Raw genomic sequence first — 169,203 nt, 5'->3', positions numbered from 1 at the left:
TCAAGATGATAAAGAGGCGGTGTTGTGGTTTAGAAAGGCCGCTGAGCAAGGGCATGCGCTAGCTCAAAACAATCTAGGTGCTATGTACGCAGAAGGCCGAGGTGTTTCTCAAAATTATGAAGAAGCGGTGTCTTGGTATAGAAAAGCCATTGAGCAGGGTGCTATGGATGCTCAATATAATCTTGGATTGTCTTACGAACGAGGTGTGGGTGTAATTCAAGATGATAAAGAGGCGGTGTTGTGGTTTAGAAAGGCCGCTGAGCAAGGGCATGCGCTAGCTCAAAACAATCTAGGCAGCATGTACGTAGAAGGTCGAGGTATCTCTAAAAATTATGAAGAAGCAGTATCTTGGTATAGAAAAGCCACTGAGCAAGGACTTGCGCTAGCTCAAAACAATCTAGGCGTTATGCACGAAAAAGGCCTAGGTGTTTCTCAGGACTATAAAGAAGCGGTGTCTTGGTATAAAAAGGCCATGGAGCAGGGTGATGTAGATGCTCAAAACAATCTAGGTGTTATGTACGCAAAGGGCACCGGTGTTTCTCAAGATGAAAAAAAAGCGGTGTCTTTGTACACAAAGGCAGCTCAGCAAGGACTTGCGACAGCTCAATACAATCTTGGATCAATGTACGCAGAAGGTAAAGGTGTGGCTAAAAACGATAAAACATCTTACATGTGGTTAAAATTAGCTCAATATAATGGCAAGGAAGGGATGCAAAACGACTTCGATATAATGACTAAAAGAATGACATTAATCGATGTCAATGAGGCGAAAAAAAGAGCTAAAATATGTTTGGAATCTGATTACATTCGATGTAATTAAATACAACCTTCATGCAACATCGATAGTTGATTGAACTTAACTGCACTTAATCCGCACCGAGATTTAGACATATGACAGGCTCCCGATAGGGAGCCGTTTTTACACTACAAAGTCAATTCGAAGGGTGAATTTCTTCTAGCTCCACCGCTAAAGGCTTTTTACTCAATAATAGTGGTTTGAGCGGAACCGCATTTAGCCGGCATCTAAACCAACCTTTTATTAGTGCGATTTTACGCATCGCGCTCGCTCACCAATACTCACTTTTTCATACCTTTAGTTATCCACGAATTGCTAATTTAGAGTAAGTCCTAAAACACTTTTGTCCAAAAACGAGTTTGCCTACCCTTCCTCACCCCCCAACACAGCCACAAACGCATCTAAATACTGCTCTATAGTCAGATCTGCAGAAACCGGCGGCAGTTCTACGGTAATACACGGTAGGTTTTTTTCTTGGCACCAAGTACCGAATGAGCCTGGGGTTTCGTAGTCGACGTCTTCGACGAGTGGTAGGTTGAACTGTTTGCCTAGCCAAATGGCGAGTTCAGATTGGGTTGGGTCGTCGACCATGGCGAGTGGTTCGTGGAAAGAGATGACGAACTTGGGTTGGCGCTGCTCAATGAGGTTGATCAGCGACTGCACTTCCGGCTCTAGTTGGTTGGCTTGTCCCGTTTTTACTTTTACATCTCTGACTGGGGTGTGAGAACTCCAGCGATAGACGGTGCCGTTTTCTGTCCAGTTCTGAGTTGGAAAGGCGCGGTTCAAATCGACTTGGTTTGCGTTGGCACGAGTACCCAATTGATTGCCATCTGGGTTCATCGACAAGATCACATCGTGTCGCAAGTTAGCTGCTGGCAAGCTTCTTAGCGCGCAAGATAAACCTGCGATAGAGGCGGTTTCATCGCCGTGTGTGCCTGCTAAAATCAGCCCGCGAGACTCGCTTTCTACTTGTGCGGGGAAATAGAGCAAGGGTGCGCCCAATACCGAATTTCCATATGACAGCGGCTTTATTGAAAATGCAGCTCTTTCCGTTCTTGGAATTAAACTCACCTTAATCTCCTGATTGATCAAGTACTATCAAATAGTAAAACCAATCGTAGTAAATAACTGTTCACCCTAGCTTGTTAAAAATCTCGATAACGTCGTTAGATTTTTTGATTGTAGAATAACTACTTATCGAAACTATTTATTGAAAAGAGCAGCCTTGTTCTCTAGCTTTTTTCCTGCGCTATTTTTGAACACTTACTTACTGTGATTGGTATAACTACTATTTAGATGACCTCTATTAAATAAACCATAGCGTCAAAACTCGTCAACTGTCGCATTGTTAATTTTATTACTTTGCTTCAAAGATAGGCTAGGAGAGCAAAAAAACATGGATTTTAAGAAACATTCAACGGCTTTAATCATTTCATCTTTATTGACCCCTTTTATCTCAGTGACTGCCGTTGCTGACACATTGCCTGCCGGAACTTCTCTGGCGAAAGAGCAACATTTGGTACGTGCCAATGATGCAGAAGCTGCGACACTCGATCCGGCAAAGGCAGAAGGCTTGCCTGAAATGCACATTCTACGCGACCTATTTGAAGGGTTAGTGATTCAAGATCGTGATGGCAACATTACTCCAGGTGTTGCGGAATCTTGGGAAACCGAAGACAACCAGACGTTTGTCTTCCACCTGCGTAAAGATGCTAAATGGTCGAATGGCGATCCGGTAACGGCCGATGATTTCGTGTATGCGGTAAGACGCGCGGTCGACCCGAAACTCGCTTCGCCGAATGTTTGGTATCTTAAGCTTACTCAAATCAGCAACATTGCAGACGTAGCCGAAGGCAAGAAGCCCGTTGAAGAGCTTGGTATCTCCGCTGTCGATAAACACACGGTGAAGTTCGAACTCGATAGCAAGGTGCCTTACTTTGTGGCGATGACAGGCCACACCTCAATGATGCCAGTTCACAAGGCAACGCTAGAAAACAGCGACAAGCCGTGGAGCGATCCTAAGCAGTTTGTGGGGAATGGCGCGTTTGTATTGGACGAGTGGGTGGTTAACGAGCGCATTGAACTGAAGAAGAACCCGAAATATTGGGACAACGCAGATACGCACTTAACCGAAGTGACTTACATTCCGTTCGAGAACCAGAATGCGTCGATCAACCGTTATGCGGCGGGCGAGGTCGATATCACTTCTGATGTACCGACACACATGGCGCAGCAGCTTAAAACCAAATACCAAGATGCGTTTACCGCGGTGCCTTTGCTGTGTACTTACTATTACGCGTTCAATACCACACGACCTCCGTTTGATGACGCGAGAGTGCGTAAAGCGGTGTCGTATTCAATGATGCGTGACGTGATCACTAATGGTGTCACTCAGGTAGGTAACCTACCGGCTTATACCTTTGCTCATGAGTACACGGCAGGTTTTGATGCGACTCAGCCTGAATACAGCACATGGACTCAAAAGGAGCGCGACCAAAAGGCCAAAGAACTGCTGAAAGAAGCGGGCTACGATGAGTCTAACCCGTTGGATTTCAAATTGCTCTACAACACCAGTGAATCGAACAAGTCGATTGCAGTGGCGATTGCTTCCATGCTGAAAGGTAATCTAGGCGCGCAAGTTGAGCTAGAAAACCAAGAGTGGAAGTCTTATTTGGTATCGCGTCGCCAAGGTGATTTTGATGTGATGCGCGCTTCTTGGTGTGGTGACTACAATGAAGCATCTACCTTCTTGAGCTTATTGCGATCTGAGTCTTCGGGTAATTTTGCTCGTTACAACAACGACAAGTACGACTCTGCGATGGACAGTGCATTAGCCGCAACCAGCGAACAAGATCGCCAAGGTTTCTATGATCAAGCCGAGCAGTTACTGGCTGAGGATATGCCTATCGCGCCAATCTATTACTACATGCAAGCTCGCCTAGTGCGACCAAGTGTTGGTGGCTTTGCGAAGAACAACGTGGAAGGGCGCATCTATTCTAAGGATCTTTATATCAAGCAGTAAAAAGCTTTGAACATTATATAAATAAAAAATCCCCATTCGCTGACAAAACGAATGGGGATTTTAGTTACTAGGGGGTAGTAATTTTATCTTCTAACTTGTTTCAGGTTTTAGATAGCCACCATAGTCGCGGCTTTCTTCATCGCTTCCTTGGTTGAGCATTCAATCACGTTCGCGTTAGCAAAGCGGTGTGCGTCTTTTACTTGAATATCGTGAGCCAAGATAACCAGTCTTGCGTTAGCCACATCTAGGTCACTGATGCGGTTCTGAATACCGTTTTGACCTTGTGTTTCTACCTTAATCTTAAGGCCTGCTGCTAAGCCTGCTTTTTCTAGTGCTTTCGCTGCCATGAAGGTGTGTGCAACACCAGAAGGGCAACATGTTACGGCTACGATATCGTACTCGCCTTCGCCTGCTACAGGAGCTGTTTGAGCTTGTACTGGTGCTTCAACCATGTCTTCTTCGGTTTCAACCGCGACTGGTTTCCAGAAACCAACGATAACTGCTGTGGTTAGTGAGCCAAGCGCAATACCGACCACGTACATTGGAATGTTGCTTGATACTGGCGCAGTGATTAGGCCGCCCCACGGTGCGTGTAGTAGAACGTCTGTCATGAAGCCGAACACACAGCCCACGATACCACCGGCAACGATTGAAGGAAGTACACGCATAGGGTCGTTTGCTGCGAACGGGATAGCACCTTCAGAGATACCGATAGAGCCCATGATTGCTGCTGCTTTACCTGCTTCTTGCTCTTGTTTAGAGAACTTGTTTTTGAATAGGAACGTCGCCAGTGCCATGCCTAGAGGTGGTGTACAAATCGCGATGCCTACGCCGCCCATTAGCCATGGTTGTGTGTCTACTTGAGTTTGAGCAAATAGGGTCGCCACTTTGTTGATAGGGCCGCCCATATCAAACGCCGTCATACCGCCAAGGATTGTGCCCAGAACCATCTTAGATGCGCCAGCCATTGACGCTAGGAACTCGTTCATTGAAGACATGAACAGTTTGATTGGCTCACCGATGCCCCACAGTACGATACCTGCAGAGATTAACGTACCTAGAAGCGGGTAGATGAAGTAAGCACCCAGCGCCGTCATGTTTGCAGAAAGCGGGATCTTTTTAAGTTGGAACACTACGCCACCGGCGATGAAGCCTGCCACGATACAGCCAAGGAAGCCGCCGCCCATGTCAGCCATGATGCCAGAAGAGATCATCGCTGGCGCTAGTGCTGGTTTATCTGCAATTGAGTAACCAATAAAGCCGCCAAGAATGATTGGGAAAAGAACAAGGCCTTTGATACCGATATTAGAGATGTCTGCCAGCAAACCATCTGCTGGTACTGCACCTTTGCCTGATGCCATGACCGCTAAGGCCAATAGAACACCGCCGGCTACGATGAAAGGCAGCATGTGTGAGGTTCCGAAAAGCAGGTGGCCTTTCATGGTACTAAGGATTTTTTTAAAGTCGCTACTACTGTTTTTATTATTGGTATTCGTAGCTTGAGTTGTTAGGGTGCTCATAATTTTCTACGCCTTATGAATTAATTAAAATATTAAGGATTTGTTGTTCGTCTTTTGCGTTATGGATATCTTGAATAAATTCATCGCTGAATTTTCCAAACAATTCTTGTAGTACATAAATATGATGGTCAGCACCGTTATCTGGTGAGGCAATCATAAAAAATACGGTTGGGTTAATGCCGTCTTCATCGCCATACTCAATGCCTTCACGCTTAACACCGACAGCGATTGCCGGCTCAGTTACCGCCTTGCTTTTTGAGTGTGGGTAAGCGATGCCGTCCATTGAGGTAATGCTTTGAGATTCACGAATTTCGATGTCTGCCAAGAAGGCTTCTTTATTACTGATTCGGTTGTTTTCAAATAACATGCTTGCCAATTCTTCAAACAGTTCTCTTTTATTATTCGCTTGAAGGTTTTTATTAATTAAGTTGACGTTAGTTAGCTGTGTGATCATTTATTAACTCATTCACTATTGAAGTTCTTGAATTAAAATTAATGGATTAACCCGTTTCGCGAAATAGCAAATAAAAGCCCTTCACTGTACATTTGTACCAAGCAAAATTAAGTGTGATTTGCATCATTAATGCAGTGTGAGATGGGTCATATTTGATGGTGTATTTCGGTGTTGAAATAACTTTCTGCAGGAACAAAAATGCCCCGCAAAAGCAGGGCATGGATAGTGTGTGATTAGTGGTGATGGAGCTAGCTGTAAGCACGCGCTACGCGTCCAACGCAGTCCAGTTTGTAGCTCTCAGCATAAGCAGGAATGAATACCGACTGGCCTTTCTCTATCACGCAGGTTTCGCCACATTGATGGGTTAGCACCATAGATTCATCGAGTGGCAGTAGGATTTCTGCACCTTCGGTAGTGATCTTTCTTTGATGTGAGTTTTGCACGATAGAGAATTTAAAATCCTCGACTGGAATTTGGTATTCCATCACATCACCTTGCTCAATCGGGCTTAACAATAATCTATCCGCAGGCTTTTCATTAAATCGAGTACAAGAAACCAGTTCGTTCACGTCCATGTACTTAGGCGTTAACCCGGCACGCAGCACATTGTCTGAGTTCGCCATGATTTCTAAGCCTGTACCCTTGATGTAAGCGTGGGGAGTCTCGGCATCTAGATACATGGCTTGTCCTGGCTTTAGGGTGATCACGTTCAATAGCAGCGGAGCAAATAGGCCGACATCACCTGGGTACTGTTCTTCCAGTTCTGAAATCAACTGGAACACAGGTGTATCTGAAAGTTTCGCCTTCACTAGCAACATGGTCAGCGCCATGCCTTTTTGTTCACCTTGCAAAGACAATAAACTCGCGAAGAAGCTCGCTAATCCATTGGGAGTTTGGTCGCCTTGTAGGTCGTTGACCATCGAATGCAGCTCTGGAATATCAAGGTAATGGAAGTGCTCAAGGATCTCACTGATCGACCTAAAACCATTCATCGCTGTGTAGTCGGTTAGGGCATACACCAGTTCTGGCTTGTGGTTGGCATCCTTGTAGTTACGGTTGCCCGCTGTCATCGGAATGCCTTGCTGCTCTTCTAGTGCATAGCCAGATTCCGCTTGTTGTTTATTTGGGTGTACTTGAACAGACAGTGCTTTTTCTGCTGCTAATACCTTGAATAGATATGGCAACTCACCAAAACGACTTGCTACTTTCTCGCTTAAAAACAGGTTGAGGTTCTTAGAAATCAAGCTCGATAATGTGGTCTGTTGCCCGTTATCAGTCACCATCGAACAACCATTCGGGTGAGCACCCATCCAGATCTCCGCTTGCGGCTCACCAGACTGGTTATCAATACCGAACAGTTGGCTAAACGAAGAAGGGCTACCCCATGCGTAGTTTTGAATCACGTTGGTCATAGGGTAGAAAAAGCGTTGTACGAACGAATCGTTCGCTAAAGAAAAATCAGACATCGAAATCACCATGAAGGGAAACATGGCTTGAGTTCCATTCGACCTATTTGTAACTAAAGTATTAGCGACTAAAGAAGCAGAGTAGAAGGGCTCAAGCCATTGGAGTTGAAATGGCTTAAGCCGCTGCTGTTGTTAGCTTGGCTTTGCGTAGATTTTTAAGCGCGATACAAGTAACCGCGGTCACACCGGCACCTGAAGCCATACACAGAAGTGCCAGCATTGGGTAGTTCATAGCACCTAACAGAGCCACAACTGGCCCACCGTGAGCAACGCTGTTGGTAATACCAAATGAGAACGCCATAACCGCTGCAGTCATTGAACCAAGCACGTTGGCAGGGATAACTGACATTGGGTCTTGAGCCGCGAAAGGAATCGCACCTTCAGAGATACCCACCAAGCCCATCGCACCAGCGGCCTTACCTGCTTCAATTTCAGAAGATTCGAACAGGTCGAACTTGCGGCCAAGTCTGGTTGCGATAGCCATACCAAGTGGAGCTACAGGGATTGCACATGCCATTGCACCCATGAACTGAGTTTGACCGCTGGCAATCATGCCGACCGAGAATAGGAATGCCACCTTGTTGAATGGGCCGCCCATATCGAAACCGGCCATGCCACCCAGTACTATGCCTAATAGAACCACGTTGCCTGTACTCATGCTCGTTAGTAGTGCAGTAAGAGCATCCATCAGCCCTGCGATAGGTGCACCGATAACAAAGATGAATAGACCCGCGATGAATAGAGAACCTGTGATCGGAGCGATCATGATAGGCACAAGTGGTTGAACGAATTTGTGGTAGTTAAACGAAGTAATCCATTTAACGAAGTAACCCACTAATAAACCCGCGATGATTGCGCCAATGAAGCCTGTACCTGCGTCAGCGCCGTAGAAAGAGCCGTTGTTAGCAATCCAACCACCGATAAGGCCAGGGGTTAGAGCAGGGCGGTCAGCAATCGCGTAAGCAATGTAGCCAGCCAAGATTGGGATCATCAGGGTGAAGGCAACCACACCGACTTCTAGGATTTGGTTCCACATGCTGCCTGCAGGAATCGCCATGCCAGATTCGCTTGGCTCACCGCCAATGGCTAGTGCTAGGGCAATCAAAAGGCCGCCAGTCACCACGAATGGGATCATGTGTGATACGCCATTCATCAGGTAACGATAAAGGTCTGAACGCGCTTGTGAGGCTTTTTCTACAACAGATTGGTTGGTAGGCGTTTGTTCAGCTTGGTAACTAGGTGCGTTGAGCGCTTGCTTAATCAAGCCTTGTGCGTCTTTGATTGGTGCTTTTACGTTGGTGCTGATGACGCGTTTTCCGGCAAAGCGAGCCATGTCGACCTGTTTATCACAAGCCACGACAATCGCGTCTGCACGTTCGATCTCTTCTTGAGTCGGGCTGTTTTTAACACCAATAGAACCGTTAGTTTCGACCTTGATGTCGTAGCCAAGAGCCGCCGCGCCTTTCTCTAGCGCTTCAGCGGCTAAATAAGTGTGTGCAACGCCAGCTGGGCAGCCTGTCACACCAATGATGAAGCCTTGTTTCTCAACGTTGTTTTCCGTTTCTGAAGGCTCAGGTTTGATAAGCAGTAGTTCTAATGCATCTTGTTCAGATTGAGCATTCATGAAGCTTTCGATAAAGCCTTCTTCAATCAGTTTTGAAGAAAGCTCTGCCAGTACTTCGATGTGGTGATTATCACCGCCATCAGGAGAGGCAATCATGAAGAACAGTTTTGATGGCTGACCGTCATCGGCGCCGTATTCGATGCCCTGCTTGTGGACGCCGATAACAACCGCGGGTTTGATCACCGCGCTGCTTTTCGCGTGTGGCAGAGCAATACCTTCTTCAAACCCGGTATTACCTTGTTCTTCTCTCGCCTTAATGTCGGCAAGAAACTGTGCTTTGTCTGAGATTCTGCCTTCTGCGTAAAGCACGTCTATCAGCTCTTTAAATACGTCTTCTTTTGAATTAGCGCTAAGCGAAAGCTTAATCAAATCTTGATTGATCAATGTCGTGATCATAATGAACCCCTACTCTGTTTTTATTTTGTTAGGGGTATTCTGGAATCTACGGCTTACCTTCTGTAGTGAAGAAAAAATGCATTTACTGGATGATTGTTGCGTTATAAGTGGAGTGTGATTTTGATCGGTTGAGTGGTCGTTTTTAGGGCGGTGTTGACAGAGTTTAAGATGTGTTGAGGCTTTTATTTATAAGGGCTGTAGCGTATTTGTTTATCAGGACAGGAACGAGCTTGGTCAGTTTCGGCACTGGAAATTTATTTCCGTGACTGGATTTTTGTAACCTATATCTCAAATTGTGATTTTGCTCAATAGCGCTATGTTTCACTAAGGGGTATATCTATTCCCGTAGCCTTATTGCTGCCCACTAGAGTTCGAATAATGATATTTCATGACTTAATCTCGTCTGTATTAAATGAGCGAGAACCGTTTCATAACATCTGGTTTGCTGGAGATTTTCATACACCTTCAGCGTGCAGTTATCAGGTGAACTTTCCCCGTTTAGAGTTGGTGCTAGACGGAGAGTATATTAATGAAATGGAGAGTCATGATCGCAAGATCACCAACGTTATAGCTAAAGCAGGGGATGCGATTTTCATCCCGCCTAACTGTTGGAATAAGCCTAATTGGGACACCGACTGTTCGGTGCTGAGCATGTTGTTTGGTCGTCGTCAGTTGGGTTTAAGTTTGGTGAGTAAGCGCAAAGGTGAAGAGAGCTTTTACGATATTCAAAAGCACAGTATTCAGACTCGCTCTGGGTTTGCGATTGATAACATTTTGGAGGCGCTCAGCTCGTTAGCGAGAGAGAGTAACAAGCAGCCGATGGATGAGTTATTGCTGCAAGCTCTACTGCAATACAGTAAAACCATGCTGGAAGCGCCCGTAGAAAAATCTCATAGCCGAGTACAGGATGTGTATCAGGGTATTTGCATCTACATTCAAGAGAACTTCCACCGCCAGATCACCCGTGACAGCATTGCCTCGCGCTTTAGCATTTCATCCAATCACTTGTCGCGAATGTTCCGTCAACAAGGCCACATGACGCTGGCAGAATACATCACCCGCGTGCGGGTCGACCGCGCCAAGTTCATGCTCAAGAAGTACAACTTCAAGCTCAATGAAGTGGCTGTACGTTGCGGCTTTAAGGATGTGAACTACTTCTGTCGAGTGTTTAAGAATCGCACCGGAAGAACGCCTACTGAATATCGAGGCTCTATTTAGTTAAGCCGTCTTTTTAAGTCGGAGTGTATTTTTTGTTGAGCCGTATTTTTGAGTGAGCAGCCTTAAAGCAGGCGAGATGATATGTACATCAGCAGAGCTTGTAGATCGACACTGCTTCTGGTTTTTTGCAGACGTTCATTGACCTGATCGTGGAGCAGGTTTCGCGTTAAATTGGTGGCTGCAATAATATGTTCACGTTGTGGCTTAGTTGGAAGAACGAGTGCGATGGCAACATGCACTTGGCCAATTTGAGATGCCCAATCAATCGCTTCGTCACTGACGATCACCGCAATCGAGAGATCTTGAGTCGATTCAAACATCACATGAGGCAGTGCGATACCCGGTGACACGCAGGTTGAAGAGCGCTCTTCTCGCTTAATAAACGCCAGAATCAGCTCATCTGGATCTTCTGGATAAACGAGGTGAGCGAGCCCTTTCAAGCACTCAAATTTGGTCAGCTGAGTTTGTGCTTTGGCATGGTGCCATTTGATGTCACACGGTGGACATATCTGCGGCATGCGTTGGACTAAATCTTTAGAGAACTCATGGTTTACTTGCGAGCCAACCATCGCATAATGCTCGGCAATTACGTCTTTGAGAACGAAACAGGCCAGCTCTGCATCAATACCGACCGCGGTGATCTGACATAAATCACCACGAAGTAAACCCACTTGTAGCATCGCGACAGATTTGGATAGATCGGCGGTTCGGTTTTGAGTGATGTTGATAATGCGGATGGTACTTTTGAACTTCTTCGCTAAGCGAGTAAGCGGCTGCGCGACGTGTGAGTTCGCGGCAGGGTCGTCAACGAAGAAGGTGATCTGGTATTCGTTCATGAAAGGATCAAGCCCGACAATGCTTGATAAAGACTTTATCCACACTCAACAACACTTCTTCCATAGGAATGAATACGGTTTTAGTAGGGTCGAATCGGCTTGGCTGTTCTATGTCGATATCTGAGACGATCAACACTTTGTCCGCGAGGGTAATATCTTGGGCGGTCAGTAAATTTTCAATACCCATAGCACCTTGCGTTTCAACCTTGATTGAAACGTTGAACTTAGGGGCTGTTTTATTTAGTGCATCAGCTGCCATGTATGTATGCGCAATGCCTGTAGGGCACGCAGTTACCGCTACAATTCTCATTATTATTCTCGGTGTACTTAGATCGACAGTTTACTTGGATCGATAGGGCTATCTGAATCTGTGAATTTTATGGATTCCCGTTTTTAATTCAAAGGTGGACGTCACACTCTAGATTCTTGGTTACAATAATCCAGTTAATGCACCTTTCGTCCTATATATTGAGCGGGCTTGCATCGTTAATCTTTTCATATCATTAACCTCTTTATCTCATTTACTCAAATTGGTACTCGGACGAGGCAGCACATGGACATCACTAACATCATAGAGCCTGAGATTATCTGCTTAGATTTGAAGGCAGACTCTAAGCAAGCGGTATTTGAAGAGCTTGCTGAGATGCTTGATTCAGCGGGAAAGCTCTCCAGTAAAAGTGATTTCCTTGTTGATTTGTGGAAGCGAGAAACCATAGGTAATACAGGCTTTGATGATGGTATTGCGATACCACATGCGAAAAGTTCTGCTGTCGCTAAACCAGCAGTGGCGGTGGGAGTTAGCCGGTCGGGTATTGATTATGGCGCAGACGGCGGTGAACTGTCGGATGTGTTTTTCATGCTCGCATCGCCAGACAATAGCGATGACCATCATATTGAGGTGTTGGCTCAGATCTCGACTCGATTGATTGAAGATGGCTTTGTTACAAAATTGAAGGCGGCTGAGTCAGTTGAAGAAGCGCAACAACTGTTCATTGAAGCGAATTCTGAATCTTTCGATAGCTACGCTTCTAGCCATCATGAAGTGTACAGCGAACCATTAAGCCCTTGGGCACAATCTCTTAATCGTCTCAAAGAACACTTGTTGTACGGCACTTCGCACATGATCCCATTTGTGGTCGCAGGCGGTGTGCTCTTGTCTTTGTCGGTAATGATGTCTGGTCATGGCGCAGTTCCAGAAAGTGGTGTGCTTGCTGATATCGCACAGATGGGCATCGCGGGCTTAACGCTTTTCACGGCGGTATTGGGAGGCTACATCGCCTACTCAATGGCGGATAAGCCGGGTTTAGCGCCCGGAATGATTGGTTCTTGGGTTGCGGTGAACCAATACAACACCGGTTTTCTTGGTGCAATTGTGGTTGGCTTCTTCGCAGGCTTTGTGGTTAATCTACTTAAGAAGATCAAACTGCCAGACAGCATGATCTCTCTGAGTTCTATCTTCATCTATCCCTTAGTTGGTACCTTCATTACCTGTGGCGCCGTGATGTGGGTGATTGGTTCTCCTATCGCGTATGTGATGCTTGAGATGAACCAAATGCTCACTGGCATGGCGGGCTCAGGGAAAGTGGTGTTGGGCAGTATTTTAGGGGCGATGACGGCCTTTGATATGGGCGGCCCAATCAACAAAGTGGCGACGCTGTTTGCTCAAACGCAGGTGAACACTCAACCTTGGCTGATGGGGGGCGTCGGTATTGCCATTTGTACGCCACCATTAGGCATGGCTCTTGCCACTTTCATATCACCTAAGAAATTCAAACGAGACGAACGCGAAGCCGGAAAGGCAGCGGGTATTATGGGAATGATCGGCATCAGTGAAGGTGCGATCCCATTTGCAGCGGCTGATCCTGCACGTGTTCTGCCTGCCGTTGTTGCTGGTGGCATTGTCGGTAATGTGGTTGGCTTTATGTTCCATGTTATCAACCATGCACCATGGGGCGGTTGGATCGTGTTGCCAGTGGTTGATGGCAAAATTGGCTACATTGTTGGAACACTAGCGGGAGCGCTGACTACAGCCTTTATTGTGATACTACTGAAAAAGAATGTCGTTGAAGACGAGTCGCGATTGAATCGAACAACAGGTGGCTCGGTCACGGAAGAGGGATTGGCTGATGTGCTGGCTGTTACTTCTTGTCCATCTGGTGTTGCCCATACGTTTCTAGCGGCGAAGTCTTTGGAAAAGGCAGCTCATCATCTCGGGGTTAGAATAAAAGTTGAAACGCAGGGCGCCAGCGGGATAGGCAATCGCATCACACAAAAAGATATTGAACGGGCGAGGTTGGTGATCTTCGCTCACGACGTGGCGATCAAAGAAGTCGAGCGCTTTGCGAACGTCAAAACCTTAGATGTCAGCACCAAAGAGGCGATGCTCAATGCGCAGGCGTTGATCATGAGGAAAGTATAAAAGTAATCGGCTTTAAGATTGGCTGAAAAGCGATAAATAAAAAGACGCCCAAGTATTGGTAGTAATACTTGGGCGTCTTTTTGTAGGTCTGAGCTTATATAAGCTCAGCTGCTAAAAAGGGTGGTACTTGAAGATGTCTTCAACCATTGAGTTGAGTAGCTCTGTGTCATCGCAGGTTTTTGCATAAGTGCGTAGCCCTGCAATTTGAACCTGAATATGACGAGCAAGTTGAGCCGGCTCGCGCTCTTTGCTTATCTCACCAAGTTCTTGAGATTCCACAATCAGCTTGGCGAACTCGCCTTCCATAATTTTGAGTGATTTCTTTGCTTCGCCCAATAATTCCGCGTGTTCATCCGTCAGTTCAGCAACGGTTTTAGCCAGCATACACATGCCGTTAGGCGCACTCTGTTTAGATTCAACCACCGCGCGTTTGATAAAGCTTTCAAGCGCTTTAATTGGAGAGCCTGTCTCACTGCGGAAGCGGTTCAAATTGAGAATGCCGAGTTCGGTATAGCGAGCCAATGTCTCTTTAAACAAGCCTTCTTTGCTACCAAAAGTCGCGTAGATGCTGCCCGGACGCATATCAATTACGTCCTGTAAGTTGCGCATAGAAGTCGCGTGAAAGCCTTTTTCCCAATACAGGTTGGTGGCTCTGTCTACAACATCTTGTCTATCGAACTTTGCGGTTTTGGCCATAACATCTACTTCATCGGTCTGAACATATATTTAATATTTTATGCTGAACGTTCGTTCTAGTAAAGAAGAGCCAGCAAGAAAATAAGCTGCTTAGTTTAGTTATTTGCTAAGTATTTGAAATAAAGCGACCAGTGTGTCGCTACAAGGCTGTAATTTACACGTCGACCACTTCTACGGTCTTGTGTTGCGCTCTATAATAGGTGCCTTCATCGATGGTATACATCAAGGTTTCTTCACACTCTGGGCAATCGAATTCTTCATTCGGTTCGATTGCTGCCTCTTCTACCCATTCCCAACCGATTTGCTCTTCGCAAGCGGGACAATTCATAAAATACCTCTCAGTTGTTGGCGCATATTTGCTGCGAGCCTCAATTTAACAAGCTCGGCATTATACATATTTAGTGAGTAAGTAGTAGATAGTTAGTCCGTATAGAGTAGACAAATCGTTAGCAAGGAATAGAAAGCCAGTTAACGCTGAAATAGATACCGTTTTAGCGCTGAACGAACAATTATTGACGAATATGTTGTTAGCCTTGAGCACATAATTGGTGCAGTCCTACCCCTTTGGGATTATAAAAAAAAGATGTCAATTTTCAGACGCTTACGTCAATAAAATGTTGTTGCACGTACTTTTCGCACAGTTAAGTCGGTTAGCTAACAGTTTTGTCGATAATCCAATGTATTTAATAAGGTTAAATGTTATTTTCACCGGCTACTGATCTGTGTGGCTCGGTAATTGAACTCCATTGATTAAGTTGAATAATTATCCAGTCACCACTAAGGCGCGCCCATTAGAAGTGTGCCGAGTTCGATGGCTGAGAAAGACTTGTTAGCTGCTAGGGAAATAATAATGAATTTAACCGATATGTCTTTTAAGCAAAAAATCATCGCTTTGCTTATTTTACCGATCTTAGGTTTTCTATGGCTTAGTGTTTCTGCGATTTCGAAAGGCGTAGAAACTACCAATGAAATGTCGTCATTAAACCAACTTACGCGTTTGTCGGTTGTGTACAGTGAACTTGTGCATGAGTTACAAAAAGAACGTGGTATGACGGCTGGCTTTATTGGCTCACAGGGTACAAAGTTTGTGAGTGAATTGAGATCACAACGAGTTAGCGCAGATAAAAGACGCACTCAGAGAACAGAATACTGGCAGTCTGCTGAGATCGATCTACCTCAGATCAATCGCTTGAATAATGAAATAAGCCAAAGCTTAAATCAAATCACTTCTATTCGTAACCGAGTGGATTCTCAATCGATTCCGCTTTCTGAAGCGCTAGGCTATTACACAAAACTTAACGCCAAGCTGCTCAGTGTCTCTGCACTTATTGCAGAGCTAAGTTCTGATGCCGCCATCACCACAGAAACCATCGCTTACTACAACTTCTTGCAAGGAAAGGAACGCGCAGGTATCGAACGTGCAGTGTTAAACAATACCTTTTCCAAAAACGAGTTTGGCCCAGGTATGTTGGTGAAATTCATCTCTTTGGTAACCGAGCAAAACACGTATTTCTCCAACTTTGAAGTGCTTAGTAATCAAGCCAACGTTGATTTCTTTAAACAGCAACTGAATGATCGCTCGGTGGCAGAAGTGGAAAAACTTCGTGATCTCGCTGAATCTAGAATGAGTGGTTTTGATGTCGACCCTGTTTACTGGTTCTCTCAATCAACGGCTCGAATTGTTCAGTTAAAGAAAACAGAGAATCAACTTGCGGACTCATTGATTGCTTTGACTGAGCAAAAAACTCAGGACGCTCAATCAGCGATGATGGGCAGCATTGCGATGTTTGTGGTGATCACCCTGTTCGCCACGTTTGTGAGCTTTAAAGCGATCACTGACCTAACGACACGGGTTAAAGATCTAACGCGAGTGCTATCTAAAGTTCGTAATGACAATGACTTAACCGTTCGTGCGACTTATGCAGGCAACAGCGAATTGGGTCAGATATCTTCATCGCTTAATGAAACACTAGAGAAGTTCTCTGGGGTTATTGATAGTTTATCTCAATCTAGCCTGACACTGGCTTCAGCAGCAGAAGAGACGGCGCAAACTTGCCAATACAACTCTAACACCTTGGTCGAGCAACAAGACCAAATCGGCTTGATTGCTACGGCAACAGAAGAGCTATCGGCAACGGTGAGCGAAGTCGCGGCTAAAACACAGCAAACAGCAAGTTCAGCTAAGTTGGCTGATGAGCAATCACAAGCCGGCTTGAATACCGTTCAGCACTCTTACCAATCGATTGAAACTTTGGCATCTGAGATTAACGGCCTTGCCGAGAAAATCACTCATTTACACGAAAGCAGCAATAACATTAACAGTGTGATTGATGTGATTAAGTCGGTTGCCGACCAAACCAACTTGTTGGCATTGAATGCGGCGATCGAAGCGGCTCGTGCAGGTGAACAAGGTCGTGGTTTTGCCGTCGTTGCCGATGAAGTTCGTACTCTGGCACAACGTACTCAAGAGTCTACTTTGGAAATTGAAGGCTTCATTAGCTCTTTACAATCAGACGTGCAAACCGCGTTCAATGTGATTGATAACAGCAAGAAGATGTCTTCAAGAGCGGTTGAAGATTCACGAGGAGTAGAGCAGACGCTGCAAGATATTTCAGGTGCGGTGAGCGAGATATTCAGCATGACAGAGCAGATCGCAACTGCAACGGAAGAGCAAGCCGTGGTCACTCAAGACATTGCTCAAAACGTTATGGCGGTCGAGCAGAAGTCGACAGAGTCTACGACCGGTGCAACGCAAATTGCGGCGACAGCGAAAGAACAAGCTGAATTGGCAACATCGCTGAAAGAGCTCTCGAATACGTTTAAGAGTTAGCAGCTCAGAGCTAGAAGCTTTCTATCTTATATAAAAATGTCCTGCCTAGTGCGGGACATTTTTTTGGAGTGAAACGATCAGTAGAGTCGCTTAGAGCTCGAATAGTACGTCTGTGCGAATAATGTATTTCGTCCCAGAAAGTATCGGCGCAGAACCGTGAATGCAATGGGCGGGGTGCGTACCGTGAGGAAAACAAAGCACGCTGCCGCTTGGTGTTCTAACCGATTCTATATTCGCGTTCTCCTGATGATGTCCTTGACGACGAGCAGGCTTACTCGGGTCATTACGATTAACCATAAATTGAGTTTCGCCACCGACAAAGTCATCACTCAATAGAATTAAGAAGGTATACATGCTCCAACGATCACCAAACGCGTCATCGACTAGCTGTTCATTCACCACCTGACTGCCGGGCCACGACCCATCGGTATGCATCTTAAAGAAATCCCCTTCATCGTAACGATAAAAGCGAAAACGACCGTTAATACCCAAAGGTTTCACACCAGCAAAGTGATTGTACTTATCGACGAAATGATCTTGGCAACGCTTCCAAATAACGTCAAGAGTTTCAGTATCTGCGATCAAGTTGAGATTCTGATTGTGGCGAACTTCTCTTGGTAGAGAAACGGCCGCATCTTCCGTAAAGCCAAGTTGATTGGCTCCATCGAGTATGCGCTGAACTTCTTCAGGGAGTAGCACATCGAGTAACTGAAAAGCACCCGGTACATTGTTTACTTCAGCGCGTGATACCGCGTTAACGTTTTTATCAAGTGCAAATGGGTTTGCCGACTTTGGTGCCCAAACGGGAAGGTCACTGCGCTGAGTACCTGACTCGCGTCGAACGACATAAAAATTTTCTTTGTTATTCATCATCAACCTCTATCTTGAAACCACTTTTACTTGTGCAAACTGACGGTGCCCGTCAACCGAGCCGTGGTAACCAAGGCCACTCTGTTTCGCACCAACCCATGGAGCATCACCACTACCGCCTTGTCCTTGATTAATGCCAACCATGCCAGCATCAAGTTCGTCAGCAACGTCATTGACACCTTGGTTTCCGAACACCACGGCACCCAATCCATACTCGCTGTCATTAGCGCGCTCAATGGCATCATCAATGTTTGAGTAACGACTGATAGCAACAACCGGACCAAAGGTTTCTTCTGTTTCCAGTTTCATTTCTGGAGTCATTCCGGTGATAACCGTAGGGCGGATATAACGCTCAGGTTGCTCAGAACCGCCTAAAAGGAAAGTCGCTCCTTTCTGTTGTGCGTCTTTTAACTGGTCGACAATCTTGCCATGTTGTGTCGCGTTGATGATTGGTCCGATATTGACGTTCGGCATATCCCACGGGCCAATCTGGTACATGTTGGCGATCTCGGTGACACGTTGTTCAAATTTTTCAGCGATACGATCATCAACATAAATACGTTCAATCGAAGTACACATTTGCCCTGAGTTCTCAAAACTGCCCGCGACGGCAAAGCGAGCGGCCTGTTCTATGTTGGCATCACGCATCACAATCATTGGGTCTTTGCCACCTAGCTCCATGACCAAGCGTTTTACCTTGCTCGCGGCACGTCTCATGATGTCTTGGCCTGTTGTTTTTGAGCCAGTGAACGCGATCATTTGGATGTCGCCTTCGACTAATGCCTTGCCTGTTTCACCATCGCCCTGCATCACGGTCAAGACATTCTCTGGTAAGTGTTTTTGCAGTTCACCAAAGAATGCTTCAGCGATGAGAGGTGTCTCTTCTGAAGGTTTTAGAATCACGCTATTGCCCGCGACCAGTGCTGGCACAATGAGGTTGTTTGCCATCATCACAGGGTAGTTCCAAGGAGATATAACTCCGACAACACCTAATGGGCGGTATTGAAGTTCTGTTGAGCCGGACAATTTTCGAGTGTTGAGTGCACGTTGAGCATCTTCTGCATAGTGCTGACCCATGTAGATCGCACCGGTTGCTTCTCCGGTCGCGCGACGAATGTCCTTACCCATTTCACGAGCAAGTAACTGTGAGAGGGACTCTTCGTACTTATCAAGTTGTTGATAGGCTTTGATAATGGTTCGCACTCGCTCGTTCATTGATAGTTGACGCCATGCTTTTTGTGCAGCTTTTGCTTTGTGAATGGTTTGAGTGACTTCTTCAGCTGAAGTTTGGTTTACTTCCCCAAGGAGTTCACCGTTACTTGGGTCAAAGGATTGAATGGACTTGTTCATGTTTGTCGGCTCCGCTGCATTTTTAGTATCTGCATCATTATTATTGAATAGTCCGATAACTAGATATCTAAAAATCTCGATATGTTAATTTTTAATAAATGATATTCGTCATAAAGGATGGCGTGAATCCATCCAGTTTTCATCGTGCTATCTAACTGTTGTTCTGTTGATTTTTGTTCTTTTCAACTATAGGGAATCAGACAGCGCTTTTAGGAATTTCTCGATGTATTCGTCATTACGCTTGTAGTAAGTCCACGAGCCAATGCGTTTTGATGTCACTAACTTTGCGCGCTGTAGGTTCGAGAGGTAAGAAGAAACGGTAGATTGAGATAAGCCACTCTTCTCCTGAATAATGCTAACGCATACCCCCTCAACATCAGTATCAACGAGTTGTTTCTCTAGGTTAAAGTGCTCTTGAGGCGACTTAAGCCAATGAAGAATATCTCGGCGTACAGGATTGTTGATGGATTTTAAAATTTCGTTCACGTCTGACATGGTGTTTGACTGCTATTTCTGATTTAAGTGAAATATACCCTTGAAACTAAGATATCGCAATATATCGATATCTATTTTCGGTGTCTGCCAATCTGGCGTTACGGTATTTGAGTATCGATTTTTTTGGTAAAGCTTATTCGCTATTAACTAATGAACAATTCCTAAGTTACTCGCTCAAAGCAAAGTAACTTAGGAATAAGGCTCAATTTTAGACGTCTACTGACATCTATATAAGCGTATCTTTCTGGTTTAACTTTGAGACTAAAGCGCTTGTCCGTTAACCGACAACTTCACATCAATGTTGCCACGAACGGCATTTGAGTAAGGGCAAACTTGATGGGCCGTTTTCACAAGCGTCACAGCTTGTTCTTGCTCTAGATCCAGTTCAATCGATAGAGCAACAGTTAAAGCAAAGCCACCGTTTTCATTTGGTCCGATACCCACTGTTGCAGTCGTTGGCGCTGATGCGATTTTGATTTTAATCTCTTTAGCTACATGAAGCAGAGCATTTGAGAAACACGCAGAGTAACCCGCAGCAAATAGTTGTTCTGGGTTGGTCGCTTCACCTGTTCCGCCCATCTCTTTAGGGTAGCTCAACGCTACTGAAAGCAGGTTGTCATCAGTAGAAACTTGGCCGTTACGACCTGCAGTAGCTGTAGCAGAAGTTGTGTAGAGTGTTGTCATTGTCTTAGTCCTTATTTGAATTGTACAAAATTAGATTGTGTGCAACTTAATTTTAAAGCTAGCTTAATTGATAAAATTCGAGCGCGCAAGTATATTGTGCACAATTTAATTTATTGGTGAGGTGATCATGAGCGACCAAGATGACTATCTAAAACTGGATAATCAGGTGTGTTTTGCGCTGTATAGTGCATCGAATGCAATGAGTAGAGCGTATCAGCCTTTACTGAAAGCGCTTGACCTTACTTACTTGCAGTACATTGTGATGATGGTGCTGTGGGAAGAAAAAGAGATAAATGTCAAAGCCCTAGGCGCAAAAACGCATTTGGATTCAGGTACGTTGACGCCTTTACTCAAGCGCTTGGAAACGAAAGGTTACGTGCTTAGAACTCGCAGTGCTGAAGATGAACGAGTTCGAGTTATTACACTGACGCCTGCAGGGGTAGAGCTCAAAGAGCAAGCGCAGACCGTGCCAGTTGAAATGCTGTGTCTTTCTAAGATGAATGAAGATGAGCTTAAATCGCTAAAAGCACAGTGTGAGCAATTGCTTGGCAATTTGACCAAGTAAGCACTTTCAGTTTTGGCCATGGTAATCAGAAAATAAAAAAGCCCGTTAGTCCGGCTGCTAATAATCGGACTAACGGGCTTTTTGTATCTGCTGCCTTCTAAATGGCAACAGATAGTCTATTCAATTGGGCTCTACCCCATAAACCAAGAGATAAAAATCAACGCGCCAAAACCGAATGTTGCCATCAGTGCCGTATCGCCACCAGCTGCTGTGTAGCTGCCTTCGGTTTGTAGGTGAGGGAAGTCAGGTCTACGAACCTTAACTACCATCGCCAGAGGACCCCAGATAGCTAAGAACACCAATACCATGCCCGCATAATCCAGCATGCTCACAAACTGGCTCGCGAACAGTTCAGCGAGCACCAAAGGCAAAACAAAGGTCAGACCGTAAGCTAATGCTTTGTTGTTGGTGACTGCGTCTTTGTTTTGGTCATACAGCGCCATCGACACACCAAGGAAAGAGGTTACCAGTGCCAATGCTGAGAACAGCGCAATAACTACCTTCAACCAAGAAGATTGGCCGCTAAACGCTGAGATCAGTTCTGAAATGTTATGGAACTGGCTGATAGCGTCTGTGCCAAGGTTACCGATAATCGCGAACAACCAAGTTAGGTAGCAGATTAGTGGAATCACCGAGCCCAGCAGAATCATATTGCGGATCTGTTTTTGAGTCGCTTCTCGGTTGTAGATAACCAGTGACGGGATAACTACCATAGAGGCAAAACTGGTGAAGATAACCGCGCTGTATTGTACTACATCATTAGCCGTGTATTTGCTGGCTTGGGTCAGGTAATCAAGGCGAATGTTGCTAAACAAAGAGGCGATAACGATAAACAGCATCACTACCATCATGATGAATAAACCGCGATTTAATTTGTCGATATACGACTTACCTGCCACCACAATCACACCCATCAATAGGCTGAAAACGGTATAAGCAACGGATGCAGAGATGTCTACTCCCACATCGAGCAATAGCTTATGAATGATGTCGCCAACACCCAAGATATAAGCGATTAGCATGCAGACCAGCAGCAGGTAAAAGAGTGCATTGATAAAGTGTTTACCTTTGCTGCCTAGAGTTAGGTAAGCAACACTGCTCATGCCACTGTTGTCTTTAGTCTTGGTACACGCTTCTGCCAGTAGAAGAGCAGAGTAAGTGGTGCCGATAAAGATAAGTAGCATCAGCACTGAGCTGATCATGAAGCCAAATTGGGCCAACACCATGGGAATGGCAAGCATACCAGCCCCTAATGCAGTTCCTGAAAGAATCAAAGAACTGCCGAATAATTTCATATTCAAGAAAACAACCTCGAGGTATCCAATTAATTTTTAGTTGGATTGTAAATATTTGTTGCCAAGACTAACAAATTACTCAGCAAAGTTAGGGGTTAAATTCTAATAATTTTTGAATTTTTCTAAAAAATTTAAGTGTGGATTTATGGTGGATATGAGTGGTCAACTTAAGTATTCATGCGGTGATTTTATTTATCGTTCTGATAACTTTTGGAAATTGTTCGCTGCTTAATAGTCTGCGGTTTATAGCTGATAAATCGGTGTCTTAATTTCAGCCGAATTGAGTCAAAACCTTGCTATTTCGCTAATTATTGGCTGTCGCTTTATCCAAATACTGATGGTTTGTCGTAAATGGAAATATCCGTTGTCGCAGAAGCCACTCGGTAGTTTGGCGTTTCGCTCTTATTATCCTCACACCAATTATGTGGGGGTGTTATGTATCGTTTTCTGTTTTGTAGCTTTGTGCTTGTTCTCTTGTATCCAACAGCCATTGATTTGTATCTGGTTGGCTTACCTCAAATTGCAGCGGACTTAAATGCCTCTGAGGCGCAGCTTCATGTCGCGTTCTCCATCTATCTCGCGGGCATGGCAACTACGATGTTGTTTGCGGGTAAATTTGCCGACAGTGTAGGCAGAAAGCCTGTCGCGATTTTCGGTGCGATTGTCTTTGCGATCTCTTCGATGTTAGGCGGAATCGTCACTAGTGCGGAACCGTTTCTTGCGGTACGTTTTTTCCAAGGTGTTGGCGCGGGCTCATGCTATGTCGTGGCATTCGCCATACTGCGAGATGTGTTAGATGATCAAAAACGCGCTAAGGTGCTGTCAATGATGAATGGCATTACCTGCATCGTACCAGTACTTGCGCCTGTGATTGGCTACTTAATCATGACGGTTTACCCGTGGCCGAGTTTGTTCACGACCATGGCGAGCATGGGTGTGGTGGTGTGTTTGTTGTCGGTGCTCGTGCTAAAAGAGACTAAACCTAAGGTTACAAAGTCGGTATTAGCGAAAGTTTCTTTATCTGAGACATCTCAATCAACTTCAACCGAAACGTTCAAAGACCCGTTGTTTATCAGCCGTGTGATTATGACTAGCTTAGGTGTGACGGCGATTTTGACTTACGTGAATGTGTCTCCAATGCTGATTATGACTGAGCTTGGCTTCGACCGAGGTCAGTACTCTTACACCATGGCACTCACCGCTTTGGTGAGCATGTTGGTTTCCTTCTCAGCCCCGTTTGCTTTGAATGTGTTTAAACAAAAGAACCTGATGCTGACTTCACAAGCGTGCTTCGTTATTGCCGCTATTTTTTTGCTTGCGTCGATTGATGGCGGCTTAGGCCATTACGTCACGTTGTTGGGTTTTGCTTTCGTGTGCGGCGGTTTCTCACTGGGTTTTGGTGTTGCGATGAGCCAAGCATTGAGCTGTTACTCACAGCGAGCAGGCGTGGCAAGTTCGATACTGGGCGTTTCTCAGGTGTGTACTTCGGCACTGTTTATCTGGTTGATGGGTGTTATCGGGCTAAGTGCATTGAATATGTTGGTATTTATACTGGCTGCTGGTGGAGTTATCAGTATTGCTCTAATACTATGGGTAGGTCCTTCCCAAGTGAAAAGTGATTATGAAGAAGCCACTAGCCCGTCTTGATCTCAACCTGCTGTTCACTCTGCAATTGCTGCTGCAAGAGCAGAGTGTTTCGAAAGCTGCCAAAAAGCTTAACGTGACGCCTTCAACGGTGAGTAAATCACTGACTAAGCTTCGAGATTGGTTTGATGATCCTCTGTTTGTAAAAACACCAAGAGGGTTAACACCGACTCCACTCGCGTTAAGTATGGTCAAAGATCTTCAAGATTGGCTGCAGATTGGCAGTCAAATTCTCACGACTCGTGGTGATGACGCGCCCAAAGATGTGCGATTGAATCTAGAGGCGGAATCACCGCTGTCACTGATCATGCTTAACGAGCTGACGCAAAGCGTGTATCAACGCTATCCCAACGCGAAGATAAAAATGCGCAACTGGGATTACGATTCAATAGATTCCATCGTGCGTGGTGAGTCTGATATCGGCTTTTCAGGGCGAGAAAGTCATCCGCGCTCAAAAGAGTCTCTAGACGCGCTGCCTTACTTTATCGATTTCGAGGTCCTGTTCCACGATATGCCAGTGGTGTATCTCAGAAAAGATCATCCGGCCTTACAGGAAGAATGGAATCTTGAGGCTTTCCTTAAATTTCCGCATATCAATATTGTGTGGGAAAAAAGTGAAACGTGGGCACTGGATGAAGTGCTTACCGATCTGCAACTAGATCGAAATATTGCCCTTACGCTTGCAGGTTTCGAGCAGTCTCTGTTTATGGCGGCTCAATCCAATCACACTATGACGACGGTTGCGCCAAATTACTGCCGGCGCTATGCAGAGCAACTTCATCCCAACCTAACCTGCTTACCCATTCCGTTAGACGAAGAACATGCGAATAAATTGCTAATTCCTTTCACTATGATTTGGCATAAACGCAATGCCTACAATCCGCTCGTTTTATGGCTAAAAGACACACTCAGATCGCTTTACCAGTTTGAAGGCAAACAGGTAAAAGGCGAGAAAAGTGTCTAAAATTCTGTTGACCTGACTACAGCTTCATAGTTTATCTTTGCTACCGAAATGAGAGGGGAAGTGCATGTATCGTATCTCTGAACTGGCCAAATTAGTTGGGCTGAGTCGTTCAATCGCGAGCTGGCGGTAATATCAAAGTGGTTAGTCAAAAGTCGAGTTGTGTTGAAGGTTTGGCTCACACTGAATATTGTTAGTTATCTGAAATAAAAGTTGGTCTTATCTTAAGACGCTAAGCAAAAAACAAAAAACAAAAAAGCCAGAACAGGTCTGGCTTTTTTATTCGTCTTAACAATGCGTTAAGCGTGCTCGTTGTATATTTACGACCATTTAGTGATCTAGGTATAGATAGTTTTGCCAGCTCTTCATACGAATAAGTACCTTACGCATGATAGACACGTGAGTGAAGCTGTCTGAGTAAACCGCTACTTCAACCGCGGTACCCATAGGTAAATGGTAGTCAGACAGGTCATCTGTGATGGTTAACTTAACGAACACACGGCCACTAGTACGCAGTGCATCTGTACCAAGTAACGCACCACGCGCTTGGAATTGACTCTCACCAATCGCTGGAATCACTTCATCAATTCGGCCTTTAAACACTTTCCCAGGTAACGCTCTAAATAAGAACTCTGCTTCAAACCCGGTTTGTAGGCGCTGCAATGAATTTTGTCTAAACGCAGCCGTATAATACTGAGCTTCAGTGTGAACAAAAGTCATTACCGGTGCGAGAGGAAGAGGAACCGCCATCACACCTGGACGCAGAGCTAGTTGAGTTACATAGCCGTCGGTTGGTGCTCTTACTACGGTTTGTTCTAAGTCGAACTGAGCTTTACGCAATTCAGCTAATAAACTTAAAACAGCGGTATTTTCGCCACCTATTTCTGAATCCAAAGAAATTTTTGCTTGATCTAGATTAGCGTCTGCAACTTTCACTGCGGCTTCTGATGCCTTGTAAGCTTGTCTGCGAGTGTCTAATTGTTGTTCGGTAAAGGCTCCGCTGTCATAACCGCGCTTGTAACGAGAAAACTCACGTTGGGCTTTATCTCTTTCTGCGATGGCTTTGATTTTTGCAGCTTCCGCTTCGGCTACTTCTGATTCCATTCCAAGCGCACCTTGGCTTGCTTCTTTTACCTTGGCTTCTAACCTTGCGACTTCAGCTTCGAATGGAACGGGGTCGATTTTGAAAAGAATATCCCCTTGCTTCAGAGGTTTGTTTGCTTCTACAGGCACTTCGATAACTTTACCCCTAACGCCTGAAACGACTGGCGTGGTTGAGTAAACTTGGTTACCAATTTGCGTGAAAGGGTGGTTATAGTTCATCAGCAGGATTAGTGTACCCACGATGATCACACCACCAAGAACGGCAGTGGGTACTGTCCATTTGTTTAGTGGGATATTGAATACTTTGAAAATCGTAATGCAAAGCGCCGCGTAGGTCATTATCAGCAGTAAATCCATTACTTAACCTCCTGATCTTGAACGTTATTCTGATCTTGTTGAGTGTTGGTCTGCGTAGGTGTCGTTTGTTTAAGTTGTGCGATTTCTTCCTGAAGCACAGTGACTTGGTCGATTAGGGTGTCTACACGGTGATGAATGTCGTGTTGCTCTTCTTCAAGCTTAGCGAAGCCCCAACCACGATCTTTGCGCCATAATGTTGCCCAAATCCATAGGAATGGCCAAATAGTGTGTAAGGTGAATAGGCTAACCCAGCCTGAGACGTGAATAGCATCTTGATGAGGGTGATTGCGTTCTTTCGCAATTTCATAGGGAATATCGTGAATAACGATGATGCCGTAAAAGATTACTAATGCTACGAAAATAAGTAAGCCGAGCGCAAAGTAGTCTAAAAACATAACAGATCCTTGTAATGTTAGATATTAGTTATAAATATACTACGCTATCATCCAAGTAATTGTTATAAAAATGATTTACCGAATTGAAAATAATGTGTTGTCGCTTCTAATGCGAATAAAAGCATGGATAGATCTTATAAAATTCTAATCACACATAAAGGAACGACTTCGGAAATCTTGTTGGAACTTCTGTTGAAGCGATAGCAATGATGATTCTAAATGACGTGCACAATCACAAAGGATAAATGCGGATGTATATAGGTGAACTTGCTGCAATTGGTGCCGCGATTGTGTGGGCTTGTGCAACATGGATTTACGGACAGTTTGGGCATCGCTTCTCAGCTATGCAGTTGAATATTGTTAAAGGCGTAGTTGCTTCTGGAATGATGCTGCTTGTGATGCCTCTTATTCCTATGCCGGAGTTTGAACTCAGTGCCAACCATTTTTGGATCTTGGCCATTTCAGGTGTCATTGGGATAGCGATTGGTGACAGCGCTTATTTCGCTGCATTGAAAAGAATTGGTGCCAATAAAACCTTATTACTCGAATCTTTAGCGCCGCCTCTTTCTGGTGTGTTGGCTTTAATGTTTCTGGGCGCAGCGCTAACGTTGCAAAGCTGGTTAGGAGTGGTGATAACGACGTTAGCGGTAACCTTCGTCGTGTTTCAACCGTCTAAATCGGCGAGTGGAGAATCTAGTGGCAAAGCACAATGGAGCGGCATTGGATATGGGCTTGTGGCGAGTGTGTGTCAGGCTTCGGGCGTGGTCATTTCCCATTACGCTTTAGTGGCAGGTGATATTCCGCCGTTGTTAGGTGCTTTGATTCGCCTGACGATTGGTGTGTTTGCTGTGATGCTTGTTATTCCGTTTGTTGAGAAAAAGCCCTATGCATCAATAAAAAGAGATTTGTGGGCGATGACCAAACTCGACAAGCTTTGGCTGTTAGGGGCGATATTTGTCGGAACGTTTCTCGCGTTGTGGCTTCAGCAGGTTGCGTTGAAAAATGCCAACCCTGCGATTGCTCAAACATTGATAGCGACCAGCCCAGTCTTTATCTTGGTGATCTATGCGCTCAAAGGTGAAAAGGTTTCCAAACAAAGCCTAATAGGGACGCTTGTCGCCTTGGGTGGGATTTCTCTGTTCTTCTATCAATAGTTCTGTTTTGTGAGTATCAGTTGCTCTATTCAGAGCGACTGATTATTGAGATGGGGGAGGCAGAATACGAATGACTCTGCACGCTCATTCCTGTCATTTCTACTATTCAGTACACACTTGGTTTCGGCCGTTGGCTTTAGCTCGGTATAGCGCTTTGTCTGCACGATAGAAGGTACGTTGAGTATTCTCTCCTTCACGATGCAACGTGATACCAATACTAACGGTTAAACCGCGTTCACCCAGTATCTCATGCCAACCAAATTGGAAGATTCGCTCGCGGTAATTTTCTGAGTGCATCTCTGCTTTGGCAAGGTTGGTGTTTTCAAGGATAACCAAGAACTCTTCTCCGCCAAATCGAACGCAAGATGCCCCTCTAAACTTGAAGTAAGCACGCAGCTCTTGAGAGACGCTGACAATCGCTTTATCACCCACCAAATGACTAAGCTCATCATTGATCGACTTAAAGTGGTCAATATCGACCACCATTAATGCAAAAGGTGTTTCGTGTAGCAGCATGTCCTTAAGTTTTACATCCAACCAGCGGCGGTTGTGTAAGCCAGTTAAAGGGTCGGTAAATACATCTTGTTGGAGTTGCGCCACCGCGTTTTTATGCTGCTCTGTTGTTTCTTTCAGCTCTCTATTTTCTTGCTCAGAGAGAATGAGTTTTAGCTGTAATTCGAAGCGAGATAGGCGGCGCAGTTGGTTAGACCCAAGTTCACTGATTGGGATCTGCTTCATGAGATCCGTTTCAATTCGATAGCCTTTTTTCTCATAGCTTAGCGCTTCATGGAAACGGCCTTGATTCATGCACACATCACTTAGTGAGTCGTAGAATCGTTTTGCTAAAACAGGTGAAGAGTAATCCTTCACACGCTTGTCTGTACTCAACAAGATCATGCTTGCGTACTCTTGTTTGCCCGTTGCATTCAAGCAATGTGCTAACTCAAGTCGAGTCATGGTTGAAAGCCAGCTAGCTTGGGTATTATTGGCAGAGTAGTGAACCTTGGATAAGCAGCGCAGTGCCTCATGGTATTTTTTCTTTGCTCGAAGCACCTTAGCTTGATAAAGCAGGATTTGGGCGGTCAGCAGTTTGTCACTGACCAGAATACTCAGTTCTTCGCATTCATTGAGCAGATCACTAGCCGCAGTAATTCGGTTGAGCAGAAGAAGGCTCGCGACCATATGCAGCTTGAACTTAAGGCGAAGTGAACGACTACTTATTGCATGATCAATGCTATTGATCTTTTGATAGTAGCGTAGTGCTCGGCTGTGATCGCCATAGGCATCGCACAGGTTACCCATGCCTAAAATAGCTAACACGTACTCATCGATGTGGCCGTGTTCAACAGCGATTGACGATGAACTGACAAATTCATTCAGTGCTGAAGTGTAATCCCCAATTTCGACGAGACGATCACTTAGGCTGGTTTTGACGGTAAGAATGTCTTCGATGTCGTTAGGTAAATCGAGTAGGTCGAGTGCTAACCTGAGCTCATCAATACTGGCTTGGTTTTGTTGCAGCTCAGCACGGTATTCTGAACTGATGATGTAACAGTGTGCCTGTTCTGTTTTGGTCGTAGATACGTGTTGGCGAATATGATCCCAGAATATGATCGCTTCTTCACCCGATACCGATGACGGATCTAAGCCAGCATCTGTGATTTTACTTAATAGCGTTTCCATCAATCTCTTACCTCGGCATCATCTTCTTCTAGCTGTTCAAGAGTGAACGGGAACGTCAAAATGTCATTGAGGCTGACGGTAGGGTTTGAACCTTTTAATCCTTTTCGGTGCCAAGGGTAGATATCGAGCATGGTAGTCAGCGTGTTGAAGGTTTGTTCTGCCGCATCGCCTTTTTCGGAAAGCATAAGAGCCACACGCTCTGAGCTTAGCCTTGAAATGAAATCGTTTTGATTACATAGGGTATGAGCGATTTCGGTACAGACATCTAAGTAGTCGGGGTCGACATGCTGAAACATGATGATGCTGTGATTCGAACGTTTGAGCTCTGTTTTGAAGAGAACCAGTTGTTCCCACCAAAACGTCTCAGAGACAACAAAAGAAAAGTGCTTTTCTGGATCGTATTCATGTTGACCACGAATGCGGTTTATAAGCTTTCGAGCTCTCTGTTCAAGTTGGCGTTTGGAGCTGCGCGCTTTATCGAGGCCAACTCGTGTTGTTTGTTCGCGAAGCATACTGATAGAATATTGACGGTATTTCTTGAATGCGATTAACGCGGCTTTAAAATCTTGGTTTTCTTCTGCAACCAAAGATTGTTGATAGCAGATTTGGCTCAGCAATTCACCGTTGTCGAACTCGTTTGCAGATTGTTCAGCTAATTTGAGCAATTCAGCGGCATGTTCAGGTCTTTTTCGCAAAAGTTCTAATCGAGCTCGACTGATATAAGAGTGCGCCTTCATCCAAATTAGGTTGTGTTCTACTGCAAGGCTGTGCGCTTTTGCGGTGGCTTTTTCTGCATCATCTAAACGCTCTAAGCCAAGTAGAGCGAGGCCTCGGAAGTCCCACACTTCTGCGTGCCACGTATTATCTTTGTGTTCTCTAAGTGCTTCTTCTGCCCCATCTAACACCGATAACATCTCAACATAATTGTTGAGCAAGTAGTAATCCCAAGCGAGTAGTATTCTCGCTTTGCCCTCTAGCCAGCCTATGCGGCTAATATTCGCCACTTTTACAGCGAGTTGGTGGGTAGAGCGTGCTAGCTTGTATTCGTGGGTCATTCGCCAAATGTTGCCGAGGCCAATTAAGCTCTCAATTTGTATCTCAACTTCATCAACCAGCGCAGATTGCTCTAAAGCATTGATCCAAAACTGTTGAGCTGAATAATATTTGGCTTGCCCCCAGAATTGGAGCGCGTGTAGGTGAAGGATTTCAGGAAGGAAAACGTCGGTGTCTAAGCGGTTCTGCCGCTTGTAGGCTTCTTTGATGTGCTTTAAACCAGTCTGATAATCCATCAGGTTCCAGCTGCACTTTGCCATTAACATCAGTGACTGGATCGCTCCCTCTTCAAACAGAACTTGCTCAGATCTGACGAGGCACTGTTGTGCAATCTCAAGGATCACCAACGGTTCAGAGTCGACACGAGTTTTGAGTTGTTCTAGTTCTGTTTCAAGAAGATACTGATTTTTGTCCAAGGCTTAGGTCCATAATTATCGAACATATTGATAACACAATCATTATAAGAGTGTGATTTAGGATAAGCACTAATTATCTTTCGTAGAGCATGTTAGGAACATGTATCTTTTCCATTTATGGGTGTTACCTCATGTTGTTGCTTTTAAATCAATGAGTTCCCAAGTAAATGTCTGGTTTATAGGTATCTATGAAAGTAGTTGCTTTAGGGTTAATGGCTGCTCAGTTACACCTAAACGCTGTGCTGCAGTTAGCCCTTGCTTATCTTGGTAGCACAGATTGTGCCAAGCCCTGAATATGTCGAGTAACGGAAGAATGCCGCCAGGACGAAGTTTACGTCTTGGTTCATTAATGAAGCTATCAAACAGAACTTGGAAGCGTTGTTGATAGAATTTAGTCTGTTGAATAGAGGCAGTGTTAAACCACTGTTTTGGTTCTGGATTGTTACCCGTTAGATAACAAATGCCTTTTTGTTGATCGCCTTGGTTTGCGATAGCCCAGCGATCGCGCCACCAACTCATGTGCACAATGTCGATCTTTTCAAAACTTTGATCGTCTTGCCAGCTAGGATCTTCTTCTACATACATAAGGTCAATATTTTGACTCTGTATGCGCGGCAAGCAAACGCTTAGGGCGGCAGATCTTAGTAATGGATCTTGTGGCATATAAATGGCGACATGCTTATTCTCGTCACACATATCCAAAACATGTAAGAAGTGTGCGTAAGAGGTATAAGGCGGTCGAATGAGTGCCCCTTTAGACGGGTAGCTAAACGTTGTGAGGTTACCCATAGGGTCCTCAACGTTACCTCTCGCCAGAATCACTTGGTATTGCTGTTCAATACGCTCTTTTAGTTTGTCTGACGGTTGAGGAAGCTCAAGGTTTGCCTCTGAAGAGTGCTCTTTGGATACAAAGCGCGCCACATCATCATAAGGGTTGTGATCTACATTCCCTGATGGCTCTTCATTTTGTGAGTAATTCACGTGTTGGCAAAGGATATATCCAGAATGCGCTTCACCCGTTGCTATCCAAACCACACCGTTGTTACTTTGTGGTTGTAAGCGCTGATAATGGGAAGCGAATTGATAGTCTTTGGCATGATTAACCCATCGTGCATCGATCATCGCTAATTTGCGACGGCACCGGCTGGCGATATGGTCAACATGGTCATAGAAAGTCTTTGGGTTGATCTCTAATTTTCTGCAGATTTCACGTACGGAATAACCCATGAACAATAAGCCCATAAGGTTCTCTTGAAACTGAAGTTTTTTATTGGATCCAGACCACTTATCAACGAAGGTTGATTGGCAGTCTTTGCATCGATAACGTTGCCTGTCACCGCTGTAACCGAAGGCATGGTAAAGATGTTTGTGGGTATGAACCGATAGGCCAAAGTTATCGCAATCATCATTGCGGCAAGCAGGAAGGCCATCGCTGTGAAGTTGTCGCAGGCGATGAAGTTCGCTTAACACTTCACGATTGTTAAGTAAGGGGGGGAAAGCTCCACATTCACGACAAACCATCGCTGGACGCTTAGGGTTCGCGTGTTGCAAAACATACCGTTTTGCATCGCTCAAGCCAAAGTTGTCACACGCCAATGTTTTACAAAAGTTGAGTTGCAAACCATCCGCATCTTTTGGCAGCTTGTCGTTAGACACGATCTCCCCCTCGGGATTATTTGAGCAGCCAAGTGAACTCGGCTGCGAGGTAACGCTTTTCAATGTATCTTTTATCAAACTGTTAGATGTTGATTGCAGTCTCTAGAGCAACTTTCATCATGTCGTTGAAAGATTTTTGACGGTCTTCTGAGCTTAGTTTCTCGCCACGGATGATGTGGTCAGAAACGGTTAGGATAGTTAGGGCTTTAGCACCAAGATCCGCAGCAACACCGTAGATACCAGCAGCTTCCATATCAACACCAAGGATGCCTAGCTTTTCCATTTTTTCGAAAAGGTCAGCTTCTGGAGTGTAGAAAAGGTCTGCAGAGAATACGTTACCAACTTTAACTGGAACTTCTTGTGCACGTGCTTGGTTAACAGCTTCTTCTAGAAGACCGAAATCAGCGATAGCAGCGAAGTCATGGTTGTTGAAACGAATACGGTTCACTTTTGAGTCAGTAGAAGCACCCATACCGATAACAACGTCCATCAGTTTAACGTCGTCACGTACTGCACCACAGCTACCTACACGAATAACGTTTTTTACACCGTACTCAGCGATAAGTTCGTGTACGTAGATGCAGCATGATGGGATACCCATACCGTGGCCCATTACAGAAACTTTCTTACCTTTGTAAGTGCCTGTGTAACCAAACATGTTGCGAACGTCACAAACTTGCTTCACGTCATCAAGGAATGTTTCAGCAATGTATTTTGCGCGAAGCGGGTCGCCCGGCATAAGTACTGTTTCTGCGAAATCACCAGCTTGAGCATTAATATGAGGTGTAGCCATGGTCGTTCTCCAAAGTTTAAACGGTAATTATAGGAACAGGATTTAATCAATTACCGATTCTGTTGAATTGAATTCGTTTTGTTGAGGCAATATTAGCGAGTTAAAACGAGGCTCCATGAGACTTTAGTCACAAAATGGATCCAACATTATAGTTTTATTAATATTGATAACCAAATGTGTTGAAAGCTTAAAGGCAATCGATTTTGTATGGGTAATTTGCAAGCTAACGACAAATAAATCTCTAGATATAAACCTATTGCATATTAGTTTAGAGACAACAATACATTGTAGAGACGTTTGATCAGCGATAATCTAAACTTTGATAAAAGACAAACCAAGGAATTGTATGTCGTATTGCGCTAACTTGATGCCTTTGCTCGTTATGAAAACAAAACTGCGCAAGATCGCCTCGCTTACTGTGAGAACGACTTTGTTCCCTCTGGTAACAACTCTGCTTGCAGGCACGATGACCTCGACGTGGGTGTCTGCTGCAACTTTTGAGTTGCCACCAAAAGAAAGTCGTATCGTGGGCAGAATCCAGCAACATGAAGTGGCGGCGGGTGAAACGTTGGCTATTATTGCAAAGCAATACGATATTGGCTTTCTCTCTTTGATGGCGGCAAACAAAGGGGTCGATCCTTTTCTTCCTGCTGAAGGCTATGTGTTAAGCATTCCTAGCCGTTTAATTCTGCCGGATACTCCGAGAAAAGGCATTGTGATTAACCTTGCTGAGTTGAGGTTGTACTACTTTGAGCCTGAGAAAAATCAGGTGCATGTCTTCCCTGTCGGTATTGGTCGAGTAGGGCGCGATACTCCTGAAATGATCACAAAGATAAGCCAAAAACGTCCAAACCCGACGTGGACTCCTCCAAATTCAATCCGTAAAGAGTACTTAGAAAAAGGGATTGAGTTGCCAAGAGTGGTTCCTGCTGGTCCCGAAAACCCTTTGGGTGAATATGCATTACGACTTGCTTACGGTGCAGGTGATTACCTGATACACGGCACCAATAAAGACTTTGGGATTGGTTTGCGAGTCAGCTCCGGGTGTATTCGTATGGAACCTAAAGATATTGAGTGGCTTTTTGAACAGGTGAGTCGTGGTGAACAAGTCACAATAATCGATGAGCCGATTAAAGTGTCTTTAGAGCCTGATAGAAGCGTGTTTGTTGAAGCGCACGAACCATTGACGCGAAGTGACGGCTCTAAGAAACTACTGCAAATCCCGGTTGAATTAAAATGGTGGCTTGAAGATGCAGACCTTCCTAACTCAAAGGCGAAAGCAGTTATCTTTGCTCAAAATGGTGTGCCTGTTGAAATAGCACCGCCTGTGATTGAGTTCTAATTTGATAGGTTGTGAATAAAGCCTTAAAGCTTTCTTTCTCTTCTCCCTAAATAAAAAACACCACCTCGAAAGAGGTGGTGTTGTCAATTTACTGCATGTATATACGTCTTTTGAAATCTACAGCTTAATTGAGCTTATATCTCAATTACTTAGTGTAAGACTCAGCAATGTTATCGATACGGTCGTTAGCACGATCCGCTTCTTCTTTTGCTGCCATAGCCGCAGCAGATGCTTCTTGAGCTTTCATTTCAGCAGCAGCTTTGTCACTCTTAAGTGCTTCTACTTCGCTGGTTAGCTCAGCAACTTGGTTTGTTAGTTGGTCCATTTCTGATACCGCTGCTTCTTCAGGCTCTGAAGAACAACCAGCTAAAATAAATACTGAGGCTGCAGCTGCGATTAACGTCTTATTCATAAGAACTCCTTGCTTATTTATCATCAAAAGATGCGCTATACATTCTTTATCATATAGTCGCTTCATTAATGATTGTAGCGACTAATTTTTTAACTGCAAAAACAATAACTAAAGAAATTGCTAAATTTTTGAGGTAATTAGCTAGGTATCACAATCTGTCTCATTTTTGAGATTAAGTGTTTGGTGCGGCAATAAGGCAGTGAAAGGGGAGTCACCCCTTTGCTAGCGGTGCTTACAATATTCTGGCTAACATTAGATAAAAGGATAAATTTACTGTGATCTCTATCCTTATAAAGTACTTTCGCGGTATCATGTCACGTTAAATTAATTTTATTCAATACCATCATGACTGGAGAGTCCTTTGCACTTTAAAGATTTAGGCTTAGATAACCGCTTACTGAAGAACTTAAAACATTACGACTTCAAGAAGGCGACAGAGATCCAATCAAAAGCGATCCCTGTTGCTATTGCTGGTAAGGATCTATTGGCTTCATCAAAAACGGGATCAGGTAAAACATTGGCGTTTGTGTTGCCGATGATACATAAAGCATTAAAAACAAAAGCGTTTTCTGCTAAAGATCCTCGTGGTGTAATTTTGGCTCCTACTCGTGAGCTAGCAAAACAAGTTTATGGCGAGCTGCGTAGCATGCTTGGCGGTCTGTCTTACGAAGCGACACTTATCTTGGGTGGCGAAAACTTTAACGACCAAGTTAAAGCTCTGCGTAAGTACCCTCGTTTTATTGTTGCGACTCCAGGCCGTCTTGCTGATCACCTTGAGCACCGCTCACTGTTTTTAGATGGTGTTGAAACGCTAATCCTTGATGAAGCTGACCGTATGCTGGATTTAGGTTTCGCACCTGAGTTACGTCGCATTGCGAATGCAGCTAAGCACCGTCGTCGTCAAACGTTGATGTTCTCTGCGACGCTTGATCACGCGGAAGTGAATGGCATTGCAAATGAAATGCTAGACGCACCTAAGCGTATCTCTGTTGGTGTTTCTAACGAACAGCACCTTGATATCACTCAGAAGTTCTACCTGTGTGACCATCTAGATCATAAAGAAGCGATTTTAGATCGCGTTATTGAAGAAGCTGAATACCGTCAGGTGATGATCTTCACTGCAACTCGTGCCGATACTGATCGTTTAACGGATAAGTTGAACGAGAAGAAGCTTAAAGCAGTGGCATTGAGCGGCAACCTAAACCAAACGCAACGTAATGCCATCATGAGCCAGTTCGAGCGTGCGGTTTACAAGATCTTGGTAACAACCGATGTTGCTTCACGTGGTATCGATATTCCAAACGTAAGCCACGTTATCAACTTTGATATGCCTAAGCATACAGAAGAGTACGTGCACCGCGTTGGTCGTACTGGTCGTGCAGGTAACAAAGGTGATGCAATCTCTTTGGTTGGTCCAAAAGACTGGGACAGCTTTAAGCGTGTTGAGCTTTACCTCCAGCAAGATCTTACTTTCTCTGTGCTTGAAGGCTTGAAAGGTAAATTCAAAGGCATTAAGCCTCGTAAACCTACGTTTGCTAAAGGCGGGCCTGCGAAGAAGAAGACCAACACTCAAGTTAAGAAAACGCCGAAGAAACCAGTTAAGCGTGATAAGAGCTTCCACCAAAATGTGGCTGTGGGTGATACCGTGTTTATCCCTAAGAAGAAAGTCGCACCAAAAGTGGACGACGAGTAATCAACTCGCGTGACCTAAAAGCTTAGCTTTGAAAGGTTGATGCAAACAAAAACCGCCGAGGATGGCGGTTTTTTTGTATCTGTACTTTGTGTAAGCCTTAGCTTGCGGTACTTACAGGCGGTAACTCATGATACTCGCTGGGTTCTTCCTAGCTAGAAATTAAACGTCGAGAACGAGTACGCCAAGATATGATCTGCGATGTATTTGTGAGTAGCCGTAGTTGGGTGTGTCACGCCCCAGAATACATAACTGTCTGAGCCATAGGTCGCGCAATCATTAGTCAAGCTGTGGCTTCGCAAATAGTCTGAAGCTGAGCTTCTATTGATATCAAGACAGGCGTCACTCGCGTTTCTAAAGCCATGTTGCTCTGGATTCTCGGTAATGCTAGCAAACAGTGCACTCGCATCAAAAAGTACCACGTTTTTCCCCAAGCTTTGGTAATACTCGGCCTGTGCTTTGATGAATTGGTTAAACTCTAAGATCTTTCCGCGAACTTTAATGATCTCTTGTTCGGTGGAGTATTTGAACTGCGGCGCCTTAGTCGCATCGGGCAATGTGAACAGCAGTATATTATTCGCACCAGATTCCGTTAATCGAATCAGAGCGCTACTGAAATCGGCTTTGACATCGGCGACTTCTCGGTCGTAATTCATAAAGTCATTGAGGCCAAATTCTAGAGTAAATAGTGAGTTTTCAGGGCGATAATTTTTGGCGACTTTCATGTAGGTGAGGTAGGACGTGACTTGGTCATATACGCCAGTCAGCGCGACATACTGATTAGTACCTGCTGCACCACCTACGGCCCAGTTATATAGGGGAAGATCTTTCGCTTTTGCTAAGTACTCCGTCCAAACTAAACCATTCGAAAAGTGCCCTAAAAACCACGAATCAGCGTTCGGAAAAACCCATTGAGATCCATTAAATAGGTTCCCAGTATCAGAGAGGCTATCACCAAAGGTGACAATGCGATTGATGGCATTGGCTTGAACAGCGTTATCGTTGGTCCAGATCGAGTGATTGTAAGAGAAGCGATTATTTGCGGCAAAATAAGTGATGTCGGCAGCATCATGTTGGATGCCGAGAGTCTGTTCACAACGCTGTTTGATTTCAGATTGTGGGGCATCACTGTAGAACATGTTTTTGAAAGAAACGGAAGACCACCAATATCCGTTGATCGTGTAATTGTCGCCGTTTTCTTTTTTTGCCCACTTCCAATCTGTGGCTGGAGAGTCGTGTGACGCATCGGTTCGATACCAACATCGAACGTAAGAATAGGTTTCGAAACCTTGTGTGCTGAACACCTGTGCGGATGTAATCGATTCTGGTGTTGGTACTGAGTCTTCTGCAGCATAAGCCCCAAATGGTATGGTTAACGCGAGTATTAAAGCCGTATTTTTCATCACTGTATTCTCTTTTGTATTTAGTGAGCCAAACAAAACGTTGTTACTTGTTGTCTATTGCTTGTTGTCTATTGATAACTGGATAAGTAAATAACTGGTACGACCTATATCTAAAATCAATAATTCTCGTCAATATATTCAGGTTGTTGGCGTTTCATAACTGGCATAAGTATCAAATTTCCAACGACTTTCTGATTGAGAAATAATCGATTCGAAGCGAGTGATTTATCATTTAATATTCGATTTTGATGAACTTTGACTCGCCAATTCGTTGTCGTAGATTTAAACGAGATTCATTGTTTTGTGGGGGGGGGATTTATAATTGGGTCGACATAATTGAAAGCGTAGCTTTATGCTTTTTGATTAAATGTTAATTCAATCAATTGGTTATGCAGTTGATGTTTTGGTCTGATTTTGTTTGTCTAATGTTCATCACAACTGTTTAATTCAAGTTCAATATCACAAATATCGAGTTGTTATTTTATGTTTTATAAAATCATCAACTACGGTTCTTTTACTCATCAGAGGTCTAATCTGTTTAAGGAAAGAGCATTGAAAAAGATATTAATTTGGACGATAGCCTGTCTATCCAGTTTTGGCGCTTATGCCGGAACAAGCGCATCGGCATTAGAGGTCAGTGGATACACACAAACGAAACACCCCATTATGTTGGTACATGGTTTGTTTGGTTTCGATACATTAGCGGGTGTCGATTACTTCTATGGCGTACCTGAATCCCTAACCAAAGATGGTGCGAGCGTCTATGTAGCGCAAGTATCAGCCACCAATAGCTCTGAAGTACGTGGCGAGCAATTGTTGGCTCAAGTTGAAACACTGTTAGCCGCGACAGGGGCTAGTAAGGTGAACCTAGTTGGTCACAGCCACGGCGGACCAACAGCACGCTATGTGGCATCAGTACGTCCTGATTTGGTTGCTTCGGTGACGAGCATTGGTGGTGTTCATAAAGGCTCGAAAGTCGCCGACCTCGTGCGTGGAACCGTATCAGAAGGCTCAGCCGCGGAAGGTATTGCGGTTAAGTTGGCTGGTGGATTGACGACGCTTATCAACCTATTATCTGGCGGAACGGATCTTGATCAAGATGGCCTTGCATCGCTTGAAGCGTTGACCACTGAAGGTTCGCTTGCATTCAATCAGTTTTACCCTGAAGGCGTTCCGACGTCTGCGTGTGGTGATGGTGAATGGCAAGCAAACAACGGTGTTTATTACTATTCATGGACAGGATCTTCCACTTTTACCAACCTTCTTGATCCTACCGACGGAGCGATGACAATCCTTGGTTTAGCCTTTAACGAACCTAATGACGGGTTAGTGGGAGCATGTAGCGCTCATTTGGGCAAAGTGATTGGTGATGATTACAAAATGAACCACCTAGACGAGATTAATGGGTTGTTGGGTATCCATCATCTCTTTGAGACTGATCCAGTGACGTTATATCGTCAACACGCGAATCGATTGAAGTTGGCTGGCCTGTAGGCCGCATTGCCCATAAGTTAAGATCATAAGGAAAATATAATGAAAAAGATCGCCATTTTGTCGATAACCACGATAGCCCTGATGAGTACAGCGGCGGTCTTTTTATATCTAAAGAAGGAAGATACAAGTTCATATAATAACAGCGAACAAAGCGCTTCTTTATTGAAGGTCGCTTCTCAACAAGATACTGAAATCGATAACGCATCAGCCAAAGACATGATGGAATATTTCGTGTCAGGCAATACAGAATTAACCCTCGAAGATATTCGTGACAACGTGGCAAAACACCACGAGCAATCACAGGTCGCGATCGTTGATGAGGCACTGTTTGCCAAATATCTTGAGTACAAGTCGGCACTGACATCACTAGATGTCCAATTTGATACCACCTCAATATCCGCAGAGGACCTACGCGCACTGAATCAAGCTCTCCTCGATCTTCAAGCGCAGTTTTTCAGTGAGAGTGAGATAAGTATTTTGTTTACCCATGACAATAAAATGAGGGAAATCGCTTTAGAAAAGTTACTTCTGAAACAAGAAGGGCTAGACGAGTTAGAATATCAGCAAAGGCTTGAGTCTTATCTATCTGAACAGCCAGATTACGTTCAAACGAGCCATCAGAATCAGGTATTACTCCCACAGCTATCCAGTTCAGAAGGTCTAGACGAACAAGGTAAATACTTGAAAAGAAGCGAACTGGTCGGAGAAGAAGCGACACAGAGGCTCGAAGCGCTTGATCAACAAAGGGCGGACTTTGATGGAGCTTTAGATATTTACTTTGTTGAACGAAATGACATTTTGAATGACTCAGCACTCTCAGAAATTGAACAAAAAGAAACGATTGCCCAGCTTAGAGAAACTCATTTTCAGCCACAACAGCTGAGAAGGGTAGAAGCGATTGAAAGAATCAGAGCTGCTGAGAACGGTCAGTAAGGTTTGCTGAGCTAACGACGTTAGCCAAATTTTCAAAATTGCCTTAGTGGAGATAGTCGCTTCACAAACTTAGTAAACGTTTGCTTATTCTGTTAATTGAGGATTTTATGATTGAAATAAACACTATCGACTGATTTATCTGGCTTATCTAAATATAAATCCCTTCCATAACGACAATAGTAATCCATCATTAATTGATGCCCTTCTCGTGATTAATCTCACATAATTATGCAAATGATAATTGATCTCATTATCGTTTGGGTGCAGTATACGCGAAATTTATTAAATTAGCGTATGGATTTGTTGTATTTATGAAAGCGTGTGTGTTGTTAGCTTTTGCGCTCTTACTGACGGGAGCGGTTAGCGCATCTGATCAGTTCTCTTGGCTCAGAGATGATTCTCGTAGTGCAAGTAAAGTACTCAATTATCTTAATCAACAGAATGATAAAACTCAGTTATATCAAGAGCGTATTGATCATTTGAGCAAATCCCTACAACAGAAGTGGCAAGACAATCGCCCTGAACGCACCGATAAACCATGGCAGGAAATCGGTGGTTACGAGTATGCGATCCTAAATCACAAGGGCAAAAGAGCTTTGTTGTCCCGATTAGTTGGGAGTGAGGATTTGATCGAGTTGCTTAACATTGATGCTCGTTCTGCCGAGCATGATTACTATCAGTTAGGTGATTGGGCACTCGACTCAACTAAAACCAAGCTCGCGGTAGCAGAAGATATTACGGGCACTGAACAGTATCGAGTGAGTGTTGTAGACCTGCAAACTCAACAAGTTACACCGGTAGCTCAAAATGTAGACAGTTCGCTTGCGTGGTCGAAAGACGATCAATCTCTGTATTTGATTCAACTTGAACAACAAACTTCGAGACCTTATGCGTTAACGAAGTACTTCTTAAACCAGTCAAAGCCGATTCAATTAATGGAAGAACAGGACTCCGCTTGGTTGCTTTCGTATTATCTTTCTAGTGATACGCAATTTGCTGTGGTTCAGGCAAACAGTGAAAACTCCAGCGAGCAACGTTTGTTAAACCTTGATAGCGGCGAAGTCTCTGAACCACTTTTACCACGTAAAGCGGGGGTGGAATACTACGTTGATGTTGCGGGTTCTATGTTGTTTGCCAACAGTAATCACGAGCGCAATGGTTTTGCTTTTTACTCTGCACCACTTACTCAGGCTACACATATCAACCTTTGGCGAACGGTTTTTGAACCAACGGACGAATCTAGAATCAGTAACTTCTATTTGTTTGAGTCTGGCGCTGTAGTTGTTAGCCAGATTGGCGCGTCTCAATCTTTGCACTTCTTCGATAATGACAATCGCTATCGTTCAAGCCAGTTATTGGCTGACGCAGGCCAAGTTGCTTGGGTAAGCCAAGTGGGCGACTATCAAAGTAACAAATTGCACATTCGCTGCATGTCTTTGACTCAGCCTGCGAAGTGGGACCGGCTGAATACTGATACTTTACAACGAGAAGGCTTCTCTCAAGACGATTACCCTCAATACCAACAATCAGCGTATCAAACCGAGCAAGTCATGGTGAATTCTGGTGGGGTAACGATTCCAGTCACACTGGCTTATCGCGAAGATAAATTGACTAAGACTACACCAGTGTTTTTATACGGGTACGGTGCTTATGGCATGACGATGAAGCCCTACTTTATGCCCCAAATCATTAGTCTACTTGATGAGGGTGTAATTTATGCGATTGCACATGTTCGAGGTGGGGGCTTCTATGGTGACGCTTGGTATCAAGCAGGTAAGGGGATCAACAAAGAAAATGCCATCTTGGATTTCATCGCCGCTGCTCGTGATTTGACGACATACAATCTAGGTAAGCGCTCTATTTACGCGATGGGTGGAAGTGCTGGTGGCACTCTTGTTGCTGCCGCCTTAAATCAGGCTCCTGACTTGTTTGATGGTGCTGTCCTTAAAGTGCCCTTTGTCGACGTTGTGAACAGCATGTCTGATTCTGAATTGCCTCTAACGGCTCAGCAGTACGGTGAGTGGGGCAACCCAAATATCGCCGATGAATTGAAGGTAATGCAGCAATATGATCCTTATCTGAATCTTAGCGAACAAAATTACCCACCAATATTGATCCAGGTTGGCCTGAATGACAGCCGCGTACCTTATTGGGAAGGGGCTAAGTATTACGCAAAACTAAGCGAGCTAACGACTGGAAGTGGTCCCTATCTATTGTCGACAAACTTTACTCAAGGACATTCGACAGACAGACGACAGTCTTTAGCACAACAAGCGTTTGAATACGCATTCCTTTTATCACTTACCCTGAAAGACATTAAAGCGGAGCAGTAAATGAAGCTTTCCCCCCTATCAGCGGCAGTACTGAGCGTACTTGCTGCCAACGTCGTGCACGCCGAATCTGAGGTTTACCACTTTGAAGAAGTGATTGTAACAGCCAATAAAATAGAGCAACCGTTATCTGAAGTAGCAGGTTCAGTAGCCGTGATCACAGGTGAAGAGCTAGAAAAAAAAGGCGCAACGGAGCTTTATGATGCAATAAAGAGTGAGCCTGGTGTCAGTGTTTCTGGGGGAGCCGGTCGACCTCAAAACATTACGATCCGTGGGATGACAGGTAACCGGATTTTGATTGTGAAAGACGGAATAAAGTCTGCTGATGGCTTTGGTGCCAACGATATCAATGACAAGGTAGGGCGTAACTCGTTTGATATGTCTAACTTGGAAAGTATTGAGGTTATAAAAGGGGCGAGTTCATCCGTTTACGGTTCAGGCGCTATCGGTGGCGTTGTGGTGGTTAGGACGAAAAAGCCGGGAGATTACCTCGGAGATAAAGACTTCTACAGCGACGTCTCTGCAACCTATACCGGTATCAGTAATAAATACAAAGGTGCGACAAACCTTGCTTTCCGTTCAGGAAAGTTCGAAAGCTTAGTCAACCTTTCTTATTGGGAAGGTGAAGAAACACGTAACTTTGATGAGGACCTTTATAACCGGGAGATAGATGGCGTCGGTGGTGGTTACACTCTGAACTACTGGTCAAGTGATGCGTTGATGCTCAAAGGCAATGTCGAGTACTACAAAGATAATCTAAGTCGAAAAGAAGGATCCTCGAAGATCCAAAAAGACGGAAAATGGGACAATGAAGATTTTGACCAACAGTCTTATACCGAGACGTTTTCTGCGTATGCGGGGTTTGAGTACCTACCTGCCAATACTTGGTTTGAAGAATTAGATGCCAAGATCTATTGGCGTGATATGACTAATGAAGATACCACTAATCGTTTGATGTCTCGAACCAACAACAACGTTTCCGAGTTACGTAGAACGATTGATGTTCGTGGTTTCACCGATCAGCTTCTTGGTGCAAACGCCGATTTTATTAGTGCCTTCCAACATCAAAACATGAGCCATATCTTGTCTTATGGTGTGAATATGGAAACCAACCTCCATGAGCGTCCAAGTCAATCGTCTGTTTTAGACTGGAACGGAGTGTCACTTAACGCGGATGTCCCTTTTGCTCCAGCTCGCTCTTACAATTTTGCTGCTTTTATTCGTGACGCGATTGAAATTGACCATTGGACTGTGACGGCAGGAGCCCGTTTTGATTTACACCAGTTGAAACCTGAGTCACAGAGCACGATCAATGGCTATGAAGTGAAGGAACAAAATTCGAGTGAGTTTTCTCCTAGCTTATCGGTGAGTTATCAGTTAACAGACTCGCTAAATACATACCTTTCGTACAACCACGGCTTTAGAGCTCCGGGTTATGACAAAATTTATGGTTATCAGAACCATGATTTTGTCCCAATTACCCCATTTGTCATTGTGCCTAATATGGACCTAGAGGCCGAAACCAGTGATTCGTTTGAATTAGGCAGTAAGTTTGATAATGGACAAACACAGCTATATGCGGCCGTTTTCTATCAGAAGTTCGATAATTTTATCGACGTTAAACAGATCACATTTGTACCGGATCCAAATACAGGTAACTACTACAAGCAGTATCAAAACGTAAATGGAGTCGAGACATATGGCATTGAAGCTTCTCTCGCACACCGTTTAAGCGATTTTTGGAGTGTGAGTACTAAAGTCGGCTACGTTGATGGAGAAGATGAGGATGGAGAAAAAGTTCGTACGCTAACACCTTGGGAAGGCAATGCTGAGGTTACTTATGACGATAACGCCTTCTCCGCTTATGCGCAGGTTAATTGGGCGCAAGCGATGGATAATGTCCCTCAATGTGAAGATGATTTAGGTATCGTTACTGACTGTGCGACCACCTCTGGCTGGGCGAGTGTTGACTTGGGGGTAAGTTACTCTTGGAACTTTGGCTTGGATGTCAGCGCCAATGTGATGAACCTATTCGACAAAGAATACATCCGATACCAAGACGTGGCGGGCATTGCGAACAGCAATAAAATCTACTCCACAGAACCTGGCCGTTACTTCACCGTTAACGCCAAGTATGCGTTTTAAGGAGGACATATGAAAAAGAGTCCTCTATACCTCGCTTTGTTGTTGGTTTCAGCAACAAGCAGTGCTGCCGAGTGGGATTACCCAATTGGTAATACCGTTGTGACAACGCAACAAGAAGCGAAGGCTTATTTAGAAGAAGCTTATCCTGACGTTGGTACCCTGAGGTTTCGCTATGAAACACAGTCTAAGTTGGGACACCACTACAACTTCGACTTATTGATCGAAGGTGAGTACCAACAACAGAAATCTGTGGTTCTATCCACTAACTCTGACGAACAGGTTTCACGCGTTTTCAGAAGCTTAGAAAATACCGTGTTACTCAACGGAAATCCGACAACGGCTGCTGAGCTGGAAGTTCCTCGTTTGTTAGAAGCAGAGCGAGCGCCAAGCTTAAGCAGTGGGCAAGTTGTTGCTACTCATGTGAACGTGTTCAGTCCAGATTTGAGAACCATGGACAGAGCTGCACCACCAGAAACTTTATTAACCGATGTCAGCCAATACCCGAGTCTTCCACATTATGTACAAACTGATGTGGAGGTATTGAACCATAGCGATGGTATCTACCTTACCAATGCTCGTGTATCTCAGGTTGATGCAACAGCCTTGTATTCACTTGACCCAGACTCAGGTGCGACAACGGACCGTGACACTTCAAATTTTCTCGCAGCTGAAGGTCTCACAAAGTTTGCCGATCTGAACGAGCTGCAAAATGTGGATTGGCAAGATGTGCGATTCCCTCAATTGATGGTATTTGCCCATCTAGATCAGTCCTTAAGCTATATCAGTAGCTTGGGCTTTAATCTGTTTGATGCCCCGCTTGAGTTCGATGGCAGAGGCTTATCTGCAGATAACTCGACATACTATTATGGCCCCAAAGCGGCTTTGTTTGGTATCGGCGGTGGCTCTCCAGATGCATTAGATGGTGACGTAATTCTGCATGAGCTTGGACACGGAATTCATTATCACATAGTAAAAGATTGGGCTTATGGTCATACAGGTGCCATCGGCGAAGGGTTTGGAGACTACTGGGCGGGCAGCTTTAGCTTTCGTACTCAATATGAAAATGCACAGACTCGCGGGCAAGAGTTCGAGATAGATACTGTCTTTAACTGGGATGGTTACTTCGGCGTCAGGAATACTACTCGTAGCCTATGGAACCAAAGAGCACGTTACTTTAGACAAGCGGAATATCGCCCTCATGAAAGTGTTGCTGGCGAACTAGGTGATGAGCTTTGGTCAACACCTTTATTCCAGGCTCTAAAAGCCTCAGTTGAGCTGCATGGTGAGATCGCTTTTAAAGAGTTTGACTCAATCATACTCGAGTCTATGTACGGGTTGGGTCGTGGATTGAAAATGCACGACCTAGCTGAGAGCACACTGTTTGTGGCTCAAAAGCTGTATCCGAATCGAGATTATGCCGAAATACTGAAGCAAAAGTTTGATGTGCATGGATTGATCATTGAGCCATTTAAAGTAGAGGTTCCTGATCGTTATGTTAATCCAAAGAAGCCGTTGACGATGGAATTGTACCCGACGTTAAGACAGGCTCAAGTGGATGGCCAAATCAATATTTCAGGATTGATGAAGTCGTTTGTTAGTCCTCCGGTTAACCAACTAACGATTGAAGCGACACTTCCTACAGGAGAGATGTGTGGCTCTTCAGTCGCGATGAATACGAGTGTCGATTACCGATACAACGACGTCCTCAAATCACAAAATTGGCAACATGATTTGTCTCTTGTATATGGCTTACCTGTACTCGAATCCGATATCAAAGAAGTGAACAGTTACCTTCCTGATAGCCGGTTTAGCTCAACTAATCAGCCGATCGTTGGCTTTAAAACATTCAATTTCACTCTAAATGGCACGGCTCAGATCGCAGACGAAAATTTCGGTCTGTATTTAGATATCGATCACCCTCGGTTGAGTGATTTAGTGGTGACCCTTATTTCCCCGAAGGGAACACGAGTCGATTTACTTAACCATAAATCGACGCGATTTTCTGGCTTTGATGGTTACTTCACACTTAAGCATGACTCGGTTCTTGATTCGTTTAAGGGTGAGCCTATTAACGGGTCTTGGCGTTTAGAAATTGCCGATTACGTAAATGGTGAAACTGGGCACTTAAAACGGTGGGGGCTTGGCACGATTTCGAAATACGAATGTGGAGAAACAACGACTTCACCTCAAGAACCAACAGTTACCAGTGGCTCTTCTGGTGGTTCAGCTTCACTCATATCAATTCTATTCATGTCCTTGCTCTCGTTCGGCAGGTCATTTGGTACGCGTTACTTGTCTCTAATGGCAAGGCTCTTTAAAAACAAAACAAGAAGATAACTCTATGAAACCTCAATTGACGATTTTGGCCATCTCTTTGGCTCTTGCTGGCTGCGGTGGTTCGGGCGGTTCCGATACCTCTGCATCAGCAGCACCAACCTATACCGTGTCAGGTACAGTGACAGCACAGAATGTAGATTTACAAAGTAAGGTCTGTGCAGACATAAATCAAAACTACATGTGTGATAGTGGAGAACCAAGTTCGACGGCTAACGCGAATGGCGAATTTAGTATTACCAGCACTAAGAAGTCGATTTTATCGGTTCCTTTGTTAGCTCAGGTGGATACGGGGATTGCAGCCAATAGCACGAGCGCTTCTGCATCTTCTTACGCTTATATTGCCGCTCCCGGTCTTCAAAAAAATACGGGAAATGAGATTAATGGTATCAGTTCACTATTGGCGGGTTATGTCGCGGACGGATTGACAGTTGCTGAGGCAAACAACAAATTAAAAGCGCAGTTGGCGAAAAGTGGCATCACGATCTCTGGCGATATCCAAGACGATTTATCTGCATCTGAACTCGCGAGTCTGGAACAAAATATCGTATCAACAATTAAGGCGTTTAAGCACTCTAATCGTGCGTTCATGCTGGCTCAATTGAGTGCGAAATTTGATAAGAGTGCGGCCGATTATGTAGGTGGAGTACTCACTAATGACCAAGTTACTGCTTTTGCAAATTTCCTCGAAGGAGAGCTAAAAGCTGCGACAGCATTGAATGATACGGGTGTTTTACGCTATTTCTCAGATATCGATGACACACAAAATGTCGTTGAACCACAGAGTTCATTCCCAGGTCAAGATGCAGAATACGGCTTTGATAAAACAGAGCTGAATGACAATACCGGCAATGGTTTCCAGTTCGCAAAGTTAGATTCAAGTGGTCAGGTGCTTGCTGATGATGCTGCGGAGTGGTCTTGTGTTTTGGATCAACGCAGTGGCTTGATTTGGGAATCGAAAACGGATGACGAAAGCTCTATTCAATATAAAGATCGCATATTAGCGCTTGAGCTACCCGGACTAGTAACGCCTTACGATCAAGATGTTGATTTAGCGACGTGTAAAACGAAAGGCGATGCGATATGTACCACTCAAGATTACGTTGAACATATCAATGCAATGAACTTATGCGGCAAGTCAGATTGGCGCTTGCCAACATTCAATGAATTCTACAACGTGCTCGACTTCGGTGAGATAGAAACCAACTCGGATGGTGAAGTTTATGGTTTAACTTACAAGTACTTCCCACATCAAACCCTTGGTATTGACTATACGGCTTACACTGGTTCGGTATGGACTCAATCCATTACTTATAGCCAATATACAAACACAGCTGTTGAAGGTGGCTTCTATTACAACGAGATTGGAACCCAGGGTTCAGATAGAGGGGTTGTTGGTTCTATAGAGATCTATTCAGGTGATGTTGATTCTTCGGATAATTATGACTCGTTCCAATTCCCAATTCGTTTAGTTTCACTACAAGGTCAATAGATATGAAAAATTTACTCTCCATCACTTTAATAGCTCTGTTTTCTGCGGGTGCAATGGCACAAGAGTGCAGTTTAGATATGGAAAAATCGGCTCCGAGCACGCGTTATGTTGCGAATGATAATGGGACGTTTAGCGATGAACTGACAGGGTTAACTTGGATGCGTTGCCAACTGGGTAAAACTTGGGATACGAAGACATTAGCTTGTAGTGGGCCTGCTGAAACGTATCACTGGCAGAGTGCTCTCTCTATGGTTGAATCAATCAATGATCAGAGTGGCAGTCATGCGTTGCATCAGTTCGGCGGTGAAAAAGAGTGGCGCATGCCAAACATCAAAGAGTTAGTGTCATTGAAAGAAGTGGCTTGCCATTCTCCAGCAATAAGTCACAAGGTGTTTGGTGATACGTTTAACGTTGAAGCTGGAAACTTAGCTTCGTTTATATGGAGTTCAACTCCTGCGAGTGATGGTCAGAGCGTGATGACGTTTGATTCGATTAATGGTGAGGTTTACCAGTACAACGCCGCACAATATAAATTTAGCGTCTTGTTAGTTGCAGAATGATTTAGTTCTTAATGCGTAAATAAAAAGGCCGTGGTTTTCCACGGCCTTTTAGGTTCTGGTATATAGGTCTTAACTTAGATCTGAAGCTTAGACCTTAAACCCTATACCTTAAAATAATCCAACTGCTGCTTTTGCTGCTCGGCTAGGTTAGATAGCTCGTGGCTCGCTGCTGCGGCTTGAGTAATGCCGGTTACGTTTTGGCTTACTAGGCTGTAGATGTTTGAGATATTACGGTTGATGTCTGCAGTCACTTGGCTTTGTTCTTCTGCGGCAGAGGCAACTTGAGTGTTAATCTCAGTCATGTCGGTTACCGAGTTCGCAATACCAGAAAGGGCTGCGCTCACCTCGCCTGAGAGCGTTTGGTTGTGCTCTAACATCGACAGTGAACTGCTCATGCTCTCATTGGCGTTACCCGATTGAACCTGCAAGCCTTCGATAATTGCTTGGATCTCTTTGGTTGAATCTTGCGTACGAGCAGCCAGCATTCGAACTTCATCGGCTACCACTGCGAAACCACGGCCACTCTCACCAGCTCGTGCGGCTTCAATGGCTGCATTAAGCGCTAGAAGGTTGGTTTGTTCTGAGATGCTTTGAATCACCTCAATCACTTTACCAATTTGTTCAGAGTGCTCTTTTAGCGTGCCTACAACGTTCGCAGCTTCGCTGAGCTGAATCGCCATTTGCTCATTGGCTTGGTTGCTTTCATTAAACAAGCTCATACTGTGCGTCGCCATTTCGTCGGCTTGCTTGGAAGCTGAGTCGGCTTGTACTGCATTCTCGTTTACGTGCGATGCTGTGCTCTCAAGTTGGTTCACGGCAGAAGCCACTTGTTCCACTTCTTGCTTCTCTTGATCGGAGTTAGCACTTGATTGAGTCATCACAGCCGCCAACTCTGTTGATGCAGACGCCACTTCAATACTGATTCGAGACAGTGAGCTTACCGTGTCACGCAATTGCTCAACGGATTTGTTTACGTCTTGGGCAAGGCGAGATATTTCGTTGTCGCCATGCTCTTCTGCTTTTACTAGCAGGTTACCTTTTGCTACTTCGCGCATGGTTTCTTGGATATTGCTAAGCGGCTTAACAATGATGCCAGCCAGCGTCCAGCTGATGACTAATGCGATTGAAAGAATCACTAACAGTGCGATGGTTGCGGTATTGAGTGTGCTGGTGTGTTGCTGGCCATTGATGTCCACTTCTTGAGTAGCAATACGGTTCAGTTGCTTTGAGAGGAGGTTGATAGCTTGCACCATTTCGTTACCCGCGTGACGATATTGGTCGATTGCGATCTGATAGCGGTTATCAAAGTCAGAAGGTAGCGCTGCGCTGCCATGTTTTGCTCTTAATAGAGGAAGCATAGTGGTGCGAGAAAAGTCGACGTAGTGATTCATCGCTTTGCTCATTGCGGCCACTTCATCTTGCATGCCTGGTACGGTATCAAGCGAGCTTAGTAGGCGAGTATTTTGGTCACGTTTTTGATTTAGCGTTTCGACAAGCGTTTTGACGTCATCAGGATTAAATAAGCTATAGATTGCTTTGATGCGCATGCCGTAGCTGTTGTCGACGATTTCGCTAAGTTCTTCTTTATGCAGAATGAGCTGATCTGTTGCTGTTGATACATCTTTAAAAGCATTTTCCAGTTTGTCACCACCGATAATGACACCCGTCAAAAGTAGTACGACGGAAAAGAGTACTGGAATAAGAATTTGTATTTTTATAGATAAGCCACTGAGAAGTTGTCGCATGTATTGTCCTTCTTTGAATAAGTAAATGAGCAGAAGCAATTGTTATTATTGTTATTAGTCAGTGATTCTAACTATTGAGAATGACAATTCAATCAGTAATAGATGCTATTTTTATATATGCGATAGGTATTTCATAAATGTTGATTATTTATCGTACAAACAAGGCTTTAGCCATTTTTAAGGTAGGGTTATTTAGTACAGAACCTTGTGTGGTATTAGGTAATAAAAGGGATGGCGAGATATTGAGCGGTTTGGCTTAAACAGGTTGTAATGAATATTCAGTGCCTATGAGTGAGGCTCATTTATTACTTCAAGGTTATTTGGTAGGGGGGAAACAAGAAAATAAACTGTAGTTGTCATATAGGCTTCAATTAAGTGAAACACAACTGTCACATTCGGATTCTAAAGTAGGCCTCGTTCAAGCAAAACAACATTACGGCAATAACGCCACTAAAGGAAATTTGTGATGAAAAAGACAGTTATCGGTGCAATCGCACTACTAGGCGCTCTAACAGTGAATACAGCTTCAGCTAAAGAAACTATCTCTGTAGTTGGCTCTAACAGTGCTTCTCCACTGGTTGAAGTTTTTGCAGAAACCTACATGAATAAAGGCGAACCAGTGTTCATCGAAATTCAAGCACCGGGTTCTTCTGCAGGCATCAAAGCAGCAAAAAATGGAAGTGCTGACCTTGGTATCTCTTCTCGTGACCTAAAAGAAGAAGAGAAAACAGCTGACCTGAAAGAGCTCGTTATCGCTCGTGACGGTATCGCAGTTGTTGTTAACCCAAATAACGAAGTATCTGCTCTTACAGCTGAGCAAATCACTTCAATCTACAAAGGCGACATCACTAACTGGAAAGATGTTGGTGGTGCAGACAAGCCAATCGTAGCAATCACTCGTGATACTGCATCTGGTACACGTGGTGCATTCGAAGACATCATGAAACTTAAGAAGAAGATTGGCGACAAGAAAGTATCGGCTATCTCTCAACGTGCACAAGTTGCAAACGGTAACGGCGCACTTAAAGTTTCTGTAGCTAGCAACCCATACGCTATCGGCTTCATTTCTCTTGGTACTGTAGACAACACAGTTCAAGCTCTAACTATCGACGGCGCAGAAGCATCAGTTGATAACGTTAAGAACGGCTCTTACAAAGTTGCTCGTCCTTTCCTAGTTCTTTACAAAGCAGGCGCTCCAACAGCTGAAACTCAACAATTCCTAGACTGGATGGTTGCAGACGAAGCTCAAGCTATCGCTGGTAAGAAAGGCTACATCACAGTTAACTAATCTTAACTGACCAACACTTAATTATTGCTCAGCCTGCTTTAGGCTGAGCCTTTTCTTTCAACTTTGTTTATTTCGAGCTCTTTTTGAGCCACAAAGTTTGAGATTTTATATATGACCATCGCAAATAGTGAAAAGCTTATGAATACTGAAGCGACTCAAATCAACAAGCCAAGTCTACGTGCTAAGAAGCGTATCGACTGGAGAGAAAGAATCTTCCACGGCTTGTTCTTATCGAGTGCTGTAATCGGCATCGTATCACTAGCCGTTATCGCTTACTTTATCGTTGCAGAGAGTATCCCTGCATTCCAAGAGGCTGGTGTTTCTGGCATCGTTCTGGGCGTGGATTGGTTACCGCCAGCTCTATTCGGTGTTGCAACCATGATTGTTGCATCGATTGTATCGACGCTTGGTGCCGTAGTTGTTGGTGTACCAGTTGGTGTATTAACCGCCATTTTTATCGCTGAGATTGCTCCTAAGCGTCTTGCCGATATTATTCGACCAGCAGTTGAGCTTCTCGCGGGTATCCCGTCGGTAGTTTACGGCTTCTTCGGTCTAGTAATCATTGTTCCTATGATTCAGAACATCTTCCAAGTACCAGCGGGTAACACTATCTTCGCGGGTATCATTGTTTTGGGTATCATGATTCTTCCTACCGTTATTACGGTTTCTGAAACTTCGATCCGCGCTGTACCTCGTACGTACAAAGAAGGCTCACTGGCACTGGGTGCTTCGAAAATCTACACGATTTTTAAGTTACTCGTTCCTGCTGCACGTTCAGGCATTATGACTGGTGTGATTTTGGGTATCGGTCGTGCACTGGGTGAAACGATGGCAATCATCATGGTGATGGGTAATGCACCAGCAATGCCAGAAGGTATTTTGGATTCGGCTCGTACGCTAACCGCAAACATTGCTATTGAAATGTCTTACGCAAGTGGTATTCACGCGAGTGCACTGTACGCTACCGGCGTTGTGCTTCTGGTATTCATCATGATGTTGAATGGTGCTCTGCTTTATCTTAATCGTGAAAAAACGAAGTAGGCGAGGATAAGTAATATGGATCGCGTAAAACTAAAACAAGCACGTCAAATGAAAGATAATGTCTTGAAAGGCTTTATCTGGGCGGCAGCAGCAGTCACCGTTGGTTTCTTATTCTGGATCATTTGGTACATCCTATCGAATGGCCTGCAATACGTAGACTGGAACTTCATTACCGACGACTACACTCGTACCGGTGAAGAACGTGGTATTTTCCCAATGATCATTGCCACGATCTACATGGTTATCGCATCGATTGCAGTGGCGGCGCCACTCGGCATTATGACGGCGATATACCTAACCGAATACGCTAAAGTGGGCAGTAAACTGGTTAAAGTGATTCGTTTCTGTACCGAATCTTTAGCAGGTATTCCGTCGATTATCTTTGGTCTGTTCGGTATGACCTTCTTTGTTTCGATTCTTGGTCTTGGCTTCTCGATTCTGTCGGGTGCACTAACACTAAGTATTCTGATTCTTCCTGTAATCATTCGTACTACAGAAGAAGCATTGATGTCAGTACCACAAACTTATCGTGAAGGCTCATACGGCCTTGGCGCTTCAAAAATCTACACTATCTGGCGTTTGATCTTACCAAGCGCAATGCCAGGTATCTTAACTTCGGTCATTCTTAGTATTGGTCGTGTAATTGGCGAATCAGCCCCTGTGTTCTTAACAGCAGGTATGGTGGCACGTGTTCCTGAATCGGTATTTGATTCTGGCCGTACACTAACGGTTCACCTATATAAGCTGACAACAGAGCTATTTACTATCGATGAGTGGAACCAAGCCTACGGCACGGCAACAGTCCTAATCGTATTGGTTCTCTTGATCAACATGGTTACAAAACTGATTGCAAGACGCTTCAACACGGCAACTTACTAAGCTCATTAGCTGGCTCAACAATAAAAAGAGCCCCCGTGATAAAGAAAGCATCAAGTTAGACACGAATTTAAGAATTTAGAGAATACGACAATGAACAAATTTGATATTGAGAACCTAGATCTGTTTTACGGTGACAACCAAGCGCTTAAGTCTATCAACCTGCCAATTCCAACGCGTCAGGTAACGGCTCTGATTGGCCCATCTGGTTGTGGTAAATCGACGCTGCTACGTTGTTTGAACCGCATGAATGACCTAATTGAAGGCGTTACTATCAAAGGTAAGCTGGATATGGATGGCACGAACATCTACGGTAACATTGATGTGGCTGACCTGCGTATTCGCGTAGGTATGGTATTCCAAAAGCCAAACCCATTCCCAATGAGCATCTACGAGAATGTAGCTTACGGCTTACGTGCTCAAGGTATCAAAGACAAGAAACACATTGATGAAGTAGTAGAAAGCTCACTACGCAGTGCGGCACTTTGGGACGAAGTGAAAGACCGTCTTAAAGCACACGCGTTTGGTTTGTCTGGTGGTCAGCAACAGCGTCTATGTATCGCTCGTACGATTGCAATGGAACCGGATGTAATCCTGATGGATGAGCCTACATCGGCACTTGATCCAATCGCGACACACAAGATTGAAGAATTGATGGAAGACCTGAAGAAAGACTTCACTATCGTTATCGTAACGCACTCAATGCAGCAAGCGCGTCGTATTTCAGACCGCACGGCTTTCTTCCTAATGGGAGAGCTTGTAGAGCACAACGAAACGAGTGTTATCTTCAGCGAACCAAAAGATGATCGTACTAAAGGTTACGTAAACGGTGACTTTGGTTAATCGATTAGTTATGTGCTGTGTTTGGCCTTTTAGCAAAACCAGCACGCTAGCTGATACGCAGGTTAGATAATCGAATAGATCGACAGAATTATCACTATAACTATAAGCGATGGAAGTTTTGCCCCACTTTAGGTGGGGCTTTTTTATGCCTTTAAAAGAGCCTTTGTGTCGATGAATTTTTGGGCAGGAAATCCCATTTTTGTCGCCCTTCTCATGCTTGTGATAATGTAAAAAGTGAAATTGCGACCCGCTTAACATCTCATTTTTAGTTACATTGATTGCATATCAATGCTTCGGTATTTTTGCTTCACTCTCATTCGCCAATGGACGGAAGCTGTGCCTGTTAAAGCCTTTGCAAAACAAATATCTGCTACTCGCGACCACCGTCTGTTGGCAGAATCTCTATTTGATTACCTTGTTGAGGTGCTTACTCCGAAAGGAATAGGAATATTTGCTGAGCCGATACCGGAAAGTGAGTCGCTGCCGCTATTTTCTTTTGGTGAGGTGACGTCTCTTTCAAGCTATCCTACGACCTTCTGGCCTTGGGTGTCGCAGTTCGACACGGCTGATGGTGTTTTGCCAATGGCCATCAATACCTGTAAGTGGGAGCACATGGAGGTGTTGGGTGGTGAGTCGTTTATCATGATGCTAGACAACGCGCCTGCCTGTAGAACTTATTTAATTGTCCAAAATTGCAATGCAGAGAAGATCAACCAAACCTTTGATCAAGGGCTCGATGTTCTTCAATTAGCGGCAGCGCGTTGGCAATATATTCGTGCAGAAAAGAACGCTGCGCTGGAGATAAAATATAGAGACACACGTGAAGCGCAGTATCTTGATGAGATAAAGCTACGTGAGCTATTTGTAGAGAACATGAAGCTGGTTCATCAGGTTGCGTTAGAGCTTTCCAATCCTGAGTCGTTGGATGCATTGTATAAAGCGTCAGTAGAAGCCGTACGCGACCGTCTAGGCTTTGACCGTGCGATCTTCATGTTACTCGATATGAAAAAGCGTTGTTTTAGCGGCACTTATGGTACTGATGAGGCCGGTAAAACCAACAGCGAACATCATACCCAGTACGACTTGCATCAACTCGAAGCGGAATACATCGAAGCGTTATCAGACAATTACACCAACTTGGTTATTATCGAACAGGCACCTCTCTACACCGAAGGAAAAGTAGTAGGGCAGGGCTGGAATGGAATGTTGATCTTACGTGAAGGTGATAAACCCGTGGGTTGGATTGCAATGGATAACTACATTCATCGTTCACCAATTACCAATTACCAAAAGCAGATGCTTGAATCCTTTGGTTCTCTGCTTTCTCAAATCTACATCCGCAAACGGCAAGAACAGAACATCCGCATGTTGCACTCAAGTATGGTGGAACTGTCTCGCTGCGATAGCGTAAGCGAAGTCTGTAAATCTGCGGTTAGCTTTGCTATTCAGCACTTAGGGATAGACCGATTAGCGGTTTTTTTAACAGATAAAGGCTGCAATTACATGCAAGGCACGTGGGGCACGGATATAAAAGGCGACATTGTCGATGAATCCTATTACCGCTCAGAGCTGGTGGAGCGTGACATTGTTGCTGCAGCTCGCGCTTGCCCTAATCAAGTCGCCTTTGAAGAATCGGTGCCTATCTATCACGATTTCAATATTGTGGGAGTCGGTTGGACGGCAATGACGATGCTCACCACCAATACGGGTGAGCCGATTGCGTTTATAGCCGCGGACAATTTGTTAACTCGCAGTCCTTTAACCTCACAACTGCGTGAAGTGATACGTATCTTCGCTTCTAGTTTAGCTGAGGTACTACAGAGAACCATGGCGCAAGAGGAGCTCAAAAAGCTTAATGAGACGCTAGAGCAAGAGGTCAGTAAGCGCACTCAAGAGCTTGAACGAGCTAATGAGCAGTTGGATATCATCTCTAAATTAGACCCGCTAACACGTCTTGGAAATCGGCGTATGTTGTCGCAGGTTTTAGATGATCTAAATTGCGATGATCAAGGGGCGTTTGCCATACAAAATGAAGTCACATTCGGATTGATTCTTGTCGACCTTGATCATTTTGGTTTGTACAACACGGTTTATGGGCATACGGAAGGTGACGCTGCTCTGCGCACCATCGGCAAGATACTCAATGCTCATGTTCATAGCGATAAGGAAACCTTTTGTCGTATTGGTGGCGAGGAGTTTATGTTGTTGATGATCGGCACTCATCACTCTGAAACTAAACAGCGTGCAGAGTCGATCAGAAAATGCATTGAAGAGGCGAAGATCCTTCATTGTGAAAGCAGCACTAGCCAGTATTTAACCGCATCTGTCGGTTATGCTTCAATCACTTCTGATCAACGCCAATTCGATTTCGATCTACTGTATGGCAAGGCAGACAAAGCCTTGTATCAAGCCAAGGACTCAGGGCGAAATCGAATTGTCTCTGCTCTAAAGCGAAGAAAGGTCGCGACGCCACTGATTTAATCTGGCGTTTATTTTTCCCTATCTCAAAAACGATTGAAGCCGTGATGTTCACAATGTGGTCATCACGGCTTCGTTCTTTTTTGTTTACTTAGATTTTCTGCTTAATTAGCTTTCTGTTTACTTAGAACACCGGTTAATTAAAGTCTTTCTAATGTGCTCTTGTGTGCTTTGTTCGAGATGCGTTTTGGTTTCTTAACCGCTTTGATTGCCTCAGAAGGATCCCATGACTGACTTGGTGAGCCAGCTTCAGCATAGAGGCTCTGATTTAGCTTGGTGAGCTCAGCTTCGATCACTTCTATTGCCTCGTCACTCAAGTCTGGGTTTTCTGTTTTCCACTGTTCGAACAAAGTTCTCGTCTTCACACCGTCTTTCATTTTCAGAGCGGCAATAAGCGCTTCTGCCGTATCGGATTGACGTTCATCTTTTTGCTTTTGTTTTACTGCTGTACCGCGGCGTGACCAGAAGTAAAAAGCAACCGCAGAGCTAATTATCCATAAAGCAGCAAATAGCGCGGTTAGGTAAGGCCACATTCCAGGGTTTTCAACGGTAACAATCGTCGGGCTGGCTTGCTGAGTTGGTGTCTCCATAACAGGCGCTGGCGAGCTTGAGCTAGCGCGTTCACTTGCCTGAACCGACAACTCAAGACCAAGAGCTTTACTGATTTCTTGTGATTGTGAGTCAGTGTTAAACCAAGCTTGAGAAACATCAGGAAGCGAGATATTTCCAGCCTCTTTCGGAATCAATACTTGCTTGTAAACAACGACAGCATCACCGGATTGAGTGGTGCCAAATTGCGGTTTTTCTTCATAAACACGCACCGTTTTAGGGTAGGTGATATTCAGTTTTGGCAGTTGGTGCTGCGTTAAGTTGCTAGCCGTCATAGTAATGGTTCGAGTTAACGAATCACCGGCTTCCATTTCAATCTTCTGTTTGTCGTCACCTAAAGCATTGCCATTCGTGAGGTCATTGCCTTGGCTATCTGACCATTTCTGAATCAACTTGAAGTTCGATGTTGGTAACCACTCACCTTGATAGCCTTTTGGTACCGGATTCACTGTGACATCTAAGGTTTCAACAGGCGTGTCGAGCTGGAAAAGGCGCGTCGTGCTTGAGTTGTTGGTTGAGTAAACAACGGCACCGGTTAACTTTGGTCCTTGAAGCTGAAATTGTCCTGCTTGCTGTGACGATATATGGAAAGATTGCTGAACAACCGTGACTTCTTGTCCGTTGATAACATCTTGAAATTGCTTAGACTCTCCAATCGGTTCCACGTCTAATTGCGCTGAACTTGGTGGCGTAATTTTAGGATCTTGCAGTCTTCTAGGATCAGCCTTAATGATGAGTTTTACATCAAGCTCCGCAACCTCTTGAGGGTATAGCGAGTCTTTACTCAGATTAAGTTGAAACTCGGCCATATCACTCTGCTTTGGAGCGGCTTTATTAACCGCAACGTTGATGGTGATCGGCTTAGTTTTAGCGCCTTCAATATCAAAGCTAGGAATATCTAATCGGCCTAATCGAAGTGGGGCAAGGGTAATATTCCACTCGCTAGACACAGTGCGGCTACCATTGACGATTCGCATCGATGACCCAAAGCTTGGGGTGCCGACGTAGAAATTCTTCTGAAGGGAGGTTAGATCTAAAGCACCTGACGATACTTTTTCATCGGTTGCCACTCTAAGTAGAAAGACTTCATCTTTGGTAACACTGTTTTGCGAAACACTCGCCACAGCGGTCGCTGCGAATACAGAATGTGACGAGAAAACACCGATTAGCAGTGTCAGCAGCATTGATAAAAATGGCTTGTTTAAAAATCGCATGGTTACCACTTTTTGTTTTGGTTGTTAGGAGCACTTTTTTGTCGTGCTTGTAGAATCATTTGCGCTTTAAGCAATTGGCTCGGATCACGAGCGCTTTCTACTTGCTCAAGTTTTCGCATATCAGGATCGCTCGACATAGGTTGACCTGATACTTGTGCTGCAGCTTGTTGAGCGTTGTTATCAGTGTCTTCCTTAGCAGCCTCTTGTGCTTGGGCTGCCTGAGATACTGAGTCACCCTTGTCCTGTGGCTGTTTATCTGCTTGATCCGCTTTGTTTTGTTGCACAGCTTGCTTGTCGTTTTCTTCATCCGCCTTGGAATCAGGGCGGCTATCAGCTTGGCTTTGGTCAGTATTCTGAGCTTGGCTTTCACTTTGATCTTGTTTATTGCTTTGATCTTGGCTGCCGCTTTGACTTTGTGACTTCCCATTGTCAGCTGAGCTTTGTTGTTGATCCTGCGAGCTTTGCGAAGAATCATTTTGCTGACCTTGCTGACCTTGCTGACCTTGCTGACCTTGCTGACCTTGCTGACCTTGCTGGTCTTGTTCGTTTTGGTCTTTGGACTCAGAATCGCCTTGCTGTTGCTGTTGCTGTTGCTGTTGCTGTTGCTGTTGCTTCTGAGCCTGTTCGACAATCTCTAGATTCTTCTTCGCATAAGCATGTTCAGGGTTGCTTTCGAGAATACGTTGATACTCTTTTATCGCTTGGTCGTACTTACCTTGCTTTGCTTGTGCATTGGCGAGGTTGTAGCGAGCATCTTCGCCAGAAAGACCTTGTAGCGTCTGTTCGGCCGCTTCGAAATCACCGGCTTTGTATTGCGCTATGCCTTTCCATTCTTGCTGTTCGAACTGTTCTGCGGCTTGTTGAAAGTCCTCATCTTGATACAACTGATAACCCACTTGGTCATCGGTTTTCCAAGGATTTGCAAACGCAGTATTCGGTTGGCTGAACGAGACAAGTACAGCTAGGCCACACCAAATGACCCCTTTTCGAAATAGCCCAAGTGCAGGAAGTAACAGAAACGGCAATAACCAGAAACCGTTGTTCACTCTGGTGTTGAGTGAGTTATTGGTTTTAGTCACTTCTGATGTTGTCGCAACTCGGCCGAGGTAACTTGCGATGTGTTCAACGTCTGAGTTATCAAATTGAACTTCAGTGAATGTACCGCCAGAGCGACGAGTCAGGTCGCGCATATTGCCTACGTTGGTTTTCGCAACCACGGTTTGTCCTGAGTCGGTCTGTAACATCGAACCTGTAGGTAACGAGATCGGCGCGCCGCTTTCCGTACCGACAGCCAAGATTGATAACGTCCAATTACTACCAGAGAGTAGCGAGTCGATATCTTTCTTCTCTTGACCATCAATATCATCAGCAATCAGTACCAGATCGCCTTTATAGATATGAGCACGAGTCATCATCTCAATCGCAAGCTTAACTGCCGATGCTGCATTGCCGCCTTGGAAGGGCATGATATCTGGTGATAGGTTGGGTACGAGGTTCTTGATGGTGTTGATGTCAGACGTTAGCGGACTAATGGTGTAAGCATCTCCGGCGTATGCCACCATTCCCGTTAGGCCTTCTTTCCATAACGAAAGCAGATCCAGAGCCTTGTATCGCGCCTGTGTTAAACGGTTCGGTTTAATGTCAGTGGCATACATAGACATCGACATATCCATGATCACAACTCGCGCCTGTGTTTTTTCAAAGTTTGGTTGTTCATTTTTTTCAAAGCTTGGACCGGCCAATGCGATGACACCGACCAACCACCAAACACCGAAATAAGTGCTGCGGTTTTTCGATGGCTTGCTTGATTCAGGAGCCAAATAACGGGCTATGTGTGACGCTAATAACCCTTGCTTGGATTGTCTCTTGCTAAGCCACCAAATTGCGGGCAGCACGGTAAGAGCCAAGAACCAATATGGATAGATAAAAGTAAAGTTAGACATTGTTTCTCCTAATGGCTAACAGCATAAATGCGAAGAACATTGCCGCAGACAGAGGCCAGACAAACCACTCTTGTTGTGGTCGCCAGATCTTAGTGGCATTCGTCACGGGCTCGAACTGGTTGATGGTGTCGTAAATCGTTGCCAGCTCTTTGCTGTCACGCGCACGGAAGTACTGACCGCCAGTGCGTTTGGCGATTTCCATTAGAGTACGCTCATCCAAGTCTTGAGCAGTATTGACCTTACGAGTCATGAAGAACTCTTTGACCATCATTTCACCCGCACCGACACCCACGGTGTAAATCGTCGCGTTGTACTTCTTAGCAATATCCGCGGCTTCTAGTGGGTCTAATACGCCCGCAGTATTACTGCCATCACTGAGTAGAATCATTACACGCTGAGGAGCGTCGCTGTCGACAAAGGTTTTGGTGGCAAGGCCGATACCATCACCGATCGCAGTTTGAGTACCGATAAGCTTTAACACCGCTTGATTGAGCTGTTGTGAAAGCGTGTCTCTATCTAACGTCAATGGCGTCTGCAAGTAGGCGTGATCAGCAAATAGCACCAATCCGACTCGATCGCCTTTACGGCGCTCAATAAAGTCACTCAATACATGTTTCACCGCAGATAAGCGATCGATGTATTCGCCATTGAACTGCATGTCTTCTTGGCTCATTGAGTAGGAGAGGTCGACAACCAACATTAAATCACGGTGTTTCGGCTGAAACTCAACCGGTTCACCGTACCAAACTGGGCGTGCCATGGCCGTTACCAATAAAAGCCAGATGATGACCGATAACGCCTTGGGTAAGCGACTGCTCGGTGTTTTGGTATTGCTGTCCTCGGGCAAAAACGGAAGCCTTAGGGCATTGTTCGATTCCGCCTTAGGAGAGAACAAGTAAACAAGGATTGGCAATGGCGCTAGGAAAAACATCCACCACCAAACAAACTCGATATTTAGTAAGCTCGTGTTTAAAAGATCAGTCATAACGACCTCGCTTTGGAGGAAGGGCTTTACGAAGCCAGGTTTCGCAATCATTAACCAATTGCTGTTGAGCCTTTTTCTGTTCGTCGCTCATTAAGGCTGTATCTTGGTAGAGCGCTTGTTGCCATTGCGATTGTTTTGCGGCGAACAACGGTTTTGCCAATTGCGCATCTAAGAACGTAAACCAATCATCACCAGATAAGCCTGCCACTTTTTCGCGTGGGAAATAGCTTAGTGCTGCCTGACGAACGATGTCTTGAGCTGCACTCGGAGACAAGGTATTTGAAGGCTGACTATTACGAAAGCAAGCAAGTGCTTCGTTCTTCGCGTATTGGTTCTTTTGTCTGCGTTTTACAATGAAAAATACTATGGTGATCAGAACGATGGCCGTGATAATGATTAACCACCAACCCCATGCCAAAGGCCACCATGATGGTGCGCTTGGCGTAATAATCGGACTCAGGTCGAGAGGTTGATTCATGACTGAACTCCTGATACTTGGCTCATTAACGATTGCGCACAAGACAATGAACTGTATGGGATCGCCAGAGAAAGGCTCATTTGCATCAGTTGTTGTTGCTTCTGATCAAATACGTGACTGAGCTTTTCTTTTTCCTTGCTTGATGAAAAGTTAAACCATTGCGTTTTATTGCCGTCGGTGATCTGTTTTGAACCTTTGAAAGCAGTGACACCTTGCTCTAATGGATCGTAAAAATGCACCAAGCGAACTCGATTATGTCGACGTATTTGATTGATAAGTGAGTAATTACTTTCGTTATAACGGACGAAATCACTGAGCATAATGATATCGCTGCCTTTCGGGCAAAGCTGGTGAAGAGATTTCAGCCCACGCTCTAAGGTTGTGTCGCTGTGATTGCCTGGGTTGGTCAGCGCTGCGTTATTGATTTCTATGACTTTTTGCAAAATACGTAGCGGAGCATGGTTGCTAGCACTGGGTTTAATCTCAATGATCTCTTGGCCAGTATCTATCACTGCGCCAATACGGTCTTTTTGAGCGACGGTTAACCAGCAAAGTTGGCTAGCAAAGTGCGCGAGTTGAACCGATTTAAGCAACAAGGTTGAGCCGAAAATCATACTGCTCGACAGATCTAGGAACAAAATCACAGGCTGTTCTCTTTCTTCAGAAAACAGTTTGGTATGCGCCTTGCCTGTTCTCGCCGTGACGCGCCAATCAATGCTGCGGATATCGTCACCCGCCTGATATTGACGAACCTCAGAGAAGTTCATCCCGCGACCTTTACGATTGCTTTCGTGTTGACCGTTAAGTTGCGACCAAAGGCTCTTGGCTGGAGGCAACCAGCGAACAGATTGCGCTTTGTATTGCAGCAGTTCATCCAGATTTAACGTGACGCCGTCACTATGGTTGGGTAATTGATTATTCATGCGCGTATCCCTATGCGCTACCAACCAACGAGATAAGGTGTGCGATCACTTGGTTTGCAGTGACCCCTTCAGCTTGTGCGTGGTAGCTACGAAGCAGGCGGTGACGTAATACCGGGAAGGCCATCGCTTGAACATCTTGTGGGGTAACATAGTCGCGGCCGGCAAGCCAAGCGTGAGCGCGGGCACAACGGTCTAACGCGATGGTTGCACGCGGGCTGACACCCATGTCTAACCATTGATCAAGTTGGTCGCTGTATTGTTTAGGTTGGCGAGTCGCCATTACCAATCTGATGATGTACTGCTCAATGGTGTCTGCCATGTGAATGTTGAGCACTTCTTGGCGAGCTTCGAAGATCGTTTGCTGAGATATCTCTTGTGGTTGAACAGATTCGTTGCCTTGAGCTTCGCCTCGGTTCAGGCGCAAGATCTCCAGCTCACTTTCCATGTCTGGATAAGCCACTTCTAAATGCAGCAAGAAACGGTCTAATTGAGCTTCTGGTAGAGGGTAGGTACCTTCTTGCTCAATCGGGTTTTGAGTTGCCATCACCAAAAACAGATCGGGCAGAGCATAGGTTTTTCGACCTGCGGTCACCTGTTTCTCGGCCATAGCTTCTAGCATTGCGGCTTGCACTTTCGCTGGAGCACGGTTGATCTCATCCGCTAGAATTAGTGAGTTAAAAATCGGGCCAGATTGGAAGGTGAACTCTCCCGTTTCTGGACGGAAAATATCGGTACCAGTTAGGTCGGCAGGCAATAGGTCAGGGGTAAATTGAATACGATGAAAATCTCCCTCGACACAGTCAGCTAGCGATTTTACTGCGCGGGTTTTTGCCAACCCCGGAGGCCCTTCAACAAGGATATGACCATCTGCCAGTAAGGCGATCATCAGTTGTTTTACGAGCTCTTGCTGACCAATGATTTGAGACTCTAGGTAGTTTTGAAGGATTTCGAAGTTATTTTTATGCATTTTTGGACTCTCTGGGGGCCATTTGATTCTTATTTTGAGTATTGGTCACTTATTAATAGGAAAAAGTTCCAGTACATCTACGTAATTTATTTTTCCAAAAATGGAATGATTTACAAGTGTTTAGCCAAAGTACAGTTAAGCCCAACGGTTTTACCATAGTCAGACTTAAAAGGCGTGCTTTAGTGTTAACCAAAAGTTGTCGTCTTCATCGGTATTTATCGCCATGCTCGTTTCCTTAGTAATGTTGTGGCCCACTTGAGTGACGAGTTCAAACAAGCGAATCTTTCGTCCATTTACGCTGTAGGTATATTGAGGTACCAAATTGACGAACCAGTCGTCGTCGACTTGCCAGCGAATAAAGGTATACAAGGTCACAATTGATGTATCTGGAAACAGCGTTTTTCTCGCTTGCTTGTCGTCTGTCCACGTTTCGCCATATAGAAGGGCAGGGTTGATCCTAAGTTTGTCTGAGATAGGGATTATTTGGATGGCGCCAACAGAAGCTCGGTTAACGGGAATCGCATTGGCATTGTTGCGCTGCATATCGACAAACAACCCCGTCCCACTCTGTTTATAGATCGAAAAGTGGCGTAGGTGTAGAGTTTCAAAATCGTCTTTAAATTGAATGAAGCTGTTGTGACCGAATGCACTGTCGGGGCTATTGAATCCAAATTGCGCGATGGCACCATATCCGTTAGTCCCTGTTCGTATTCCCAGAAATGAGCTTAGTGCTGTAGGATCGTCTAGGTCTTCTATTTGTCCTTGCTCTTGCTCTGGTTCGAGTTCTTCTGTGTGTGCTGCTTGTGATGTAAAAAGAAAAGATATGATCGACAATAGGGGTAGTAGTTTGAGTAGCATGGCAACCTCAGAAAATTGATGGTATTCGGTCATAGATGGCAGGCGGGGAACCTGCCATTTCGTAGGTTTATTAATGGGTTATTCAGATGGAGAGTATTACCCCGAACAAGGAATCATTAGCTCGAAGTTGTTGGTCGTGGTGTAGAAGGTTCTTGGGTAGTATTCCCCCATCACCGGGGCGATATCTTTATCTTGCTGGATGTTTTGTATGGCGTGGCTAAACTCCGGCGCTGCGAGCATGTGACGGATTTGAACAATCGATGCATCTTCATCAATAATGCCATCACCATCGTCTGCCATTGGTAACCAACCTACACCACATTGGGCAAAAGCGTTACGTGGTCTGTCGGCAGCGCGGCTCACGGCGACAGTGTAATAGCCGTCCTTGTCCACCGGAATCGCTTCATCGTAAAGGCAGTCGTTGACTTTGGTTACAGCGAAGCCTTTGTTCGAGCAGACCGACCAGTAACGGAGGTCACCTTTAGTCATTTTTTTAACGCCATGGAAAGTTTTTGGTGTAACGGGAGCCTTGGCTCTGAGGACAAATACAGGGCCATGTTTGCGATTAACGACGGTTCTAATGTAGTTGTTATCAAGATTTGGGTAGAAGCCACCCGTGCTTCGTCTCGCTTCAGGATTTATTTTTCCTGTGTAAATACCTAACAAGCTTTCTCGGTCGAGTTGAATGTGCCAAGTCGATGGATTGGTTGCGGGGAAGCCTGCGGGCTTGTTGGGCTGTGTAACCAATTCACGATACTTCTCGACTGGGATTCCCAGGGCATTTAATTGAGCTTTTAACGGTTGCGCACTTTGCAGAGAATCACACGCTTCTTGTCCGCGAAGTTCCTTTCCTGAAGAAAGCGTGACGACTGGCTGCGGTAATGCTGTATTCCCAGTGCCATCACTGTTTTCGTCTTTTGCGTAGATGCGGTAGATGATCACCTGCTGATTAGCTGAAGATTTTGGCGCATGCAGTTCATCCATTTCAGCGCCATCACGTATTTGGCCTGCGGTGTAATCAGTTTTTGGTTGAGCGTTGAGAATATTGACTTGGTAGCTTCTAAGAACGCTGTCGCGCTGACTGCCTTCTCTGAAAGGGTTCACGCTGCTTTGGCTGGGTTTGATCATGTAGTCGGGTAAAGATTGTACTGGTCTTCCACGGTCATCATAGCTAATGAACGACATGTAGCGAGAATGTGGGAATTGTCCTTCTAATTTTAGCTTGGCACCATCAGGTACAGTAAAAGCTGCTCCCCAATATTTTACCGCAGCATCGGGATAGGCAACGTTGATGTATGGGTCTGCAGATACCGGACCATAACGGAAGAAACAGGTTCTTTCTCCTGGAATACCTTCAAACTGATCATTGGCGGCAGACACTGTACTCCAACTGGCACATGTAATTAAAACTGTTGCTATCGACCCTTTAAAGAGCCAACGGCTCAATGTGTTTACGCATGGCATTTGCATTCTTGAATCCTCATTTCACGACCTTGTGGTTTTTCCTAGCTTTTTTATTCGATTAATTGTTAGTCTGTATTTAACAATTAATTAACAAGCTATCAGGGGTTGGATGAGAACAATGTGTAAAATCTTACATTCTAATTTCGTTCCTACGATGAGTAGTGAAGAACAACATTCGATGCTTGAGCTGGTGTTAAGACATGATCCCACGCTAAATCAGCTAGATCCGAAAGCCGTTGAAGAGATAGTCGGTGCTGCAAGAATTGAAGCCTATAAGGTTCCGACTTTGCTCAATTCCGCCTATACCGCTGTCGATACCATACGCCTTGTGGTTAAGGGACATATCGAACTGATGAGTTACAGTGAGAGTGGTGATGAGGCGTGCATTGCCATGCTAGGTCCAAACAGCTGGCTGACGTGGATAGGCTGTTTTGATGAACAACCGACCAACCATAACTTCTACTCATCTTCTGATGCGATTGTCGTGGCTATTCCCGTCAAAAAAATGAGAGATATCGCTGACCGTTATCCAGAACTCTATAAAATTGCAATTCGTGAAATCAGCTTTCGATTCCGGCTTTTGATGGAGTGGACGACAGAATCTGTACTGCTTAAAAATGAATTTCGCCTTGCGAAGTTACTGTTATTAGTCAGTCGTTTAAATGGGATGCCGAATGAACTCAATCCGATCTTATATACCCAAGATAAGTTGGCGCATCTATCTAGGTGTACCCGTCAAACACTCAGCCGCTCTCTCCAACAATTGGCGAAAGAAGGCATGATTGAAATAGGTTATCGCCGCATTGATATCATTAATGAGGACAAACTTAATGCCTTTATATCTGAAGGGTTAGCGTGTTAAACATCATTAAATAACCCAAGCAAATGCCTGCGAGGTAATAATATTGACCTCGTTAATCTTTATCCCAAGAGAAAATGATTGAGTCGTTACATCATATTTGCAGTTTTTTGAGAGAAAAGTCTCTAGTTATATTGGTTTTGGCCGATACATAACTCAGATTGTGCATTGCTGATTGGAGTGCACTAAAAAGTCCTGTTCAGGGTACATAAATAAAGAGCGATTCTTTTTAAAGGTCCAAATATGTTGAAAACTAACTCTCTGAGTATTAAGCAAAAGGTTGTACTCGGAATTACTTTTGCGGTTCTGGCTTCTACGGTCATCGTAGGTGCGATGGCGCAACAACAAGCAAGAGATGTATTGAGCCATCGATTGGTTGATATCGAGCTTCCTGGAATGCTTGAGCGAATCAACGGTGAAATTGATCGTGAAGTCTCTCAGCTGTTGTTGGCAGCGGAGCAAATTGCTTCGAATGAATTCATTTCTGACGCTATTGATTCGACTGAACGTGATGCGGATATTGAGAATAAGCTAGTTAAACAACTGAATAACGTGCGTAACCAATACCAGTTAAACGATGCGTCGGTTGCCAACCGTGAAACAGCTTACTACTGGAACCAAGATGGTTTCTTACGTCAGCTAAACCAACAACAAGACGGTTGGTTCTTCGGTTTTACTCAGTCAGGCCAGCCAACCATGGTGAGCATGTTCCAAGAAGCCAATGGTGAAGTGAAGATGTTTGCCAACTACCAACAGCCCTCTGGTTTGGCGATGTCAGGTCTATCAAAATCGATGGATGACATGGTTAACCTGCTGAACGGTTTCAAGATTGAAAATACAGGCTTTGTATTTTTGACAGATAGCCAAGGTGATGTACAAATTCACCGTGAGCGTTCACGCAGTGATTCGTCACTTCAACAACTTTACGGCCCTCAAGCTAGCCAGCTATTGAACAAGTCGGGTTTCAACCTAATTACCACCGAAAGCCAAGGACAAGAGCTATTCGTCGCGAGTCTTTATGTGTCGTCAATGGACTGGTTCGTTATTGGTGTGGTACCAACTGATGAAGTGTTTGCTGAGCTCGATGCGACGGCACAAAAGATGCTGATCATGACGGCTATCGTGGCTTTAGTCTTTATCTTAATGGGCGTAGTGCTAGCAAACAGCATCACTCAACCGATTAAACTTCTGGCTAAGCGATTTGGTGACCTTGGCGAAGGCGATGGCGATCTGGCACAGCGTATCGAAGTTAAAGGCAACGATGAAATCGCACAGCTTTCAAAGGGCTTTAACGGATTTATTGAAAAGATTCACGAGTCGATGAAAGAAGTATGCTCAACAAGCCAAGCGCTTCAAGTGGCGGCAGAGAGTGTTTCTAACAAAGCGCACATCACCCACGACAATAGCCAAGAGCAACGAGATCAAACCCTTCAAGTGGTGGCTGCGATCAACCAAATGGGTATGACCATCAGTGAGATTGCATCAAACGCGGCAACAGCAGCAGAAACAGCCACTCAAGCTTCGGGCAATACTGAAGTGGGCCGTTCTGTGGTAAACAAAGCAAAAGACGCGATCAGCCGTTTAGCGCAAGATATCGAAAGCACGGGTCAAGTGGTGGAGCAGCTTGCTTCAACAACGCAAGACATCGGCTCTATTCTGGGTGTTATCCGTGATATCTCTGAGCAAACTAACTTACTCGCATTGAACGCAGCGATTGAAGCAGCACGTGCCGGTGAACAAGGTCGTGGCTTTGCTGTGGTAGCCGATGAAGTTCGTAACCTCGCAAGTCGTACAGCAGATTCAACGGAAGAGATTCAGAAGATGATCAACCAACTGCAAAGCGATGCGAAAGATGCGGTAACGGCAATGAGTGCGGGTAAAGTGATTACGCTGGAAGGTGTATCAGCATCGGACGAAGCGGTAGACGTATTGGGTGGTATTTCAGACCGTATCGTTGATATCACTGACCGTAACACACAAGTGGCAACGGCAACGGAAGAGCAATCAACGGTAGTTCACACCATCAACCAGAACATTGAAGAGATCAACGCGATCAACGAAGTGACAACGGGCACGGCTGAACAACTTGCTGAAGCAAGCCAAGAGCTTCGTGACCTGTCTTCTCGCCTAGATAAGATGGTTGGCTCGTTTAAGCTGTAATACTGCTTGAGCTAGTGACTTTGATATAGAGCTGGATTCATTTAACTGTGAATCCAGCTCTTTTTAATTTCAAGCCAGTCCTGTTTAAACTGACGTTCGCTTGATCTGGTTTCGGGCTTTGCACTTAATCGCTCTAGCATCACAGAGCGTAAATGAGTAAAATCTCGTTAGGTTTAATATTTAGGTAAGTATCATGAGCGATTTTGAAAAAGAACTAGAGCAGATGACTCAAGAGATGGGCGATGAGCCAGAAGTACAACTGCCATCAATTGAAGAGCAAAAAGCGATCGTTGCTGAATTTAAGCGACTAGAAGCGGAAGGCAAACTAACACCAGAAGTGTTAGAAAAGCATTTTGGCCAGTTCAACAAAACAAGTGATACGCCAATCCACTAAGTTTCAGTAGAGCTAACCTATATCGTTAGATAGGGTGGCTTTAGTACAAACAGATAAAGGTCTAGCATCCGCTAGGCCTTTTTTATTGCCGCTCGAAAAAGCTAACTGAGCTGCGCGCGAAGTTAAACAATCAAAGTGAAAGTAGTTGGCGCCTTTAAACAAAAAAATCCCCCTTACTTGGTAAGAGGGATTCGATATGGGCAAGTTATATCTTAAAAAGGCGAACCGATTAGTCGGTGCCGTACTCTTTGTACAAGCGACGACATGCGCGACCATCGCTATGGAACAAGTGACAACGGTGCGCAGGAATACCAATCGCTAGCTTGTCACCAGATTCAATCGTTAACGTGTCTGGTTGACGGTAGATAACATCAGCATCAGCACTTTCGAGGTTTAGGTAAACCTGTGTTTCGTTACCTAGTTTCTCTACCATCATCACTTCAGCTTCAATCGTAGCGTCACCCGTGTCAGCAGACAACAAATGCTCAGGACGCACACCCAGAGACATACGGTCACCAGCATTGACAGTGGTACCATCTACCGGGATCCAGAAAGTCATGCCATTTGAAAGTTGTACCAATACGCGCTCTGCTTCAGCTTGCTCGATGTGAACCGACATGAAGTTCATCTTCGGCGAGCCAATAAAGCCAGCAACGAAACGGTTCTGAGGGTAGTGGTAAAGATCAAGCGGCTTACCGACTTGAGATACGTAACCGCCATCAAGAACAACGATTTTATCGGCCATTGTCATCGCTTCCACTTGGTCGTGGGTAACGTAGATCATGGTGCAGCCAAGTTGACGCTGTAGCTTAGTGATTTGCGAACGCATTTGAACACGCAAAGCAGCATCAAGGTTAGATAGAGGCTCATCAAGTAGGAATACGTTTGGTTGAGAAACCAGAGTACGACCGATAGCAACACGTTGACGTTGACCACCAGATAGGGCTTTAGGCTGACGCTCAAGAAGGTGACCAAGCTGAAGGATTTCTGCAGCATGTTCAACACGCTTATCAATTTCAGCTTTGTTGGCGTTTGCTAGTTTCAGGCCGAAAGACATGTTGTCGTAAAGGTTAAGGTGAGGGTAAAGCGCGTAAGATTGGAATACCATACCTACGCCACGCTTTGAAGGCTCAACGTCATTCATGCGTTGGTCGCCAATGTACAAATCACCAGACGTAATGTCTTCTAGACCTGCGATACAGCGTAATAGCGTCGATTTACCACAACCTGATGGTCCAACGAACACTACGAACTCACCTTCGTTGATGTCTAAGGTTACGTCCTTAGAAATCTGTACATCACCATATGATTTATAAACGTTTTTTAACGTGACACTCGCCATCTAGCTAGTCCTCGATCGATCAAATTTTAAGTTTTACTGCTTATCATTATAAGAAATTTTTGGGTCAGCAGTAACTGTAGGAATTGGTAAGTATTGAATGAGTAAGAAAAAAGTGGGTGAGACTTGGATTCTTTAACCAAGCCCACCCGTCATAGCCAAACTGGTGCCTATTTCCCCCACATCCAGCTAAATCTCCCCCGTGATTCAATCACAGATTTAGCTCGATGCTTAATTAAAGACAACAGCGGGCAGTGAAGCCAACTAAATGAACAATGCTTCAACGCATAACATTCGCTGGTAAAGGGTTCTTACTATCCACTCTTGGATGAATGCAGTTTCGGTGAATTGGCGCAATGGTACATCCTCCCAATGAAAATTTAACGAGGGGGAGTAGTAGGGGAGGAGTAGATAAATGGGGTTATTAATAATTGGCGATCCAGTTCAAATAAATCCACCCCATAACGGTGATGTTGATCACGATGAGTATGCATTTTGTGATTTTAGTCTCTAATCTGACCGGATGGCGATCACGAAATTAAGCCATAATAGCTAGGGCGTAGTGGCTAGGATGATGAGTTAGAGCCTATTTTCTCAGATCATAAGCCCTGAAAACTGGCTCGTCTTGGTAGATGTGCCCTACGTATAAATATAAAAAGGATATTCACATGAAAAACGCTCTAAGCGCTGTAGCTCTAGGAACATTAGTTGCTCTGGGTTCTTTTGGTGCAAATGCTGCTATCGAAGAAGGACAACTAACAATCTGGGTTGGTGGTGACAAAGCTTATGAAGGCATGGCTGAAGTAGGTAAACGCTTCGAAGAAGACACTGGCGTTAAAGTAACAGTCGCTTTCCCTGACAAACTAGAAGAGAAGTTCTCTCAAGTTGCAGCAGCTGGCGATGGCCCAGATATGATTTTCTACGCACACGACCGTTTTGGTGGTTTTGCGGAAGCCGGTCTTCTTGTTGATATCAAACCTTCTAAAGAAACTAAAGAAGGTATCGTAGACTTCGCATGGGACGCTGTTTCTTACGAAGGTAAAACAATCGCTTACCCAGTAGCGGTTGAGTCAGTTTCTCTTATCTACAACAAAGCACTCGTTCCTAACCCACCTAAGTCTTGGGAAGAAATCCCAGCACTTAACGCTGAGCTTCAAAAAGACGGCAAGAAAGCGATCATGTGGCCTCTACGTGGCGGCGCTTACTTCACATGGCCTCTACTTGCAGCTGACGGCGGTTACGCATTCAAACAAACTGCTGAAGGTTACGACATTAAAGATGCGGGCGTAGCGGCTGAAGGTGTTCAGAAGTCTCTAGGTTTCATCGAGAAAATGGTACAAGACAAAGTTATCTCTGCAGACATGGATTACTCAGTTGCTGAGTCTGAATTCGTTGCGGGTAACGTTGCAATGACAATCAACGGTCCTTGGGGCTGGGCAAACATCGAGAAAGCGGGCGTTGACTACGGCGTAACAACGCTACCTAAGTTCAACGGTAAAGCGTCTAAGCCTTTCGTTGGTGTATGGGCTGGTGGTATCAGCACTGCTTCTCCAAACCGCGACCTAGCTGTTGAGTTCATGGAAAACTACCTACTAACAGACGAAGGCATGAAGAGCCTGAATGACGACAAGCCACTAGGCGCTGTTGCTCTTAACTCTTTCCAACGTCAACTAGACAGCGACACTCGTATTGCAGCAACAATGGACAACGCGATGAACGGCGAAATCATGCCTAACATCCCTCAGTTCACAACGTTCTGGTACAGCATGGAAGAAGCGATCGGCAACGTAGTTGACGGCCGTCAAACAGTAGACCAAGCACTAAAAGCTGCTGAAGGTCGCATGACTAAGTAACAACCAAGCACTACCTTTTAAGGAGAGGGTAACCTCTCCTTACTTTTCTATTTTTTATCTATATCGCTAGCAGGTTCCTCTATGCAGTCAGTTCAAGGTACAGATGCTATCCCAGCACCATCAAGCCTTCCAGGCAGTAAAAGCGTCTTCATCAAATGGGGGTTGCTTGGTAGCGTTGGCTTAATTAACGGCTACGCTACAATTCTAATGTATTCACGCGGTGAGCTCGCTTTTGCGCTGCTTACTGTGATTTTAACGGCTTTGGCACTTTACATTTTTGGCAGTAAGAAAACTTACGCCCACCGTTATATTTATCCTGGTATTGCCGGAATGATCTTGTTCATTCTTTTCCCATTGGCTTATACCGTAGGGCTTGCGTTCACTAACTACAGCGCAAAAAATCAACTGTCTCTAGAACGTACTCAAACGGTTCTTTTAGACCGTTCTTTTCAAAGCGGTGAGAGCTATCCATTTACTTTGTACAAGACTGATGACGGTCACCAGATCGTGGTTAAAGATGGCGACCAGCTGTTAGCAACAGACGTATTTTCTTTTGAAGATATGAGTGCAACAGAGATGGACCTATCTGCAATTGAGTCTGCACAAGGTGAGAAAGAGAAGATCAAAGCGATCATCCAAAACCGTGCAGCGATCAATGCGGTTGATTTCCATCTGCCTAACGGTGACGACATCCGCATGAGTGGCTTACGTAAGTTTGCTTCTGTTGCTCCGCTTTACACGCTTCAAGACGATGACGAAACGTTAATCAACAATGAAACGGGTGACGTTCTCAAGCCAAACATGGAAGAGGGTTTCTATCAACCTGTCGATGCCAATGGCGAGTTTACTGGTAACACCATCTCTCCGGGCTTTGTGGTTAACATTGGCACACATAACTTTGAACGTGTTTGGAAAGATGATGGTATTAAAGAACCATTCATCAGCATCTTTATTTGGACGGTGATCTTCTCGGTATGTACCGTAGCGTTCACACTTGTTATCGGACTTGTACTTGCGAATATCGTGCAATGGGAAGAGCTAAAAGGTCGTTCAATCTACCGTGTTCTACTGATTCTGCCTTACGCAGTACCCGCGTTCATCTCGATTCTTATCTTTAAAGGTCTATTCAACCAGAGCTTTGGTGAGATCAACATGGTGCTTGAGAATATCTTCGGCTTAAGCCCGAACTGGTTCTCTGACCCAATTCTTGCGAAAACCATGGTGTTGATGGTTAACACGTGGCTAGGTTTCCCTTACATGATGATTCTATGTATGGGTCTGCTTAAAGCGATTCCTGATGATTTGTACGAAGCCTCAGCGATTGATGGTGCGAACTTCCTTGATAACTTCAAGCGTATTACATTCCCATTGATGATTAAGCCGCTGACACCGCTATTGATTGCAGCGTTTGCCTTTAACTTCAATAACTTTGTAATGATTCAACTATTGACGAACGGTGGCCCGAACATGATTGGCACCTCAGAGCCAGCGGGTTACACAGACTTGCTTGTAAGCTACACCTACCGAATCGCATTCGAAGGCGGCGGCGGTCAAGACTTTGGTCTAGCAAGTGCAATCGCAACGCTTATTTTCCTATTGGTTGGTGGACTTGCGTTACTAAACCTTCGTTTCACTAAACTGTCTCAAGATTAAGGAGCACGACAATGGCTATGGTACAAGGTAAAGGCCTTAAATACCGAGTATGGGCAACGCATGCAGTGTTGTGGTGCTTCTTGGCAATGATTATCTTCCCATTACTGATGATTATCGCGATCTCGTTCCGTGAAGGTAACTTCGCAACAGGTAGTTTGATTCCTGACAACCCATCACTGGAGCACTGGAAACTGGCTCTTGGTATGTCGGTAACGAATGCTGACGGCTCGGTGACACCACCTCCGTTTCCAGTACTGACTTGGTTATGGAACTCGATCAAAGTGGCGGGTGTTACATCGATTTTAATCGTGGCATTGTCAACGACATCGGCTTACGCATTTGCTCGTATGCGCTTCAAAGGTAAAGAAACTATTCTGAAAGCGATGATGATTTTCCAAATGTTCCCAGCGGTACTTGCTCTTGTGGCTATCTACGCGCTGTTCGACAAACTTGGTCAATACATTCCGTTCTTAGGCTTGAACACGCATGGCGGTCTGATCTTCTCGTACTTGGGCGGTATCGCACTGCACGTATGGACGATTAAAGGCTACTTTGAAACGATTGATAACTCATTGGAAGAAGCGGCTGCACTTGATGGTGCAACGCCTTGGCAAGCATTCAGACTGGTTCTACTGCCATTGTCTGTGCCAATTCTAGCGGTTGTGTTTATTCTTTCGTTCATCGCAACAGTGGGTGAAGTGCCTGTAGCGTCTATCCTGCTAACCGATGTGAACTCTTACACGCTAGCGGTAGGTATGCAGCAATACCTATACCCTCAGAACTACCTATGGGGTGACTTTGCGGCAGCGGCTGTACTTTCAGCACTTCCGATTACTATCGTGTTCTTACTTGCTCAACGTTGGTTAGTTGGCGGTTTGACGGCAGGTGGTGTAAAAGGATAAGCTGTACCCTATAAGAAAGACAAAGAGCGACCTTATAGGTCGCTCTGTATTGGCATTTTTATTACATCATTTGGTTTGGCCGCCGATCAGTAATAAAAATAACCCTCAGGTTACGCATAGCTGGCTACTAATCAGGTTCCTTACGCTATTAATGATTAGTGGTTTTTGTAACTCTAACCCAGGTATTTACTTGGGTTTTTTTATGCCTGCTACTTTTTACTTTCTACTTAGTCTTCGCTTTATCTGTCAATTTTTTGCTTATAGCTGCTTTAGCCATTAAAGCTTCGAGCCATTTCTCTCCTGAATCTCACCTGTCTCATTCTTCTTACTTGAAGGCATGAACGAGTCTCACAAATCAGACACTCAGTATAAAGGGCTGTTGGCCTATTGATATATTGCTAATAATCCAATGCGTGATACTTCAATGATTTGCGTGCAACAAATACAGAAGTTACAGAGAAAATGTATATAGAGGCAGTCGGTAGCTGTGGATTGCAGGAAACTATATCCCTGACCTATGGAATGGGTTGGAGAAGTATTGAATGACTAACGGTTGATATTAGCCGCTGATTCAAGCTAGATGCAGATAGCTGTGATTAGTTAGGAAAATGATTCGCTAGGACCAATGATCAGTTAGGAACTATGAACGACTAGCGATGAACTATAAAAGCTAGAATTCTTTGCTTGAGGGAGCACAGCCCAAGTGTTGCAACAACACATAGATGCTTTCTTGATCGAGTGCGACACGGCGAAAGAGATCCGCAAACGTGTTGTCCCCACCAAAACAAGTCTGGATATAGTGGTTAATTTCATTGCTATCGTAACCTTCTACGTACAATGTTCTGACCCATTGGTACTCAACTGCCTTGAGGTTGTTCAGTGTAGATTCGCTAAGTGTGGTGCGTGTGACGCTCAAGAGTAGCTCCGGGAAATTTAAATACATCCATTATGATTGGCGGTATTTAATCAGAGCTAAATGACGACTTTATTACAGTTCTAGCAAATCGCTCAACAACAGCAGGTTCATTTCAACCCTTGGCTGAGTATCACGCTATATAAGCCTTGTTGACATAAGTAGTATTGAGATAAGCAGTATTGGTTAAGACGCAGCTTTGTCTGTGGGAGTTTGTATAGGGGATCTGAGTTAAATAAACAAATGCCAAGCATGTGCTTGGCATCGTAATTAGGTTTTGTAGGTTAGGGCTAGTGATTGACCTTATTTAAGGTATTTCACGTGCGCTTCCATCTCTTCACCTATCTGCTTTCGCATGTTCATTAGGCGAATAGCCGAATCTCTTAATTCAATGTCTTCTGGCGTTTCTGGTACCCATTCTGGCACCTTAGTCGGGTTACCATTCTCATCAACAGCGACCATAATAACGATACAGTGAGTCGTTAGGCGGTTGTTGAGTTCTTTAGGGTCGCTAGCTTGAACGTCAATAGCGATGTGCATGGAAGATGAACCGGTATAGATGACCTTCGCACTTACTTCAACAAGGTTGCCTACATGGATTGGCGCAACGAATCGAATACCACCTGCGTAGGCGGTAATACAATATTTACCACTCCATCCAGCAGAACAAGCATAAGCCGCTAAATCGACCCATTTCATTACTGCACCACCATGAACTTTACCACCAAAGTTCACATCCCCGGGTTCAGCTAAAAAACGCAGAGTAACGTCTCGTTTACCATCTTGTCGGCTATTGTTACTGCTCATCTATCTTCCTTCATTATTATTGTGCTGCATAACATGCTTGTTACTTGCTAATAACAATATACTTAAGATGACATAAATTAAAGTGGATAATCTCACGATCGAGACTATTTTTTCAAACGAGTGACAAACGGGTGAATATTGATGTTTAAAGGCGGTTGAGGCAAGTGGCAAACACGGATGAAGCAATCTTGTACACGTGCTTAGAAATTATTGATCAAGCAATTAGAAAGTTTGATCAGCGAGCTAGAAAGGTTGATAGCAAAAAAAAAACACCTAGCGCAGTGCTAGGTGTTTTCAAGCCGTTAGGTACTCATGTCGGTACCTTTTTATGTTTGCCAACTAACCGCTGTTAATCTGGTTTAGTTAAAATGATTCTAGTGTCTTTACCACTAAAGTGGTAGTAAAATCTTTTATTATTTAGCTCATTTTTACTCTTGAACAAAGTATAGATCCTTTGCGTAGATATTTCCTTTCGGATTATTGTTCGGGAAGCCTTTAAGTGTATTTCGCACTAATCGAGTGTGATTGTAGTGGTATAAAGGCATAACTGCTGCAGATTCGTTCAGAAGCGATTCAGCATGCTGATATAGAGCAAAACGTTTAGATTGATCTTCCGTTTTACTCGCTTGCTGTAAGAGCTCATCATAATCAGAGTTACAGTAACCACTCTCATTGGCCGTGTGCCCACAAGTGAAGGCTTCTAACAGAGCTGAAGGCTCTGGATAGTCCCCAAAGGCCCAAGAACGAGCAAGCTGATAATCTCCCGCTCCTTTAGCGGCGACATACGCTTTCCACTCCATGTTCTCTAGCTCTACCTTCACGCCAAGTGGTTTCCACATTGATGCAATTGCGATGGCGATCTTTTTGTGGTTTTCACTGGTGTTGTACGTGAGTGTAAATTTAAGAGGATTCTCTTGGTTGTACCCAGCCTCTTCTAATAGTTGTTTGGCCTTGGCTTGACGTTTTGAGCTATCTAGCGCTTCGAATAAAGACTTAGGAGCCGTGTAGTTCGGGATGTTATTAGGCGTCACGCTGTAGGCTTCAGGCTCTCCTTGCCCCGTCACTTTATCGACTAAAATCTCTCGGTTTACTGTCATGCTTAATGCTTGTCGAACTCTTACATCATCAAACGGAGCTTGACGCGTATTGAACGAATAAACATATGACCCTAACAAAGCCTGTGCCTTAATCTGTTCAGGGCTTTCTTTGACAAGCTTTTGGTAATACTCAAGTTGCACGCGATTCGTCATGTCAATCTCACCGGATTGATAACGAATCAGTTCAGCATTTTGAGATGATAAACCAAGGTAAGTGACCTTATTGATGACGGTTGAAGCGTTATCCCAGTAATTCGGGTTTCTGGTCACTTCTACGTATTCGTTAGGGACCCATTTACTCAGAGTATAAGCGCCGTTGGTTGCAATGTTCTCTGCGCGAGTCCACTGGTCGCCTTTCTCTTCAACCAACTTAGTAGGCAGAGGGAAGAAGGTTTTGATGCTCATTAAACTCATGAAGTAGGGCGTAGGCTTTGAAAGCGCAATTTCAACCGTGTGTTCATCCAATGCTTTAATGCCCAGTTCCGACGGCTCTTTATCTCCTTCAAGAATCTCACTGGCGTTAACGATATTCGCCGTCGAGAAAACAAACCCTGTATTGTTACCAGTTTTAGGTGACACGGCACGCTGCCAGCCAAAGACAAAGTTTGATGCTGTCACTGGCTCGCCGTTTGACCACTGAAGACCTTCTTTCAACATAAACGTGACGGTTTTGCCGTCTTTGCTGAACGACCATTCTTTAGCTTGTCCTGGGATGATCTGCCCATCGCTGTTCTCGATCACAAAGCCTTCAAACATATCATTGACGATAATGTCACCGGGCATACCAGAATTAACAAAGTTTGGATCGAGAGTGTTGGGCTCTGCGCCATTACCACGCACAAAATGTTGTTCTTTAGCTAATGGTGTATCAGTAGGAACTGTGGCAGCAAAGCTTGAGGCTGAGAATAGAGCAAGCAGTGACGATATGATCACTGGGATCCTTGGTTGAGTCATTGTAATTCCTTTTACAACTTAAACAGTACTCAATGCATTAAACATGAGACGGCTCAAGGTTGCAACAACAGTAAGTGCCCATTAAAGGAATTTGAAAACGGTGTGAACAGAACAATTGAACAAAACAGGAAAACAACAATGCCTGCTGAGGGAGCAGGCATTGTAAGGAGAGGCTGATTCGCGAATTTTCGTTCGTTTAATCTAAGAAAAGCTAGCTTTGCTGAGGTAGAGCAGCCTCAAGCCTTGGTTTTCTTTTGATTTGAGCAAGAATGACACCCGAAATAACCATCACTCCACCAATTATATGGAACTGATTAATCTCTTCGCCTAGCCAAGTGGAGGCTAATACAATCGCGATAACGGGCATCAAGTTCATAAACATCGCACTTGAATCTGCACCAATGGTGTCAATCGCTTTCACCCACATCCAAGGCGCCAAAATAGAAGCCGCAACCGCGGCATAAGCGATCAAAGGAACAGCTTGCTGCGATGGTAATAGTTGCTCACTTGTTAACCAAAGAGGAGTCAACATCGCGACAGCAAATAGCCCTTGAATATAAATCACGACCCAACTGCTAATAGGCATTTTCCAGCGTTTGAGTAACACGCAGTAAGAAGCGTAGACACAGGCCGCGATTAACATATAACCATCGCCTTGGGTAAGGTTTTGATGGATGAAGAACAGAGGGTCGCCTTTACCGAGCATTAACGCCAACCCAGCCAGAGACAACACACCGCCCACAATACTCAGGCTAGAAATAGACTTGTTCAACAAAGGCACACTAAGGAACACACTGATGAGTGGAACCAAAGAAGTAATCAATGCCATGTTAGAAGCGGAGGTGGTTAGGCCTGCGTAATAACCCAAAGATTGGTTTAACACCATGCCCAAAAACCCAAGGAAAGCTAATTTAGACAAGTTCGGCTTAATGATTGGCCACTGTTTAATCACAGACCGGATGCAAAAAGGCGTCAAAATTAACATCGCAATAAACCAACGGTAAAAACTCATCGCACTTGGTTCTATCGTGCTCGCTGCTAGCTTGTTGACGATCGCATTTGCACCCCAGATACAGACTGTGAAAAATGGTAATAGATAATACATGTGAACTCCGTCGCAAATGACTTGATGCGGCTAGTTTGACAGGTCGTTATACTTACAGATATCTTTAAAAAGACATCAGACGCGATAGGAAGACAAGTTTGAAAAAACACTCAAGAAACCTTCATCCGTCCTTATCAATTGATAAGGCACCATCCAACGTATTTATGAATTTCGAAGCTTTCTTATCGAACACCGAAACTCGTATTCACAGCCACCCTTGGGGACAGGTTCAGTTGATCAGCGGTGGGATTCTTGAAATGGAAGCAGAAGGCATACGCTTTCTCGCGCCGCCACATCTCGCTATTTGGGTGCCAGCTGGGGTCATGCACTGCAGCTACAACCGTAAGCCATTGGATTACTGCTCACTGAACATTGCTCATGAGTTAACTCAGCATCTGCCTGAGAAAACCAGCCTCATTAAGATCACCCCAATCGTGTCTTCGATTATCGATGACTTTCGCCAACGCGATATTAACGTTGCACAAAGCGAACAAGATCAAAGGCTTGTTCAGGTGTTACTCGATCAACTTGCAGAGCGTCAAGTCGAGCATCACTTCTTACCTTCAACTGATAACAAGTATCTTGCCCCAATTCTTGCGGCGATAGAAGAGAACCCAACCGACGATATTTCGCTAAAGGATTGGGCAGAGAAAGTGCACGCAACCGAGCGTACTTTGTCGCGTCATTGCCAAAGTGAATTAGGTATGAGCTTCACGGAATGGCGACTACGAGTTCGCTACTTGTACTCAATGGACCTATTAAGAAACGGGCAATCGGTTAAAGAAGTGGCACTCACATTAGGTTACAACCAAGCCAGCCCCTTCATTAGTATGTTCAAGAAATATTCAGGCCAAACACCAGAGCAATATAAGAATCGTTTGTTGTAATTAGTATAGGGAGAGGCACCGGTTTGGAAACGGGTGTCTGTCACGGCAAAAACGTTAAGTCTTGCCAAACTAAAGTACCTAGAATCCATTGCGAGTTATTACCTATTAAGAGCTGGATATTGACCCCTTCAATAATAAGGCGTTAGACCTCCCTTTTTATAAATAAAACGATTGCATATAAATTGTGTTTTGTAGAGTCTTAGGACACTCATCAATGATGAGTGATTAAAACAATAATAAGGATACTAAAACAATGAAAATGCGTTTAAATCTAAGCCTTTTCCTAATTTCTACAGCTCTTAGTCCAGTTGCGCTTGCTGATATTACATATCCTGACGGCTACTACCTTGAAGCTGAAGGACTCAACGGAAATGCGTTAAAAGACATGCTCGGTGTCATTGCTGCTCGTGGGCAAAAGCAATTATCGTATACCCAGGTATGGTCGGCATTAAAAGATACTAACGAAGACCCGAATAACTCGAACAACGTTATTCTGTATTACAGCGGCCGTTCACAATCTAAAGATTTTACGTCGTCGGGAAATAACGACAAAAATGCATGGAATCGTGAGCACCTTTGGCCTAAATCTTTTGGTTTTAAGCGTAAAGATCAGTGGGGCTATACAGACATTCATCACCTGCAACCCACCGACGCAGAGATTAACTCTATCCGCTCAAACAAAGACTTTGACTTTGGTGGTTCGCCATTGAAAAAGTCGCCGTTGAACAAAACCGATTATGACAGCTTTGAACCTAGAGATGCTGTAAAGGGTGATACTGCTCGTTCGATTTTCTACATGGCCGTACGTTATGAAGGCAACAACGCAAACATGCCTGATTTGTATCTGGTTGATGATGTTTCGAGTACGTCAGGCAAGCCAAAGGTTGGAAAGCTATGCACATTGCTCCAATGGCATAACGCTGACCCAGTAGACAATTGGGAACGTAACCGCCATGAAAAAGCCGTGCAGTGGCAAGGTAACCGTAACCCGTTCATTGATAACCCAAGCTGGGTAAATGATATTTATGGCAGCCGATGTAATGGTTGATTGAGCTCCCGAACACGACTAATTGGCAGCTATATATTTGAAAAAATCAAAAAGCCATCTTCGTGATGGCTTTTTGATGTCGCTAGTTCGTTATTGGATAGAGAGTATGTGATGTTGGGTTAGCGTAACGAATCACTCTCTTAAGCAATTTGCTATGCGATGTTGCCATCCACTATATCTTGGAGCTCAAGCTGGCGCTTCATTAAGATAGTGTCTGCAAACATTTTTTCAGTTTCTTCTGGTTTAAACTTATGCCATCGTCTATCTGTTTTAAAGTTCAATTTGATAACATCATTATTGATAAAGTCGTGGGCTGCGTCTTCTATACGGCTAGATATATCTATAATGTCATTTCTTATAGCCATTCCTAGTCGTGGTAAACCAATATCATTCACCTGCTCGGTCCATTTATGAAGGGTTACTAGATAATCTATACAGAAACAAAGCTCTCTTCTTAACTCTGCGGATAGCCAACGGTCTGATTGTGACTGAACTTGGCCGAATTGAAACCAAAAGCTATCGAATGCTTCTCTACTTGCGAGAAATGCAGGGTAACGCGGTAGCTCTTTGCCACAGGGAACCCCTTCGACTGCATGCATCACTCTCATCAAATTAGCCAAATTGATTACTTGGTCATGAGCTTCTAGTTTTTTATCTACGATCTTTTCAGCTAATTTGAGCTTTGTTTCTCTAGATTTACCATAGAAACCGAATAGCCCTGTAACAATCGCACCAAGTAAGCCACCAATAATCGCAAAGACAGCGCTCGCATTTTTTACTAATAGTTCTTCCATATTCACCCGTGGTCGCAATCGCATAATAGAGTTTAGATCGAAAAATTCCGTTATCAGACCAAAAACTTTTCTATTTAGTTTTCATTGGTTGCTATTCTACTCTTTAGGAACAAATAGTTACCTATAAATTGTTGTGACATGTAGAAAGGAGATAGGGTTTTCTGTAAAGCATGAGTTTGGATTGCAGCGATGTCCGTACCGGTATGCTTAATATCCCGTCAATTCCATATAGCCCGTACCAGAGTGTGTTCCTTCAATAACGATTGGCCCTTCCCAATAGGGTACTGACAGTGGCATTTTGGCTTTGGGGTTAAGTGCCGAGACGGTCAGTTCTATTTGCTGGTTTGGTATTGAGATTTGCCATTCTGTTGGATAGTTACGACTGTCGATTTCTGTTTGATTAATAGCGGTTAGGTTGATGTCTTGTTGCTTAATCGCGAGGCCGGATCCATCTTGCTTCATCAACCTTGCGTGGGCATAACTGGCTTTACCTGATGTTGAGTTTCGAAGCTGAAATACCACCAAACTGGTTTCATCACTCAGCCTTAGCGCAAACCAATCCCAGCCTTGTTGTGAGTCGAGTAAGAACTGAGAGCTCCACTCTCTGTCTATCCAACCTTTGCCAGACACTTGATGTGTTATGCCATCAATGGTTACTTCGCCTGATACATCGATGAATGGTTGGCTGTAGTAATAGGAAGCCACTTTGCCATCGCCACTTTTGGTGCTGTAGCCTTGCTCACCTTGTTTTTGATAAGGCGCGTTACTGGTGAGCGATAGCGAGTAGCCAAACTGATCGGAATTAGCGTTCAAGGTTGCGGGGAATAGATCATCGCTTGAAGAGTTCCATTGCCAGTCATCAAGATAGACACGAAACGGCGAAGCGCTTACACCTGCCAGTTCTGCTTGGTCGCGTGACCACTTCTCATCAGCGTAGTGTTTGTCTTCGGTGGTTACGGCACTGTGCGCCATGTAAATCTGCTGACTTTGCCACGTAGTTTTCTTAGTGCCATTGCCACTTTCCTGTGGTGCAGCCGCGAAGCGAAATTGTGTCCATTGCACACCCAGAGCATTGCCATTCTCATCGATAAGGTTAGCGGTTAAGTACCACCACTCATGACGAAAACTTGGGTGTGCTTGATGGTCGGCAGGGAAGGTGATCTCCACGCCTTTTACTACCGACGTGAATTGCTCAGTTTCTTTTTGTGTTTCATTATCGGTTTGTGTTTCAGTACCGAGTAGCGAACCCATATTTTGAGCTGATGGTTGAGTGGACTCCTCACACCCTAAAAGGAACAAGATGCCAAGTGTGAGCACGAAAACTCTCATTGATCGATTCATCACAACATCTCACTTTGCAAACTGGATATCACGGGCTTACTGACCAAACGCCACAGTGGAATCAAGGTCGCTATCACAGCGACTAAAATGGTGATGGCTGCGATGCTGAGTGCATCATTCCAATTCCATACATAATTTAAACTCCAACCAAAGGCGCGCAGGGTGACGATGTCCGTCAACACATAACCGACCATAGCGCCGAGTGGTAAAGCGATAACCAGAGTGAAGGCGACCAGAACAACGATTTGCCCGACCACCATCGCCATCAATTTTCGCTGACTAACACCGAGCGCATACAACCTTGCAATAGCGGCTTTACGTGCATCGAGCAACATGAAACAGGCGCAGAACAACCCTATTACCGCGACCATTAAAGTAACGCCATTAAGCGCTCGAGTGATGGCAAAAGTTTGTGAGAAGATATCTAACGCGATCGATTTGATCTGCGCTTGATCGTAAAGCTGGCTAGGGTGCAAATTGAGTTGTTGGCGCAGTTGTTCGTACACCACTTGTGGGTCGCCAGATACTTTGATTCCCAAGCTGGTGGGTAAGTCAGTAAATCCGCTTTCGAGCCATAGATTAGGCGCAAGTAACACTTCACCATTCGGTGAGCCGTAATCATGAAAAATCGCGCCGACGATGAGTGTTTTGTCTTGGATCGCGTCGAGCTTGAGTTGGCTTCCAAGGGACAGGCCGAGCTTCACCGCAGTGGGTTCGCTGATCGCCACGAATTCACCTTGGTAAAAGCGCCTCCAGAAATCATCAAGGTGGGATTGGAACACCATGGTTTGCTCAAGTGTGTCTTTGTCTTTAGTGCCGAGCAAAGTGGGTAATCCCTGCAAGTTATCATCGACGTAGTATTGCTTATAGACGGTTTCAACATTATCAAACTGTTCTAACGCACGCTCCACATTGGCGATTTCACCTTGGGCAGGGCTAACGTAAATATCGGCATGTAAGCGCTGTTCAAGCCATTGCTTTAAAGTGGATTCAAAGCTGCCGACTAAGGTATTCATTCCCATGTTAGCGGTAACCGCTAGAAGCAGCGCCATCATGGCAAGGGATAGGGGAGATATTAGCTCTCTCAGTTCCGCAAAAAGATATTGTATTAGCCCCGATTGGGTGCGTTTTTCGCTCCAGTTCGCTAGTACGCTAAGTGTTTTGGGTAGATACAAGGGAATCGACACCACTAACATTCCAAGCCAGGCCATGGTGAAGCGATGATGTTCGCTAAGCCATAACCCCGCTAACGCGATAACCGTCAGCACCAAACCGATAGTAAACAACTGGTTTTCGTTTGAAGCCTCTGGCGCTTGGTAAAAACCACCATGGGAAGAGAGTGGTTGTCGAATACGCTGCTTAAAGTGTTGCCAACATGCAACTAACGTAGCCGCTAACGTAAGTAATAAAGCTTGTACCAACCATTGCCACTGCCATGTGCCGGGAAGCAGTGTTGCACCGTAAAGTTGCTCAAGCGTTATCGCGACGGTTGGATGTAGCCAGTGGCTGAGTTGAATGCCGAGAATGAAACCAAGTGATGCGCCTAGTGTGACTAAAACCGTGAGCTCGATTAGCAGAGCAGAAAACACGATGCTTGGCGCAACTCCAGCCTGTTGAATTTGTACCAATAGCCGATTACGTTTCAGCAAACTGTACTTCACACCGTTGTAAGAGATGAATAGGCCAACCAAAAACGCCAACAAGCTCATGGCGGTGAGATTGAGGTGAAAGCTATCGGTAATTGAACCGAGATCCGTACTTTGGTTGTTGGAAATCCATTGCCCTTGCTTGCCAATAAGGCTTTGCCACTTATCCTGAGTATTGCTGTTAGTGTCGCTCTTAGTGTCAAAAATAGCGATATAGCTCAGTTGCCCTTGCTTGTTAAGCAGTTGTTGAGCGAATCCAATGTCCATCAACATTCGGCTACCGAGCTGCCATTCATCAGGTAGTACCACAACTTGGGTGACTATTTCATCGAGAGTAAGTGTATCTACTTCGCCTAAGCTTTGATGTTGCGATTGGCTCATCATCACAATGGGCTTGCCAGCTAACAGTTGAGGAAGCGGTAATGCGCTGTCGAACAGGGATATGTTTTGACTGTCTTCTGACTTTCTATCGTTTTCGGCTAGCTTGTCGCTAGAATAGCGAGATCTTGAGGTGAGAGCAGCGATCAACTCACTGCCTTGTACTGACCAACGACGACCTTGTTCGTCTCTCACTCGCCCTTCAATCACGGGCAGCGCTGCGCTTAATCCACTTTGTCTTAAGCTGAAGTAGAGCGATTCTGGCAAATAGTTTTGCCCTGCTGGTGGAATGATAAGGTTCTGCGCTTGAGCGCTAAGTTGCTCGGTCGATTCTGCATAACTGCGCTTGGCATTGAGGTTGATCGCTTGCACCGCGACAAACAAGGTGACCGCTAACACAATGCCGATCAGAATCGCTGCGGCTTGCAATGGTGATTGACGATAGTGCGCCGCGAATAGATTCAGAGTCAGTTTGGTATGGGTGAGCTGGTTCTGAGCGAACTTAACTTGCTTCATTGGATTGCTCACAACGCTGCTGCTCTTGGGGTTAGATCCGCGTTCCTTAAACAGCAATCATCTAATACCAATTTTGTCTGCATAAAGCTGGCACATTCTGGGCTGTGCGTAACCAAAAGCACGGCAGTGTTGCCTTGCGTGGTGATTTCACTCAGCAGCTTCATTACCTCAATGCCAGCTTTGTGATCGAGGTTGCCTGTGGGTTCGTCGGCAAGCAGTAGCTTAGGTTTGTGGGCTAACGCACGTGCGATTGCCACTCGTTGTTGTTGTCCGCCAGAGAGTGCGGATACGTGTCTTTCGAGTAGCTCGCTGATGCCCAATGCGTCAACTAAATAGTCACACCAGTCGCCCCATTTTTGTTGATTTAAATGGAGAGGAAACGCGATGTTTTGTTTTACGTTGAGTGGGGTTAACAAGTTGAACTGCTGAAAGATAACGCCCAGTTTTTGATGGCGGAAACGGCTCCAGTGTGAATCTTTCCAATCTGATGTATTCTCGCCATCGAGCCACAATTTTCCACCAGATAAAGGTTCGAAGCCCGCAATTACATTCAGCAGCGTACTTTTTCCGCTGCCACTCGCTCCTGTCAAAGCCACGCTTGCCCCTGTTGCTAAAGCGAAGTCGACATTGTCCAACACGCTATGAGTGTCTTTGCCATCAACAAAGCTTTTGCTGGCATGTGCGAGTGTGACAATAGGGCTTTCCATTTCCTCTCCTTACAACCAAAACTGATAATCAAAAGGTGTCGTTACTTGTGGCAATTACCGAAGCGACAAGCTCTATAAAACTGTAGACAACAATTTCAAATATTAGAGCGATTTATATCGAATTATTAATAACTTGTACTTCGATAAGAGGGAAATAGATCAGTGTGAGGGAGAATACGGTAGGTGGAAATTAATAACAGCCACCCCAAAATTGTGAATCAAGTTTCCATAGTGGCTTTTGTAGCCTTTGTTAGGCCGTGGCATATCCGGTGTTGAGTTTAAAAAATCAGAGCATATTCCTAACGGTATTAGGCTCATTTTTTTACGACAACTAAGCGACTTAGTTCGGAAGTTATACCCGGTTATAGGCTGAGTTCGGGCAATCTAAAAGTTACCTACATCATGTTTTTGTGCTGTTATGTTACAAAATGTTATGTCAAAAAGAGGTGCTTTACAGTTGTTAACTCTGCGGTTGGGGTTTTTTAATTGGCTGATATTACTATTTATTTGGCTAATTCATCGGAACGTATTTTTTAGAATAATAAATAACTGAAATTATTGATATCCTCATTTTTTATTTATATGTAGGTGGGCTCACATGCGATATCAATCATCACCAGTTAATCCTGAAGAAAGACAAGAAACCACAAGTGAGCGAGCAGAGCGCCAACGGCAAGAGCGTAGAGCTGAATTAACATATTCTGAAAGCGATGAGAAACGATGGGATGAAAACCGAGAAAGGGTTCTTAGAGAAAGGCAAGAAGCCCCCCTTACTGTTTTAGGCATTTTTTCGACGGTCGCTGGTGTCGAAATAGGTAAAAGCAAGAGTAAACCTATACCGCAAACCATTCATCGCTTTTGGTCTGGGGGCGCTATGAGTCAAGAAGCTTTGCATGTATTACTTGAGTCTGTTGAAAAATCTCAAGGTAGTTCATTCAAACACTGCATCTGGCATTCTTCTTTATTAGAAGAGGAGTTTGTGAAACGCGAATTGATTCAAGAAGAAGTTGTGGAAAAGCGAGATACCCAAAGAGCCATACTACGAAGCAGTGGGTACGATACTTGTGATATCGATACATTGTTTGAGCCTGACCCTACACAAAGTGCGTTCGAGCGTTTTAGAAACAAGCCGTTACCCAAAACAAAGCCGGGAGTACTGACCAAGTCTGAACTTGCCAATATGGTTAGGAAAGCGTGTGACCATTTGGAAAAAGGTGGGAGCAGTAAGTGGGATGGCATTAAGCACTTCTCTGATATTGCTCGTCTGATTTACTTAAAGGAAAAAGGCGGTCACCACTTCGATGTCGATTTTGGGTTGGGTAATATGAATTTTGAGCAATGTTACTACCATAATGACGATCGCGGGATTGTCCCTTTGATGGGGGCAACGACTCCGGTCAGTACAGATCCAATCAACGCACATTTACAAGTTGTTCATCCAAAAAATGAACAAGATCTCTCAGAGCCAAGTTATTGTGATTCGGTGAAACAGGTAGCGGAAATGGCGATGATGATGTCGCGTATGCTAAACGGCATCATAGCGACGAGCGCACAAAACCCTAATGTGACTGAAGGCATTGAACTGCTTCGACCTGATATTGCCAGTAAAAATGGTGAATTGCCGAGTGGCATGATGGCGAACAAAAGTTTGCTAGGAGAGACTCCTAGCGCGCCATCTTACACAATCCCGCCTTATCTAATTGACTTGGAACACATTACAGCAGAGTCGGATGCGCGATAACTCGCGTTGGCCGGGGGCTTCAGGTATCGATTTATCGAAGCTGATTGATATTCAAATCACTCACCCAAGTGCGGCGTGGACTTTCTCCCTGAGATTGTATTGACTCAACCATAAAATCGACAAACAGCTTCACTCTCAGAGGCATAAGCTCTCGTCGAGGATAAAGAATGTAAACCCCTTCTCCGGAGGGGCGAACACTCGGGAATAGTGGAACCAGCTCGCCGCTATTGAGCCAATCTCGGGCGATAAAGTGTGGGATCTGCGTTAAGCCAAGCCCTTGAGCACAAAGTTCAGCCATCGATTCCCCATCATTAACCACGATGTTCTTGCCAACTTCTACTATTTGGTTTTGTTCATCTGGTGTGAGCCTTAACCTGAGTAGTTTTCCCGTTTGTGCGAATCGAAAGCGTATCCACGTATGTTGATGAAATTCCTGCGGTCCGCTGGGTGCCCCGTGCTGGTCAATGTATTCTTTACTTGCGCAGATTAAATACTCTATTGGGCTTAACTGGCGAACAATCAACTGACGATCTTCGACAGAACCTGAACGAATCGATACATCTATACCTCGCTCTATCATGTCTACATAGGAATCGTCGTATTGGATTTCTAAATCAATGTTTGGGTATTGGCGGCGAAACTCTTTTAGTAAAGGTTGGATATAACGGCGACCATAAGACACGGGCAGGTTAAGTTTCAGTGTTCCAGACGCAGAGTTATTGAGGTGTTGTAGTTCCTCTTCACAGGTATTGAGTTCGTCCAATACTCGTCTTGCAGTTCGTGCATATTGCCGACCTGCCGAGGTTAAATTTAGTTGGCGAGTTGAGCGTTGGAACAATTGAACACCAAGCTCTGCTTCTAATCTTTGCAATGCCTTGCTAACGGTTGATGGATCCGTTCCGTATTGTTTTGCCGCTGCTGCGAAGCTTCCTCTGTCTAACGTTGCAATAAAAAAGCGTAATGAGCGTATTTTATCCACTCTAACGTCCTAACTTATTCATGAATTTTATTCACTATAGATGGGTGAAGTAGACACTTCAAACATGAAATGAGCTCGTTAATATAGTTACAAGAATTTCATTTAAATAACGAGGTCTCGTCATGTTCAATAGTAAATTAAACGTTCGTTTTGTTGCTCTACTTACTGTTTTTATTAGTTTATTTTTGTTGGCACCAACAGCATCAGCTAAAAATAAGAAGATTGGAATATTAGTTTATGATGGCGTACTCACGTCAGATGTTACGGCTCCACTTGAAGTGTTTGGTGTCGCAAGCCGTTTAACTTGGTTTAGTGATTACGACGTAGTCACTATATCGGTGACTGACAAACCAACAGTCGTCACAGAGGAGGGGTTAAACATTGGGGTGGATGCTTGGATTGGAGATAAGCCACAACTCGATGTACTGATACTCACATCAAGCTACAGCATGGAGCCTTTGCTCAACAATAAAACATTGATCAATTATATCGCTTCAACGGCCAAACAGGCGGAGTGGATGGCAAGTAACTGTTCAGGCGCTTACTTGTTAGCAGAAGCTGGCGTATTAGATGGCAAGCAAGCGACCACATGGGCTGGAGGCGAGGGAGACTTTCAAGATGACTACCCAAAAGTAAAAGTACTCGCAGATACAAATTACGTTATTGACGATAAGGTGCTTACATCAAATGGCAGCTTAGTGAGTTATCAAGCAGCGTTGAAGTTGTTGAATTTAATGAGCTCACAATCTAAAGCACAAGAGGTTGCAGATGCTTTGCAATACTCTCGATTCTCAAACCAAGCTTTCTAAACAGAGCCCCGTATTTCTATTTTAGCTCTAAGCATAAGGTGCTTTCTGCGCCTTAACCGTTACATCGGAAGCAATATGATCTTGCCATCTAATTCTGTGGTTTTCGATTCAATAAGATCAATCGCGGTTTGCACTTCATCGAATGGCAGATAGCGGTCAACGTCGAGCTGTATGTCGTTTGTGATGAAGTGATCTAGCATGCTTGTGAATTTATCACGACGAACATCTTTGCCTTCAGCCTCTTCCCAATAACGTAAAAAGAAGGTGCTGAAATCGATGCCTTGGCTTTTCGCCTGCTCAAAAAAACGTGGCTCGTAAAAATCCAGCGATAGCGTGCCATAATTGATAAAACGCCCTTTGTTACTAAGGGTATGAATAAGATCGGTTCCGGGGGAACCACCAATCGCATCAAAGGCCACTGTTGGTTGAGGTAAACCGAGTCGCTGAATTTGTGCAACCAAATCACTTTTGGCATCCAACACATGACATGAAGTGGTTTGAGTACGCTCAGGTTGTGACGTCACGGCAATGATTTGAAACCCGAGTGATACTGATAACTGGGAGAAGATTTTACCGATGGCTGAGCTGCCCGCGTTGATGATCAACACATCTTCTTGGGTCAGCTTAGCCACTTCTGTCGTCAACACCCATGCGGTTAGCGCATTAATGTACAATTGGCAGGCGTAGCCACTTTCTAGATGCTGAGGAATTTGGAACAGATCATCTGGTGATACATCGACATAGTTCTGCCATGTCCCACTGGTTGCCACGAGCACTCGCTGATGCGTTGCAAACTCAGCATGGTTGGACTCTACAACTCTTCCGACCGCTTCAAATCCTGGAACTCTCGGCGGCTGGTGGCTGTGCTTGTACTGCCCAACACCATAAATCGACAACAGATCACTAGGATTGATGTTGGTCGCCTCAACTCTTACTCGAACCTTATCCTTATCTAGCGTCCCTAAAGTGACATGTTCTAGTTTGAGAGACTCCTTCGGCTGACCGAAGCGGAACTGGCTAATTCGGGTATTTTGCTTAGTGTCAGTCATGGTTCGGGCACCTTTGTGGTTTATGAGCACTGCATCGACTTTAAGTGTAGCGTGTTCATAAACAGTCTTGGGTCGGTAATCTTGTTCAACATTGATGGAGTTGGTAAACAATCGTCATCGACGTAGTCGACATAGTCTGCTGCAGAATCAAAGATCAAAATATCCAAGGCCAAACGATCCAATCCGTATCTACCTCGATGGATCATATCCGCTGAAAACACCAATAAGTCGCCCGCTTCTAACGGTATCTGCTTGCCACCAGAGATATCATCGCTGCTCACTTTACCATTCTCTTCTTGGCGAACGTTGTATTCTTCTTCATTGTCCCAGCGCTTGTGTGTTCCGGGGATAAGCTCCATCCCGGGCTCGTCAAAAATAGGGACTCGCAGGTGCAATACTTGAGTTTCCATGATGACTTTCATCTGGTCATCAATGTCATAGTCGTATTGACAGTCGCGATGCCAGAAGTCTTTTTGTTGCGGGTTCACTGGGTTGAAAAACAGCTGCGTGTTCATGAAGGCAGGTTTGTTCGGTATCACCGCATCGACCACTTCCATCACTTTTTTTGAGCTGATGAAGTCAAACAGTACGGTTCTATCGTCGGCGGGTAGATACTCGCTGCCTGTAATCAAAGATGAGTTAAATGCCTCTTCTTGATAGAACTCTTTGTTGTCTGCTTTCCATGATTCATGGAATTTCAGCACGACTGCTCTAAGCGATGCAATTTGAGCTTCATCGAAATAATTTCTGATAACAAAGTAACCATGTTCGTCGTAACGGTCACTTAATTGTTGGCTGTTTTCTACCACTGACTACCTTCGTTCATTCTTTACCAAGTAATAACCACAGATTTATTGGGCGCATAATGCCAGACAGTCGTCATTCAACCAAGTAACTTAGGCTTTCCTTCTTACACTTACCTCTATGTTTACATCAAACAATACGAGCGCGACAAGCACGCTCTTTACGGTTGTATTTGTGATGTGCGTTGAGTTCATTCTAGCTATCTTTACTGGGTTGAATTCAATAGCATTAAATTCGCAGTTATTGCTTTGACGCTAATTGTTAACCTTCAAAAACCCAGTTTTGCCAGCTTTGCATACGTAGAATCACTTTACGTACGATCGAGAACATTTCCCATTTCGGTGAATACACGGCGACATGCGCATCTGTTCCTGCAGGGATAGGTTGACCATTCAATAGTTCTGGCTGAACAAGCTCAACTTTCACTAATACACGACCACCGACTCTCTGAAGAGGATCATTTAGATTCCCCGAAGGTGTTACGGCACCTTGTTTGAAGATGTCCAATACATCGACGACTTTTGCTCGGTAAGCGTGGCCGGGAATCGTTTTGAAGGTCACTTCTGCTTCGTAGCCGGGTTTGATATAACGCGCTGGGTTTTGTTTGAATGCTGCGACAATGGTTTTAGATTCGTCATGCACAAACGTTAGGTTTCCTTGGAAAGGAACGACACGGCTTTTCATGCCTGGGCGCAACGCTACCTGTGTGACATAGCCATCTGTCGGCGCAACAACCAATGTTTTATTGAGGTCGAACTGAGCTTTATCGAGCTCGGCAAGGTGAACCTTTTTTGCGGCCAATTGTTGTGCAATCTTCGAATCCGCCACGTTAAGTTGAATATGGTTTTGTGCCTGAACTGCTTTGAGCTCTGCAATGGAGTCAGTAAATTTGTCTACTTTTGTTTGAGAGGCGAAATCACTTTTTGCCAGCTCGATAAAACGGCTCAATTCCTTTTCATTGAAGACAAGTTGAGCTTGTGTTTTTTTGATTGATTCGCGGATGTTTTGCTTTGATAGAAGCAGTTCATCAATGGCGGCTTTCGTCGCGGTTACTTCCGCTTTGGCTCTGTCTACACTTGCTTGGAATGGTGTCGGATCTATTTGGTACAAAGGGGTACCTTTCTTCAAAGCAACATTACCTTGCACAAAAACATCGGTGACTTCACCCGAAACTTCGGATGTGATTGGGGTAGTAACACTATATACGCCAGCGACTCTTGCTACTGGCTGATACATCGCCATGTATAAGAATATCCAACCTACCAAGAAAGCCCCGATGACAGTCGCGGTGGTAATTGTCCATTTGTTTTTAGGCAGCTTTAATACACGGAATACAATCACACACAGTGCGATATAGCTTAAAATTATCAAGGTTTCCATTATTGCTCTCCCTCGGTTTTTGCTTGCAGCGCATCGATTCGTTTTTCTAGCTCATCGAGCTTTGATTGTTCGGTATTCGTTGCTCTCAAAGGCTCACTCAACATGGCCCACACCCAAAGTAGTGGCCACATTACATGTAAGAAAAAGAGGCTGACCCAGCCCGCGACGTGAATGGCATCTTGATGGGGGTGATTGCGTTTTACAGCAATTTCATAAGGAATATCGTGAATAACAACGAGTCCGTACACTAAGATCAGTAGTACGAGGATCAAAATACCCAAAGATAAGTAATCTAAAGTAAGGTTCATAATGTTCTCTCTATTACAGATGAAATCGACCATTAATTTCAGCAGAATTAGAGAGCATAAAAGCTAACCCTTACCCAATCGATAGGGTAAAGGTTAAATGACATTTAAGTATTACTTAATCCAGAGTGCGTTTTGGCTTAATTAGAGAGATAAGGGGCTTAATTGGAGAGGGGGCTTAAGTGAGGGATTGAGTGGCGGAAATCAACGCGTCGCGAAACCACTTATGTCCGTTGTCATTACGTTGAGAGTGATGCCAAGTCATATAAATGGGCACTGGCTCAGTTGAAAATGGCAACTCAACAATTCGATATTGATCGTTTTTGGAGACTTTCTCTGCAATGGAACTCGCTGTTACACACAGCCACTCTGTTTGGCTAGCCAATACCAACCCAGTGAGTGCGGAACTTGTTTTGTAGGCGACCCTTCGTACGGGCAACGGTACGTTACTGACCGAATCAAGGGTGTAGTTATTCATTCTTTGTGTTTGCCAAATGATGTGTTCTTCGGCAAAAAATTGCTCCATCGTTATGCTGTCTTGAATGCGAGGGTGACTTGCATTCAGTACTACTACAAGGCGTTGTTCAAACAGCTTCACGTTGTCGTAACCATGTTCTTCTAGGGGAACGGTAGACAAAATAACATCGACTTTGCGTTGTCTTAAATCGGCTTGTCGTGATTGTTCATCAAGGTGTTCAATGTCAGCTTCCATGTTGGTATTGGGCGCATGCTCGGTTCGATACTTGGTTAGTTCGGGAACGACCAATATATCGATGTCTTTGTGGCTGGATATTCGGAAGGTACGGCGACTATTTTGGGCATCAAAGTGTTGGCGTGACTTAGACCCATTCAAGAGTAAATTCAAAGGCTCTTGCACTTCTGCATGCAACTCAATGGCAAAGTTTGTTGGTGCAATTCCGCGTCCTTCTCGTATGAACAAAGGGTCGTTGTATTGTTCTCTTAATCGGTTGAGGGATTGGCTTACCGCCGGGGCTGAAATGCCTAATGCTTCCGCTGCAACGTTCACGCTGCGGGCTTTCATTACCGCATCTAGGGTTTTGAGAAGATTGAGATCCATTAAACAAACCATTTAAGCTAACGTTAACAATAATTAGATTATGGTTGAATCTAAGCTTAATACTAGTTATCGATGCCGTGCTTATCGATTTCCTGACAAGAAATTAACTATAGTGCTGAGCTGTTTGTTTTTTGTTGCTTTCTCAACGATTCCGTCCACACCTAAGCTGATGTGAACGTTTTCGATGACCAGTAAACCAATGGTTTGTCTTACTGGTGCTATCACTATATCGCAGGCTGTGGCGCTGAGTTTGTTTTGTTATTTTGCGTTAGCGTCTGAGGGTTAGCAGTTTCAGCTTCATCTGGAGACGTAAAATGCTTATCTGTTAGCGTCACGGTCATTGCTTCATGCTTCACTGTTATGGTCGACGCTTCGGATTGGGCTTCATTTGTCGTCGCAGGTTCAGCGAATGCCATTAGTGAGGTTGTAAATACGATTGTTGCTAGTGCGATTTGAGTGAGTGTTTTCATTTGGCTGTATCCTATTGAGTAAAGGTAATTACGAATAGCTGATACGTGCACTATAGAAATTATGTGGAAGTGGTTCTTATCATTTTACGCCACCGTAAAACTTATACGGCGGCACAACATATGGCCTTTGATGTATCGCTTCGAACATATAGCTTTGGATATGTAGGTAAGATGATTTGCTAATTCATTCTCGCTCTTTACTCACTGTTGGTGGTATCACCCATTTACTGCCACATTACCAACACAGCTGCGATTGAAAGCAAGATCAGTGCAAGAATGTCTTTGCGAGCAATGCTTTGCCCCAACCAGAAGTAAGAAATCAATACCATAAAGACCACTTCGATTTGCCCTAATGTTTTTACATAAGGCACGGCTTGAAGTGACATCGCGCTAAACCAGCCAAGAGAACCAATCACACTTGCTAGGCTTGTCATCACCACCAGTTTCGACTTGGTAAATACCTGGCGCAACGTGTCGCGTTCTCTGAAAAAGAGATACGTACAGATAATCACTGTCTGAAGGGAAATGACTAGGAACAGCACCCATGCGGCGCTATGAGGGAAGGGTAGGCCGATGCTCAAGCTGGCTTCTCGAACCCAAAGAGACGTTAAAGCAAAGGCTGTACTGCAAGCCATACCTAACAAAAACACTTTGGGAGAAAGGCTTCGCCAGCCAGAAGAGCTGCTCATGATTAGTACGCCTAACGTGCCAATAAGCACGCCGACCCAACCAGTTAGTGTCAAAGCAGTACCAAAAAACAATACGGACAGCACAGCAGACACGGGGGCTTCACACTTGGCTAAGCCTGCGCCTATCGCATAGTTCTCTAGCTTAAATAGCATCACCATCAAGCCTGTCGCTAGGATCTGCATAATCGCAGCAGCAACAATGTAGAACACAAACTCACCGGAAAAACTAGGCGTGGAGACTGGCTGCCATTGGTACAGCGAATAGAGGTAAATAAGCGCGATTGGGCCAGCCCAAATAAAGCGAGCTAACGTCACGCCAGCCACACTCATTGTGCCTGCTAGTTTACTTTGAAATGCATTGCGCCAAGATTGGCTGAAGGCTGCGAGAAGAGTAAAAGCTATCCAACTAAAAGACATGACGCTTCCATGTGTTATGTAATTTTATGATTATCTTAACAAAAAATCACATGATAAGAAGCGACATGGTCTATTTATAGCCAGAGGCTCACTTTTACTCTCTATTCGGTATTAGAGCGTTCTTGAAAAGATCGACGTTTTCTTCAAAAGATCGACGCTTTTTTAAAAGATAGGCTCCTTCTTGTTTTTGAAATAGAACAGCGCGCTGATCGAAACGAACAATAAGGTGAAGTAGTAGAAGAACGAAGACAGTGAAGCCAAGAAGTCGAGGTTCTGTTCTATCTCTTGTGCGGTGTAGCCTTGAGACACCAACTTATAGTAGTAGGCATATAAAATACCGATCAAACCATACCCAAGGTTAAACATCAGGCCTTTGAAACTGAGAACGGTGGCTCTGTTGTGTGATTCCGTCTTTTTGTTCAGATGGTAGCTGATGAATATGTTCATCGTCATGATGATAAAGATAAGTACCAATGCAGGGATCACACCATAGATCGACCAACCTAAACTGATCCAATAGTAGGTCGCCATACTCGCTAACCCCATGACCACAATAAAGGTTTTAGGCTCGATGCTTTCCGCCAATCTTCGGCTTTGTCCTGCCAATATAATTTTGAGCAAACTGATCCCAGCGCCAATAAAACCGAAGTAGATGATAGGAATATCGATGGCGAGATAGTATTGGCTGTTCATGGTTAGGAACATTCTCGAGGTGTGTTCGAACAGGCTGTAGTACAGCAAGATGAACAGCACGTAAGGCGTAGCAAGTACCCACTTGCCTGTGTCAGCCGTTAATTTAAGGCTGGCAATGGTGGTTGCTAATTTGGTTTGATCGCTTGGCATCACCTTTTTCTCTTCGCGCATGTTAACCGCTGCATAAATGGCGATCATCGCGACAAGTAGGGTTGCGAAAACAGGAATGCGCATGAGGTCCTTGGTGCTTTCTGGCTCTGCTAATCCGAGAGTATGAAAGATGTTCGCCATAAAGTTTACATCGTACATCGCAGCACCAATCAAGGTGACAAAGATCCCCACACTAGAGGCGACACGAAGCTGGATTTGTAACACTCGCGGCCATAATTCTTCATTGCCTTGTTCTTTCAAGGTGTCGTAAGCCAATGCCTCGTCGGCTCCACTGGCTAACGCCATCGCTAAGCCACTTAATATCCGGTTAACCAGAAACACAATGAAGACTAGATTGGCATCTCCAGTCGGTACAAGAGCGATCATGGCGATCTCAATGAACATCACAATTGAAGAGAGCACCACAAGCTTTTTACGCCCTAAGGTATCGGCGAACGCTCCTGATGGTACTTCCGCAAGCACAATGGTCGTCGCCCAAACCACATTAAGCATGGCAAATTGAGAAAGGGTCAAACCGTAATCTAAATAGAGTAGGGTGAAAATAGGGTAATAAAAACGCGCAAAGTAGCTGCTTCGAAACATCAAGAAGTAGCGGACATTGGGAATTTTCAGAATTTCTTTGAGCGTCATGATAATTTCAGTACTTTAAATAACACATTATTATGTATAAACCGTTTTACCTTATAAATCATGGAATTGTTGCCATAATCCAGAATTAAGTGATTTCGATAATCTTCTGGCTCTCTATTCCTAGTCGGTTACAGATTCACTCCTCTTCAAATCACCATCCTATCCATTTATTTTGTTGTGATCGTTTCAACGTGTAAGACTGATTTTGGTTCAAGATCGAACTTCTACAACGTCGCTCTCGCATTTACATCTTATTGTATGATTTAATTGATGATAATAGTGATACGCAATGAATCCAATGTAATTGAGGAAGCAAGCATGATCTTAGAGTCATTCAGTCTGGAAGGGAAAGTAGCGATAGTGACGGGCTGTAACACAGGGCTTGGGCAAGGTATTGCATTAGGCCTAGCGGAAGCCGGTTGTAAAGTTGTCGGTGTTAACCGTACAGAGCCTGAAGAGACTATTGAGAAAATGAGTGCAGCAGGTCATACGTTCCTAAACGTCAGTGCTGACCTTCTCGATCAAGCGTGTATTCCACGGATTATAGAGCGCACTTTGGCTGAGTTTGGCCAAGTCGACATCCTCGTGAACAATGCCGGAATTATTCGTCGCCAAGATGCTATTGAGTTCTCAGAGCAAGATTGGGATGACGTAATGAATGTGAACACCAAGACTGTGTTCTTTATGTCTCAGGCGGTTGCAAAGCAGTTTAAGGCTCAAGGTTCTGGTGGGAAAATCATTAACATTGCATCGATGCTCTCATTCCAAGGTGGCATTCGAGTTCCTTCCTATACGGCTTCAAAAAGTGCGGTGATGGGAGTGACACGTGCGATGGCGAACGAATGGGCGCGCGACAACATCAATGTGAATGCGATAGCACCCGGTTATATGGAAACGAACAATACTCAAGCTCTGCGCGAAGATGCCGTGCGCAATCAAGCGATCCTTGAGCGTATTCCGGCTGAACGTTGGGGTAAACCGCAAGATATTGCAGGTCCTTGTGTGTTTTTAGCGTCATCAGCATCGGACTACATTAATGGCTACACCATCGCTGTTGATGGTGGTTGGTTAGCACGCTAATTGGTTTTTTATTCTAAATTTTGAGTTTGCAGCAATCTTGCAGGAGAAGATAAATGAAAATCGCTTTAATGATGGAAAACAGTCAGGCTGGTAAAAATGCTATGGTTGCAGCTGAGCTAGAGTCAGTGGCGGGGGGCATTGGTCACGATGTTTTCAACTTAGGGATGACCGACGAGAACGATCACCACTTAACGTATATCCATCTCGGTATTATGGCGAGCATTCTGATCAACTCAAAGGCTGTGGACTTTGTTGTGACAGGCTGCGGTACTGGTCAAGGCGCTTTGATGTCACTGAACCTGCATCCGGGTGTAGTTTGTGGCTACTGCCTGGAACCATCAGATGCTTTCTTGTTTAATCAAATCAACAACGGCAATGCTATCGCTCTTGCTTTTGCTAAAGGCTTTGGCTGGGCTGGTGAGCTGAATATCCGTTACATATTCGAAAAGGCTTTCACTGGTGAGCGTGGCCAAGGTTACCCATTAGAACGAGCAGAACCACAACAGCGTAATGCAGCCATTTTGAATGAAGTGAAAGCGGCGGTGGTAAAAGACAACTTTATTGATTCGCTCAGAGCTATCGACCAAGATCTCGTGAAAACAGCGGTTAGCAGCGAGCGTTTCCAACAATGCTTCTTCGAACATTGCCAAAACCCCGACATTGCGGATTACGTTCGTTCAGTTTTAGATTAAGTTTATCAAGAGTTATATAGCTGCTAGATAAAGATAGAAAAGAGGAGCCCTGAGGCTCCTCTTTTGTTTTGCTCTTTGAACCTGATAGCTATTTTGGCGTGAACAGGTCATATGTAACTCGCTCTAGATGATCAGTTCACTCGTTTGAAGTTAGGCAATAAGGTTTCTGGCTGTTGCTCTACAAACGCTTTGCTTGGTGAATAGGCACGGAAGTAAACAAACCAGTTTTCATCTTCTCGGGTTTGCACCCAGTTCGCTTCATTGACACCTTTTGGTTTCGTTGGTGAGAAGTGGAACGTGTAGTTACCTTGTGCATCTTTAATCGTTCCATCGATGTTTGAGCCCACATCGGCACGCTCAATGTCATTGTCGATGATGGCGCGGTTTTCAACGTTATAAACAGTGATTGTCCAGAACAGATCGGCGAAGTTAACATCACCATCCAGAGTCAGAGTGTAGTGGTTGCTGCCATTAAGCCCCTTACCACTGTCATCACGGTAGTTGTCTAGGTAAATCTGACCCCAGCCACCATTCTCAAAACCGTGCATTGCTATGTCGTTGGTTACAGCTTCGTAAAACCAAGCCGCGCGGCCGTCGAGATCCATACCATAGTAACGATCTTGGTTTGGTGTTGAAGCGGTTGCGACTTCCCAAAAATTACCTTCCTTACCATAAGCTGCATGTGGCAAGCGCTCTGTTTTGTTGAAGTCGATGTTCTTCACCATCGCTTCACCCATGACAACGGCTTGCTCTAAGATCTCACGCTGCTGAGCTGATGGTTCAAATGCCTTGCCTTTTTCAATACCCAGTGGGCGTAACATGTCGTGCATCATACGATCACGCTCTGCTACAGGTTCGGCTTGAATAGCTTCATTCAGCGTGTCCCAAAATTCCATGCCTCTAGGGTGCTTAGCATCTTCACCACGATCAGGGAAATTCACGCCGTTATCACTCAGTGGCTTACCGTTGAGGTCTGTAATTTTGAGAGCCTCTAAGTCTTTCATACGTTGTTTGTCTGAATCTGCCATTAAGCGAACACCCAAAAAAACATTATTGGTATCAGACTCAAATACTTTCGCGCCTTTTGGCAGGTTACTCGGTGTTTTAGCCCCTTTGGCTTTTACCACATAGACGCCTGGTTCTGTCATTTGAGAAATACCGATTTGCCACATAGTGTGTACTGCGCCACGCAGTTCATCGGTTGGAATTTCTATGATTACAGGTTCTTTTTCGACGTTAAACCAAGTAATCGCGTAAGGCGTAGAGGTGTTGTAAGTTAAACCTCCTAGCTTAGATTCATGGGACTCAACATAAGTAATTTGACCATCCTCTGCACCCATGTCGGCATAAGCTTGTTTCCATGCGTAGTTTGAAACCAAAGGCACCGACCAAATGTAAGCTTGTGACGCGCGTTGATAGTCCATCAGTTCAAACAGTTTCGCTGAGCTTTCTTGTGTTGGAATGCCATGAAGAAAGTCGGTTTCGAAGGTGAAATCTCCCGCACGTGTTTGAAGGGTTTCTGTTGGGTTATCGTTTCCAGCAATCGCTGTTGCTGAAAACAAAGCCGTTAGAGAAACGAGCATCGCTGTCGATCGAAGTGGGCAGGTGAAAGTACCGGCTATCGCTTTAGATAAAATGTTCATGTTGTGTCCTCAAAAATTCGAAACTTGGTTTTTAATTTGAAACTGTTCTTTGAAATTAAAACTGTTCGTTAGAAATACTCAGTTAAAACGGCTTTGCTAAAACTGATTTGTTAAAACTGATAGTTGAATTCGATGCGGTGATCACCGTCTTCGATACTTGTGTTTTCTGTCCAGTTCGCGAAATAACGAACGTTCGCTCTTGGGTTGATTTGGTAGCTCGCTGCAAATTCATGCGCGAGTACAGAATCACTGCCCTCAAAACCATGATCCTTGAATGTTGAAGACCCCGACATTGTGCCTAAATACATTGGGTTATAGTTCAGCCAAATCTTGTCTGTGAGCTGCATTTTGGCGTACATACCTGCCACGTAGAAAGTACCGTGCATGTTATATCGGTCACTAAGCTGATCTGCATCGAGATCGCCTCCCGTGCCTTCAACCAATTCTTCGCCCGCAGCGATACCGACACCTGCGAGAGGGTAGAAGTTAAACATGCCCATTTGTGGCAATGCTTGAATAAAGCTGTAAGACGCACTGCCTTGGTTGCTATCGAAATCCCAAGACATATCAACTTGAGTGCCTCGGCCATTGGTTAGGTCTACACCGAAGTTTCTAAAGCGGATGGAATCAATACTGTCGTCAGCACCTCGATCGTTCCAACCAATAGCTTCACCAGCGATACCTTTGATTTCAAAAACATTCATGCCCATGGTTGTTTCGCTTCCAGTGTCATAGGTTTGTCCGACTTTAAGGTTTAAGCCTTTGTCGGTGTAGCCGAAGCCACCTTGTGTATAAACGGCTAACGGGTCTGACATGTCTTGAATTTCGGCCTCTTCTGCGAGAACGTTACTTGCTAAAAAGAGAGGGGTTAGAGTAAGGATGGAACGTCGTAATAACATAGTTGCCTCATAAAATTATCTCACCACATCCTTGTACTTCGTGACGGTGGGATAACTATACAAAGTGGACTTTATTAAGTTAATTCATATAAACTTAACTATTCGTTAAGCAATGATTTATGGTGTCTCATGAAACTGAACAATGTCGATTTGAATTTATTGAAAGTGTTTGTGGTGGTGTATCAGGAGAAGAGCTTGCGAAAAGCCGCTGAGAAGTTATTTGTCTCGACACCTGCGGTTAGCCAGAGCATCAAGAAGCTAAAGGAGTCGCTAGGTGAAGAGTTGTTTGTCTTATCTCACCAGAAGTTTCTACCAACGCCTTATTCAGACGACCTGCATCGACGAGTTTTTCCGCTATTGGACGGGTTAGTCATGGCGATAGAGGAAGGAAAGCAGTTTAAACCTGCGGATCTCAATGAAGATTTTAAGCTAGAGGTGAATCCTCATGTCCTCCCTTGGTTGACTCCCGCTCTTTTTCATCAACTATCAGTAGAAAGCCCACTTTCAAGGTTGATTAGTCATACGAGTTCCCACAATTCATTAGAAAGGCTTAAGAGTGGCGAGATTGATTTTGTCATTCATTTTGAAGCTGAGAATTTGCCTGCCGAGATCATAGCTGTGCCTCTCGTGACCTTAAAGTTTGTATTGGCGGTGAGAGCTGATCACCCTTTCAAGGCGTCTATCGCTACAATTGATGATTTGTTGTCCTTTCCTTTCGCTCATGTTGACCTCGCTTATTTTGATCAAAACAAGCACTCGCGATTGGAAGAGGAAGTATTAAGCCAAGGTAAATCGATTAACATGGCGCTGCGAACGACTTCCATCGTTGGGTTAATTGAAACGATCAAGAACTCTAATATTATCGCCCCTTGTATGCCTCCTGTGATTGAGCAACATAAAGGTGTATTGCGCTCAATCGTGATTGAAGGACTAAAAGAGGGGAGTGAAGACATGGCGGTATTTGCTTATCTTAACAAGAAAAATCAGCACTCAGCCAAATACAAATGGCTATTGGATTTGATCGAAACGGCGATGGCAGACGCTAATCACAAGTAAGATACATGCTTGTTTGTCTCTACTTTTCAGAACTACATATAGCTACTCTTTGATAACTTATGGTGCGGACGGCTAGATTGATTCTGAGCATTTCTATGCGTCGGGTGAGTCCATGCGTGATAACGGTGATGGCACGGTGTCAGTGACATTTAACTGTGGATCCGGTGAAGCTTATGATTTTGAAGTGTCTGATGGCTGGGCGGGAGTGTTACGCTTATACGAGCCAGTCGATGTGAAAGAAACTTTGGAGTACATGGAAACGCTACGTCAGATCGAGATTAAAGAGCTTTAGTATTTCTTCGAATTCCTGAAATATCCAAAAAAAATCCCCTCAAGAACCTTTCTTGAGGGGATTTTTATCAGTCGTTGATTAACTTGTTAGCCGTTTACTCTTCGCCTTCGGCTTCTTTAGAAGCATTAGATGTTGTGCCTTTTTTCAACCAATTATCAAGCACGTCTTGCAGTGCATTCAATGAGGTTGGCTTCTCTAAGCGGCCATCCATCAATTTACTGATCATGTCGAGTTCACGTTGTCCTGATTCACCAGACAAAGCAATGATCGGCGTGTTGGGCGAGCGGGCCTTGATGATCTGGCTTGCGTCAAAGCCGTTCATGACTGGCATTTGTACATCCATCAAGATCAAGTCGACTTGATGCGTTTTAAACAGATCAACCGCATTCTCACCATTGTTTGCTTGAAGGCTATTCACACCGAGTCGGTTCAAGTACATCTGAACAAGGGTGCGTTGTACCTCTTTGTCATCAACGATCAGCACGGTGGGTGCGAGATGATTTGATACTGGTGGGTTTGTTGCTTGCGTCTTTTCAGTTTCAGTTTCAGGCTCAGGAACGTTATCAGCACTTGGTGCTTGCCTCTCTGGTTTTGCTTCAGCTTCGGCTTTATTTTCAGCTGGTTGGTTGTGTTTCCAATCGTTGAAATAAGGCGTGCGCAGAGCGTCTGCTTTCGGTGCATTCGGTACGACAGGGAAGTAGAGATGGAATTCCGTAAACTCACCAAGCTTAGATTTACATTCAACTCGACCACCAAATGAACGCATTACGCGTTGGCAATAACCTAAACCTAAACCACTACCACCGCTTTTTTGGTAAGAGAAGAAGTCATCGAAGATTTTATGAGCAATGGTTTCATCGATGCCCGGTCCGGTATCTCGGAAAACGAGGATGTTCTCGTAAGAACCCGTCGTGGTACTGATCTCTATTTGGCTATCTGGATAGGAATCAAAGTAGTAGATCGCGTTACGGATTAGGTTGAAAATAACGAAGTTGAATAAGGTCTCATTCAGTTTTGCCACAAAATCAGCGTGTTGTGGTAAACGAATTCGCTCAATAATCTTCTCATTCTCGAAACCATAGTGGCTGACAGCTTGATCCACGGCTTTGTGGATTGAGGTCATGGTGATTGGCCCGTGCTCAGGTGAGCTGTCACTGACTTCTCGCAAGATGATATCAATCAGTTGTCGACCGCGTTGAATCGCAGCTTGGCCGTTCTCAATATCCAGTAGGATCTGTTTTGCTGGGGCTTGATTATCAATATGCTGCTTCAGGATTTCAAAGTGCAATTGTACTTGAGCAAGCGGGTTACGCATTTCGTGGGCGATTGAGTTAGCCAATGCTCGGCTTTGACGTATGCGTCTATCTGCTTCAATCGTGCTTTGTACACGCGTTAGTAAGGTCTGTAATGCAGAGATCTCTTCGTTAGAGAACATCTGATCATTGCTCTTGTGTGATGACACCAACAAGTGCGTAACGGACTTACCTTGACCAAATAAAGGCATCACCAAGGCTGTGTTGTTCGAACTCATCTTTTCATACAGCGCTTTGATCGAGCTTTTCGCTGGCGCGGTGTAATCTAATTCTTCAGACAGTTCGTCGAACACTAAAACAGACTTGTTTGTCGAAAGATAATCTTCGTAGAAGGTCTCGTTGTAGTTGCTGTTAACGAGGCGCAACTTGTCTTCTGGGATTTGCAGTAGGCTACCTAAACGACGCATTGCATCATCAATTGATAGCTTGAAGTCTTCCTCTAATGCAAGGATTTGTTGGACGGGTGTTTCCTTGTTTCCGTAGACAAAGAAAGAAGCGTAGCGGCCCAAACGTTTGTAGAGCACGTGCCAAGTCACCCCAATAAGTGCACAGATTGGTATTGCGATTAACCATTGGTTGTCGTCAGTCAGCGGGATAAAGATCGCGCCGAAAGGTATCACTAAAATGGCGCACACTAACAAAGCATTCAGGCTCATGTAAGCAAGGTATTTCACGCTGTAGAAGCGAGAAGTCAGCAGGGCATAGCCAACGAATAACATCTCACTGATCGACAAGGCGGGTGGTAGCCAAGTGAGTGAGAAATCGCGTAAGAAAAAGGTCATACCAAGGTGAATCGTTGCCGTCGACAGCATAAACACCAAGATACCCGCAATCATGTAGCTGGTTTTGGTGAGTGTCAGCTTGCTGCTGTTAGCACGCATTGCGACTAGGTTGCACAGTGTGAGTACGACAAAGCTAATCATGCCAATGAAGAAGTACGATGTGTGCGGTCCAAACTCAATCACGAATTGGCTTGGTCCTACAATAGTTACGTCTTCAACGGTTAACCCTGGACTTAAATTAATAAAGAAGGAGTAGACGGTTAGGGTGACGAAAATCGCTTGTTGCCACAGGTGAACCTTTCCATTGCGTTGCTCTGCGGCGAGCTGACACGAGAAGTAATACGCAAAGGCAAACGCAAAGAAAGAGGCGAGGTTGGCAAATTTCGCAGCCAACACAGCCGCTGAAGCCCCAAGCTGTGGCAGTAAGTCGGTATGGAAGTAAGCATTACTGCTGATCCACGCAACAATACAGACAGAGTAGGCGATGTACGCGACATGGTGTGTGCCCGCGATCGCTTCATTCTTGAGTTTAAGGCGATAGCAATAGTAGAGTAACCACATCACGACGATGGCCACCGTTGCCAGCAGTGTTATTGCTTTGGCATAGACGATTGCCTCTAGGCCGAAATCAAACATGTTCATCCTTTTTTACCGAACTTGGTTTGTCTACCGAGCTTTCTTTATTTACTAAGTTCGCTTGTTCTGCTGAGCTTAGCTTTCTGATCTCACGCACTGCACGTTTGTAGCGGCGAAAATCGGTATCGTTGAATACCTTGACCATCAATTCGAAATTCCAAAATCCACGATAAATGGTGGTGCCATCATCGTTTAGCTCGCAATATCCTGAGTGGAAATACGCTTTTGGGTCAATGGCTTGATAAAACTGAAGCATGAAAGGTTGCTCGATAATGGTGAAGCCGATCTTATACCCAACTTGATGTAACACACTCATCAGCTCTTTTTGAGCAAGATAGAGGAAGTAGAGCTTTTGTTGGGTGTTACCGCTGACGGTTAAACGCAGTACTTCACAAATAGACTGTGTATCAGACAATTGTAACTGGAATTGCTTATCGAATTCTGGGAGAGAATAACATTTTGACAGTGTCGATGGCGTGAAAAGCTGCAACCCAGCGAGTTCATCGTAACCATGCTTTGGCAAACAGTATTGCCATTGCTCATTACTGAACGGTGGCGCATAGCTTAACCATGTTTCATTCTTTGACCAGCCTTGAACCAACGCCGAAGAAACCAGAGTAGGAAAGGCTTCATCTGTTGGGTGTTTGAGTAGAATAAAGTGCTTACCCGTTTGCGAAAGGTGCAGTAAAGGCAGCATTTCAAACCATTTCTCACCTTTGATGAATACCTCAAGGTTACTTAAAGCGATGGCATCACTGATTGGCATTCCTTGAGGATGACAGGGCGTTTGCACCACAAGCGGATCATCTTCTATTCGTTCAATGATTGCACCATAGTAAGCACTATCTTTGATAGGAAGTTCAGTGTGAGAGGGTGCACTTGCATCCAGCGGTGATTTTGCTTTGATGGCTGCAATTTCACATTCACACCAAAAGTCTAACCAATGCATGTAACACTGGCCTGCGGCTGCTTCTAACAGTGCCATCTCTTTCGATAAGGAACTTGGATAGCGTTGAATAAGATCGCGATAGTCCATCAGTTCAAATAAAACGGAGAGGCTTTTGTGTTGATGTTCGGGGAAGAACGATTCCAATAGTCGTCTACGATAGTCTGTGACGGTTTGGAAAAGAGCGATACGTTCTTGTGGCTGATAAGCGTTGATCATGAGCTCGATCAGCGCTTGTTGTTTCTTTTCGATAGACAGACTGCTAGCCAACAGTGAGTCTAAAGACGACGTTAATTTCATGGTGTGAACCTAGCCTAGGTTTATATAATTATTTTTATTTGATTTGCACCAGTCAACTCGACACGGATTTATAGTAAGTATTTGAAATAAAGTTACTTTGATGAACAAACGTAACTCTAATTGTGTCTATTGTTTTTAAAAACAAGTTGCATAATCGAGCGCAAGTTTACTACTTGTGCTGACCCTTAACAATATGGGTTAGTCATGTACGAATTAATTAATGATTCCCTAAATTAGAGTGCTCTCAATCACTTATATGGTTTGCTCATGTGTGAAAGTTAATTTATTCAATCTGAGGATATCTTTTTGAATTTATAAATTGGTTCTGAGTGTTTATTTTTTGAACCAAGCTCATAAATCATACGCAACTCAATTCACCTTATGGATTGTAAGGAATATAACAGCGCGCTCAAATATATAATTAACTAATGAGTGTAGTATGTCTCATCTCCGTCTATTTCCACGTCATCGCTTGGCGATCGCTTGCATGCTTGCCAGTGTGTCCAGTTTCTCTTTTGCTCAAAATCAGTGTGAGGTGCTTGATCTTCAACAGGCGTCCAATCTTGCACTCGCTGTCTCTTCGGCAAACAACAGTTGCTACAGTTCTTGGTTCTCGGCATCGAATAATTCACTAGATAATATCTATAGCGAAGCGAACCTAAGCCGCATTCAAGCTGCACTGAACTCAGAAATAACTCGTTACCGAGGTGAAGCTGAACAAGCCCGTAAACTTGAAAACCTTGGTGAGTTTGTTCGTGCCGCTTATTACGTTCGCTATAACGCGCAAGCGCAAGACTTCAGCGAAGCGTTGAGTCAGCGTTTTGCTCAGTCGACCATTGCTTTCTTAGCTAACCCTAATGCGTTAGATCAAGGTCGTGAGCAGGTGGGTGCATTGAAAAGCCTGACGCTAATGGTCGATAACGTTAAACAATTGCCACTGACAATGGATGCGCAACTTGCGGCATTACGTCACTTCAACCAAGAAACGGCGCAAGACTCACAATGGGTCGATGGGTTAAACAATCTGTTTCGAGCAATGGCAGGGCACGCAGCTAGAGATGACTTCTACGATTATATGGCTAGCCATACCCAGCATATCGACACGCTTGCAGCATTCGCCCGTGATAACACATGGGCTTTAGATACTGATGCAGGCTTTCTTGTTTATAACGCCGTCCGTGAAACTGGTCGTTTGCTGGCAAGCCCGGATAAATTAACGAAAGACAAAGCGCTGCGTTTTATGCAGCAAGTGGTGGTACAAAACCCACTTGGCAGTGAGCATGACAAGCTTTGGTTAGCGGCGGTTGAGATGATGGGGTATTACGCGCCAGATGGCTTGAATGGATTGGATCTAGAGCAAGCAAAACGTGATTTAGCAATGCGTGTGCTTCCCAATCGTCATGAGTGTCAAGGGCCTGCGATTATTCGCTCTCAAGATTTAACGCAAGCACAATCAATTGAAGCATGTGACGTACTCGCGGCAAAAGAGGCGGACTTCCATCAAGTTGCGAACACAGGCCAACAACCTGTCGCCGACGATAATAACGAGCGAGTTGAAGTCGCGGTGTTTGGCAGTAAAGGTAGCTACACCGATTACTCGGCATTCTTGTTTGGAAACACCACCGATAACGGCGGTCAGTATTTAGAAGGTAACCCTGCAGAAGTGGGTAACGTGGCGCGTTTCGTTGCTTACCGTTACGCTAACGGCGATGACCTTTCAATTCTCAATTTAGAGCATGAGTACACTCACTATCTCGATGCGCGCTTTAACCAATACGGCTCCTTTAGCGACAACTTGGCACATGGTTACGTTGTATGGTGGTTAGAAGGTTTTGCTGAGTTCATGCATTACAAGCAAGGTTACGATGCCGCTGTTGGTTTGATTAGCAGTGGGAAGATGAGTTTATCGGATGTGCTTGCGACCACCTACTCTCATGATTCCAACCGTATCTATCGATGGGGTTACTTGGCAGTGCGCTTTATGATGGAAGAACATCCTCAAGAAGTGCAGAGCTTGTTGGCACTGTCTCGTGCTGGCAAATTTTCAGAATGGGCGCAACAAGTGAAAGTGCTTGGCCAGCAATACAATGGTGAGTTTGAGCGTTGGCTAGACACCGTTTCAAATGAACCAACAGAGCCTACTGATCCCACAGAACCGACTGACCCTACAAATCCAACAGACCAAGCCATGGTGCTTGTCGCAAACCAAGGTGTAGTGTTGAATGGTGAGGTGTACAGTGAGCAGTTGTTCTACGTCGATGTACCAGAGAACAGCACGCATTTTGAGGTTTCGATTGAAGGTCATGCTTCAGGCCAAAGCCAAGGTGATGCTGATCTTTACATGAGCTACAACAAAGAAGCGCATTACTATGATTTTGAATTCAGCCAATACGGAAATGGAAGTAATGAGATGGTGACGTTTGAACCACAGTCATCGGGTTTCATCAAACCGGGTCGTTACTACATGAGTATTGCAGGACGCACCGATTTCAATGACGTAACACTGTTGGCATCACTAGAGACAGAAGCGCCAACGCCGCCATCACAAGAGCAAGATGATTTAACGCCAATAATACTGGAATCAGGTCAGCCTCAAATACTCACCGTGCACCAACGACGTTATGCGGCGGTTTATGTTCCACAGGGCGTGCAAGAGGTAAGAGTATGGTTGAATGATAAGAGTGACGTTGCGGAGAGTAGACAGTCGAATGCTGGCAACGTTGATCTATTTGCAAGTCGTTCATATTGGCCTACTTCAGGGCAACACGATTATGCCTCTAACTACCGTGGTAGCAATGAGTACCTGCAAATCCCTGTAACAGAAGAGGGCTATGTGCATTTCTTACTTAGTGCTGAACAGCAAGGGGATGATGTCGAGATGTTGGTGTTCTTTCACTAGTAAAACAGGCAGTAATTAAAAAGCACTAACGAAAACGCTACCCAATCTAAATGGCCAAAATATCAATTGAATAGACGGGTAAAAAGCCGGGCAGTAGTGTCCGGCTTTGTTTTTCTGACAGTGCTCTGTATTTATAGAGTAGTTACACCATAATCTCTGATGAAGTAATGACATTTAAGGTCTAAGCTTGCCTGCATATGAAACATCATTGCGAGTAATTTCTCGTAAATGACTGAATGAACGATGTAGAGAGGATTCATGAAAAAAGTACGATTAACATCATTACTTGGATTAGCAACCGTGTTTAGTGTTGCTGCGTTAGCTGGATGCAGTCAGGAATCTGATGTTTCCGCTCAACCGCAAGAGAAAGCGAATCCGATCTGTAGCACAAAAAACCTGACAGGTGGTTGGTCACAAAGTGATATCACGCCAGAAGCAAAACAAGCTTTAGATGTGGTTCTGGGACAAATGAATACCGCTGCGAAGCTTGAGAAAATCTTGAGTGTTCGAACTCAGGTTGTCAGTGGTTTGAACTATGCTATCGATTTTGAGATGGATAATGGCGAAGTTTGGAACACCATTGTGTATCGTTCGTTGCAGGGTGAGATGACAATGACTCAAGCCGCGCAGCAAGGTCGTCTGTGTCCGTTGATTAACTAGTCCATTGACTTACTTGTCTATTGATCAATTAACCCATTGATTAACGAGCATGTAAATAACGTCACACATAAAAAGGGCTCCTAGATTAGGAGCCCTTTTTTATTCTGAATAGTGCTGACGTAATGAACCTGATTAACTGGTCAGTTCCGGCTCTGACAGCTCTGGTTCATAAAGCTCTTGCACGCAAGCACGGCTGATGTCTTCATCAATGTAGGCCATTCCAAGCTTATTGAGATAGTCCATACGATCCGCAGTACGCAGTTCGATGTCTGGGCCTGCGATGTTGTTCTCTTGATAGATTTCAGTTAAGTGAGCCATGAATTGCTCGCCAACACTCATCATTAATAGGCTCATTGCGCCAACATCAGGCCTTACTTTGGCACGTTGTTTGTCCGTTAAATTTACCGCTAACACGATAGGGCGCTCTTCACCCTCAAAACGAGTGCTGCGTTCGCGAATGGTTTGCTGAGCCCAGTAGTAGGCCAGTTCTTTGCTCTGGGTAAGAAACACTGGTTCAACGGATTCGGTGTAGTTGTTGCCAATGGTTGCCATGGTTTTTGAAGCGGCTTCATTGAGTGCTTTGTCTCCTGAGCGTTTCAGCCCTTGGCCTTGGATTGAAGCGAGTAAGGCTGAAGATGTGCCGTGATACCAAGTATCACCAGTAGCGAAACCATTTTCTGACAGCAGTGTTTTAGCATCTTGTAGGTGTGTCGGTATTGAAGTCATAGGCACTCTCAATAAATAGGCATATCAATAAATAGGAAAATCAACAAACAGGAATGTGATCAGTGTAAACAGAATTTTTCAGGGTCACAGTGGTGTGGAACACAAATTTGAGGCTTTGAGATGAAGCCGGCAGTACAAGCTTCATCCCAAAACCTCCTCCCTCCCGGTACCTAACAGGGAAAAGGGAAGGGGAGATTCTAGAAGGGAAACGCTGTTAACGATTAATCAAATTGATTAGACGTATTCGCTTCACCCGCTGCTTTTAGTGCATTTTCACCAGCAAAGTATTCTTTGTGGTCATCACCCATGTCTGAACCAGACATGTTTTGGTGTTTAACACATGCGATACCTTGGCGAATCTCTTTACGTTGAACATTAGCAACGTAGCCCAACATGCCTTGGTCACCGAAGTATTCTTTTGCAAGGTTGTCGGTAGACAGTGCTGCTGTGTGGTAAGTCGGCAGAGTAATCAAGTGGTGGAAGATACCCGCTTCGCGAGATGCGTCCGCTTGGAATGTACGAATCTTCTCGTCAGCGCTTGCAGACAGTTCAGTTTCATCGTATTCCGCACTCATTAGGCTTGCACGGTCGTAAGCTGATACATCTTTACCTGCTGCTGCCATTGCATCGTATGCTTGTTGGCGGAAGTTTAATGTCCAGTTGAATGATGGAGAGTTGTTGTAAACCAGTTTCGCATTAGGGTGTACTTCACGTACGCCATCCATCATCTCTTTGATTTGACCGATGTGTGGTTTCTCAGTCTCAATCCAAAGCAGGTCAGCACCCGCGTTGATTGCTTCAATACAGTCGAATACACAGCGGTCTTCACCAGTACCTTCGCGGAATTGGTATAAGCCTGAAGGCAGACGCTTAGGACGAACTAGCTTGCCGTCACGGTTGAAGCAAACATCACCTTCAGCCATATCTGCAACATCAATCTCTTCAACATCTAGGTATGAGTTGTAGATGTCACCTTGGTCGCCCGGTTCTTTCACTACCGCGATTTCTTTTGTTAGGCCTGCACCTTGTGAATCGGTACGAGCAACGATGATGCCGTTGTCGATGCCTAGTTCAAGGAAAGCGTAACGAAGTGCGCGAAGTTTTGCGTGGAAATCAGCATGAGGAACCGTTACTTTGCCGTCTTGGTGACCACATTGCTTCTCATCGGCTACTTGGTTTTCGATTTGTAGACAACATGCGCCAGCTTCAATCATCTGCTTAGCCATTAAGTAAGTCGCTTCTGCGTTACCGAAACCTGCATCGATATCCGCAATGATTGGCACTACGTGTGTTACGTGGTTGTCGATTTTGTCTTGGATTTGGTCTTGTAGATTCACATCACCCGCTTCACGTGCCGCATCTAGTTGACGGAATAAGCCACCTAGTTCACGAGCATCCGCTTGGCGTAGGAAGGTGTATAGCTCTTCTACCAGGCCAGCAACTGACGTTTTTTCATGCATAGATTGGTCTGGAAGTGGACCGAAGTCAGAGCGAAGTGCTGCTACCATCCAACCTGAAAGGTATAGGTAACGACGGTCTGTCTTGCCATCAAAGTGCTTCTTAATAGAAATCAGCTTTTGTTGGCCGATGAAACCATGCCAGCAACCCAGTGATTGAGTGTATTGAGAGCTGTCTTCGTCGTAAGCCGCCATGTCTGCACGCATAATATCTGCCGTGTATTGCGCAATATCCAGACCTGTTTTGAATTTGTTTTGAGCTCGCATTCGAGCTGCAGATTCAGGGTTGATTGCATCCCATGGAGCACCAGCAGCGCTTTTTGCAACTTCAATCTTTTCGATATCTTGTGTAATTTGCGACATAACTATTCCTTAGTTTCACGTGGACATGTTGGCCAATTTGGCGAGGTCATTCGATTTGGATTAAATCTAACCATGGACAAAGAATAACCATGTATGTGATAATTTTGTTAATTTATAGTTATTATATTCGGTATTTTTCTTATGAATATTGCTCGTATAGACCTTAATTTACTTGTGTATTTAGACATGTTGCTACGTGAAAGAAACGTAACACGAGCAGCAAATCAGTTAGGAATCACTCAGCCAGCCATGAGTAATGGCCTGCGTCGATTGCGTGATTTATTTGAAGACCCGCTGTTGGTGAGAACCAGTGAAGGGATGATACCGACCGAGCGAGCACATAAACTGCAGCCATTGATTAGAAACATCTTGGCGAATGTAGAAAAGACATTGCAACCGACCACGGAATTTAATGCAGAAGACAGTGAGCGTGTGTTTCGTATCATGGCGAGTGACTATGCTGAGTCGACCATTATTCAGCCGCTATTGAAAAAGTTGAGCGAGATAGCACCGAAAATACGCTTGGATATTATGACGCCAAGTGACGTGAGTTATCAGGATGTGGAGCAAGGCACTGTTGATATTATCATCAACCGTTTTGACGATATTCCACAGTCGTTCCATCAGATGAGCCTTTGGCACGACGGGTTCTCTTGCCTATTTAGTTGTGATAACCCGATAGCGGACAACTTCGATATTTTGTCTTATCTAAAGGCGCAACATATCTGGGTAAGTAAGACGGGTATGGGCACCGGCGTTGGGATTAACCCAAGCGAAGCGCAAAAGCTTGGTTGGATAGATGAAGCATTAATGCGCATTGGCAAAACGCGTAATATCACGGTGTTCACACGACACTACCTGTCGGCGATTCTCTTCGCTCAACAGAAGAACCTGATCCTGACCATTCCAACCAAAGCGGCACAATTGCAGCGCAACAACCCTCGGTTGTTAATCAAACCTGCGCCATTTGCTATTGAACCCTTTGAGGTGAAAATGGCTTGGAGTCCATTATTACAAACCAATCCTGACCATCAGTGGATGCGCCGATTGATTAAAAGCGTCGCCAATGAAATAGAGAGTGGTGTGACGGAATAACACAGTTTGTAGGGTATTTTTTATATGAATATCCAGTATAACTGGCATAAATTAGCTAAATTTATGTCCGTTGCGTAAGTTTAAATGAGTTATTGAAATTTAAGTCAGTTAAGTAAATATATTGAGTAGTCATCAGTTAGCTTGAGAGAGATTTTATGAGCAGTCGTATTCAACAGGGAAGCTTGAACATTGATAGCACCCTCTACCAATTAATTAATGATCAGGTCATTCCTGGAACAGGCATTGTCGCTGAAGACTTTTGGCAATCTTTTGCAACCATCCTTGAAGATTTGGCTCCAAAGAACCGCGCATTGCTTATTAAGCGCGACGATCTTCAACATCAAATTGACGTCTGGCACCAAGAGCGTGCCGGGCAAGCGCTAGATCCTGTGGAGTACAAAGAGTTCTTACAGCAGATTGGCTACCTCGTACCTGAAGGCGAAGACTTTCAAGTTACCACTGCAAGCGTTGAGCCTGAAATTGCAACACAAGCGGGCCCGCAGCTCGTTGTGCCTATTATGAATGCACGTTTTGCACTTAACGCGGCTAATGCGCGTTGGGGCAGTTTATACGATGCGCTCTACGGAACCGATGTCATCAGTGAAAGTGATGGTGCAGAAAAGGGTGGCAGCTTTAACCCTGTACGTGGCGCTAAAGTAGTGAGCTACGCTCGAGGTTTCCTTGATGACGCAGCACCTCTCAACGGTGTTTCCCATAAAGATGTGACCAAATACAGCATCAGCAACGTCAGCATTGGCAATACACTGACAGCGACCTTAGATAACGGCGAAGAAGTCACTCTAATCGATCGCAACCAGTTCATTGGTTACCAAGGTGATGCGAGTGCGCCTTCAAGCATTCTGCTTAAGCACAACAACCTACATATTGAAATTCAAATTGACCCGAGCGCACCGATTGGCAGCGTTGATGTTGCTGGCATTAAGGATGTGCTGGTGGAATCGGCTCTCACTACCATTATGGATTGCGAAGATTCGGTAGCAGCGGTTGATGGTGAAGACAAAGCACTGGCTTACCGTAACTGGTTAGGCTTGATGAAAGGTGACTTACAAGAGTCACTAGAGAAAAATGGCAAGACCATCGTTCGTAACCTTAATCCAGATCGTCAATACACCAGCGTGACGGGAGGCGAGATCTCGCTGAAAGGCCGTAGCATGTTGTTTATCCGCAATGTGGGCCATCTAATGACCAACCCTGCCATTATTGATGCTGACGGTAATGAAGTACCTGAAGGCATTATGGATGGCATGATCACTTCACTAATCGCGATGCATGATTTAAAAGGCAACAGTGCGTACCAAAACTCGACCGCGAACAGCATTAATATTGTTAAACCTAAGATGCATGGCCCTGAAGAAGTGGCGTTTACCAATGAACTGTTTGGCCGTATTGAAGATGCATTAGGCCTAGATCGATTCACGATCAAAGTCGGCATCATGGACGAAGAGCGTCGTACGTCAGTCAACCTAAAAGAATGTATTCGCGCAGCTAAAGACCGTGTCGTTTTTATCAACACTGGCTTCTTAGACCGAACCGGTGATGAAATTCACACCAGTATGGAAGCGGGACCATTCGCTCCTAAAACACAGCTGAAAACCATGACTTGGATTGGCGCATACGAAGATCAAAACGTTGATCTTGGTTTAGCTTGTGGCCTGCAAGGTAAAGCCCAGATTGGTAAAGGTATGTGGCCAGAGCCGGACAACATGGCCAAGATGATGGATGCGAAAATCGGACACCCACAAGCAGGTGCAAATACCGCTTGGGTTCCTTCTCCAACTGCCGCGACTCTGCATGCTTTGCACTATCACAAGGTGAGTGTACCAAGCCGTCAGAAAGAGCTTCGTGAGCGTGTGAGAGCGAACGTTGACGATATTCTTACTATCCCGCTACTAGGCAATCAAAAGCTGACTGCTAAAGATATCCAAAATGAACTGGATAACAATACACAAGGTATTCTTGGCTACGTAGTGCGTTGGATTGACCAAGGAGTCGGTTGTTCGAAAGTGCCAGATATTAACGATGTAGGGCTGATGGAAGACCGCGCGACATTACGTATTTCGAGCCAGCATATTGCCAACTGGTTACGCCACGGCATTTGTGATGAAGCACAAGTAATGAAAACCATGAAACGTATGGCGGCAGTGGTTGATGGACAAAATGCAGGTGATTCTAGCTACCGCAATATGGCGCCAGATTTTGAAAATAGCATTGCTTTCTCAGCGGCTTGTCAGTTGGTATTCGAAGGCTGCGCTCAACCTAGTGGTTACACCGAGCCCGTGTTGCATGCGATGCGACTGAAGCTGAAAGGAACTGCACAATAAATAATAAAAAAAGAAGTACCCCTATTTGAACCGAGCCCAAGGTGCCGCGCTAATTTAGCGCGGCTTTTTTTTTGACTTTTTTGGCTTTTTTGGGTGTGTGGGCGAAGCTCAGAAGAAAGGTGTTAGTTGGGCTATTCGATGTTTAAGCTTGCTGATGTTTAAGAGTTAGGCTTAGTTGCGACCAAGACTAACTACTTCCGAGACCTAGTTACTACCAAAGCACAGATACTTGATATCCATGTACTCATCGATTCCTTCTTTAGCGCCTTCACGGCCAATACCTGACTGCTTAACCCCACCAAAAGGTGCAACCTCAGTTGAGATCATGCCGTCATTAATGCCAACCATGCCGTATTCAAGTGCTTCTGCTACTTGCCATACGCGGTGAATGTTCTGGCTGTAGAAGTAAGACGCCAAACCATAAATGGTATCGTTGGCCATCTCGATAAGTTCCTCATCGGTTTCGAATTTCATCACAGGCGCGACTGGGCCGAAGATCTCTTGTTGAACGATGTCCATGCTGTGTTTCACGTCTTTAAGAACCACAGGTTGAATGAACAAGCCGTCAAGCACTTGAGTTGGCGATACGGGTTGTGCACCTTGCTCAATCGCTCGGTCAATCAACCCTTGGATGTTTTGTTTCGCTCTTTCACTGATCACGGGGCTAATAGTGACGCCTTCATCTAAGCCGTTGCCCATTTTAAGTTGCTGAACGGCTTGGTCGAACTTAGCGACAAACTCGTCATGCACCTTGCTATGAACGTAGAAACGGTTCGCACAAACACAGGTTTGCCCTGCATTACGGAATTTTGAAGCCATTGCGCCTTGAACGGCCGCGTCGACGTCCGCATCGTCAAACACGATAAATGGTGCATTGCCGCCCAGTTCCATTGAGGTGCGCTTAACGCCTTTCGCAGCTTGAGCCATCAAGATACTGCCGACTCGGGTAGAACCAGTAAAAGAGATTTTTTTGATCAGAGGGTGTGATGTGAAAAGCTCGCCGATCTGTTCTGGGCTATCACCTAGCACCACTTGAAGTAGATCTTTAGGAATGCCTGCTTGGTAAGCTAATTCAACCACAGCAAATGCAGAAAGCGGCGTTTCATCTGAGGGCTTCACAATAAAACTACAGCCAGCAGCAAGGGCAGGAGCGGCCTTACGAGTGATCATTGCAATTGGAAAGTTCCATGGCGTAATGGCACATGCGACTCCGATAGGTTGTTTGATGGTCACCAAGCGTTTGCCAGCGACGGTGCTAGGAATGGAATCACCATAAGTACGCTTCGCTTCTTCTGCAAACCATTCAATAAAGCTTGCCCCATACACCACTTCGCCCGTGGCTTCTGCTAACGGCTTACCTTGTTCAATGGTCATTAGGCGCGCAAGATCTTCTTTGTTTTCAAGGATCAATTGATGCCAACCACTTAGCAATGCAGCACGGGATTTAGCGGGAATTTTTGCCCACTCTTTCTGCGCAACATGAGCACGCTCGATAGCGCTCTCTAACTCTGCCTCAGATGAGATTGGTGCGTGGCCAATAAGCTCACCCGTTGCTGGGTTTGTGACTGCAACTGCGTTGTTCGCTTCTGTCACCATAAAAGAGAGTAAGTGCTGGTTCTTAATGTTTAGCATCGTGATTCCTTTGTTGTGATTACTTTAGACGTGTTGCTAATGTGCGGGGTGGCATGTGTTGAAATGACTTCGACCAAATGTTGATTGGTCGAAGGGCATGGATGTTGATTCGCTAATCTTGGTCATTCTCTGAGATAGTTCTGCTCACTAGCCCCAGTTATCAGACTCTATCTTCGCGAGCGCTTTGGCTGCTTTTTGAAGAGCTGGCAGAAACTTGATCGCTTCGTCTGGTTTTACGCGAATCACTGGCGCCTGTATTGCTAAGCCAAGATTGGATTGACCAGTAGAAGACGGTATCAATACAGCGATACAGACTAAACCGGGTAAGAATTCTTCATCATCAATAGCAAAACCTTGAATCTTCGCTTCTTCGATGTCTTTCTCTAGCGTCGAATAGTCGGTAATGGTTTTCACTGTGTATTGAGTGAGTGGCACATTTTCGATCAGTCTTCTGCGTTGTGATTTCGACATGTGCGCCAAAAACAATTTGCCTGTGGCTGAGCAGTGCACGGGCACGCGAGAGCCGGGTTGTAGATGGAAGCGCAGCGGGGCTTCGGTTTCTGCTCGATCAAGATAGATGATCTCACCGCTCGACAGTGCCGTTAGGTTGCAGCTCTCGCCTACTTCTGCTCGAAGGTTTTCAAGAATAGTGCGTCGTGCGCTGTGCATGGTGCTATTGAACAGCAGGTTTTCAGCAAGCTTTCTGAGTCGAATGCCAGAGCTGTAATGCTTTTCGTCACCATCTCTTTGAATAATGCCCGCAGCTTCCAATTGTTGCAGCATGCGGTGCAGAGTTGGTTTCGGTAGTCCGGTTTCTTCGACGAGCCCTTGAAGAGAAATAAACTCATCTTTTTGCGCTATCACCTCTAATAGTGCAAAAAGTCGGAGAGTGGGCGTATCTCCTTGAACTTGTGGTGTTTCTGTTTGCATACAGTGATTCATCCTTGCGATATGTCTATGTATAAGAGTGTACATACCAAATTAAAAATCTTCAATTATCTGAATAAAATTTGACCTTTTTTATTATTTCAATAATATAAATATAAATTATGGAACAATTAATCTCAATAAATGGAATTTAAGATGAAGGCGATTGAACGGATTATTGATAAGGCTCACTTAGATCGTAAGCGAGTGGTTTTGAGTGAAGCAGAAGACCCTCGTGTACTCAAAGCGGCGCGATTGGCGATAGATAAACAGCTCGCTTACATCACGTTAGTCGGCGATGAAAAGGCGATTATCGAAGCGGCGCAGTTGAACCACATTAATCTCGTCGGCATTCACATTGTTTCACCACAAACATCAGCACTCAAAGCTGTGTTGGCTGAACGGCTCTATGAGCTAAGAAAAGCCAAAGGCATGACTTATGAAGATGCATTGGAGAAGGTCAAAGACCCACTGATTTTTGCCAACTTGATGGTACGAGAAGGGTTAGTAGACGGCACAGTCAATGGTGCGGTCTACACCACGTCTGATGTAGTACGAGCGGCGCTGCAGATTATTGGGCCAGCACCAGACAGTGAATTGGTGTCCAGCTTCTTTCTGATGATGCTGTGTGAGCCTTTCCATAATCTTAAAGGTGGCATGATTTTTAGTGACTGTGGTTTGGTGATTAACCCCAATGAAACTGAGCTGGCTTCGATTGCGGTGGCTGCATCAAACAGTGCTCAAACACTGCTGATGGAAGAACCTAAAGTCGCAATGTTGTCGTTTTCTACCAACGGCAGCGCTAAACACGAATCGGTCGATAAGGTTCGTAATGCCGCTCAGTTAGTGAAACAACGTTGTCCCGGAATAGCGGTTGATCAGGACGTTCAACTCGATGCCGCGATTGTTACTGAAATAGCCGCGAAAAAGCTGCCCGATTCAGAAGTGAAAGGCCAATCTAATGTATTGATTTTCCCTAATTTAGAAGCGGGGAACATAGGCTATAAGCTCGCAGAAAGATTAGGTGGCGCGGTCGCGATTGGCCCGTTACTGCAAGGATTGAATCAGCCTGCCAATGACTTATCCAGAGGGTGTAGCGCGGAAGATATCTTCAATGTAATTGCGGTGACTGCCGTACAAGCGCAGCAAGGGAAAATACCAAATTCAACGACTGACGCGGCGGCTGATTCTGAAAAAAGAGAAGAATTGACCTTTGATTTTAGATACTAAAGCCTTGCTCCTGAAGCTGATATTCACATTCAGATCAACCCCAAAACAACCTAATTAGGATTGCTAATGGAGTTACCTGTTTTACTCGCCATTCTTGCCACTATTGCGGTGGGTACTTACTTCCAAACCGTCACGGGTTTTGGCCTCGGTATCATAGTGATTGGTTTAACGGTCAGCCTTAATTTGGTTTCCTTACCCGTTATAGCCGCTGTGGTCAGTATTGTGACTTTGTTCAATTGCTTGGTCGCGTTGATGGGTAAGCCACTGCTTGGTGAACTCAAGATTCTGGTGGTGTTAGTCATCGGTATTATCCCCGGCGTGTCGATGGGGGTGTTCTTGCTAGACGAGTTGAGCGATTCGGCCACGAATATTCTCCGAGGATTATTGGGTGCTATGGTGTTATTCGCAGGTTTGAGTTTTATGTTCAAACCTAAAACTAGAAAGGACCGTTCAGCAACCGTATCTTTCTTGTTATCTGGTTTTAGTTCTGGGCTCGCGGGTGGGTTGTTTGGGATGGCAGGCCCACCGATTGTTTACCATCTCTATCGACAACCTTTTACGCTCGATCTGGTGCGAAGCACACTGCTGATGGTGTTCGCTTGTACGTCAATGTCCCGTACCGTCAATGTCTACGCTGCAGGCGACATGGAAGCGAGCATACTGTGGTTATCTGCTATTGCTGTTCCTTTAGTTGCACTTGTCACTATGTTTGCTCGGCGTTTCCCACCGCCGTTGTCCAATGATCAACTCAGAAAGTTGGTGTTTATTGTGTTGATGTTGATTGGTGGGTACTTGATGGCTGTCTCTGCATGGTCGTTGCTTACTGTCTTTTAGTTGCATGCAGTCTCTTGGTTGCTTGTTATCTCTTCAGAAGATTCAGATAAAAGGCTAGCGGTTTGCTAGCGGATACTTCACCGCTCCCCGAAACGTCATTGGTCACTGCGTACATCTCCAAACAAAAACCTTAACGCTTTAGCATCTCAAAGATGCTCTTAGATAATCCAAATAAGCAGCTCTCCTGTACATCTAAAGTGATGTTACTGCGGTAGTACGGGCTTAAATCGACGCCCATTCCCACACCATGAATCTCGATATGGTTTTTGTTTGATTCACGCTCAATCACTTGTTTGAGGTGGTTATCTAAATAGAACTGATCGTTGGCTGTGCTGGTGGCAGTATCCATCGGACAACCGTCTGAGAACACAACCAAAACCTTTCGTTGTGCGGTGTGCTGTTGCAACCGCTGACTAGCGAACTGCACCGCTTCGCCATCAATCCCTTCTTTAAAGATATCTGCTTTCCGAAGGCTGGCAATGCCAAGGCGAGAGCGTCTCCAATGTGTATCAAAATCTTTAAATACAATATGTCGAACTTCGTTTAAGCGGCCTGGGTGTTTCGGCTGACCTTGTTTAAGCCACTGCCGATAAACCTTGCCACCATTCCAGTTATTGGTGGTGAAGCCAATAATCTCAAATGGAATGTTGGCCAGTCCAACGGATTTGAGAATTGTATCCATCAGTAGGCTTAGCTTGTGACTGTGTTTCTGCATTGAACCTGAGCAGTCCATCAAAAACGTGATGGCACATTGATGAGATGCGCCGATGTCAGGTTGATAAAAGACAGTGCGATCCAATGGCGAAGTGATGAGCTTGGTGATGGTGGTGGCGTTAACAATGCCTTCTTCTAAATGATCCTGACGTCGGTTTCTTTGTGGCGTGGCAACAAAGCGAGTGAGCATCGCGGCTAAACGGCGAGTGTTGACTTGTCTCGCCATGATGTCATCGGTGAGCTTTTGCCTCAGTTCGAGTAATAGGGCGCGCCTGACGAGTTTGTCTGCCGCGATGACTTGATCAAATTCTGAATTAAAGACCTGATAGTTTGCACCCGACAGCTCGAATACCTTGCTACTGCCTGTGATGTCGGTATCGACGTCTTCATCTTGAATGTCACCATCAACGATAAGGGCAAGCTGCGCAAGGATCTTGATGTCTTCTTCAACGGTTGGCGTGGCCGAATTATCACTCTCTTGCTCTTGGTTGATGAGCTTTTGTGCAAGGGCTGCAAGATCATTGGCGCTGTGTGCAAATGACTCTTGGTCGGTTCTATGTTGCTTTAAGCGCTTCAGGCTATACCCGAAAGTAGGCACGATGCCGGCGCGAGTCGATTCAATGGTCTCAGCAATAGGCTCCGAAACTGGGACACCGGTTAAGCGGGTGTGGATGACTTGCATCAGTGTAAACAGCAACATGCCGATTCGTGATTCGGTGAAGCCATTCTGATGATATTGGTCGCTCCAATACGCAAAATTGAACTGAATACTGGTGGTTACACCTTTTAGATAAGACGGGATTTGCGATTCAATTCGTACCTGTTCGCAGAAATCATATAACAGACGCTCGACTTCGTTTTTCGGTCGTAATGAATAATGGAGGTCAGCATCTGAAAGCAAGAGTCTTAATGCTGATGAATCGATCTTGCCTTGCATCGAAAGCTTGCTGTTTTTCAACTCATGGCGAGAAACAAAGGTGAGATCGTTAGTGTGTGCAGACTGATAATAACAGGGGCTATTGCCTTTATAGAGACGCTCTCCCCGATAATTCAGACTCAACTCACCGCTGATCGCTCTGGCGACAGACACGCCAATATCGAGGATCTTTTTCTGCTGGGAAGAAACATTGGCCATGGTTTACGACTCCGAGTGTGAATAGTTTTGAGTAGGCGTTTCTAAATCTTCACCAAAGCAACGGAAATAATATTCGCTAACCAGTTCTTTCTCTTCGTCTTCACAGCGATTCAAGAATGACAATCTAAATGCGGTGGCTACATCATCGAATATTTGGATGTTTTCGGCCCAAGTGAGCACCGTTCGCGGAGACATCACGGTAGAAAGGTCACCAGCCCGAAAACCGTTACGCGTTAATCCTGCGGTGGCGATCATTTTCTCAACCAGTTGTCGACCACTCTCATTATTCAGATTTGGAAGCTTGGATAACACGATCTTGGTTTCATGCTGTGGATCTAAATAGTTAAGCGTAGCGATGATGTTCCATCTATCTAATTGACTGTGGTTAAGCACTTGAGTGCCCGAATACAAACCTGAGAAGTTACCCAAGCCAAGCGTGTTGCAGGTAGCAAACAGGCGGAAAGAAGGGTGAGGCGTGATCACTCGGTTTTGTTCTAAAGAGGTGTATTTTCCGTCTTGCTCTAATAGCTGTTGAATCACAAACATCACGTCAGGACGACCAGCGTCGTACTCATCTAACACCAATGCGATGGGTTGTTGAATGCTCTGAGGAAGAATGCCTTCTTTAAACTCAGTCACCTGCATACCGTCTTTAATGACGATGCTGTCTTTACCTATGAAATCTAATCGACTTAAGTGTCCGTCTAGGTTGATCCTCAAGCATGGCCAGTTCAATCTCGCGGCGATTTGTTCAATGTGAGATGACTTGCCCGTCCCATGTGTGCCTTGAATCAGCGTGCGACGATTGGAGGTGAACCCTGCCAATATCGCTAGCGTCACTTCGGGGTCAAAACAGTAATTAGGGTCGACTTTCGGCACATATTCGCCCGCATGTTCAAATGCCATCACGGTTAGATTGCTGTCGATCCCAAAGCGTTCTCTCACACTTACTGGTTGCGTTGGTATCAATTCCGCCTCTTTCATTATATTCCCCTCTATATAGCTCATCACTTGTCGCTGCTATCGCGATATGACATCGATTATTAACAGCTCCTCTTAAGTTAATGGCACTTTTTGTACGAAAAACTACCAATAATGTGATCCAGTTTTATTAATTAGAATGAATTGTTCCAATTTAATATAAAAAGTTGACGCGCAAAAATTCTACTACTAAGGTGAAAATGAATTCGAAAAAGAGACAATTCATTCCGAAAAATGAAATTTTGGTTAACTCAAGGAGAATGGAAGAATGAGCGAGCAAGAAAAACGTACGGTTGTTTCCGGCACAGTAACAATGACACCATCAGAAGCGTTCGTTGAAACTATGGTTGCTAATGATGTTACCGACATGTTCGGCATCATGGGGTCAGCATTTATGGACGCAATGGATATCTTTGCTCCTGCTGGCATTCGATTGGTCCCAGTGGTACACGAGCAAGGTGCTGCTCACATGGCAGATGGTTACTCTCGTGTATCTGGTCGCCATGGCGTGGTTATCGGGCAAAATGGCCCGGGTATTAGTAACTGTGTGACTGCGATTGCAGCGGCGTTCTGGGCACATAGCCCGGTCGTAATTGTGACGCCAGAGACAGGTACTAAAACAATGGGCTTAGGTGGTTTCCAAGAGTGTAACCAGCTTCCAATGTTCCAAGAGTTCACTAAGTATCAAGGACACGTAACACACCCAGACCGTATGGCGGAATACACGGGTCGATGCTTTGACCGCGCAATGAGCGAAATGGGTCCGACTCAACTGAATATTCCACGTGACTATTTCTACGGCGAAACTCAAACCGAGATCCCTAAACCAGCGCGTTTAGACCGTGGTCCAGGTGGCGAGAAATCTCTGAATGAAGCAGCAGACCTGATAGCTGAAGCGAAATTCCCAGTCATCATTTCTGGTGGCGGTGTGGTAATGGCTGACGCAGTTCAAGAGTGTGCGGCACTGGCAGAAAGATTAGGCGCACCCGTAGTGAACAGCTACCTACATAATGACTCTTTCCCTGCGAGTCACCCATTATGGTGTGGTCCTTTAGGCTACCAAGGTTCGAAAGCAGCAATGAAATTGATGGCTCAAGCGGATGTGGTTATCGCTTTGGGTACACGTCTTGGTCCATTTGGTACCTTGCCTCAACATGGCATGGACTACTGGCCGAAGAACGCGAAAATCATTCAGATTGATGCCGACAACAAGATGCTTGGCCTCGTTAAGAAGATTTCGGTTGGTATCTGTGGTGATGCGAAAGCAGCTGCGGTTGCTCTATCTGAAAGATTGGAAGGCCGCGCACTGTTGTGTGATGACAACAAAGGCGCTCGTCAAGATACAGTGGCAACAGAGAAAGCACTGTGGGAAAAAGAGCTTGATGAGTGGACACATGAACGTGACTCGTTCAGCTTAGATATGATTGAGGAAAACTCACACGAGACTCCGTTCTCTGGTGGCGAATATCTACACCCACGCCAAGTATTGCGTGAGCTAGAAAAAGCGATGCCTGAAGACGTAATGGTCTCGACGGATATCGGTAACATCAACTCAGTGGCAAACAGCTACTTACGCTTTGAAAAACCACGTAGCTTCTTTGCTGCAATGAGTTTCGGTAACTGTGGTTATGCGTTCCCGACCATCATTGGTGCGAAAGCAGCGGCACCTCATCGCCCCGCTATTTCTTATGCAGGCGATGGGGCGTGGGGCATGAGCTTGATGGAAACCATGACATGTGTTCGCCATAACATTCCAGTGACAGCCGTGGTATTCCACAACCGTCAATGGGGTGCTGAGAAGAAGAACCAAGTCGACTTCTACAACCGACGCTTTGTTGCTGGTGAACTTGAAAACCAAAGCTTTGCAGAAATCGCAAGAGCTATGGGCGCTGAAGGTATCACGGTTGATAAGCTAGAAGATGTAGGTCCAACCCTGCAAAAAGCCATCGACATGCAGATGAACGAAGGCAAAACAACCATCATTGAAATTATGTGTACTCAGGAATTGGGCGACCCGTTCCGCCGAGATGCACTATCAACACCGGTTCGTTTCCTAGATAAATACAAAGATTACGTATAAGTCATCGGAAGTTTGTCCGGCCACCGCATTATAAAGAGCGTGGTCGGGCAATATTAACGGGTATTGGCAAAGTGCTTAGGTGAAGAACGTAAACGCTTAGTTCAATAATTTCTACTTAAACATTAGAACACTAATTAAATGTTCCATCGGTACATAAGTGGTTATAGCTATATAAATTTTGTCACTCATTATTATTGTACGATCCTTAACTAATGGATCCATAAATGGTCATCTTTGACGAAGATATATAACTATTATCATTTTTAAATAATTACAATGATACCAATTGAACCATTGATTAACGTGATTATTAATGCTTTAACTTTACCGAATATAAATTAAGTGACTTATTGTATGAATGTTGTGAAAAATAAACGTTATATAAGCTCACTCGACGAGTTGTATGAAATAATCGATTCACTCATTGCTGAGTGTAGTGAGCATCGCGGTTTGATTTATAACGTGTGTGATTATGAAAATAATAACCTGATGCCAAGCTTAGGTCGCTCAAATCGAAAGAATATTCGCCGTGTCGAACAAGAACTTCTTTCGACCGTGAGAGTTTATGGCGGGCATTCGTTGAGTGCACACGAGATAAACGATTGGTTATTGATGTGTTTAGCCAAGAAACAGGGGTTTCCAACCCGTTTACTTGAATGGACAGATAACCTGATTAATGCGCTGTGGTCTGTATGTCATAGCCAAAGTAAAGACTGTATCAATATTATTAAAGCCATTGATTATCATAAGGTTAGTGTTTTTAACTCACCCTGTGACTTCAATAGAACTCAGATATTCAATGTGGCTGATTGTGATCAGCAAGAGCAACGAAAAGATAAGTGGTATTCCATTCACCCATTTAAGGAAGGTGGCAATGATGCCATTCAGCCTTTGTACGATGAGAAAGAATATTCAAACGGTCTAGTGTCCGTTCATATTCTTCCATCAGCGAAAGTAAACCTGATAAAGGAATTAATCTCCATGAATGTTTTAAATGAACCGACAGAATATATTGAAGAGACACTGGCTGATTTAAAAAATGAAGCCCATGTAGATAGCAATAAAGCCATGAATAAAGGTGAGAGTAATATCGAATTACAAGTTAATACTCATGATCGCCAGCTTGAGCAGTATGGCCGAAAGTACCATCAAGATTTTGATTTCGACTAAAGTCTAATATTTCTACTGATTTTATTTAGAGCTCATATAAATCTAGTGATTACGAGATAAATAAAATTAGAACACCAATTAATTTATAAAAAGATGAAATCTGTGAGCTTAAAGATTGTTTATAAAGTAACTCGAAGTTAGAGTGGCGAATCTTGTTATCAAGTTGTTAAATTTTCACAGATCTAGTTTAAACACTCTAATAAAAAAGTGGCGCAAAGCTACTGAAATTTAAACCAATAACGAAAACATAAAGGATTCTGGAATATGAATATGCAAACCAATGCAACGACATTCGTGCTGGAAAACCAAGTCGACACCGCCTTTTTACAGTCTTTTAGTGATGCATGGAATAACCATGATATTGAAGCGCTAATGTCGTTTATGACCGAAGACTGTGTTTTCCACACCGTGGCAGGAGAAGGCGAGCTTGGCAACACTATCGAAGGGTACGAAGCCGTTCGCAATAGCTTTGAATTGGTTTGGCAGAACTTTCCAGATGCAGCCTGGAGCGACCCTGTCCACTTTGTGTGTGGCGACCGCGCGGTAAGCGAATCAACGTTCTCTGCGACTAACCCTGATGGCACTGTCATCGAAGCTCGTATGGTTGATGTGTTTACCCTGAAAGATGGAAAAATCAGCGTAAAAAATGCCTTCCGTAAAACACGACCTCTTTTGACTCCTAACAACACTCCCAAGAGCTAGACACGAAACCACAACCCGTTCACGTGTTATGACTAGGAGAGTCGAATTATGAGTTTAGTAATGGAACAACCGGCAGCCGATGTGCCGCCAAAGGTGAAAAGCACCCAAGCACAAGAAAGTACCCAAGCAAAAGAAAGATACGATCCAAAATACGATCCACTTAAAGATAAAAGCCCAGGTCACGGTAAGGAATACGCCCCGACTTATTGGGTAGATACCGCAGGCGCGCCACCTGAAGATGATGGCCCAATTACATCGGATATGGATGTCGATGTGGCGATAATCGGTTCAGGCTACACAGGTCTAAGCACTGCGATACACCTTGCTGAAATGTACGGCATTAAAGCGATTGTGATTGAAGCTAACCGTATGAGTTGGGGCTGCAGTACCCGAAATGGTGGTCAAGCTCAGTGTGCGTCAGGACGTTTGAAGCGTTCTCAGTGGATTGAACGCTGGGGACTCGAAACCGCGCTAAAAATGCACCGCGAATGCATCGATGGCATGAACACGTTTAAGTCTCTAATCAAAGACATTGATTGTGACCCGCAGCCGGGTGGCCACTTATACGTTGCTCACCGTCCAAAAGTGATGGCAACACTCGAGAAAGAAGCCAAGTTGCTGCGTGACACGTTCGATTACGATGCGCAGATCTTAGATGCGGAAACCGTAAAACGTGATTACGTTGGTGACCAAGAAGCGGCAGGCGCAATGCATGAGCCAGAAGGTATTGGTATCCATGCAGGGAAACTGGCGTTTGGTTATCTAAGAAAGGCGCGAGCACTCGGCGTAAAAGTTCACCCAGCAAGCCCTGTGATGGGTTGGGAAACACGCAACGGTGTGCACTACCTAAAAACACCAGGTGGTGTGGTTAAGGCTCGTTCTGTCGGTGTTTGTACCGGTGGTTACACCAGCCAAGGTTTGCATTCAGAGCTTAAGAATCGCCTATTACCTGTACTTTCTAACTCGATGGTGACACGTCCGTTAACTCAAGACGAAATCGCCGCGTGTAACTTCAAAACCAATCAGGTGATTACTGATACCAGAATCCTGCGTCATTACTACCGTTTGTTACCCGATAACCGAGTGCAGATCGGTACACGCAGTGCCATCAGTGGTAAGAATGCACCTGAAAAGAAATACGAAGACATGTTGAGAGCGGATTTAACCCGAAAATTCCCTTCTCTCGATCAGATCAAAATCGATTATTCATGGTGGGGGTGGGTGGATGTTAGCCACGACATGATGCCAAGAATCTATCAGCCGAATCCAAAGCAATCCATATTCTACGCACTAGGGTATGGCGGCAATGGTGTGATGTACTCCGCTCAAGCAGGCAAGCGCCTCGCTCAGTGGATCGCAGGTGAAGGTCATAAGCTTGACTTGCCAATATTTGAATCAAAACTTCCGTTCCCCAACGTGAGGGAAGTGGTGGAATCTGAGATGTTTGCACCATTTCGAAGAGTAGGGCAACAGTTCCTTTATCAGTGGTATTCGTTAAAGGATGAAGTGCTTTAGCTACTCGAACATTGTTTCCAAAATAGGGAAATAGAACTACGACCAGGAAAGTTGTACCAGGTCACCTTGTGAGCAAAGTACAGGCAGGAAGTCTGTATGATATGAAAGGTTAAGACTATGAAATTGATTAAAAATAAAATTATTGCTGGCGTCACAATTGTAGCAACAGCGATGCTATCTCATACCGCGGCAGCAGCAAATTTTAAAATGGCTATCGGCGACGCTGCTGGTGGTACTCAGTGGGAATTAGCGACCTCATTCTCTGAATTGATGGAGCAAAAAACAGACGGTAAAGTCAAAATCGACCTGTTCCCGAATGGTCAATTGGGCAACGAGCAAGACACCGTCAACGACGCGGCAATCGGCCTTCTCGACTTCTCAGTATTGGCGATCAACAACGTGACGCCTTTCTCCCCAACGGTTGGTCTATTGACCATGCCTTATGTCATTCAAAGTGCAGAAGAAGCGGTGCTATTAACTCAAGGCCAAGTGGGTCAAGACCTTGTCGATAACACGATTCGTGATGCAGGCGTTCGTATCGTTGGTTGGGCTTATTCTGGTTTTAGGGTTCTGACTAACTCTAAAAAATCAGTGGCTTCACCAGCGGATCTAAAAGGACTAGTGATTCGTGTTCCTCGTAACGAAATCATGATTGCTTCTTACCAAGCATGGGGCGTAAACCCAACACCAATGGCGTGGTCAGAAACATTTACTGGCCTGCAGCAAGGTGTAGTTGATGGACAAGACAACCCATACATCACTGTTCATGCGATGAAGTTCAATGAAGTACAAAAGTACGTCACAAACCTTCGTTATATCTTCTCACTTGAGCCGCTTATCGTCAGTGAAACAGTCTTCCAACAACAGACGCCTGAAATGCAAAAGATCATTCTTGAAGCGGGTCAGGAAGCGACAGAGCACAGCTTTGCATACTTAGAAAATACTGAAAACAAGATCCGTGAAGAACTGCAAGCAAAAGGCATGGTCTTCACTGACCCGGCAGACAACGAGCAAGAGTGGATCAGCAAAGTCACTAAGTCAGTTTGGCCTAAGTTCTATTCAAGCATTGGAGGCAAAGACAAGCTAGACGACGTTCTTGAGTTACTAGGTAGAAAGTAACGATTAGATTCGCCCTATCTGCTGTTCTTCGCTACTTAATCACCTAGCGATAGAACGGTTAGATAGGGCATTTACATGGCTTTACTCGTTGATCTGTCCAGTACCTGATCTTTTTAGTACCGCGAGCGACTGGTTGTCATGTGGAAATCAACATTGGAGGTTATATGTCAGTCGCTAAAACAATAAAAAAGCACCTTAACAACATTGAGGAATATACATGTTGTCTGTTGCTAGCAAGCTTTGTCCTATTGCTGTTCACACAAATCCTTACTCGTCAGCTTTTCGATTACTCCATACCTTGGGGTGATGAAGTCGCTACTTACATGTTTGTTTGGTTTGCCTATCTAGGGGCTGTTGTTGCGGCCAAGATGTCGGCGCATAACCGAGTCAGTTTTCACTTCAAGTTCTTCCCCCCGATTGTTCAGACCGTCTGTGAAACCATCGCTGACTTCTTATGGCTGCTGTTTAACGGCTACTTTGTTTATCTCAGCTACGATTTCGTGTTCAACAAAATGAATTTGTTCTGGAAGTCTCAGACGACAGGCATCCCAATGAAATACTTCTATATGATTTTGCCGATCGCATTTTCTCTAATGATGCTGCGCATTATCTGGAACAACTACGAGCGCTTATTTAAGGGCGCTAAGAACGAAGATCCTGAAGTGAAAGAACTGCGCAAAATGACGGCACAAAAGTCATCGCAATAGTCGTCACAGAGAATAGCCGTAATAGAGAGATGTAATAATGGAATCCTATTTAACTCTAATTTTATTTGGTGGCTTCTTAACCCTGTTAATTCTGGGTGCACCAATCACAGTATCACTGGCCGGCGCTTCAATGGCGGCCTATATGTTGCTCGACAAAAATCCCATCGCTTTAGTACAAATCGCGTTTACTTCGGTGGGTAACTTCCCGTTAATGGCGCTGCCAGCCTTTGTTCTCGCTGGCGCATTAATGGAGGCGGCGGGTATCTCCAAACGTCTGGTGGATATTGCAGAGAGCTTAGCCGGACCCGTGACGGGTGGCCTTGGCGCTGCAACCGTGATGGCGTGTTTGTTTTTTGGTGCTATCTCAGGTTCAGGCCCTGCAACCACAGCAGCGGTAGGCATGCTAATGGTGCCTGCAATGGTTAAGCGAGATTACGATAAGAGTTACGCATCGGCAGTAACGGCTGCCTCAGGGGGCTTGGGGATCATCATTCCGCCATCCATCCCGTTAGTTATTTTTGGCATCTCAGCAATGGGATTAATGGCACCGCCCGAAGCCATCGCTCAACACGGGCAATTTGCTTCTTTATCTATTCCTAAATTGTTTGTTGCAGGCGTTGTTCCTGGCTTCATCATGGCATCTACACTTGTCGTTACCAACTACTTCATTGCCAAGCGAGAAGGCTATAAAGGGTTGTCTGAGAATTGGTCATTTGGTGAAGTAAGACACGCTTTGCGCCGTGGCATATGGTCGATACTGGCTCCATTTTTGATTCTCGGAGGTATTTACAGCGGTATGTTCACACCAACAGAATCAGCGGTTGTGGCAATTTTCTATTCGCTGTTTGTGGGTGTGTTTATTCACCGAGAGTTATCGTTCAAAAGCACCATCAAATCATTGTCGACAACCACCTGGATTACCGGGCGTGTGTTGCTGATTCTATTCGCTGCAACGGTATTTGGTCGCTTGTTAATCGAACAAAAAATTCCGGTCGTGGTGGCTGAGTCATTGCTAGGTTTCACTGACAACATGTACATGGTGTGGGCACTGACTATTGTGCTATTGCTTTTCGTCGGCATGTTCATGGAAACGTTAGCCGCGATCATGATTATCGTGCCAGTGCTGCTGCCAATTATGTACATGCTAGGCGCGGATCCAACCCACGTAGGTATTGTGGTGGTGTGTACGTTGTCGATAGGTTTTGCTACACCGCCGCTCGGCGAAAATATCTTTGTCGCCTCGGGAATAGGCGGGGCCACGGTCGAGCAGATCACCGCGAAGATCCATCCCTTTGTTCTTGCATCCGTGGTGGGCGTATTCGTTATCGCTTTCTTCCCACAAATTACGCTTTGGCTACCGTCCTTAGTGGGCTATTAGGAGAAGGTACTATGAATATATCAAGAATTATCCTTATTGGTTGTGCCGTGTTTGCAGTGATCAGTGGTATTGGATTGCGTGCTGAACATTCAGAAACAGCGAAAGAAAACGAGCCAGTTAATGTGCTCGATATTTCAGAACCACATGTGGTCAGTGACGCGGAAAGAAGAGCCAAAACCCTGCTTGCGAAAGCTGTAGTACACGTTCAAAAAGAAGGCGATGAAAGCGTTCAAGACTTCATGAGCGATGCTGAATACATAGATGGTGAGTTGTATGTATTCGCTTTGGGGATTGATGGCCAATTCCTTGCCAGTGGCGGTTCTTCAATGGTGTTGGTGGGCGACAGTGTTTTAGACACTCAGGACGTTTACGGTAATCCATTTTTCCGTGAAATGATCACGAAAGCGGTACACAACGGTTTTGGTGAAGTTAAGTATCACTGGACCAACCCAACTGATCGCATGGGAGAGCCTAAAACCACCTTCTTTGAGCGAGTGGGCGATGTGATCGTGGCGGTGGGCTATTACCCAGAACGTTCGAGTGCTGCTGAGGCGAAGAATTTATTGGCGAGAGCCATGACAGCGATAGTGGAGTCAGAACAAGAGAGCCTGACTGAATTCAATGACGCTGAGGGTAGCTTTGTTGAAGGAGATTTGTATGTGTTTGTGATGGATATGAGCTCCGGAAAGCTACTTGCACATGGTGTATCCCCTGAGCTTGTTGGACGTTCACACAACGAAATTCTAAGCCCTGACGATAAGCCAATTCTCACTGAGATGTTAAATCTCGCCAAAGAAAATGGCCGTGGTGTTTACACCTATCGATGGCTAAATCCCCTGTCGAGCAAAGTCGAAACCAAGCACACCTATTATCGAGTGATCGACAATAAATTGGTTGGGGTCGGTTATTACACAAAATCAAACAACACGTAAAAGTGTGTCTAATGAGCTCTCAGCCCAATTAGATAAAGGGCTGGGGGCGGAAATTCCGGTTTGTGTAAAAAATCAATTTAGTAAAATTCACACTGTGAAATTTTTGTTGTGAAATTGTTTAAAAAATACAAGTAGTATGAAATACATGGAAGCGACACAGTAAAGAACACATTTGAAAAGGGTCAATCAGGATTTTTGACCTACATGAAATTCAAAGCCGTAAGAGGGAAAGATTATGAATATGCTGACACTAGACAAAACAGAACTTCACAGAAACCATTCAACATTTATTGCTGAAGCTGTCTTTGCCGTAGAAATGGTGAAAGCAGACAAGCAACTCGAAAAACAAAAAATGGCGAAACAGTTGCTTGATACTCTATTCCCTTTAGAGGCGGGTTCACACGAAGATGCAGTGAGCTACGAGATTGATTATCGACATGTTCAGGTTTACTTCAAAAACGGCGAGCACACTGGCCTGAAAAGAGCGAAGCACTTTGTCGCTTATGCGGGTGATAAATCTAAACCATCGTCAATTCTATTTCGTGACGAGAGCGGTACCCATGTTGAAGTGACAATAGGTGCTCGTAAAGGCACTGGCAACTTAGAGTTGGTGAACATCGAAGACATTCAATTAGAGACATGCACCACGTTTGGCCAAACTGAAGCGAACCTCTCTTCTGGTATTCGCCACTGGGTTAGCTTAGTGAAGGGTGATGAAAGCGGCCGACCAAGCGCATCGAGTGAAGATAAAGAGTTCACTGAAAAGAATGGCGAAGACTACAACCTAGGCTTTTGCTTCGCGATTTAATGTACTGCCTTTGAAATGTGCAGTCTCTGTGGCGAGAAGCGTAGCAAGACATAGCACTGACATTTGAATACTGATTTCTCTTTTACCTTTGGTAATTTCCCCGCCCCTATAGCGGGGCTTTTTTATTAGAGCTATAAATAAATCAGGCTGTTGTTAATATTATCTGTAGAAAGTTTGGATGAGATTTTACGGTGCGTCATTTTAATTTAAAGTATTGTATTTAAAGATTTTTGTCTGTTTATTTTATTCTGTTTTTATTGGGTTAACTATCACTATCAACGGTGGTTTGGGTAACTATTGAGCTAAAACTCAGTCAAAATGCTTCGACCTGTGCTATAATACGCGCCTTGGGATTGAGCCAGTAAGTCCATTTATCACCAATCATTGTGATTTTTATCGCCTTTATTTAGGTGGTGCGGCGAGCCAATCAAGTAGTAATTGGATATGGAGAGCGTCCTTATATTCGTTGATTCGGATATGTGAACATCATAATTTATGAGTTTTAAATCAAAAAAATACAGTATCGATTCTACTGACTATCAAGTTGGTCAAGATAACGTCAGTAAATGGGGCATGGATGTCCACAATACCGTCTTCATAGCCTCAGTAGGCTTATCTCTTCTCTTCATCATCACTCTTCTTGCTCTTCCTCCAGCAGATGCTAAAGCTGCTATTGATTCTATTAAGGGTGCTGTTTTATCAAAGTTTGACTTCCTGTTTATGTGGGGAGCTAACATCATGCTAGCGTTTGCTGTTGTTCTAGCATTTTCACCGTTGGGTAAGATTCGCCTAGGTGGCGAAGACGCGACGGCGGACTATTCGATGTCATCTTGGATTGCGATGTTATTCGCAGCCGGTATGGGTATCGGACTTATTTTCTGGGGTGTTGCTGAGCCAACCGCATTCTTCACTAACTGGTTCGGCACACCATTAGATGCGGAACCTTTTACAGAAGCAGGCCGTGAACTGGCACTAGGTGCAACCGTATTCCACTGGGGTTTTCATGCGTGGGCTATCTATGGCATGACGGCGCTTTGTCTAGCGTACTTTGTTTACAACAAAGGCTTACCGCTATCAATGCGTTCTGTGTTTTACCCAATACTGGGTGAACGAGTTTGGGGTAAAACAGGTGATGTGATCGACGTACTAACGGTACTGGTTACTCTGTTTGGCCTTGCGACTTCATTGGGCCTAGGTGGTACGCAAGCAGCAAGTGGTATTAGTCACGTGTTTGGCTTGGAAAACAACATCTACCTTCAGCAATCTATTATCGTTTTGATTATGGGTTTGGCGATCATCTCTGTTATGCGTGGCATGGACGGTGGTGTTAAGTTCCTAAGTAACCTGAACATGGTTATTGCGTTCGTATTCCTTGGTCTTATCGCTGTATTGAACTTTACGACAGTGCTTGATTCTGTGGCGACTGCGGCAACGGGCTATGTGAAAAACATCGTAGCTTTGAGCCAAAGTGCGGGTCGTGAAGACACAACATGGCTGCATGGCTGGACTGTGTTCTACTGGGCATGGTGGGTTGCGTATGCACCATTCTTTGGTATGTTCGTAGCGCGTATTTCTAAGGGCCGTACGGTTCGTGAGTTCCTACTTTGCGTACTGATTATCCCAACATTGGTAACGTCGGCTTGGATGTCGATCTTCGGTGGCGTGGCTATCGAGCAAGTAATTAACCATGTGGGACAACTTGGCCTCGACCAAGGCATTACAGACGTATCTCTAAGCTTGTTCTACATGCTAGATGCTTACTCGTTCGGTAGCATTCTGTCAGTTCTCGCAGTCGCACTGATCATTGTGTTCTTCGTTACAACGCTAGACTCAGGCTCTATCGTTATCGATGGCATGACGGCGGGTGGTAAACTTGAAGTTCCTGTTAAACAGAAAGTGGTTTGGGCGGTTATCTCAGGTGCTATCGCAATGGTAATGCTGTGGATTGGTGGTACTCAATCTATCCAAGCTCTGCAATCGATCACAATCATTGCTGCACTGCCGTTTACGATCATTCTTCTTATTGGCTGTTTTAGCTTGTTGAAAGGTCTACTGACTGAAGTAGATAAAGGACAAGAAAACGTTAGCGAAACCGCTAAATAAAGTAATCGAGTATGGGGAGTATATAGTTCGCTAATTACTCCTTATTCAGCGTTATTTCAAAGCTCTTTTGTACTGTGTGCAAGGGGGCTTTTTTATGCCCAAGAAGAAATCAAAGACAAGTAGAAAAGACAAAAAAAGAGCCACAAGTGAATCGTCACTTATGGCTCTTTTTAGTTTTAGGGAGCAGCTTTAGCTAATAGCTAATAGCTAATAGCTAATAGCTTACGCGTTCAGTTCGTGTTGAATAACGTAATCCAGAGCACCTACTACAGCAGCAACTTGAGCGTCATTACACTCTTCGTCAGTCACTTTGTCGCTGTCTGGGTAAACCTCTGTGGTTGTTCCGTACTTACAGTCGGTCACGCCGCCACATAAGCCAAGCTTCTTCATTGGGTAGTTGATCACACCGTGTTGAGTGACGTCTGAACCAATGATCTTGCCTTCGTCATCCGCAGGCGCAATGTGGGTTACTTTTTCTACTGAAGCAATTACTGCCGCTTGGAATTCTGGTTGCGGATTTTCTGTATCGCCAACCGTGTAGAAACCATCTGGGATCATACCTTCGATGTACTCAATCCCATCACGAGCAGCGAGTGCTGGTCGAAATTCAGTTTCATCAGAGTCTGTCGTCTCATGGAGGTCAACGTGAACCAATACTTCTGGCAAAGAGGCCACTAAAGCACGCAGGTTTGCTGATTCTTCTGCTGGCGTACCGTCATAGAAAGAGCGGTTTGGATCAACAGCATTTGGGTTCCAGCGGTTGATCACCTCGTAGCCCCAAGGGCTTACACAAGGTGCTACTACAATGTTGAAGTGCGCTGCATATTTCTCTGCTTGGGTCGCTGCGAATTTGATAGCGCCATGCACACCACTGGTTTCGTAACCGTGAACGCCACCTGTAACGAGAATAGTCGGCTTTGACTCATCCCAGTTTTTGCTCTTAATTGCGAAAAGTGGGAATCGAGCTTCGTCGTAGCTCAGTGCGCCGTATTGTTCGATGTCAAAACGGTCTGCAAGTGCTTTAATCTTTGGCACAACTTCTTGTTGGTATTCACGCTTAACCGTTCTTTGAGCTAACCATGCTTCACGTTCTGCTTGTTGCCACTTTTGTCCTGGCTTACCAATTGGGTAGGTAGATTCACTTTTCATCTATACTTTTTCTTTTATGTTCGTGAAAGATTAAGACAGATTATTCCTGTCTAACAGAGACAGCAATAGAAAACACAACTTGTGACTTTATTTTTTACAGACTCATAACTTTGATGAGTGAATTGATGATGTTACATTTCATCGATGGTTCAATCCTTTATAAAGAGACAATAAAATGGCTGGAGCAAGTTTATTAACACTGCTAGATGACATTGCAACCGTGTTGGATGATGTCGCACTGATGTCTAAGGTGGCAGCTAAAAAAACCGCAGGCGTATTGGGTGACGATTTAGCCCTTAACGCTCAGCAGGTATCAGGTGTTTCTGCTGAAAGAGAAATCCCAGTGGTATGGGAGGTCGCAAAAGGCTCATTTAAAAATAAGCTGATTTTGGTTCCGGCGGCATTATTGATCAGTGCGTTCATCCCTTGGTTGATCATGCCACTTCTCGTGATTGGTGGTTTGTTTCTTTGTTTTGAAGGGGCGGAGAAAATCTTAGAGAAGCTCTTTCCTCATGCTCATCAAGATGACGAGAAGGAAGAGGATACGAGTACTGGCGAATCCATAGAGGAATATGAGAAGAGAAAGGTCTCAGGCGCGATTCGTACTGACTTCATATTATCTGCGGAAATCATTGTGATTGCGCTAGGTACCGTAACGGGTACAAGTATCCTTACTCAGATTCTTGTCGTGAGTTTGATAGCCGTTGTGATGACGATTGGTGTTTATGGCTTAGTGGCAGGGATCGTTAAGTTGGACGATTTAGGTTTCTATCTCCAACGAACATCGAATGGTAGTACCATCAAAACCCGTTTGGGTAATGGGTTAGTCGCCTTTGCACCAAAGCTAATGAAGATGCTTGCTGTGGTCGGCACGGCTGCGATGTTCTTGGTTGGTGGCGGTATTGTGGTGCACAACGTTCCTGCGATTCATCATTTAATTGAACCGATTATTATGGATTTTAGTGGACATACGATTGCGACAGCGGTGGTACCGACACTATTAAACGGTGTGATTGGGGTTTTAGCTGGCTTGATTGTCGTTGCTGTTTGGACTGCGATTGGAAAAATGCGCGGTAAGTAATCGTTCATTATTTTTATAATAAGACAGTCTTTCATCGAAACAAAAAAGGGTCACCATAATGATTATGGTGACCCTTTTCGTTAAATGGAGGGCGTTTACTTAACAGCCCAAGCGCTTATTTTACAGCCCAAGCAATCGTCTCGCCGCCACGGATTGGCACAACAATGTCTGAACCGAAAGGCATTGTTTCAGCAACATTCCATTCTTCTTTAACAAGAGTGATGGTGTCTGCATTACGAGGCATGCCGTAGAAATCCGGACCATTGTGGCTCGCGAACGCTTCTAGGTTCTCAATCTTGCCTTCTAAATCGAATACTTCAGCGTACAGTTCAACCGCAGCGTGTGCTGTGTAAGAACCTGCACAACCACATGCTGACTCTTTTGCACCTTTAGCGTGTGGTGCAGAGTCTGTACCCAAGAAGAACTTCTTGCTACCGCTTGTTGCCGCTTCGATAAGTGCTAACTGGTGTGTGTTGCGCTTAAGGATAGGCAGGCAGTAGAAATGTGGCTTAATACCGCCAACCAACATGTGGTTGCGGTTGTAAAGCAAGTGGTGAGCTGTGATGGTTGCCGCTACGTTCTCGTTAGCGTTCTTAACGAAAGTCGCTGCATCTGCAGTCGTGATGTGCTCTAGAACGATCTTTAGGTTAGGGAAGTCGTTAACAATCGGTGCTAGAACTGTGTCTAGGAACTCTTTTTCACGGTCAAAGATATCAACATCATGAGCCGTTACTTCACCGTGTACAAGCAGCAACATACCCACTTCTTGCATCGCTTCTAACACGTGGTAAATCTTTTGAGCTGAAGTTACGCCTGAATCCGAGTTTGTCGTCGCGCCAGCAGGGTATAGCTTCGCTGCTACAACAGCGCCAGATTCTTTCGCTTTGCAAATTTCGTCAGGAGTAGTGTTGTCTGTTAGGTAAAGTGCCATTAGAGGCTGGAACGGTTCACTTGGCTGCTCTGCCATGATGCGTTCACGGTAAGCAAGAGCCATTTCGGTATCGGTTACCGGTGGGATGGTGTTTGGCATGATTAACGCTCGACCATTGTAGCGGCTGATATCGCGGACTGTATCTTTTAATACTTCGCCATCGCGTAGATGAACGTGCCAGTCGTCAGGACGAGTAATCGTAAGTTGTGTCATTGAAGGCTCCCACCATTTGAAGTGTTATGTAGTTGGAGCCTAAACTCAGCGAAATCTGTGAAAGCAATCGCTTACGTTTAGGCGACAGGATGATAGTGGAAAAGCACTTTCATTTCATCCTATTTTTAACTCTTCAGGGTTAGGAGCTTGTTTTTATGGATATTTTATTCGGTATCTATTTGTTAATAAGGGTTAGCGGGTGGCTACCCATAGACCATGGATCATTCCTGGAACCCAGAAGAAGAAAGTAAGAATGATATTAATCACCAAATCTTTCCCGGCGCCGCGAGCGAAGAACACGCCAACAGGCGGAAGCAGTACACATAAAATGATAATGACGAGTTTGTTCATGATAAATCCTTTTTATTCAATGAAAGTTCAATGCGGTAATCGTGTTCATATTATAGAACGTCTGGAGAGTGTTACTGCATTGCTGCCTTAATGTATCAAGATAGAAAGCTAAACATCTCAAGATATTAGCTTAGTATCAAGTGTTTAATGCCTGCCAGTTTATCTATTTATAACCATTTGTTAGCATTGGGACAAACAACAAAACATTGGAATCGTTATGTCGCAGTCACCTTTGGATCAAAAGGCTTTGGATCAAGAGCTTTCAGGTCAACAGCCCTCCTTATCTCAAATTAATGTGTTTCCGGTTAAATCAGTGGGCGGGATCGCACTCTCTTCTGCTTGGGTCGAAAAACAGGGTCTGACTTTTGACAGACGTTTTATGTTGGCACTGGCTGACGGTTCGATGATCACGGCGCGTAAGTACCCGAAAATGGTCAAGGTATCTTCAAGCTTGCAGCCTGACGGTTTGATCTTCACTTATGAAGGCAAAGAGCCTTTGCGTCTAAAGTATGCAAATTTCAAGATGCAAGAAGCACCAGCAACGGTGTGGAAAGACAGCTTCACGGCATACACAACATGTGATGAAGCCGATGATTGGTTCAGTGATGTGCTCGGAGTTCGTGTTGAGCTATTGTTCTCTGGTGAGCAATCGAATCGTGTTCGTGAAAAACTAGGTCAGAACGTAAGTTTCGCTGATGGTTACCCAATGTTAGTGATCAGCCAAGCCTCTCTAGATGAGCTTAATCGCCGCAGCCCTGAAGTTCACTCGATGGATCAGTTCCGCACTAACTTTGTTGTTTCAAATACCGAAGCCTTTGCTGAAGATGGTTGGAAGCGTATCCGTATCGGTGAGGTTGAGTTCGAAGCGGTGAAGCCTTGTGAGCGTTGTATCCTAACGACAGTTGATGTTGAGCGTGGCGAATTTAGAGCAACAAAAGAGCCTCTTAATACCTTCTCTACATTCAGAGCTAATGAGCGTGGTGGCGTTTTCTTTGGTCAGAATCTTGTGGCTAAAAATGAAGGTTTGGTTAAAGCGGGTGATGTGGTTGAAGTACTCGAAACCAAAGAGAAAGAACACTATGAAGACACTTGGGTTGAGTCGCTGCATCTAACCTGTGTTGAGCGTGAAGAGATCGCTCGTGACTTTACGACCTTTTGGTTAGAGCCTGCCAAAGAAAACCATTCATTGCCAAGTTATCAGCCAGGGCAACATCTGCCGATTGAGATGGTGATTGATGGCGAGAAGGTTTCTCGTCGTTACACGTTATCTTCTAGCCCTTCACGAGCGGGTCGTTTAGCGATTTCAGTGAAGCGAGTGGACGATGGTCAAATCTCTAACTGGTTAAATGATCACTTCCAAGTGGGTGATACTTTGGTTGCTCAAAATCCAGATGGTGCGTTCTACTTAGAAGCGAATCCAACTCATCCGCTACTGCTTTTGTCTGCTGGCAGCGGTATTACGCCAATGCTATCCATGCTTCGCTACCTAGCCGACCATGGTCAAATTGATGATGTGGTTTTCTATCATCAATGCAGCAGCGAAGAAGACATCCCTTATCAAGCTGAAATTGATAAGATCGCCAGTGAGCACGCGGGACTTCGTGTGATTTATTCATTAAGCCAACCAACCAAAGAGTGGGATGGTTTATCTGGGCGTCTAAGCGTGTCGCATGTCGCTAAAATTGAAGCGCTACACAAGCGTCAAGCGTTCGTGTGTGGCCCTGATGGTTTTATGGATAATGCAAAGAAACTGCTGATTCAAATGGGACTCAACCCTCAGCATTACCATCAAGAAGCGTTTGGTGTTGCTCAGTCTACCGAAGAGGCAGTGAAGCAACTGCAGTTAAGTGTGAACGGCTACCTGTTCGAAGGTAATAACCAATCAACGCTATTAGAGCAAGCAGAGTCGGCGGGTGTGTCTATTGCTTCAAGTTGTCGTGCGGGTTTCTGCGGCGCTTGTAAAGTGACCCTTGAGTCAGGGCAAGTTCACCAACCGGATGTGCCAGCGCTGCAAGAGCATGAACGTAATATGGGTCAGATATTGGCGTGTTGCAGTGTTCCGCAAACTGATATCGAAGTTGTCGATTAACTAGTTAAGTTATTCCGCACATAGAATAGAAAAGGCCGAAAGTTTACTGAACTTCCGGCCTTTTTGATTCTGAGATTAATTTAGATTATTAATCGTAGATCGTCGGGATTGGCTGACGTTTGTGTTGTGTCGCTTTGTAGATGCTTACTAAGCGGTCTGACACATCTTGAGGTACTTCTTTGCCTTCAAGGAAATCATCAATCTGATCGTAAGAAAGGTTTAAGGCTGCTTCATCGGCTTTCTGTGGATCAAGCTCTTCTAGATCAGCAGTGGGTACTTTCTTAACAAGTTGCTCTGGAGCGCCCAGGGTTGCTGCAAGCTCACGAACTTGGCGTTTGTTCAAACCAAACAGTGGTGCTAAATCACATGCGCCGTCACCGTGCTTAGTGTAGAAGCCAGTGATGTTTTCCGCTGAGTGGTCAGTACCAATCACCAGACCGCCAACGTAACCAGCAATTTCGTATTGTGCGATCATGCGAGCACGAGCTTTCACATTGCCTTTCACAAAGTCGATTTTTGCAGAATCTGTTGGTAGTAAGCCTGTGCCTTCTAAAGCCACGTGAGAAGCTGCGTGAAGCCCGTCAACACCCGCTTTAATGTTGATAGAAACTGATTGAGAAGGCTCGATGAAAGACAAAGCAAGCTGTGCTTCGTCTTCATCTTTTTGCTCGCCATAAGGTAGGCGAACCGCGATGAATTGATAATCGTTGCTGCCAGACGTCTCATTTAGGCTGTTAACGGCCATTTGCGCTAGGCGACCACATGTCGTTGAGTCGACACCGCCGCTGATACCTAGGATAAGAGACTTACATCCAGATTGTTGAAGTTTAGTTTTGATAAAATCCACGCGACGAGTCACTTCAAAGTGAGGGTCGATAGAAGGTAGTACGCGCATTTCGTCACGAATTAACTGTTCCATTCGTATTCCTTTCCTGCAAGCAAATTAAAAATCTAGTGTTATCATACCTAAATCATCCGATTTAAAAACCTCTTTGCACAAGCTTAGAAAGAGAAGGCAGCAATAAACCATGGAAAAAATAGCCATTTTCGGTAGTGCGTTTAATCCACCGAGCTTAGGTCATAAAAGTGTGATTGATTCACTGGCTCACTTCGACAAAATTCTACTCGTTCCAAGCATTGCTCATGCTTGGGGAAAAGAGATGCTAGACTTTGATACGAGATGTCAGTTAGTTAACGCATTTATTAGTGATCTTTCACTGGATCAAGTTGAGCTTTCTTTGATCGAAAAGAGTTTATTTACCCCAGGTGAAAGCGTGACCACTTATGCAGTACTCAGCGAGCTTCAAAATTTATATCGTGACGCGGAACTCACGTTCGTTATTGGACCTGACAACTTCTTTAAGTTTTCTTCTTTCTATAAATCAGATGAGATTACCGAGCGATGGTCTGTGATGGCTTGCCCTGAAAAAATTAAAATTCGAAGCACCGATATTCGCAATGCTTTGCAAAATGGGAGCAATGTGGCAAAACTGAGTACAAAGTCAGTTACAAAGATATTGCAAGACAGTGGACTGTATACAATAATGTAAATTCACTAATTCAAGAGGTCTGATGACTATGCTAAAGCGCGCGATACCAGCGACGATGATCATTGCAGCATGCAGTATGCCTGCTCAAGCTGATTGTGATTTCTTTAGTTTAGATTCGATCATGCTGACTTCTGATGATGAAAACAGCTGCTTAGACTTCTCTTCGAGTATTGAGTCTTTTGGCCAACGCATGATGGAAATCAGCGGGCTAAGTGATGAAGAGCCTGAAGCTCCAGACTACTGGTCTGATTGGGTTCTTCAAAGCAAAGACACGCCACTGTTAACTCAGAGCCTTGAATCCAACTATGTTGGTTTGGGTATGTGGTTCCCAGAAGACCTTGAAGATGAGCAGTATGATATGTCGACTGAAGAGTGGTTGATGAATCATGGCCTTCAACTGAGCATCGGTTTTGGCGAGAAAGTCGACGGGCAACCTCGTATGCGCTTTGATTACCGCTGGCATGATTCACGAGACGCAGACCTTATGATGCAGATTGAATTGCCATTCTAGATAGCTAGTCATTAATCTACGTTTAAATGCTAAGAATTAAAAAAGCCGCAAAAACTGAGTTTTTGCGGCTTTTTAGTATCTAGTTTGTTGCTTTCAATATCAGCTATCGCCAAGCTATAAATCTTCACCAAAAACAAGCATGCACAGTTGTTCGAACTCTTCTTCTTTCCCAGAGAACAAATCATCAATCACAAGTGCACGTTTTTGACCTGATTGCATGCGTTTTTTCGCTTCGCGCATGACCATCACCAAGGTGTGTTCTTGTGGCAGATTTGAATCATCAATGTTCCACTGATTGAATCGCTGAGACAGAGCACTTTCACAAAGCAGTGGTTTAAACGACAACACTTCTTGCTTCAATACAGAAAGCATATCTTTAAACGCTTGTTCCGTATTATTGGCATTGGAAGTACGAGCTTTGGTTTGCTCTAGCTTTTCTAGTAGCGCCGAAGAGAGGTTAGTTTGCGTGATGTAACCCGCTTGTCTTGGGAATGAATCCGTCAAGCGAACCGAAAAATCGACACGATTAACCTGTGTATTCGGGAAATAGGTCAGTGAAGTTAAGCAGTCATAAGGAACCCAAATACTTTGACCGGGTTCAACTGCGTACTCTTGTTTACCGAGCTTTATTAAAACCAAACCACTCTGAACCGATACAAGGCTATGTTTTAGTACTTTCTTGCGAGGTGTGATCACCAAGTGTGAAAAGTAAGCCGATGTATATTCAATAGCGAAGTTCATAGATAGTACCTTAGTTTTGGGACGTCAAGATTACCGCTAATCTTAAAGAATGCCAACAATAACAGGGGATTTTCAATCTTTCTGGTCTGACCTTGTCAAAAGTATGGGTTCTGTAGCTGCGAGAAGTCAAAACAACGCGTAGAATGAGCCAGCTATTTATTATATGAATTAAAAAATGACCTCTCCGACCGATCCATATGTTGATATTCGTCCTTACGGCGATGATGAAATCCCAGCGGCACTAAACCGTCTTATTAATGATGAAGAATTTATCAGTGCGATCCTGCACTATCGTTTTTCAAACCATGCGTCTTGGTTTAAAGCATTAATGAGCCCGATCTTACGCGTTTACTTGAAAATGAAATGGAGCAAGCTGACCAGCGTTGAATCCATTCAGATTGAAGTTAAAAAGTACTTACGCGACACGCTAGCTAAGACTACCAATGGTGTTACATACACTGGCGTAGAGTCACTGGATGCGAATCAAGCTTATTTGTTTGTTTCTAACCATCGTGATATCGCTATGGATCCTGCACTTGTTAACTACGCTCTGCATCAAAATAACCACCAGACTTGTCGTATCGCTATTGGTGACAACCTGCTGAAGAAGCCATGTGCGACTGAATTGATGCGTCTGAACAAAAGTTTCATCGTAAAACGTTCTCTAAAAGGGCCACGTGAAATGATGAAAGCTCTAGGGCAGTTGTCTTCGTACATTAAGCACTCTCTAGAAACAGGTAACTCTATTTGGATCGCTCAGAAAGAAGGTCGTGCAAAAGACGGCAATGATTTCACAGAGCCAGCAATTCTGAAGATGTTCCATGTTGAAGGGCGTAAGCAAAAAATCGCATTTCCTGAGTACGTGAAATCATTGAAGATCGTTCCTGTGGCTATTTCATACGAAAACGATCCATGTGACACAGCGAAAGCAATAGAGCTTTTTGAGAAAGACGTAAACGGCAGTTACGAAAAAGGTGAGTTTGAAGATATCGAAAGTATCATTCAAGGTATCATCGGTAACAAAGGACGTGTTCATGTCGGCTTCGGTCAAGTTATCGATCAAGATTTTGAAACGCCAGAAGCGCTTGCTGAAGAGATCGACCGCCAGATCCATGACAACTACAAACTTTTTCCTGTGAACCTGCTTGCTGCAGAAAAAGATGATGAGTCTATTACAGAAGTCGTTAAGAAAGAGTTTGAAGAAAAGTTATCAGGCCTGCCTAAAGGTGCTCGTCAGTACTTAATCGATAGCTATGCGAACCCAGTGAAGAACATTGGCTAGGTCGCATAGCCGATAACCAACAAGAGATTGAATTGAAAAAGGAGCCTAAGGCTCCTTTTTTGTATCTGTGTGTTGGTCTTTTCTCTAAACGCCAAAACCAAATAACCCATTAGTCGGGCTGAACTTAGCGAGCAACCGCGCCACCAAGATCTAAATTGGTTGGCCACGTGGTAATGGTGTTACCACCGAGGTAGATGTTTCCTTTTACTGTCATCGTATCGGGGAATGCAGTAATCGCAGAGCCACCTATATATAAGTCTCCATCAATGACTATCCCATTCGGGAGCTCCGTTAAAGGAGTGCGAATCACACTGAGGTCGCCTTTCACTCGAAAACCGTTAGGCAACCTTTGAAGCGGCGTATCGGTCAGGTTAATAAACCCTCCAACTCTGACGCCTCTCGGCCAACTGGTGATTTGGCTACCAATCAAGTCGGCATAGCCTTTAATCTTTACCCCCGACGGAACTCGGGCGAGTTGGCTGTTCCCGCCTTTAAGGCTGCCGTTTACTTCTAACCCTTTGGGTAGGCGTGTTATCGCAGTATTTTCTATATTGAGGTTGCCATCGACCACTAAACCCGTAGGAAGCGACGTGTAAGGTTTATTTCGTAAATATAAGTTTCCGTAATTATCGAGATGGTTCAATATTTGATACTGATCGAGTGGTTCTGCGGCTACATTTGTTATGGTTAAAGAACCAATAATAAGTGCAATTATTCGGAGCATAACAAGCTTCTTATTACGAAAGACGTTAACACTATAATGAAAAAACTATTCTCGCATAGTGTTTTACTCATTTGTTGGTAGATAAAAAGGTATAGAGCACAATGAAAGGTGAATCTGTGATTGAAATAAAGCGTCAAATTCTAAAAGGTTTTGTGATTTTAACCTCTGTGTTTTGTTCAGTATCAGCGAATGCTAATAAAATAATATCCACGCCGGCTAAGGCTGCTGTCGTTGTCACTCAGAGCGGTTCACAGCAACGAGTTTGTTATTATGATGATAAGGCATATAGTCTTGGTGCTGTCGTTGAAGTTTCAGGTGTTTTGATTCGATGTGCTGCTGAAAATGATTTTGAGACCAATGGTGCACTAGGGTGGATTGAAATTATAAAAAAAGACGAGTAATAAACTCGTCTTTTAGTGATATGAATATTAGTGCTTAAATTAACGCGCTAGAGAGCGAGTCTTAAGTTCGAAAATAATCTTCTCGGCACTTACTTCAAATTTAAAGCGTGCATGTAATTCCGTGCTCTCTTCTGTCATCTCTGACGCTTCAAACTCGACATTGCTAGACACTTGCTTAGCTAACTCAACGTACTTAGCAAACTCAGTTTCAATAAGGGCTTTAGAGCTACCGTAAACAGTTACCTCAGCAACCTCATCGCCTTCTTTAATGATGAAACCGATCTCTCCTGCGCAGCCGCAAGCCTCACATACATCATTGTTACCAACATCTTGGCTCATAAATAATCCTCTTACAAAATCTGAGGTTATTCTAACGAGCAATTTGATCTGTATCTACAAAAATTAAAATCTTTGAACTAATTTACACTGGTATGCTATGTTGTTTGAACAGAGGTGAAATTAATATGAACATTCGCGGCGCAAAATATCTATGTGATCTTGATCATGTTTTGCTGAAGATTAATGTTATTAATTTGTCAGAATATCATTCACTTAGTTGCGTCAGGAATGATTTTATAAGACTATCTATCGCTTGATAGGTATTTATACAATGAATTTTTCGTTGGGTATTTCATATTCTAAGTCGTTATTTAAAATTACTGGCTTAGGATCGTAAGGTGGTTATTCGAAGAATAATTAGACTAAGCGTCCAAAGAGGCGTCACTGTCGAATTGTTCGTACATAGTATTTGTGTGAATGTAGTTATAAATACTTGCGATAAAACACCTTGCTCACATAATGCTGATAACGATTTGCATTCTGACTTCAATTGACTGAGTTAGATGGATTTACAAAGAGAAGAGCCTGAATATGCCAAAGCGTAGTAAAGAAGATACAGAAATCACTATCCAGAAAATCATGGATGCCGTTGTAGACCAGCTATTGAGATTGGGTTACGACAAGATGTCATACACGACGTTGAGTCAGCAAACGGGCGTTTCTCGTACAGGTATAAGCCACCACTTTCCAAAGAAAACAGACTTTACAGCAGCGCTAGACGGTCGAATCTTCAAGATGTTCATGGAACACATTGACTTCGAAAATGGTCTTGATGCATTCTCTGCTAGTTGGGTTACAGCACTTGAAGACGCTGAATTCCTAGCAATCTTACGTTTACTTTTCCATCATATCGTTACTGCTGAAAGCGCACATGAGTTTGCAGCAAACGGTATTGATCGTCTTTACAAGCTAACTGAAACTCAATTTGGTGATACTAGCGGTAAAGAACTAGAGTGGTTGATTGGTAAATCATTGATTCGTATGAGCCAATAATCAACACACAATGAAAGAAGCTCCTAAGGGAGCTTTTTTTGTGCCTGCCATTTCACTTCTCCTATCACTTCTTCTCGTTTTTCTGTCGTACGTATACCGTTTTACCAATCTTTGCATTTGTGTTGAATGGCGTTATTTCTTTTCTTTTTAAATGCTTACGTTCGCGCCTTATACTTTTACTCTATTGCGGAAAGCTAAGTAACATCAATTGATAATGTTGTTTTCTAGAGCCTCAAACGTTCAGAGTGAGACGTTTGAGGGGTTATTGCTGTGGTCACTAACAAAGTTGAGTTTAAGGCGAGAGAGGGGCTATGAGCCAATAAAAAGCCTCGTACAAATCGAGGCTTTGAATGACGTCATTGTTATTAGGAACGAATACTCAAAATGAGAAGCTCCTAAATCGAACTTATTGGGCGGGGTGAACTTGAGGGAAGCTCATGGTTGGGTGCTTTTCTACAATACTTGTGTAGCCGTACACATCTTCAATCATCGAAGGCTTAAGTGCTTCCCAAGGGCTGCCATCGCACACCAAATTGCCATCTTTCAATACCACTAATCGATCGGAATACTGCGCGGCTAAGTTGAGATCATGCAAAACTACGATAACCGCGGCATTGTGGTTGTCGGCTAACTCTCTCGCGATCTTTAAGGTGTTGTGCTGGTGGGCAAGATCCAGTGCTGATGTGGGTTCATCGAGCATCAAGATACATTGGTCACCAGAATAGTGAAGTTGGGTTAGCACTCGAGCCAAGTGAACACGCTGTTTTTCACCGCCAGATAGCGAAGGGTAGAGCCTTTCACTCAGGTGAGTCACATCAGCAATATCCATTTTTTGGTTAGCGATGCTGGTGAGGTTTTTGTTGGACTCTTGCAGAGGGATACCACCAAGCTCGACAACTTCATGCGCCAAAAATGGGAAGGTCAACGTACTATGCTGAGGAAGCATAGCCAAGTGCTTTGCCAGCTTTTGAGAAGGCCACTTGTCTTTGGTGTGTCCAAAATATTGAATATCACCGGTGCTCGAAATCTCTTGGCATAAGGCTTTAAGTAGAGTGCTTTTCCCTGCGCCATTTGGCCCAAGCAGTGTCGTTACCTTTCCTGCTTCAATCTCAATAGAAACACCATCTAATATCACTTTACTACCGAACTTCACTTCGATGTCGGTCGCTTTTAACGCTGAAGGAAACATTAAAGGATTCTCCCTTTCTGTTGAAATAGAAGGTACAAGAAGAATGGAGCACCGATAATCGCAGTGACAATTCCCACTGGTAGCTCTGCTGGTGCAAGTACCACGCGTGAGAACATGTCTGCAGCTGTTAATAGTAATGCACCTAGTACCGCTGAAAGGGGCAACAGAATTCGGTGATCTGGGCCAGCTAACATGCGACCTAAGTGAGGGATAACAAGGCCGATGAAGCCAATCATGCCAGATAGGCTAACCGTGACGCCAACGCCTGCGGCCGTCAGTAGAATCAATCTTCGCTTGAGCTTCTGTACTGGGATACCAAGATGCTGTGCTTCTGATTCCCCAAGTAGCAGCGCGTTCAGTGACATAGCTTGACGATAGAAAATAACAAACAATCCAACGAGCGTGACAGCAGCAAGCAAAATGCCAGACCACTTAGTGCCCGCTAATGACCCCATTGACCACAATGAAAGATCACGCAGCATTTGGTCATCAGCAATGAAATTCAAGAAGCCAATACCTGCGCCTGATAGTGCACTGATCGCTACACCCGCTAACAACATAATGGTGACTGAAGTGCCGAATTTGCCTGTACCTAGCTTATATACGAGCAGCGTGGTTAAGGCTCCGCCTAGAAAGGCAAATATAGGCACAGCTGCAAAGTTCATGAAAGCGGGGTATTGCAGTGAAAGCTCAGAGAAAAGCACGATGGCTAATGCTGCACCTAATGAGGCTCCGGCAGACACGCCGATGATTCCTGGCTCGGCAAGTGGGTTTCGAAATAAGCCCTGCATTACCGCGCCACACAAAGCGAGAATTGCGCCGATTAGCATGCACAATATCGTTCTGGGTAAGCGAATTTCTTGAATTACCAAATTAATGTGAGGTGCTAAGTCATTATTTGGTTGGAGCAGGCTGGCTGCGCTGTCAGCCAAGCTAATGTTCATTGGCCCAACAGTGATCGAGTACAACGCGACGAAGACTAAGGCAGCTCCTAGGCCTAACATCGATGTTTTCAGTGGGACGGATCGTAGCAACATAAAGGGCCTCAATGTCTATCACTAGCTTCAATACTTATCACCGATTTCGAAAAAAATGAGACGGTGATGAGCATTAAGCAAGCAACAGTAGAAATAGGGTAGTCGAGTTATAGCGGTAGATAAGTTATAGCTGATAAATAAGTGCGTTTAATCGCTTCGCTTCAGAAAGGCTTTCAAGACCAAGCCCTCCAACTAAAGCGCTGCCCTTCACTGTAATGATTTGCTTGTTCATGCCTGCTGGCGTCGCCGCTAGCATAGGTAACGACTTAAGAATGGCATCAGCGCCGCCCATTTTCTGGTAGCTACGGCCGCTCACTAAGATGACATCAGGCTGCATTTCTACCAGTGATTCCATCGACAGTGGTTTGTAAGACGTTAGGCTTTGAGCAGCAGGGTTAACACCGCCAGCTAATTCAATGATCGCGTTGGGTGAAGTCTCACCACCGGCAACGTTCGCAGGGCGACCTTCATGCAGTAACAGGAACAGAACTTTCTTCGCTTCGTTGTTTGGCACTTGGTTCGCTTTCAGTGCTGCGATCTTTTGATTAACTTCGGCTTTCACTTGCTGAGAGTGGTCTTCGGTATGGGTGATCTTTGCGATTTGGTCGATACGCTTTAATAGCCCTTCCACGTTTGCTTCAGTGTTCACGATCTCGACATCGACGCCTGCCGACTTTAATTGAGAAATGGCGTTGTCTGGCCCCATCTCATCTGAGCCGATGAGTGTCGTTGGTTCTAAGGCAATCAAGCCTTCAGCAGATAAGTTTCTGTGGTAACCAATCTTCGGTAGATTCTCTGATTGAGGGAAGTGACTGGTCACATCAATTGCCACTAGCTGCTCTTCAGCACCCAGAGCTAAAACCAATTCGGTAACAGCGCTACCCGCACTGATGATTCGAGGGTGTTCTACGTCATTGGCCATTGCCGTTGGCGCAGTCAGTACCAAGCTCATTGCTGCTACTGAAAGGAGATGTCTCTTGGTCTTTAATTTATTGAGCACGTTTAAGTTGTTCATAATCATTTCTTTATATTATCTATTTGTTTCGCGAAGATTCTCAGTGAGCAGTCCGTTCGCATTGTGAGTTCGTATCGATAGAGAGGTTTAGCTCTGGCTATTGGGTCTTAGTAACTAGAGTTTAACCTCATGAAAATAGAGAGTTGTTCTAGCCATCTTCGGTGAGCAATTGGGTTGCGGGTATTCCATTCTCTTGAAGGAACGACAGCAACTTCACTAGGTTCTCAACGTTGGCAGCTTTATCCGCGCCAATGATGATCGGCTTTTTATCCGCTGAACCTGTTTCTTCGAGTAAGGCAATTTTGAAGTTTTCCCAGTCGATGTACTCTCTGCCGTTAATCGCCCAGTAAGGTTCGCGATCTAAGATATTGACGCTTATCGAATCTTTATGAACTTCAGAAACGTTCTTAATATCAGAGCTTGGTAGTTCGACTTCTAATGACTCCAACTTCACCGATGCTGTCAGAAGCAGGAAAACCATCACGATAAAAATGATGTCGAGCAGCGGTGTTAAATCTGGCGCTAAACTTTGTGTTTGAGATGAGTGGGGCGTTTTAATCATGCTTGGCTCACATCACCGACTTTGTTTACTGATGAGCCTTTAGTCTCGTCAGGGTGATTGGTTTGAATCGACATACCTTCTAGCCACACATTCACATAGTTCAGAGTATGTTCTAACTGAGCCAGTACTCGGTCGGCCCATAACCCAAGCAGTTGAGCGCCAGAGATCGCAGGAAGCGCAATCATCAAGCCTGCCGCTGTGGTTCTCATTGCTAAGCCAAGGCCGTCAGCTAGATCGTTCGGTGTAATACTGCCGGTTGTAGCAGCAACCCCTTTGAACATCTCAATAAGTCCAAGTACCGTACCAAGTAGGCCAATTAGCGGGCTAATTACGCCGATTAAACCAAGCAGCCTCAATCCGGCATGAAGCTGGTGGCGTTTTTCTTGTAGCCAGATTCCTGCTGCATCTTCACGTAATCCTTTTGAGAAAGAGTGGTGAGCAAGCAACATCGACACGCCCTTGTACAGTAGCGGTCGTTTTCCTGAGATAGATTGTGCTAATGCTTCGATCTCTTTGCTGTTGGTTGGTGAGATCTGGTTGAGCTCTCGACGAATGGCGCGTTTGCCAACACCAATGCTTAACATCACTTGGAAGACACGTTCAGCGATGATCATTGCTGTTAGTGCAGAACAGATGAGAAGAGGCCAAGTCATTAAGCCAAGTTGATCTTGTAAGTAACTGATTTGTTGCATGATTAATCCAACCTAAAACGAACAGGTATTTGTACACGGTGAGCAATCGCTCGACCATTGACAGTGTGAGGTGAGAATTTCCATTGTTTAATGGCGTCTAAAGCGGCGTTGTCGAGCATTAGTGCGCCTGATGAATTTACTAATGCTTGTTTAATTTGTTTGCCTTCTGCGTCTAACCAGACCTCATAAGTTGCGACACCTTCAACGCCACGACGTCTAGCTTGGCGTGGGTAATTCGGTGGTGTCGGGCGTGAAGAAAAAGAGGGCTTAGTGACTAATATGGGCTCTTGGTTTGATACGCCTTGGTTTACTTCCTGAGGTTGGTTGGCAGACTCGGTCAGATTTCTATCGACTTTCTTGTCGGCCAGTTTTTCTGGTTGAGGCGTTGGTTTGGACTTTGGCTCTGGTTTTAGTTCTGGGCGTTTTTTCTTAACGACCTTTTTCTCTGGCACCGGTTTCTTTTGGATCGGTTTCTTTTCAACAACCTTTTTCTCTACTTTCTTGGGTTGAGGCTTGTTGGTGATCGCTTTTTTCTTTGGCGTCGGTTTGGCTTGTTTAGGCTCAACGGCCTTGGGTTCGACAGGTTTAGGTTCAGCTTGTGAGACGGTTTCTTTGATTGGTTCTGGTTCAACCGGCTCTGTGATGGTTTTTTGTTGAGCCGGGGAAGGCGTGTTCTTAGGCGTGAAGTTGATCGATACCGTGTTCGATTGGCTACCTGCAGGCATCGCAAATACTTTGGATTCTTGAGCGACAAACAATAGTGCCGCATGAATCACTAACGATGCACCGCCTGCAATAACATATCTAGGAACGTTCACATTCAATCCTTTACCAAATCTAAAATCTGTACCGGATTATTGCTTAGAATCTAAATAAGATCAATTATCAATTGCATTATCATTTGCGTCTATTTATGATTCTCTCAGTTTTTAGCGAATAGTCTTCCAGACTTTGCTATGTAAGTGTTTAGAGAGATTATATGAGTCTTGATATCTATAAATTTGACGAATCAATTCTGGGTGTTTCTAGCCCTGATCCGCTTCGTTTTGCGTTTGCGAAAAAGCATTCTGCACATGCCGGAGGAAGTTCAATTCCGGTCGATCCGAGCAAGAAGTTGGAGCTCTTTGATGAACTGATGCTAAGTGAAGGGAAAAAACAGGATAAACGTTGCTTGTATATCCATATTCCTTTTTGTCGTGTGCGCTGTACGTTTTGTAACTTTTTCCAAAATGCCGCTAGCCGAAAATTAGTGGATGAGTATTTCGATGCGCTGATGGTTGAGTTGAAGCAAAAAGCCAAAACCCCTTGGGCTCAGTCTGGATTGTTTCATGCGGTCTACATTGGTGGTGGAACACCTACTGACTTGTCTCCTCAACAAGTCGAGCAGTTAGGCAAGGCTATTCGCCAATATTTCCCACTAGCAAACGATGTGGAAATGACCTTGGAAGGGCGCATCAATCGCTTTGGCGACGAGATGTTTGATCGTGCGCTTGAAGGTGGTTTCAATCGCTTCTCATTTGGTATTCAAAGTTTCAACACTCAGGTTCGACGCAGTGCCAAGCGCTTAGATGACCGTGAAGTGGTGTTGGAACGTATCAGTGCTTTGAGCCGCACCGAGCAAGCTCCCATCGTTCTGGATTTGCTGTACGGATTACCATACCAGTCTATGGAAGTGTTCCAACAAGACTTAGAAGATTACATGTCTACTGGTTCTCACGGTATTGACCTCTACCAACTGATTGTTGGGGGTAATGCTCCTATGCTTAATCTAGTTGAGAAAGGAAAAATTCCACCACCAGCGAATACGCCAGATAAAGCGAGCATGTACTTGGCGGGCGTCGAGTTCATGGCAAAAAATAAGGTTAAGCAACTGAGCGTGAATCACTGGACTCGTGATAACCGAGAACGCAGCATTTACAACAGCTTAGCGAAAACTTATGCCGAAGTTCTGCCGATTGGTTGTGGTGCTGGTGGCAACATCGGTGGTCATGGAGTGATGCAACATCGAACTTTAGACAGTTACATGGAGTCTATAAAGCAAGGTCAATTACCTATTGCGATGATGACGAAGCAAAGCTCACTAGAGCCAATCTTCTCGACATTAAAGGCAGGCTTTGACTCTGGTGTTGTTAGAAGAAGTACGTTGCCGACCTTTATGGGACAAGATACGTTCGATTACTTGAAGCCTCTCTTCTCACATTGGGAGAAGAATGGTTTGGTTGAGCTTTCAGAGAATTACCTGAGCCTGACTATTGCTGGTAGCTTCTGGGCAGTAAGCCTTGCTCAGAGTGTGATTCAAGTGCTTAACGCTGAATATCAAGCGATGCACCCAGCACCGAAAGCATCAGGTTCAGGCGTTCACCCGCATGCAAGTTTGAAGCACGCTTAATATCGAATTTTTAGTTTATACCTAGGGCGTGTTGACCTTTCGAGGTTAAATTTTGTTCGAGATAAAAGCGTTTTAATCGCGGCGAGGGGGAAGAAGCCTAGTCATTCTAAGCAAATCTCCCTCAACAAAGAGTAGAACGCTTTTAGCCGAACCCTTCGGGCAGCGTTTGCTGGTCATTTCTACTACGTTATTGGCTTCTCATGTAGGCTAGCTACACATCAAAGCCTCTGCCTTGTATAAATACCCAGCAACTCGCTGCAAAAATCAGCTCGAGAGATCAACACGCCCTAATGTCAATTACTCGTTTATACGGACACATATTCAATGACAGATACAACATTAGAAATGACAGAAACCCTAGAACAAAGCGTAGCTCGAATTCTAGAAGAAGAGCCAAAACTATTGCCGACAGCAATTGCTGAAAAGCTAGGTGTTTCAGAAGTTGAAGTGGTTGCTGCTTTTCCAAACGACATGGCAGTGATGCTAGATGGTAGCCGTGCTCAAGAAATTCTAGAAGGTTTAGTGGGTTGGGGCCCAGTGACTACAATTATGCATTCATTCGGCTCAATCTTCGAAGTAAAAGCGCCTTTCCCTAAAGGTAAAGTCGCGCGTGGTTACTACAACTTGATGGGCAAAGAGGGCGAACTTCATGGCCACCTGAAACTCGACAACATCAAACATGTTGGTTTGGTGAGCAAGGCGTTCATGGGTCGTGAAAGTCATTACTTCGGTTTCTTCAGTGAAACAGGCGAGAACATTTTTAAGATCTACCTAGGTCGCAATGAAAAGCGTGAGCTTATTGCCGACCAAGTAGAACGCTTCAAAGCACTAAAAGAACAAGCTTAAGCAGACTTAATGGCAAGCTTAAATTAGGTTGCCAACTCGTTTAAACAGTACATCAATGCTCGAGGATCGTTTAGTTCGCTAATGATCGCTCAACCTCGAGCAAACATAATAAATCAGAGAAAGTGAAGAAAGGAATTACCCATGGAACAGCAAGTAAAACAAGAACGTCTACAAGGTCGCCTAGGTCCAGAAATTAAAGAATTTCGCCAAGAGCGCCGTACCCTTCAACTTGCAACGGTTGATGAAGAAGGTCGCCCGAACGTAAGTTACGCGCCTTTCGTTCAGAACCAAGAAGGTTACTTTGTTCTAATTTCTGATATTGCTCGTCATGCTCGTAACTTGAAAGCAAACCCTCAAGTGTCTTTGATGATGATTGAAGATGAAGAAAGCTCGAAGCAGTTGTACGCACGTAAGCGTTTAACGTTTGATGCTCAAGCAAGTGTTGTAGAGCGTGAAACGGAGCTTTGGACTCAAGTGATCGGCCAGATGCAAGAGCGTTTCGGCGAGATCATTGATGGTTTGAGCCAGCTTCAAGATTTCTCTCTATTCAACCTTAAAGCTGAGAATGGCCTGTTCGTAAAAGGCTTTGGTCAGGCTTACCAAGTGTCTGGTGATGATCTGGTGGATTTCGTTCACCTGCAAGAAGGCCACAAAAAAGTATCTAACGAGTAATCTCGTTTAACCGATTTCTTCAGGAGCCCTCCAATGTGAGGGCTTTTTTATGTCTAAATCAAAGAGTTTGGTATATTGGCGTTTGATTAACATTTATGAGTAAGGATCGGTACGTGAAACCAGTAAGTCGAGATTGGGATGAGTTCTGTTACCCGTTTATTTATGAAGACAGTCCTATCTGTGATTTTGAGATTCTGTCGGACGAACTTTGTTGTCGAGTTGGGTTGGTGCTGTCTTTGGAATTGGAGCCTCAGGTTCGCGAGATACTGCAACGCCTGCAGCCGAACCTCTATCACTTGAATGGTTCTGTACGTGGGAAATTAGCCATCACCGAGTCTGAATTGGTCGAGCTCAAACAAGATTATCATCACATTCGCGATCAGCTAGAAGGTGGTTTCAAAGGGTTTGTTTTGCCCGGTGGGCACCGAGTATCCAGCGAGCTTCATTTGTGTCGCTGCCAGGCTAAAAAAGTCGTGCGAGCATTGGTGAGTATTGAACATCATGAAAGCAAAAAATCGCCAGACCCGATTCTTTTTAAATATGCTAACTTAGTGGCAAACACACTCTATGCATTGGCGTCGTTTACCAATCATGTCAATGAAGTCGAAGAAGTGGAATTTGTAAGTAAGAGCTATTCTATGCCAAAGAAATCTTAAGGCAGAGCTCTACACTGATTCATTTCTAATGCCTAGAAGCTAAACCGTTAAGCATGATGCTAGGTTTAGCTTCTAAAGCAGAGCTTAAGCAGCGGTAGAGGCTTCGTTTAAGACTTTGGCACCGCGTAGCATGGCTTCGATTAGCTCGCCCGCATTGAACTTCTCAAGTGCTTCATGAGCACCGACCTGATTGGCGCGATCGACACAGATCTCACTCGATAGTGAAGTATGCAGAATACAGTAAGCATGACTCAGTGCGCTGTCGTTTTGCACTTCAAACGCAAGTTCGTACCCATCCAGTCCTGGCATCTCAATATCACTTACTAGAAGATCAATCGCATTGCCTACGCTAGCTTGGCGTCGCATCAGGTCGATCGCATCTAAGCCGTTATTACAAATGCTGTAAGGGATGTTGATGCTGTCTAAGGCATCTGATAGCTGTTTACGCGCAATCAAAGAATCATCCACCAATAAGATATTCAGCGCCTTGAGGCGTTCCCTTTCGACATCAGTCAGCATTGGAATATGCGCGTTTTCATATGCAGGGTAGATCTTAGAAAGCAGAAGCTCCACGTCGAGCATTTGCACGATACGATCTTCAAAGCGAGTAATTCCTGTCACAAACACATTACGACCAACACTCGCGGGTGGCGATTCAATGCTCTTCCAGTCACACTCTATGATCTTATCAATTGAACGAACCAAGAATGCGACGACGGTTCTTAAACAATCGGTGACGATGAGCACACAATCTTGGTACTCCGAGGGTGTGATAGGGCGAAAACCAATCGCAGCAGACATATCAATGACAGGAACCGTAAGGTCGCGGATGGTCACGGTACCAATCACATGGTGATGAGAGTAGGGGATCTGGGTCATTGGCTGGAAAGGGACGATTTCTCTGACTTTAAGCGTGCCTATCGCAAAACTTTGAGTAAGGGATAATTTGAACATCAACATTCCCTGAGACTGACTCGCTTTACTGATCGGTTTGGCCATAAGAGGCTCCTACTTAATACGCGCTTAATTTATAAGGATTAATTTAAAGGGAAATGGAAGCCGCAGCAAGTCACTATGCGGTTTTTAAAGGGCTTTAAGGCAGTTGTTTTCGGTTATAGAGTGAAGAATGGCGGTTCTTGGGTTAAAATCACGCTAAATACTCGCTGTCGATGAATGTAAGTCGGCAAGTAGACAGCAACAAACTGAGAATTATCATGGCAAGAACAGCAGCAGCGCTTCATATTTTGGTGAAGCATAAAGAACTAGCAGAAGACATCATCACGCAGCTTAAAAAGGGCGCTAAATTTCAAACGCTAGCGAAGAAGCATTCAACGTGTCCATCGGGCAAAAAAGGCGGCGACCTTGGCGAATTCAAAAAAGGCCAAATGGTGCCTCAGTTTGATAAGGTTTGTTTTTCTGGCGAGACGCTTGTACCACATCTTGTAAAAACAAAATTTGGCTGGCACGTAGTTAAGGTTCTTTACAGAACTTAGTAATTAATATGTGTTAGATTGAATAAAAGGAGCGTATATACGCTCCTTTTTTGTGACCTTTTGGCGCATTTAAAAGCACAATGGCTGAGTGTTCATCCCAGACGTTATGCGATAATTTCTGCTACGCCCTCAACTATCCGCCGTGACTAATCGGTGGGAGGAGGAGGGTTTTTAATGAGTAACTCATATAATAAATACCATTCTTAAGGAAATTTATGCAGCTTTGCCTTTTAGCCTTTGTCTTTATCTAGAAAGCTGTAAACGAGTTTGGTAGGAGAACAATATGGAGAGTTCAGCTATGTTAAGCAACCCAGCGACAGATGTCATATTGCATGCTTTTGACTGGTGCTACGCTGACGTAATGAAGAACGCCCCACTGATCCAAGAGTTGGGTTATAAATCTGTTTTAGTATCACCGGCGATGAAGTCGTTACGCGGACCTAAAGGCTGCGACCGTGATTCTGGCACCCAATGGTGGCAGCGCTATCAACCACAAGATTATCGTGTGATTGATAATCAGCTGGGTGACACGCAAGATTTCACTGCGATGGTGAACACGTTAAAGCAACACGGCCTTCGTACCTATGTGGACGTCGTATTTAACCACATGGCCAATGAGTCGGGTATCCGTGGCGATTTAACGTATCCAAATCAGCAAGACATGGCGTCTTATCAAGAAGATGCTGACTATTACGAATCCATACGTTTGTTTGGCGATCTCTCTAAGCCTTTATTTGATGAAAACGACTTTGTTGAAGCGTTTGGTATCAAAAACTGGAAAGACACTTGGGAAGTACAGAACGGACGTATTACTGGTGGAGTTAGTGACCCTGGTTTGCCAACGCTGTTAGACAACGACAATGTGGTCGCGCAGCAGAGAGCTTACCTAAAAGCCTTAAAAGAGATTGGCGTGAAAGGGTTTCGCATAGACGCAGCGAAACACATGACACTGTCACATCTACGCAAGGTGTGGACTGATGATATTTGCGAAGAAATGCATATCTTTGGCGAGATCATTACTGATGGTGGTGCGACCAAAGAAGAGTATGAGTTGTTCCTTGAGCCTTACCTCAAACACACTCGCTTAGGCGCTTATGATTTCCCTCTGTTCAATACTATCTTCAAATCCTTTGAAGAGCAGGGCAGCTTTAAATCTCTGATCAACCCTTACTGTTTTGGTCAGGCGTTATCGAATATGCGAGCAATCACTTTTGCCGTCACTCATGATATTCCAAATAATGAAGTATTTTTGGATCACGTAATGGGTGAAGTTGACGAGCGATTAGCTCACGCTTTCATTCTTGGTCGAGATGGCGGTGTGCCGCTTGTTTACAGTGAACTAAGTACCAGCGGTATTCTGGATCAGAACGGTCAGGCTCGTTGGCTTAACGATTGGCAAGCGCCTTACATGAAAAACATGATTCAGTTTCATAACCATGTTCATGGCGAAGCGATGCGTGTGGTTGAGGCAAATGATGATTTGCTGGTGTTTGTCCGTGGCGACAAAGGCATTGTGGTGATCAACAAGTCGAAGCGAAGTAAAACGGCATCACTGACTTGGACTGGTACAGTAACGGATTTATTGTCTGGTGCAGTGTTTGATTGTGTCGATAAGACGCTAACCATTCAGGTTGAATCTAATCAATGCATGATGCTGACGACCAATGAGTTCGAACCTGTGATGAGTTAAGTCTGATAGGTTAGAAAGAGAAGTCGAAAAAGAAAGACCCGTTTACTAGCATCTAGTAAACGGGTCTTTTGTTTTTTAGGTTCTTGGCTGAACGTTAGTTAAGCTATGTGTTGGTTAAGCTAAGCGCTGATTAACACAAACTTCTGTTAAACCGTGAACTTGTTCAATAGTTCATCCTGTGCACGAACATTGTCAGTTTGTACCTGCATTGCCGTGTTTGCTTCTTGAGCTGCGTTGGATACTTGTGTTGAAAGGTCTTTGATCTTAACTGTGTTGTTGTTGATCTCTTCCGCTACTAAGCTCTGCTCTTCTGCTGCTGAAGCAATTTGAATATTCATATCAGAGATACGCTGAATCGCGTCACGGATGCGGTCAAGTGAAGAGTTTGCTTGTTGAGCGCGTTCAACGGCGTCAGTGGCTGTGTCTTTACTTTGGTTCATCGCGTTCGATACTGAGCTTGCACCCGCTTGGAGTTGCTCGATCATGTTGCGGATTTCAGTGGTCGATTCTTGAGTACGTTGTGCCAGAGTTCGAACTTCATCGGCAACGACTGCGAAGCCACGACCAGATTCACCAGCACGTGCTGCTTCAATCGCTGCGTTCAATGCGAGTAGGTTAGTTTGGTCTGCAATATCGTTGATTACTTTTAGAATCGTTTCGATATTGGCTGTTGCTGATTCCAGTACTTGTACTTCTGCAACCGCTTGGTCGATACGAGCTGAAAGGTTATCAATCGCTTGAGTGGTGTCACTGACGACAGATGTGCCGTCTAGCGTTGCTTCGTCAGCTTCACGGGCTGCTGCTGCTGCGCCTTGAGCGTTATTCGCGACTTCAGTTGCCGTGACCGCCATTTCGTTCATTGCGGTTGCTAACTGCTCTAGTTCCTGCAGTTGCGTGTTCATCGCGTTTGCTGATTCGCCTGCGCCTTTAACCGTGATTTCAGTACCACGCTTAATCTCAACACCAATCGCTTTTGATTGAATGATCTGATTTTGCAGATTTTCAGTAAAGGTATTGAAACCTTTTGCTAGGTCAGAGAACTCTTGGTCTGTGTTGGTATCTAGACGCTTAGTTAAGTCACCTTGACCGCTCGCCACATCTTGAATTGCTTGGTTAAGCACATCAAGTGGACGCATTAACACACGAATCAAAACAGTCAGTGCAATGATGCTGAGAATAACCGCAATCAACGAGTAGATCATTGAGCTGTTTTTCAAATCTTCAACGGTTTGGTAAGCGATCTCTTCATCAAGGATTGCACCTATGTACCAATCTTCACTTGGGATGTGAGTGAAGTTCACTAGGAACATCTTGCCGTCGACTTCAATTTCTTGAGAGCCTTCACGAATGCTTGCTTGTGGCATGTAGCTTGAAAGCATTTCGCCATTGTTTTTCGCATTCGGGTGAGCAATCGTTGTGCCGTCGGCAGTGACTAAGAATAGGTAGCCAGCATCGAACAAGTTCACTTGGTTTACCAATGTCGCAAGGTTAGTCAATTCTAGGTCGTAGAACATACCTGCCGTGAAGCGGCCGTTGTCTTTAACGGGAGTGCCCACTGATATGATGACTTTCTTGCTTGATGCATCCACATAAGGAGCGGTAACAACTAAACTGTTTTTGGATTTAGCATCAATGTACCAAGGGCGAATTCGAGGGTCGTAATCTGGACCAGCTTCCCAACCGTCATCATTTTCAATAACGAAACCGTTTGCTTCGTAACCAAAGCCAACCGCTAGGAAGCTGCTTTTAAGCTTTGGCTTTTCTAATATTTCTTTTACGTAAGTACGATCTTCAGGGTTGATCTCGATGACTTCAGTCGTCGATTGAGCCAACGCTTTCTTGGCGTTCATCTCTGATTCGACGGTATTTTTAACGCCAGAGACCATTTCTTTCAGGCTTGCATTGACGTGGTTTTCTACAGCACTTCTTACAGTGTAAAGTTGTTGTATTGAAAGCAATGATACTGTCACTAGCAGCAAGGCTGATGATGCAGCAACCACCTTATGGCTAAATTTCATTGAGTTTTCCCCTTCTCACAGACTTTGCGAAGACTAAAGTTAATCGTATTTTTGTAATTATATATATCGACTAGATTGAAATTTACTTGAGTTTAATTTCACAAAATAGACTACAAAAATACAACAACCCACACAATGCAAAATTCACTTATTTACATATTTGTTACTTTTGTTATTTGGTTCAATGAGTTGAAGAATTGGTTTAATCGGAGTGTAAGGGCATTAAGAATGTATTAATTTAGCGTTTATGTGTGTTGTTTTCTATTCTCAGACGAGAAGGAAGGTAAACAGATATGAAATTAAATGATATGCCAATTTTATATATTGGCTGTATTTCTGGTGGGTGGGTGAATGTATTTTAAGCGGGTAGGGAATGTATTGACTGGCAATAAAAAGCCCCACAAAAGTGAGGCTTTATAAAATAGTTCTTAATTACGCTATATCAGTAGGGTCTAATTTAGAATATTAGATGTGCTACACCAGCGATAACCGGAAGTGTAATTAACGTACGCAGAATAAAGATAATAAACAGTTCTAAGATGTTCACTGGAATCTTACTGCCTAGAAGCAGAGCGCCTACTTCAGACATGTAGATCAGCTGAGTTACCGACATTGCTGCAATAACAAAGCGAGTCATCTCGTTGTCGATAGAAGCTGCAAGGATTGCCGGGATAAACATGTCTGCAAAACCAACCACGATGGTTTCAGATGCTGCAACCGCTTCAGGAACACCAAGTAGCTCTAGGAATGGAATGAAAGGTTGACCTAGGAATGAGAATACTGATGTGTATTCCGCAATAACCAGTGCCATCGTACCAAGGCCCATCACCACAGGCAGTACGCCAAATACCATATCCACGGCGTTACGGATGCCTTCAGCAAATACTGACTTAGCAGACTTAACTTGTGATGCTTTGTTTACTGCTAGCTCAAGACCCCAAGAGAACGTTGAGTGACCCGCTGGGATCGCGTCAGCGTCTTTGTGAGGCTTGCTGCCATCAATGAAGGTGTCTTTCTTCATGCTTAGTGGCGGAAGGCGAGGGATGATTACCGCAGCCACAATACCCGCTAGACAGATTGCTGCGTAGAAAGGCAGGAATAGGTGCTCCAGTTCTACTTGAGCAATAACGACAAGACTGAACGTAATAGATACTGCTGAGAAAGTGGTACCAACAACCGCAGCTTCACGCTGAGTGTAGAACTTCTTCTCGTACTGTTTACTTGTAAGAAGGATACCAACGCTGCCATCACCTAACCAAGAAGCCATACAGTCGATAGCACTACGACCTGGCAGGTTGAAGATTGGGCGCATCACTTTACTTAGCAAAGTGCCGAATAGTTCTAGCAGACCAAAGTTAAGCAGCAGTGGCAGTAGTAAACCTGCAAAGATAAATACTGAGAACAGTGTTGGAAGTAGGCCTTCTAGTACGAGACCACCAGTGTTTTCTTCCCAGATAAACTCAGGGCCTACTTGGAAGAAAGCCATGAATGCAGCAGCACCGCCGATAAGACGAACCAACAACCAAAGTGGAGATGGGTTGAAAAGACCGTTTAAGAAAGAGCTTGATGTAATGAATGTAGGTTTGAAAATGGTGCTTAAAACGGAAGCTACAGACATGAAAGCAACGATTGCAGTGATAATAGAAACTAAGTATTCACCAAAAACCGCTTGAATTGATTTCGCTAGAATAGCGACAGGGATCGTTAGATCACCTTGGTAGCTGATTGGAGCCATGAAAAGGAACAAACCAATCAGAGATGGGATTAAGAAAACCCAGAAACTGCCTTTAGATTTCTCTGGTTGAGCAGTATTCGTGTTGTTAGACATGTTAATTGTTCTCGTATTTCTACATGTAAAAAAGCCATATCCTTGGCGTTTTTATTCTCTAAACATCCGTATTTTCTCACTGGCTGCAAGATTACCCAGTATTGATAGTGCTTGCAATACTATTCATCAAATATCGCTAACTATTCACACTGGTTATTCTGCAACTCATTAAGAGTTTAGAATAAAGTGTTGCGGATGTTACGTATATTGAGAATATATTGCCAGATATTTATAAATTGATTGGGGTTTCAGTCCGATAGGTTAGATATAGCCAGTAGCTAAACGCAATAATGAACGCAAATGAAGCCGGAAAAGCCAATGCGTTAATCTCAAAACGTTGAAACAGGCAAGCTCCGGTTAAGCCCCCAAACAAAAAGCCAACCACAATGAACATGAGTAGTTTTGCTTTTCGACGGTCAAACTGTGTGCCTTTGAGGCGAGCGCCAATCATGATCCCAAGATCGGTAATGATGCCACTCATGTGTGTGGTACGAATAATCGCACCGCTGTAAGTGGTAATCATCGCATTTTGCAAGCCACATGCGGCTGACGCGAAGTATTGCCCTGAAGTAAAACCTTCCAGTAGTGCCCAAAGCGCCAAAAATAGCAATCCACCCTCAATACACAGAGCAACACCGTATCGACGACCCAATTTCAGAGCTTGGTTTTCAATAAAGAATCCACTGAAAGCAGCACCCAACATAAAACTCATGATGACAAATAACAGGTGTATTGAAGCACTAGTGGGGGTTAGTAGGCTACTGCCCAATAAAGACATAGTGCCGGATATGTGGGAGATGGCTTGGTGTTGGAAGCCGAGTAAGCCAATCGCATTAACGCTGCCAGCAAGGCCTGCTAGCAGCAAAGCGCCGTATTCAACCCAGCGAGGTAGCTTAGAAATCATGTGGTTCACCCTGGGTTAAAAAGAGGAGCAGATTATAACGCTAGCGAAAAGATACGCTAGCGCTGTGGTGCGTTGATATTTGATCTTAGGCAACAGTATTGCAGTTTGTTCTAATGCAGTTGCTTTATCGAGATAAAGCTCAGTAACAGACTAGTTGTAGTGACTCATTTGATGGTCAAATTTGACCCAGCCGTGTTTGCGTTCTTCGTAGACTGAAAAGCTCGGTAGCGGAAAGTCTTGCTCTTTAAATAATCCGAGCGGGACGATATAAAAATCGGCAGCAGCAACAGATTGTAAGAGCATGGTGGTGCCACACTTAGGACAAAACTGATAGGTCACTTCACTGCCTTTATCACTGATGCGTGAGAAAGAGGTGACTTCTCCGTTTAATGTGACTTGTTCTATTGGGAATCGAGCCTGAACACCAAACACACTTCCGGTGCGTTTCTGACATTCATAGCAATGGCATACAGAGGTTCGTTGAGGCTCGCCTCTGCATACTAGGTTGACTGCTCCACAGCGGCATTCGCAACTTCTGATAT

Annotated in this window: 143 protein-coding genes (1 of these 143 cut by a window edge); 66 read left to right on the top strand and 77 right to left on the bottom strand. The window is 44.6% G+C overall.

All coding sequences use genetic code 11. The features are described 5' to 3' along the window. Positions 1-820: tetratricopeptide repeat protein (locus OW495_RS10730; protein WP_289886444.1), on the top strand; the 820-nt coding region annotated here is incomplete at its 5' end. Between the two features lie 339 nt (positions 821-1,159). Here OW495_RS10730 and mpaA read toward each other — a convergent pair. Next, positions 1,160-1,867 carry a murein tripeptide amidase MpaA gene (gene mpaA, locus OW495_RS10725; RefSeq protein WP_102513228.1) on the bottom strand — a complete coding sequence of 236 codons (708 nt, stop codon included), beginning with the start codon at positions 1,865-1,867 and terminating at the stop codon, positions 1,160-1,162. A gap of 325 nt (positions 1,868-2,192) precedes the next feature. Between mpaA and OW495_RS10720 the strand changes: the two genes are divergently transcribed. Further along, complete coding sequence (locus tag OW495_RS10720; RefSeq protein WP_289886441.1) at positions 2,193-3,818, top strand: ABC transporter substrate-binding protein; 1,626 nt, start codon at positions 2,193-2,195, stop codon at positions 3,816-3,818. A gap of 107 nt (positions 3,819-3,925) precedes the next feature. Here OW495_RS10720 and OW495_RS10715 read toward each other — a convergent pair whose 3' ends face one another. From OW495_RS10715 to OW495_RS10700, 4 genes are all read right to left on the bottom strand, one after another. Then, positions 3,926-5,338, bottom strand: a complete 1,413-nt coding sequence (locus OW495_RS10715) for a fructose-specific PTS transporter subunit EIIC (protein WP_017104538.1) — start codon at positions 5,336-5,338, stop codon at positions 3,926-3,928. Positions 5,339-5,351: 13 nt separating this feature from the next. Beyond that, a complete protein-coding gene (locus OW495_RS10710; protein WP_102513226.1) occupies positions 5,352-5,792 on the bottom strand; it encodes a PTS sugar transporter subunit IIA in 441 nt (146 codons plus the stop codon). 248 nt (positions 5,793-6,040) lie between these two features. Next, on the bottom strand, positions 6,041-7,258 hold the full coding sequence (gene manA, locus OW495_RS10705; protein ID WP_102513233.1) for a mannose-6-phosphate isomerase, class I: 1,218 nt from the start codon (positions 7,256-7,258) through the stop codon (positions 6,041-6,043). A gap of 115 nt (positions 7,259-7,373) precedes the next feature. Then, positions 7,374-9,278 (bottom strand): fructose-specific PTS transporter subunit EIIC, encoded by a 1,905-nt coding sequence (locus OW495_RS10700; RefSeq protein WP_289886439.1) that lies wholly within the window; start codon positions 9,276-9,278, stop codon positions 7,374-7,376. A gap of 378 nt (positions 9,279-9,656) precedes the next feature. Between OW495_RS10700 and OW495_RS10695 the strand changes: the two genes are divergently transcribed. Further along, a complete protein-coding gene (locus OW495_RS10695) occupies positions 9,657-10,496 on the top strand; it encodes an AraC family transcriptional regulator (RefSeq protein WP_029223612.1) in 840 nt (279 codons plus the stop codon). Between the two features lie 62 nt (positions 10,497-10,558). On the opposite strand, the gene OW495_RS10690 is transcribed toward OW495_RS10695, so the two are convergent. Continuing rightward, a complete protein-coding gene (locus tag OW495_RS10690) occupies positions 10,559-11,332 on the bottom strand; it encodes a PTS sugar transporter subunit IIA (protein ID WP_102513224.1) in 774 nt (257 codons plus the stop codon). A 7-nt stretch (positions 11,333-11,339) separates the two neighbouring features. After that, positions 11,340-11,642, bottom strand: a complete 303-nt coding sequence (locus OW495_RS10685; protein ID WP_076667121.1) for a fructose PTS transporter subunit IIB — start codon at positions 11,640-11,642, stop codon at positions 11,340-11,342. 243 nt (positions 11,643-11,885) lie between these two features. On the opposite strand from OW495_RS10685, the gene OW495_RS10680 reads away from it, so the two are divergent. Beyond that, positions 11,886-13,751: a fructose-specific PTS transporter subunit EIIC gene (locus OW495_RS10680; RefSeq protein ID WP_017104544.1), complete on the top strand. Its 1,866-nt coding sequence runs from the start codon at positions 11,886-11,888 to the stop codon at positions 13,749-13,751. Between the two features lie 111 nt (positions 13,752-13,862). Here the strand turns inward: OW495_RS10680 and OW495_RS10675 are convergent, their stop codons facing one another. Together OW495_RS10675 and OW495_RS10670 are read right to left on the bottom strand one after the other, a co-directional pair. Continuing rightward, a complete protein-coding gene (locus tag OW495_RS10675) occupies positions 13,863-14,447 on the bottom strand; it encodes a TetR/AcrR family transcriptional regulator (protein WP_102513223.1) in 585 nt (194 codons plus the stop codon). A 154-nt stretch (positions 14,448-14,601) separates the two neighbouring features. After that, positions 14,602-14,775: a hypothetical protein gene (locus tag OW495_RS10670; protein ID WP_198599777.1), complete on the bottom strand. Its 174-nt coding sequence runs from the start codon at positions 14,773-14,775 to the stop codon at positions 14,602-14,604. 522 nt (positions 14,776-15,297) lie between these two features. Here OW495_RS10670 and OW495_RS10665 point away from each other — a divergent pair. Then, positions 15,298-17,277 (top strand): methyl-accepting chemotaxis protein, encoded by a 1,980-nt coding sequence (locus tag OW495_RS10665; RefSeq protein WP_102513222.1) that lies wholly within the window; start codon positions 15,298-15,300, stop codon positions 17,275-17,277. A gap of 90 nt (positions 17,278-17,367) precedes the next feature. Here OW495_RS10665 and OW495_RS10660 read toward each other — a convergent pair whose 3' ends face one another. From OW495_RS10660 to OW495_RS10645, 4 genes are all read right to left on the bottom strand, one after another. After that, on the bottom strand, positions 17,368-18,147 hold the full coding sequence (locus tag OW495_RS10660; protein WP_102307490.1) for an oxidoreductase: 780 nt from the start codon (positions 18,145-18,147) through the stop codon (positions 17,368-17,370). 9 nt (positions 18,148-18,156) lie between these two features. Next, on the bottom strand, positions 18,157-19,497 hold the full coding sequence (locus OW495_RS10655) for an aldehyde dehydrogenase family protein (RefSeq protein ID WP_102513221.1): 1,341 nt from the start codon (positions 19,495-19,497) through the stop codon (positions 18,157-18,159). A 186-nt stretch (positions 19,498-19,683) separates the two neighbouring features. Beyond that, the gene (locus OW495_RS10650; protein WP_004732945.1) at positions 19,684-19,992 is read right to left on the bottom strand and encodes a helix-turn-helix transcriptional regulator; all 309 of its coding nucleotides are present in this window, start codon (positions 19,990-19,992) and stop codon (positions 19,684-19,686) included. Between the two features lie 261 nt (positions 19,993-20,253). After that, positions 20,254-20,676 (bottom strand): organic hydroperoxide resistance protein, encoded by a 423-nt coding sequence (locus OW495_RS10645; RefSeq protein WP_102513220.1) that lies wholly within the window; start codon positions 20,674-20,676, stop codon positions 20,254-20,256. 127 nt (positions 20,677-20,803) lie between these two features. On the opposite strand from OW495_RS10645, the gene OW495_RS10640 reads away from it, so the two are divergent. Then, a complete protein-coding gene (locus OW495_RS10640) occupies positions 20,804-21,241 on the top strand; it encodes a MarR family transcriptional regulator (protein ID WP_029223898.1) in 438 nt (145 codons plus the stop codon). Between the two features lie 131 nt (positions 21,242-21,372). Here OW495_RS10640 and OW495_RS10635 read toward each other — a convergent pair whose 3' ends face one another. After that, on the bottom strand, positions 21,373-22,536 hold the full coding sequence (locus OW495_RS10635; protein ID WP_076667106.1) for an aromatic amino acid transport family protein: 1,164 nt from the start codon (positions 22,534-22,536) through the stop codon (positions 21,373-21,375). Positions 22,537-22,971: 435 nt separating this feature from the next. Here OW495_RS10635 and OW495_RS10630 point away from each other — a divergent pair, with 435 nt between their 5' ends. Both OW495_RS10630 and yidZ read left to right on the top strand, forming a co-directional pair. Continuing rightward, positions 22,972-24,183 (top strand): MFS transporter, encoded by a 1,212-nt coding sequence (locus OW495_RS10630; RefSeq protein WP_102513219.1) that lies wholly within the window; start codon positions 22,972-22,974, stop codon positions 24,181-24,183. Beyond that, positions 24,158-25,144, top strand: a complete 987-nt coding sequence (yidZ, locus tag OW495_RS10625; RefSeq protein ID WP_102513218.1) for an HTH-type transcriptional regulator YidZ — start codon at positions 24,158-24,160, stop codon at positions 25,142-25,144. Before OW495_RS10630 ends, yidZ begins: the two co-directional genes overlap by 26 nt. Positions 25,145-25,471: 327 nt before the next feature. Here yidZ and OW495_RS10620 read toward each other — a convergent pair whose 3' ends face one another. Beyond that, positions 25,472-26,602: an HlyD family secretion protein gene (locus tag OW495_RS10620; RefSeq protein ID WP_065104452.1), complete on the bottom strand. Its 1,131-nt coding sequence runs from the start codon at positions 26,600-26,602 to the stop codon at positions 25,472-25,474. Beyond that, complete coding sequence (locus OW495_RS10615; protein ID WP_102513217.1) at positions 26,602-26,997, bottom strand: DUF3302 domain-containing protein; 396 nt, start codon at positions 26,995-26,997, stop codon at positions 26,602-26,604. Before OW495_RS10615 ends, OW495_RS10620 begins: the two co-directional genes overlap by 1 nt. Positions 26,998-27,248: 251 nt before the next feature. On the opposite strand from OW495_RS10615, the gene OW495_RS10610 reads away from it, so the two are divergent. Next, positions 27,249-28,151: a DMT family transporter gene (locus tag OW495_RS10610; RefSeq protein WP_102513216.1), complete on the top strand. Its 903-nt coding sequence runs from the start codon at positions 27,249-27,251 to the stop codon at positions 28,149-28,151. A 102-nt stretch (positions 28,152-28,253) separates the two neighbouring features. Here OW495_RS10610 and OW495_RS10605 read toward each other — a convergent pair whose 3' ends face one another. The 4 genes from OW495_RS10605 to deoD all read right to left on the bottom strand — a co-directional run bounded on the left by OW495_RS10605 (position 28,254) and on the right by deoD (position 33,752). Beyond that, positions 28,254-29,834, bottom strand: coding sequence for a GGDEF domain-containing protein (locus tag OW495_RS10605; RefSeq protein ID WP_076667097.1), 1,581 nt, complete (start codon positions 29,832-29,834; stop codon positions 28,254-28,256). Then, positions 29,834-31,303, bottom strand: coding sequence for a hypothetical protein (locus tag OW495_RS10600; protein WP_102513215.1), 1,470 nt, complete (start codon positions 31,301-31,303; stop codon positions 29,834-29,836). Before OW495_RS10600 ends, OW495_RS10605 begins: the two co-directional genes overlap by 1 nt. Before the next feature lie 186 nt (positions 31,304-31,489). Then, positions 31,490-32,959 (bottom strand): lactate dehydrogenase, encoded by a 1,470-nt coding sequence (locus OW495_RS10595; protein ID WP_029223275.1) that lies wholly within the window; start codon positions 32,957-32,959, stop codon positions 31,490-31,492. Between the two features lie 82 nt (positions 32,960-33,041). Further along, positions 33,042-33,752: a purine-nucleoside phosphorylase gene (gene deoD, locus OW495_RS10590; protein WP_004732072.1), complete on the bottom strand. Its 711-nt coding sequence runs from the start codon at positions 33,750-33,752 to the stop codon at positions 33,042-33,044. 346 nt (positions 33,753-34,098) lie between these two features. On the opposite strand from deoD, the gene OW495_RS10585 reads away from it, so the two are divergent. After that, positions 34,099-35,094: a L,D-transpeptidase family protein gene (locus OW495_RS10585; protein WP_102513214.1), complete on the top strand. Its 996-nt coding sequence runs from the start codon at positions 34,099-34,101 to the stop codon at positions 35,092-35,094. A gap of 145 nt (positions 35,095-35,239) precedes the next feature. Here the strand turns inward: OW495_RS10585 and OW495_RS10580 are convergent, their stop codons facing one another. Then, entirely contained in the window at positions 35,240-35,506 is a 267-nt protein-coding gene (locus OW495_RS10580; RefSeq protein WP_029223276.1) for an Lpp/OprI family alanine-zipper lipoprotein, read from the bottom strand. Positions 35,507-35,867: 361 nt separating this feature from the next. On the opposite strand from OW495_RS10580, the gene OW495_RS10575 reads away from it, so the two are divergent. Then, the gene (locus OW495_RS10575) at positions 35,868-37,199 is read left to right on the top strand and encodes a DEAD/DEAH box helicase (RefSeq protein ID WP_102280451.1); all 1,332 of its coding nucleotides are present in this window, start codon (positions 35,868-35,870) and stop codon (positions 37,197-37,199) included. A 152-nt stretch (positions 37,200-37,351) separates the two neighbouring features. On the opposite strand, the gene OW495_RS10570 is transcribed toward OW495_RS10575, so the two are convergent. After that, entirely contained in the window at positions 37,352-38,599 is a 1,248-nt protein-coding gene (locus OW495_RS10570; protein ID WP_102513213.1) for an SGNH/GDSL hydrolase family protein, read from the bottom strand. A gap of 552 nt (positions 38,600-39,151) precedes the next feature. On the opposite strand from OW495_RS10570, the gene OW495_RS10565 reads away from it, so the two are divergent. The 7 genes from OW495_RS10565 (at position 39,152) to OW495_RS10535 (ending at position 49,887) form a co-directional block, all read left to right on the top strand. Continuing rightward, entirely contained in the window at positions 39,152-40,093 is a 942-nt protein-coding gene (locus OW495_RS10565) for a triacylglycerol lipase (protein ID WP_102513212.1), read from the top strand. Positions 40,094-40,132: 39 nt separating this feature from the next. Then, positions 40,133-41,026 (top strand): lipase secretion chaperone, encoded by an 894-nt coding sequence (locus tag OW495_RS10560; RefSeq protein WP_289886415.1) that lies wholly within the window; start codon positions 40,133-40,135, stop codon positions 41,024-41,026. 311 nt (positions 41,027-41,337) lie between these two features. Beyond that, entirely contained in the window at positions 41,338-43,359 is a 2,022-nt protein-coding gene (locus OW495_RS10555) for a prolyl oligopeptidase family serine peptidase (RefSeq protein WP_289886413.1), read from the top strand. Next, positions 43,360-45,501, top strand: a complete 2,142-nt coding sequence (locus tag OW495_RS10550) for a TonB-dependent hemoglobin/transferrin/lactoferrin family receptor (protein ID WP_289886412.1) — start codon at positions 43,360-43,362, stop codon at positions 45,499-45,501. It abuts the gene before it with no gap. Positions 45,502-45,510: 9 nt separating this feature from the next. Beyond that, complete coding sequence (locus OW495_RS10545) at positions 45,511-47,838, top strand: proprotein convertase P-domain-containing protein (protein WP_289886411.1); 2,328 nt, start codon at positions 45,511-45,513, stop codon at positions 47,836-47,838. A gap of 4 nt (positions 47,839-47,842) precedes the next feature. Next, positions 47,843-49,327: a DUF1566 domain-containing protein gene (locus OW495_RS10540; protein WP_289886409.1), complete on the top strand. Its 1,485-nt coding sequence runs from the start codon at positions 47,843-47,845 to the stop codon at positions 49,325-49,327. A 2-nt stretch (positions 49,328-49,329) separates the two neighbouring features. Beyond that, positions 49,330-49,887 (top strand): DUF1566 domain-containing protein, encoded by a 558-nt coding sequence (locus OW495_RS10535; RefSeq protein ID WP_289886407.1) that lies wholly within the window; start codon positions 49,330-49,332, stop codon positions 49,885-49,887. Positions 49,888-49,988: 101 nt separating this feature from the next. Here OW495_RS10535 and OW495_RS10530 read toward each other — a convergent pair whose 3' ends face one another. Further along, positions 49,989-51,632, bottom strand: a complete 1,644-nt coding sequence (locus OW495_RS10530) for a methyl-accepting chemotaxis protein (RefSeq protein ID WP_099165821.1) — start codon at positions 51,630-51,632, stop codon at positions 49,989-49,991. 466 nt (positions 51,633-52,098) lie between these two features. On the opposite strand from OW495_RS10530, the gene OW495_RS10525 reads away from it, so the two are divergent. From OW495_RS10525 to OW495_RS10505, 5 genes are all read left to right on the top strand, one after another. Continuing rightward, a complete protein-coding gene (locus tag OW495_RS10525) occupies positions 52,099-52,920 on the top strand; it encodes a phosphate ABC transporter substrate-binding protein (RefSeq protein ID WP_017108956.1) in 822 nt (273 codons plus the stop codon). Between the two features lie 111 nt (positions 52,921-53,031). Further along, a complete protein-coding gene (gene pstC / locus OW495_RS10520; RefSeq protein ID WP_004732040.1) occupies positions 53,032-53,961 on the top strand; it encodes a phosphate ABC transporter permease subunit PstC in 930 nt (309 codons plus the stop codon). A 15-nt stretch (positions 53,962-53,976) separates the two neighbouring features. Then, positions 53,977-54,840 carry a phosphate ABC transporter permease PstA gene (gene pstA / locus OW495_RS10515; RefSeq protein WP_004732038.1) on the top strand — a complete coding sequence of 288 codons (864 nt, stop codon included), beginning with the start codon at positions 53,977-53,979 and terminating at the stop codon, positions 54,838-54,840. A gap of 90 nt (positions 54,841-54,930) precedes the next feature. Further along, positions 54,931-55,680, top strand: a complete 750-nt coding sequence (gene pstB, locus OW495_RS10510) for a phosphate ABC transporter ATP-binding protein PstB (RefSeq protein WP_004732036.1) — start codon at positions 54,931-54,933, stop codon at positions 55,678-55,680. A gap of 336 nt (positions 55,681-56,016) precedes the next feature. Further along, complete coding sequence (locus OW495_RS10505; protein WP_289886404.1) at positions 56,017-58,161, top strand: GGDEF domain-containing protein; 2,145 nt, start codon at positions 56,017-56,019, stop codon at positions 58,159-58,161. A gap of 137 nt (positions 58,162-58,298) precedes the next feature. Here the strand turns inward: OW495_RS10505 and OW495_RS10500 are convergent, their stop codons facing one another. The 8 genes from OW495_RS10500 to OW495_RS10465 form a co-directional block, all read right to left on the bottom strand. Next, positions 58,299-59,981 carry a BatD family protein gene (locus tag OW495_RS10500; RefSeq protein WP_289886403.1) on the bottom strand — a complete coding sequence of 561 codons (1,683 nt, stop codon included), beginning with the start codon at positions 59,979-59,981 and terminating at the stop codon, positions 58,299-58,301. A 2-nt stretch (positions 59,982-59,983) separates the two neighbouring features. Then, positions 59,984-61,924, bottom strand: a complete 1,941-nt coding sequence (locus OW495_RS10495) for a VWA domain-containing protein (RefSeq protein WP_289886401.1) — start codon at positions 61,922-61,924, stop codon at positions 59,984-59,986. Beyond that, positions 61,917-62,909, bottom strand: a complete 993-nt coding sequence (locus tag OW495_RS10490; RefSeq protein ID WP_289886399.1) for a VWA domain-containing protein — start codon at positions 62,907-62,909, stop codon at positions 61,917-61,919. The genes OW495_RS10495 and OW495_RS10490 overlap by 8 nt, the downstream gene beginning before the upstream one ends. After that, positions 62,902-63,387, bottom strand: coding sequence for a DUF4381 domain-containing protein (locus tag OW495_RS10485; protein WP_289886397.1), 486 nt, complete (start codon positions 63,385-63,387; stop codon positions 62,902-62,904). Before OW495_RS10485 ends, OW495_RS10490 begins: the two co-directional genes overlap by 8 nt. Continuing rightward, positions 63,384-64,310, bottom strand: coding sequence for a DUF58 domain-containing protein (locus OW495_RS10480; protein ID WP_289886396.1), 927 nt, complete (start codon positions 64,308-64,310; stop codon positions 63,384-63,386). Before OW495_RS10480 ends, OW495_RS10485 begins: the two co-directional genes overlap by 4 nt. Before the next feature lie 10 nt (positions 64,311-64,320). Next, on the bottom strand, positions 64,321-65,277 hold the full coding sequence (locus OW495_RS10475; RefSeq protein ID WP_017081852.1) for a MoxR family ATPase: 957 nt from the start codon (positions 65,275-65,277) through the stop codon (positions 64,321-64,323). A 165-nt stretch (positions 65,278-65,442) separates the two neighbouring features. Next, positions 65,443-66,135: a hypothetical protein gene (locus OW495_RS10470; RefSeq protein WP_289886393.1), complete on the bottom strand. Its 693-nt coding sequence runs from the start codon at positions 66,133-66,135 to the stop codon at positions 65,443-65,445. A gap of 96 nt (positions 66,136-66,231) precedes the next feature. Beyond that, entirely contained in the window at positions 66,232-67,605 is a 1,374-nt protein-coding gene (locus tag OW495_RS10465; RefSeq protein ID WP_289886391.1) for a hypothetical protein, read from the bottom strand. A 112-nt stretch (positions 67,606-67,717) separates the two neighbouring features. Here OW495_RS10465 and OW495_RS10460 point away from each other — a divergent pair, with 112 nt between their 5' ends. The 3 genes from OW495_RS10460 (at position 67,718) to OW495_RS10450 (ending at position 71,012) form a co-directional block, all read left to right on the top strand. After that, positions 67,718-68,461: a Crp/Fnr family transcriptional regulator gene (locus OW495_RS10460; protein WP_289886388.1), complete on the top strand. Its 744-nt coding sequence runs from the start codon at positions 67,718-67,720 to the stop codon at positions 68,459-68,461. A gap of 240 nt (positions 68,462-68,701) precedes the next feature. Further along, positions 68,702-70,618 (top strand): methyl-accepting chemotaxis protein, encoded by a 1,917-nt coding sequence (locus tag OW495_RS10455; protein WP_102313786.1) that lies wholly within the window; start codon positions 68,702-68,704, stop codon positions 70,616-70,618. A 193-nt stretch (positions 70,619-70,811) separates the two neighbouring features. Continuing rightward, on the top strand, positions 70,812-71,012 hold the full coding sequence (locus OW495_RS10450) for a hypothetical protein (protein ID WP_017091765.1): 201 nt from the start codon (positions 70,812-70,814) through the stop codon (positions 71,010-71,012). 229 nt (positions 71,013-71,241) lie between these two features. Here OW495_RS10450 and malK read toward each other — a convergent pair whose 3' ends face one another. After that, the gene (gene malK / locus OW495_RS10445) at positions 71,242-72,354 is read right to left on the bottom strand and encodes a maltose/maltodextrin ABC transporter ATP-binding protein MalK (RefSeq protein WP_017104895.1); all 1,113 of its coding nucleotides are present in this window, start codon (positions 72,352-72,354) and stop codon (positions 71,242-71,244) included. A 665-nt stretch (positions 72,355-73,019) separates the two neighbouring features. Here malK and malE point away from each other — a divergent pair. The 3 genes from malE to malG all read left to right on the top strand — a co-directional run bounded on the left by malE (position 73,020) and on the right by malG (position 76,759). Then, positions 73,020-74,204 carry a maltose/maltodextrin ABC transporter substrate-binding protein MalE gene (gene malE, locus OW495_RS10440; protein WP_017108967.1) on the top strand — a complete coding sequence of 395 codons (1,185 nt, stop codon included), beginning with the start codon at positions 73,020-73,022 and terminating at the stop codon, positions 74,202-74,204. Positions 74,205-74,285: 81 nt separating this feature from the next. Further along, positions 74,286-75,857 (top strand): maltose ABC transporter permease MalF, encoded by a 1,572-nt coding sequence (gene malF / locus OW495_RS10435; protein ID WP_289886381.1) that lies wholly within the window; start codon positions 74,286-74,288, stop codon positions 75,855-75,857. An 11-nt stretch (positions 75,858-75,868) separates the two neighbouring features. Then, positions 75,869-76,759: a maltose ABC transporter permease MalG gene (gene malG / locus OW495_RS10430; protein ID WP_010431447.1), complete on the top strand. Its 891-nt coding sequence runs from the start codon at positions 75,869-75,871 to the stop codon at positions 76,757-76,759. A 670-nt stretch (positions 76,760-77,429) separates the two neighbouring features. Here the strand turns inward: malG and OW495_RS10425 are convergent. The 4 genes from OW495_RS10425 to OW495_RS10410 form a co-directional block, all read right to left on the bottom strand. Then, a complete protein-coding gene (locus OW495_RS10425; RefSeq protein WP_029223283.1) occupies positions 77,430-77,675 on the bottom strand; it encodes a hypothetical protein in 246 nt (81 codons plus the stop codon). Between the two features lie 300 nt (positions 77,676-77,975). Continuing rightward, a complete protein-coding gene (locus OW495_RS10420) occupies positions 77,976-78,479 on the bottom strand; it encodes an acyl-CoA thioesterase (protein ID WP_017104899.1) in 504 nt (167 codons plus the stop codon). Between the two features lie 428 nt (positions 78,480-78,907). After that, on the bottom strand, positions 78,908-80,530 hold the full coding sequence (locus OW495_RS10415; protein ID WP_289886376.1) for a peptide ABC transporter substrate-binding protein: 1,623 nt from the start codon (positions 80,528-80,530) through the stop codon (positions 78,908-78,910). 211 nt (positions 80,531-80,741) lie between these two features. Further along, positions 80,742-81,635 (bottom strand): DMT family transporter, encoded by an 894-nt coding sequence (locus tag OW495_RS10410; protein ID WP_099165810.1) that lies wholly within the window; start codon positions 81,633-81,635, stop codon positions 80,742-80,744. 98 nt (positions 81,636-81,733) lie between these two features. Here OW495_RS10410 and OW495_RS10405 point away from each other — a divergent pair, with 98 nt between their 5' ends. Both OW495_RS10405 and OW495_RS10400 read left to right on the top strand, forming a co-directional pair. Then, a complete protein-coding gene (locus tag OW495_RS10405; RefSeq protein WP_065111466.1) occupies positions 81,734-82,522 on the top strand; it encodes a helix-turn-helix transcriptional regulator in 789 nt (262 codons plus the stop codon). A 253-nt stretch (positions 82,523-82,775) separates the two neighbouring features. Further along, the gene (locus tag OW495_RS10400) at positions 82,776-83,570 is read left to right on the top strand and encodes an endonuclease (protein ID WP_289886368.1); all 795 of its coding nucleotides are present in this window, start codon (positions 82,776-82,778) and stop codon (positions 83,568-83,570) included. A 152-nt stretch (positions 83,571-83,722) separates the two neighbouring features. Here the strand turns inward: OW495_RS10400 and OW495_RS10395 are convergent, their stop codons facing one another. From OW495_RS10395 to OW495_RS10380, 4 genes are all read right to left on the bottom strand, one after another. Further along, the gene (locus OW495_RS10395; RefSeq protein WP_281054147.1) at positions 83,723-84,364 is read right to left on the bottom strand and encodes a hypothetical protein; all 642 of its coding nucleotides are present in this window, start codon (positions 84,362-84,364) and stop codon (positions 83,723-83,725) included. Positions 84,365-84,571: 207 nt separating this feature from the next. Further along, positions 84,572-85,705: a lipocalin-like domain-containing protein gene (locus OW495_RS10390; protein WP_289886455.1), complete on the bottom strand. Its 1,134-nt coding sequence runs from the start codon at positions 85,703-85,705 to the stop codon at positions 84,572-84,574. Further along, complete coding sequence (locus OW495_RS10385; RefSeq protein ID WP_289886359.1) at positions 85,705-88,245, bottom strand: ABC transporter permease; 2,541 nt, start codon at positions 88,243-88,245, stop codon at positions 85,705-85,707. Before OW495_RS10385 ends, OW495_RS10390 begins: the two co-directional genes overlap by 1 nt. An 8-nt stretch (positions 88,246-88,253) precedes the next feature. Further along, positions 88,254-88,952 carry an ABC transporter ATP-binding protein gene (locus tag OW495_RS10380; protein WP_102513193.1) on the bottom strand — a complete coding sequence of 233 codons (699 nt, stop codon included), beginning with the start codon at positions 88,950-88,952 and terminating at the stop codon, positions 88,254-88,256. 598 nt (positions 88,953-89,550) lie between these two features. On the opposite strand from OW495_RS10380, the gene OW495_RS10375 reads away from it, so the two are divergent. Then, complete coding sequence (locus OW495_RS10375) at positions 89,551-90,693, top strand: hypothetical protein (protein WP_102513192.1); 1,143 nt, start codon at positions 89,551-89,553, stop codon at positions 90,691-90,693. Between the two features lie 31 nt (positions 90,694-90,724). On the opposite strand, the gene OW495_RS10370 is transcribed toward OW495_RS10375, so the two are convergent. Further along, the gene (locus OW495_RS10370) at positions 90,725-91,672 is read right to left on the bottom strand and encodes a LysR family transcriptional regulator (protein ID WP_102513191.1); all 948 of its coding nucleotides are present in this window, start codon (positions 91,670-91,672) and stop codon (positions 90,725-90,727) included. Between the two features lie 122 nt (positions 91,673-91,794). On the opposite strand from OW495_RS10370, the gene OW495_RS10365 reads away from it, so the two are divergent. Then, the gene (locus tag OW495_RS10365; RefSeq protein WP_102328218.1) at positions 91,795-92,481 is read left to right on the top strand and encodes a DJ-1/PfpI family protein; all 687 of its coding nucleotides are present in this window, start codon (positions 91,795-91,797) and stop codon (positions 92,479-92,481) included. Between the two features lie 59 nt (positions 92,482-92,540). Here the strand turns inward: OW495_RS10365 and OW495_RS10360 are convergent, their stop codons facing one another. The 8 genes from OW495_RS10360 to OW495_RS10325 form a co-directional block, all read right to left on the bottom strand. Further along, on the bottom strand, positions 92,541-93,530 hold the full coding sequence (locus OW495_RS10360) for a zinc-dependent alcohol dehydrogenase family protein (protein ID WP_102513190.1): 990 nt from the start codon (positions 93,528-93,530) through the stop codon (positions 92,541-92,543). 20 nt (positions 93,531-93,550) lie between these two features. Further along, positions 93,551-94,339, bottom strand: a complete 789-nt coding sequence (locus OW495_RS10355) for a phytanoyl-CoA dioxygenase family protein (RefSeq protein ID WP_102513189.1) — start codon at positions 94,337-94,339, stop codon at positions 93,551-93,553. Positions 94,340-94,595: 256 nt separating this feature from the next. Further along, positions 94,596-95,714, bottom strand: coding sequence for an HlyD family secretion protein (locus tag OW495_RS10350; protein WP_102513188.1), 1,119 nt, complete (start codon positions 95,712-95,714; stop codon positions 94,596-94,598). After that, a complete protein-coding gene (locus OW495_RS10345; protein ID WP_102291407.1) occupies positions 95,714-96,022 on the bottom strand; it encodes a DUF3302 domain-containing protein in 309 nt (102 codons plus the stop codon). The genes OW495_RS10350 and OW495_RS10345 overlap by 1 nt, the downstream gene beginning before the upstream one ends. 175 nt (positions 96,023-96,197) lie before the next feature. Next, the gene (locus OW495_RS10340) at positions 96,198-97,097 is read right to left on the bottom strand and encodes a LysR family transcriptional regulator (RefSeq protein WP_102513187.1); all 900 of its coding nucleotides are present in this window, start codon (positions 97,095-97,097) and stop codon (positions 96,198-96,200) included. Positions 97,098-97,321: 224 nt separating this feature from the next. Continuing rightward, positions 97,322-97,567 (bottom strand): hypothetical protein, encoded by a 246-nt coding sequence (locus OW495_RS10335; protein ID WP_102513186.1) that lies wholly within the window; start codon positions 97,565-97,567, stop codon positions 97,322-97,324. 224 nt (positions 97,568-97,791) lie between these two features. After that, a complete protein-coding gene (locus OW495_RS10330) occupies positions 97,792-98,673 on the bottom strand; it encodes a DMT family transporter (RefSeq protein WP_102513185.1) in 882 nt (293 codons plus the stop codon). 162 nt (positions 98,674-98,835) lie between these two features. Further along, entirely contained in the window at positions 98,836-100,167 is a 1,332-nt protein-coding gene (locus OW495_RS10325) for an MFS transporter (RefSeq protein ID WP_289886342.1), read from the bottom strand. Positions 100,168-100,485: 318 nt separating this feature from the next. On the opposite strand from OW495_RS10325, the gene kduD reads away from it, so the two are divergent. Further along, the gene (gene kduD / locus OW495_RS10320; protein ID WP_289886340.1) at positions 100,486-101,247 is read left to right on the top strand and encodes a 2-dehydro-3-deoxy-D-gluconate 5-dehydrogenase KduD; all 762 of its coding nucleotides are present in this window, start codon (positions 100,486-100,488) and stop codon (positions 101,245-101,247) included. 53 nt (positions 101,248-101,300) lie between these two features. Then, positions 101,301-101,939: an RpiB/LacA/LacB family sugar-phosphate isomerase gene (locus OW495_RS10315; RefSeq protein WP_289886337.1), complete on the top strand. Its 639-nt coding sequence runs from the start codon at positions 101,301-101,303 to the stop codon at positions 101,937-101,939. A gap of 131 nt (positions 101,940-102,070) precedes the next feature. Here the strand turns inward: OW495_RS10315 and OW495_RS10310 are convergent, their stop codons facing one another. Both OW495_RS10310 and OW495_RS10305 read right to left on the bottom strand, forming a co-directional pair. Then, a complete protein-coding gene (locus tag OW495_RS10310; RefSeq protein WP_289886336.1) occupies positions 102,071-103,582 on the bottom strand; it encodes a DUF1214 domain-containing protein in 1,512 nt (503 codons plus the stop codon). Between the two features lie 110 nt (positions 103,583-103,692). Next, positions 103,693-104,481, bottom strand: a complete 789-nt coding sequence (locus tag OW495_RS10305) for a hypothetical protein (protein ID WP_102328230.1) — start codon at positions 104,479-104,481, stop codon at positions 103,693-103,695. Between the two features lie 129 nt (positions 104,482-104,610). Between OW495_RS10305 and OW495_RS10300 the strand changes: the two genes are divergently transcribed. Both OW495_RS10300 and OW495_RS10295 read left to right on the top strand, forming a co-directional pair. Next, positions 104,611-105,537 carry a LysR family transcriptional regulator gene (locus tag OW495_RS10300; RefSeq protein ID WP_102513180.1) on the top strand — a complete coding sequence of 309 codons (927 nt, stop codon included), beginning with the start codon at positions 104,611-104,613 and terminating at the stop codon, positions 105,535-105,537. Positions 105,538-105,613: 76 nt separating this feature from the next. Then, entirely contained in the window at positions 105,614-105,829 is a 216-nt protein-coding gene (locus OW495_RS10295; RefSeq protein WP_241910138.1) for a hypothetical protein, read from the top strand. Between the two features lie 94 nt (positions 105,830-105,923). On the opposite strand, the gene OW495_RS10290 is transcribed toward OW495_RS10295, so the two are convergent. Both OW495_RS10290 and OW495_RS10285 read right to left on the bottom strand, forming a co-directional pair. After that, on the bottom strand, positions 105,924-108,560 hold the full coding sequence (locus OW495_RS10290; protein ID WP_289886332.1) for a hybrid sensor histidine kinase/response regulator: 2,637 nt from the start codon (positions 108,558-108,560) through the stop codon (positions 105,924-105,926). Then, positions 108,553-109,806, bottom strand: coding sequence for an acyl-homoserine-lactone synthase (locus tag OW495_RS10285; RefSeq protein ID WP_289886330.1), 1,254 nt, complete (start codon positions 109,804-109,806; stop codon positions 108,553-108,555). Before OW495_RS10285 ends, OW495_RS10290 begins: the two co-directional genes overlap by 8 nt. A gap of 439 nt (positions 109,807-110,245) precedes the next feature. Between OW495_RS10285 and OW495_RS10280 the strand changes: the two genes are divergently transcribed. Both OW495_RS10280 and OW495_RS10275 read left to right on the top strand, forming a co-directional pair. After that, on the top strand, positions 110,246-112,705 hold the full coding sequence (locus tag OW495_RS10280; protein WP_289886328.1) for a M9 family metallopeptidase: 2,460 nt from the start codon (positions 110,246-110,248) through the stop codon (positions 112,703-112,705). A 258-nt stretch (positions 112,706-112,963) separates the two neighbouring features. Next, positions 112,964-113,365 carry a cystatin domain-containing protein gene (locus tag OW495_RS10275; RefSeq protein WP_289886326.1) on the top strand — a complete coding sequence of 134 codons (402 nt, stop codon included), beginning with the start codon at positions 112,964-112,966 and terminating at the stop codon, positions 113,363-113,365. A gap of 132 nt (positions 113,366-113,497) precedes the next feature. Here OW495_RS10275 and OW495_RS10270 read toward each other — a convergent pair whose 3' ends face one another. Next, the gene (locus OW495_RS10270; RefSeq protein ID WP_032500221.1) at positions 113,498-114,091 is read right to left on the bottom strand and encodes a hypothetical protein; all 594 of its coding nucleotides are present in this window, start codon (positions 114,089-114,091) and stop codon (positions 113,498-113,500) included. A 221-nt stretch (positions 114,092-114,312) separates the two neighbouring features. Further along, on the bottom strand, positions 114,313-115,911 hold the full coding sequence (locus OW495_RS10265) for an isocitrate lyase (RefSeq protein WP_017097741.1): 1,599 nt from the start codon (positions 115,909-115,911) through the stop codon (positions 114,313-114,315). Between the two features lie 141 nt (positions 115,912-116,052). Between OW495_RS10265 and OW495_RS10260 the strand changes: the two genes are divergently transcribed. Together OW495_RS10260 and OW495_RS10255 are read left to right on the top strand one after the other, a co-directional pair. Continuing rightward, a complete protein-coding gene (locus OW495_RS10260) occupies positions 116,053-117,006 on the top strand; it encodes a LysR family transcriptional regulator (RefSeq protein ID WP_009845781.1) in 954 nt (317 codons plus the stop codon). 155 nt (positions 117,007-117,161) lie between these two features. Continuing rightward, positions 117,162-119,348, top strand: a complete 2,187-nt coding sequence (locus OW495_RS10255) for a malate synthase G (RefSeq protein ID WP_289886324.1) — start codon at positions 117,162-117,164, stop codon at positions 119,346-119,348. A gap of 204 nt (positions 119,349-119,552) precedes the next feature. On the opposite strand, the gene OW495_RS10250 is transcribed toward OW495_RS10255, so the two are convergent. Continuing rightward, a complete protein-coding gene (locus OW495_RS10250; protein ID WP_289886323.1) occupies positions 119,553-120,980 on the bottom strand; it encodes an NAD-dependent succinate-semialdehyde dehydrogenase in 1,428 nt (475 codons plus the stop codon). Positions 120,981-121,127: 147 nt separating this feature from the next. Further along, on the bottom strand, positions 121,128-121,910 hold the full coding sequence (locus OW495_RS10245; protein ID WP_016784285.1) for an IclR family transcriptional regulator: 783 nt from the start codon (positions 121,908-121,910) through the stop codon (positions 121,128-121,130). Positions 121,911-122,063: 153 nt separating this feature from the next. Here OW495_RS10245 and pta point away from each other — a divergent pair, with 153 nt between their 5' ends. Then, positions 122,064-123,137 (top strand): phosphate acetyltransferase, encoded by a 1,074-nt coding sequence (gene pta / locus OW495_RS10240; RefSeq protein WP_289886321.1) that lies wholly within the window; start codon positions 122,064-122,066, stop codon positions 123,135-123,137. Between the two features lie 66 nt (positions 123,138-123,203). Beyond that, positions 123,204-123,971 (top strand): sulfite exporter TauE/SafE family protein, encoded by a 768-nt coding sequence (locus OW495_RS10235; RefSeq protein WP_289886320.1) that lies wholly within the window; start codon positions 123,204-123,206, stop codon positions 123,969-123,971. 130 nt (positions 123,972-124,101) lie between these two features. On the opposite strand, the gene OW495_RS10230 is transcribed toward OW495_RS10235, so the two are convergent. Continuing rightward, positions 124,102-125,820 carry a cobalamin biosynthesis protein CobT gene (locus OW495_RS10230; protein ID WP_289886319.1) on the bottom strand — a complete coding sequence of 573 codons (1,719 nt, stop codon included), beginning with the start codon at positions 125,818-125,820 and terminating at the stop codon, positions 124,102-124,104. A 3-nt stretch (positions 125,821-125,823) separates the two neighbouring features. After that, a complete protein-coding gene (locus tag OW495_RS10225; protein WP_016800395.1) occupies positions 125,824-126,804 on the bottom strand; it encodes a MoxR family ATPase in 981 nt (326 codons plus the stop codon). A gap of 265 nt (positions 126,805-127,069) precedes the next feature. On the opposite strand from OW495_RS10225, the gene xsc reads away from it, so the two are divergent. The 10 genes from xsc to OW495_RS10175 all read left to right on the top strand — a co-directional run bounded on the left by xsc (position 127,070) and on the right by OW495_RS10175 (position 139,315). After that, positions 127,070-128,881, top strand: a complete 1,812-nt coding sequence (gene xsc, locus OW495_RS10220; protein ID WP_004731917.1) for a sulfoacetaldehyde acetyltransferase — start codon at positions 127,070-127,072, stop codon at positions 128,879-128,881. A gap of 354 nt (positions 128,882-129,235) precedes the next feature. Continuing rightward, the gene (locus OW495_RS10215) at positions 129,236-130,051 is read left to right on the top strand and encodes an FRG domain-containing protein (RefSeq protein ID WP_289886318.1); all 816 of its coding nucleotides are present in this window, start codon (positions 129,236-129,238) and stop codon (positions 130,049-130,051) included. 264 nt (positions 130,052-130,315) lie between these two features. Continuing rightward, the gene (locus OW495_RS10210) at positions 130,316-130,753 is read left to right on the top strand and encodes a nuclear transport factor 2 family protein (protein WP_017091714.1); all 438 of its coding nucleotides are present in this window, start codon (positions 130,316-130,318) and stop codon (positions 130,751-130,753) included. Between the two features lie 48 nt (positions 130,754-130,801). Further along, positions 130,802-132,268 (top strand): FAD-binding oxidoreductase, encoded by a 1,467-nt coding sequence (locus tag OW495_RS10205; RefSeq protein ID WP_289886317.1) that lies wholly within the window; start codon positions 130,802-130,804, stop codon positions 132,266-132,268. A 117-nt stretch (positions 132,269-132,385) separates the two neighbouring features. Then, positions 132,386-133,387 carry a TRAP transporter substrate-binding protein gene (locus OW495_RS10200; RefSeq protein ID WP_010431300.1) on the top strand — a complete coding sequence of 334 codons (1,002 nt, stop codon included), beginning with the start codon at positions 132,386-132,388 and terminating at the stop codon, positions 133,385-133,387. A 164-nt stretch (positions 133,388-133,551) separates the two neighbouring features. After that, entirely contained in the window at positions 133,552-134,094 is a 543-nt protein-coding gene (locus tag OW495_RS10195; protein WP_009845769.1) for a TRAP transporter small permease, read from the top strand. Positions 134,095-134,131: 37 nt separating this feature from the next. Further along, positions 134,132-135,472 carry a TRAP transporter large permease gene (locus OW495_RS10190; RefSeq protein ID WP_009845768.1) on the top strand — a complete coding sequence of 447 codons (1,341 nt, stop codon included), beginning with the start codon at positions 134,132-134,134 and terminating at the stop codon, positions 135,470-135,472. A gap of 11 nt (positions 135,473-135,483) precedes the next feature. After that, positions 135,484-136,404 carry a cache domain-containing protein gene (locus OW495_RS10185; protein WP_009845767.1) on the top strand — a complete coding sequence of 307 codons (921 nt, stop codon included), beginning with the start codon at positions 135,484-135,486 and terminating at the stop codon, positions 136,402-136,404. Positions 136,405-136,639: 235 nt separating this feature from the next. Further along, positions 136,640-137,212, top strand: a complete 573-nt coding sequence (locus tag OW495_RS10180; protein WP_009845766.1) for a malate synthase — start codon at positions 136,640-136,642, stop codon at positions 137,210-137,212. A 495-nt stretch (positions 137,213-137,707) separates the two neighbouring features. Further along, positions 137,708-139,315 carry a BCCT family transporter gene (locus OW495_RS10175; protein ID WP_009845765.1) on the top strand — a complete coding sequence of 536 codons (1,608 nt, stop codon included), beginning with the start codon at positions 137,708-137,710 and terminating at the stop codon, positions 139,313-139,315. Positions 139,316-139,537: 222 nt separating this feature from the next. Here OW495_RS10175 and OW495_RS10170 read toward each other — a convergent pair whose 3' ends face one another. Continuing rightward, positions 139,538-140,464 carry a M14 family metallocarboxypeptidase gene (locus OW495_RS10170; RefSeq protein WP_280619334.1) on the bottom strand — a complete coding sequence of 309 codons (927 nt, stop codon included), beginning with the start codon at positions 140,462-140,464 and terminating at the stop codon, positions 139,538-139,540. A gap of 175 nt (positions 140,465-140,639) precedes the next feature. Between OW495_RS10170 and OW495_RS10165 the strand changes: the two genes are divergently transcribed. Next, positions 140,640-141,545, top strand: coding sequence for a DUF808 domain-containing protein (locus tag OW495_RS10165; protein WP_289886316.1), 906 nt, complete (start codon positions 140,640-140,642; stop codon positions 141,543-141,545). 115 nt (positions 141,546-141,660) lie between these two features. On the opposite strand, the gene pyrC is transcribed toward OW495_RS10165, so the two are convergent. Further along, entirely contained in the window at positions 141,661-142,689 is a 1,029-nt protein-coding gene (gene pyrC / locus OW495_RS10160; protein ID WP_289886315.1) for a dihydroorotase, read from the bottom strand. Between the two features lie 192 nt (positions 142,690-142,881). Next, the gene (locus OW495_RS10155; protein WP_017059962.1) at positions 142,882-143,040 is read right to left on the bottom strand and encodes a YqaE/Pmp3 family membrane protein; all 159 of its coding nucleotides are present in this window, start codon (positions 143,038-143,040) and stop codon (positions 142,882-142,884) included. 217 nt (positions 143,041-143,257) lie between these two features. Here OW495_RS10155 and OW495_RS10150 point away from each other — a divergent pair, with 217 nt between their 5' ends. Continuing rightward, a complete protein-coding gene (locus OW495_RS10150) occupies positions 143,258-145,129 on the top strand; it encodes a hybrid-cluster NAD(P)-dependent oxidoreductase (protein WP_289886311.1) in 1,872 nt (623 codons plus the stop codon). 88 nt (positions 145,130-145,217) lie between these two features. Here OW495_RS10150 and nadE read toward each other — a convergent pair whose 3' ends face one another. Then, the gene (gene nadE, locus OW495_RS10145) at positions 145,218-146,048 is read right to left on the bottom strand and encodes an ammonia-dependent NAD(+) synthetase (RefSeq protein ID WP_289886310.1); all 831 of its coding nucleotides are present in this window, start codon (positions 146,046-146,048) and stop codon (positions 145,218-145,220) included. Between the two features lie 109 nt (positions 146,049-146,157). Here nadE and OW495_RS10140 point away from each other — a divergent pair, with 109 nt between their 5' ends. Both OW495_RS10140 and OW495_RS10135 read left to right on the top strand, forming a co-directional pair. After that, positions 146,158-146,679, top strand: a complete 522-nt coding sequence (locus tag OW495_RS10140; protein ID WP_017109015.1) for a nicotinate-nicotinamide nucleotide adenylyltransferase — start codon at positions 146,158-146,160, stop codon at positions 146,677-146,679. A 22-nt stretch (positions 146,680-146,701) separates the two neighbouring features. Further along, on the top strand, positions 146,702-147,190 hold the full coding sequence (locus tag OW495_RS10135) for a hypothetical protein (protein WP_289886309.1): 489 nt from the start codon (positions 146,702-146,704) through the stop codon (positions 147,188-147,190). 114 nt (positions 147,191-147,304) lie between these two features. Here the strand turns inward: OW495_RS10135 and OW495_RS10130 are convergent, their stop codons facing one another. Continuing rightward, a complete protein-coding gene (locus OW495_RS10130; RefSeq protein WP_017109017.1) occupies positions 147,305-147,931 on the bottom strand; it encodes a hypothetical protein in 627 nt (208 codons plus the stop codon). Between the two features lie 175 nt (positions 147,932-148,106). Here OW495_RS10130 and OW495_RS10125 point away from each other — a divergent pair, with 175 nt between their 5' ends. After that, positions 148,107-149,213: a 1-acyl-sn-glycerol-3-phosphate acyltransferase gene (locus tag OW495_RS10125; RefSeq protein WP_065111429.1), complete on the top strand. Its 1,107-nt coding sequence runs from the start codon at positions 148,107-148,109 to the stop codon at positions 149,211-149,213. A gap of 124 nt (positions 149,214-149,337) precedes the next feature. Here the strand turns inward: OW495_RS10125 and OW495_RS10120 are convergent, their stop codons facing one another. Further along, complete coding sequence (locus OW495_RS10120) at positions 149,338-149,937, bottom strand: hypothetical protein (RefSeq protein ID WP_076666941.1); 600 nt, start codon at positions 149,935-149,937, stop codon at positions 149,338-149,340. Between the two features lie 101 nt (positions 149,938-150,038). Here OW495_RS10120 and OW495_RS10115 point away from each other — a divergent pair, with 101 nt between their 5' ends. Then, on the top strand, positions 150,039-150,338 hold the full coding sequence (locus OW495_RS10115; protein ID WP_017105617.1) for a YnjH family protein: 300 nt from the start codon (positions 150,039-150,041) through the stop codon (positions 150,336-150,338). Positions 150,339-150,377: 39 nt separating this feature from the next. On the opposite strand, the gene OW495_RS10110 is transcribed toward OW495_RS10115, so the two are convergent. Next, positions 150,378-150,677: a YfcZ/YiiS family protein gene (locus tag OW495_RS10110; protein WP_076666939.1), complete on the bottom strand. Its 300-nt coding sequence runs from the start codon at positions 150,675-150,677 to the stop codon at positions 150,378-150,380. Positions 150,678-151,208: 531 nt separating this feature from the next. On the opposite strand from OW495_RS10110, the gene OW495_RS10105 reads away from it, so the two are divergent. Then, positions 151,209-151,670: a TetR/AcrR family transcriptional regulator gene (locus OW495_RS10105; RefSeq protein WP_017105619.1), complete on the top strand. Its 462-nt coding sequence runs from the start codon at positions 151,209-151,211 to the stop codon at positions 151,668-151,670. Positions 151,671-152,076: 406 nt separating this feature from the next. Here the strand turns inward: OW495_RS10105 and OW495_RS10100 are convergent, their stop codons facing one another. From OW495_RS10100 to OW495_RS10075, 6 genes are all read right to left on the bottom strand, one after another. Then, a complete protein-coding gene (locus tag OW495_RS10100; protein WP_289886308.1) occupies positions 152,077-152,859 on the bottom strand; it encodes a heme ABC transporter ATP-binding protein in 783 nt (260 codons plus the stop codon). Next, on the bottom strand, positions 152,859-153,896 hold the full coding sequence (locus OW495_RS10095) for an iron ABC transporter permease (protein WP_289886307.1): 1,038 nt from the start codon (positions 153,894-153,896) through the stop codon (positions 152,859-152,861). Before OW495_RS10095 ends, OW495_RS10100 begins: the two co-directional genes overlap by 1 nt. A 124-nt stretch (positions 153,897-154,020) precedes the next feature. Next, complete coding sequence (locus tag OW495_RS10090; RefSeq protein WP_289886306.1) at positions 154,021-154,911, bottom strand: ABC transporter substrate-binding protein; 891 nt, start codon at positions 154,909-154,911, stop codon at positions 154,021-154,023. 148 nt (positions 154,912-155,059) lie between these two features. Further along, positions 155,060-155,473: a biopolymer transporter ExbD gene (locus tag OW495_RS10085; protein WP_065104527.1), complete on the bottom strand. Its 414-nt coding sequence runs from the start codon at positions 155,471-155,473 to the stop codon at positions 155,060-155,062. After that, positions 155,470-156,165, bottom strand: a complete 696-nt coding sequence (locus OW495_RS10080; protein ID WP_289886305.1) for a MotA/TolQ/ExbB proton channel family protein — start codon at positions 156,163-156,165, stop codon at positions 155,470-155,472. Before OW495_RS10080 ends, OW495_RS10085 begins: the two co-directional genes overlap by 4 nt. A gap of 2 nt (positions 156,166-156,167) precedes the next feature. Next, the gene (locus OW495_RS10075) at positions 156,168-156,983 is read right to left on the bottom strand and encodes an energy transducer TonB (protein ID WP_289886304.1); all 816 of its coding nucleotides are present in this window, start codon (positions 156,981-156,983) and stop codon (positions 156,168-156,170) included. 161 nt (positions 156,984-157,144) lie between these two features. Here OW495_RS10075 and hutW point away from each other — a divergent pair, with 161 nt between their 5' ends. The 4 genes from hutW to OW495_RS10055 all read left to right on the top strand — a co-directional run bounded on the left by hutW (position 157,145) and on the right by OW495_RS10055 (position 160,728). Continuing rightward, entirely contained in the window at positions 157,145-158,554 is a 1,410-nt protein-coding gene (gene hutW, locus OW495_RS10070) for a heme anaerobic degradation radical SAM methyltransferase ChuW/HutW (protein WP_289886303.1), read from the top strand. A gap of 324 nt (positions 158,555-158,878) precedes the next feature. Then, positions 158,879-159,400, top strand: coding sequence for a heme utilization cystosolic carrier protein HutX (gene hutX, locus OW495_RS10065; RefSeq protein ID WP_029405101.1), 522 nt, complete (start codon positions 158,879-158,881; stop codon positions 159,398-159,400). Between the two features lie 141 nt (positions 159,401-159,541). Continuing rightward, positions 159,542-160,072, top strand: coding sequence for a heme utilization protein HutZ (gene hutZ / locus OW495_RS10060; RefSeq protein ID WP_004731858.1), 531 nt, complete (start codon positions 159,542-159,544; stop codon positions 160,070-160,072). A gap of 113 nt (positions 160,073-160,185) precedes the next feature. Next, positions 160,186-160,728 (top strand): ATP:cob(I)alamin adenosyltransferase, encoded by a 543-nt coding sequence (locus OW495_RS10055; protein ID WP_289886300.1) that lies wholly within the window; start codon positions 160,186-160,188, stop codon positions 160,726-160,728. Between the two features lie 84 nt (positions 160,729-160,812). Here OW495_RS10055 and OW495_RS10050 read toward each other — a convergent pair whose 3' ends face one another. Beyond that, the gene (locus OW495_RS10050; protein ID WP_132787748.1) at positions 160,813-161,727 is read right to left on the bottom strand and encodes a chemotaxis protein; all 915 of its coding nucleotides are present in this window, start codon (positions 161,725-161,727) and stop codon (positions 160,813-160,815) included. Positions 161,728-161,897: 170 nt separating this feature from the next. Here OW495_RS10050 and ppiC point away from each other — a divergent pair, with 170 nt between their 5' ends. Together ppiC and OW495_RS10040 are read left to right on the top strand one after the other, a co-directional pair. Then, on the top strand, positions 161,898-162,221 hold the full coding sequence (ppiC, locus tag OW495_RS10045) for a peptidylprolyl isomerase PpiC (protein ID WP_102351479.1): 324 nt from the start codon (positions 161,898-161,900) through the stop codon (positions 162,219-162,221). Positions 162,222-162,504: 283 nt separating this feature from the next. Continuing rightward, the gene (locus OW495_RS10040) at positions 162,505-163,911 is read left to right on the top strand and encodes an alpha-amylase family glycosyl hydrolase (protein WP_289886291.1); all 1,407 of its coding nucleotides are present in this window, start codon (positions 162,505-162,507) and stop codon (positions 163,909-163,911) included. Positions 163,912-164,057: 146 nt separating this feature from the next. Here the strand turns inward: OW495_RS10040 and OW495_RS10035 are convergent, their stop codons facing one another. The 4 genes from OW495_RS10035 to OW495_RS10020 all read right to left on the bottom strand — a co-directional run. Beyond that, entirely contained in the window at positions 164,058-165,929 is a 1,872-nt protein-coding gene (locus OW495_RS10035) for a methyl-accepting chemotaxis protein (RefSeq protein WP_004731849.1), read from the bottom strand. Between the two features lie 457 nt (positions 165,930-166,386). Continuing rightward, positions 166,387-167,757 (bottom strand): YjiH family protein, encoded by a 1,371-nt coding sequence (locus tag OW495_RS10030; RefSeq protein ID WP_065104539.1) that lies wholly within the window; start codon positions 167,755-167,757, stop codon positions 166,387-166,389. Between the two features lie 229 nt (positions 167,758-167,986). Beyond that, complete coding sequence (locus OW495_RS10025) at positions 167,987-168,661, bottom strand: YoaK family protein (RefSeq protein WP_289886288.1); 675 nt, start codon at positions 168,659-168,661, stop codon at positions 167,987-167,989. Between the two features lie 150 nt (positions 168,662-168,811). Continuing rightward, positions 168,812-169,203, bottom strand: the 3' portion of a protein-coding gene (locus tag OW495_RS10020) for a GFA family protein (RefSeq protein ID WP_017087345.1). The gene runs 91 nt beyond the window's last position; 392 of the gene's 483 nt are visible here — the last part of the coding sequence; the start codon falls outside the window, past its right edge; it ends in the stop codon at positions 168,812-168,814.

Origin of the sequence: Vibrio sp. 14N.309.X.WAT.E.F5 (assembly GCF_030397615.1) — a bacterium.
GTDB lineage: Bacteria > Pseudomonadota > Gammaproteobacteria > Enterobacterales > Vibrionaceae > Vibrio > Vibrio lentus.
Note: the sequence above shows the minus strand (reverse complement) of the source record. Positions and strands in the feature narration are given on the sequence as shown.

Coding starts and splice junctions, on each gene's coding strand:
- pstC (WP_004732040.1), top strand. CDS start 53,032: ATGACCATCGCAAATAGTGAAAAGCTTATGAATACTGAAGCGACTCAA.
- OW495_RS10340 (WP_102513187.1), bottom strand. CDS start 97,097: ATGGATCTCAATCTTCTCAAAACCCTAGATGCGGTAATGAAAGCCCGC.
- OW495_RS10380 (WP_102513193.1), bottom strand. CDS start 88,952: ATGGAAAGCCCTATTGTCACACTCGCACATGCCAGCAAAAGCTTTGTT.
- OW495_RS10120 (WP_076666941.1), bottom strand. CDS start 149,937: ATGCTCCGAATAATTGCACTTATTATTGGTTCTTTAACCATAACAAAT.
- OW495_RS10385 (WP_289886359.1), bottom strand. CDS start 88,245: ATGAAGCAAGTTAAGTTCGCTCAGAACCAGCTCACCCATACCAAACTG.
- OW495_RS10280 (WP_289886328.1), top strand. CDS start 110,246: ATGTCTCATCTCCGTCTATTTCCACGTCATCGCTTGGCGATCGCTTGC.
- OW495_RS10095 (WP_289886307.1), bottom strand. CDS start 153,896: ATGTTGCTACGATCCGTCCCACTGAAAACATCGATGTTAGGCCTAGGA.
- malK (WP_017104895.1), bottom strand. CDS start 72,354: ATGGCGAGTGTCACGTTAAAAAACGTTTATAAATCATATGGTGATGTA.
- OW495_RS10165 (WP_289886316.1), top strand. CDS start 140,640: ATGGCTGGAGCAAGTTTATTAACACTGCTAGATGACATTGCAACCGTG.
- OW495_RS10225 (WP_016800395.1), bottom strand. CDS start 126,804: ATGAAAGAGGCGGAATTGATACCAACGCAACCAGTAAGTGTGAGAGAA.
- OW495_RS10185 (WP_009845767.1), top strand. CDS start 135,484: ATGAATATATCAAGAATTATCCTTATTGGTTGTGCCGTGTTTGCAGTG.
- OW495_RS10365 (WP_102328218.1), top strand. CDS start 91,795: ATGTTCAATAGTAAATTAAACGTTCGTTTTGTTGCTCTACTTACTGTT.
- OW495_RS10450 (WP_017091765.1), top strand. CDS start 70,812: ATGAGCGATTTTGAAAAAGAACTAGAGCAGATGACTCAAGAGATGGGC.
- OW495_RS10585 (WP_102513214.1), top strand. CDS start 34,099: ATGTCGTATTGCGCTAACTTGATGCCTTTGCTCGTTATGAAAACAAAA.
- OW495_RS10245 (WP_016784285.1), bottom strand. CDS start 121,910: ATGCAAACAGAAACACCACAAGTTCAAGGAGATACGCCCACTCTCCGA.
- hutZ (WP_004731858.1), top strand. CDS start 159,542: ATGGAACAGCAAGTAAAACAAGAACGTCTACAAGGTCGCCTAGGTCCA.
- OW495_RS10620 (WP_065104452.1), bottom strand. CDS start 26,602: ATGGATTTACTGCTGATAATGACCTACGCGGCGCTTTGCATTACGATT.
- OW495_RS10265 (WP_017097741.1), bottom strand. CDS start 115,911: ATGTCGCAAATTACACAAGATATCGAAAAGATTGAAGTTGCAAAAAGC.
- OW495_RS10635 (WP_076667106.1), bottom strand. CDS start 22,536: ATGAAATTATTCGGCAGTTCTTTGATTCTTTCAGGAACTGCATTAGGG.
- OW495_RS10050 (WP_132787748.1), bottom strand. CDS start 161,727: ATGGCCAAACCGATCAGTAAAGCGAGTCAGTCTCAGGGAATGTTGATG.
- nadE (WP_289886310.1), bottom strand. CDS start 146,048: ATGGAACAGTTAATTCGTGACGAAATGCGCGTACTACCTTCTATCGAC.
- OW495_RS10655 (WP_102513221.1), bottom strand. CDS start 19,497: ATGAACAAGTCCATTCAATCCTTTGACCCAAGTAACGGTGAACTCCTT.
- OW495_RS10475 (WP_017081852.1), bottom strand. CDS start 65,277: ATGCATAAAAATAACTTCGAAATCCTTCAAAACTACCTAGAGTCTCAA.
- OW495_RS10545 (WP_289886411.1), top strand. CDS start 45,511: ATGAAAAAGAGTCCTCTATACCTCGCTTTGTTGTTGGTTTCAGCAACA.
- OW495_RS10275 (WP_289886326.1), top strand. CDS start 112,964: ATGAAAAAAGTACGATTAACATCATTACTTGGATTAGCAACCGTGTTT.
- OW495_RS10710 (WP_102513226.1), bottom strand. CDS start 5,792: ATGATCACACAGCTAACTAACGTCAACTTAATTAATAAAAACCTTCAA.
- OW495_RS10260 (WP_009845781.1), top strand. CDS start 116,053: ATGAATATTGCTCGTATAGACCTTAATTTACTTGTGTATTTAGACATG.
- OW495_RS10465 (WP_289886391.1), bottom strand. CDS start 67,605: ATGCAAATGCCATGCGTAAACACATTGAGCCGTTGGCTCTTTAAAGGG.
- OW495_RS10325 (WP_289886342.1), bottom strand. CDS start 100,167: ATGACGCTCAAAGAAATTCTGAAAATTCCCAATGTCCGCTACTTCTTG.
- OW495_RS10420 (WP_017104899.1), bottom strand. CDS start 78,479: ATGAGCAGTAACAATAGCCGACAAGATGGTAAACGAGACGTTACTCTG.
- OW495_RS10250 (WP_289886323.1), bottom strand. CDS start 120,980: ATGCTAAACATTAAGAACCAGCACTTACTCTCTTTTATGGTGACAGAA.
- OW495_RS10040 (WP_289886291.1), top strand. CDS start 162,505: ATGGAGAGTTCAGCTATGTTAAGCAACCCAGCGACAGATGTCATATTG.
- OW495_RS10535 (WP_289886407.1), top strand. CDS start 49,330: ATGAAAAATTTACTCTCCATCACTTTAATAGCTCTGTTTTCTGCGGGT.
- OW495_RS10180 (WP_009845766.1), top strand. CDS start 136,640: ATGAATATGCTGACACTAGACAAAACAGAACTTCACAGAAACCATTCA.
- pstA (WP_004732038.1), top strand. CDS start 53,977: ATGGATCGCGTAAAACTAAAACAAGCACGTCAAATGAAAGATAATGTC.
- OW495_RS10310 (WP_289886336.1), bottom strand. CDS start 103,582: ATGAACATTTTATCTAAAGCGATAGCCGGTACTTTCACCTGCCCACTT.
- malE (WP_017108967.1), top strand. CDS start 73,020: ATGAAAAACGCTCTAAGCGCTGTAGCTCTAGGAACATTAGTTGCTCTG.
- OW495_RS10350 (WP_102513188.1), bottom strand. CDS start 95,714: ATGGAAACCTTGATAATTTTAAGCTATATCGCACTGTGTGTGATTGTA.
- OW495_RS10410 (WP_099165810.1), bottom strand. CDS start 81,635: ATGTATTATCTATTACCATTTTTCACAGTCTGTATCTGGGGTGCAAAT.
- OW495_RS10110 (WP_076666939.1), bottom strand. CDS start 150,677: ATGAGCCAAGATGTTGGTAACAATGATGTATGTGAGGCTTGCGGCTGC.
- OW495_RS10035 (WP_004731849.1), bottom strand. CDS start 165,929: ATGAAATTTAGCCATAAGGTGGTTGCTGCATCATCAGCCTTGCTGCTA.
- OW495_RS10570 (WP_102513213.1), bottom strand. CDS start 38,599: ATGAAAAATACGGCTTTAATACTCGCGTTAACCATACCATTTGGGGCT.
- OW495_RS10305 (WP_102328230.1), bottom strand. CDS start 104,481: ATGTTATTACGACGTTCCATCCTTACTCTAACCCCTCTCTTTTTAGCA.
- OW495_RS10170 (WP_280619334.1), bottom strand. CDS start 140,464: ATGAAAAGTGAATCTACCTACCCAATTGGTAAGCCAGGACAAAAGTGG.
- OW495_RS10200 (WP_010431300.1), top strand. CDS start 132,386: ATGAAATTGATTAAAAATAAAATTATTGCTGGCGTCACAATTGTAGCA.
- OW495_RS10190 (WP_009845768.1), top strand. CDS start 134,132: ATGGAATCCTATTTAACTCTAATTTTATTTGGTGGCTTCTTAACCCTG.
- OW495_RS10700 (WP_289886439.1), bottom strand. CDS start 9,278: ATGATCACGACATTGATCAATCAAGATTTGATTAAGCTTTCGCTTAGC.
- OW495_RS10525 (WP_017108956.1), top strand. CDS start 52,099: ATGAAAAAGACAGTTATCGGTGCAATCGCACTACTAGGCGCTCTAACA.
- OW495_RS10415 (WP_289886376.1), bottom strand. CDS start 80,530: ATGACTCAACCAAGGATCCCAGTGATCATATCGTCACTGCTTGCTCTA.
- OW495_RS10195 (WP_009845769.1), top strand. CDS start 133,552: ATGTCAGTCGCTAAAACAATAAAAAAGCACCTTAACAACATTGAGGAA.
- OW495_RS10640 (WP_029223898.1), top strand. CDS start 20,804: ATGAGCGACCAAGATGACTATCTAAAACTGGATAATCAGGTGTGTTTT.
- OW495_RS10495 (WP_289886401.1), bottom strand. CDS start 61,924: ATGTCTAACTTTACTTTTATCTATCCATATTGGTTCTTGGCTCTTACC.
- hutX (WP_029405101.1), top strand. CDS start 158,879: ATGACAGATACAACATTAGAAATGACAGAAACCCTAGAACAAAGCGTA.
- hutW (WP_289886303.1), top strand. CDS start 157,145: ATGAGTCTTGATATCTATAAATTTGACGAATCAATTCTGGGTGTTTCT.
- OW495_RS10670 (WP_198599777.1), bottom strand. CDS start 14,775: ATGAATTGTCCCGCTTGCGAAGAGCAAATCGGTTGGGAATGGGTAGAA.
- OW495_RS10390 (WP_289886455.1), bottom strand. CDS start 85,705: ATGAATCGATCAATGAGAGTTTTCGTGCTCACACTTGGCATCTTGTTC.
- OW495_RS10395 (WP_281054147.1), bottom strand. CDS start 84,364: ATGGAAGAACTATTAGTAAAAAATGCGAGCGCTGTCTTTGCGATTATT.
- OW495_RS10255 (WP_289886324.1), top strand. CDS start 117,162: ATGAGCAGTCGTATTCAACAGGGAAGCTTGAACATTGATAGCACCCTC.
- OW495_RS10540 (WP_289886409.1), top strand. CDS start 47,843: ATGAAACCTCAATTGACGATTTTGGCCATCTCTTTGGCTCTTGCTGGC.
- OW495_RS10150 (WP_289886311.1), top strand. CDS start 143,258: ATGTCGCAGTCACCTTTGGATCAAAAGGCTTTGGATCAAGAGCTTTCA.
- OW495_RS10215 (WP_289886318.1), top strand. CDS start 129,236: ATGAATGTTGTGAAAAATAAACGTTATATAAGCTCACTCGACGAGTTG.
- OW495_RS10155 (WP_017059962.1), bottom strand. CDS start 143,040: ATGAACAAACTCGTCATTATCATTTTATGTGTACTGCTTCCGCCTGTT.
- OW495_RS10330 (WP_102513185.1), bottom strand. CDS start 98,673: ATGTCTTTTAGTTGGATAGCTTTTACTCTTCTCGCAGCCTTCAGCCAA.
- OW495_RS10125 (WP_065111429.1), top strand. CDS start 148,107: ATGACCTCTCCGACCGATCCATATGTTGATATTCGTCCTTACGGCGAT.
- OW495_RS10485 (WP_289886397.1), bottom strand. CDS start 63,387: ATGAATCAACCTCTCGACCTGAGTCCGATTATTACGCCAAGCGCACCA.
- OW495_RS10230 (WP_289886319.1), bottom strand. CDS start 125,820: ATGGCCAATGTTTCTTCCCAGCAGAAAAAGATCCTCGATATTGGCGTG.
- OW495_RS10290 (WP_289886332.1), bottom strand. CDS start 108,560: ATGTTTGATTTCGGCCTAGAGGCAATCGTCTATGCCAAAGCAATAACA.
- OW495_RS10550 (WP_289886412.1), top strand. CDS start 43,360: ATGAAGCTTTCCCCCCTATCAGCGGCAGTACTGAGCGTACTTGCTGCC.
- malG (WP_010431447.1), top strand. CDS start 75,869: ATGGCTATGGTACAAGGTAAAGGCCTTAAATACCGAGTATGGGCAACG.
- OW495_RS10315 (WP_289886337.1), top strand. CDS start 101,301: ATGAAAATCGCTTTAATGATGGAAAACAGTCAGGCTGGTAAAAATGCT.
- pyrC (WP_289886315.1), bottom strand. CDS start 142,689: ATGACACAACTTACGATTACTCGTCCTGACGACTGGCACGTTCATCTA.
- OW495_RS10080 (WP_289886305.1), bottom strand. CDS start 156,165: ATGCAACAAATCAGTTACTTACAAGATCAACTTGGCTTAATGACTTGG.
- yidZ (WP_102513218.1), top strand. CDS start 24,158: ATGAAGAAGCCACTAGCCCGTCTTGATCTCAACCTGCTGTTCACTCTG.
- OW495_RS10375 (WP_102513192.1), top strand. CDS start 89,551: ATGCGATATCAATCATCACCAGTTAATCCTGAAGAAAGACAAGAAACC.
- OW495_RS10665 (WP_102513222.1), top strand. CDS start 15,298: ATGAATTTAACCGATATGTCTTTTAAGCAAAAAATCATCGCTTTGCTT.
- OW495_RS10580 (WP_029223276.1), bottom strand. CDS start 35,506: ATGAATAAGACGTTAATCGCAGCTGCAGCCTCAGTATTTATTTTAGCT.
- OW495_RS10130 (WP_017109017.1), bottom strand. CDS start 147,931: ATGAACTTCGCTATTGAATATACATCGGCTTACTTTTCACACTTGGTG.
- deoD (WP_004732072.1), bottom strand. CDS start 33,752: ATGGCTACACCTCATATTAATGCTCAAGCTGGTGATTTCGCAGAAACA.
- OW495_RS10235 (WP_289886320.1), top strand. CDS start 123,204: ATGGAGTTACCTGTTTTACTCGCCATTCTTGCCACTATTGCGGTGGGT.
- OW495_RS10140 (WP_017109015.1), top strand. CDS start 146,158: ATGGAAAAAATAGCCATTTTCGGTAGTGCGTTTAATCCACCGAGCTTA.
- OW495_RS10695 (WP_029223612.1), top strand. CDS start 9,657: ATGATATTTCATGACTTAATCTCGTCTGTATTAAATGAGCGAGAACCG.
- OW495_RS10360 (WP_102513190.1), bottom strand. CDS start 93,530: ATGACTGACACTAAGCAAAATACCCGAATTAGCCAGTTCCGCTTCGGT.
- OW495_RS10085 (WP_065104527.1), bottom strand. CDS start 155,473: ATGATTAAAACGCCCCACTCATCTCAAACACAAAGTTTAGCGCCAGAT.
- pstB (WP_004732036.1), top strand. CDS start 54,931: ATGAACAAATTTGATATTGAGAACCTAGATCTGTTTTACGGTGACAAC.
- OW495_RS10650 (WP_004732945.1), bottom strand. CDS start 19,992: ATGTCAGACGTGAACGAAATTTTAAAATCCATCAACAATCCTGTACGC.
- OW495_RS10715 (WP_017104538.1), bottom strand. CDS start 5,338: ATGAGCACCCTAACAACTCAAGCTACGAATACCAATAATAAAAACAGT.
- OW495_RS10335 (WP_102513186.1), bottom strand. CDS start 97,567: ATGAAAACACTCACTCAAATCGCACTAGCAACAATCGTATTTACAACC.
- malF (WP_289886381.1), top strand. CDS start 74,286: ATGCAGTCAGTTCAAGGTACAGATGCTATCCCAGCACCATCAAGCCTT.
- OW495_RS10460 (WP_289886388.1), top strand. CDS start 67,718: ATGTGTAAAATCTTACATTCTAATTTCGTTCCTACGATGAGTAGTGAA.
- OW495_RS10615 (WP_102513217.1), bottom strand. CDS start 26,997: ATGTTTTTAGACTACTTTGCGCTCGGCTTACTTATTTTCGTAGCATTA.
- OW495_RS10685 (WP_076667121.1), bottom strand. CDS start 11,642: ATGAGAATTGTAGCGGTAACTGCGTGCCCTACAGGCATTGCGCATACA.
- OW495_RS10480 (WP_289886396.1), bottom strand. CDS start 64,310: ATGAATAATCAATTACCCAACCATAGTGACGGCGTCACGTTAAATCTG.
- OW495_RS10270 (WP_032500221.1), bottom strand. CDS start 114,091: ATGACTTCAATACCGACACACCTACAAGATGCTAAAACACTGCTGTCA.
- OW495_RS10645 (WP_102513220.1), bottom strand. CDS start 20,676: ATGACAACACTCTACACAACTTCTGCTACAGCTACTGCAGGTCGTAAC.
- OW495_RS10675 (WP_102513223.1), bottom strand. CDS start 14,447: ATGGCCAAAACCGCAAAGTTCGATAGACAAGATGTTGTAGACAGAGCC.
- kduD (WP_289886340.1), top strand. CDS start 100,486: ATGATCTTAGAGTCATTCAGTCTGGAAGGGAAAGTAGCGATAGTGACG.
- OW495_RS10610 (WP_102513216.1), top strand. CDS start 27,249: ATGTATATAGGTGAACTTGCTGCAATTGGTGCCGCGATTGTGTGGGCT.
- OW495_RS10470 (WP_289886393.1), bottom strand. CDS start 66,135: ATGCTACTCAAACTACTACCCCTATTGTCGATCATATCTTTTCTTTTT.
- OW495_RS10135 (WP_289886309.1), top strand. CDS start 146,702: ATGACTATGCTAAAGCGCGCGATACCAGCGACGATGATCATTGCAGCA.
- OW495_RS10030 (WP_065104539.1), bottom strand. CDS start 167,757: ATGTCTAACAACACGAATACTGCTCAACCAGAGAAATCTAAAGGCAGT.
- OW495_RS10285 (WP_289886330.1), bottom strand. CDS start 109,806: ATGAAATTAACGTCGTCTTTAGACTCACTGTTGGCTAGCAGTCTGTCT.
- OW495_RS10025 (WP_289886288.1), bottom strand. CDS start 168,661: ATGATTTCTAAGCTACCTCGCTGGGTTGAATACGGCGCTTTGCTGCTA.
- xsc (WP_004731917.1), top strand. CDS start 127,070: ATGAGCGAGCAAGAAAAACGTACGGTTGTTTCCGGCACAGTAACAATG.
- OW495_RS10115 (WP_017105617.1), top strand. CDS start 150,039: ATGAAAGGTGAATCTGTGATTGAAATAAAGCGTCAAATTCTAAAAGGT.
- OW495_RS10560 (WP_289886415.1), top strand. CDS start 40,133: ATGAAAAAGATCGCCATTTTGTCGATAACCACGATAGCCCTGATGAGT.
- OW495_RS10660 (WP_102307490.1), bottom strand. CDS start 18,147: ATGAATAACAAAGAAAATTTTTATGTCGTTCGACGCGAGTCAGGTACT.
- OW495_RS10500 (WP_289886403.1), bottom strand. CDS start 59,981: ATGCGATTTTTAAACAAGCCATTTTTATCAATGCTGCTGACACTGCTA.
- pta (WP_289886321.1), top strand. CDS start 122,064: ATGAAGGCGATTGAACGGATTATTGATAAGGCTCACTTAGATCGTAAG.
- OW495_RS10720 (WP_289886441.1), top strand. CDS start 2,193: ATGGATTTTAAGAAACATTCAACGGCTTTAATCATTTCATCTTTATTG.
- OW495_RS10300 (WP_102513180.1), top strand. CDS start 104,611: ATGAAACTGAACAATGTCGATTTGAATTTATTGAAAGTGTTTGTGGTG.
- OW495_RS10455 (WP_102313786.1), top strand. CDS start 68,702: ATGTTGAAAACTAACTCTCTGAGTATTAAGCAAAAGGTTGTACTCGGA.
- OW495_RS10630 (WP_102513219.1), top strand. CDS start 22,972: ATGTATCGTTTTCTGTTTTGTAGCTTTGTGCTTGTTCTCTTGTATCCA.
- OW495_RS10530 (WP_099165821.1), bottom strand. CDS start 51,632: ATGCGACAACTTCTCAGTGGCTTATCTATAAAAATACAAATTCTTATT.
- OW495_RS10090 (WP_289886306.1), bottom strand. CDS start 154,911: ATGAACAACTTAAACGTGCTCAATAAATTAAAGACCAAGAGACATCTC.
- OW495_RS10680 (WP_017104544.1), top strand. CDS start 11,886: ATGGACATCACTAACATCATAGAGCCTGAGATTATCTGCTTAGATTTG.
- OW495_RS10555 (WP_289886413.1), top strand. CDS start 41,338: ATGAAAGCGTGTGTGTTGTTAGCTTTTGCGCTCTTACTGACGGGAGCG.
- OW495_RS10400 (WP_289886368.1), top strand. CDS start 82,776: ATGAAAATGCGTTTAAATCTAAGCCTTTTCCTAATTTCTACAGCTCTT.
- OW495_RS10175 (WP_009845765.1), top strand. CDS start 137,708: ATGAGTTTTAAATCAAAAAAATACAGTATCGATTCTACTGACTATCAA.
- OW495_RS10490 (WP_289886399.1), bottom strand. CDS start 62,909: ATGACTGATCTTTTAAACACGAGCTTACTAAATATCGAGTTTGTTTGG.
- ppiC (WP_102351479.1), top strand. CDS start 161,898: ATGAATGTAAGTCGGCAAGTAGACAGCAACAAACTGAGAATTATCATG.
- OW495_RS10345 (WP_102291407.1), bottom strand. CDS start 96,022: ATGAACCTTACTTTAGATTACTTATCTTTGGGTATTTTGATCCTCGTA.
- manA (WP_102513233.1), bottom strand. CDS start 7,258: ATGTCTGATTTTTCTTTAGCGAACGATTCGTTCGTACAACGCTTTTTC.
- OW495_RS10100 (WP_289886308.1), bottom strand. CDS start 152,859: ATGTTTCCTTCAGCGTTAAAAGCGACCGACATCGAAGTGAAGTTCGGT.
- OW495_RS10205 (WP_289886317.1), top strand. CDS start 130,802: ATGAGTTTAGTAATGGAACAACCGGCAGCCGATGTGCCGCCAAAGGTG.
- OW495_RS10105 (WP_017105619.1), top strand. CDS start 151,209: ATGCCAAAGCGTAGTAAAGAAGATACAGAAATCACTATCCAGAAAATC.
- OW495_RS10605 (WP_076667097.1), bottom strand. CDS start 29,834: ATGGAAACGCTATTAAGTAAAATCACAGATGCTGGCTTAGATCCGTCA.
- OW495_RS10690 (WP_102513224.1), bottom strand. CDS start 11,332: ATGAACGAATACCAGATCACCTTCTTCGTTGACGACCCTGCCGCGAAC.
- OW495_RS10210 (WP_017091714.1), top strand. CDS start 130,316: ATGAATATGCAAACCAATGCAACGACATTCGTGCTGGAAAACCAAGTC.